Source organism: Bordetella genomosp. 10, from assembly GCF_002261225.1.
GTDB lineage: Bacteria > Pseudomonadota > Gammaproteobacteria > Burkholderiales > Burkholderiaceae_B > Bordetella_C.
In genome coordinates, this window is sequence record NZ_NEVM01000005.1 from 3,025,939 (window position 1) to 3,254,656 (window position 228,718).

The 228,718-nt window shown below is 64.4% G+C and carries 210 protein-coding genes, 4 tRNA genes and 1 pseudogene (2 of these 215 running past the window's edge); 83 read left to right on the forward strand and 132 right to left on the reverse strand.

Going from position 1 to position 228,718, the window contains the following annotated elements:
* Together aztA and CAL29_RS31770 are read right to left on the reverse strand one after the other, a co-directional pair.
* Window positions 1-237: the 5' portion of a zinc ABC transporter ATP-binding protein AztA gene (gene aztA / locus CAL29_RS29535; RefSeq protein WP_094856417.1), read on the reverse strand. The gene continues 501 nt to the left of window position 1, outside the view; the window shows 237 of its 738 coding nt (coding positions 1-237); it begins with the start codon at window positions 235-237; its stop codon lies beyond the left edge, outside the window.
* Window positions 228-389 (reverse strand): hypothetical protein, encoded by a 162-nt coding sequence (locus CAL29_RS31770; RefSeq protein WP_179284218.1) that lies wholly within the window; start codon window positions 387-389, stop codon window positions 228-230. Before CAL29_RS31770 ends, aztA begins: the two co-directional genes overlap by 10 nt.
* 126 nt (window positions 390-515) lie before the next feature.
* On the opposite strand from CAL29_RS31770, the gene CAL29_RS29540 reads away from it, so the two are divergent.
* From CAL29_RS29540 to CAL29_RS29570, 7 genes are all read left to right on the forward strand, one after another.
* Complete coding sequence (locus CAL29_RS29540; protein WP_094856418.1) at window positions 516-1,061, forward strand: Fur family transcriptional regulator; 546 nt, start codon at window positions 516-518, stop codon at window positions 1,059-1,061.
* 255 nt (window positions 1,062-1,316) lie between these two features.
* A complete protein-coding gene (locus CAL29_RS29545; protein WP_094856419.1) occupies window positions 1,317-2,435 on the forward strand; it encodes a CobW family GTP-binding protein in 1,119 nt (372 codons plus the stop codon).
* A gap of 39 nt (window positions 2,436-2,474) precedes the next feature.
* Window positions 2,475-2,939, forward strand: a complete 465-nt coding sequence (dksA, locus tag CAL29_RS29550) for an RNA polymerase-binding protein DksA (protein WP_094856420.1) — start codon at window positions 2,475-2,477, stop codon at window positions 2,937-2,939.
* A 236-nt stretch (window positions 2,940-3,175) separates the two neighbouring features.
* Window positions 3,176-3,715, forward strand: a complete 540-nt coding sequence (hslV, locus tag CAL29_RS29555; RefSeq protein ID WP_094856421.1) for an ATP-dependent protease subunit HslV — start codon at window positions 3,176-3,178, stop codon at window positions 3,713-3,715.
* A 52-nt stretch (window positions 3,716-3,767) separates the two neighbouring features.
* Complete coding sequence (hslU, locus tag CAL29_RS29560; protein ID WP_094856422.1) at window positions 3,768-5,108, forward strand: ATP-dependent protease ATPase subunit HslU; 1,341 nt, start codon at window positions 3,768-3,770, stop codon at window positions 5,106-5,108.
* 97 nt (window positions 5,109-5,205) lie between these two features.
* Entirely contained in the window at window positions 5,206-5,712 is a 507-nt protein-coding gene (locus tag CAL29_RS29565; protein WP_094856423.1) for a GNAT family N-acetyltransferase, read from the forward strand.
* Window positions 5,705-6,268 (forward strand): cob(I)yrinic acid a,c-diamide adenosyltransferase, encoded by a 564-nt coding sequence (locus CAL29_RS29570; protein WP_094856424.1) that lies wholly within the window; start codon window positions 5,705-5,707, stop codon window positions 6,266-6,268. The genes CAL29_RS29565 and CAL29_RS29570 overlap by 8 nt, the downstream gene beginning before the upstream one ends.
* Window positions 6,269-6,330: 62 nt before the next feature.
* Here the strand turns inward: CAL29_RS29570 and lipA are convergent, their stop codons facing one another.
* From lipA to CAL29_RS29620, 10 genes are all read right to left on the reverse strand, one after another.
* Window positions 6,331-7,341: a lipoyl synthase gene (gene lipA / locus CAL29_RS29575; protein WP_094856425.1), complete on the reverse strand. Its 1,011-nt coding sequence runs from the start codon at window positions 7,339-7,341 to the stop codon at window positions 6,331-6,333.
* A gap of 54 nt (window positions 7,342-7,395) precedes the next feature.
* On the reverse strand, window positions 7,396-8,094 hold the full coding sequence (lipB, locus tag CAL29_RS29580; RefSeq protein WP_094856994.1) for a lipoyl(octanoyl) transferase LipB: 699 nt from the start codon (window positions 8,092-8,094) through the stop codon (window positions 7,396-7,398).
* Between the two features lie 44 nt (window positions 8,095-8,138).
* Window positions 8,139-8,414, reverse strand: a complete 276-nt coding sequence (locus CAL29_RS29585) for a DUF493 family protein (protein WP_094856426.1) — start codon at window positions 8,412-8,414, stop codon at window positions 8,139-8,141.
* A 59-nt stretch (window positions 8,415-8,473) separates the two neighbouring features.
* Entirely contained in the window at window positions 8,474-9,346 is an 873-nt protein-coding gene (locus CAL29_RS29590; RefSeq protein WP_094856427.1) for a D-amino acid aminotransferase, read from the reverse strand.
* A 135-nt stretch (window positions 9,347-9,481) separates the two neighbouring features.
* On the reverse strand, window positions 9,482-10,783 hold the full coding sequence (locus CAL29_RS29595) for a D-alanyl-D-alanine carboxypeptidase family protein (RefSeq protein ID WP_094856428.1): 1,302 nt from the start codon (window positions 10,781-10,783) through the stop codon (window positions 9,482-9,484).
* 403 nt (window positions 10,784-11,186) lie between these two features.
* On the reverse strand, window positions 11,187-11,846 hold the full coding sequence (locus tag CAL29_RS29600) for an alpha/beta hydrolase (RefSeq protein WP_094856429.1): 660 nt from the start codon (window positions 11,844-11,846) through the stop codon (window positions 11,187-11,189).
* Window positions 11,847-12,014: 168 nt separating this feature from the next.
* Complete coding sequence (locus CAL29_RS29605; RefSeq protein WP_256977804.1) at window positions 12,015-12,644, reverse strand: ABC-type transport auxiliary lipoprotein family protein; 630 nt, start codon at window positions 12,642-12,644, stop codon at window positions 12,015-12,017.
* Window positions 12,645-12,793: 149 nt separating this feature from the next.
* Window positions 12,794-13,741 carry an MlaD family protein gene (locus CAL29_RS29610; protein ID WP_094856430.1) on the reverse strand — a complete coding sequence of 316 codons (948 nt, stop codon included), beginning with the start codon at window positions 13,739-13,741 and terminating at the stop codon, window positions 12,794-12,796.
* Window positions 13,728-14,573 (reverse strand): ABC transporter ATP-binding protein, encoded by an 846-nt coding sequence (locus CAL29_RS29615; protein ID WP_094856431.1) that lies wholly within the window; start codon window positions 14,571-14,573, stop codon window positions 13,728-13,730. Before CAL29_RS29615 ends, CAL29_RS29610 begins: the two co-directional genes overlap by 14 nt.
* Window positions 14,570-15,700 (reverse strand): MlaE family ABC transporter permease, encoded by a 1,131-nt coding sequence (locus CAL29_RS29620; protein WP_094856432.1) that lies wholly within the window; start codon window positions 15,698-15,700, stop codon window positions 14,570-14,572. The genes CAL29_RS29615 and CAL29_RS29620 overlap by 4 nt, the downstream gene beginning before the upstream one ends.
* 383 nt (window positions 15,701-16,083) lie before the next feature.
* Between CAL29_RS29620 and CAL29_RS29625 the strand changes: the two genes are divergently transcribed.
* The 8 genes from CAL29_RS29625 (at window position 16,084) to CAL29_RS29665 (ending at window position 27,163) form a co-directional block, all read left to right on the forward strand.
* Window positions 16,084-16,914: a biotin--[acetyl-CoA-carboxylase] ligase gene (locus tag CAL29_RS29625; RefSeq protein WP_094856996.1), complete on the forward strand. Its 831-nt coding sequence runs from the start codon at window positions 16,084-16,086 to the stop codon at window positions 16,912-16,914.
* A 22-nt stretch (window positions 16,915-16,936) separates the two neighbouring features.
* The gene (locus CAL29_RS29630) at window positions 16,937-17,812 is read left to right on the forward strand and encodes a type III pantothenate kinase (RefSeq protein ID WP_094856433.1); all 876 of its coding nucleotides are present in this window, start codon (window positions 16,937-16,939) and stop codon (window positions 17,810-17,812) included.
* A gap of 395 nt (window positions 17,813-18,207) precedes the next feature.
* Window positions 18,208-21,924 (forward strand): glycosyltransferase, encoded by a 3,717-nt coding sequence (locus CAL29_RS29640; RefSeq protein WP_143277775.1) that lies wholly within the window; start codon window positions 18,208-18,210, stop codon window positions 21,922-21,924.
* Between the two features lie 2 nt (window positions 21,925-21,926).
* Window positions 21,927-22,898 (forward strand): lipopolysaccharide heptosyltransferase I, encoded by a 972-nt coding sequence (gene waaC / locus CAL29_RS29645; RefSeq protein WP_094856436.1) that lies wholly within the window; start codon window positions 21,927-21,929, stop codon window positions 22,896-22,898.
* 9 nt (window positions 22,899-22,907) lie between these two features.
* Window positions 22,908-24,236: a 3-deoxy-D-manno-octulosonic acid transferase gene (locus CAL29_RS29650; RefSeq protein WP_094856437.1), complete on the forward strand. Its 1,329-nt coding sequence runs from the start codon at window positions 22,908-22,910 to the stop codon at window positions 24,234-24,236.
* A gap of 31 nt (window positions 24,237-24,267) precedes the next feature.
* The gene (locus CAL29_RS29655) at window positions 24,268-25,365 is read left to right on the forward strand and encodes a GHMP family kinase ATP-binding protein (RefSeq protein WP_218831910.1); all 1,098 of its coding nucleotides are present in this window, start codon (window positions 24,268-24,270) and stop codon (window positions 25,363-25,365) included.
* Window positions 25,362-25,955 (forward strand): D-sedoheptulose 7-phosphate isomerase, encoded by a 594-nt coding sequence (locus CAL29_RS29660; RefSeq protein WP_373559844.1) that lies wholly within the window; start codon window positions 25,362-25,364, stop codon window positions 25,953-25,955. Before CAL29_RS29655 ends, CAL29_RS29660 begins: the two co-directional genes overlap by 4 nt.
* Window positions 25,952-27,163 (forward strand): HAD-IIIA family hydrolase, encoded by a 1,212-nt coding sequence (locus CAL29_RS29665; RefSeq protein ID WP_094856439.1) that lies wholly within the window; start codon window positions 25,952-25,954, stop codon window positions 27,161-27,163. The genes CAL29_RS29660 and CAL29_RS29665 overlap by 4 nt, the downstream gene beginning before the upstream one ends.
* A gap of 50 nt (window positions 27,164-27,213) precedes the next feature.
* On the opposite strand, the gene CAL29_RS31470 is transcribed toward CAL29_RS29665, so the two are convergent.
* The 17 genes from CAL29_RS31470 to CAL29_RS29745 all read right to left on the reverse strand — a co-directional run bounded on the left by CAL29_RS31470 (window position 27,214) and on the right by CAL29_RS29745 (window position 49,775).
* Window positions 27,214-28,104 carry a methyltransferase domain-containing protein gene (locus CAL29_RS31470; protein ID WP_179284220.1) on the reverse strand — a complete coding sequence of 297 codons (891 nt, stop codon included), beginning with the start codon at window positions 28,102-28,104 and terminating at the stop codon, window positions 27,214-27,216.
* Window positions 28,105-28,269: 165 nt separating this feature from the next.
* Entirely contained in the window at window positions 28,270-29,367 is a 1,098-nt protein-coding gene (locus CAL29_RS29670) for an acyltransferase family protein (RefSeq protein ID WP_094856440.1), read from the reverse strand.
* A gap of 65 nt (window positions 29,368-29,432) precedes the next feature.
* Window positions 29,433-31,730, reverse strand: a complete 2,298-nt coding sequence (locus tag CAL29_RS29675; protein ID WP_143277777.1) for a hypothetical protein — start codon at window positions 31,728-31,730, stop codon at window positions 29,433-29,435.
* A 239-nt stretch (window positions 31,731-31,969) separates the two neighbouring features.
* Window positions 31,970-34,537 (reverse strand): class I SAM-dependent methyltransferase, encoded by a 2,568-nt coding sequence (locus CAL29_RS29680; RefSeq protein ID WP_094856442.1) that lies wholly within the window; start codon window positions 34,535-34,537, stop codon window positions 31,970-31,972.
* 213 nt (window positions 34,538-34,750) lie between these two features.
* Complete coding sequence (locus CAL29_RS29685) at window positions 34,751-37,477, reverse strand: glycosyltransferase (protein ID WP_179284222.1); 2,727 nt, start codon at window positions 37,475-37,477, stop codon at window positions 34,751-34,753.
* Between the two features lie 89 nt (window positions 37,478-37,566).
* A complete protein-coding gene (locus CAL29_RS29690) occupies window positions 37,567-39,384 on the reverse strand; it encodes a DUF2142 domain-containing protein (protein ID WP_179284223.1) in 1,818 nt (605 codons plus the stop codon).
* The gene (locus CAL29_RS29695) at window positions 39,377-40,117 is read right to left on the reverse strand and encodes an ABC transporter ATP-binding protein (protein ID WP_094856445.1); all 741 of its coding nucleotides are present in this window, start codon (window positions 40,115-40,117) and stop codon (window positions 39,377-39,379) included. Before CAL29_RS29695 ends, CAL29_RS29690 begins: the two co-directional genes overlap by 8 nt.
* A gap of 10 nt (window positions 40,118-40,127) precedes the next feature.
* The gene (locus CAL29_RS29700) at window positions 40,128-40,928 is read right to left on the reverse strand and encodes an ABC transporter permease (protein ID WP_094856446.1); all 801 of its coding nucleotides are present in this window, start codon (window positions 40,926-40,928) and stop codon (window positions 40,128-40,130) included.
* Between the two features lie 58 nt (window positions 40,929-40,986).
* Window positions 40,987-41,325: an EamA family transporter gene (locus tag CAL29_RS29705; protein WP_094856447.1), complete on the reverse strand. Its 339-nt coding sequence runs from the start codon at window positions 41,323-41,325 to the stop codon at window positions 40,987-40,989.
* The gene (locus CAL29_RS29710; RefSeq protein WP_094856448.1) at window positions 41,322-42,335 is read right to left on the reverse strand and encodes a glycosyltransferase family 2 protein; all 1,014 of its coding nucleotides are present in this window, start codon (window positions 42,333-42,335) and stop codon (window positions 41,322-41,324) included. The genes CAL29_RS29705 and CAL29_RS29710 overlap by 4 nt, the downstream gene beginning before the upstream one ends.
* Window positions 42,336-42,446: 111 nt before the next feature.
* Window positions 42,447-44,333, reverse strand: a complete 1,887-nt coding sequence (locus tag CAL29_RS29715; RefSeq protein ID WP_143277778.1) for a glycosyltransferase family 2 protein — start codon at window positions 44,331-44,333, stop codon at window positions 42,447-42,449.
* Entirely contained in the window at window positions 44,296-44,850 is a 555-nt protein-coding gene (gene rfbC / locus CAL29_RS29720; protein ID WP_094856450.1) for a dTDP-4-dehydrorhamnose 3,5-epimerase, read from the reverse strand. The genes CAL29_RS29715 and rfbC overlap by 38 nt, the downstream gene beginning before the upstream one ends.
* Window positions 44,847-45,743: a glucose-1-phosphate thymidylyltransferase RfbA gene (gene rfbA, locus CAL29_RS29725; protein WP_094856451.1), complete on the reverse strand. Its 897-nt coding sequence runs from the start codon at window positions 45,741-45,743 to the stop codon at window positions 44,847-44,849. The genes rfbC and rfbA overlap by 4 nt, the downstream gene beginning before the upstream one ends.
* 3 nt (window positions 45,744-45,746) lie before the next feature.
* Entirely contained in the window at window positions 45,747-46,646 is a 900-nt protein-coding gene (gene rfbD / locus CAL29_RS29730; protein WP_094856452.1) for a dTDP-4-dehydrorhamnose reductase, read from the reverse strand.
* A complete protein-coding gene (rfbB, locus tag CAL29_RS29735; protein ID WP_094856453.1) occupies window positions 46,643-47,713 on the reverse strand; it encodes a dTDP-glucose 4,6-dehydratase in 1,071 nt (356 codons plus the stop codon). Before rfbB ends, rfbD begins: the two co-directional genes overlap by 4 nt.
* A 2-nt stretch (window positions 47,714-47,715) precedes the next feature.
* Window positions 47,716-48,672: a glycosyltransferase family 2 protein gene (locus tag CAL29_RS29740; RefSeq protein ID WP_256977805.1), complete on the reverse strand. Its 957-nt coding sequence runs from the start codon at window positions 48,670-48,672 to the stop codon at window positions 47,716-47,718.
* On the reverse strand, window positions 48,669-49,775 hold the full coding sequence (locus CAL29_RS29745; RefSeq protein WP_094856455.1) for an MraY family glycosyltransferase: 1,107 nt from the start codon (window positions 49,773-49,775) through the stop codon (window positions 48,669-48,671). Before CAL29_RS29745 ends, CAL29_RS29740 begins: the two co-directional genes overlap by 4 nt.
* Window positions 49,776-49,967: 192 nt before the next feature.
* Between CAL29_RS29745 and CAL29_RS29750 the strand changes: the two genes are divergently transcribed.
* The 4 genes from CAL29_RS29750 (at window position 49,968) to CAL29_RS29765 (ending at window position 53,797) form a co-directional block, all read left to right on the forward strand.
* On the forward strand, window positions 49,968-51,251 hold the full coding sequence (locus CAL29_RS29750) for an O-antigen ligase family protein (protein ID WP_094856456.1): 1,284 nt from the start codon (window positions 49,968-49,970) through the stop codon (window positions 51,249-51,251).
* A 43-nt stretch (window positions 51,252-51,294) separates the two neighbouring features.
* A complete protein-coding gene (locus CAL29_RS29755) occupies window positions 51,295-51,864 on the forward strand; it encodes an SRPBCC family protein (protein ID WP_094856457.1) in 570 nt (189 codons plus the stop codon).
* Between the two features lie 116 nt (window positions 51,865-51,980).
* Window positions 51,981-52,856 carry a DMT family transporter gene (locus tag CAL29_RS29760; RefSeq protein ID WP_094856458.1) on the forward strand — a complete coding sequence of 292 codons (876 nt, stop codon included), beginning with the start codon at window positions 51,981-51,983 and terminating at the stop codon, window positions 52,854-52,856.
* A 74-nt stretch (window positions 52,857-52,930) separates the two neighbouring features.
* Entirely contained in the window at window positions 52,931-53,797 is an 867-nt protein-coding gene (locus tag CAL29_RS29765; RefSeq protein ID WP_094856459.1) for a CPBP family intramembrane glutamic endopeptidase, read from the forward strand.
* A gap of 93 nt (window positions 53,798-53,890) precedes the next feature.
* On the opposite strand, the gene CAL29_RS29770 is transcribed toward CAL29_RS29765, so the two are convergent.
* The 11 genes from CAL29_RS29770 to CAL29_RS29820 all read right to left on the reverse strand — a co-directional run bounded on the left by CAL29_RS29770 (window position 53,891) and on the right by CAL29_RS29820 (window position 68,162).
* Entirely contained in the window at window positions 53,891-55,390 is a 1,500-nt protein-coding gene (locus CAL29_RS29770; RefSeq protein ID WP_094856460.1) for a hypothetical protein, read from the reverse strand.
* Window positions 55,391-55,569: 179 nt separating this feature from the next.
* A complete protein-coding gene (locus CAL29_RS29775) occupies window positions 55,570-56,775 on the reverse strand; it encodes an acetyl-CoA C-acyltransferase (RefSeq protein ID WP_094856461.1) in 1,206 nt (401 codons plus the stop codon).
* 61 nt (window positions 56,776-56,836) lie between these two features.
* Window positions 56,837-59,281 (reverse strand): 3-hydroxyacyl-CoA dehydrogenase/enoyl-CoA hydratase family protein, encoded by a 2,445-nt coding sequence (locus CAL29_RS29780; protein WP_094856462.1) that lies wholly within the window; start codon window positions 59,279-59,281, stop codon window positions 56,837-56,839.
* 139 nt (window positions 59,282-59,420) lie between these two features.
* Window positions 59,421-60,650: a cardiolipin synthase ClsB gene (gene clsB, locus CAL29_RS29785; RefSeq protein ID WP_094856463.1), complete on the reverse strand. Its 1,230-nt coding sequence runs from the start codon at window positions 60,648-60,650 to the stop codon at window positions 59,421-59,423.
* A complete protein-coding gene (locus CAL29_RS29790) occupies window positions 60,647-61,507 on the reverse strand; it encodes an endonuclease/exonuclease/phosphatase family protein (RefSeq protein WP_094856464.1) in 861 nt (286 codons plus the stop codon). The genes clsB and CAL29_RS29790 overlap by 4 nt, the downstream gene beginning before the upstream one ends.
* A gap of 163 nt (window positions 61,508-61,670) precedes the next feature.
* Window positions 61,671-63,458, reverse strand: a complete 1,788-nt coding sequence (aspS, locus tag CAL29_RS29795; protein WP_094856465.1) for an aspartate--tRNA ligase — start codon at window positions 63,456-63,458, stop codon at window positions 61,671-61,673.
* Between the two features lie 82 nt (window positions 63,459-63,540).
* Window positions 63,541-64,230: a DUF502 domain-containing protein gene (locus tag CAL29_RS29800; protein WP_179284224.1), complete on the reverse strand. Its 690-nt coding sequence runs from the start codon at window positions 64,228-64,230 to the stop codon at window positions 63,541-63,543.
* 14 nt (window positions 64,231-64,244) lie between these two features.
* Window positions 64,245-64,586: an FmdB family zinc ribbon protein gene (locus CAL29_RS29805; RefSeq protein WP_094856467.1), complete on the reverse strand. Its 342-nt coding sequence runs from the start codon at window positions 64,584-64,586 to the stop codon at window positions 64,245-64,247.
* Window positions 64,587-64,738: 152 nt separating this feature from the next.
* Entirely contained in the window at window positions 64,739-66,388 is a 1,650-nt protein-coding gene (locus CAL29_RS29810; RefSeq protein ID WP_094856468.1) for a GMC family oxidoreductase, read from the reverse strand.
* 119 nt (window positions 66,389-66,507) lie between these two features.
* Window positions 66,508-67,395 carry a 4-hydroxy-tetrahydrodipicolinate synthase gene (gene dapA / locus CAL29_RS29815; RefSeq protein ID WP_094856469.1) on the reverse strand — a complete coding sequence of 296 codons (888 nt, stop codon included), beginning with the start codon at window positions 67,393-67,395 and terminating at the stop codon, window positions 66,508-66,510.
* Window positions 67,396-67,667: 272 nt separating this feature from the next.
* Complete coding sequence (locus CAL29_RS29820; protein WP_094856470.1) at window positions 67,668-68,162, reverse strand: GAF domain-containing protein; 495 nt, start codon at window positions 68,160-68,162, stop codon at window positions 67,668-67,670.
* A 205-nt stretch (window positions 68,163-68,367) separates the two neighbouring features.
* Here CAL29_RS29820 and CAL29_RS29825 point away from each other — a divergent pair, with 205 nt between their 5' ends.
* Both CAL29_RS29825 and ubiA read left to right on the forward strand, forming a co-directional pair.
* Window positions 68,368-69,573: an aminotransferase-like domain-containing protein gene (locus CAL29_RS29825; protein WP_094856471.1), complete on the forward strand. Its 1,206-nt coding sequence runs from the start codon at window positions 68,368-68,370 to the stop codon at window positions 69,571-69,573.
* Between the two features lie 2 nt (window positions 69,574-69,575).
* The gene (gene ubiA, locus CAL29_RS29830) at window positions 69,576-70,502 is read left to right on the forward strand and encodes a 4-hydroxybenzoate octaprenyltransferase (RefSeq protein ID WP_094856472.1); all 927 of its coding nucleotides are present in this window, start codon (window positions 69,576-69,578) and stop codon (window positions 70,500-70,502) included.
* Window positions 70,503-70,512: 10 nt separating this feature from the next.
* Here ubiA and CAL29_RS29835 read toward each other — a convergent pair whose 3' ends face one another.
* Entirely contained in the window at window positions 70,513-71,943 is a 1,431-nt protein-coding gene (locus CAL29_RS29835; protein WP_179284225.1) for a DUF1254 domain-containing protein, read from the reverse strand.
* A 274-nt stretch (window positions 71,944-72,217) separates the two neighbouring features.
* On the opposite strand from CAL29_RS29835, the gene panB reads away from it, so the two are divergent.
* Both panB and CAL29_RS29845 read left to right on the forward strand, forming a co-directional pair.
* Entirely contained in the window at window positions 72,218-73,066 is an 849-nt protein-coding gene (gene panB, locus CAL29_RS29840) for a 3-methyl-2-oxobutanoate hydroxymethyltransferase (protein WP_094856474.1), read from the forward strand.
* Window positions 73,067-73,219: 153 nt separating this feature from the next.
* Window positions 73,220-74,131 (forward strand): alpha/beta hydrolase, encoded by a 912-nt coding sequence (locus tag CAL29_RS29845; RefSeq protein WP_094856475.1) that lies wholly within the window; start codon window positions 73,220-73,222, stop codon window positions 74,129-74,131.
* A gap of 42 nt (window positions 74,132-74,173) precedes the next feature.
* Here CAL29_RS29845 and CAL29_RS29850 read toward each other — a convergent pair whose 3' ends face one another.
* Entirely contained in the window at window positions 74,174-75,754 is a 1,581-nt protein-coding gene (locus CAL29_RS29850; RefSeq protein ID WP_256977810.1) for an MFS transporter, read from the reverse strand.
* 168 nt (window positions 75,755-75,922) lie between these two features.
* Here CAL29_RS29850 and CAL29_RS29855 point away from each other — a divergent pair, with 168 nt between their 5' ends.
* From CAL29_RS29855 to maiA, 3 genes are all read left to right on the forward strand, one after another.
* On the forward strand, window positions 75,923-76,816 hold the full coding sequence (locus CAL29_RS29855; protein ID WP_094856477.1) for a LysR family transcriptional regulator: 894 nt from the start codon (window positions 75,923-75,925) through the stop codon (window positions 76,814-76,816).
* Window positions 76,817-76,920: 104 nt separating this feature from the next.
* Window positions 76,921-77,799, forward strand: a complete 879-nt coding sequence (locus CAL29_RS29860; RefSeq protein ID WP_218831911.1) for a glutamate racemase — start codon at window positions 76,921-76,923, stop codon at window positions 77,797-77,799.
* Between the two features lie 60 nt (window positions 77,800-77,859).
* Window positions 77,860-78,498 (forward strand): maleylacetoacetate isomerase, encoded by a 639-nt coding sequence (maiA, locus tag CAL29_RS29865; RefSeq protein WP_094856479.1) that lies wholly within the window; start codon window positions 77,860-77,862, stop codon window positions 78,496-78,498.
* A gap of 69 nt (window positions 78,499-78,567) precedes the next feature.
* Here maiA and CAL29_RS29870 read toward each other — a convergent pair whose 3' ends face one another.
* A complete protein-coding gene (locus tag CAL29_RS29870) occupies window positions 78,568-78,948 on the reverse strand; it encodes a DUF427 domain-containing protein (protein ID WP_094856480.1) in 381 nt (126 codons plus the stop codon).
* Between the two features lie 361 nt (window positions 78,949-79,309).
* Here CAL29_RS29870 and CAL29_RS29875 point away from each other — a divergent pair, with 361 nt between their 5' ends.
* Both CAL29_RS29875 and CAL29_RS29880 read left to right on the forward strand, forming a co-directional pair.
* Window positions 79,310-80,521: an ABC transporter substrate-binding protein gene (locus CAL29_RS29875; protein WP_094856481.1), complete on the forward strand. Its 1,212-nt coding sequence runs from the start codon at window positions 79,310-79,312 to the stop codon at window positions 80,519-80,521.
* 2 nt (window positions 80,522-80,523) lie between these two features.
* Entirely contained in the window at window positions 80,524-81,480 is a 957-nt protein-coding gene (locus CAL29_RS29880; RefSeq protein WP_094856998.1) for a hypothetical protein, read from the forward strand.
* A 13-nt stretch (window positions 81,481-81,493) separates the two neighbouring features.
* Here CAL29_RS29880 and CAL29_RS29885 read toward each other — a convergent pair whose 3' ends face one another.
* Window positions 81,494-83,407 (reverse strand): B12-binding domain-containing radical SAM protein, encoded by a 1,914-nt coding sequence (locus CAL29_RS29885; protein WP_094856482.1) that lies wholly within the window; start codon window positions 83,405-83,407, stop codon window positions 81,494-81,496.
* A gap of 194 nt (window positions 83,408-83,601) precedes the next feature.
* On the opposite strand from CAL29_RS29885, the gene CAL29_RS29890 reads away from it, so the two are divergent.
* Window positions 83,602-84,651, forward strand: coding sequence for a DNA-3-methyladenine glycosylase family protein (locus tag CAL29_RS29890; RefSeq protein ID WP_256977812.1), 1,050 nt, complete (start codon window positions 83,602-83,604; stop codon window positions 84,649-84,651).
* An 88-nt stretch (window positions 84,652-84,739) separates the two neighbouring features.
* Here the strand turns inward: CAL29_RS29890 and CAL29_RS29895 are convergent, their stop codons facing one another.
* Window positions 84,740-85,738 carry a Bug family tripartite tricarboxylate transporter substrate binding protein gene (locus CAL29_RS29895; protein WP_094856484.1) on the reverse strand — a complete coding sequence of 333 codons (999 nt, stop codon included), beginning with the start codon at window positions 85,736-85,738 and terminating at the stop codon, window positions 84,740-84,742.
* 175 nt (window positions 85,739-85,913) lie between these two features.
* Between CAL29_RS29895 and CAL29_RS29900 the strand changes: the two genes are divergently transcribed.
* The gene (locus CAL29_RS29900; RefSeq protein ID WP_094856485.1) at window positions 85,914-86,822 is read left to right on the forward strand and encodes a LysR family transcriptional regulator; all 909 of its coding nucleotides are present in this window, start codon (window positions 85,914-85,916) and stop codon (window positions 86,820-86,822) included.
* Here the strand turns inward: CAL29_RS29900 and CAL29_RS29905 are convergent.
* Genes CAL29_RS29905 through CAL29_RS29915 form a run of 3 tightly spaced genes read right to left on the reverse strand, consistent with a single transcriptional unit; the run spans window position 86,788 to window position 90,809 of the window.
* Window positions 86,788-87,651: an NAD(P)-dependent oxidoreductase gene (locus tag CAL29_RS29905; RefSeq protein ID WP_094856486.1), complete on the reverse strand. Its 864-nt coding sequence runs from the start codon at window positions 87,649-87,651 to the stop codon at window positions 86,788-86,790. The genes CAL29_RS29900 and CAL29_RS29905 overlap by 35 nt on opposite strands.
* Window positions 87,652-87,689: 38 nt before the next feature.
* Window positions 87,690-89,123: an NAD-dependent succinate-semialdehyde dehydrogenase gene (locus CAL29_RS29910; protein ID WP_094856487.1), complete on the reverse strand. Its 1,434-nt coding sequence runs from the start codon at window positions 89,121-89,123 to the stop codon at window positions 87,690-87,692.
* A 24-nt stretch (window positions 89,124-89,147) separates the two neighbouring features.
* Complete coding sequence (locus CAL29_RS29915) at window positions 89,148-90,809, reverse strand: thiamine pyrophosphate-dependent enzyme (RefSeq protein ID WP_094856488.1); 1,662 nt, start codon at window positions 90,807-90,809, stop codon at window positions 89,148-89,150.
* Window positions 90,810-91,128: 319 nt separating this feature from the next.
* On the opposite strand from CAL29_RS29915, the gene CAL29_RS29920 reads away from it, so the two are divergent.
* From CAL29_RS29920 to CAL29_RS29980, 13 genes are all read left to right on the forward strand, one after another.
* Window positions 91,129-92,085, forward strand: a complete 957-nt coding sequence (locus CAL29_RS29920) for a Bug family tripartite tricarboxylate transporter substrate binding protein (protein ID WP_094856489.1) — start codon at window positions 91,129-91,131, stop codon at window positions 92,083-92,085.
* A 64-nt stretch (window positions 92,086-92,149) separates the two neighbouring features.
* The gene (locus tag CAL29_RS29925; protein WP_218831912.1) at window positions 92,150-92,926 is read left to right on the forward strand and encodes an RraA family protein; all 777 of its coding nucleotides are present in this window, start codon (window positions 92,150-92,152) and stop codon (window positions 92,924-92,926) included.
* Window positions 92,927-92,991: 65 nt separating this feature from the next.
* Complete coding sequence (locus tag CAL29_RS29930) at window positions 92,992-93,786, forward strand: IclR family transcriptional regulator (protein WP_094856490.1); 795 nt, start codon at window positions 92,992-92,994, stop codon at window positions 93,784-93,786.
* 127 nt (window positions 93,787-93,913) lie between these two features.
* Entirely contained in the window at window positions 93,914-94,903 is a 990-nt protein-coding gene (locus CAL29_RS29935; RefSeq protein WP_094856491.1) for a Bug family tripartite tricarboxylate transporter substrate binding protein, read from the forward strand.
* 25 nt (window positions 94,904-94,928) lie between these two features.
* Entirely contained in the window at window positions 94,929-96,620 is a 1,692-nt protein-coding gene (locus CAL29_RS29940) for a thiamine pyrophosphate-binding protein (RefSeq protein WP_094856492.1), read from the forward strand.
* 8 nt (window positions 96,621-96,628) lie between these two features.
* The gene (locus CAL29_RS29945; RefSeq protein WP_094856493.1) at window positions 96,629-97,435 is read left to right on the forward strand and encodes a fumarylacetoacetate hydrolase family protein; all 807 of its coding nucleotides are present in this window, start codon (window positions 96,629-96,631) and stop codon (window positions 97,433-97,435) included.
* A gap of 5 nt (window positions 97,436-97,440) precedes the next feature.
* A complete protein-coding gene (locus CAL29_RS29950) occupies window positions 97,441-98,583 on the forward strand; it encodes a mandelate racemase/muconate lactonizing enzyme family protein (protein ID WP_179284227.1) in 1,143 nt (380 codons plus the stop codon).
* A 242-nt stretch (window positions 98,584-98,825) separates the two neighbouring features.
* Window positions 98,826-99,719 (forward strand): LysR family transcriptional regulator, encoded by an 894-nt coding sequence (locus tag CAL29_RS29955; protein ID WP_094856495.1) that lies wholly within the window; start codon window positions 98,826-98,828, stop codon window positions 99,717-99,719.
* Window positions 99,720-99,812: 93 nt separating this feature from the next.
* The gene (locus CAL29_RS29960; RefSeq protein WP_094856496.1) at window positions 99,813-100,793 is read left to right on the forward strand and encodes a Bug family tripartite tricarboxylate transporter substrate binding protein; all 981 of its coding nucleotides are present in this window, start codon (window positions 99,813-99,815) and stop codon (window positions 100,791-100,793) included.
* Window positions 100,794-100,937: 144 nt separating this feature from the next.
* Complete coding sequence (locus CAL29_RS29965; RefSeq protein ID WP_094856497.1) at window positions 100,938-102,071, forward strand: NAD(P)/FAD-dependent oxidoreductase; 1,134 nt, start codon at window positions 100,938-100,940, stop codon at window positions 102,069-102,071.
* A complete protein-coding gene (locus CAL29_RS29970; RefSeq protein WP_094856498.1) occupies window positions 102,061-102,405 on the forward strand; it encodes a (2Fe-2S)-binding protein in 345 nt (114 codons plus the stop codon). The genes CAL29_RS29965 and CAL29_RS29970 overlap by 11 nt, the downstream gene beginning before the upstream one ends.
* A 1-nt stretch (window position 102,406) precedes the next feature.
* Window positions 102,407-103,798, forward strand: coding sequence for an NAD(P)/FAD-dependent oxidoreductase (locus CAL29_RS29975; RefSeq protein WP_094856499.1), 1,392 nt, complete (start codon window positions 102,407-102,409; stop codon window positions 103,796-103,798).
* Between the two features lie 29 nt (window positions 103,799-103,827).
* Complete coding sequence (locus CAL29_RS29980) at window positions 103,828-104,181, forward strand: RidA family protein (protein WP_094856500.1); 354 nt, start codon at window positions 103,828-103,830, stop codon at window positions 104,179-104,181.
* Window positions 104,182-104,309: 128 nt separating this feature from the next.
* Here the strand turns inward: CAL29_RS29980 and ssb are convergent, their stop codons facing one another.
* Together ssb and CAL29_RS29990 are read right to left on the reverse strand one after the other, a co-directional pair.
* A complete protein-coding gene (ssb, locus tag CAL29_RS29985; protein ID WP_094856501.1) occupies window positions 104,310-104,828 on the reverse strand; it encodes a single-stranded DNA-binding protein in 519 nt (172 codons plus the stop codon).
* Window positions 104,829-105,089: 261 nt separating this feature from the next.
* On the reverse strand, window positions 105,090-105,995 hold the full coding sequence (locus CAL29_RS29990; RefSeq protein WP_094856502.1) for a LysR family transcriptional regulator: 906 nt from the start codon (window positions 105,993-105,995) through the stop codon (window positions 105,090-105,092).
* A 173-nt stretch (window positions 105,996-106,168) separates the two neighbouring features.
* Here CAL29_RS29990 and CAL29_RS29995 point away from each other — a divergent pair, with 173 nt between their 5' ends.
* The 4 genes from CAL29_RS29995 to CAL29_RS30010 all read left to right on the forward strand — a co-directional run bounded on the left by CAL29_RS29995 (window position 106,169) and on the right by CAL29_RS30010 (window position 109,811).
* The gene (locus tag CAL29_RS29995) at window positions 106,169-107,053 is read left to right on the forward strand and encodes a TauD/TfdA dioxygenase family protein (protein ID WP_094856503.1); all 885 of its coding nucleotides are present in this window, start codon (window positions 106,169-106,171) and stop codon (window positions 107,051-107,053) included.
* Between the two features lie 256 nt (window positions 107,054-107,309).
* Entirely contained in the window at window positions 107,310-107,531 is a 222-nt protein-coding gene (locus CAL29_RS30000; RefSeq protein ID WP_094856504.1) for an acetyl-CoA carboxylase biotin carboxyl carrier protein subunit, read from the forward strand.
* Between the two features lie 7 nt (window positions 107,532-107,538).
* Entirely contained in the window at window positions 107,539-108,903 is a 1,365-nt protein-coding gene (locus CAL29_RS30005; protein ID WP_256977814.1) for an acetyl-CoA carboxylase biotin carboxylase subunit, read from the forward strand.
* Window positions 108,904-108,932: 29 nt separating this feature from the next.
* Window positions 108,933-109,811 (forward strand): TrmB family transcriptional regulator, encoded by an 879-nt coding sequence (locus CAL29_RS30010; protein ID WP_094856505.1) that lies wholly within the window; start codon window positions 108,933-108,935, stop codon window positions 109,809-109,811.
* Window positions 109,812-109,874: 63 nt separating this feature from the next.
* Here the strand turns inward: CAL29_RS30010 and CAL29_RS30015 are convergent, their stop codons facing one another.
* The 3 genes from CAL29_RS30015 to CAL29_RS30025 form a co-directional block, all read right to left on the reverse strand.
* Window positions 109,875-112,106, reverse strand: coding sequence for an acetate--CoA ligase family protein (locus CAL29_RS30015; protein ID WP_218831913.1), 2,232 nt, complete (start codon window positions 112,104-112,106; stop codon window positions 109,875-109,877).
* 95 nt (window positions 112,107-112,201) lie between these two features.
* Window positions 112,202-113,380 (reverse strand): acyl-CoA carboxylase subunit beta, encoded by a 1,179-nt coding sequence (locus CAL29_RS30020; RefSeq protein WP_218831914.1) that lies wholly within the window; start codon window positions 113,378-113,380, stop codon window positions 112,202-112,204.
* A gap of 59 nt (window positions 113,381-113,439) precedes the next feature.
* Complete coding sequence (locus CAL29_RS30025; protein ID WP_179284228.1) at window positions 113,440-114,510, reverse strand: mandelate racemase/muconate lactonizing enzyme family protein; 1,071 nt, start codon at window positions 114,508-114,510, stop codon at window positions 113,440-113,442.
* A gap of 259 nt (window positions 114,511-114,769) precedes the next feature.
* On the opposite strand from CAL29_RS30025, the gene CAL29_RS30030 reads away from it, so the two are divergent.
* Window positions 114,770-115,795 carry a Bug family tripartite tricarboxylate transporter substrate binding protein gene (locus CAL29_RS30030; RefSeq protein ID WP_094856507.1) on the forward strand — a complete coding sequence of 342 codons (1,026 nt, stop codon included), beginning with the start codon at window positions 114,770-114,772 and terminating at the stop codon, window positions 115,793-115,795.
* A gap of 42 nt (window positions 115,796-115,837) precedes the next feature.
* Here CAL29_RS30030 and CAL29_RS30035 read toward each other — a convergent pair whose 3' ends face one another.
* Window positions 115,838-117,022 (reverse strand): MFS transporter, encoded by a 1,185-nt coding sequence (locus CAL29_RS30035; protein ID WP_094856508.1) that lies wholly within the window; start codon window positions 117,020-117,022, stop codon window positions 115,838-115,840.
* A gap of 149 nt (window positions 117,023-117,171) precedes the next feature.
* Between CAL29_RS30035 and uvrA the strand changes: the two genes are divergently transcribed.
* Entirely contained in the window at window positions 117,172-120,045 is a 2,874-nt protein-coding gene (uvrA, locus tag CAL29_RS30040; protein WP_094856509.1) for an excinuclease ABC subunit UvrA, read from the forward strand.
* A 33-nt stretch (window positions 120,046-120,078) separates the two neighbouring features.
* Here uvrA and CAL29_RS30045 read toward each other — a convergent pair whose 3' ends face one another.
* The 5 genes from CAL29_RS30045 to CAL29_RS30065 all read right to left on the reverse strand — a co-directional run bounded on the left by CAL29_RS30045 (window position 120,079) and on the right by CAL29_RS30065 (window position 125,676).
* Complete coding sequence (locus CAL29_RS30045; RefSeq protein ID WP_094856510.1) at window positions 120,079-120,903, reverse strand: enoyl-CoA hydratase/isomerase family protein; 825 nt, start codon at window positions 120,901-120,903, stop codon at window positions 120,079-120,081.
* Window positions 120,904-120,957: 54 nt separating this feature from the next.
* A complete protein-coding gene (locus CAL29_RS30050; RefSeq protein WP_094856511.1) occupies window positions 120,958-122,055 on the reverse strand; it encodes a Bug family tripartite tricarboxylate transporter substrate binding protein in 1,098 nt (365 codons plus the stop codon).
* Window positions 122,056-122,127: 72 nt separating this feature from the next.
* Complete coding sequence (locus tag CAL29_RS30055; RefSeq protein WP_094856512.1) at window positions 122,128-123,717, reverse strand: AMP-binding protein; 1,590 nt, start codon at window positions 123,715-123,717, stop codon at window positions 122,128-122,130.
* A 33-nt stretch (window positions 123,718-123,750) separates the two neighbouring features.
* Window positions 123,751-124,530 (reverse strand): enoyl-CoA hydratase/isomerase family protein, encoded by a 780-nt coding sequence (locus CAL29_RS30060; RefSeq protein WP_094856513.1) that lies wholly within the window; start codon window positions 124,528-124,530, stop codon window positions 123,751-123,753.
* Window positions 124,531-124,839: 309 nt separating this feature from the next.
* Entirely contained in the window at window positions 124,840-125,676 is an 837-nt protein-coding gene (locus CAL29_RS30065) for an IclR family transcriptional regulator (protein ID WP_179284229.1), read from the reverse strand.
* A 136-nt stretch (window positions 125,677-125,812) separates the two neighbouring features.
* On the opposite strand from CAL29_RS30065, the gene CAL29_RS30070 reads away from it, so the two are divergent.
* Window positions 125,813-127,270 carry a DHA2 family efflux MFS transporter permease subunit gene (locus tag CAL29_RS30070; protein ID WP_094856515.1) on the forward strand — a complete coding sequence of 486 codons (1,458 nt, stop codon included), beginning with the start codon at window positions 125,813-125,815 and terminating at the stop codon, window positions 127,268-127,270.
* A gap of 73 nt (window positions 127,271-127,343) precedes the next feature.
* On the opposite strand, the gene CAL29_RS30075 is transcribed toward CAL29_RS30070, so the two are convergent.
* Genes CAL29_RS30075 through CAL29_RS30085 form a run of 3 tightly spaced genes read right to left on the reverse strand, consistent with a single transcriptional unit; the run spans window position 127,344 to window position 130,233 of the window.
* Window positions 127,344-128,495 (reverse strand): deoxyguanosinetriphosphate triphosphohydrolase, encoded by a 1,152-nt coding sequence (locus CAL29_RS30075; protein ID WP_094856516.1) that lies wholly within the window; start codon window positions 128,493-128,495, stop codon window positions 127,344-127,346.
* A gap of 20 nt (window positions 128,496-128,515) precedes the next feature.
* Window positions 128,516-129,598 carry a 3-dehydroquinate synthase gene (aroB, locus tag CAL29_RS30080; protein ID WP_094856517.1) on the reverse strand — a complete coding sequence of 361 codons (1,083 nt, stop codon included), beginning with the start codon at window positions 129,596-129,598 and terminating at the stop codon, window positions 128,516-128,518.
* Complete coding sequence (locus tag CAL29_RS30085; RefSeq protein WP_094856518.1) at window positions 129,595-130,233, reverse strand: shikimate kinase; 639 nt, start codon at window positions 130,231-130,233, stop codon at window positions 129,595-129,597. The genes aroB and CAL29_RS30085 overlap by 4 nt, the downstream gene beginning before the upstream one ends.
* Before the next feature lie 114 nt (window positions 130,234-130,347).
* Between CAL29_RS30085 and CAL29_RS30090 the strand changes: the two genes are divergently transcribed.
* On the forward strand, window positions 130,348-132,762 hold the full coding sequence (locus tag CAL29_RS30090) for a penicillin-binding protein 1A (protein ID WP_094856519.1): 2,415 nt from the start codon (window positions 130,348-130,350) through the stop codon (window positions 132,760-132,762).
* Window positions 132,763-132,786: 24 nt separating this feature from the next.
* Here CAL29_RS30090 and cyaY read toward each other — a convergent pair whose 3' ends face one another.
* Complete coding sequence (gene cyaY / locus CAL29_RS30095) at window positions 132,787-133,116, reverse strand: iron donor protein CyaY (protein ID WP_094856520.1); 330 nt, start codon at window positions 133,114-133,116, stop codon at window positions 132,787-132,789.
* A gap of 41 nt (window positions 133,117-133,157) precedes the next feature.
* Here cyaY and lptM point away from each other — a divergent pair, with 41 nt between their 5' ends.
* From lptM to CAL29_RS30135, 8 genes are all read left to right on the forward strand, one after another.
* A complete protein-coding gene (gene lptM / locus CAL29_RS30100; protein WP_143277791.1) occupies window positions 133,158-133,394 on the forward strand; it encodes an LPS translocon maturation chaperone LptM in 237 nt (78 codons plus the stop codon).
* Complete coding sequence (lysA, locus tag CAL29_RS30105) at window positions 133,391-134,683, forward strand: diaminopimelate decarboxylase (protein ID WP_094856522.1); 1,293 nt, start codon at window positions 133,391-133,393, stop codon at window positions 134,681-134,683. The genes lptM and lysA overlap by 4 nt, the downstream gene beginning before the upstream one ends.
* A 203-nt stretch (window positions 134,684-134,886) precedes the next feature.
* Window positions 134,887-135,198: a BufA1 family periplasmic bufferin-type metallophore gene (locus tag CAL29_RS30110; protein ID WP_094856523.1), complete on the forward strand. Its 312-nt coding sequence runs from the start codon at window positions 134,887-134,889 to the stop codon at window positions 135,196-135,198.
* 8 nt (window positions 135,199-135,206) lie between these two features.
* On the forward strand, window positions 135,207-136,163 hold the full coding sequence (gene bufB / locus CAL29_RS30115) for an MNIO family bufferin maturase (protein WP_256977816.1): 957 nt from the start codon (window positions 135,207-135,209) through the stop codon (window positions 136,161-136,163).
* On the forward strand, window positions 136,160-136,933 hold the full coding sequence (locus CAL29_RS30120; RefSeq protein ID WP_094856524.1) for an HvfC/BufC N-terminal domain-containing protein: 774 nt from the start codon (window positions 136,160-136,162) through the stop codon (window positions 136,931-136,933). The genes bufB and CAL29_RS30120 overlap by 4 nt, the downstream gene beginning before the upstream one ends.
* A gap of 5 nt (window positions 136,934-136,938) precedes the next feature.
* A complete protein-coding gene (locus tag CAL29_RS30125) occupies window positions 136,939-137,451 on the forward strand; it encodes a DoxX family protein (protein ID WP_094856525.1) in 513 nt (170 codons plus the stop codon).
* 133 nt (window positions 137,452-137,584) lie between these two features.
* Complete coding sequence (locus CAL29_RS30130) at window positions 137,585-138,190, forward strand: sigma-70 family RNA polymerase sigma factor (RefSeq protein ID WP_094856526.1); 606 nt, start codon at window positions 137,585-137,587, stop codon at window positions 138,188-138,190.
* Window positions 138,153-138,794: a DUF1109 domain-containing protein gene (locus CAL29_RS30135; protein ID WP_094856527.1), complete on the forward strand. Its 642-nt coding sequence runs from the start codon at window positions 138,153-138,155 to the stop codon at window positions 138,792-138,794. The genes CAL29_RS30130 and CAL29_RS30135 overlap by 38 nt, the downstream gene beginning before the upstream one ends.
* A gap of 57 nt (window positions 138,795-138,851) precedes the next feature.
* Here CAL29_RS30135 and ccsB read toward each other — a convergent pair whose 3' ends face one another.
* The 3 genes from ccsB to CAL29_RS30150 all read right to left on the reverse strand — a co-directional run bounded on the left by ccsB (window position 138,852) and on the right by CAL29_RS30150 (window position 143,068).
* Entirely contained in the window at window positions 138,852-140,192 is a 1,341-nt protein-coding gene (ccsB, locus tag CAL29_RS30140) for a c-type cytochrome biogenesis protein CcsB (protein ID WP_094856528.1), read from the reverse strand.
* Window positions 140,193-140,199: 7 nt separating this feature from the next.
* Complete coding sequence (locus tag CAL29_RS30145; protein ID WP_373559821.1) at window positions 140,200-142,275, reverse strand: cytochrome c biogenesis protein ResB; 2,076 nt, start codon at window positions 142,273-142,275, stop codon at window positions 140,200-140,202.
* A gap of 88 nt (window positions 142,276-142,363) precedes the next feature.
* On the reverse strand, window positions 142,364-143,068 hold the full coding sequence (locus CAL29_RS30150; protein WP_179284230.1) for a c-type cytochrome: 705 nt from the start codon (window positions 143,066-143,068) through the stop codon (window positions 142,364-142,366).
* A 215-nt stretch (window positions 143,069-143,283) separates the two neighbouring features.
* On the opposite strand from CAL29_RS30150, the gene yihA reads away from it, so the two are divergent.
* Together yihA and hemB are read left to right on the forward strand one after the other, a co-directional pair.
* Window positions 143,284-143,907: a ribosome biogenesis GTP-binding protein YihA/YsxC gene (gene yihA / locus CAL29_RS30155; RefSeq protein WP_094856530.1), complete on the forward strand. Its 624-nt coding sequence runs from the start codon at window positions 143,284-143,286 to the stop codon at window positions 143,905-143,907.
* Window positions 143,904-144,917 carry a porphobilinogen synthase gene (hemB, locus tag CAL29_RS30160; RefSeq protein WP_094856531.1) on the forward strand — a complete coding sequence of 338 codons (1,014 nt, stop codon included), beginning with the start codon at window positions 143,904-143,906 and terminating at the stop codon, window positions 144,915-144,917. Before yihA ends, hemB begins: the two co-directional genes overlap by 4 nt.
* A gap of 34 nt (window positions 144,918-144,951) precedes the next feature.
* Here hemB and CAL29_RS30165 read toward each other — a convergent pair whose 3' ends face one another.
* The 41 genes from CAL29_RS30165 to CAL29_RS30365 all read right to left on the reverse strand — a co-directional run bounded on the left by CAL29_RS30165 (window position 144,952) and on the right by CAL29_RS30365 (window position 175,667).
* Entirely contained in the window at window positions 144,952-146,028 is a 1,077-nt protein-coding gene (locus CAL29_RS30165; protein WP_094856532.1) for an LLM class flavin-dependent oxidoreductase, read from the reverse strand.
* Window positions 146,029-146,198: 170 nt separating this feature from the next.
* Window positions 146,199-148,676: a TonB-dependent siderophore receptor gene (locus tag CAL29_RS30170; RefSeq protein WP_179284231.1), complete on the reverse strand. Its 2,478-nt coding sequence runs from the start codon at window positions 148,674-148,676 to the stop codon at window positions 146,199-146,201.
* Window positions 148,677-148,800: 124 nt separating this feature from the next.
* Window positions 148,801-149,844: a FecR domain-containing protein gene (locus CAL29_RS30175; protein WP_094857004.1), complete on the reverse strand. Its 1,044-nt coding sequence runs from the start codon at window positions 149,842-149,844 to the stop codon at window positions 148,801-148,803.
* A 5-nt stretch (window positions 149,845-149,849) separates the two neighbouring features.
* Entirely contained in the window at window positions 149,850-150,347 is a 498-nt protein-coding gene (locus CAL29_RS30180; protein WP_306430705.1) for a sigma-70 family RNA polymerase sigma factor, read from the reverse strand.
* A 189-nt stretch (window positions 150,348-150,536) separates the two neighbouring features.
* Entirely contained in the window at window positions 150,537-152,765 is a 2,229-nt protein-coding gene (gene dsbD, locus CAL29_RS30185) for a protein-disulfide reductase DsbD (RefSeq protein WP_373559822.1), read from the reverse strand.
* Between the two features lie 43 nt (window positions 152,766-152,808).
* Entirely contained in the window at window positions 152,809-153,153 is a 345-nt protein-coding gene (gene cutA, locus CAL29_RS30190) for a divalent-cation tolerance protein CutA (RefSeq protein WP_094856535.1), read from the reverse strand.
* Between the two features lie 115 nt (window positions 153,154-153,268).
* Window positions 153,269-153,664 carry a 50S ribosomal protein L17 gene (gene rplQ / locus CAL29_RS30195; protein WP_094856536.1) on the reverse strand — a complete coding sequence of 132 codons (396 nt, stop codon included), beginning with the start codon at window positions 153,662-153,664 and terminating at the stop codon, window positions 153,269-153,271.
* A gap of 150 nt (window positions 153,665-153,814) precedes the next feature.
* Window positions 153,815-154,801, reverse strand: a complete 987-nt coding sequence (locus CAL29_RS30200; RefSeq protein WP_057654205.1) for a DNA-directed RNA polymerase subunit alpha — start codon at window positions 154,799-154,801, stop codon at window positions 153,815-153,817.
* Between the two features lie 204 nt (window positions 154,802-155,005).
* Entirely contained in the window at window positions 155,006-155,629 is a 624-nt protein-coding gene (rpsD, locus tag CAL29_RS30205; RefSeq protein ID WP_094856537.1) for a 30S ribosomal protein S4, read from the reverse strand.
* Window positions 155,630-155,640: 11 nt separating this feature from the next.
* Window positions 155,641-156,042, reverse strand: coding sequence for a 30S ribosomal protein S11 (gene rpsK / locus CAL29_RS30210; RefSeq protein WP_006216516.1), 402 nt, complete (start codon window positions 156,040-156,042; stop codon window positions 155,641-155,643).
* Between the two features lie 15 nt (window positions 156,043-156,057).
* On the reverse strand, window positions 156,058-156,423 hold the full coding sequence (gene rpsM, locus CAL29_RS30215; RefSeq protein WP_057654208.1) for a 30S ribosomal protein S13: 366 nt from the start codon (window positions 156,421-156,423) through the stop codon (window positions 156,058-156,060).
* A gap of 37 nt (window positions 156,424-156,460) precedes the next feature.
* Complete coding sequence (rpmJ, locus tag CAL29_RS30220; protein WP_066357345.1) at window positions 156,461-156,574, reverse strand: 50S ribosomal protein L36; 114 nt, start codon at window positions 156,572-156,574, stop codon at window positions 156,461-156,463.
* Between the two features lie 33 nt (window positions 156,575-156,607).
* A complete protein-coding gene (infA, locus tag CAL29_RS30225) occupies window positions 156,608-156,826 on the reverse strand; it encodes a translation initiation factor IF-1 (RefSeq protein ID WP_057654209.1) in 219 nt (72 codons plus the stop codon).
* Window positions 156,827-156,834: 8 nt separating this feature from the next.
* The gene (gene secY, locus CAL29_RS30230) at window positions 156,835-158,166 is read right to left on the reverse strand and encodes a preprotein translocase subunit SecY (protein WP_094856538.1); all 1,332 of its coding nucleotides are present in this window, start codon (window positions 158,164-158,166) and stop codon (window positions 156,835-156,837) included.
* Window positions 158,167-158,185: 19 nt separating this feature from the next.
* The gene (gene rplO, locus CAL29_RS30235) at window positions 158,186-158,635 is read right to left on the reverse strand and encodes a 50S ribosomal protein L15 (RefSeq protein ID WP_094856539.1); all 450 of its coding nucleotides are present in this window, start codon (window positions 158,633-158,635) and stop codon (window positions 158,186-158,188) included.
* A 9-nt stretch (window positions 158,636-158,644) separates the two neighbouring features.
* A complete protein-coding gene (rpmD, locus tag CAL29_RS30240; protein ID WP_094856540.1) occupies window positions 158,645-158,830 on the reverse strand; it encodes a 50S ribosomal protein L30 in 186 nt (61 codons plus the stop codon).
* Window positions 158,831-158,833: 3 nt separating this feature from the next.
* Window positions 158,834-159,355, reverse strand: a complete 522-nt coding sequence (rpsE, locus tag CAL29_RS30245) for a 30S ribosomal protein S5 (RefSeq protein ID WP_094856541.1) — start codon at window positions 159,353-159,355, stop codon at window positions 158,834-158,836.
* A 15-nt stretch (window positions 159,356-159,370) separates the two neighbouring features.
* Window positions 159,371-159,733: a 50S ribosomal protein L18 gene (gene rplR, locus CAL29_RS30250; RefSeq protein WP_094856542.1), complete on the reverse strand. Its 363-nt coding sequence runs from the start codon at window positions 159,731-159,733 to the stop codon at window positions 159,371-159,373.
* A 21-nt stretch (window positions 159,734-159,754) separates the two neighbouring features.
* Window positions 159,755-160,288: a 50S ribosomal protein L6 gene (rplF, locus tag CAL29_RS30255; protein WP_094856543.1), complete on the reverse strand. Its 534-nt coding sequence runs from the start codon at window positions 160,286-160,288 to the stop codon at window positions 159,755-159,757.
* Window positions 160,289-160,300: 12 nt separating this feature from the next.
* Window positions 160,301-160,696: a 30S ribosomal protein S8 gene (gene rpsH / locus CAL29_RS30260; protein ID WP_094856544.1), complete on the reverse strand. Its 396-nt coding sequence runs from the start codon at window positions 160,694-160,696 to the stop codon at window positions 160,301-160,303.
* A gap of 10 nt (window positions 160,697-160,706) precedes the next feature.
* A complete protein-coding gene (gene rpsN, locus CAL29_RS30265; RefSeq protein ID WP_094856545.1) occupies window positions 160,707-161,012 on the reverse strand; it encodes a 30S ribosomal protein S14 in 306 nt (101 codons plus the stop codon).
* An 11-nt stretch (window positions 161,013-161,023) separates the two neighbouring features.
* Window positions 161,024-161,563 (reverse strand): 50S ribosomal protein L5, encoded by a 540-nt coding sequence (rplE, locus tag CAL29_RS30270; protein ID WP_094856546.1) that lies wholly within the window; start codon window positions 161,561-161,563, stop codon window positions 161,024-161,026.
* Window positions 161,564-161,576: 13 nt separating this feature from the next.
* Window positions 161,577-161,897 (reverse strand): 50S ribosomal protein L24, encoded by a 321-nt coding sequence (rplX, locus tag CAL29_RS30275; protein WP_094856547.1) that lies wholly within the window; start codon window positions 161,895-161,897, stop codon window positions 161,577-161,579.
* Window positions 161,898-161,907: 10 nt separating this feature from the next.
* Window positions 161,908-162,276, reverse strand: coding sequence for a 50S ribosomal protein L14 (gene rplN / locus CAL29_RS30280; protein ID WP_088599442.1), 369 nt, complete (start codon window positions 162,274-162,276; stop codon window positions 161,908-161,910).
* Window positions 162,277-162,698: 422 nt separating this feature from the next.
* Window positions 162,699-163,445, reverse strand: coding sequence for an aspartyl/asparaginyl beta-hydroxylase domain-containing protein (locus CAL29_RS30285; RefSeq protein WP_256977818.1), 747 nt, complete (start codon window positions 163,443-163,445; stop codon window positions 162,699-162,701).
* 294 nt (window positions 163,446-163,739) lie between these two features.
* Window positions 163,740-164,021, reverse strand: coding sequence for a 30S ribosomal protein S17 (gene rpsQ / locus CAL29_RS30290; RefSeq protein ID WP_094856548.1), 282 nt, complete (start codon window positions 164,019-164,021; stop codon window positions 163,740-163,742).
* Window positions 164,022-164,023: 2 nt separating this feature from the next.
* A complete protein-coding gene (gene rpmC / locus CAL29_RS30295) occupies window positions 164,024-164,215 on the reverse strand; it encodes a 50S ribosomal protein L29 (protein WP_094856549.1) in 192 nt (63 codons plus the stop codon).
* A gap of 10 nt (window positions 164,216-164,225) precedes the next feature.
* Window positions 164,226-164,642 carry a 50S ribosomal protein L16 gene (gene rplP / locus CAL29_RS30300; RefSeq protein WP_094856550.1) on the reverse strand — a complete coding sequence of 139 codons (417 nt, stop codon included), beginning with the start codon at window positions 164,640-164,642 and terminating at the stop codon, window positions 164,226-164,228.
* A gap of 2 nt (window positions 164,643-164,644) precedes the next feature.
* Window positions 164,645-165,445 (reverse strand): 30S ribosomal protein S3, encoded by an 801-nt coding sequence (gene rpsC / locus CAL29_RS30305; RefSeq protein WP_094856551.1) that lies wholly within the window; start codon window positions 165,443-165,445, stop codon window positions 164,645-164,647.
* A gap of 9 nt (window positions 165,446-165,454) precedes the next feature.
* Entirely contained in the window at window positions 165,455-165,784 is a 330-nt protein-coding gene (gene rplV, locus CAL29_RS30310; RefSeq protein WP_094856552.1) for a 50S ribosomal protein L22, read from the reverse strand.
* 3 nt (window positions 165,785-165,787) lie between these two features.
* Window positions 165,788-166,063, reverse strand: a complete 276-nt coding sequence (rpsS, locus tag CAL29_RS30315) for a 30S ribosomal protein S19 (protein WP_057654231.1) — start codon at window positions 166,061-166,063, stop codon at window positions 165,788-165,790.
* A gap of 12 nt (window positions 166,064-166,075) precedes the next feature.
* Entirely contained in the window at window positions 166,076-166,903 is an 828-nt protein-coding gene (rplB, locus tag CAL29_RS30320) for a 50S ribosomal protein L2 (protein WP_094856553.1), read from the reverse strand.
* Window positions 166,904-167,200, reverse strand: coding sequence for a 50S ribosomal protein L23 (rplW, locus tag CAL29_RS30325; protein ID WP_066357397.1), 297 nt, complete (start codon window positions 167,198-167,200; stop codon window positions 166,904-166,906).
* On the reverse strand, window positions 167,197-167,814 hold the full coding sequence (gene rplD, locus CAL29_RS30330; protein ID WP_094856554.1) for a 50S ribosomal protein L4: 618 nt from the start codon (window positions 167,812-167,814) through the stop codon (window positions 167,197-167,199). The genes rplW and rplD overlap by 4 nt, the downstream gene beginning before the upstream one ends.
* Before the next feature lie 4 nt (window positions 167,815-167,818).
* Window positions 167,819-168,508 (reverse strand): 50S ribosomal protein L3, encoded by a 690-nt coding sequence (rplC, locus tag CAL29_RS30335; RefSeq protein WP_179284232.1) that lies wholly within the window; start codon window positions 168,506-168,508, stop codon window positions 167,819-167,821.
* Window positions 168,509-168,815: 307 nt separating this feature from the next.
* Complete coding sequence (gene rpsJ, locus CAL29_RS30340) at window positions 168,816-169,127, reverse strand: 30S ribosomal protein S10 (protein ID WP_003806903.1); 312 nt, start codon at window positions 169,125-169,127, stop codon at window positions 168,816-168,818.
* 68 nt (window positions 169,128-169,195) lie between these two features.
* The gene (gene tuf, locus CAL29_RS30345) at window positions 169,196-170,386 is read right to left on the reverse strand and encodes an elongation factor Tu (RefSeq protein WP_094856556.1); all 1,191 of its coding nucleotides are present in this window, start codon (window positions 170,384-170,386) and stop codon (window positions 169,196-169,198) included.
* A gap of 77 nt (window positions 170,387-170,463) precedes the next feature.
* On the reverse strand, window positions 170,464-172,569 hold the full coding sequence (fusA, locus tag CAL29_RS30350) for an elongation factor G (RefSeq protein ID WP_094856557.1): 2,106 nt from the start codon (window positions 172,567-172,569) through the stop codon (window positions 170,464-170,466).
* Window positions 172,570-172,587: 18 nt separating this feature from the next.
* The gene (gene rpsG / locus CAL29_RS30355) at window positions 172,588-173,058 is read right to left on the reverse strand and encodes a 30S ribosomal protein S7 (protein ID WP_006216561.1); all 471 of its coding nucleotides are present in this window, start codon (window positions 173,056-173,058) and stop codon (window positions 172,588-172,590) included.
* 160 nt (window positions 173,059-173,218) lie between these two features.
* On the reverse strand, window positions 173,219-173,596 hold the full coding sequence (gene rpsL / locus CAL29_RS30360) for a 30S ribosomal protein S12 (protein ID WP_057654238.1): 378 nt from the start codon (window positions 173,594-173,596) through the stop codon (window positions 173,219-173,221).
* Window positions 173,597-173,981: 385 nt separating this feature from the next.
* Window positions 173,982-175,667 (reverse strand): hypothetical protein, encoded by a 1,686-nt coding sequence (locus CAL29_RS30365; protein ID WP_143277780.1) that lies wholly within the window; start codon window positions 175,665-175,667, stop codon window positions 173,982-173,984.
* A 269-nt stretch (window positions 175,668-175,936) separates the two neighbouring features.
* On the opposite strand from CAL29_RS30365, the gene CAL29_RS30370 reads away from it, so the two are divergent.
* Both CAL29_RS30370 and CAL29_RS31475 read left to right on the forward strand, forming a co-directional pair.
* Complete coding sequence (locus CAL29_RS30370; protein ID WP_179284233.1) at window positions 175,937-176,350, forward strand: TssQ family T6SS-associated lipoprotein; 414 nt, start codon at window positions 175,937-175,939, stop codon at window positions 176,348-176,350.
* A gap of 319 nt (window positions 176,351-176,669) precedes the next feature.
* On the forward strand, window positions 176,670-177,785 hold the full coding sequence (locus tag CAL29_RS31475; RefSeq protein ID WP_143277781.1) for a hypothetical protein: 1,116 nt from the start codon (window positions 176,670-176,672) through the stop codon (window positions 177,783-177,785).
* Window positions 177,786-177,803: 18 nt separating this feature from the next.
* Here CAL29_RS31475 and CAL29_RS31480 read toward each other — a convergent pair whose 3' ends face one another.
* Entirely contained in the window at window positions 177,804-178,328 is a 525-nt protein-coding gene (locus tag CAL29_RS31480) for a DUF2247 family protein (RefSeq protein ID WP_143277782.1), read from the reverse strand.
* A gap of 381 nt (window positions 178,329-178,709) precedes the next feature.
* Between CAL29_RS31480 and CAL29_RS30385 the strand changes: the two genes are divergently transcribed.
* The 3 genes and pseudogenes from CAL29_RS30385 to CAL29_RS30390 all read left to right on the forward strand — a co-directional run.
* Entirely contained in the window at window positions 178,710-178,985 is a 276-nt protein-coding gene (locus CAL29_RS30385; RefSeq protein WP_094856561.1) for a DUF6881 domain-containing protein, read from the forward strand.
* A gap of 715 nt (window positions 178,986-179,700) precedes the next feature.
* On the forward strand, window positions 179,701-180,474 hold the full coding sequence (imm47, locus tag CAL29_RS31485) for an Imm47 family immunity protein (protein WP_143277783.1): 774 nt from the start codon (window positions 179,701-179,703) through the stop codon (window positions 180,472-180,474).
* A gap of 112 nt (window positions 180,475-180,586) precedes the next feature.
* A pseudogene (locus CAL29_RS30390) lies at window positions 180,587-180,799 on the forward strand (integrase core domain-containing protein); the annotation flags it as partial.
* Between the two features lie 98 nt (window positions 180,800-180,897).
* On the opposite strand, the gene CAL29_RS31490 reads toward CAL29_RS30390, so the two are convergent.
* The 15 genes from CAL29_RS31490 to CAL29_RS30465 all read right to left on the reverse strand — a co-directional run bounded on the left by CAL29_RS31490 (window position 180,898) and on the right by CAL29_RS30465 (window position 197,469).
* A complete protein-coding gene (locus CAL29_RS31490; protein WP_143277784.1) occupies window positions 180,898-181,149 on the reverse strand; it encodes a hypothetical protein in 252 nt (83 codons plus the stop codon).
* A 313-nt stretch (window positions 181,150-181,462) separates the two neighbouring features.
* On the reverse strand, window positions 181,463-185,719 hold the full coding sequence (gene rpoC / locus CAL29_RS30400) for a DNA-directed RNA polymerase subunit beta' (protein ID WP_256977823.1): 4,257 nt from the start codon (window positions 185,717-185,719) through the stop codon (window positions 181,463-181,465).
* Window positions 185,719-189,831 carry a DNA-directed RNA polymerase subunit beta gene (gene rpoB / locus CAL29_RS30405; RefSeq protein ID WP_094856563.1) on the reverse strand — a complete coding sequence of 1,371 codons (4,113 nt, stop codon included), beginning with the start codon at window positions 189,829-189,831 and terminating at the stop codon, window positions 185,719-185,721. Before rpoB ends, rpoC begins: the two co-directional genes overlap by 1 nt.
* A gap of 168 nt (window positions 189,832-189,999) precedes the next feature.
* Window positions 190,000-190,383: a 50S ribosomal protein L7/L12 gene (gene rplL, locus CAL29_RS30410; protein WP_094856564.1), complete on the reverse strand. Its 384-nt coding sequence runs from the start codon at window positions 190,381-190,383 to the stop codon at window positions 190,000-190,002.
* 78 nt (window positions 190,384-190,461) lie between these two features.
* Window positions 190,462-190,992 (reverse strand): 50S ribosomal protein L10, encoded by a 531-nt coding sequence (gene rplJ / locus CAL29_RS30415; protein ID WP_094856565.1) that lies wholly within the window; start codon window positions 190,990-190,992, stop codon window positions 190,462-190,464.
* A gap of 278 nt (window positions 190,993-191,270) precedes the next feature.
* Window positions 191,271-191,975: a 50S ribosomal protein L1 gene (rplA, locus tag CAL29_RS30420; RefSeq protein ID WP_094856566.1), complete on the reverse strand. Its 705-nt coding sequence runs from the start codon at window positions 191,973-191,975 to the stop codon at window positions 191,271-191,273.
* Between the two features lie 2 nt (window positions 191,976-191,977).
* Window positions 191,978-192,409 carry a 50S ribosomal protein L11 gene (gene rplK, locus CAL29_RS30425; RefSeq protein WP_094856567.1) on the reverse strand — a complete coding sequence of 144 codons (432 nt, stop codon included), beginning with the start codon at window positions 192,407-192,409 and terminating at the stop codon, window positions 191,978-191,980.
* Between the two features lie 64 nt (window positions 192,410-192,473).
* Window positions 192,474-193,007, reverse strand: coding sequence for a transcription termination/antitermination protein NusG (gene nusG, locus CAL29_RS30430; protein WP_094856568.1), 534 nt, complete (start codon window positions 193,005-193,007; stop codon window positions 192,474-192,476).
* Window positions 193,008-193,017: 10 nt separating this feature from the next.
* Entirely contained in the window at window positions 193,018-193,398 is a 381-nt protein-coding gene (gene secE, locus CAL29_RS30435) for a preprotein translocase subunit SecE (RefSeq protein ID WP_094856569.1), read from the reverse strand.
* Between the two features lie 126 nt (window positions 193,399-193,524).
* A tRNA-Trp gene (locus CAL29_RS30440) sits at window positions 193,525-193,600 on the reverse strand.
* Window positions 193,601-193,843: 243 nt separating this feature from the next.
* Complete coding sequence (gene tuf, locus CAL29_RS30445; RefSeq protein ID WP_094856556.1) at window positions 193,844-195,034, reverse strand: elongation factor Tu; 1,191 nt, start codon at window positions 195,032-195,034, stop codon at window positions 193,844-193,846.
* 48 nt (window positions 195,035-195,082) lie between these two features.
* Window positions 195,083-195,157: transfer RNA gene (locus CAL29_RS30450), tRNA-Thr, on the reverse strand.
* 71 nt (window positions 195,158-195,228) lie between these two features.
* A tRNA-Gly gene (locus tag CAL29_RS30455) sits at window positions 195,229-195,302 on the reverse strand.
* A 327-nt stretch (window positions 195,303-195,629) separates the two neighbouring features.
* Window positions 195,630-195,716: transfer RNA gene (locus CAL29_RS30460), tRNA-Tyr, on the reverse strand.
* A 67-nt stretch (window positions 195,717-195,783) separates the two neighbouring features.
* Complete coding sequence (locus tag CAL29_RS30465; RefSeq protein WP_094856570.1) at window positions 195,784-197,469, reverse strand: thiamine pyrophosphate-binding protein; 1,686 nt, start codon at window positions 197,467-197,469, stop codon at window positions 195,784-195,786.
* Window positions 197,470-197,659: 190 nt separating this feature from the next.
* Here CAL29_RS30465 and CAL29_RS30470 point away from each other — a divergent pair, with 190 nt between their 5' ends.
* The 3 genes from CAL29_RS30470 to CAL29_RS30480 all read left to right on the forward strand — a co-directional run bounded on the left by CAL29_RS30470 (window position 197,660) and on the right by CAL29_RS30480 (window position 200,621).
* A complete protein-coding gene (locus CAL29_RS30470) occupies window positions 197,660-198,613 on the forward strand; it encodes a LysR family transcriptional regulator (RefSeq protein ID WP_256977824.1) in 954 nt (317 codons plus the stop codon).
* Window positions 198,614-198,743: 130 nt separating this feature from the next.
* Window positions 198,744-199,715, forward strand: coding sequence for a Bug family tripartite tricarboxylate transporter substrate binding protein (locus CAL29_RS30475; protein WP_094856571.1), 972 nt, complete (start codon window positions 198,744-198,746; stop codon window positions 199,713-199,715).
* A gap of 132 nt (window positions 199,716-199,847) precedes the next feature.
* Complete coding sequence (locus tag CAL29_RS30480; RefSeq protein ID WP_094856572.1) at window positions 199,848-200,621, forward strand: DeoR/GlpR family DNA-binding transcription regulator; 774 nt, start codon at window positions 199,848-199,850, stop codon at window positions 200,619-200,621.
* Window positions 200,622-200,623: 2 nt separating this feature from the next.
* Here CAL29_RS30480 and CAL29_RS30485 read toward each other — a convergent pair whose 3' ends face one another.
* From CAL29_RS30485 to CAL29_RS30515, 7 genes are all read right to left on the reverse strand, one after another.
* Window positions 200,624-201,646 carry an asparaginase gene (locus CAL29_RS30485; protein WP_094856573.1) on the reverse strand — a complete coding sequence of 341 codons (1,023 nt, stop codon included), beginning with the start codon at window positions 201,644-201,646 and terminating at the stop codon, window positions 200,624-200,626.
* A 2-nt stretch (window positions 201,647-201,648) separates the two neighbouring features.
* The gene (locus CAL29_RS30490; RefSeq protein ID WP_094856574.1) at window positions 201,649-202,566 is read right to left on the reverse strand and encodes a ParB/RepB/Spo0J family partition protein; all 918 of its coding nucleotides are present in this window, start codon (window positions 202,564-202,566) and stop codon (window positions 201,649-201,651) included.
* A 2-nt stretch (window positions 202,567-202,568) separates the two neighbouring features.
* Window positions 202,569-203,372 carry a GNAT family N-acetyltransferase gene (locus CAL29_RS30495; RefSeq protein WP_094856575.1) on the reverse strand — a complete coding sequence of 268 codons (804 nt, stop codon included), beginning with the start codon at window positions 203,370-203,372 and terminating at the stop codon, window positions 202,569-202,571.
* Window positions 203,373-203,378: 6 nt separating this feature from the next.
* On the reverse strand, window positions 203,379-204,179 hold the full coding sequence (locus CAL29_RS30500) for a ParA family protein (protein WP_094856576.1): 801 nt from the start codon (window positions 204,177-204,179) through the stop codon (window positions 203,379-203,381).
* On the reverse strand, window positions 204,176-204,889 hold the full coding sequence (rsmG, locus tag CAL29_RS30505; RefSeq protein WP_094856577.1) for a 16S rRNA (guanine(527)-N(7))-methyltransferase RsmG: 714 nt from the start codon (window positions 204,887-204,889) through the stop codon (window positions 204,176-204,178). Before rsmG ends, CAL29_RS30500 begins: the two co-directional genes overlap by 4 nt.
* 20 nt (window positions 204,890-204,909) lie before the next feature.
* Complete coding sequence (mnmG, locus tag CAL29_RS30510) at window positions 204,910-206,826, reverse strand: tRNA uridine-5-carboxymethylaminomethyl(34) synthesis enzyme MnmG (protein ID WP_094856578.1); 1,917 nt, start codon at window positions 206,824-206,826, stop codon at window positions 204,910-204,912.
* A gap of 2,400 nt (window positions 206,827-209,226) precedes the next feature.
* Window positions 209,227-209,433: a cold-shock protein gene (locus tag CAL29_RS30515; protein ID WP_094856579.1), complete on the reverse strand. Its 207-nt coding sequence runs from the start codon at window positions 209,431-209,433 to the stop codon at window positions 209,227-209,229.
* A gap of 356 nt (window positions 209,434-209,789) precedes the next feature.
* Between CAL29_RS30515 and CAL29_RS30520 the strand changes: the two genes are divergently transcribed.
* The 3 genes from CAL29_RS30520 to CAL29_RS30530 all read left to right on the forward strand — a co-directional run bounded on the left by CAL29_RS30520 (window position 209,790) and on the right by CAL29_RS30530 (window position 213,977).
* Complete coding sequence (locus tag CAL29_RS30520) at window positions 209,790-210,956, forward strand: pyridoxal phosphate-dependent aminotransferase (protein WP_094856580.1); 1,167 nt, start codon at window positions 209,790-209,792, stop codon at window positions 210,954-210,956.
* Between the two features lie 1,629 nt (window positions 210,957-212,585).
* Complete coding sequence (locus CAL29_RS30525) at window positions 212,586-212,858, forward strand: DUF4148 domain-containing protein (protein WP_179284234.1); 273 nt, start codon at window positions 212,586-212,588, stop codon at window positions 212,856-212,858.
* Between the two features lie 543 nt (window positions 212,859-213,401).
* A complete protein-coding gene (locus tag CAL29_RS30530) occupies window positions 213,402-213,977 on the forward strand; it encodes an NADPH-dependent FMN reductase (RefSeq protein WP_094856582.1) in 576 nt (191 codons plus the stop codon).
* Between the two features lie 137 nt (window positions 213,978-214,114).
* Here the strand turns inward: CAL29_RS30530 and mnmE are convergent, their stop codons facing one another.
* Window positions 214,115-215,536 carry a tRNA uridine-5-carboxymethylaminomethyl(34) synthesis GTPase MnmE gene (gene mnmE / locus CAL29_RS30535; RefSeq protein WP_094856583.1) on the reverse strand — a complete coding sequence of 474 codons (1,422 nt, stop codon included), beginning with the start codon at window positions 215,534-215,536 and terminating at the stop codon, window positions 214,115-214,117.
* 203 nt (window positions 215,537-215,739) lie between these two features.
* Between mnmE and CAL29_RS30540 the strand changes: the two genes are divergently transcribed.
* The 11 genes from CAL29_RS30540 (at window position 215,740) to CAL29_RS30585 (ending at window position 226,961) form a co-directional block, all read left to right on the forward strand.
* Window positions 215,740-217,329 carry an ABC transporter substrate-binding protein gene (locus tag CAL29_RS30540; protein WP_094856584.1) on the forward strand — a complete coding sequence of 530 codons (1,590 nt, stop codon included), beginning with the start codon at window positions 215,740-215,742 and terminating at the stop codon, window positions 217,327-217,329.
* A gap of 78 nt (window positions 217,330-217,407) precedes the next feature.
* Complete coding sequence (locus tag CAL29_RS30545; RefSeq protein ID WP_094856585.1) at window positions 217,408-218,382, forward strand: ABC transporter permease; 975 nt, start codon at window positions 217,408-217,410, stop codon at window positions 218,380-218,382.
* On the forward strand, window positions 218,379-219,416 hold the full coding sequence (locus tag CAL29_RS30550) for an ABC transporter permease (RefSeq protein ID WP_094856586.1): 1,038 nt from the start codon (window positions 218,379-218,381) through the stop codon (window positions 219,414-219,416). The genes CAL29_RS30545 and CAL29_RS30550 overlap by 4 nt, the downstream gene beginning before the upstream one ends.
* Window positions 219,417-219,418: 2 nt before the next feature.
* On the forward strand, window positions 219,419-220,426 hold the full coding sequence (locus CAL29_RS30555) for an ABC transporter ATP-binding protein (protein WP_094857008.1): 1,008 nt from the start codon (window positions 219,419-219,421) through the stop codon (window positions 220,424-220,426).
* Window positions 220,423-221,421 (forward strand): ABC transporter ATP-binding protein, encoded by a 999-nt coding sequence (locus tag CAL29_RS30560; protein WP_094856587.1) that lies wholly within the window; start codon window positions 220,423-220,425, stop codon window positions 221,419-221,421. Before CAL29_RS30555 ends, CAL29_RS30560 begins: the two co-directional genes overlap by 4 nt.
* A 45-nt stretch (window positions 221,422-221,466) precedes the next feature.
* On the forward strand, window positions 221,467-222,327 hold the full coding sequence (locus CAL29_RS30565) for an N-formylglutamate amidohydrolase (RefSeq protein ID WP_094856588.1): 861 nt from the start codon (window positions 221,467-221,469) through the stop codon (window positions 222,325-222,327).
* The gene (locus CAL29_RS30570; RefSeq protein WP_094856589.1) at window positions 222,324-223,526 is read left to right on the forward strand and encodes a M20 aminoacylase family protein; all 1,203 of its coding nucleotides are present in this window, start codon (window positions 222,324-222,326) and stop codon (window positions 223,524-223,526) included. The genes CAL29_RS30565 and CAL29_RS30570 overlap by 4 nt, the downstream gene beginning before the upstream one ends.
* Before the next feature lie 207 nt (window positions 223,527-223,733).
* The gene (locus CAL29_RS31780; RefSeq protein WP_179284235.1) at window positions 223,734-223,889 is read left to right on the forward strand and encodes a hypothetical protein; all 156 of its coding nucleotides are present in this window, start codon (window positions 223,734-223,736) and stop codon (window positions 223,887-223,889) included.
* Window positions 223,890-224,020: 131 nt separating this feature from the next.
* Entirely contained in the window at window positions 224,021-225,064 is a 1,044-nt protein-coding gene (locus CAL29_RS30575; protein ID WP_094856590.1) for an ABC transporter substrate-binding protein, read from the forward strand.
* A 131-nt stretch (window positions 225,065-225,195) separates the two neighbouring features.
* Complete coding sequence (locus CAL29_RS30580) at window positions 225,196-226,038, forward strand: ABC transporter ATP-binding protein (protein ID WP_094856591.1); 843 nt, start codon at window positions 225,196-225,198, stop codon at window positions 226,036-226,038.
* A gap of 35 nt (window positions 226,039-226,073) precedes the next feature.
* On the forward strand, window positions 226,074-226,961 hold the full coding sequence (locus CAL29_RS30585) for an ABC transporter permease (protein ID WP_094856592.1): 888 nt from the start codon (window positions 226,074-226,076) through the stop codon (window positions 226,959-226,961).
* 198 nt (window positions 226,962-227,159) lie between these two features.
* Here the strand turns inward: CAL29_RS30585 and yidC are convergent, their stop codons facing one another.
* Window positions 227,160-228,718, reverse strand: the 3' portion of a protein-coding gene (yidC, locus tag CAL29_RS30590; RefSeq protein WP_094856593.1) for a membrane protein insertase YidC. 133 nt of this gene lie beyond the right edge of the window; 1,559 of the gene's 1,692 nt are visible here — the last part of the coding sequence; the start codon falls outside the window, past its right edge; the stop codon is at window positions 227,160-227,162.

Consider the following 228,718-nt stretch of genomic DNA (forward strand, 5'->3'; position numbering starts at 1 on the left):
CCAGGCCAGCTCGCGGCGTCCGGCGCCGTCGACGCGGACCTTGCCGGCCAGCGGCCGCAATACGCCCATGATGCCCTTGACCAGCGTGGACTTGCCGGCGCCGTTGGGACCCACGATGGCCGTCATCGAGCCGGGCGCGAATACCCCGCTGACGTCGCTGACGGCGGGACGGCCGCGCCAGCCATAGGAAACGCGGTCCAGCGTGATGCCGGCCGCGGGCACCGGATTCACCACCATCCCATCGCCCATCCGGTCAAGGCCCAGAGGCCGGCGCACACCGCCAGCGCGACGCCCACCCGCTGCCATGCCGACGCGAGCAGCCAGGAGACGTGGCCATGCCGGGCGCCGGGCGCGGCGCAAGCTTGCTGGGGGGAGGGTGTGGCGGACATGAAAGGGAGCGGCGGCGGGAAAACCGTCGCCGAAAGCGGTGAATAGCGACGAATCGCGATGAATGAATGTTATATCATATCAAATAAGGCACGCCCCGTGCCCCGACGCGGTATGCTCCTGCCTGTATGCCCACCTCATCCCGGCCCTCCAAGGCGTCTTCCGCCGACCAGATCAACGCCCAACTGGACGTTGCCGACGACCTCTGCAACCAGCGCGGCAAGCGCCTGACGCCGATCCGGCGCAAGGTGCTGGAGTTGCTGCTGCGCCACGGCCGCAGCGTCAAGGCCTACGAACTGCTGGAAGCGATGCGCGAGGTCCATCCCGGCGCCGCGCCGCCGACCGTCTATCGCGCCCTGGATTTCCTGCTCGACGAAGGCCTGATCCACCGCCTGGACGCGGTCAACGCCTGGACGGCCTGTCATGACGCGGGCGGCAAGCCGCACGACCTGCTGGTGGTCTGCACCGGCTGCGGCGCGGTGGCGGAAGTCAGCGATCCCGCCATGAGCCGGCAACTGGCCGAGCGGGTCGCCCGTACGGGCTACATCCTGAACAGCCACGAAACCGAAATCCGCGCCCTTTGCCCCGCTTGCCAGAAAGAACAAGGGGTAACCGGTGGGCACAAACATGGCAATGGCCACGGCCATTCCCACGGTTCGGGGCACTCGCATTGAGCCCAGGCACGCCACGTGCTGGCGTGTTTACGATTATTACCTTGAATTGCCGGCTTCTGCCCCCATTTCGCTGTAATTCTCGCGCTAAACCAGGGTAGGCCCGGGGTTTGCCCCCTGCCGCCGACTGTGCTGTAATCCTGCGTCCGGTCGCTCGCGCGGCCCCCCAGTTCGCGGCCTTGGTCCTGCCCTGTCCGGCGCGCCCCTCAACGCTCCGGCCCTCCCGGGCCCTGCTCCGGCATCTAATTCGCAGTCATCATGAATACCTCGCGCAGTTTGGACAACATGGTTCCCGTCACCATCCTCACCGGCTTCCTCGGTGCGGGCAAGACGACGCTGCTCAAACGTATCCTGACCGAATACCATGGCCGCCGCGTCGCGGTCATCGAAAACGAGTTCGGGCCCGAAAGCATCGACAACGACCTGTTGATCCAGGACAGCGACGAAGAAATCGTCGAACTGAGCAACGGTTGCGTCTGCTGCACCGTGCGCGGCGACCTGATGCGCACGCTCAACGAGCTGCGCCAGAAGCGCCAGGCCGGCGACCTGAAATTCGAACGCGTCATCCTGGAAACCACCGGCATGGCCAATCCGGGCCCCGTGTGCCAGACCTTCTTCATGGACGACGACATCGCCGAGTACTACCGCCTGGACGCGGTGGTGACGGTGGTCGACGCCAAGCACGGCATGGTCACGCTGGACGAACAGCCGGAATCGCAGAAGCAGATCGGCTTTGCCGACCGCATCCTGATTTCCAAGAAGGACCTGGTCAACGAAGCCGACTACGAAGCCCTGCGCGCGCGCATCGTGCGCATCAATCCGCGCGCGCCGATCACGCCGGTCAATTTCGGCGACGCGGACCTGAAGTCCATCATCGACATCAGCGGCTTCAACCTGAACTCGATCCTGGACATCGACCCGGACTTCCTGGCCGACGAACATCCGGACGCCCGCCACGACCATGATCACGATCACGGCCATGACCACGGTCACGACCACGACGATCACGACCATGGCGATTGCGGCGCCGGCTGCGATCACCCGCATCATCACCATCACGCCCACCACGACGACGAGATCGGCGCATTCGTGTTCCGCTCGAACAAGCCCTTCGATCCGTCGCGGCTGGAGGAATTCCTCGGCGGCGTGGTGCAAGTCTATGGTCCCGATTTGCTGCGCTATAAAGGCATCCTTTACATGAAAGGCGTCAATCGCCGCATGCTCTTCCAGGGCGTGCACATGATGATGGGCGCCGAGCCCGGCAAACCGTGGACCGCGAACGAGAAACCGTCGACCAAGATGGTTTTCATCGGCCGCAAGCTGCCCCAGGAGATATTCACCCGGGGACTGGAGCAGTGCCTGGTGGGCGCGGCCTGACGCCGCCCGCCCGGATCCGATTCATAGTGGAGTGTTTTCATGGCTACCAAGGCAGCAACGAAAAAATCAAGCAAATCGACGACCGACACGCCGGTTGATCTGCCCAGCGAGAAGGAATTGCTGGCCATGCCCGAATCCGACTATATGAACGATCGCCAGTTGGCGTTCTTCAAAGAGCGGCTGAAGCAACTGGAACAGGACATCCTGAACAACGCGGGTGAAACCACCGAGCACCTGCGCGAAACGCAGTTCGTGCCCGACCCCGCCGACCGCGCCACCATCGAGGAAGAGCATGCACTGGAACTGCGCACGCGCGACCGCGAGCGCAAGCTGCTGAAGAAGGTCCAGCAGTCCATCGCCCGCATCGATAGCGGCGAATACGGCTGGTGCGAGGAAACCGGCGAGCCCATCGGCATCCCCCGCCTGCTCGCCCGTCCCACGGCCACCCTGTCGCTGGAGGCGCAGGAACGCCGCGAAATGCGCCAGAAGCTGTACGGCGACTGACACGCCCACGCATCCGCGCGCATCGAAAAAACGGCGCCCGAGCCTAATCGGGCGCCTTTTTTTTGCCGCCGGGCCGCCCCAAGGCAAAAACGCCCCCTTGGGGGGCAGCAAGCGGCGCAAGCCGCGCGGCGTGGGGGCATTTTTTGCTGTTGGGGAACGTCTTTTCCGCCGGGCCGCCCCTCTTGAGTTCCCGGCAGGCCGCCCCCATATGCTCAGCTTCAGCCGAGGAAAACACCATGGAACAATTTCACGCCACCACCATCGTCTGCGCTCGGCGCGGCAAGCGCGTCGCTCTCGGTGGCGACGGCCAGGTCACGCTGGGCAATATCGTCATCAAGGGCACCGCGCGCAAGATCCGCCGCCTTTACCATGACAAGATCCTGGCCGGTTTCGCCGGCGCCACCGCCGACGCCTTCACCCTGCAGGAACGCTTCGAGGCCAAGCTGGAAAAGCACCAGGGCAACCTGATGCGGTCCGCCGTCGAACTGACCCGCGACTGGCGTACCGACCGCGTCCTGCGCCGCCTGGAGGCCATGCTGATCGTCGCCGACGAGGATCACACGCTGGTGCTCACCGGCAACGGCGACGTGCTGGAGCCGGAACACGGCCTGGCCGCCATCGGCTCGGGCGGCGCCTATGCGCAATCGGCCGCGCGCGCCCTGCTGGACAACACCGACCTGCCGCCCGAAGCCGTCGTCAAGAAGTCCCTGGAGATCGCCGGCGAGCTGTGCATCTACACCAACATGAATCACGTCGTCGAAATCCTGGGCGAATAAGCGCCCGCCTCCACGCCTCGACGTTCCCAGGTTTTAATCAGGACCCATCGCCATGTCCGCAACCAGCATGACTCCCGGAGAGATCGTCTCCGAACTCGATAAATTCATCGTCGGCCAGTCGCGCGCCAAGCGCGCCGTCGCGGTCGCCCTGCGCAATCGCTGGCGCCGCCAGCAAGTGGCCGAGCCGCTGCGCCACGAAATCCATCCCAAGAACATCCTGATGATCGGCCCCACCGGCGTGGGCAAGACCGAGATCGCGCGCCGCCTGGCCAAGCTGGCCAACGCGCCCTTCATCAAGATCGAAGCCACCAAGTTCACCGAGGTCGGCTACGTCGGCCGCGACGTCGACACCATCATCCGCGACCTCACCGAATATTCGATCAAGCAGACGCGCGAACTGGAAATGCGCCGCGTGCGCACCCAGGCCGAGGACGCCGCCGAGGACCGCATCCTCGACGCCCTGGTGCCGCCCGCCCGCTCCGCCTCCGGCGAACCGGAGCGCAACCCGGAAAGCAGCGCCCGCCAGACCTTCCGCAAGCGCCTGCGCGAAGGCGCCATCGACGACCTGGAAGTGGACATCGAGGTGGCCCAGCCGGCGCCGCAGATGGACATCATGGGCCCGCCGGGCATGGAGGAAATGACCGAGCAACTGCGCGGCATGTTCGCCGGCCTGCAGCGCGACAAGAAGAAGACGCGCAAGCTCAAGGTCAAGGAAGCGTTCAAGCTGCTGGTCGACGAGGAAGCCGCCAAGCGCGTCAACGAGGAAGACCTGCGCACCGCCGCCATCGCCAACGTCGAACAGAACGGCATCGTCTTCCTGGACGAAATCGACAAGATCGCCGCGCGCCAGGAAAGCGGCGGCGCCGAGGTCTCGCGCCAGGGCGTGCAGCGCGACCTGCTGCCGCTGGTGGAAGGCACCACGGTGAACACCCGCTACGGCATGGTGCGCACCGATCACATCCTGTTCATCGCCTCGGGCGCCTTCCACCTGGCCCGTCCGTCGGACCTGATTCCCGAACTGCAGGGTCGCTTCCCCATCCGCGTCGAGCTCGATTCGCTGTCCGCCGCCGACTTCGTCCGCATCCTTTCCGAGACCGATGCCTCGCTGACCAAGCAGTACGTGGCCTTGATGGCGACCGAGGACGTGCACCTGGACTTCACCGAGGAAGGCGTGCAGCGCCTGGCCGAACTGGCCTTCGCGGTCAACGAAAAGACCGAGAACATCGGCGCGCGGCGCCTGTACACGGTGATGGAAAAGCTGCTCGAGGACCTGTCCTTCGACGCCAGCCACGCCGCCGCCAGCGGCCAGGTGGTGCGCATCGACGCGGCCTACGTCAACGACAAGCTGGAAGAAGCGGCGGGCAGCCAGGATCTGGCGCGCTACGTGCTCTGAGGATGCGCCTCGAGGGCGGCCATGCGCGGCGGGATTGGCGCGGATGGCCGCCGATGGACTAGGATAGGGTCCCTCGTCTTTTCCAGGACCCATCGCCTTGTCCGCCAGCCCGCTCATCCGTCCCGCCACGCCCGCCGACATTCCCGCCATCCTGGCGCTGATGCGCGGCCTGGCCGAATACGAGAAACTGACGCATCTGTTCGCCGCCACGGAGGCCAACCTGCGCGCCTCCCTGTTCGGCGAACAGCCGGCGGCGCAATGCCTGGTCGCCGAAAGCGCGGCGGACGGCCGCCTGGTCGCCTACGCGCTCTGGTTCCAGAACTACTCCACCTTCCTGGCCAAGCCCGGCCTGTACCTGGAAGACCTCTACGTCCACCCCGACCAGCGCGGCAAGGGCATAGGCAAGGCCTTGCTGCTGCGCCTGGCGTCCATCGCGGTCGAGCGCGGCTACGGCCGCTTCGAATGGACCGTGCTGGACTGGAACCAGCCGGCCATCGATTTCTACGAGGGCATGGGCGCACAGGTGCTGCCGGAATGGCGCATCGTGCGCGTCACCGGCGATGCGCTGCTGGACATGGGCAGGAAAGGAGCGTCCCATGGCTAACCGCCTGTCCGTCATCGTCACCCGCACCGGCGACGACGGCACAACCGGCCTGGGCGACGGCAGCCGCGTCGGCAAGGACGACTTGCGGATCGCCGCGATGGGCGACGTCGACGAATTGAACAGCACGCTGGGCCTCGTGCTCGCGGAGCCGCTGGCCGACGCAAGGCTGGCCGCGGACCTGCGCCGCATCCAGCATTGCCTGTTCGACCTGGGGGCCGAGCTGAGCATCCCGGGCTACGTGGCGCTCAAGGAAGAACATGCGCGGGACCTGGATGCCTGCCTGGCGCACTACAACGCCACGCTGGCGCCCCTGAAGGAATTCATCCTGCCCGGCGGCACGCGCGCGGCGGCGCTGCTGCACGTGGCGCGCACCGTCTGCCGGCGCGCCGAACGCGCCGTGGTGGCGCTGGGGCGCGCCCAGACGGTGCATCCGCCCGTGCGGCAATACCTGAATCGCCTGTCGGACCTGCTTTTCGTCGCCGCGCGCCATGTCAACCAGGCCGCGGGCACGGGGGACGTGCTCTGGAAAAGCCCGAATTCGCGCGTGGGCGAATAGGCGAATAGGCCGCTGAACCGGCAGCCGGCGGCCGGCGGCCATGTGGCCGCCCGCCTGCCCGCTCAGTTCACGCCGGCGGCGTGGGCCTGCTGGTCGGCGTGGTACGACGAACGCACCATGGCGCCCACGGCGGCGTGCGAGAAGCCCATCTCGTAGGCCTCGCGCTCGAACATCGCGAAGGTGTCGGGATGCACGTAGCGCAGCACCGGCAGGTGGTGCTCGGACGGCTGCAGGTACTGGCCGATGGTCAGCATGTCGACGTTGTGCGCGCGCATGTCGCGCATGACCTGGAGGATTTCCTCGTCGGTCTCGCCCAGGCCCAGCATCAGGCCCGACTTGGTCGGCACGTCCGGATGCAGCTTCTTGAACTCGGCCAGCAGCTTCAGCGAGTGCGCGTAATCGGAACCCGGGCGGGCCTGCTTGTACAGGCGCGGCACGGTCTCCAGATTGTGGTTCATCACGTCCGGCGGACCGGCATTGAGGATGTCCAGCGCGCGATCCAGGCGGCCGCGGAAGTCCGGCACCAGGACTTCGATGCGCGTGGAGGGCGACTGCTCGCGCACTTGGCGGATGCATTCCACGAAGTGGGCGGCGCCGCCGTCGCGCAGGTCGTCGCGGTCCACCGAGGTGATCACCACGTAGGACAGCTTCAGCGCGGCGATGGTGCGGGCCAGGTTGCGCGGCTCGTCGGCGTCCAGCGGGTCCGGACGGCCGTGGCCGACGTCACAGAAGGGGCAGCGGCGCGTGCACTTGTCGCCCATGATCATGAACGTGGCGGTGCCCTTGCCGAAGCATTCGCCGATGTTCGGACACGAGGCTTCCTCGCAGACCGTGTGCAGATTGTGCTCGCGCAGGATGCGCTTGATGTCGTAGAAGCGCGATCCCGGCGCGGCGGCGCGCACGCGGATCCATTCGGGCTTCTTCAGGCGCTCCACCTGCACCACCTTGATGGGGATGCGGGCGGTCTTGGCCTGCGACTTCTGCTTCTGCGTGGGATCGTAGGGAGCGGCGGCCGGCGCGTTGCCGGCGGCGGGCGCGTCGGGAGTCGCGCTGGAGGACGTTTCAGATGACATGGATCTGGTTGCTTCGCGCGGCGCGCGGGGGCGTCGCCTGGAATCAAAACGACATCATACTCCCGCCGGCGGGAACGCCGCGGGACCGACCCCGGCGGCGGCCGGGCTATTGGCCGGCGGGGCGCCCGATGGCCGGGCGCGGTCGCCCAGCCCGGCGAGGCGGCGCGCCAGCCGCTCCCCGACCTCGACCAGGTCGGCGCGCACGCCGCAATGGGCCAGGTCGGTAGTCGCCAGATTGGCGTAGCCACAGGGATTGATGCCATCGAACGGCCGCAAGTCCATGTCCACGTTCAGCGCCACGCCATGGTAGGTGCAGCCCGAGCGCACCTTGATGCCCAGGGCGGCGATCTTGGCCAGCTCGCCGTCCGCGCCCGGCACGTAGACGCCGGGCGCGCCCGGCTTCCTACAGGCCTGCACGCCGTAGTCCGCCAGCAGGCCGATCACGGCGTCTTCCAGGAAAGCGACGTATTCCTTGACGTACAGGCCGGCGCGCCGCAGGTCGGCCAGCACATAGGCCACCACCTGGCCGGGGCCATGGTAGGTGACCTGGCCGCCGCGATCGGTGCGCACGACGGGGATGGCGCCGGGCGCCAGCACGTGGTGGGGCAAGCCGGCCTGCCCCAGCGTATAGACGGGGGCGTGCTCGCACAGCCAGATTTCGTCCGCCGTGGCCGGCGTGCGCGCCTCGGTGAAGGCCCGCATGCCCTGCCACACCGTCTCGTAGTCGGCGGGGCGGATCAGCCACCGGTGCATGGGCGCGCTGGCGCCGGGGTCCGTCGACATGGGCCGGCGTCCGGCTACAGCACCACGGACACCAGGTGGTGTCCGTGCAGGGCACGGTAGAGGTTGTCCAACTGCTCGCGCGAGGTCGCCCGCACGGTGAAGGTCAGGCCGATGTAGTTGCCGCCCTTGCTGGGACGCATCTCGACCGTGGCCGGATCGAAGTCGGGGTCGAACTGCAACACCACTTCGGTCAGCAACTGGGCGAACTCCGGATGCGATTTGCCCATCACCTTGATGGGAAAGTCGCTGGGATATTCGATGAGGGAGTCTTGGGGGGGAATCGTCGTCATGCGAGCTATATGGGGGCCGCGGGCCGGCTTTCCAAGCGCGGGGCGCGTCGGTTTGGACGCTAGGCCAGCAGGGCTGCGATACGGGCATCATACCCCGCGCGCAACCTGGCATAAACGGGGCCGGGCTTGCCGTTGCCGACCGGCCGCCCGTCCAGGCGGGTGATGGGCAGCACCTCCCGCGCGGCGGAGGAAATCAGCAGCTCATCCGCGGCCTCGACCTCGGCGCGCGGCACGTCGCGCATCTCGAAGGGCACGCCGGCTTCCTCCGCCAGCTCGGCCATCAGGCCGTAGCGGATGCCTTCCAGGATGCGATGGTCGCGCGGCGGGCCGATCAGCCTGCCGCCGGAGACGACCCAGATATTGGCCGAGGCCGCCTCGGTCAGCAGGCCGTCGCGGAACTGGACGACTTCGTCCGCGCCGGCGTCCACGGCGGCCTGCTTGGCCAGCACATTGCCCAGCAGGGACACCGACTTGATGTCGCAATGCAGCCACCGCTCGTCGGGGATGGAGATCAGCGACTGCCCGTTCTCGCGCGCGTCAGCGGTCGGCCGCGTGAAGGGCGAGACCATGCCGAAGACCGTGGGCGTGACCGCCTCGCCGGGAAACCCGTGGTCCCGCCGGGCCACGCCGCGCGTGACCTGCAAGTAGACAACGCAGGACGGCGTCGCCGAACGCGCGATCAATTCCCGCACCAGGCCGGCCCAGCCGTCGCGGTCGAACGGCGACGCGATGCGGACCTTCTCCAGGCTGCGCGCCAGACGGCCCAGGTGCTCCTGCAAGCGGAAGGGACGCCCCTCGTAGACCGGCACCACCTCGTAAATCCCGTCGCCGAAGATGAAGCCGCGGTCGAGGACCGAGATCTTGGCATCCTGGAGACGCACGAATTCACCGTTAAGATACGCCTGGCTATCGGCCGGCACGCCTGGAATCATGATGGCACTACTCCGTGCAAACGATGGGGCCGCCGGAAAATGCCGACGGACCGCCGCAAAAATGAAAAGGGGCGGACCCGCGGTCCGCCCCTTCGCTTGACGACCGGGCGCAAGCTTACACCCGGGCGCGCCGTTCTAGTTGAACCAGCGCTTGACCGTATCGACCATGCGGCCGAAGAAGCCGGCGCGCTCGACCGGTTCCTGCACCACCAGCGGCTCGACGCGCAGCGTCTTGCTGTCCAGCGTCAGGCGCAAGGTGCCCACCTTCTGCCCCTTCTCCAGGGGCGCCACCAGCGGATCGGTGCGCTCGGCGACCGGCTTGACGTCGGCCGTCCTGCCGCGCGGCACGGCGATCCACACCGGCGCCGGGGGGCCCAGCTTGACGGTCTCGACCTTGCCTTCCCAGACGCGCGCGTCGATGCCCGGCTGGGCCTTGTCGAACAGCTTCACCGTATCGAAATTCTGGAAGCTCCAGTTGAGGATCTTCAGGCTTTCCTCGGCGCGGGTGGACTCGCTGTCCGTCCCCACCAGCACCGTCAGCACGCGGCGATCGCCGCGCAGGGCGGTGGCCACCAGGCAGTATCCGGCCGAATCGGTGTGGCCGGTCTTCATGCCATCCACCGAGGGATCGGCCCACAGCAGGCGATTGCGGTTGGACTGCGAGATCTTGTTGTACGTGAAGCTCTTCTGCTTATAGAAGTGGAAATAATCCGGGTGATCCGTGATCAGGTGGGTGGCGATGGTCGCCAGGTCGCGCACGGTGGTCATGTGCTGCGGATCCGGCAGGCCCGTGGCGTTCATGAAGTGCGTGTTCTTCATGCCCAGGCGCTCGGCTTCCTGGTTCATCAGCGCGGCGAAGGCGCTTTCGCTGCCGCCGACCGCCTCGGCCAGCGCCACCGAGGCGTCGTTGCCGGACTGCACGATCACGCCCTGCAACAGCTCCTCGACCGTCACCGGCTTGCGCGGCTCGATGAACATGCGCGAACCGCCCGTGCGCCAGGCGTGCTCGGAGACCGGCACCTGCTGGTCCATGGTGATGCGCTTTTCATCCAGCGCATTGAAGACCACATAGGCGGTCATGATCTTGGTCAGCGACGCCGGCTCGACCTTCTGGTCGGGATTGGAGGCCGCCAGCACCTGGCCGCTGTTGACGTCGACGGTGATCCACGCGCGCGCCGCGAGCGTGGGCGCCGGAATGGTCGACACGTCGCCGACCGGCACGACATTGTTGGAATCCGTGGCGCCGATCTGCGTCGGCGCCGTCGCCTTGCCCGGGGACACGACCGGGGCGGGCTGCGAGGCGGCGGGCACGACGGCCGTCGCCTGCGCCCATACCGCGGCAGGACTGCCTCCAATCATCGCCGCCATCAGGGCGCCCGCGACGATGCGGCGGGACAAGGACAGGGGAGCAATGCGGGACAGAGGCAGTGGAGTCATCGGCAAATGTCGGCGTTCGTAATCGTGGTCAAGGTGGGGAAGCAACAATTATAGGCAGGGGGGAAATCGCGAAACGGCGGAGAACGGAAGCGATGCCCGGGCAAGATGAAACCTGATGAAACATTGGTGTAGCGTTTAAAACGAAATCCTTACGTGGCGCGGCTTGCCGGCGAGTTCGCCGCCACGGCTCAAGTGTGGCGCGCGAGTAACACTCGCCAGGGAGAGCAGCGGGGACTTTGTGTCATTGCCAAGCTATTCGTGCCCGCCCGGGCGAGGCCGGGGCCGGATGCTGCTCATCCATGGGGGCCATGGCGGCAGAATCGCTGGCCGTGTGGCCATGGGCGGCAGCGCAGCCCCTTGGGATGGTCTCGACGCCTTCGCACGGCCACCGCCGTGCCCGCCGTCACCCCAGCGCCCGCGCCAGCCGCGTGAGCACCAGTTGCTTCAACAACAGCAGCTTGCCGTGGAAGAAATGGCTGGCGCCGGGGATCACCACCACCGGCACGCTGCGATCGCGTGTCCAGTCCATCAATTCGCCCAACGGCACCACTTCGTCCTGCTCGCCGTGCACCAGCAGCGTGTCCGGCGGCAGATCGACCTGGCGGAACTGGAAGCGCCAGACCGCCGGGCCGGCCAGGATCAAGGCCGCGGGCCGCGGCTGGCCTGCCTCGGCGAGGGCCGAGTCCAATTGCGCGGCCACGGCCGTGCCGAAGGAAAACCCCGCCAGCACCCACGGCAGGTTCGCCAGTTCGGGATGGCGTTCGCGCACCTGGGCGACCAATTGCTGCATGTCCGCGGTTTCGCCCTCGGCCTTGTCGAACTGCCCTTCGGAAGCGCGCACGCCGCGGAAATCCGGCCGCACCGCCACCAGGCCTTCCTGCACGCAGGCGCGCGCGATGGTGGTGACTACCTTGTTGTCGCGGGTGCCTTCATGCAGGGGATGGGGATGCAGCACCAGGGCCCAGCCGCGCGGCGGCTGCGCGGGCCAGTCGATGGCGCAATCGATACGGCCGGCGGCTCCGGCGAAGGCGACGATTTCGGTATGGGCGGACGTGGCGGACATGAGCGACTCGGACTGGCTAATGCGCGATGCGGCTGGAATCCGATCCAGCCGCAAACAAACGTTAGAAACGGCGCCCGGCGGCGGCGCCGGGCTGGAAGCCTCGCATCTTACGGGAATCCGCGCGCCCTGCCCGGCCGGCAGACTACGCGCGGCCGGGGCCACGCGGCCTTAGTGCGTGGCCAGCGGCACGCCCATCGGGCCCCCCGGCGCGGGCAGTTTCTGCGACAACCACAGCGCGAGGTCATCCAGCGCCGCGTCCGTGGCCACGCGCAAGGCCTGCACGCCGCCCGACGCGTCCTGCGTCGTGGCGGGCGCGGCGCGCGCCACGCGCACGGCGTCGATGGTGCGGCGCTCCTTCAGCAGGACGGCCTGCAAGCCGACCCGCCCTTCGCTGGACGAACCGTCCGGCGCATAGACCTGCTCGAAGCGCGTCAGCGTAACCTGCAAGACCGGAGCGCGCGGATCGACCGTGTCGGCCAGCACCGGGCCCTGCGCGGACAGGCGCTCCACCAGCCGCTGCTGCAACAACTGGGCCGGCGTCGCGGCCCAGCGATACGTCGCGTAGGACTGCGGATTCGCGCTCTCGCCGATGCGCCAGATCACGCCGGTATCGTTGAGCATGGCCACCGCCGTGACGTTCACCGAGATCGGTTCGCGCTTGGGCAGCGTCGCCATCGCCGGCGTGGAGGGCCCCAGATCGAACAGCCCGACCTGCGGACCATTGGCGCGGCCCACGCTGCAACCGGTCAACGCCACGGCGGCCGCGGCCAATCCGAAAGCGGGGAGCAGGCGGAGCACGCGACGGCGGGACCGGGCGAGGACCCCGCTTAAAAACCGGCCGCGGCCGGCGTCGACGGATGCCGTCGACGTCGACGCGCCCCGTGCGGGTTGACCGGCCGACGTCTGGCGGCGAAGCGCATATTCCTTGAACGAGCAGACCTTCATGCTTATCTCCCGAAACCCGCGAAGCCGGCCTCGCCCGGCCCCGGGCGGGGCGGCGGTGCGCCGAACAGTATGGATTGAGGCGAATCGCCCACGCGGCGCACGGTCGCCGAGACGCCGCGCGCGGTCGCGTTGACCTGGTTCGCCATATTCGTGACGGCCGGCAGGGTTTCCGTGGACAGGCGCGACGCGGCCTCCGAAATACTCTGCAAGCTGGCCGTGGCGATATCCAGGGCGCCGCCGCGCTGGTCCAGCCGCAACAACGACTGGCGGGCGATCTGCGCCAGCGCATCGAAATCCCGGGCGGCCGACTGGGCCTGGCGCGAGGTCGCGTTCAGGCTGTCGATCAGCGGGCCGAGCTTGGCGGCCGCCGGCGCCAGTTGGTCGCTGAGCACCTTCAGCGAATGGGTCAGGTCGACGGCGTTCTGCAACGAGGCGTGCAGGGCCTGCACGTTCTGCTCGTCCAGCAGCTTGCTCATTTGCTCGGAGATATTGCCGATGTTCTCCATGATCGTGCCGCCGCGCTGGGTGAAGCGTTCCAGCAGGCCCGGCCGCAGCGGAATCACGGGCAGTTCCTGCCCGACCTGCTTCAGGCGCTCGATGGAGCTGCCGTCGTCGCGCAGGTCCACGTTGGCCAGGCCGGTCACGCCCTGCACGCCCAACTCCGCCCAGGTCGATTCCGTGATGGGCGTATTGGGCGCCACGCCGATGCGGATGCGCACCTGGCCGGGCACGTCCGGATTCAGAGCCAGCGACTGCACCTTGCCCACCGGCACGCCCTGGTAGCGCACGGCGGACTGCGCCGACAGGCCGCTGACCGGCGTGGAGGAAACGATTTCATAGTCGCGCAGGGCGGTGCGGTCGCGATTGATCACCACGGCGATCACGATCACCGCCGCGAGCAATAGCAGCGTGAAGGCGCCGGCCAGCAGGGCGTAGCTACGGTTTTCCATTATTGAAGTCCTTGGGAACAAGATCGCCCAACGCGCGGCGGCCCCGCTCACCCAGAAAAAACGTGCGGATGAAGGGGTGGTCCACCTTCAGGATTTCAGGCAGCGTGTCGCAGGCGATGATGTGCTTGTCGGCCAGCACGGCGACCCGCGAGGACAGGGCCACCAGCGTATCCAGGTCGTGGGTCACCATCACCACCGTGAACCGCAGTTGCCGGTGCAGGTTGCGCACCAGCTCGACGAACTCGTCGGAGCGCAGCGGGTCCAGTCCGGCCGTGGGCTCGTCCAGGAACAGCAGTTCCGGATCGAGCGACAGCGCGCGCGCCAGCGCCACCCGCTTGATCATGCCGCCGGACAGGTCCGAGGGCCGCTTGTAGGCGTCGGCCGCGGTCATGCCGACCATGTTCAAGCGGCACATCACCACGTCCTGCACCAGGTCCTCGGGTATCGTGCGCAGCTCGCGCAGGGGCAGCGCGACGTTGTCGAAGACCGACAGGGCCGAGAACAGGGCGCCGGCCTGGAACAGCACGCCCCAGCGCCGCGCCAGGCGGTTGCACTCGTCCCTGGACATCTCCGTCAGGGGCATGCCCAGCACCCGCACCGTGCCGGCGGCCGGCGCCTCCAGGCCGATGATCTGGCGCAGCAGCACCGTCTTGCCGGAGCCCGATCCGCCCACCAGCGACAGGATCTCGCCCGGATAGACCGACAGGTCGAGATTCTCGTGCACGACGTGGTCGCCGAAGGCCGTCTTCAGGCCGCGCACCGAAATGATGGGCGCGACGGTCAGCTCCTTCTCGTCGAACAGGTCCCGCTGTTCCCGCAGATCGTCTCTCATAGGGCCACCCGGCTCAGCAGCACCGCGAAAAGCGCATCCACCAGGATGACGCCCGTAATCGCCGTCACCACCGACGTCGTGGTGCGGCGGCCCAGGCTTTCGGTATTGGGCTCGATGATCAGGCCGAAATGGCAGGCCACCATCGCGATGAGAATCCCGAACGCCACGCCCTTGACCAGGCCGATCACGTAGTTGGCGAAGGTGATGGCGTCCGGCAACGACTGCAGGAACCAGGCCGACGACACGCCCAACTGGGCCTGCGCCGCCAGCATGCCGCCCAGCAGCGCCAGGGCGTCGGTCCAGACGACCAGCAGGGGCATGGCGATGGCCAGGGCCACCACGCGCGGCAGGATCAGGCGCTGGCTCTGCGAAATGCCCATCACCCGCATGGCGTCCAGTTCCTGCGTCACGCGCATCACGCCGATCTGCGCGGTGATCGCCGAGCCCGAACGCCCCGCCACCAGGATGGCGGCCAGCACGGGGCCCAGTTCGCGGACGATGGACACGCCCAGCAGGCGCACGATGAAGCGGTCGGCGCCGAACATCTGCAACTGCTGGGACGACAGATAGGACAGCACCACGCCGATGAGGAAACCGACCAGCGCGGTAATGCCCAGCGCCTGCGCGCCCATGCGATAGACCTGCGCGGAAATCTCGCGCCACGGCATGCGGGCGGGACGGACCGCCAGGTAGGCGACGTCGAGCACCAACTGGCCCAGCATGACGGTCATGGACTTGCCGTGGCGCGCGGCGGTGAATATCGCGTCGCCGATGGCGATCACGGGTCCCCAGCGGTCGGGCTTGGGCGGTTCGGCGGCCTGGTCGCCGGGGTGCGAGGCCAGCGCCTGGAACACCTCCTGCAAGCCGGGAGAAATGCGCAGCCGCTTGGGCAGGACGTCGCCCCAGGCGTGCCAGAGCAGGTTCGCGCCCACGGTATCCAGGCGCTCGATGCCGGTCAGGTCCCAGCGCATCGCCGGCGTAGCATGGGCCAACGCCTGCCGGCGCGCCTGGACCTCGCCGGGATGCGCCAGCGCCTGCACGCTCCAGTCGCCCGCCACGTAGCAAAGATCGCCGGACTTCGAGAAAGGGGCGACAGCGGGGTTAAGGGGCTGGGCGGTGTGGACCATGTAGGGGGCGGCGGGGGCGCTGGGGCCGATGCTCCGGAACGGTAACAGAGGTAATCATACGCGGAGGAAGGGGGGGAATTGGTGGCGTGGGTGGGCAGGTGTGTTTCGGGAGATGGCGGGTGTGTCGAAGGGCAGGTGGCGTGCCGCGGGGCACCGGTGGCAGGCCAGCGTGTGTAACGCGCTGTTGCCGACATCCATCAGCCCGGCGTGCGCGTCCCCTGCCCGCTACGTCTCCGGCCTGTGGCCCTTCAAGGGCGCATCTCCCTCGCAGGCCATACAATCCAGGCCGTGTCTTCCCTTGCCCCACGTTCGGCGATGGCATGGCGCTTTGTGCCAGTTTTCCCGCCTTTCCCGACAACTTTCCGATAAATCCGCGTTACACCATGTCAGACCACGCTCTCCCGCCGCCCGCCACGCTCGCTGAACAGGTCCGCCAGCGTCTGCCGCATTTCGGCGACGTGAACTGGGTGCAGGAAACAGGATCGACGAATGCGGATCTGTTGGAGCGGACCCGGCTGCAGGTGGGCGGCGGCGGCCTGCGCCCGTGGTTGAGGGGCGCTCATCTGCAAAACACCGGCCGCGGCCGGGCCGGCCGCAATTGGCAGAATCGCCCGGGCCAGGCTTTGATGTTCTCCTGCGCCTTCGACACCACCCTCGCGGCGGCCGAGCTGCCGGCGCTCTCCCCCTTGGCCGGCCTGGCCGCCGCGGAAGCCTTGCGCGGGCTGGCCGGGCCTGATGCGGACGTCTTGCGGGTCAAGTGGCCCAACGACGTCATGTGGGGCGAGGGCAAGCTGTCCGGCGTGTTGGTGGAGACCACCCGCAATCCGGAAGATCGGGCGGCCGGGCATGTCGTGGTGATCGGGATGGGGACCAACCTGACCGATGCGGAAATGCTGTCGCGGGAGCTGGACCGGCCCATCGCGGACTGGGCTGGCACGGGCGCTTCCGTGCCCATCGCCGACGTGGTCGCGGCCGTGGCGCGGGCCTGGCAGGAAGCCGTCATGCAACTCCAGGCGCAGGGTTTCGAGGCGTTCATCGAACGATATTCGCGCGTCGATGCGCTGGCCGGCCGCACGGTGCGGGTGCTGGACCGCGGGGAAGTGCTGCAGACCGGGACGGCGGCCGGAACGGACAGGCACGGGCGGTTGCTGGTGCGCACGAATACAGGGGTCATGCCGGTATCGGTGGGCGAGATATCGGTGCGGACGGCGTAAGAGGCGCCATCAAGGGAAGGCCATGGATATCCTGATCGACGCCGGGAATACGCGCCTGAAGGTAGGCTGGGTCAATACCGCTGCCGCGCGGGGGGCGACGGATGCCGGCCCTGGAGGTACGGTGACGGCCGGTCCGCCTGCGTTACCGAGCAAGTCGCTGGCCGTCCCCTGCGCCTTCGATAACAACGACACCGATGCTTTCGCCGCGTGGCTGGACACCCTGCCCGCGGCCCCGCGCCGCGCGTTGGGCAGCAATGTCGCCGGCCCGGCGCGCGCCGCGGCGATCGAAGCCGCCTTGGCGCGGCATGGCTGCGCCATCGAATGGATCACGCCGCGTAAAGAGGCGCTGGGGCTGACGTCGCGCTATCAATATCCGGAACGGCTCGGGTCCGACCGCTGGGCCGCGATGCTGGGCGTGCTCAGCCGTCTGCCGGCGCCGCGCCCGGCCTTCCTGCTGGCCTCCTTCGGCACGGCGACGACGCTGGATACGGTCGGCGCGGAGGGGGTTTTTGAAGGCGGCCTGATCCTGCCTGGTCCGGTGATGATGCGGCGAGCGCTGGAGAGCGGGACCGCGGACCTGCCGCTGGCGCGAGGGAAACCCGTGCTGTTCCCGATCGAAACCCACGCCGCCATCGCGACCGGCGTAGCCGCCGCCCAGGCCGGCGCCGTCGTGCGCCAATGGCTGGCCGCGCGGCAACGCTACGAGGGACGGCCGCCTGCGTTGTATGTCGCCGGCGGCGGTTGGCATGAGGTCGAGGCGGAAACGCGGCGGCTGCTGGCGCAGGTAAGCGAGGCAACGGGGGATTTGCCCTGCGAGCCTCAGGTGGTCGACAATCCGGTGTTGGATGGACTTGCCAGCCTGCTGCTCGCGCAAACGGCGGCGGCGTCCTCCGCTTGAACCACCCTTCTACTTGCTATTGCCGTTACTGGATTTGGGATACGCGCCGATGCGAATACTGTTCGTGCTTATCGTGCTGGCCAACGTCATGATGTATGGCATCGGCCAGGGATGGTTTGGACTGGCGCCGTCGGAGGAAGGGCGGGATCCGGGGCGGTTCAGGACGGAGTTGAATGCGGAGAGGGTGACGGTGGGTAAGTAAATTGAATCAACTTAGACGGCATATTTTCCTGCCCTTCGACGCCTAGAATGCCCGTTTCATGGTTCATCGTACAATCTACGCCCCCGCACGAAGTCAACAATAGCGTGGATATTTCCGTTCGCGCCTTTTGCTCCAACCCATCAATCCAATCTTGTTCGCGTCTCTCACTCTAAATTTATTAACTTGGTGACCCGTGGAAGAACTGCTTTATTGGCTCAAGGGCGAAAGCGAACAGAACCTTGGCGATTTTCTCTCCGAATACTTGAGTCAGCATCTGTTCATTCGAACACCGCGCCGGAATGCTGAGGTACGCATCATAGGGAGCGCGTTGGCCGATTTCATGGTGCCGGCCGCCGCCCAGGACGCGACCACGACGGAACCCGGATCGACAGCCGATTCCGCGCCTATGCCCCGGCTCATCGCCTGGGGCCTGGGTGTGCGTGACGAAGGCAGTCTCAGTCCCGAAGCCCAGGCTCGAATCGAAGTCTCGGCAGTTCGCGGGCCTATTTCTGCCAGCGAACTGAAACTGGGTATGAACGTACCCATTGGCGATCCGGGCTTGCTCATGCCCGCGCTGTATTCTCCGCGGCGCAATGAGCATGCGGCGAGCAGGACAATATGTATCCCGCACTTCCATGATCGCCGCACCGACGCGGCCATTCTCGCGGCCAGCCAATGCGACTTGGTATTACGCGCATCCATCCCGAACGATCTACACGAGATCGAGCGATTCATCGACAGCCTGACCTCCGCCGATTTCGTACTTTGCGGATCCCTGCATGCCGCCATACTGGCCGTGGCGTATGGCGTTCCGTTCGCCTACTGGGACTCGGGCAATATCGACCTGCCGATCAAGTGGAAGGACTTCTCTGCCTCCATTGGCATCGATGCGCCATTCGCGGCCACACTGGACGAAGGACGAAAGATATGGAGCGGGCAAATCGAAGGCCACATCCAACTGCCCCCTTTGGGAAAGTTGCTGGCAAGCGCCCCTTACATTATCCGGCCGGACGCGCTGCTCAAGGTGGCGCGCCACATCCTGGCCCGCCACACCGACCAGCCGGCGTGCATGGCACAGCTGTCCGCGATGATCGACGCGTTTGGTGAAAAAGCGGAGCACTTCCAGCAGATCGCCGACGAGGCCACCGAGAGCGACCACCACCTGCGCTTGCTCACGACAGCTTACGAAGCCAAGATGGCCGAACTCCAGCAAAGCCTAATCGCGGCAGAGCAGGCTGCCACGGAAGCTAGGAAGGCTCTCGCGGACAGCGAAGCCGCCGTCGCCGACCTCGAAAGCAGGCACACGCAACAGATTCGAGAACTGAACCTCCAACTCGAGGACATACATCGCCAACTCGGCCATGAAAACCAGCGCGCCCAGCTGGGCCAGGAATTGAGCAGCCGGCTTGATCTCCTGCGAGGGAAATTGGGGGAAAAGGCGGCCCACGCGCAACTGGTCCAGGAAGTCACTGCACATCTCGAACAACTGCAACGGGAACTCGACAACAAGGCGGGACTGGACGCCTACGCCCAGGACATGCAACGCCGGCTACACGATCTGCAGCATCTTTACGATGCGACAGTAGGCAGCCTCAGTTGGCGCGTGACCGCGCCCCTGCGCAATTTCCTGAGCCGTCATCCAGGCGCTTGGCGACGGATGAAACGTTTCGTGTCGATTCTGAAAGCCCCGTCACGATTGGGGGCTGCGCGCAGGAAGGCGATCATCAAGCAATCCTGCCTGTTCGATGCCGACTGGTATCTGGAGAGCAATGCGGATGTCCGGGAAAGCAGGCAGAATCCGCTGGATCATTATGTCGCATACGGCGCGGCCGAAGGCCGCAGTCCGCGCCGCCTCTTCGATGTGCAGTATTACCTCGGCCAGACCCGGGACCGCCATGCCGCGTCCAGGAATCCCCTGCTGCATTACATAAAACGCGGACGCCGCGCCGGCCTAGCCTACAGCCCGATTTTTGCAGAACTTTCCAACCTCGCTTTTTCGGAAGAATCGAACCCCGTCGTTTCCATCATTATCCCGACTTACGGACAAGTCGATTTCACGGCGCAGTGCCTGCTCTCGATCTACCAGAGCAAACCCAAGGTCAGTTTCGAGATCATCGTCGCCGAAGACGCATCTGGCGACCCGGATGTCCAGCGCTTGCGCGCAGTCAAGAACATCAATCTGATCGAGCGCAAGCAGAACCTGGGTTTCCTGCGTTCCTGCAACGATGCCGCCCGCGTCGCGCGCGGCGAATATATTTTCCTGCTGAACAACGACACGCAGGTTCTCCCGGACGCGCTCGACGAACTGGTGGCGGTATTCGCGGCCTGGCCTGAGAAAGTCGGCATGGCGGGCGCGCGTTTGCTATACCCTGGAGGCATGCTGCAGGAAGCGGGCGGTCTGATCTGGAAAGACGGGGCTGGCGACAATTTCGGCAAGTTCGACGACGCCAACAAGCATCAATTCTCGTACCATCGCCGCGCGGACTATATCTCCGGCGCAGCCATCATGATTCCCAAGCCGCTTTGGGAACAACTCGAAGGTTTCGACGAACATTATCTGCCCGCCTATTGCGAGGACAGCGATCTTGCCTTCCGCATCCGGCAAGCCGGCCACGAAGTCGTTTATGTATCGACCGCCAGCGTCGTCCACTTTGAAGGCATTTCCCACGGCCGCGATCTTACGCAAGGCATCAAGGCCTACCAGGTCGAAAACACGAAGCGTCTGCGTGAACGCTGGAAGGAGGTGTTCCTATCGGAACAGGCCGCTCACGGTGACCGCTCCATCCGCGCCCGCGACCGGGCCATGCACCGCAAGGTGACGCTGGTCATCGACCATTATGTGCCGGAGCCAGACAAAGACGCCGGCTCGCGGACCATGACCGCATTCATAGAACAATTGGTCGCCAGCGGCCGTGTCGTCAAGTTCTGGCCCGATAACCGTCATCGCTCGCCGTATACGACCCGCTTCGCCAGAATGGGTGTCGAAGTCATCTATGGTCCCTGGATACCGTCGTTCGAGGAATGGATACAGGCCAACGGGGGCGACATCGATGAAGTTCTGCTGTCGCGACCACAAATCTCGGTACGCTACATCGATGAGCTGAACCGCCATACGCGGGCCAGGCTGGTCTATTACGGCCATGACCTGCACCATGCCCGCATGGCCATGGAAGCCCAGGTCAATAACGACGCGGCCAAGGCGGAAGAAGCCGAGGAAATGCGTGAGCTCGAAATGAGCGTCTGGAAGAAGGTCGACGTCACACTCTATCCGTCGCAAGACGAGATCGACGAAGTACGACGCCTGGCGCCGGATATCCATAGCCGAGTAGTCTCGCCCTACGCGTTCGACGTCGACACCGCCCAGCCGCTGTCGCTGAAAGGCCGCCGCAATATCGTATTCGTGGCCGGGTTCTCGCACCCGCCCAATGTCGCAGCCGCCATCTGGTTCTGCGAAAAGGTGTTTCCGCTGGTGCGGGCCCGCCTGGGGGATATCAAGCTCAGCCTGGTTGGGTCCAACCCCACGCAGCAAGTGCAGGGCTTGGCCACGCGAAATATCGAAGTCACTGGCTTCGTCAGCGATGCGGAACTTACCAAGCGCTATTCGGGGGCCCGCATGGCGGTCGCGCCCCTGCACTACGGCGCCGGCGTAAAGCTGAAGGTCGTCGAGGCTTTGAAAGAAGGCGTGCCCCTCGTCACCACCACGGTCGGGGCACAGGGCCTGCACGGCGTCGAGGCCGTCTGCGACGTCATGGACGGGCCGGAAGCGTTCGCCGAGGCTGTCATCAGGCTGCTTCGGGACGACGCGCTATGGGCCGAGCGCTCGGCGGCACAGCGCAAATATGTGCTGGAACATTTTTCGAAGCATCGGATGACCGGCGATCTCGAAGCGGCTTTCGCCGGAATGGTCTAACAATGGCGACGCACATCCTCATCGTACGCACTTCATCGCTGGGCGACCTGGTGCATATGCTGCCGGCGATGTCGGATATTACGCGCCATGTGCCCGATGCCGAAATCGACTGGATCGCGGAAGAATCCTTCGCGGAGATTCCCTCGTGGCACCCCGCCGTGCGCAACGTCATCAAGATTGCCCACCGCCGTTGGCGCAAATCATGGTGGTCGCCAGCCGTGCGCACAGAAAGGCGCCAACTGCGCGAGCGGCTGCGCGAAGTACGATATGACGTCGTACTGGACATGCAGGCGTTGCTCAAATCGGCCTGGCTAGTGCGGCAGACAAAGGGTGTCAAGCATGGCCTTGACTGGAAGTCGGCCCGCGAACCGCTGGCCTCACTGTTCTACGATGTGCGCCACAGGGTCGAATTCTGGCAACCGGCGGTCATCCGCCAACGCGAACTCGCCTCCCAGACATTCGGCTACACGCCATCGGGGAATCCGGACTTCGGCTTGCAGAATTTTGTCCGCCAGGCGGGCGCCGACCTGGAAAGCGTGCATCGCGATTATGCGGTGATCATGCCCAGCGCCAGCCGGCCCGACAAACTATGGCCGGAAGCGGACTGGCACGCCGTTTTCGACAAATTGTCGAGCGCCGGTTGCGCGCTCAAACTGCTCGCCGGCAATCAGGAAGAGGCCGAGCGCGCGCGCCTGCTGGTCGCAGGCCGGGAATATGCGAAGGTCTTGCCTCGGCAAGACCTGACCTCGGTGGCGCGGGTGCTTGCGAGATCTCGGCTGATGGTTGGCCTGGACAGCGGCCTGACGCACCTGTCCGCCGCACTCGGACGGCCGACGATAGGCATCTATCGGGCATCCACGCCGATACGGACGCCCCTGGTCGGGGACGCATTCACGGCGAGCCTGGGCGACCGCGGCGCTCCGCCCTCGCGCGACCTCGTTCTAGCTGCGGTCGAACAGGCGCTGGCCGCCTGACCTCTCAGAATGGCGCGGCTCGCCTATACCCTGCTGTTGTGGCTACTGGCCCCTTTGATCTGGCTAGGAATGGCGAGACGCGGCCGCAAGGCCGGGGGCGATTGGGGCATCTTCAGCGCGGCTCGCTTTGGACGCTATGCCACCGACCCGGACCCGAACTTTCGGGCCCCGGTTTGGGTGCATGCGGTGAGCCTGGGGGAGACCCGTGCCGCCCAGCCACTGGTCACGGCGCTGCTGGAACAAGGCCACCGGATATTGCTAACGCATACGACGGCGACGGGACGCACCGAAGGCGCCCGCCTTTTCGCCGCTGCGCGGACGCAGGGACAATTGCGTCAGGCCTGGCTGCCGTATGACTTTCCGGGCGCGGTGCGGCGTTTCCTGGCTTACCACGAACCGCGCTGCGGCGTGTTGATCGAACGGGAAGTGTGGCCCAACCTGCAACACGAGGCACGGCACAAGGGCATACCGATGCTGCTGGTCAGCGCCCGGTTTTCCGCCTCGTCACTGCGTCAGTTCCGCTGGATGCGGTGGATATTGCAACCGGCCTATGCATCCTTGTCGCTGGTGCTGGCACAGACAGAGGAGGACGCCGCGCGGCTAGCCCATGCCGGGTCGCTCGCCCCACGTGTTTGCGGCAATCTCAAATTCGACGTGCAGCTGGATCCGGCCCAGCTTGAACAGGGACGGGCATGGCGGCGTGAGCTTGCCCGCCCTGTCATCACGATATCCAGCACGCGGAATGGCGAGGAGGCGCAATTCGTGGAGGCCATCACGCCAGGGTATCGCCTCCGCTCCGTCGCACTGGCGGGACACGCCCTGGTGCCGGATGCCCTGACCGTACCGCCCGAGGCGTTTTATTTATTGATTCCGCGCCATCCACAACGGTTCACAGAGGTCGCTGCAATGCTGGATCAGACGGGCCTGCCGTTCGCGCAACGCTCACGGCCGGAACCCGCGGCCGCGGCAGAAAGCCTGATATTTCTAGGCGACTCGCTAGGCGAAATGGCGTTCTACTATGGCGCGTCCGATATCGCCATCGTAGCCGGCGGCTTCGCGCCGCTGGGTGGCCAAAATCTGATCGAAGCGTGTGCCGCCGGATTGCCTGTCATCGTGGGGCCGCACATGTTCAACTTCGCGCAGGCCACGCAAGATGCCCTGCAGGCCGGCGCGGCCATCCAAGTCGAAAACGCCGCTCAGGCGCTGAAAGAAGCCTGGGCGCTTCTACAGGACGAACCACGCAGGCAACGCATGGCGGCTGCGGCGCTGGCTTGGACAACGGCACACCGTGGCGCTACAGAGAGGATCCTAGCAGCCTTACGGCCATGGCTGAGCTGAAACAGACTGAAAACTGCTGGGCATACGCCGCATGAATGGCGGTTATTATCCTCAGCACATACGACGCAAATACAACAAGCCACTCCTTATGCAGAACTTTCGGAATTTTCGCAGCCGGGCGCCCTTGCGGCTCGGTCTCGCCGGTGGCGGTACCGACCTTTCTCCGTACAGTGACCTGTATGGAGGGGCAGTCCTGAATCTCACCATTGGCCGTTACGCCAATGCTTCGCTGAAACTCACCGAAAGCGATACCGTCCGTATCAATTCGCTCGACGGCGGTTATTCTGACGAATTTCCCGTGGGGCGGCTTCCGATCAACGGCCCGCACGCCTTGGCGGCCGGTGTCTACAACCGAATCGTCAAGGATTATCTGCACGGGCAGGGTTTTGGTGCCGAAATCTGCACGTCCATCGATGCGCCGCAAGGTTCCGGCCTGGGCGCATCTTCCGCGCTGACAGTGGCGCTGGTCGATGTCTTCCGGGTGGCTTTCGGCCTGCCGCTGGGCGAATACGATGTGGCCCATCTTGCCTTCGAAATCGAACGCCTGGACCTGGGACTGGCTGGTGGCAAGCAGGATCAGTACGCCGCCTCTTTTGGCGGCATCAACTTTATAGAGTTCCTAGCTCAGGATCGCGTCATCGTGAATCCGCTGCGCATCAGCGAATCCATGCTCAATGACTTGCAGGCCGCCATCGTCATTTGCTTCAGCGGCCAATCCCGTGCGTCGGAAACCGTGATCAAAGCCCAGGTATCCTCCATTACGGCAGAAGACCCTGTCGTGCTGGCTAGCCTGCATAAATTGAAAGAAGATGCGCGGGAAATGAAGCTCGCATTGTCCCGGGGCGATTTCTCCGCGCTGGCTCGCGTCCTGAACGAGTCATGGAAGGCCAAGAAAGCGACCGCGCAGGGCGTCAGCAATGCCCAGATCGACCAGCTCTGGGAAATTGCCCATCGCAACGGCGCATTTGCCGGCAAAGTATCGGGCGCGGGTGGTGGTGGCTTCGTCATGTTTCTTGTCGACCCCGACGCGCGTACCCGTTTATTCGGCGCCTTGGCGCAAGCCGGCGGCGTGCCGGACGGCATCACTCTGACCAGTAAAGGTGTTGAAAGTTGGCCAACTCGTATTTGAACTTGATCCAGGAAGACCTGCGTTCCGCGCGTGATCTGCTGACGGAAATGCTCGCCCAACCGGCGCTCATCGAAAACGTCGAGGCAGCCGCACGGACCGTCGTCGACGCGTTACGCGCCGGCAACAAGGTGCTGCTATGTGGTAATGGCGGCAGCGCGGCCGACGCCCAGCACATTGCCGCGGAATTCGTATCGCGCTTCAATTTCGACCGCGATCCCCTCGCCGCAATCGCCCTGACGACGGACACGTCCATCATCACCGCGATCGGCAACGATTATGGCTATGAATTTCTGTTCGCGCGCCAAGTGGCGGCGCTGGCCAAACCAGGTGACGTATTCATCGGTATTACCACTTCCGGCCGTTCGCCCAATGTGCTGAAGGCCGTGGACGCAGCCAGGAAGTTGGGCGTGAAAACGATAGGCTTGACCGGCAACAACGACAGTCCGATCAATACCGCCTGCGACATCGTCATCAATATTCCATCGCCCAAGACCCCCTTGATCCAGCAGGCGCACATTACCGTCGGCCATACAATTTGTGCCATCGCCGAACTGGAAATGTTCGGCGGGCCACAACAGGACAAGCAGTGAAGCCGCAACGCGCGCCTACCCAAGCAGTCATCCTCGTCGGCGGCCTCGGATCCAGGCTGGGCGAGCTGACAAGGAACTACCCCAAGCCCCTGCTGCCCGTGGCCGGCAAGCCTTTTCTCGACCTGGTGATTTGGCACCTGGCTCGCTACGGCTTCCGCCAGGTGCTGCTCCTGGCGGGGCATGGCGCCAAGGTGGTCGAGCAATATGCCGCCGAATCGGCGTTCCGCGACCGCATCGCCATCGACATTGTGATCGAGCCCGCGCCCATGGGGACCGCGGGTGCGCTGTCCTTTGCACGGGACAAACTGGATGATATCTTCCTGCTGACCAATGGCGACTCCATCTTCGACTTCAACTGGCTGGACCTGCATACCAGGTTCGCCCTGCAGCCCGAGGCCTTGATTTCGATGGGTCTGAGGCGCCTGCCGGACGCCAGCCGTTTCGGTGCGGTCGTCCTGGACGGACACCGGGTAAAGGGTTTCCAGCATCGCGGCAGCGGCGACGGCGGATTGGTCAACGGCGGCGTCTATTGCATGCGCAAGGAATTACTGGCCGAGTTGCCGGCCAGGGGTTCGCTGGAACAGGAAGTCATGCCCCGACTGGCCACCATGGGGAAAATCTGCGGGAAGGAGTATTCCGGATTCTTTCTGGACATAGGTGTTCCGGAGTCTTATGCGGTCGCTGAAACCACGGTTTGGGAAAGTCGTGTTCGCCCGGCTATCTTCTTCGACCGTGATGGTGTGCTCAATATCGATAAAGGCTATGTGGGACAGCGCGAACGCTTCGAGTGGCAGGAAGATGCGATCGCGGCGGTCAAACTCGCTAATGACCAGGGCTACTTCGTCTTCGTCGTAACCAATCAGGCAGGTATCGCTCGCGGCTACTATACTGAAGCTGACATGATGGCGCTGCATCGACATATGCAGGGGGAGTTGCGCGCCAACGGTGCCCATATCGACGATATCCGATTCTGCCCGCACCACGTCGACGGTTCAGTAAAGCCCTTGGCCATCGATTGCGAATGCCGCAAGCCCAAGCCAGCAATGCTACTCGCGCTGTTGGACACTTGGCCCGCCGCAGTCTCTGACAGCATTCTTATCGGAGATAAGACTACCGATATTGACGCTGCGAACGCGGCTGGCATACGCGGGCACCTGTATACGGAAGGAAGTTTGAGCGATTGCGTTAAAGCTTTAATTTGTCCCTAAAATTTCTAGTACGCCATCCCAATAACACCATGCATCATGCGGCGGCAGGATTAAGGGTTTACTATACGCCGCCTTAGTTCCTGAACTTCCGCATCCAGCGACAAAGCCCATGTTGTCCGTTCCGCGGCGATGTGGGACTCTACATAACAACGAGCGCTTTCCAGGCCCACGCTGTGCATAAGCGGCCCAAACTTCGAGTCGCACAATGTTTTTCGGTTCATCGGGTGTGGCGACCAAATACGTCCCAGCAGTTCGTCCGGTGAATCGACCGTCTCTCCCATAAATTCGGCGAGGAAGGCCCAGTCCCGGCCATAAAGGGGAATCAATTGAAACCCGTGTCGATTGAATATTCCCTTCAGCCCTTGAAGCCCATATGAAACGATATGGCCGCGTATGTGAGGATCCAGATAACCAGGATCTTGGGTTTTAACGAATGACGGCTGCGCGGAATTAAAAAAATATACAGCCCGCGGATTGGAAACGGCAGCCAACTGAGCGATCAGAATGTCCAGAACCTCAGGTGGTAGGTGTTCGATCACCTCGATGCAGACACCCGCGTCGAACCTGATTTCCAGATCGCCAACCTGCCCTATCCGGTAGTTGGGATGCATCGTCCTGAACGCCTCAGGCGGCGGAAAATATTCAACCCCATAAATCATGTCCGCGGATTCAGGCAATACCGTCGAGAAGGCATCTAACAAATAGCCCGGCCCGCTGCCCACGTCAAGAAAATTGATTATTTGCCGGCGGGCATAGAAAAAGGTTTCGGCTACCCGTTGCAAGCTTGAGCCAAACGACCGCTCCCGCGCAGAACGGGTTTCAAACTCCCAATAAGTTTCATCGTAATTCCTGACTTTTCCGGAGACAACATTTTCGATGAATGATGGCTCCGCAAAAAGCGAAGAGCACGTTATGCACTCGTAATATTGAATGCCATCCACAATCCTATATTTGGTGCTTCCTACCCCTCGGCATACGACACAGATCATAATCACCCCTTGCTATCCAAGCACTGTCACCACTCCCCACGCCAAACCATTCGAGATTAAATCAGGATTATCTCAGTATGCAATCCACCCAAGGCCGGGCATCTCTTCGGGACAAATTCAACCAGAAGCAATCCCGGAAGCCGCTCGTCGCTTCTCAAGCGCTTCATTAAAAATTCCCATCACACCCACCACGACTATGTGGACAACCCAGGAAAGCATTACGGTCGAAATAAGGTAGAACGGATATATTAGCCACAAAGGCCCCTTGACAAAACCAAAAAAGTGGCGATAGAAACCCACGAAGGGCATATGAACCAGATATATTTCGAACGAAAAACTGTTTAACCAGGGAAGAGACCAACGTAACTTGGCGAGTTGATAGATACAGAGCAGGGCTCCTGCGCACAGAACCGGATCAACGAAACTGCGATAGGTCGGGGAAAAACTTCCCACCGTGCCGGCCAGCCAAAGCAAGACTCCGGCAGGCCACATTCTATTCAAAAATCTCGCGGTACCGATTTGATCCTTCCATGTATAAATTCCCAAAAGGATCCCAACGGCAAAAGAGCCCATCCAGTATGTCAGCGACATTATGGCACCGAACGGCCCAAAATCAATTCCAGACTTTACGACGACAATCTGAATGGCCAGCAATATTATTAATGCAACTAACCTGGTTCGCTCACAAAGCCTGAAGAACAACGGGAATAAAATGTACAACGGAATCAGAGTGAATAGAAACCAATGATGGGTGGAGAGGTAATTGGTGCCGCGAAGATTAACGAGGAAAACATTGGCAAACCACTCACGGGGGCTGGTGGGGGTGACATATGGCACATCCCAGCTGCCCACCGCATGCATGACAACTTGATAAGCAAAAATCAGTGAAATAGTCGTCCAGTATGGCAAGTAGATCCTCCACGCTCTTGTGGCGATGAAGGCGGGCCATGCGCGTGCTTGCCGCATTCGTGAGAGAGCCAATCCGAAGCCACTGGCCGCGAAGAACAACTCGTTGCCCTGCCATCCCAACTGAAACGGCACGAGAAATACGTCCTTCCATGATGACACGAGCGCCGCTGGCGTTGCGGCACGTTCCGAAAAAAACAGGAAGAAATGGAAGGACAGAACTCCTAACATTGCCAGGAGCTTCATATTATCGACCCACGGGACTACTACTAGTGGCCCGCGACTATTGGCGCCTTCTGATTTGGTCATCTTGAACCCTCTAGTCTATATTCAGATTGATTTATATTAGTTTATAGAAGACGCGCGACAGAATTTTAATAGAATTCAATTTCCATATTTTTGATCGACACCTTCGGGGTTCCACGAGCGGTAATATAAATTTCGCCCGTATCGGCTTTCGGCGGAACTGGCATCGTATCGATGAAGGTTTCCGTACTTGAATCACAACCTACAAGTCGATAATAAGGCGATCCAATATTCCAGTTTATTTGGGCAACAAAATATCCTGCTTTATCAGCACATTGAAATGTGACCTTATATCTTCCTTGCAACGCTTGGTGGAGCGGAATACGGGCAATAACGTTTGGTTTTTCATTTGCCCATAGCGGCTCACCTGCATAGTTATCTCCGGTCTTTAAGTCGGCACTCACCTGATCGGTGTTGTAACCAAACCCCGCTCTGTAAGGAATAGGTGAGGGAGCCAATCGATAGAGCGTAAAATCGCCCTCCTTGGCCTCAATAATCCCCCAACTGGCCACGTGCTCCCTCAGTAGATTCTCTGCTTTGCTTACGCTCTCCGGATCGCCCGCGCCTAGAATGACGAATTCCACACGCTCCTGCGCAAGGAACAATCTTATTTCCCGCAAGCTGCCAAGGGCGTTGAACGCTTTCTGTCTCAATGGGGCGTGCCAATGAACATATATGGGCGTACCCATCAATGTGGCGCCATAAGGAACTTCGGCTGGATACATAACTCGTGCTCCAGGCGAGGTGCGATTGATATGCTCATTCAGCAACGCTATCGGAGCGTATCTGGAGATCAGTGCATCTTTGCCTTGTGGTGTGAACGCGATTTGCGCCGGTGCGCTCATTAGCCAAGACGCTCCCGTGAAGAAATAGAAGTTCGCACCTATACAAAGCACTGTCAATGCAGCGAAACCCGACATGCGGTACTTGGGTTGATCCACAAACATCGATCCCATAGCGATACCCGCCAACGGCATCACTGGAAACAGGTATCTCCAATACTGCGTGGCAGCAAACATGGCAAGGCCGAAACCAAATATCGGAATAGCGATCAACCGAAAGCGGACATCATCCTTACGCCGAAATAAGAGATAGACCCCAATTGGCAGGAGCAAGAGAAATTGCCATCCAGCAGTGTAATCCTGCGCCTCGATAAAGCGTGATGTTTCAAAGAAAGCCTTCAAGTAATTGATCAGTGAGAATCCCAGGAACCAACGGGAATCGCCAAAATTCACATCAGGAAAGAACGGCGATTTGAATATCGCGTTATATAAGGGGAAAACCGGGTTCCCTGTCATTCGCCACGCAATAATGTAGGAATCAAGCGCAACGATGAGCAATATCAACAATAACCCAACGCCGAAGAATGGTGACGCCTCCTGCAGAATCAGCCGCGCGAGCCGCCATCTCAGCATGGCAAACATCACGATAAGCAACGTTACTCCTAGCACGGCTCCAGGCAGCTTCGTGGCGGCGCAGAGGGCGCTACACGTGACGATACCGGCAACGTTCATGACCGACGGACTGCTCCGCAGGTCGAGGGCCATATAAAAACCCGCCAATCCCAAAACACTCAAAAACAGTTCCGTCTGCATGGATATAAGCAGACTTCCGAGCAACGGGGTGCTAACGGTTAGAATCGCCAATAACATCTGGCCACGCGCACCAACCCCCATGCGCCTCAAAGCGGCAATGGTAATTACTATGATGGCGAGTGCCAAAGCGAGATTCGTTGCTCCTCGAGACTCCTCTCCTGCCACAAGCGATATCACAGCATGGAGTAAGTCTGTCAGAAACGGGGCGACTGCCCAAATTTGCTCTTGTACGTTGAAGCTTGCTCGATGGAGGAGCAAGAGCTCGGGATAGAGGTGAAGATGCAGGGTCTGATCGTCGTAATTGACGCTAGGCATGCTTGTCCATCTGAGGACCCACCCTATTAGCCCCAGCCCTAGCGTCCAGATGGGAAACGGAACATCGCGGAGCCACCCGGCCGTTTTGACCGCGAGCTTTTGCGACTCCTCTATTAACGAGCCTTGCCGAATAATCGATACCCAAATCAGGGGCAGCAACATCATCCCAATATATAAGGCTCGATAATTAATGGGCCAATGCTGCATAACGCCCCAAATTAACGCCCAAATAGCGATGCCGACAAATATTGTCGGCATCGTCAATATCGGCACGTCGGGACTGCGCCTAAGCCATCTCATGGCTATTGTTCCCAGCGCGGCGCAACTTAATATGGTAAAAATAACAGCGAATGCTGGCACGAAACCAACACCCGATATCAACCATGAAAGGACTGCAAAAAGCAGAAGCAAATGAGCGAGCCGGACCCGAGCGAAGGTCAGCGCAAGTGCCAACAAGATTATTCCTGCCCCCCACAATAGCGCATCCTGTCGGATGGTCATCGCCTGTATATTGGCAAGCCATCTGTAGTATGGCGCTCCAAATGCCAATATCGTCGCAAGGAGAGCGGCGCATATTCGATGAGATTGCAAGGGACCGCTTGGAGAGCGTACGTGACTCATTATCCGAATTGCTCGCGTATTTAGATTAATACTTGATTTCCATACTCGCGGAAAATCACAATTTCATTTGATGGCTAATATCTCTCAGTTGCCTTATCCGCCGTCGACAGCGCATCCCAATCGATGGAAAAACGCTTGCGCAAAAAATTAGGCTCAAAACTTATATCGTCTGAAGCATAGGCCGCACCCTGATTCGGGATACCAAGGCTCGCCAAGACCTTCCTCCAAAAGTCGGTCGTACGATATTGATATAGTACGGGTATATAGCTGGTGATCATACGGCGTAACGACAACCAGTGGACTCGTTTCCCGAACGCCTCCGCTTCATGACCTGTAGAAGAGGAAAAAGTTATTATCGCCGCAACGTTGGGCGAACTCATCAATTCATACGAATTGCAATGCGTAACGCGACTATTGGCAATAGTCAATAAAGAACTGACGATATCGCTCTGCGGCTCGAGCGGATGCGGTTTAATTAGCAGAGCTTCTGCGTTATATTTTCGCAATATATTCCTGATTTTTCCAAGATAAGGAGCTATTTCGAGAAAAGACCCGTTTTCTAAAATAACCGAAGAGTCATGGCAAGTTTGCACCATGAACACGACACTGTTTTCAGGTATTTCTTTATTCGCATTTCTGGCACGTAGCTCTTCGACCCGGCCTTCTATCATTTGTTGCGGAATCCGAAACTCACTAAGTGCATCTCGACCATCGTTACTATCGGACCAAAACGCCAGCGGAAGATCGTCTAGGAATCTTTGTGAGTGCGCTCTCATGTCTATGTGAGCAATGGCGACCTGTTCGATTATGCTGCCTAACATTGGAGACGCCTCGAATGAAATGACAACAGCATCCTCAAACGCCTCTCGAAGTAACGCCAGCAAGCCGGCCCTGGCATTGAATTGTTCTAAGCTCCAGTAATTATATGTTTTAGCCCACGATTCTATCGATGCAGACATGCCAAATGCTGCGTATGCCGCCTCTATCAGGCTACGATACTGATCCGTTGTACCTGATGGGAATACCGTAACAGGCAGCGTAGTGGCGTTGGTCAACGCGGGAAGTATAATATCGGTGATTTTCGCCAAATTCGGTTTTTGATTGAAATTCTTTCCCGAATCAGTACGCATAAAATCGCATGTCAATACAACACGTTTTGCGATGCCGGGATTGCGGGCGGTCGATTTTCTGGTCAAACGCCACATCGTCTGCGTGTTATCGTGCTGAACCGTCTCGGCGATTTCAAATCCATTTTGTTCGAATATGGATTCGAGCTGTTTTAATGTATAGTGATTCACCCACGCATGGCTAATTCGCTCATCGACATCCGGAAAATAGTCGAGTGAGTTGTAGGACAATACAGCCATTTCGTGATACGTCGACATACTCTTTATGAGAGCGGAAACGTCGAATATATATTCAAGCAGCCCTAAACCCACGATACATTTTGTGCCGAGCGGCGGCATCGGCTCTTTATTGAGATCAATAACGATAGTCCGATCGTCTCGCCGCACAACGTCAACGGGTACATAATTGACTGAAACAGGCAAGTACGACTCTAAGGTCATCATTCCGCAACCAACGTCTGCTACGGACTCGACGTCACCAATCAATTCCGCAGCCCGTCGCGCCCGGAGCGACCAAGTGTCAGTATATTCTGACGCTAATTTTTCCCATCTGGAGACGAGTGTCGTTTGGGAATCAATAGCTTGCTTCACAAGTGCCTGTCGCTCCGAAATGTTCAAATCATAAAAATGTGAAGCTTCGGTCACTGGCGGAATAGTGCTATTAATCCAATTCAATTCCTGAATATCACCATCGAACGGATCATCTAGTTCGTTACTGTGATAGGTAAGTCCAGCAGGGAAATATTCCTTCAGCCTACGGATGTCCCCGGCATCAAAATCAAGGCTCACATCTGTTAAGTCAATAGCCCTTTTACGTACTATGACGCTAATATTGTAGCCATATGACAATATGCTTGCCTGACTGCAGTCGACACCAGCAAGCACGAGACGATACAAGATAAGCCCGGCGTTCCATAGCGATACATGTCCGCCGACAATTTCATGCTTCATGGGAGGGACGGTGATAGCAAGGACCCCCCCTTCTTTCAGGATTGACAGCGCTTTTGATAAAAATTGACCGGCGTCGAGTTGATGTTCGAGAACATGGGACGCCCAAACACAATCGAATTTTCTATCGAATTCGAGGTCATTAAAATTGCCGTATATTTCTTTGATTTTATCGCTATGATCCCGGTGCTTCTGCAGGTGGAATTTAGACATTCCTAGATCAACGGCCGTGACATCTTTGCCGAACTTCGCGAACACCTCAGCGTGAACTTGAGCGCCCGCACCAATATCTATAACGGATTGAAAATCATACTCTCGGATTAACTTCTCTAGGCCCAAGTCGGCCAGGCCCACTACGGCAAATTCCGCCGTCGCGGCGAGTTGTAATGGAGGTCGATCTCCATTGTTCTGCTCTTGAATCGGAAGCTCCGCACCTTGAGGGGCGATCGACTCACCGTTCAAGGTTGCTCTGAGCTGTTCAATTTCTCGATGCAAAGCGTCGACGGTTCTCCTCTTATGTAGCGAGTACCCTAGGAAGTTCAGTACGTTCTGAATAGTCTCTTTCATTTAGAGCTTGCTAATAATCGTTGAACATTTACGCACAAACATAGCCGCTGAGTAATCGCAGCGAATGCTGTATGTTACCCGTTAATACACTCTAGATTGAAGCCCTCGATCCGTAGTGATGTACTGCCGTAGGACTCTACTAAGGACCGCTAACACGGCCCCGGTGCTGCGCCCAGAACCCTATTCCCACCACACCTATGCGCGGGGTGGACCTTACCGCACTATGTCGGCCAATAAACCATATAATTCATTGGCCTGTTCGTCGAAAAGGCGAATTTTATCGGCATACGGATTTTTGAAGTCGAACAATCGCTCGGGGTGCTCCAAAAGAGCACTAAGCACCACGGCCAACTGCTCACCCTTGTCATCAAACGGGATGATGCTTCCATTCTCCCCATCAACAATATCTTCGGCAACGCCACCCGCGTCCGTTGCGACCACCCAGACGTCCCGCAGCAATGCCTCTCGCACAGCGAGCCCGAAGCTTTCCTTCCATTGCGTCGGGAACAGTAGTACATCGATGCTATCGAAGAAATCGTCGATGGTTTCCTGAGTAAAGGCCGGCACGACCTTCAGAGTGCCGGTACATGCCCAAAGCTTTGCGCTGATCGAGTGCATGCCCAGATTCAAAGCGTTATCGACCACCACTAGCTCATAGTTGGTGTGCGGTGTGCTGGAAAAGAATTTCTTGATCAGCGGAGCGCCCTTTATATAGGAATCGCCACCCACGTAGCCGAACCGAAGCTTGCGGTTCTCGCCCTTCGGGGCGAGCCTAGGATGCGCTCGCGGCTTGACGCCGTTTTTGTTGACAACGACGCGATCCGGATCAAAGCCATTCTGAATATAAAGCTCACGAAAAAAGACGCTGGGAGAAAGCAGCAAGTCTGCGCCCATCAACGCCTCGCGCAGGCGATCCTGCCTAGGCTCGTTCTCCAGCCGGCTAATGCAGTGCGCACTACACACATCGAGATTAATAGTCGTCTGGTAGCAATATCGATTTGCTGGCGTGATCATGAACTGCCGCGCACAGATCCACCAGGCGTCATGCAACGTCACCGCGTACGGAATGCCCTCCGCCTGGCATATGTCCACCAGGCCCGCCCCCATGCCCTGTATGCAGTGAAGATGAACGACATTGGGCTGAAGCGCACGGATGGCCTGCATGAAGGCGCCGTACACCTGGGGATTGTCGTAGTCGAAGGTCCTGTCCCCTTCGGGCGGGAGACCCATTCCGAACACCACGCTGCCTTTGGCGTCATAGCGAACGATCTGGTAGGCGTCGGCTCTTTCAGTTGGCAGGGTCGTAAACACCGAGTACTCGATATCCTCACGCTGACCCAATGATTTCGCCATCTCCTCCGCGACCACCGTCGCACCGCCGAAGCTACGCGGCTCGAAAAAGATATTCACCGCCAGTACGCGCAACTTTGGACGAGTGTCCGGGCGCTCGAACTGCTTCAGGACAGGCAATACCTGGCGCGTGCCGATGCCAAGATGGCCATAGCCGTCCAAGGCGCGTTCGCGAGCCCGGACACCCATGTCCTTGCGCAGTTGCGGGTCGGTGACCAGTTTTTCCAGCGCCTCGCGCCATTCCGCTACGCCATCGGCGAGATAGCTATCCAGTCCATCGGTGATTGCGGCTTTGAACGCCGACCGCGGAGAACAGACCGTGGGCAGGCCTACAATGGCGCCTTCCAGGAATTTGATGTTGGATTTGGCGTCACTGAAGACACTGTCTTCCAAAGGCGCGATATTGATGTCACATTCGCTCAGCAGATTCAGATACGTTGCGTAATCTGATAGGGGATAGCGTTCGATCCTGCCTTCGTAAGCCTCGAAGTCGACCGACAGTCTTAAATGGCCAATAATTCGGAGACGTACGTTTTCATGATTACGCATGACCTGGAGGATCGCGGGCGCGATTTGACGAAAATCCGTGTCATGCGTGCGCGTACCCGAGCCATAAACGATACGCACAAAGCCGTCGACCGGCTTTGCGCCATTCCTGCCAATGGCCTCCGCAATCCGCAACGTATCCACATCCAGCGCATTTTCGATCACGTATGCCTGTTTGGAACCGCTCTCCAGCATGGCCGTGGCGAGCGCCGGCGTGGAAGCAATGCAGCCATCGCAAGCCACCATGGCCTGCCGGTAGAGATTGGCATCGCGCAGGAGATGCTCCATTTCCGCGGTATGCAGATCCTTCAGGTTGGCATTGGTGGAATATTTATCGGCATCGAAGATCAGGTCATCGACTTCCCATAGCGTCGGAACGCCCAGTTGGCGCGCCTCGGCGATCATCTTCATGACCTCGGGAAAAGAGGGCGTGCGATAGAGGATCGCGAGCGCATGAGTCTGCAGTTCATGCATGCACTCGTCCGGGTTACGCCAGGACACGATCGTGCACTCATATCCCAGTTGCTCGATCATTTTCTGCTTTTGCAGAACTCGATACTTGAAACACTGTGGCAGTGTGGTCTCTGCAATAAGCAATACCCTGAATACCAGCCGCGCAGGCGCCGGCGCACCCAAGCGCTGCAATGGCTTCATCGCTGCGCCTTTTGCTCTACCCACGCCGCCAAAATGCCGACCCAGCTTCATCTCGATTTTCTTGAGCGTGGCTGGCCATCCGTCAGTCGCCGCGGAGTGCCTGACGAGCATCAATAAATTGCGGAGCCGGGCAACTGCCGCCTTCGGTCGCTTGACGGTATCAAGCACGAAACGTACAGGGGCAGTCGCGCGCCAGATGTTGGAGTTGCGCATGACCGTGATTTCATGCCGCAGACGTTGCAATTCGCGCGACGATGCGGATCCACCGGTACGCGCGAAAGCTCGCCGCATCCGTTCCAGATCGCGCATGGCCCGCTCATAGCGCGCCTCGGCGGCCTCCAACTGATCCTGCAGGATGGCAAGCTGCGTCTTTTCATCGTCGGGCGGCATATGTCCGGGTTCAGTTCGGATAGAGCTCATTCGTGATGTTCAATCTGTGAAGTATGTGGGCGCACCTCAAAACGCCGCGCCCTTCAGGATTACTGGACTGCGGGAAGGAAGTCCGGAGCCAGCTCGATCGCCTGGCCGTTCATCTTCACATGAAGCCCGCCCGTACGGCCCTTGCCTGCCCACAACACCACGGGGTGTGTCGAATTGGACGACATCGTCACCGTCAATTGCAGCGACTCGCCGACAGTCACAAGCAAGGGCTTGTCCAAGCCCAGGTAGGCATACCGATTGTCCACAGCCAGCGCGACATTGGTTCGCCCGCGCACGCACTGCTTGCCACAGACCTCGACCTGCAGATCGCCATTCGCACGGCCAAAATATGTGCCCAGGTTGAAAGCCACCGAATAGAGCGATCCATTCGCGGGAGCGTCGAATTCGCCGCTAAGAACATTATCCTTGGACAGAACCACCGGATCATGTGCCGCCGAAGCAAACTGCTGCTCACGATAATTCCGCTCCGGCACCCAATAGCGGGAAAGCAGAGCATCGGCGGTCATGCCCAGGTTGGCGAGGAAAAAGACAATCAATACCATGTCCAATGCGTACCGACGCCGGCCGTCAAGCGGCTGTGAGCCGGCGACGGCATATGCCAGCATCATAGCTGGGATGTGGAAATAACGTCCCTGCACTCCGTCGACCATCGTACTGGGAAACGGCGTCCAAGTTGCCAACAACGCCAGGAAAACCAGCACGCAGGATCCCACGGCACCGATTGCCAGCACAATGCGACCCACCGTTTCTCCACGGGTTTGATTACGCCATTGAAATGAAACCAAACCCAGCAAGATCATGACAATAAATGCGACGCTCTCATACCACGCAGGCAGGTAAACGTCGAGATAGCCCAGCGTGCCAATAAATGTATCCCGATAGTAGGCCCATTTGTCTTTGAGGGTTGCCCCGACGATGCCCAAGAACTTGAACGGATGCAGCAGGTAATAACGCAACACCTGGCTCGTGCCTACTTCCCGCGGGATACGCGGATCCTGCACCGTTATCAGCGCGAATGATGTCCAGGCCAGCGTCAGGACCAGCACCAGCAAACTGAATAACAACAACTGCCGGCTGCGGCGATGCCACGCGACAACAAATGGCAGCAAAATCATAGGCAGGGCGTGCGCGCGACTGCCAGCCAAGATGAAGACGGCAATGCACATCACCAAGAACAATCCGCGCTCGCCTTCCACACGCTGCGATTGCAAGAGCGCCATAAAGCAACTGAGCGCCAGCATACATAAGCCCAGCGCCAACCCGTCTATGGTCGTCGAAATGGACTGGAAAATGACCATGGGCATGGCCAGCAGCGCCAGTACGACGGAACTAGGCGTAACCAGGCGGCCGGCCGCCACAATCAATCCGAGCGTCGTCAGAAACACAAAGGCGCGCGCCAGTGTGTAGCTATGAGCGATCGATAGATTCAGCGCACGCGATATTGCCAGCGCGAGAGCTTGCGGCAAATAAATGACTGGAAAATAATAACCTGTACCGGCATAACTTCGCTGACTGCGCGTGCCGGTCCATCGGATATTGGGTGCGACGCCGTCCATCAGGGCTGCATCCAGTTTCCCGCTCACGCCTATGGCGTGGAAAATATCGTCGAACTTTAGCAACCCGTCGTCGATGGCGCCCCCGGACCCACCAGGGTTCCGATCCAGCAATATCTGACCCATTGAGAGTAGATACGAACGCGCCAAGTGCGACTCCTCATCTGGAGATTGACCGGGCGGGATGAGCGCATTGAGGAGGATCCCGCAGGCCAGGGCGAGCAGAATCAGAAGCCTAGCCGGAACGGCGGCCCTGCGCGCTGGTTCTCGCCCGCCGGCCAGAACATAGAGATCATCAGCCAAAATATGCCTGCGCGATGGTTTCCACGTCACCAGCCATGCGAATCTTGCCGTGCTCCAGCCAAAGAGCCTTGTTGCAAGTGTGCATAAGCAATTGCTGCGAGTGTGTGGCGATGACGAGAATATTGGTCGCCTTGACCAACTCGCCCATCCGTTGTTCGGCTTTCTGCTTGAATGCCTCATCGCCAACCGACAACCATTCGTCCATCAAAAGAATTTCCGGACGCAGGATGGTCGACACCGAGAAGGCCAGGCGCAAATGCATGCCGGACGAATAGGTCCGCACAGGCATATCAACGAAATCGCCGAGATCAGAAAAATCGATGATGTTTTCCAACTCGCGATCGATGTAGCGTTTGTTCATGCCTAGCAATGCAGCACGGATATAGATATTTTCCCTGCCGGTCGCCTCCGGATCGATGCCCAGCGAGATATCAATCAAGGAACCGAGGTGACCGTGGATCTGGGCCGTCCCAGAGGAAGGCGAATAAACTCCACTGAGCAAACGCAGCAATGTGCTCTTGCCGGCCCCGTTGTGGCCAACCAGCCCCAAGCGATCGCCATCACCCAGGGTGAAGGACAGATTCTCTAAGGCACGTACCACCACACGGCCCTGTTGGTCCGCGCCCAATTGGCCACCCGTGGCCACCTGCAACAGGCGCTTCTTCAATGACCTCCCGTTCGCGTTGTAAATAGGGAAGTCGACACAGACATCTTTGAATTCTATCGAAGCCATATTTGTTCTATCAGAGCCAATAAGCAATACGCCGCTTATAGCGGCCATATACAGCAAGCGCAATCGCCCAGCCGCCTACGGCCATCAATACCGCGACGATCCAGTTCAACGACGATGGCGCTTCCCCGAGCAAAGGCGCACGCACAACTTGCAGGAGGTGGTAGCAAGGATTGAGGTTCAAGAGGAACAGCGCGGCACGTGCCGGCAAATGCGAAGGCATCCACATGATCGGCGTGAGATAAAAAACCACCTGAAGAACGCTGGCGACAATCTGCGGCAAGTCCCTATACCGAGCACATAACACCGCCAGGATCAACGCAACCCACGCCACGTTCACGGTGACGAGCAGAAACCCCGGCAGCGTCAACAAGGCTATCCAGCCGACCGGCTTCGCGACGACGAGGAATATCAGTGGAAGAATTACGATATTGTGGCCGAGGATAATGATATTGCGCCAAAGCATCCTCAGAATATGAACGAACAACGGAATGGGCAGTTGTTTGATAATGCCTTCGGCCGAAATGAAACCTGTGCATCCCTCGGTGACGCAGGAAGACACGAAGCCCCAGAGAATGATCCCGGCTGCCACGAAAGGCAGGAACTCATGCATCGGGGACTTGAATATCTGCCCAAACACGATTCCTATTGTGCCGATCATCACGCCCATGCTGATAGTCAGCCAGAAGGGCCCCAATGCCGACCGCCGGTACCGCTGCCGTACGTCCTGCCAGCCCAAAATCGTGACAAGTGAAAGGCGGCCGAAGGCCGAAAAAATGTCGCGGGTAGCAGTGGAAATTGATCTCGTGTTCATCGAACGATTTTCAAGAAAGCAAAAGATGGAGAACAGCCATGCTCCCCAGAAAATGTTGTCAGGCCTTTACTGCCACGACAATGCCTACCATGATCAGTCCTACCCCGATGAAATATTGGGGTTTGAATTGCTCATTGAAGATGAAGTGGCTGGCGATGGGTACGAGCACGAATGCAAGAGCCATGAAGGGATATACGCGCCCAAGATCGAGCTTCTGAAGTACCCAAATCCAGGCAATCGTCGTGATGCCGTACAGGGCCAGGGCCAGGAACAGCGTCGTTGCCGTCTCCATCACGAAGAAGCTGCCAGTCCGATGCAGGGATTGTGCACACATCTTGAATAGAATCTGGCCAGCGGCGATACCCAGGACGCAAAGTACGGCGACAAAATAGTTCATTTGACTGCCTCTTCGCGGGTTCCCATACCCTTGGTCAACGTATGAATAGCACGCTTGGGCGTTGACGAAATATCATGACCGATGAATGCCAGAATGAATTGCACGCCAAGTAATATTGGCGTAACTGCCAGCATAACGGCTCCGCTCGTAGTGGGGATACCATTGCGTATGGATGTGAGCCAATGCGCGCTGCCATAAAGCAAACCGAATATCACCAACAAAAAACCAACCGGAAGCTGCATGGAAGCTAGCGACATATCCCGCAGGTAATAGTTATAAAAAATGCGCTTGGAAAAGTTCCTAATATGTTTCAGCGTGAAGTCGCCAATGATCGATTTGATTTTCAGATTACTGACTTCGTCACCATATTTGGCGGCCATAGGGATATCCATCACCGCGGCGCGCAACGTGTTCAATCTGAACAAAATGTCTGTTTCGAAGAAATATCGCTTTGCGATTTTGTGAAAAGGCAGGTACCGTGCCACTTCCGCATGGATCGCGGTATAGCCATTGGTCGGGTCGAACAGATCCCAATAGCCCGACGAGAGCTTGGTCAGGAAAGAAAGCGCCGCATTGCCGAACAATCGCACTTTCGGCATGCTCTGCACCTTTTCAAGATCAAAAAAACGATTGCCCTTCGTATAGTCCGCTTCGCCGGCCAAAATGGGTTCCACAAAGATAGGGATAAGCCGCGGATCCATTTGACCATCGCCATCGACCTTGACAATCACATCAACGCCATCCGCAATGGCGGCGGCATACCCGGTCATGACGGCGCCGCCAACTCCCTGATTTTCCACGTGACGAACGACATGCACTCGCGGGTCGCGGCAATTCGCCTCGACGAAATCGCCGGAATTCTCCGGACACTTATCGTCTACAACGTAGATGTGAGTGACTTCCTTGCCTATCCCGGCAATCACGTCCAGAATGTGCTTGCGTACTTTGTAGCTCGGTATAACTACACCGATACGGGCGCAATATTGTTCGATTGTCCACCTGGCTCGCATATTGTCTTATCAAATAAAGTGTGAGCAAATTGATTTAGGGTAAGGCGGTAAATATAGAGGCCTTGAGGTATGGAGAGTCTTGCTCCACACCTGCCAGCCCCTGGCTCCCGCCTATATGTCCACTAGTCTGGGAGGCCATGCGAGGGAAAAATCTTCATGCACCAGCGTCAGATTCGGGTTATAGGCTGGATCGACAAAAGACGGCTCCAGCAGTTGCGAGCGGACAGTGGGAGCGGTCGGGCTCATTTCAGCACTCTCCGCAGGACTGTGCTGCCCCTCGCATTCCAATCGCAACACCACATGGCCAGCATAAACGTTGCGCAAGCCAGCCGCACGCAGCCTCAAACACAGATCGACCACTGCCGCCACCAATGTTTGCGGTCCGGACGCCATCCCACCCGCTGACATGAAACGTGATTTTCGCACGGCCACGCAAAGCGGTGAGAGCGCGGTCACCGCCTGGCTGACTGCCGCCCGGTGAAAATAGCCTTCGTCGGGCGTCTTCAGCCCACGGTGCGCTATACGCATCACGCCGTCGGCGCCGAACAACAGTGCCGTGCCCGCGACGCGCCCATCCGCATCCAGGACACGCGGGCCAACGGCGCCCGTATCGGCCTGGATGGCCTGCGCAACCAGTTCGCTCAGCCAAGCTGCCGACCTCGGTTGCATGAAAGGCGCCAGCAGGACGACAATTTCCCCATTCGCGGCGGCTGCAACGGCGGCGACCCGCTGCAAGGGAACGTCCTCGGTTGCCGGCGTGATGGAGGCGACCACGATCTCTCGGTTATCGTAATCAGTGCGCGCCCCCAGATCGGCCAGCCACGCGTCGAAAAGGGTATCGCCGGCGGCGCCGCCCATCACGACAATCGACACGCGTGGCGGCGGCGACGGCAGCATATAGCGCGTCTGGCAATATCCCGCCGGCTGGAATTCTGCTGTCGCGGCCACCCCGCGGCGCTTTAAATGCTCGTTCAAGGCCCGCTCACCCGCCGGCAGCGCATACGGCTTGGATTGCCCCCCGACAGCGGTGCTCGCCGCATGCATGCGCCAGTGGTACAGCACGCGCGGCACGTGCACGATCTGCTCAGGCGCCAACCGCTCCACGCAGCGCAATGCTAAATCGTAGTCTTGCGCGCCCTCCAGGCCTTTCCTGAATCCGCCCACCTCCTCGACCAAGGCGCGTCGATAGACACCCAAATGGCAAATGAAGTTGTAGGAGAGGAAAAGCTCGTAATTCCAATCCGGCTTGAAATGCGGCACGCAACGCACACCCGCGTCCGTAATCTTGTCTTCATCCGAATAGACGAGGCCTGCATCCGCATGGCGATTTATCGCCTCCACAATGCAGAAGAGCGCGTCCTCCGAGAGCAGGTCATCGTGATCGAATAGTGCGACCCAGTCGCCTCTCGCCATACCCAGAGCCGTGTTGGAGGCTTCCGAGATGTGCCCATTGCGCTCACGGAAAGTCACGCGTATGCGCGCATCCCTGGCTGCACAACGCTGCAGCATCTCCTTTACCACGGGATCGCTGGATGCATCGTCAGCAATGCAAAGCTCCCAGTGCGGATACAACTGCGCCTGCACCGAAGCAATAGCCGCTTCCAGCCACCGAGGTTCAGGGTTGTAGACGGGCATGATGACCGAAACCAGAGGCTGCGAAACCATGGCTGCGGCACGAGTTCGCACCTGTTCCCGCCGCGCGTCGCTCATCGTGTCATAGCGCGCAACCCAGCTTTCATAATCGTTGCGGCCGTCACCGCCTTGACGACGGATGGCGGCCCCAAGGGCCATCAAACCGCGTCCAACGCCTGCCCAGCCTTCGCGACGGGCCAGGCCGATCGCACGCCGCACAACCTGCTTGAAACCGCCGAACTGGCGCAGGCCGCGCACAAGTCCCGCCGCGGGCCCGCGCCCGCCGCCCGGACTCGCGTCTTCACGCTTGCCGGCATGCGCCATTTGCTCACTCAAAAACGTCGGCTTGACGAAATGCGCTGCCACGCTCGTCCTTGGCGGAGAGCGTCGGCTTTTCGAGCGTGCCGTCGAGCGGCCAGTCTATCCCGAGATCCGCATCGTTCCAGATGATGCAGCGTTCGGCATCCGGCGCGTAATAGTCCGTCGTCTTGTAGAGAAACTCCGCGGTGTCCGATAAGACCAGGAAAGCATGGCCGAATCCTTCGGGTACCCATAGCATGCGCTTGTTTTCCGCCGTCAACCGTTCGCCTACCCATTTGCCGAAAGTCGGCGAGGACTTGCGTAGATCAACGGCAATGTCGTAGACCTCGCCCTGCACCACGCGCACCAGCTTGCCTTGCGGCTGGCGGATCTGATAATGAATGCCACGCAACACGCCCTTGACCGAGCGGGAATGATTGTCCTGGACGAAGTCGACATCCCGGCCCACGCCTTCGGCAAAGGCCCGGCGATTGAAGCTTTCGAAGAAAAAGCCGCGATCGTCGCCGAACACTTTGGGCTCGACGATGACGACGTCAGGAATGGTGGTCGGGATGATTTTCACGATTTGACCTCGTCCTCAAGCATGCGCAACAAATACTGGCCATAACCGTTCTTGGACAGCGGCTCGGCCAATCGACGCACCTGCTCCGCATCGATGAAACCACGACGATAGGCAATTTCCTCCGGGCAGGCCACTTTCAGGCCCTGGCGATGCTCGATGGTCTCAATGAAATTGCTGGCCTCGATCAAGCTTTCATGCGTTCCGGTGTCGAGCCAGGCATATCCACGGCCCATGATTTCGACCGACAATTCGCTGCGTTCCAGATAGATGCGATTGACGTCCGTGATTTCGAGTTCGCCACGCGTCGAAGGTTTCAACCCGGCGGCGATGTCGATAACCTGCTCGTCATAGAAATAAAGTCCCGTCACCGCATAACTGGACTTTGGTTTCTTGGGCTTTTCTTCCAGCGAGGTAGCTTTACCGTTCTCGTCGAAAGCGACGACGCCATAACGCTCCGGATCATGGACGTGATACGCGAATACCGTTGCCCCCTTGTCCTTGCGAATGGCGTTTTCGAGACGAACGTGCAGATCGTGGCCGTGGAAAATATTGTCGCCCAATACAAGCGCTGACGGCGACCCATCCAGGAACTTCTCGCCAATGATGAAGGCCTGCGCCAACCCATCCGGACTCGGCTGCACGGCGTATTGCAAGTTAAGGCCCCATTCACTCCCGTCGCCCAGCAGTTGCTGAAAACGCGGCGTGTCTTGCGGTGTCGAAATGATCAGGATGTCCCGCAAACCGGCCAGCATCAATGTGCTGAGCGGATAGTAGATCATCGGCTTGTCGTAGATCGGCAGCAACTGCTTCGACACCGCCTTGGTGACGGGGTATAACCGCGTTCCCGATCCACCGGCGAGGATGATTCCTTTGCGTTGTTTTGTCGTCGTCATGATCTATTTATCGAGAGCTTCGGCGAGCATCCGGGCCACGCCGGTCTGCCACGCGGGCATGGTGAATCCGAAGGCGGCGCGCAGTTTACCGGTATCGAGCCGGGAGTTGTTGGGGCGTCGCGCGGCGGTCTTGTAGGCACTGGAGGGAATGGCTTGCACCGCATCGGGAGCCACTTTCAAATCGATACCCGCCTGAGCCGCCGTTGCCAGAACGAATTGCGCGTAAGTGTGCCAGGAGGTGTACCCCGCGGCAGCCAGGTGATAGATGCCATCGCGGCCCGCATCGCCCCGCACTGCGCCGATGGCCTGGGCAGTGACATCGGCAATCAATTCAGCCCCGGTCGGCGCGCCGATCTGATCGTCGATCACCGACAGGCTGTCGCGCTCGCGCGCCAGCCGCAACATGGTCTTGGCAAAGTTACCGCCGCGGGCCGCATACACCCAACTGGTGCGAAAAACGAGGCTACGGCACCCGGCGCGCGCGATGGCATGCTCGCCCTCCAGTTTGGTGCGGCCATAGACACTCAGCGGACCGGTGGCGTCATCTTCGCGCCAGGCACGCTCGCCGTCGCCCGCAAAGACATAGTCGGTCGAATAATGCACCAACAGCGCGCCCAGGCGCTTGGCTTCCTCGGCAAGAACGGCCGGCGCAACGGTATTGATGGCCTCGGCGGCAGCGACTTCGCTCTCCGCCTTGTCCACCGCCGTATAGGCGGCGGCGTTGATGATGACCTGGGGCGCCAGCGTCCGTACCGTGCGAGCTAGCCCATCCGCGTCCGCGAGGTTGCCGGTCAGTCCGTTATCGCCATGCCGGTCAAGCGCGATGAGATCGCCCAGCGGCGCCAAAGCACGCTGCAACTCCCAACCGACCTGGCCGTTCTTGCCGAGAAGCAGGATTTTCACTGTCCGCGCCCCGCGTAGTTCTTGTCCAGCCATTGAAGATAAGCGCCGCTCTGGACGTTGGAGGTCCACTCCGGATTATCCAGATACCACGCCACCGTCTTGCGGATACCCGTCTCGAACGTTTCAGCGGGCTTCCATCCGAGTTCGCGCTCGAGCTTGCGCGCATCGATGGCGTAGCGGCGATCGTGGCCCGGGCGATCCTTCACGAAAGTAATCTGCTCGGCATAGGAGCGTTTGTCGGCCCGCGGCTTGAGCTCGTCCAGGATGGCGCAAATAGTCTTGACCACATCCAGGTTCGGCTTTTCGTTCCAGCCACCGACGTTATAGGTTTCGCCCAGCTTGCCATCCGCCAGTACGCGGCGAATGGCCGAGCAATGGTCCTTGACGAACAGCCAGTCGCGCACCTGCTGGCCGTCGCCGTATATCGGCAGCGGTTTGCCGGCGACGGCGTTAAGAATCACCAGCGGAATCAGCTTCTCGGGGAAGTGATACGGGCCGTAGTTGTTGCTGCAGTTGGTGGTGAGCACCGGCAAGCCGTAGGTATGGTGCCAGGCGCGAACGAGATGGTCGGAAGCCGCCTTGCTGGCCGAATAGGGGCTGTTGGGCTCGTAGGGGTTCGTTTCGGCGAAAGGAGGGTCCCCCGCCTGCAGCGAACCGTAGACCTCGTCGGTAGAGACGTGCAGGAACCGGAATGCCGCTTTATCGGCCTCCGGCAGGTCCGCCCAATAGCCTCTCACCGCTTCCAGCAAGTTGAACGTGCCGACCACGTTGGTCTGGATGAATTCCCCAGGACCGTCGATAGAACGATCTACATGCGATTCGGCTGCGAAGTTCACCACCGCGCGCGGCTGGTGCTTCTTCAGCAGATCGGCAATCACGGCGCGGTCGCCGATATCCGCCTTGACGAATATGTGCTCCGGCTTGTCAGCCAGCGTCTTCAAGGTTTCCAGGTTTCCCGCATAGGTCAGCTTGTCGACGTTCACCACCGGCTCGTCCGATTGCGCGAACCAGTCCAGAACGAAATTCCCGCCGATAAAGCCGGCGCCGCCAGTCACCAAAATGGTCATGTCTATAGTTTCTTGAAAAATGCCGCCGCGAAAAGCCCGACGTTATCCACGAAGGTCTGGCGAAAAACGCCAGATCTCTTCAATTTAAGCACCCGTTGCAACGCGCCGCCATTGCGTGCCGATACAAACGCCTCCAACACGACCCGATTGGACGGAGACAATCTTGGGGCTATCCTCCGGATCCCTGCAATATTCTGATCGATCCAGCCCCGCAATTGACCATGCATCAATCTGCGGAGGCGCAGGATGCGTGCGAAAGTGCCGTTATTCGATCCGATCAGGTTCCGCCCATGCTGGCGATACAACAACGACGGCTCAGGGTCGTAGAAAATCTTGCCGCCGGCGGCGCTCACGGCCACGTAGGTCCACCAGTCGTGCGCCACCACCTGAAGATCGGGTCCCGCGCTGACCAGGATCTGCCGCGCGGACCGGTTGAACACCATGGTGTTGCCGCCGCCGACGTTCTGAACCAACGCGTTCCGGAAGTCCGGAGAATGACGAAACAACGGTGACAAACCGATGAGCTGGCCGTCTTCATTCACCAGCTTGGTGCGTGTGCAGTATAGCCCGGGCGTTTCCCGGCCCATGGTTTCCAAGCGTTCCAACGCACGCTCAATTTTGTCGGCATCCCAGACGTCATCCTGGTCGCAATAGGCAAAATAGTCGGCATCGATTTCCCGCCGGCACGTCAACGACAGAAAATTGGCGGCGAAACCCCGTCCGGGGCCTGGCGTGATCTGCAGCCTGTCTTCTCCCCACTGGTCCTGGTAAGCGCGCAGGATTTCCAGGGTGCGGTCCGAGGAGCCATCGTCGGACACCCAGACTTTCCAGTCCTGATACGTCTGCGCCTTGATGGAATCCAATTGCTGCGAGAGAAATTGTTCTCCGTTATAGGAGCAAAGCAAAATAGCGACGTGACCACTAGGCAAGGGTAGGGATTCCGAAATTCCAATACTCACGGCTTGTCGGCCTCTTTCTTTACCATCAACCATCGCGGGGAGGCAAAACGTACCAAGGTCCGGTAGAGGCTCAGATAGACGATGGAAAAAAGGGCCACGAAACCCATCAATACATACTCGTACTGCCAGAAGCAGACGGCGGGGATGACCGCCAGCGAGGACAAGACCCACAAATACGGAGAGGTCATGGCATTGCGTTGTACTTTATCTTTTACCGCCGACGACCCTATCGCCCATCGCACCAGCCGCTTATAAACGAGCATGTGCAGATGCACGCCGTCCGGCATGCCGGGAGACCGGCCACGCAGCCAGCGCTTTCGATAAATCGAAAATAATGTCTCGAAAACCGGATAAATACACAGCAGCAACGGAAACCAAGCCGAAACATCCGGATGCCGATAAAGCATCAATACCGAAAGCTCGCCAATAAAAAATCCGATGAAATAGGCGCCGCCATCCCCCAGGAAAATCAGGCCGCGTGGATAATTCCAAACTAGGAATCCGGCGATGGCGCCTATCATTCCGACCGAAGCCACAACCAGCAAACGATCGCCCAGATAATAGGACACATAGCCGAGCCCGGCCAAAATCATTACCGAAACGACCGCGGCCAAGCCGTTATAGCCGTCAATGATATTGATCGCATTGGCCGCGCCGCCAACGGCAATCATGGTGAACAGTACCGATACGGCCGTGAATTGCAGCAGCCAGTCGATGCCGACGATGTTCAGCCGGACGACCGCCGCGCCCAGGAAGTAATACCCCAGGCCACCCGCCGCCATGGCGAGCAGCAGGCGCACGCTCGCGCGGACCCGCTTGGTGACGTCCTCGGCCAAGCCGCCGGCGAACGCCGGCAGGCTGGCCAGCAGCAGCAGCAGCAACTGCTTCAATAGGAATGGTTCGCGCCAGGCCGCGACGGCACAGACCACCAGCATCGCGATAAACAGCGAAACACCCCCAATGCGGGGCACCGGGCGCACGTGATATTTTTGCACCCCGGTCATGTCATGATCCGAGGTATACCGGGCATGCCAATGGCCGAAACGCAGCGTCAGCAGCGTAAATACCGCGGACACGATGAAAGCGATCGACACGTAAAGCATGAACGGGCACCTACCCTAATACTTATATGAGGTTTTTGTAGGGTCGGCTGATTACCAAAACAGTGATACGCGGAATCACGATCCTGGACCTGCCCGGCATCAGCTATCATTACCCCGTCAGATAGCTCGCTGATTTTACTGCGAATTCCGGTAATCTGCCTGCCACCTTTACTTGCGTTATGTCACGTCTTCATGACCAAAACTCGCCGCTATTGCATCCTCTCCATATTGCTTAACGGATCTCTCGGCTTGTTACCGGTGATGCTGATGGCGACGTCTCAAGGCGGCAGCGCCTTGTTTTACGTGCTGCTGGCCTCCAGCCTGGCTGCGCTGGCCTGTCTGCCCGCCCCGCCGGACGGCAGTCTGCGAGGCTACAAGACGCTGGCGGCATGCATTGCCGTTACGCTGGCGGCGGTACTGGCCAGCCAGGGCGGGCATCACTTCGCCTCCGGGTCGGGGTCCGAATTCGAGCGCGCCGGCCGGCTGGTGCTGGGCATGCTCATCTGCCTGGCGGCGTTGCGGCGCCTGGATGAACGGGATTTATGGTATCCCATCCTGGGTTTTGCCGCGGCCGGCTGGGTGGCCGCCATTACCGTCGCCAAACTGGCCTGGGAAACCCAGGGACGCCCCGAAACCGAGGAGTACAACGCCGTCGGCTACGGCAATTTGTTGCTGCTGTTTGGCGTGCTCGTGGTGTTTTCGCTTGGCTGGCGCCTCACGCGGTACGCGCGCACCGAATTCGCCGTCAAGCTCGTCACCGCCGTCGCGGCGTTTTACGGTTTCATCCTGACCCAGACCCGCACGGGCTGGATGGCGGTGCCCGTCTTCATCCTGATCGGCGTGGCCCTTTTCGCCCACAAGGCGGGGCGCCGCAAGGCGATCGCGGCCTGTTTCATCGCCCTGGCCGTGGCGGCGGCCGTGGGCGCCAGCAGTTCCGCGCTGCGCCATCGGGTCGAGATGGGCGTTACCGAATTGCGCAAATGTGAAGTGGCGCCCTTGACGAACAGCTCTATGTGCATACGACTGCAGCTCTGGGGCGCCGCCTGGCGCATGTTCGAGGACGAGCCCCTCCTGGGCGTCGGCGGCGGCAAGCCCTTCGCTGCCCGCCTCCAGGCGGAGGAAGGCCGCGGCGTGTCAACCTATGTCGCACAAAATTTCGGTGAAGCGCACAGCGACCCGCTCTATACGCTCGCCACGACGGGCATTTTGGGTGCAATCGCCCTGCTGCTGGCCTATTTCGCGCCGGCGTGGATTTTCTTCAAGCGATTGATCCGCAATGGCATTCCGCAGGAATACAGGGTAGCGGCGGCCATGGGGCTGGCTTTCTGCCTCGGCTTCGCCATATTCGGCCTGACCGAGCTCATGTTCCGCGGAATGCGCACGGTCTCTTTTTACGCGGTGAGCGTGGCTTGGCTGCTGGCTGCGTCACATTCTGCAACGAGCAGCTATGGACAATCCCATAGACGGAGCATCTGAACAGGTACAGAATGGCTAAAACTCCATAAAAAAGGAGACAGCCATGCGCATTTCAGATGCTCAATGGATTCCGTCGACCCAGCATCAAACCTGGGAAGCGCTGACCAGTTGTTCCGTTCTGCGGGAATGCATCCCCGGTTGTGTACAGGTGGAATGCAAATCGCCGACGGAATATGCCTTTACCGTGCGCGCCAAGGTGGCCGGTCTGGGCGCGGATTACGAAGGCGAGGTTCTGCTTTCGGACGTCAATGCGCCTCACGGGTGCACCCTTGTCTTCGAGGGCAAGGGCGCGGCGGCCGGCCTGGCGATCGGCACCGCCCAGGTCAACCTGACGCCGAAGGACGACGGCACCCGCCTGTCCTATACGGTAGCAGCGATGGCCGGCGGCAAACTGGGCGAAATCGGCGAGGCCACCCTGCTGAAGGCGGCCGAGAAAATCGTCGAGAAATTCTTCGCTTCCTTCATCGATTACATGTCGCGGCAGCCCCGGGTAGCGCCCCCGCCCGCGCCGGCCGAGCCCGAACCTCGCGGCCTGCAGAATTCCCCCTGGTCGTGGGCCGCGGTGATGGCGGTATTGCTGGTGTTCGTGGGCTATCACACCTTCTTTACCTGAATATCGACCACGCGGTTCACGGTTTTCTGACGGTAGACGCTGCCGTTCAGGAGTAAGCCGCCCCGGGTGATATGCTTGCGGCCCCAGGCCCTGGAGGCCTCGAGCCTTTGCCCGCCATGCGTAGCCGCGATATCACCGACCTGCTCGTCCTGGCCGCCGTTTGGGGCGGATCGTTCCTGTTCATGCGCATCGGCGTGCCGGAATTCGGCCCTGCCGCCTTGATCGCATTACGCGTCGGCCTCGCCGCGCTGGCGCTGCTGCCCCTGTTGTTCTGGCAACACAAGACGCGCGTGCTGCTGCGCCACTGGAAGGCGATCTTCGTCGTCGGCACCTTCAACGCCACCCTGCCCTTCATTCTCTACGCCTATGCCGCCCAGCAACTGGGCGCGGGTTTCCTGTCCATCGCCAATGCCGTCACGCCGATGTGGGGCGCGGCCATAGGTTGGATCTGGCTGGGCGACCGGCTGCCGGCTTCGCGGGTGGCGGGTATGGCCCTGGGGCTGGCGGGTATCGTCGTTCTCGTCTGGGACAAATTCAATTTCGGCGCCGACGGCAGCGGCCTGGCCGTCCTGGCCGCCTTGCTGGCGCCCGTTTGCTATGGCATCTCCGCCAATTGCGCCAAGCGCTACCTGTTCGGCGTCGACCCGTTGACCAACGCCACCGGCAGCATGCTCGCCTCGGCCTTGACGCTGCTGCCCTTCGCGATCTGGACCTGGCCGGCGCAGCCCGTTTCCTTTCACGCCTGGAGCGCCACCCTCCTGCTGGCGCTGGCCTGCACGGGCTTGGCTTATGTGTTGTTTTTCCGGCTTATCGCCAATGTGGGACCGATCGGCGCGATCAGCGTGACGTTTTTGGTACCTATCTTCGGCGTGTTCTGGGGCGCGTTCTTTTTGAACGAAATCGTCACGTCCAACATGCTGGCGGGCGCCGCGGTGGTATTGGCCGGCACCGCGCTGGCATTGGGCCTGGTGAGGCTTCCCGTCCTCCGCTGACGTCGTGCGCGATTGCGGTGCGCCGACGTGTGGCACGCCGATGTACCGCTTAATCTCACGATGGAAAACGTCATATGTTGTACGACCCTTTGGCCTGGCTGACCTGGGCCTGCATTTTCCTGGCCGCGGCATGCGCATGGCTACAGCCGCTGCGCTGGCAGGTCCACACCCCGCTGCTGCTGGCCTGCGGCTATACGGCCGCCGTGCTGGGTTTGCGGCTCTCCTGGGAAGCGCTGGTCATACTGGCCGTCCTGTACGCCATGGGCTACTCGGTCCAGGCCCGCAGGCCATGCCTGCAACGCGTCTTCGGCCACGCCGTCTATGTCGCGATGGCCGTCGCATTGGCGGCCCATATGCTGCCCGGTTTCGAGAATCCGATGGTGATCAACGCCACGCGCATAACGGCGGATGCCACGCCTTTTACGATGTATTTGAATCTGGACAAGCCGCTGGCCGGATTCTGGGTCGTGCTGGCGCTGCCCTGGACGATGCATCGCCGTTGCTGGCGGCATGCGCTTCCCGCCGCGGGTCTCGCACTGCTGTTGGCCGTGCCCGTCTGCATGATGTTGGCCGTTGCGTTGGGGCTGGTAGATTGGGCGCCGAAAGTGCCTTCCTACACGCTGATCTGGGCGATAAATAATCTGCTGCTGGTTTGCCTGGCCGAGGAAGCCTTCTTCCGCGCCTACGTGCAGGGCGGGCTGTCCCGCCTGCTGGGCAACAAGGAAGCGGCGCGCAATGGCGCATGGTTCGCATCGACCATCCTCTTCGCACTGGCACACTATGCCGGCGGATGGGAATGGATGCTGCTCGCTGCCGTCGCCGGCGTGGCATATGGCTACGCCTATCGTAGAGGCGGCCTGCGCGCGGCGGTGCTTGCGCATTTCGGTTTGAATGCCGCGCATTTCTTCTTCTTCACTTACCCTGCCCTGCAAAATACGTAAGCAGGTGGAAGGGCTGCGATCACTGGACTACCCTCCTGGCGCTGCGCGCCTCCTCCCCGAGGGAGGATTCGCGCTTGGGGCGGCCCGGCGCGCTCATAGGCATATGAGCTTCACGTTGCTCACTTCCATTGCCGCGCCGGCCGCGGAGTAGGTAAGCATCACCTGCACCGGCTCGTCCTCTTTGGCAAAGGCGAGCTGGATACGGTCGCTGCCAGCCGGATAGGATCTGCGTGCGGAATGATTCTGGCCTCCAGCGGAAACCCATTCGACAGCGACTTCGCCAGGGACGGGCAAGACGGCGTCGGCGACAACAGCGGCGCCCTTGGCCCCACCGCAAACGTTGGCGGCGACGCGGAAGGTTCGTTGATCTACCCTCGCCGGCAGCACCGAATGGTTGCTCGCATCCCGGACCTGTCGATTGCGGATGTCCATGGGCCAATCGTTGCCAGGTATCACGGGGGGCAATGGAATCGTCAAATTGGGCTCATACTTCGACAGCGCAGCGTATTGTTCGTAGTACCTGTCCTCTTGCGGAAAGCGCTTGTTTATCTGGCTGGCGACAGGCACTACAAGAAAGATTGCCGCCAGAATCGCTATCCACTTTTTCTGCTGCACCTGTAGCGCTACACAGGCAATGACGAGCGCGTACGGAACGACGAAATAGCGGGAGCCATTTCCTATCGGACTGATCACGCTCGGCATATTCTTGATGCTGTAGAGCCCTGCCGCATAAACCACGACGGCGCAAACGATCAGCATCAGCCGGTTCACGCTGGTCTTGTACAGGCTTAGCAACAACAAGACCCAGAACGCCATGCCTGCGATGCCGACGGCGGGCTTCTGGATACCGAACTTCAGGAACGTGAGTAAGGCCGCGGTCCAATGATGCAAGTCTCCGTCGGCGTGACCAACAGCTCGCGGAGATGTGAGCAGGAAAAAGACCTGTATGGCGGCACCTGCCAATACTACCGACGCGATCCGCCATTGCTTTTCCCGCCAGCCGACGAATGCCGCGACGGGTGCATAGAGGATGGAGAAAGGACCGGTCAACGACATCACGGCCACCAAAGGTAGCGTGCGCGCGCCGAATCGGGAGGGATGGCAGCAGATCAGGGCTAGAGCGATAGCCAACCACCATTGGGCATTGGTCAGCGTCAGGAACGTTTCGCCGCCGTGCGGCTGGGACAGCATCATCCCCATGCCTACGACAGCGGTAGCGGCGCCGGCGATACCGGCGTTGCTGTCTGGAACGACCCGTTTGAATGCCCAGAACGCCAGCAGGACCGCGCAGAGCCAGCCCGAAAAGTACACATAAGGCACCGCTATGAGCGGAAAGATACCTGCTACCAGGGCAAAGAAGCGGGCATAGACATGCAGATATCCCGCATACGGGGTGACAAACGATCCTACTCCGTACGTCTGGGCGCCGTTGAAGAAGATCGGCCCGTCCTCAGCCCACAATGACTGCACGATGAAGTCGTGAAAACCGTAGCGATGAATCAGGCCAAGGCTGGTCAGGCCTATGAAAACAAGCCAGATCAACAAGTCGAACCTGAACCGTCCTTTTACGCCGTGCTGCCCCACCGATTCCAAAGCGCTCTCTCGTCTCCTTTTGCGGATTTGCAATCATAGACTGAAAGTCGAAATGTCCTGATGCTCTTCGCTCCCTGCCAGCCCCTTGCCATCACTCGCGTCATACCTCATGGCATAACGCCCGTCCGTGTCTTACGATGGCGGCATGTGGCGGATCCAGCACAGGCACACGCGCCGATTCAAACCCGCTCAAACACCCCCGCCGCTCCCATCCCCGTCCCCACGCACATGGTCACCATGCCGTACTTCAACTGCCGGCGCCGCAAGCCATGCACCAGCGTCGCCGCGCGGATGGCGCCGGTGGCGCCCAGGGGGTGGCCCAGGGCGATGGCGCCGCCCAGGGGGTTGACCTTGTCCGGGTCCAGGCCCAGGTCGCGGATGACCGCCAGCGATTGCGCGGCGAAGGCCTCGTTCAGTTCTATCCAGTCGATCTGGTCCAGGGACAGGCCGGCCTGGTCCAGCGCGGCCGGGATGGCGGCGCGCGGGCCTATGCCCATGATCTCCGGCGCGACGCCTCGCACGGCGCAGCCGACGTAGCGCGCCAGCGGCGTCAGGCCATGGTCGCGCACGGCGCGCTCGGAGGCCAGCAGCAGGACGGCGGCGCCGTCCGAGGTCTGCGAGCTGTTGCCGGCCGTGACGCTGCCACCCGCGGCGAAGACGGGTTTCAGGCGCGCCAGGGCCTCGGCGGAGGTGTCTTCGCGCGGGCCTTCGTCGCGCGAGAATGCGATGCCGGCGTGCACGGGCTGGCCCATGCCCTGCGATAGATCGGGCGCGCGCAGCATCACCGGCACGCTGCTGATCTCCGCGTCGAACTCGCCCGCCTTCTGCGCGGCCAGCGCGTGCTGGTGCGAGCGCAGCGCGAAGGCGTCCTGGTCTTCGCGCGAGACCTGCCACTGCCGCGCCACGCGTTCGGCGGTCAGGCCCATGCCATAGGCGATGCCGATGTTTTCATCATGGGCAAACACGGATGGCGAGAAGGACGGCGCGTAGCCCATCATCGGCACCTGGCTCATGGATTCCGTGCCGCCCGCCAGCATGACGTCGGCCTCGCCGACCCGGATGCGATCCGCCGCCAGCGCGATGGCGCTCAGGCCGGAGGCGCAGAAGCGGTTCACGGTCATGCCGGCGACGGTGTCGGGCAAGCCGGCCAGCAGCGCGGCCAGGCGAGCAACGTTCAGGCCTTGCGGACCTTCCGGCCGGGCGCAGCCGATCACGGCGTCCTGGATGACACCGGGGTCCAGCGTCGGCACATGAGCCAGCGCGGCGCGGATGACGTGCGCCAACAGGTCGTCCGGGCGCATCGTGCGCAGCGCGCCGCGCGGCGCCTTGCCGACCGGCGAGCGGGTCGCCGCGACGATATAGGCATCTTGCAAAGTCCGAGTCATGGCATTTCCTCGATTTATGAGCCGCCGAAAGCCACTATCCAGGCTGTCGAGCGCCAGCCCTTCAATTCCGCACCGGCTTGCCCGTCTTGAGCATGCCCGCAATGCGCTCCTGGGTCTTGGGCTGGCCCAGCAGCCGCAGGAAAGCCCGCCGCTCCTGCGCCAGCATCCATTCCTCGTCCACCAGCGATCCCGGATCGACGTCCCCGCCGCATATGACTTCCGCCACGGCCAAACCCAGTTCGTAGTCGTAGGCGGAGATGAAGCCGCCGTCGCGCAGATTCACCAGTTGCGCGGTCAGCGTGGCGATGCCGTCGCGCCCGGCCACCGGGAAGGCTTGCGGCAGCGGCGGCCGCCAGCCGGCGTCGGCCAAGGCGCCCGCCTGCTGCAAGGCGGCGTGGAGCAAGGCGTCGGGATGCGGCACGACGGGGTCGCTTTCGCGCAGGTAGCCGATCTCGCGCGCGTCCAGGGCGGAACGCGAGACCTGCGCGGTCGCCACGGCCTGCGCGAACTTCTGGACGAACCATAGAAGCGGCGCTTCCGGCGCGCTGGCCGCGCGCAATTCGGCGGCGCGGCGCGCGCAGTAGGCCAGGCCGCCCGCGCCCGGCACCAGGCCGACGCCGACTTCCACCAGGCCGATGTAAGTCTCCATGTGCGCCACCCGCGCCGACGCATGCACGGCGATTTCGCAGCCGCCGCCCAAGGCCAGTCCCGCCAAGGCGACGACGGTGGGCACCTGGGCATTGCGCATGCGTTGCGCCACGCGCTGCAGGTCGCGCTCCATGGGCTCGATGGCGGCGCCGCCGCCCTGCATGAAGGCCGGCAGCATGGCCTGCAGGTCGGCGCCGGCGGAGAACGGCTCGCCGTCCTGCCAGATCACCAGGCCGCGGTAGCGGGCCTCGGCCAGGTCGATCGCGCGCAGCAGGCCCGCCGTCACGGCCGGGCTGATGGTGTGCATCTTGGTCTTGAAGGAGGCGATGAGCACGTCCTGGCGTCCCGGCGCGGGCGCGGTCCACAGGCGAAGATCGGCATCCTCGTGCACCGTGTCGCCCACCTCCCCGGCCGCCTCGCCCACCAGCAGCGGCGGCGCCAGATGCGTGGCATAGACCGGCAATGCGCGGCGCGCCTGGAATGCGCCGCGCGTGGGATTCCACGAACCGGCCGGCGTGTGCACGCCGCCGGCCTGCGCCACGGGGCCTTCGAAGACCCAGGCCGGCAAAGGCGTGGCCGCCAGGGCATGTCCCTGGTCGATGTCGTCCTGGATCCAGCGCGCCACCTGTAGCCAGCCGGCGGCCTGCCAGACCTCGAAAGGCCCTTGCGCGTGGCCGAAGCCCCAGCGCATGGCCTGGTCCAGGTCGCGCGCGGTTTCCGCGATATCGGCCAGGTGCACGGCGGCGTAATGGAAGGTATCGCGCAACAAGGCCCATACGAAGCGCGCCTGCGGGTGATCGCAGGCGCGCAAGGCCTGTAGCCGGCGCGCGGGATCGCGCTGCGCGAGCGCGGCGGCGACCTGCTCGTCCAGGCGCGCGTCGGCCGGCACGTAGTCGCGGGTCTTCGGGTCCAGGCGCAGGATAGTCTTGCCCGCCTTGCGATAGAACCCGGCGCCGGCCTTCTGGCCCAGCGCGCCCTGGCGCAACAGCTCGGCCAGCACCGGCGGCGTGGCGAAGGCGGCGTGGAAAGGATCGTCGGGCAGCCCGTCCTGCATGGTGCGCATGACGTGCTCCAGGGTGTCCAGGCCGACCACGTCCGCCGTGCGGAAGGTGCCCGACTTGGCGCGGCCCAGGCGCTTGCCGGTCAGCTCGTCGACCATGTCGTAGCCGAGGTCGTGGCGATCGGCCTCGATCATGGCCGCCATGATGCCGAATACGCCGATGCGGTTGCCCACGAAATTGGGCGTGTCCTTCGCGCGCACGACGCGCTTGCCGAGATCGGCGACCAGGAAGGTCTCCAGGCGGTCCAGCAGCTCGGGAGCGGTGCGCGGCCCGGGTATCAATTCGACCAGCGGCATGTAGCGCGGCGGGTTGAAGAAATGCACGCCGCAAAAGCGCGGCTGCACGTCCTCGGGCAGGCTGGTGGCCAGGTCGGCGAGCGACAGGCCCGAGGTATTGCTGGCCAGCGTCGCATGCGGCCCCAGCGCCGGCAGGATCAGGCGGTAGAGCTGCTCCTTCCAGTCGAGCCGCTCGGCGATGGCCTCGATGACGAGATCGCATTCGTGCAGGCGGTCCAGGTGCTCGTCATAGTTGAGCGGTTCGATGTGTTGCGCCAGGGCGGGCAGCGCCAGCGGCGCGGGATTCAGCCTGGCCAGTCCGGCCACGGCCTTGCGCGCGATGGCGCTGCGGTCGGCGCCCTGCGCGGGCAAGTCGTACAAGAGCACCGGAAAACCGGCGTTGACGCAATGCGCGGCGATCTGCGCGCCCATCACGCCGGCGCCGAGCACGGCGACCTTGCGTATGCGCGCGGCGGGCGCCGTGACGTCGGGCTCAGCGGGGGAATGCCTGGCTGTCTCCATGCCTCTTTCTCCTGGCGCTGCCGCGGCCCGCGGCGGCGCATCCGTGCATTGATCCATTCAACGTAAGGGCCAGCATAACGCGGGCGCCCCGTCCTTGTCCGCCGCACGGGATGATGCGGGCGGTGCCCCGGCCTGCGCCTCAGTAACGGCCCGACTGCCCCGTCAAGGCCACGCCCAGCCGCAGCAGCGTGTAGGAAACGGTGTCCACGCAACGGCGCAGCCAGCCGCGCCGCGCGTACTCCACGCTATGCACCTGGCGGCCGCCGCGCGCGATCTCGGCCTCCAGGCGCTTGTGCAGGTCTTCCGCGAAATGGGGGTCGTCGACCACGACGTTGGCCTCGCGCGCCAGCAGCAGGCTGAAAGGATCCAGATTGGACGACCCCACCGTCGCCATGTGATCGATGACCGCCACCTTGGCATGCAGGAAGCTGGGCATGTATTCGTAGATCTCGATGCCGGCGCGCAGCAATTCCTCGTACAGCGCATGCGTGGCGTAGTACTGCATGCGGTATTCGATCTTGCCTTGCAGCAGCAGGCGCACCCGCACGCCGCGCGCGGCGGCCCGCGCCAGCGCCTTGCGAAAACGCACGCCCGGGAAAAAGTAGGCGCTGGCGATGAGGATTTCCTCGCGCGCGCGGGCGATGCCGTACAGATACGCCCGCTCGAACGTATTGCGGAAACGCAGGTTGTCGCGCAGCACGAGCGCGGCGCGCAGGGATCCGACGGCCGGCTGGGGCGGCGCGTCCGCCGGCCGCTTGAGGCGGCGCCACTGCGTCGGCCGCCGCCACTGGCGAGGATCGCGCCGCACCGAGGCCCAGTTCAGGCGCACCCACAGCAGGTCCTGCGCGTGCACGGCATAGGGCACCAGCGGCCCGCGCACCTCCACGGCGAAATCGAAGCGCGGATTCGCGGCGATTTCCTCGGTCAGTGCCACGTCGTCGTAGTCGTCCTCGATGTTGATGCCGCCGACGAAAGCGACCTCGGCATCCACCACGGCCACCTTGCGATGCAGGCGCCGCAGGCGGCTGCGCGAGAACACCAGACGCTTGAGCCAGTGCGGTTCCGGCCGGAAGATGCGGCAGTCGCCGCCCGCCGCCTTGATGCGCGCGGCCACGGCATCGCCGGTTTCCTGGCTGCCGAAACCGTCGACCACCACGCGCACGCGTATGCCGCGCGCGGCCGCGCGTTCCAGCGCCTCCAGGACACGGCGGCCGGTGCGGTCCAGCGTGAAGATGTAGGTTTCCAGGTGCACGCTATGGCGCGCCCTGTCGATGGCCTCGCACAAGGCCGGGAAGAAATCCGCGCCGTTCATCAACAGGCGGATGGCGTTGCCTTCCGTCCAATTCACTCGCAAGGCACGGGCGGTCACGGAATTTCCAGTTCGGTCAGCAAGGGAGCATGGTCGGACAGGCGCGACCAGGCGCGGCCGCGCAGCACGCGCGCGCTGCGCACGGCGAAGCCGCGCTGGTAGATGCGGTCCAGGCGGAACCAGGGAAAGACGGCGGGAAAGGTGCGCGGCGGCGGCGCGATGCGGTAGTTGCCGTCCATGGACACCAGGTTGTGGCGTTCCAGCATGGCCAGGCTGTTGGGCACCCCGCGCAGCACGTTGGTCAGGCGCCGCATGGAATCGCGCAGGCGCGGAATGTCGCCGCCGTGCGAACGCGGCGCGTGCGAGAACACCTCGTAGACGCCCAGGTGCTGGACGAACAGCGGCGACAGCCGGTCGCCCCAGTCGTTGAAGTCCCCGGCGATCAGCATGGGCGCGCCGTTGGGCACCAGTCGTTCGATGCGGTCGGTCAGCGCCTGGATCTGCCGCTCGCGGCTGCCGGCGAACAGGCCCAGGTGCACCACGAAGCAATGCACGTCGTGGCCCTTGATGCTCACGCGCGCGTGCAGCAGCCCGCGCTGCTCCATGCGGTGATCGGAAATATCCTGGTTCTCGTGGTCGAGGATGGGATAGCGCGAGAGCAGCGCATTGCCGTGGTCCGAGGCGCTGCGCACCGCATTGCGGCCATAGCAGACCTCCATGTGCAGCGCCGCGCCCAGCGACATGTGCTGGGCGTCGATGACGCTGCGGCTGTCATTGCGGCCCTGCACTTCCTGCAGGAAGACCAGGTCGGGACGCAGGCCGTACAGGCCCAGGCGCAATTCCTTGAGCGAATCGCGCGCGCCCAGCGCGGACTTGCCCTTGTGGATGTTGTAGCTGACGACGCGCAGTATCGACATGATGCGTGGACACTACTCCAGAAAACGGCGCCCGCCGACGCAAGGGAAACCTACCCGGGGAACGGTCCCCGCGCCGCCGGCATGCGCACAAAACAAACGCGGCGCCCGTGGAAGCTCCAGCAGGCGCCGCGTCCCGGTATTCATGCTACCGAGATTACCGCATTTACTTGACTTCGGCGTTGCGCAGGCGAATGTGCAATTCGCGCAACTGCTTCTCGTCGACCGCGGACGGGGCCTGCGTCAGCAGGTCCTGGGCGCGCTGGGTCTTGGGGAAGGCGATGACGTCGCGGATCGATTCGGCGCCGCTCATCATGGTGCAGATGCGGTCCAGGCCGAAGGCGATGCCGCCGTGCGGGGGCGCGCCGTATTGCAGGGCGTCGAGCAGGAAGCCGAACTTCTCGCGCGCTTCCTCGGCGCCGATCTTCAGCGCGCGGAACACCTTGCTCTGGACTTCCTCGCGGTGGATACGCACCGAGCCGCCGCCGATTTCCCAGCCGTTCAGCACCATGTCGTAGGCCTTGGCGTAGGCCTTGCTGGGATCGCTCTCCAGGAAGTCCTCGTGGCCGTCCTTCGGGCTGGTGAAGGGGTGGTGGGCGGCGGTGTAGCGGGCGTCTTCCTCGTCGTATTCGAACATCGGGAAGTCGACCACCCACAGCGGGCGCCAGCCGGCCGTGAACAGGCCGGTGGACTTGCCGAATTCGCTGTGGCCGATCTTGATGCGCAGCGCGCCGATGGCGTCGTTGACGACCTTCTCGCGGTCGGCGCCGAAGAAGATGATGTCGCCGTCCTGGGCGCCGGTGCGCTTGATCAGCTCGGTCAGCGCGGCGTCATGGATGTTCTTCACGATGGGCGATTGCAGGCCGTCGCGGCCCTTGGCCACTTCGTTGACCTTGATCCAGGCCAGGCCCTTGGCGCCGTAGATGCCGACGAACTGGGTGTAGCTGTCGATTTCGCTGCGCGACAGGGCCGCGCCGCCCGGCACGCGCAGGGCGACCACGCGGCTGCCCGGCGCGGTGGCGGCCGAGGCGAAGACCTTGAAGTCGACGTCACGCATGATGTCGCCGATGTCGGTGAACTCCAGCGACACGCGCAGGTCCGGCTTGTCCGAGCCGTAGCGGCGCATGGCTTCGGTCCACGTCATCGTGGGGAAGGGGTCCTGCAGGTCGACGTTCTGCACCACCTTGAAGACGTGGCGGATCATGCCTTCGAAGATCTCGCGGATCTCGAATTCGTTCAGGAACGAGGTTTCGCAATCGATCTGGGTGAATTCCGGCTGGCGGTCGGCGCGCAGGTCCTCGTCGCGGAAGCACTTGGTGATCTGGTAGTAGCGGTCGAAGCCCGACACCATCAGCATCTGCTTGAACAACTGGGGCGACTGCGGCAGCGCGAAGAACATGCCGGGGTTCACGCGCGACGGCACCAGGTAGTCGCGGGCGCCTTCGGGCGTGCTCTTGGTCAGCATGGGGGTTTCGATGTCGATGAAGCCCAGGCCGTCCAGGAACTTGCGCACCTCGATGGAGACGCGGTAGCGCAGCATCAGGTTGCGCTGCATTTGCGGGCGGCGCAGGTCCAGCACGCGGTGCGTCAGGCGGGTGGTTTCCGACAGGTTGTCGTCGTCCAACTGGAACGGCGGCGTCACCGAGGCGTTGAGGATTTCCACTTCCTTGCACAGCACTTCGACTTCGCCCGAGGCCAGTTCGGCATTGGCGGTGCCTTCCGGACGCAGGCGCACCAGGCCCGTGACCTTGACGCAGAACTCGTTGCGCAGGCGTTCGGCGGTGGCGAAGGCGGCGTTGTCCGGATCGAAGACGATCTGCGCCAGGCCCGCACGGTCGCGCAGGTCGATGAAAATCACCCCGCCGTGGTCGCGGCGGCGGTTTACCCAGCCGAACAGGGTAACGGTCTGACCGAGGTGGTCACGGCAAACCTGGCCGGTGTAGCAGGTACGCATGCGGGAAAACTCCGTTATTAACTTTGTTGGGGCGTCACGAAGGAAGCGTCACGATGAAGGGGGGCCGTTCCGGGGCGCCTGCTTATTGCGCGGGCCCTTCCGGTCCGTCGTTGCCGGGCCGGCGCGCGCCCGGGGCCGTCGGGACGACGCCGGGCGGCACGGGGGCGGGCGCATGGCCGGCGGGCGGCGGGGGCGCCACGACGCCCATGGAAACCACGTACTTCAGCGCGGCGTCCACGCTGATGTGCAGATCGATGACGTCGCTGCGCGGCATCATCAGGAAAAATCCGGAGGTCGGGTTGGGCGTAGTGGGAATGTAGACACTGACGTGGTCGCCTTGCAAGTGCTCCGCCACCTCGCCGCTGGGCGTGCCCGTCAGGAAGGCGATGGTCCAGGAGCCATGGCGCGGGTACTGGATCAGCACCGCCTTGCGGAAAGCCTGCCCGTTGGGCGCCAGCACGGTGTCGCTGACCTGCTTGACCGAGTTGTAGATGGAGCGCACCAGGGGGATGCGGCCGACGATCTTTTCCCACTGCTCGACCAGGGTGCGGCCCAGCAGGTTGGCGGCGAATACGCCCGTCAGCAGGACCACGACGATCACCAGCACGAAGCGGAAACCCGGGATGTCCACCCCGAACAGGGATTCCGCCGACAGGAAATTGGGGACAAACCCCTCCAGCGTGGCCACGAGCACGCCCAGCACCCACACCGTGATGACCAGGGGCACCCAGATCAGCAGCCCGGTGATGAAGTACTTCTTGAAGACGCGCATCGACATCGCGGACGTCAGGAAGCGGCCGGCGCGGCAGGCGCCGGCGCAGCCGCCGGCGTCGCCGCGCCGGACGACTCGGCCGGCTTGGCGGCCGCGGCGCTGTCGGCGGCCGGGGCCGCCTCGTCTTTCTTGGCCGCCGGGGCGGCGGCGCCGCCAGCCGCGATGCCGCTGCCGTTATTGCGGAAATCGGTCACGTACCAGCCCGAGCCCTTGAGCTGGAAGCCGGCGGCGGTGACCTGCTTGGAAAAGGCGCTGGCCCCGCATTCGGGGCAGACGGTAAGCGGCGCGTCGGAGATTTTTTGCAGGACGTCCTTGGCGTAACCGCAGGCGCCGCACTTGTAAGCGTAGATGGGCATGGTTCGACCCCCAGGGCGCCGGCACAAAAAAATCGCTCGCGCTATTCCAGGACAAAGCTCCCGGGGCCGCGGCGAGGCCGGCAAAAAAGCGGGAAAGTCGTGAATTTTAACATTGAGGACCGCCCCGCACGGCGCCCCGGGCGCGGCCCCGGTCAGGCCGCCGCGCCGGCGTCCTCCAGCATCATCGCCGCGCCCTTCTCCGCGATCATGATGGTCGGCGAATTGGTGTTTCCCGAGGTGATGGTGGGCATGACGGACGCATCGATGACGCGCAGCCCCTGGACGCCCCGCACCCGCAGCCGGGGGTCGACCACCGCGCGGTCGTCCACGCCCATCCTGCACGTTCCCACCGGATGGAAAATGGTCGTGCCGATGTCGCCGGCCACGCGCATCAGGTCCTCATCGGTATCGAACTCCGCGCCGGGCCGGTATTCCTGCGGCTTGTAACGCGCCAGCGCCGGCTGGGCCACGATGCGGCGGGTCAGGCGCACGCTGTCGGCGGCGACCTGGCGGTCTTCCTGCGTCGCCAGGTAGTTGCACTGGATGTGCGGATGGTCCTGCGCCGACGGCGACACGATGCGCACATGGCCGCGGCTGGTCGGCCGCAGGTTGCACACCGACGCCGTGAAGGCGGGAAAGGCGTGCAGCGGGTCGCCGAATTTCTCCAGCGACAGCGGCTGCACGTGGTATTCGACGTTGGCCCGGGTCTGTTCCGGCCCCGAGCGCGCGAAGGCGCCGAGCTGCGACGGCGCCATGGTCAGGGGCCCGCGCTTGGCGAAGACATATTGCAGACCCATCATGGCCTTGCCCCACAGGGTGCCGGCGATGGCGTTCAGCGTCTTGGCGCCGGTCACCTTGTAGACCAGGCGCAGTTGCAGATGGTCCTGCAGGTTCTCGCCCACGCCCGGCAGGTCCTGCACCACCGGAATGCCCAGGTTCTGTAGCGCGGAGGCCGGGCCGATGCCCGACACCTGGAGCAATTGGGCCGAGCCGATGGCGCCGGCCGCCAGCACGACCTCGGCGCGCGCCACCGCCACGCGGTCGCGGCCGTCGTCGCCCTGGAAGTGCACGCCCTCCACGCGGCGCCCCGAGAACGCCAGCCGGGTGACATGCGCGCCGGTCACCACTTTCAGGTTGGGACGGTTGGCGATGGGCCGCAGGAAGGCGCGCGAAGCGCTCCAGCGCACGCCGCGGCGCTGGTTGACGTCGAAATAGTCACAGCCCTCGTTGTCGCCCTGGTTGAAGTCGTTCACGGGCGGGATGCCGGCCTGTCCGGCGGCGTCACGGAAGGCGTCCAGCAGGCTCCAGGACAAGCGCTGCCGCTCGACCCGCAGCTCGCCGCCCTTGCCGTGATAGGCATTGGCGTCGCCGTGATAGTCCTCGCAGCGGGTGAAATAAGGCAGCACGTCGCGCCAGCCCCAGCCGGTATTGCCGGCGGCCGCCCAGCCGTCGTAGTCGGCGGCCTGGCCGCGCATGTAGATCATGCCGTTGATGGAGGAGCAGCCGCCCAGCACGCGGCCGCGCGGGTAGCCCAGGGCGCGGCCGTTCAAGCCCGGATCGGGCTGGGTGCGGTAGCACCAGTCCGTGCGCGGATTGCCGATGCAATAGAGATAGCCGACGGGAATGTGGATCCAGCGCCAGTCGTCGGGGCCGCCCGCTTCCAGCAGCAGCACGCGGGTATTCGGGTCGGCCGTCAGGCGGTTGGCCAGCAGGCAGCCGGCCGAGCCGGCGCCGACGACGATGTAATCGAACGTCCAGCCATCGCTGGCGGCCGGCTGGTCTTCGTGAGCCTTGCTACCCATCTTGTCTCCTCTCGTCCCGCTCGCGGCGGCGGGTCCAGCCGTTTTTAGACGACTTGCGCGCCGCCGGCAAGTCCATCCCCCGGCCGGCGGGAGACGGCGGCCGACACCGCGGCCAGGACTCACGCCTCGGGCAGCGCCGCCACGGCCGCTTCCAGGGTCCGCAGCAGGGCCGGATCCGGGGCCGCCAGCGGTGCGCGCACGGCGCCGTCGAAGCCGTGCAGCCGGCCCAGCAAGGCCTTGACCGGACCGGGATTGGGCTCCGCGTACAGCAGCCGGATCACCGGCGCCAGCGCATGGAACAAGGCGCGCGCCTGCCCCAGGCGCCCCGCCGCCACGGCGTCGTAGAGCGCCACGTACAGGTCGGGCCGCACGTGGGCCGAGGCCGCGATGACGCCGCGCCCGCCCAGGCACAAGGTGGCCAGGGCCTGCATGTCCTCGCCCGCCAGCACCGCCAGCCGGCCGTCGGCGATCAGCGCGATGGTCTTGTCCAGCGACCCGCCGCAATCCTTGATGGCCGCGATATTGGGATGCGCCGCCAGGCGCAGCAGCGTCTCGGGCTCCAGCGCGACGCCGGTGCGATAGGGAATGTCGTAGAGCACCAGCGGCGCCGGCGCGGCGTCCGCCAGCGCGCCGAACCAGTCCAGCAGCCCGGCCTGGCTGGGACGGATGTAGTACGGCGCGGTGGCCAGCAGGCCGGCGATCGGCCGCGCGCCCCACTCGCGGGCGCGCGCCTGCGCCTGGCGCAGGTTGTTCCCCGCCAGGCCCATGACGACCGGCGTGGCGCCCGATTCGGCCAGGATGGTGTCCAGCACGGCGGCCTGCTCGGCTGCGTCCATGGCGGCCGCCTCGGCGGTGGTGCCGCAGGCGATCAGCCCGTGCACGCCGGCGCGGCGGTAGTGGCGCACCAGGCGCCGCAGCGCGGGATGATCGACCTGATGGCCGGTGAAAGGGGTGATCAACGGCACCCAGATGCCGTGGAAGGGGTCTTGCGGCTGGACGTGGAACATGGCGTTTCCTTCTTGCATGAGGACCGGGAAAAGTCCGCAAGAAGCACCACGGGGGGTGAGGTTGCTGCCCTGTCGCCGCCGCCCTGCTGCTGGCCGCTGGCTGTTCCGTCGCTCTTCTGACGGAACAGCGCTCCGGTCAGACGAGCGGCTGTTTTTTGGCTTTTTTCAGGCTGGCCGGGCACGCGGCGCCGCTGCCTTGGGCAGGACGGGCGATGGCGAGGGCAGCGTGAAAAGGCATATCGGGATGGGTCGGTACCAGGATGCCGAAGATATTACCCAGCGTCCCCCAGGCTGTCCAGGTAGACGCGGCACAAGGCCTCCATGCCGAGGCGGTCCGCTTCGTCGAAACGGCCGGGCAGCGGACTGTCCACGTCCCAGACGCCCATGAGCTCGTCCCCCCGCAGCAGCGGCACCACGATTTCCGAGCGGGAGGCGGCATCGCAGGCGATGTGGCCGGGAAAGGCATGGACGTCGGGCACCACCTGGGTGCGGCGCTGGCTGGCGGCGGCGCCGCAGACGCCGCGGTCCAGCGCGATGCGCACGCAAGCCGGATTGCCGTGGAAAGGCCCCAGCACCAGCTCGCGGCCGTCGAAGAAATAGAAACCGGCCCAATTCAGGTCCGGCAGGGCGCGGTAGACCAGGGCGGCGAGGTTGGCGGCGTTGGCGATGCGGTCGTGCTCGCCGTCCAGCAGGGCGCGCGCCTGCGCGGCGACCTCGGCGTAGAGGCCGGTCTTGTCCTGGGCGGAGGGGGTGGCGATGGTGAACATGGATGTGGCGATTCGGAGACAGGGCCGGCCGGAAAGCGGTCCGGCCGGCCGGCGGACGGGGAAAAACGCCACTTTACGCCAGGTCCGGCCCTGGCCGGCCGGGGCCCCGCCCCGGAAAAGTGGGACAATGCTCCTTCGCCGCCCATGGGGGCGGCCGGTTGATTGCACCGTATTGCTTTTGTTCTTTTGAGCCTAAGACCTATCCATGGACAAGCCTTTCGAACCCGAATGTTCCTTTTCTGAACGCGCCACCCAACTGACCAGCTCGGCCATCCGCGAGATCCTCAAGGTAACCGAGCGTCCGGACGTCATTTCCTTCGCGGGCGGCCTGCCGGCCCCGAGCGGATTTCCGGTAGACGTGGTACGGGCGGCCTTCGACAAGGTACTGGTTTCGAACGGCCGGTCGGCCCTGCAATACGGCCCGACCGAAGGCTACGCGCCGCTGCGCGCCTGGGTCGCCGCCGACCTCAACAGCAAGGGCGCCAAGGTGGCCCCGGAAAACATCCTCATCGTGTCGGGCTCCCAACAAGCGCTGGACCTGCTGGGCAAGGTGCTGGTCGACAAGGACAGCAAGGTGCTGGTGGAGACCCCCAGCTACCTGGGCGCGCTGCAATCGTTCAGCCTGTACCAGCCGCGCTTCGTGTCCGTGGCCTCGGACGAGGGCGGCCTGGTGCCGGAAGCCCTGACCGAAGCCGACGCCAGCGGCGCCCGCTTCCTCTACGCGCTGCCCAACTTCCAGAACCCCACCGGCCGCACGCTCAGCCGCCAGCGCCGCGAAGCCCTGGTCACGCGCGCCGCCGGCCTGGGCCTGCCGGTGGTCGAGGACGATCCCTACGGCGAACTGCGCTATGCCGGCGAGCCCGAGCCCAGCCTGCTGTCGCTGGCCCCGGACGCCGGCGCCCACGTGATCCGCATGGGTTCCTTCTCCAAGGTGCTGGCCCCCGGCCTGCGCCTGGGCTACATCGCCGCCTCGCGCAAGCTGATCGACAAGCTGGTGCAGGCCAAGCAGGCCACCGACCTGCACACCGCCACGCTGACGCAGATGGCCGTGTATGAAATCGTCAAGGACGGCTTCCTCGACACCCACCTGCCGACGGTGCGCGAGCTCTATCGCCAGCAATGCGGCTACATGCTGGACGCGCTGCAGAAGGAATTCCCGTCGTCGGCCACCTGGACGCGCCCGGAAGGCGGCATGTTCATCTGGGTCACGCTGCCCGAAGGCATCGACACCAACCGGTTGCTGCAACAGTCCATCGAGGAGAAGGTCGCCTTCGTTCCCGGCGAGCCCTTCTACGCCAACGCGCCGGCGCCCCGCAACACGCTGCGCCTGTCCTTCGTCACCGTGCCGGAAGACAAGATCCGCACCGGCGTGGCGACGCTGGCCCGCTTGATCAAGGCGCAGCTCGCGTGACGATGGCGCGGCAATCATCCAGCCCCATCGATCTGAACGACATCGTTTTCGATGACTGGGTGGCGCGCTGGCTGCCGCGCTCGTGGGGTCCCTATGCGCGGCTATGCCGGCTGGACCGGCCCATCGGCACCTGGCTGACCCTGCTGCCGGCGCTGGCCGCGCTGGGGCAGGCGGCCGCCGGTTGGCCGGACCTGCTGCGCCTGGCGGTGTTTTCGCTCGGCGCCCTGCTGATGCGCGGCATCGGCTGCACGCTGAACGATATCTTCGATCGCGATATCGACAAGCACGTCGAGCGCACGCGTTATCGCCCGCTGACCAGCGGCCAGTTGACGCTGCGCCAGGCGCTCTGGTTCCTGCTGGGCCAGTTGGCGGTGTGCGCGTCGCTGCTGTTCTTCATCAATCCCTTGAGCCGCTGGCTGGCGGTGGCGCTGCTGCCCATCGTGGTCATCTACCCGCTGTGCAAGCGCTTCACGTATTGGCCGCAGGCGGTGCTGGGCGTGTGCTTCAACTGGGGCATGCTGATGGCCTGGTCGGACACGCGCGGCATGGTGCCCTGGGGCGCGATCGCGGTCTACGTCGGGACCATCGCCTGGCAGATCGGCTACGACACGATCTATGCGTACATCGACGTGCGCGACGACCGGCGCCTGGGCCTGCATTCGACCGCGCTGCGCTTCGGCGAGGCCGGCAAGGCCTGGGTCGGCGCGTTCTACGTGGCCACCATCGCGCTGTGGGCGGCCGGCGGCTGGGGCGTGGGGATGGGCTGGCCGTACTACGCCGGCATGGTCCTGATCGCCATCCACCTGGGCTGGCAACTGCTGCGCTTCGACGTGCGTCGCCCCGAACTGGGCCTGGGCTTGTTCCGCGCCAACCTGTGGGTCGGCGTGATGCTGGTCGCGGCATCGGTGGCGGGCGGGTTGGCCGCCTGAGGCCTTCCCTCTACCTTACCCGCCGGATCGCCGGCGGGGCCCACGTTCCCTCCACCGCCGCCTCCCGCGGCCAATAAAGACGCAGGACCAAGGAGAAGTGCCCGCTCTGCGGCGACGGCAGCCAGTTGCGCGTGCGCGCTTCCACCGGCGCTTCGTATTGCAGATAGATCGTCGCCGTGCCGTCGGCCGCCGTGTCGATCCGGTCGCGCATGTGGACCGCATAGCGGTTGCCCATGTTGTCGAGCAGGGCGTCGCGGTCGTTGTACAGCGTCACGGACCAGAAACCCCGCACCGGCGGCTGCTGGAGCCGCTCGAAGCGTATCTCGTAGCGGAAAGAACCGTCCAGCGGCCGGCCCTCGCTATCGGTATCGGCGCGCGCCTGGATCATGTCGTCGGTCAGGGGCGCCACCCACGCCAGGCGTATCGACCGCGCGCGCAATGCGTAATCGGTGCCGTAGGTCCCGCGCCGCTTCAACGGCATGACCAGGCCCGCATTGCCCGCCCGCGGCTCCGGCGGCGAACGCAGGCGCGCCTGCCCGGCCTGCACGCCTTCATTGACGGCGTCCCGCAAGGCGGCCGGCAGGCGCGCGAAATCGAAACGGCCGCCGGGCACGATGCCCAGGCGGCGCAGGCGCTGCAGCATGGGCGTGTCGTTGTCGTGCGGCGGATAGCGGCCCGCCAGCTCGGCGAAGGCCGCGAAGTAATCCGCGGCGCTCATGGCGGCCACCTGGTCGGCGGCGGGCGTGCGCGGCAGGGCAATATCGTATTTGCCGGGCGACGGCGGCCGCGCGTACTTCTTGCGCCAGCTCGACAAGGGGGTGGCGGAGAAACCCGCCTGGAAGGCCTGCGCCGCGGCCAGGTCGGCGCCGCCGTCCAAGGCGATGCGCACGTGCAGCCATCCGCTGGAAGTGGGCGCGCGCAGCATTTCGACGCCGCGCGGCAGCGTGCCGCGCCAGTCCCGCGCGACGATGGCATAGGCGTGCGGTCCCGCCGGCGCGGTGCGCGTGCCCGGCGCGGTGAAAACGTCGGACCACATATCGGCCGCCACCATCATGAAGTAGCGGCCCTTCGCATCGGGCGTCTCGATGACCAGCGGCTCGCGCGCCACGTCGAACCACAGCGAGGACCACAGCACGTCGGTGTCGGGCGTGGGGCCGATGCCGTGCAACAGCGCGTCGGGCAGGCGCGCCATATGCGTGAAGCGATTGACCGGCGCGCCCGTGCCCAACTGCGTGTCGGGCTCGGTGAAGTTGGTCTGGATGCGGCGCGCCGTCTCCATCAGCAACAGGGGATAGGCGTAGAGATAGCCGTCGGCGGCGATGGCCCGCGCCTCGCGCGGATCCAGATCCGGGTCGATGGCCTGCTGCGCGACGGCGCCGCCCGCGAGCCAGCCCGTCAGGCAGATCAGTGCCAGCCCTCGTGAAACGCGGCGCCAGATCATGCGGTGTCCACCTTTATCCGCGCCTGCGCGCGGTCGGAAAAAAATTTTAGCGATGGCATCCGCCGGCCATATCTGGCCAAAGGGTGGAGAAAGGGATGGGAAACGAGGGAGGCCGGGCGGAGCCGTGGCGGGCCGGGAAATCCGGATCCCGCCATAAGTCGCAGGGCGATGCGTCGCGGGCCGATCGGGCCAAGGCCCATGACGCGACGCACCATCAGCGCGCATACCGCACTAGAATGGAGCGCTCCGAGTCATCTGGAAAAAAGGTCAGGCCATGTACCCCACCGCAGCCAGCGGCACGGCGGCTCCCGCCGCGCGCAAGCCCATTACCCTTGCCCAATTGCAGGCGATGTACAAGCAGGGCGAGAAGATCGCCATGCTCACCTGCTATGACGCCAGCTTCGCCGCGCTGCTGGACCAGTGCGGCGTGGATATCCTGCTGGTCGGCGATTCGCTCGGCAACGTGGTGCAGGGCCAGTCGTCCACGCTGCCGGTGACGCTGGAGCACATGATCTACCACACCCAATGCGTGGCGCGCGGCAACCGCAACGCCTGGCTTCTCGCCGACCTGCCGTGGAACAGCTACCAGGAATCGCCGGCGCAGGCCTATGCCAGTTCGGCGGCCTTGATGGCGGCCGGCGCGCAGATGATCAAGATCGAAGGCCTGGACCAGCGTTCATCGTGGTTCACCGACACCATCGCCTTCCTGGCCGAGCGCGGCGTGCCGGTATGCGCCCACATGGGCCTGACGCCGCAGTTCGTGCATGCGCTGGGCGGCTACCGCGTGCAGGGCAAGGACGAGGCCGGCGCGGCGCATCTCAAGCAACAGGCGCGGGCCGCGCGCGACGCCGGCGCCGGCATGCTGCTCTACGAGATGGTGCCCGCCGCGTTGGCCGCCGAGATCACCGCCGAGGTCGGCATTCCCACCATCGGCATCGGCGCGGGCGCCGATTGCTCCGGCCAGGTGCTGGTGCTGCACGACATGCTGAACGTCTTCCCCGGCCGCAAGGCGCGCTTCGTGCGCAACTTCATGGAAGGCGCCGACAGCATCCAGGCCGCCGTGACCGCCTACGTGCGCGCGGTCAAGGACGGCAGCTTCCCGGCGTCCGAACACGCTTATTGAATCGGAATCGCCGGGCCTCGGCCCTCGCGAACAAGCGCTTCCACCGTCTCGGAAATTTCGCCCGGCGATTCGTCGCGAATCGCCTCCTTCCGCGCGTGACGGGGCGGCACACTCCTGGTCATCCGTCGTTATCGATGATCAAGAGCACGCGCCATGAATCAAGAACAAGACGCGGGCCTGCCTTTCCGAGGCCCGCAACCGGACCAGACCCTCCCGAAAAATCGCCGCTGCCGCGCGGCCCTTCTCGTCCACGGACTGGGCGGCACCGAATACGACCTGGGCCGCCTGCGTTCCTCCCTGGAGGAAAACGGCTTCGACGCCTATGTCGTATCCCTGCCCGGCCACGGCACGCGTCCCGAGGACCTGCTGGGCGTGCATGCCGAAGACTGGCTGGACACCGTCACGCAGGCGTACCGGCGTCTCTCGGCGAACTACCCCGTCCTGCACGTCGTCGGCGTCTGCCTGGGCGCGCTGCTGGCGATCGAGGCCTGCAAGCGCACGGGCCACGCCAAGGGCAAGCTGGTCGCGTTGGCCGCGCCCTTGAGCCTGGATGGCTGGAAGACGCCCTGGTACCGCGCCATCCGCCACGTGCTCTACCGCATTCCGGCCGTGGCGCGCCGCTGGCGCGTGAACGAGCGAGAGCCTTACGGCATCAAGAACGAACGCATACGCCGCCTGGTGCGCGGCATGTTGAGCCGCGGCGACGCTTTCCACTATCCGTGGGTGCCGCTGTCTTCCGTGCGCGAGGCCGATCGCCTGCGCGCCATGGCGTGGCGCGCGCTCGACCGCCTGCAATGCCCGCTGATGATCATGCATGCGACGGAAGACGAACTGACGTCGCCGGAGTCGGCGCGCGCCCTGCACCGCCGCGTGCCGGGCAGCACCCTGCATCTGCTGGACGACAGCTACCACATGATCTGCGTGGACAATGAACGCGGATACGTCATGCACTGCGTGACGAGCTTCCTGGCCGAGCCCGCATGCGAGCCGATCGCGGCGGTCGCCAGCCCCGATAGGCAGGATGCGCACGCCGGCATGCGCGGGCCGCGTTTCGTGCCCGCGTGAGCGGCGCGTAATCGACGCCAGCGACGCCAGCGACGCCGTCGATCATTCGCGCGAGCCGCCGCTGGCGCAGGGCGTGGATTCCAGCTTCCCGGGAAGCGGCGCGCGCCGGCCCAGGAAACCCAGCACGCCCAGCGCGCATGCCAGGGTGATCACCGCCAGGCCGGCCAGCAACTGCCCGAAGGCATCGGCGTAGAGCGCGCGCAGGGACGCCGGCGCGATGCCCGGCAACAGGGGCAAGGCCTGGGCCAGGTCGCCGGCGGCCAGGCGCGCGGCGGCGCGGACCAGCACGCCGGTGTCCGCGCCGGGCAGCCCCGCATGCAGGCGCGCCAGCAACAGCGCCGCGAGCACCGCCGTTACGCTGGCCAGGGCCACGCCCTCGCCCGCCACGCGCATGGTGCTGAATATGCCGGTCGCCATGCCGGCCCTTTCCTTCGGCACCACGCTGATGGAAAGCCCGTCCATCAGGCCCCAGGGCAAGCCCGCGCCGACACCTATCACCAGCATTGGCAGAATGGCCGCGGCGCCCGGGCCATCCTGCAAGGCCCAACGCAGCGCCCACAGGCCCGCGGCCGCCAGCAGCAGGCCGGCGCCGCAGATCGCGCCCGCATCGAAACGGCGCGTCAGGCGCACGGCCAGGAAAGGCACGCACAGCATCGGCGCCGACAAGGCCAGCAACAGCGTGCCGGCCCGTATCTCGTCGTAGCCATCGACGCCGATGAAGCGCAGCGGCAACAGCACGAGCAACACGATAAAGCCGTAGCAGGTGGCCACCGGCAGCAACTGCACGCCGACGAAGCGCGGATAGCGGAACAGGCTCAGGTCCAGCATGGGACGCTGCGCGCGGCGTTCGGCGCTCACGAAGGCCAGCGCCAGCACGGCGGCGCCGGCCAGCAGGGCCACGATCCTGGGGTGGGTCCAGCCCAGTCCCGGCGCCTCGATGATCCCGAAGGTGAACGCGGTCAAGGCCGCGGTGAACAGCAAGGCGCCCGGCAGATCGAAGCGGCCCGCATGCGGATCGCGCGTCTCCCGCATGCGCGGCACGCCGATGCACAAGGCCGGGATGCCCGCCACGGCGCCGGTCAGGAAGACGCCGCGCCAGCCGAAGTGCTCGATCAGCCAGCCCGCCACCACCGGGCCGAAGGCCAGGCCCAGGCCGAAGGTCGCGCCCAGCATGCCGAAGGCGCGGGTCGCCGCCGCGCCTTCGAACTCCTGTGCCAGCGCCGCCGTGCCGCCCGCCAGCGCACCGGCCGCGGCGGCGCCCTGCACGGCGCGCAGCACGTCGACCGCGAGCAGCGTGGGCGCCCAGCACAGCGCCAACGCGCACAGGGAAAAACCGCCCACGCCCCAGGCGAACACGCGCTTGCGGCCCAGGCGGTCGGCCAGCGCGCCCGCCAGCATCAGCAGGCTGCCGAAGGTCAGCATGAAGGCGTTGGTGACCCAGTTCATGGCCTCGGCGCTGCCGCCCAGCGCCCGCCCCAAGGCCGGCGTCGCCACCGCGCCGCCGGAAAAACTCAGCGGCAGCATCAGGCCCGCCAGGCAGACGGCGGCGAGTATGGCGCCCCGGCGCGCCGCGCCTTCGTCCATGGCGGCGACCCGCTCCGCACCCTTTTCACTTCTCATCATCGCTCCCGCAAAATCGGCCGTGGCGCGGCGCCTGCATCCATGCGCGCGTCCCGCCCGGCAAGGAAACGAAAGATAGACCGGCGGCAGCGCCGCAAAAACAGCCTGGCGCTCCGTTCATTACGGAATCGATTTCCGTCCACGGCGCCCTGCCGCCTCGTAGAATCGTGCATGGACAATTTCAACGGCATCGTCGCCTTCGTGCGCGTCGCGGAGACCCTCAGCTTCGTCGCCGCGGGCGAGCAACTGGGCATTTCCGCCTCGGCGGTCGGCAAGGCCATCGCCAAGCTCGAACAGGGGCTGGACGTGCGCCTGTTCCATCGCAGCACGCGCAAGATCACGCTGACCGACGAAGGCCAGCGCTTTCATGCGAGCTGCCGCCGCATCCTGGAGGACTTGCGCGAGGCGCAGGCCGTGTTGTCGGAAGCCGCCAGCGCGCCGCGCGGACGCCTGCGCATCAGCCTGCCGGCCATCGGCTATCGCTTCCTCCTGCCCGTGCTGCCGGATTTCCGCCGCGAATACCCGGATATCGAGTTGGACCTGGATTTCAACGATCGCCTGGTGGACGTGGTCGAAGGCGGCTTCGACGCGGTGATACGCAGCGGTCCGCTGGTCGATTCGCGGCTGGCGGCGCGGCGCCTGGGCCCCTTCCGCCTGGTGCTGTGCGCCGCGCCCGCCTACCTGGCGCAAGCGGGCGCGCCGGCGCAACTGGAAGACCTGGCCCGCCATGCCTGCGTGCGCTACCGCTTTCCCACCACCGGCAAGCTACAGCCCTGGGACCTGGCCTGCGACGACGCCGCCCCGCCCGATCCGGCGCCCGCCGTTGTGTGCAACAACATGGAGGCCTTGCACCAGGCCGTGGTCGCCGGGCTGGGCATCGGGTACATGCCGGACTTCCTCGTGCGCGACGCGCTGGCGGCGGGGACCTTGCGCACCGTCCTCGATCACTGCCCCGGCGCGCAGGGGCAGTTTTCGATCGTGTGGCCATCCAGCCGGCATGTCTCGCCCAAGCTGCGGGTGTTCATCGATTTCGCCGCGCAGCGGTTGTTTCGCGCGGGGCCGTGAACGATGGCCGGCGGCGGACGACATCGTTCCGCGCTTGCGCCGGGATGCGTGGGGATGCGCCGGGGCGCCTCGCCCGGATAAGCCGGCCGGGAAAATTAACGATAATGGCGGCTGCTTATTTTGGAGAAATCGAGGTGATCGGCGTTTTCGACTCCGGCAGCGGCGGCCTGACGGTCATGCGCGCCCTGGAGCATGCACTTCCCATGGAATCGTTCATCTACCTGGGCGATCACGGCAATGCCCCCTATGGGAACCGGTCCTCCGCCGACATCTACGCGCTGACCTTGCGAGGGATCGAACGCCTGTTCGGCCTCGGTTGCCGGCTGGTCATCATCGCCTGCAACACCGCCGCGGCCACCGGCCTGCGGCAATTGCAACAGACTTGGCTGCCGCATGCGTATCCGGAACATCGGGTGATCGGCGTCATCGTCCCGATGATCGAAGCGATCACGGGCATGCCTTGGGAAGCGGACGCCAGCGTGGCCCCGCCGATGCACGACGGCCCCGCCCTGCACGCCGCCGTCTTCGCGACCCGGCATACGGTGAATACCGGGGCCTACGTCACCGAGATCGCGAAACGCGCGCCGGCCATGCGCGTGTCTCAACAAGCCTGTCCCGACCTGGCCAAGATGATCGACGATGGCGCCGGCGACGACGACATCCGGCCCCATGTCCGAAGCTATATCGACGAATTGCTCGCAAGGACGGCGGAGCGAGGCATGCCCGATGTGGGCATCCTCGCCTGCACGCACTACCCGCTCGTCGAGCACCTGTTCAGGGAAGCCTTGCCGGCGCGGGTAAAGCTGCTCACGCAGGGCGACGTGACGGCGGCCAGCTTGCAGCGCTATCTTGCGCGGCACCCGCGCTTTTCGTCGGCGCGGGCGCCGGGCACGGTCTATCTGACCACGGGAGACCCGGCGCACGTTTCCGCGCTGGCCGGCCGCTTCTATGGCCGCGTCGTGCAATTCCAGGGGATAACCTGAACCGGCGCCGATGCCCCGGCGCTGCCATAATAGGTGGAAAGAACGGAGGCAAAGGCGATCATGCAACTCTATAGCTTCTTCAACAGCTCCACCGCTTATCGCGTGCGTATCGCGCTCGCGCTGAAGGGCCTGGAACCCACCTACCTGCCGGTCGACATCCGCAAGTATGAACATCGGGCGGCGGATTACCTGACCCGCAATCCCGGCGGCGGCGTGCCGACGCTGGTCGACGGCGACATGAGCCTGGGCCAGTCGCTGGCGATCATCGACTACCTGGACAGCGTCCATCCGGAACCTCGCCTCATCCCGCTGGATGCCGTGCCGCGCGCCCGCGTGCTCGAACTGAGCAACGTCATCGCGTGCGACATGCATCCCGTCAACAACCTGCGCGTCTTGCGCTATCTGCAAAAGGTTATGCAGGTCACGCCCGAACAGAAGGACGCCTGGTACAGGCACTGGATCGCGGAGGGCCTGACGGCGGTGGAACACCTGCTGGCGCAGCACGGACACGGGCCGTACTGCTTCGGCGACGCGCCGACCCTGGCCGATTGCTGCCTGGTGCCGCAAGTGGGCAACGCCCTGCGCATGGACTGCGACGTGTCGGCCTACGCCAGGACGATGGCGGTATATGCGCACTGCGCGGCACAGCCCGCATTCCAACGGGCGCGGCCATCCGAGCAGCCCGACTACGTGAAGTAGCGTCCGGCGCGGGCCGGTGCCCGATCCGGACACGGCGATATCGCCGCGCCGTGCAATGGCATCCGGCGATCAGCCGGCCGGGGTGACCTCGATGGCGTCCACCCGGTCGGGATAGAAGGCGAGATGGCCGGCGATGGCGGAGACCGCGGGGTACGGATGCTCGTAGCTCCACACGGCATCGAGGCCGCGTTCGTCCTCGCCGGCGATGCTGTAGTAGGCGCACTCGCCCTTGTAGGGGCAATAGGTGACGTGGGTGGAGCGCAAGAGCTGCGACATGTCGACGTCGGCGCGCGGAATGTAATAGACGGGCGGATAGCTCGCCTCTTGCAGCATCAGCGCGGAATCGGTGTCCGCCACCACCCGGCCGGCGGCGGTGACGACGATGTGCTTCTTCGCGGGATGGATTTCGATGGGGTGATCGGGGCCGGGAACCTTCATGGGCTTGGTCATGATGCTCTCCTGCTGGGGATGGGACGGAACGAGGGCGCTTTCATTGCCGCGCTGCGTGTCGGGCGGTATCGCGGGTATTGCGGCGCCGCTATGTCGCGATATCAGTCCATATAGCTTATTCTCGAATGCCCTTCGCCGCACGCTGCGCCGTGCGTATAAACGTGTACGTTACATCCATGAGCGGTCATTGCATCGACGTGCACCCCGCTCCGGCACCGGGCACGCGGACACTCCAGGGCAACCGATGACCCGGCCTGCTCGTTACCGTGCGCCGATACGCGCCTGCGAACGCTAGAATCTATTCCCTCACAACAAAAACGCCGGGACGACCCGCCTCGCCCCGTCCACGAGGAGACACTTCATGCGCCCACGCATCCGTTCCGGCGCCGCGCTCGCACTTTGCGCGGCCTTGCTCGCCGCCTGCTTTTCCGCCGCCGCCGCCGATCGCGTCAAGATCGGCGTGTTGACCGATATGGCGGGCGTGACCGTCGACGCCACCGGCAAGGGCTCCGTGGAAGCGGCCCGCCTGGCCGTGGAGGAAGCGGGAGGCAAGGCCTTGGGGCAACCCATAGAAATCGTTTCCGGCGACCACCAGCATCGGCCCGACATCGGCAGCAGCATGGCGCGCCGCTGGTTCGACGTCGACAAGGTCAGCGTCATCGTCGACGTGCCGAACTCGGCCGTGGCCCTGGCCGTGCAAGGCGTCGCCAAGGAAAAGAAGAAGCTGGTGCTGTTCTCCAGCCCGGGCACGACGGCGTTGACGCAGGAACAATGCTCGCCCTATGGCATCCAATGGACCTACACCACCTATGCGCTGTCGCGCGGCACCGCCAACGCCGTGGTGCGCGAAGGCAACAAGCGCTGGTTCATCCTGGCGTCGGATTACGCCTTCGGCAAGCAACTGGCCGCGGACACCGCCGCGGTCGTCAAGGCCGCCGGCGGCGAGATCGCGGGAACGGTCTACCATCCGCTGAACGCGTCGGACTTTGCCTCCTTCCTGTTGCAGGCGCAGGCGTCGAAAGCGCAGATCATCGCCATCGCGAACGCCGGCGGGGACACCATCTCCGCCATCAAGCAGGCGTCCGAGTTCGGCATCGGCCGCGGCGGCCAGAAACTGGCGGCCATGCTACTGATGTTGACCGACGTGCACAGCTTGGGGCTGGACGTTGCCCAATCCACCTATCTCACCGTGCCGTCGTATTGGGATATGAACGAGGGCACGCGGGCCTTCTCGAAGAAATTCGAGGCGCGCGTCGGCCATCCGCCCACCTTCCTGCAAGCGGGCGTCTACAGCGCCGTACGCCACTACCTGAAGGCCGTGGCCGCGGCCGGCACCACGGACAGCGATGCCGTCGCCGCCAAGATGAAGGAACTGCCGATCGACGACCCCTTCAGCCTGAACGCGCACATACGCGCCGATGGCCTGGTGGTGCGCGACATGATGCTGGCGCAGGTGAAGACGCCGGCGCAATCGAAGGCGCCGTGGGACTACTACAGGGTCGTGCGGACCATACCGGGCGACGAACTGGCGTGGCCCTTGTCCGACAGCAAATGCCCCCTGGTCCATCCATGAACATGCAAGCGCCCATCGCGCTGGCCGACTTCGGCAGCTTCTTCGTCGGCGGCCGCACGGTGCGCATCGAAGGCAAGGAAGCGCGCGCGATCAAGTTCACGCAGACGGCCTCCTTTCATTACGACCCCAACGGCACGTATCACGTCGAACAGGCCTACGTGCAGTACTTCATTCCGGCGCGGCAACGCCATCCGCTGCCCATCGTGATGCTGCACGGCGGCGGCATGACCGGCGCGATGTGGGAACAGACCCCCGATGGGCGCCCGGGCTGGCTGCAGGACTTCCTGCGCATGGGACATGCGGTCTACGTGGTCGATAACGTCGAGCGCGGCCGCGCGGGTTGGACGCCCTTCGCGGAGATCTGGCCCGATGCGCCCATCATCCGCAACGCCGAAGAAAGCTGGACGCTGTTTCGCGTCGGTTCGGCGCAGGGTTGGCCGGACCGGCAAGCGTTCCCCGGACAGCGTTTTCCGGTCGCGGCGTTCGATACCCTCATGCGTCACGCGGTGCCGCGCTGGCTGGGCAACAACGACGCGGCCTTGCGCGGCTTCTGCGCCGTGCTGGACCGCGTCGGTCCCTGCCTGGTGATGATGCACAGCCATGGCGGCGAGGTCGCCTTCCGCGCGGCGCAGGCGCGGCCCGAACTGGTCCGCGGCATCGTCGCCATCGAACCGTCGGGGTTCTCGCCGGAGGTGGCCGGCGGCAGCATGACTGACAAGCCCGTGCTGTTCGTGTACGGCGATTTTCTCGATGCCACGCCCCTCTGGCGCGACCTGATGCAAGCCGGCGAAAACTACGCCGCCCGCCTGGCCGCGGACCGCGCGCGCGTGACGTTCTGGCGCTTGGCGGAAATGGGCATCCCAGGCAACTCCCATTTCCCGATGATGGACACGAACAGCGCCGACGTGGCGCGGCGCATATCCGAGTGGATGACGGGCGCTACCGGAGACGCCCCATGATGCGCGGACTGCCCTAGCCCCGCTGGCCCAGCGCCCGGCTGATGCGGTGGCGGGCGACGGTGGTGCGTGGGACTTTGAAAGGGAACCAGCTACGCACGTCTTCTTCCAGGCCGATGCCGTGCATGAAGTTGTAGATGGCCTTTTTCAGGCCGAGTCCCAGGGCGTCGTGATCCACGCCCGTGGGATCGTGGAAGCCGACGTCGTTCTTGGCGAACGTCACCGGCGGCAGCGGCTGCAAGGTGATGCCGTATTCCTCGGGATTCCGGCCCACCGGCGAATGCACCGTACAGGCGAATCGGTGGAAGAAACCGCTCTGGATACAGCCGTTCTCGAACAACTGCCGCACGTACTCCAGGGCATCGACGGTATCCTGCACCGTTTGCGTCGGAAAGCCGTACATCAGGTACGCATGCACCATGATGCCGGCATCGGTGAAGGCGCGCGTCACGCGCGCGACCTGGTCGACGGAAACGCCCTTCTTCATCAGGTTCAGCAGGCGATCCGACGCGACCTCCAGCCCGCCCGAGACCGCGATGCAGCCGCTGTCCGCCAATAGCTCGCAGAGTTCGGGACTGAAGGTCTTCTCGAAGCGGATGTTGCCCCACCACGAAATGCCGGCGTCGCGCTCGATCAATTCGGCCGCCAGGGCCTTCAGCGATTTGGGCGGCGCCGCCTCGTCGACGAAGTGGAATCCGGTCTGCCCCGTCTCGCGCACGATGGCGTCGATGCGGTCCGCCAGCACCTTCGCCGACGCGCCTTCGTAGCGGCCGATATAGTCCAGGCCGACGTCGCAGAAGCTGCACTTCTTCCAGTAGCAGCCGTGCGCCACGGTCAGCTTGTTCCAGCGGCCGTCGCTCCAGAACCGGTTCATCGGATTCAGCATGTCCAGCAAGGACAGGTAGCGATCCAGCGGCAGGCCGTCCCAGGTCGGCGTGCCGACTTCCTCGAAGGCGACGTCGGGCTCGACCATGTTGACGTACCGCACCGCGCCCGTGTCCGCGTCGCGCAGGAAAGTCCTCACCAGGCGCTGGCGCGAACGCTTGCCGTCCAGGTGTTCCATCAAGGCCAGCAACGGCCGCTCGCCGGCGTCCAGCGTGACGTAGTCGAAGTAATCGAAGACCCGCGCGTCCTTGAGTTCGCGCAGTTCGGTATTGACGAAGCCGCCGCCCAGCACCGTGACGATGCGGGGATCTTGCGCCTTGATGGCCTGGGCGATGCGGAACGCCGCATAGACGTTGCCGGGGAAAGGCGCCGATAGCAGCACCATGGTCGGCGCATGGCGCGCCACGGCTTCCGCCGTCAGGTCGCGCAGCGTCTCGTCCACCAGATTCATGGGCGCGGCCAGCGCCTCGGCCAGGGGATCGAAAGTAGGCTGGCTGCCGGCCAGCGATTCGGCATAGCGCACGAACTCGAAACGCGAATCGACCGCGTCGCGCAGCACGTCGGCTAGGTCGTTCAAGTACAAGGTGGCCAGATGCTTGGCGCGATCCTGCAAGCCCAGCGCGCCGAATGCCCAGCCCAGCGGATCGCCGCCCTCGTCGTCCACGTACACGTCCAGCGAGTCGAAGCGGGGCCCTTCCGGCAGGAAATTGCGGGCCACGATGCGGTGGGCCAGCGTGGAATCGCGGCCCTGGAGAAAGGCGATCACCGGCCCTATCGTGGACAGATAGCGCGCCTGCTGCGCGACGAAGGCCTGGACGGAGGGGCTGTATTTCCGCGCCGGCAGCGCTTCGATGCGCGCGGCCACCGCGCGCAGGCCGTCGGCCGAGAGCAGGCGCAGCACCAATGCCAACGCCAGGTCTTCCTGGAACGACGCCACCCCGCGCGAACGCAGGAAGCCTGTCAGATAGGCGGTGGACGGATAAGGCGTATTTAGCTGCGTCATCGGCGGGATGATGGACAGCACGCGTAGGGAAGAAGCGGACATGAGGCGCGGCGGGAGGGGCGCTGAGGCCTGGACAGGCGGCAATGGACTGCGGCGACGGGTCAGCGGCAATGGATCAGGGGCAATTATAGGCAGCAACGGCGGGCGGCCCCGCCGCGGCGGATTGGAAGTACGATGGTTCGAAGCCGAATCCACGCCGAATCGAGGCCCGATTCCCGGTCCGCTCCGCAGCCGAAATGAAATCCTCGCGCAAACCGATGCCTTCCCGCTTCTCCTTCCAACTCGCCTTGCCGCGCGGCTACAAAGCCACGGACGCCGTGCATTTTCACGGCAGGGACAAGGAAGCGGTTTCCGAGGCAGTAACGGACGTCGCGCTGCGCAAGGGTATCCTGCTCGACGGCGTGCCCACCGTGTTCGATATCGAATTCGAACCATCGAAAGCCTCGGTACTCATCCAGGGCGTAGCGGAGCCGGCTTTGCCGGTCCGCCAACGCCGCCCCCTTGAGGGGGCCCGCGTAGCGGGTACGGGGCGGGCCTCCCCTGCCGGCCCGGTGGCAAAAAAACATGCGGCCTGCACCGTATCGGCGGACGGCAAGCTGACCGACGCCATGCAGGCGCAGGCCAGGGACATCGTGCTCGGCCTGCTCGGCTTGCGCCTGGACCCCAGGCGTTTCGCCGCCTTCGTGGCCGCCGATCCGGTATTCGGCCCGCTCGCCAAAAAGCAGAAGACCCTGCGCATCGTCCAGGCTTCGTCCGTTTACGAAGCGTTGACCTGGGCGGTGATGGGACAACAGATCAACGTGGCCTTCGCCGTGACGCTGCGGCGAACCTTCATCCAGTTGGCGGGCCGCCGGCACAGCAGCGGCCTGTGGTGCTATCCGTCGCCGGCGGACGCCGCGCGCCTGCCCATCGAGGAACTGACGTCCCGGCAGTATTCGCGCTCCAAGGCCGAAACCATCCTGCGGCTCTCCGCGCTCGTGGCCAGCGGCGAACTCGATCTCGTCGAAAGCGCCGCCAACCCCGTGGAATCGATTTGCGCGGCCTTGCTTGCCGTCAAGGGAATCGGCCCCTGGACCGTGAACTATGCGATGCTGCGAGGCTTCGGCCAGCCGGACTGCTCGCTGCATGGCGACGTGGCGGTGCGGTCCGCCATAGGCAGGCTCTGGGGACTCGAAACCCGGCCCGGCATCGCCGAGACGGAGGAATTCCTGAAACGCTACAGCCCGCACCGCACCATGGCGGCCGCGCATTTGTGGGCCAGCTTGAGCGCGCAGACGGGGTATTGACCGAATACGCCCCACGATCGCTCGCCTGCGACTCAGGATTCAGTGCGGTCGGCGACGCCATGCAGCACACACCTCGAAGACATTGCGCTCATTGCGATCGGAAATTGATATTCTGCGCAACCCCACTCCATAGCGCATTGCTCTCCCGAAGCAATTTGGCAAAGTCGGCGGCGCCTACATATTTATTCTCCGCGCCCATCTGCCTGGCATAGTCCTTCATTGCCGGCGAGTTCATCGCCGTGGCGACCTCCTGTTGCAGGCGGTCCAGTACCGGCTGGGGCGTCCCTCTCGGCGCCCACAGCCCGGTCCAATTCACCACGCCCTTGAAGTTCCTTACGCCCGCTTCGGCAAAGGTCGGCACGTTTGGCAGAATGCCCAGCCGCGCATCGCCACTGATGGCCAGCAAGCGCAATTGGCCCGCCTGGACGGGGCCCATCACGCCTGTGGTGGAGGCGAACTGGAAATCTATCAGGCCGCTCAACACCGCCTGCGTACCCTGCGTGGATCCTGTATAGGGAATGTGCATGAACTTGACGCCCGCGGCCATGCCCAGCGCCTCGGAGACAAAATGCGGCGTCGTGCCGGCGCCCCCGGTAGCGTATGTAATCTTCCCGGGCTGCTGCCGTGCCTTGTCCAATAGGGACGCCAAGGTCTGGTACGGCCCGTCCGCCTTGACCAGCAATACCATGGGCGCGAACACGAACGCCGACACCGGCAACAGATCGCGATCGGGATCGAACGGCAATTTCCTGAAGATAAAGGGCAGCAGCGAGTATCCCGTATCGTCGGCAAGCAGCGTGTACCCATCGCCCGGAGAACGGGCAACCTGGCTGACGGCGATGGATCCGCTGGCGCCCACGCGATTCTCGACGACAAAGCTTTGGCCGGTTTGCTCACCGAGCAATTGAGCCATCTTCCTGGTTGCGACATCGACTGCCCCACCGGGACCATAGGGCACGATGATACGCACCGGCCGGGCAGGCCAGGTTTCCGCCGCGCCGGCGTGCCATGCCGGAAATATCAGGCATGCGCCAACGATCAAGCACCTCGCACGTCGCGCGCGCGGCCGGAAAAGAAAACGCCTCATGACCTGGTCTCCTCGTTTTAGGAATGTGACGGCGGCTTCGTACACCCGCTTCCGGACTTGACGGAACGCTCGGCGATGACAGCGCGCTCTTTCGTGTACACGCAGGAACATTAGGCCTATGATCCGGGGGCGTCTACTATGAAATACTGCGACTCCTGATTCGAAAAGCCTATCAATGATCGACCTCAGACAACTCCGGCATTTCGTGGCGGTAAGCGAGGAAATGAACTTCCGCAGAGCCGCGGATAGGCTGTGCATCACGCAGCCGCCGTTGACGCAAAGCATCCAGGCACTGGAGAGCGAGTTGGGCGTGCAGTTGTTCATACGGTCACGCCGGCATGTGGAGTTGACCAAGGCGGGAGAGGTGCTGCTGGCCGAAGCAAAGGCGACGCTGGACCAGGCAAATCACATGCTGAATACTGCCCACCGCGCCGCGCGAGGCGAGGTGGGGACGCTGAAGGTGGGGTTCTCGATATCGGCGTCGTTCGCCACGCCCTTCACACGCGCCATGCATGAATTCCAGAACCTGCACCCGGACGTGGCGTTGCAGCTTACCCGCGTGACCGCCACCTTTGGCCTTGAGCGTGTGGAACGGGGCGAGCTCGATGTCTGCGTGACTCGCCTGAGCAACGCCGCCTGGCTATCCGACAAACTCGACCATATCGCGATATTGCAGGACGAACTCAACCTGGTCCTGCACGCCAGCGACGCGGCCGCGCGCGAACCTTCGGTGTCCTTATCCGACGTGGTGGACCGGCCTTTCATCATGTATTCGCGTCAGCAAGGCACCACCATCTACAAGCAAGTGGCAAGCCTGTGGGCCGCCTCGGGACTAACGCCAAATTTCACGCAGGAATTCGGCGATGGCGCAATGATTCTCGGGCTCGTGGCGGGCGGTTGCGGCATCTCTGTCCTTCCCAGTTCCCTGAAGCGAATCAACATCAGCGATGTCGCCTGGCGCGCCATTCGGGCGGACAAATCGCTCACCGACAGCGCGGTGGTGGCCGCTTTTCTCCCATCATCCCGCAAGGAGCCGATTCAATCCGCGTTCATTGACTTGCTTGCGCGGAATGCGGCGATTTGAAAAATTCGTCCAACGTCCGAATCAGCACTTTTTCGCCATCGAAGTCATGGGCCAGCGACACGCCGATCTTGGCCAGGTCGATGAACAGGTCCTGGCCCATCTGACCCTCTCCCAGGAATTCAGCGACCTCTTCCATCTCCGGCGCCCAACGATGCGCCTTCGAAAACATGTCGGGCACCGAGATCGCCCAGCGGGCCAGGAGATCCGGGCGATTGGCCGACAAGACCCTGTACAAGCCCTGCTCTGCGCCGGCCCGGGCGGCGCCCAGGATCATGGCCGAAACCAGGAAGACCATGCCCTTGTTGATGCCGGCGAACGACATTTTCAGCGCGGACGCGGCGCCGATCTTTTCACCGACCACTTCCACCTTGAGTCCCAGCGCACCCAAGACGGCAACGTTGCCGGCGTCGGCCCCGGATAGATATAGCGTGGGTTTATTCTGCCCTTTGGGCGGCATGCCGATGATGCCGCCGTCGACGAAGGCCGCGCCGCTGCCGCGAATAATCGCTTCCACCTGCTTGACGCTTTCGATGCTGACGGCATTGCAATCCACATAGATGGCTTTGCGTTGGGCTGCCCGCAATGCGGGCGCGAGGCGTGTGGCCAGCGCGACAGCCTGGGCGGGAGGAACCACGGACAAGATGATATCGGCGCTCGCGATTTCGGCATCGGTCGCGTCGTGCATGCCCGCCGCAGTGGCGCGCTCACGCGTCGCATCGCTGCGGCCGTCCAGCGAGGTAAGCACTTTCACGCCGTTGGCCGAGAGCAGATGGGCGAAGCCGCTACCCATGGCTCCCGGCGCGACGACGGATACGGTGGAAATAGTCATGATGCGACCTCGGATGTATGAAAGGAAAGTCAGGGACGCTAGCGTGCGGTCTTGTGGGACACCATCTTGGTAATGGTGTAGCTGTTGACGCCTTCGATCCCGCCCTCGCGTCCATAGCCGCTATCCTTCACGCCGCCAAAAGGCGTGTCCGCCGTGGAGGCGACAAAATGATTGATGGACAACGTACCGCAGTCCAACTCATCGGCGAGCAGCGCGGCGCGGTCCGCATCATGCGTAAAGGCATAGGCCGCCAGCGCATACGGCAACCCGTTGGCGGCGGCGATCGCGTCTTCGATTTGCTCGTAGGGCTGGATGATCGCCAGCGGCCCAAAGGGTTCCTCCTGAACGCAGCGGGCATGCGCGGGCACGTCGGCCAGCACCGTCAGCGGATAGAAATTGCCGGGTCGATCTACCCTGGCGCCGCCGGCCGCCAGGCGCGCGCCCTTGCCGACGGCATCCTGCACCAGCTCGTCGATAGCCTGCAAGCGCCGCGCATTGGCCAAGGGTCCCATGTCCGTTTCCTCGTCCAGGCCGTTGCCGAGCCGAAGCTTTCCGGCCTCGGCGGCGAACGCTTCGACGAACGTCTCGAAACCCGTGCGATGAACGAAAAAGCGGGTTGGAGATACGCATACCTGCCCGGTATTGCGAGCCTTGGCCGCCACCGACGCGAGCGCCACGCTTCTTGGATCCGCGTCGTCACAGACGATGACCGGGCAGTGCCCCCCGAGTTCGAGCAATACGGGCTTCATGTACTTGCCGGCCAGCGCCGCGAGTTGCTTGCCCACGGGCACCGAGCCGGTGAACGTCATCATGCGCACGGCCGGATCGGCGATCAGGGTGGCGGAGATCTCAGCGGGTTCGCCGAAGACCAGGTTGACGACCCCGTCGGGCGTACCGGCGTCGACAAAGGCCTGTATCAGCATCATGGCCGACGCGGGTGTCTCTTCCGAGGCCTTGAGGATGACCGAGCAACCCGCGGCCAGCGGGCCCGCGACTTTGCGTGCAGGCGAACTGGCCGGAAAGTTCCAGGGGCTGAAGGCGGCGACGATGCCCACCGGCTGTTTCATGACCATCTGGCGCAGCCCGTCCGCCGCGGGAAGCATTCTGCCGTAGACGCGCCGGCCCTCCTCCGCATCCCATTCGATGATGTCGCATGCACGCGCGACTTCCTGCCTGGATTGGGCCAGCGTCTTGCCCTGCTCCAGCGTCATGGCGGATGCGATCGCCTCCTGCCGCTGGCGTATCAAGCGAGCAGCCTCGATCATGATCCGGCTCCGGGCGCCCGGATCCATGCGCCGCCAGACACTCAAACCGGCAGCAGCGGCGCGTACCGCATCGGCTATATCTTCGCGGGACGCCTTGGGCACCGTACCCAACAGGGTGTTGTCCACAGGGTTGAGCACTGGAAGCGTGGATTGCCCGCTGCGCCATTCATTGCCTATGCGCATGCGGACTTCGGGGTATGCAAGCATGATGAATTCCTGGAACCGCCGGCCTTACCGGCGTGGGTTATTGGCAATCATGGCGGCGGTGTCGGTACGGATCTCGATCAAGGTCGGCAACCGGTCTTTTGACAATCGGGCGAACTCTGTCTCGAAGTCCTGGGTCGTCTCAACCGATGCCGCTTGCAGGCCGTAGGCCCTGGCCAAGGCCGCAAAATCGGGATTCTCAACGTCCGTGGCGTACACCCTGCCTGGATAGCGGCGCTCCTGGTGTAGCCGGATCGATCCGTAGCTTGAATTATTGATGACCAGAATGAGAATCGGCAGGCGATATTGCACAACCGTCATCAAATCGGGCGAACTCATCAGCAGGCAGCAATCACCCGCATAGCAGACCACGGTACGATCCGGATGCTCCATCTGGGCGGCGATGGCGGCGGGCAGGCCAAAAGCCATGGACCCGCTGACGGGGGCCAACTGGGTCCGCACAGAAGAGAATTGATGATATCGCGAAACGTATCCGGCATAGTTGCCGGCGCCGTTGGTGACGATGGCATCTTTCGGCAGCCGGTCGCTCAAGCCGCGCACAATGGCGGCAATATTCAGCCTTGCATCGGGCAGGACCGGCGGCCGCGCATGGGCTTCGTAAGCTTCGCGCCCCGCGACGAGGCGCTGCAGGCGAATTTCATCCGGATCCGGCGCCGGCAATGCGCGCAGCGCCTGGGCGCAAGCCGGCATCGTCGCCGCAATCAGTAGATCGCCCTGGTAGACGCGGCCCAGCTCCTGCGGCTCGGGGTGAACCTGGATGAACGGCTGCCGCAGTCTCGGAACGGGAAGCAGCTCATAGCCTTTGGTCGTGGCTTCGCCCAGGCGCTCGCCCAAGGCGATGATGAGGTCGCTATCGGCAACGTAACGGGTCAAGGCGGGACTGGTTCCCAGCCCTAGTTCACCCACATAGTTGGGGTGACGGTTGTCGAAAGTGTCCTGGCAACGAAAGCCGTTCGCCACGGGGACGGCATGGCGCTCGGCGAAGGCCTGGACATCGCCGAACGCTTGCGGCGTCCACCCTCCCCCGCCCAACACAAGGAGCGGCTTGCGGGCGCGACCGAGCATTTCCCGCAGGGATTCCAAAGCCTGGGCAGACGGGGCGGATTCGGCCAGCCGATACGGAATCAGCGGCTGCGCGGGCGCCTGGTCGACCAGCATATCTTCCGGCAACGCGAGCACCACCGGGCCGGGCCTCCCGTTGACCGCGACGTGGAATGCCCGGCTGACGAGTTCGGGAATGCGCGCGGCATCGTCGATTTCGGCCACCCATTTGGCAACCTTGCCGAACATCTGGACGTAATCGACCTCCTGGAAGGCGCCGCGTTCCCTGGCGCTACGCTCGACCTGGCCAATGAACATGATCATCGGCGCGGAATCCTGCGCTGCGGTATGAACCCCGATCGCACCGTGCGAAGCGCCCGGGCCACGGGTCACGAAGCAGATCCCGGGCTGGCCGGTGAGTTTGCCATGCGCGGTTGCCATGTTGGCGGCATTGGCCTCGTGCCGGCAAACCACCAGGTGCAGTTTTTCGGATACATCGGACAGGCTATCGATCACGGCGAGAAAACTCTCGCCCGGAACGCAAAACGCCCGTTTCACGCCATTGACCAAAAGTGCATCCACCAATAGCCGACTGCCTGAACGCATTGTTTCGTCGTGGTTTTGCATACGCCTTTTTCATCCCTGGTTTCGGTGCGATGCAAATGGTGCGTGCCTACAAGGCCCTGGTCCAATCCTTAATTTCTATCTCTGTGATTTCTTCTCGCATATCAATTCACGGCATCTCTGCCGGTCAGTCCGTACAGCGTACGCAACGAATGAGGCGATCCGGATATTGATAGGTTTCCTGAATCACCAGCCACGGTATTTCGAAATAGACGGCCGGATGACGTGAAACTAACTTACCTCCCCAGGGATGGGCGTATGCGCCACCGCGCAATGGCGTGTCCGCCGCGCCCGCGGTCCGATAAAAAACGAGGAGACATAGATGGCATACCTGCGCTTGCTATTCCTGCTGTCATCCATGGCGATTTCGCAACTCGTCGCCGCGCAGGCCTATCCGGATAAGCCAGTCACGCTGGTTATCGCCTTTCCTCCCGGCGCATCGAACGACACCGTAGGCAGGTATCTGGCGCAAGGCCTGGGCAGTTTATGGAAACAATCCGTGATCGTGGAAAACCGCGTGGGCGCGGGCTCCGCGATTGGAACCGCCTACGTAGCCAAGGCCAAGCCCGATGGCTACACGCTGTTGCTGACATCTTCGGCCTACACAACCTTGCCGGCCATCATGCCCCAGCTTTCATACTCGCCGGAAAAGGACATGACGCCGGTCGCCATGATAGGCCTCAGCCCGCTGGTCCTCGCGGTGGGGCCCAGGGTCAAGGCCGGCAATCTCCGGGAGTTCATTGCCGAAGCCAGAGCGCGCCCTGTGTTCTTCGGCACGGCGGGGCTGGGCAGCGCCACGCATTTTGGGGGCGAGTTGATCAACTCGGCTGCCGGCATCGATATGAAAGCGGTGCATTACAAGGGCGGCGGCCAGGTCATGGTCGATATGCTGGGCGGCAGGATCGATGCCTTCATCGCCACGTACTCGGCGGTCGAGCCCCAACTGGGCGACGCCAAGATCCGCATTCTTGCGGTGATGGACAAGGACAGGATCGATGCATTGCCTCAGGTTCCCACGGCCGCGGAGCAAGGTTTGACGGGCGCCGAAAGCGCTTTGTGGTGGGGAGTTTTCGCGCCGCGCGGCACGCCGCAGCCTGTCATCGATAAAGTCAACGCCGATATCAAGGCTGTCATGTCCAAGCCGGAAGCAAGCCGTTTCCTGGCGAGGCAAGGCGGCTTCGCGCGTTTCCTTCCACCCGCCGTCTTCGCCGACCTGGTTTCCAGGGAAATACACGACTGGAAGGCGCTGGCGCAGGCCCGCGGCATAAAAGGCCAATAGACGTAGACGTGCGCCAGGAGCATTGCTCCATGAGCGCAGGGCCGCCTGCGTATCCATAACCCCAATGACATGGAAGGAAAACGCCGTGAATGAACCGCGACTGACAGGAAAAATATCCAGCTCGAATATCGGCCGGTTAAGCCTGCCCGAGATTCCGCCCGAGCTGATCGAAGGATTTCGCGCGTTGGGCGCGGATGCGTCCAGCGTCATATCGGACGCCCTCGATGAAGCCGGCCTGATGAAAGCCGTCGGCGCCTCGGTGCTCCGGCCGATATATGGTGGCGCCGCGATGATCGGCCGCGCGCTGACCTTGCGTAATATCGTCCAGGAAAACAGTCCGTCGGCGGGGGCGAATGCCAAAGTCTCGCGCCTGGCCGAGATCGAAGCGCACAACCTGGCCGAACCCGGCGACGTATTGGTCATAGAAGGCGTACACGGCATTTCCAATATCGGCGGGATTTCAGCCACGATAGGAAAGCGCGAGGGAGAACTGGGGGCCATCGTCGACGGCGGAATACGCGACGTGAGCGAATGCCGCAGCATCGGCTATCCCATGTGGAGCCGCGACGTCACGCCCTTGACCGGCAAGTGGCGAGTCCAGACTCTCCAGATAAATCACCCGGTACAGATCGCCGGCGTGCAGGTCGCGCCGGGGGATATCGTGATCGCCGATGAAACGGGCATCTGCTTCGTACCATTGGAAATAGCGCCTCGCATCCTGGCGCGGGCACGCGAAATGTTGGCGGCGGAAGCGGGCCGGCAAAAGGACATCGCGAACGGGATTGCCGTAGCCGACCTGGCAAACCGCGCCGGATCGTTCACCATGCCCAAACAGCCCTGATCCGGCAATATCGCGGAGGAGCACAAATCGCGGTAAGGTCGACGTAAATCCCCAGGCGCGACGAAATGAAATCCGACTCCCCAAGCCTCCAGGCGATTCAGCGCATCAATGCCGTCCTCCGGGTGCTTGCGTCGCACAATCGTACGGGCCTGCGCCTGGTGGACGTCATATCGGCGTCGCAGATAGACCGCTCCACCGTTCACCGCCTGCTCCAGAGCCTGGTGACCGAAGGCCTCGTGGCCCAGGACCAGCGCTCGAAGCGGTATTTCCTGGGGATGGGAATATTCGAGATGGCGGTTGCCATTCCGGCGCAGCGCTTGCGCGACGCCTGTCTCCCGCATCTGCGCGACCTCGCCTTGTCCACGGGCGATACGGTATTCCTGAGCGTCAGGTCCTCGTATTTCGACGGCGTATGCATACATAGGGAAGAAGGCAGCTTCCCCATCGCCCGCGTCCTGGAAGCCGGGCGCCGGCGGCCGCTGTGCATGGGCTCCAGCAACCTTGCCATTCTCAGCCGTCTGCCGCTTGGCGAGATCCAGCGCATCTGCGAAGAAAACTACCCGCGCATCCGGAAATCCTACCCTGGCGTGACCGAGCGAGGCATCAAGCAGCGGCTTGCGGCGGCGCAGCGGGATGGCTACGTATTCGCCGACGTCATGCAGCGAGAGCAGATCATCAAGTCGATGGCGTTTCCCATCCTGGACAGGCATGCGCTGCCGGTCGCGTCGATCGGCCTGTCGGCGCTCGTCGAGCGCTGGACGTCGCGCCGGATCAGGCAAGTGCAAAGACAAATGGAAGCAGCCGCCGCATCCATTGCCCACGATCTGGACGAGATAAAGCAGGGTTCTCCCGGCCTCTAAATCGGGGCCGGCGCTTACATTCCCGCTGAGCGGGAATTCTTCCCACGTCTTCCGGCCCTGCCGCTAGAGTCCTTGTCATGCGATTCGCACAAAGACGGATCGCGATAACGACAAGAGGAGACGACTCATGAAGACTACCGGCTATCGCCGATGGTGGGCGCCGCCGCTGGCGCTGCTGTTCGGCTTGTTGGCGGTGCAACCCGCGGCCCATGCGAAAGGCGAATTTCCCTCGCAACCCGTTCGTATCGTCGTGCCCTACCCGGCCGGCGGCACGACCGATTTCGCCGCCAGGCTCATTGCCGAGCAGTTGACCAGGCGGTCAGGCCAGAGTTTCATCGTCGAGAACAAACCCGGCGCAACGGGTTCCATCGGCGCGATGGACGTGCTGAACGCCAGGCACGACGGCTATACGCTGCTGATGAACGACACCTCTTTCGCCATCGTTCCGTCCTTGTCCAAGAGCCTGAAGTGGCATCCCAAAACGGACTTCATTCCGATATCCACCGTGGCGATATCCCCGGTAGTCTTCGTCGTGGCGGCGGACTCCCCCTTCCACACGCTGCAGGACTTCATTGCCGCCGCGAAGGCAAAACCGGGCGCCCTCGAATATGGCGCGGGCGGATACGGAGGCTCCACGCATCTGGCGTTCGAGGTGTTCAACGACCAGGCCGGCATCAAGGTCCAGGACATCCCCTATAAAGGGGCCGGCGAATCGCTCGTGGGACTGATGGGGGGCAGCGTCAAGGCGATGATAGCCGCGGCGCCTTCGCTGCTCGGCCAGATCAAGAGCGGCAAGATCAGGGCGCTTGCGGTAAGCGGTCCAAAGCGGCTGCCGGTCCTCCCCGACGTGCCCACCTTCGCCGAAGCGGGCTTGCCTTCCTATGACGTGGAATATTGGTTCGGGCTGGTGGCCCCGAAGAATACGCCGCCCCAGGTTGTCGCCCGCCTGCACGAGCTGCTGACCCAATCGCTCGCGGATCCCCGCACGCAGGAAAGCCTGCAGAACGTAGGCGCCTTCCCCGGCGGCATCTCTTCCAAGGACTTCGCGGCCTTGATCGCCTCGGAAATCGACCGTTGGTCGAAAGTCGCGAAAGAAGCCGGCATACAGCCGAATTGACCATCTGAATCAAAGGACGCTATTCATGACGACCGCACGTTTGGCGGGTCACCTGCTGATCGAATCCCTTATCGATCATGGAACCGAGATCTGCTTCGGCGTTCCAGGGGAAAGCTATCTGGCCGCGCTCGACGGGCTCTATCAACACCGCGACAGGATCCGATTCATCGCATGCAGGCAGGAAGGCGGCGCCGCCAACATGGCGGAAGCCTACGGCAAGTTGACCGGCCGCCCCGGCGTTTGCTTCGTCACCCGCGGACCGGGCGCCACCAACGCGAGCATAGGCGTGCATACGGCATTCCAGGATTCGACGCCCATGGTGCTTTTCGTCGGGCAGGTCGAGCGTGGGATAAGGGACCGCGAGGGATTCCAGGAAGTCGACTATCGCGCCATGTTCACGCCGCTGGCGAAATGGGTGGCGCAAATCGACAGCGCCGACAGGATCCCGGAATACGTGGCCCGGGCGTATCAAACCGCCACGAGCGGACGCCAGGGTCCCGTCGTTCTCGCGCTGCCGGAAGACATGCTGCTGGACATGACGGAAGCGGAGCCGCTGGCGCCGTACCGGCGCAATCTGTCCTGGCCCGATCCCCAGCGCATGGAAGCGCTTGCCGAAGAACTCAAGCGCGCCAGCAAACCCCTCATGCTCGTCGGTGGAGGCGGTTGGACGCCCCTTGCGTGCCAACAGTTGGAAGCCTTCGCTCGGCAATGGAATCTCCCCGTGGCGTGCGCTTTCCGATTCCAGGACACCTTTGACAACTGCCATCCGAATTATGTGGGAGAAGTCGGTTCCTCCATAAGCGCCGATCTGCGCAAGCGCATCGAAGACGCGGACCTCATACTCGCGGTCGGCGTTCGGCTGGGGGAAGGAACGACTCGCTCCTATACGCTGGTAAAGCCGCCGCGCCCGGCGCAAAGGCTGGTCCACGTGCATGCCGGCGCGGAAGAGCTCGGCCGCGTCTACCAGGCGGACGTGATGGTGCAGTCGTCGTTGCCGGGATTCTGCGCATCGCTCGGCAGCCTTCGTCCGCCCGAATCCCCGGCATGGCAGGAGTGGACCCGCGCAGCCGTCCTGGCCTATGAGAAGCACGCATCGCCCCCGCCCGGGAACGGCCTCAAGCTGGACCTGGCGCATGTAGCGGCAACGCTGCAGCAGCGCGTCCCGGACGATACGATCTATGCCAGCGGAGCCGGCAACTTCGCGGGATGGTTTCTACGATTCATCAAGTACCGCGGCTTGTCGCGCGGACAGCGCACCCAGCTCGAGCCGAGCAGCGGCGCCATGGGCTACGGCGTGCCGGCGGCCGTCGGCGCGCGGCTGGTCGAACCGCATCGCACGGTAGTGTCGATTTCCGGTGACGGCTGCTTCATGATGAACGGACAGGAGTTGGCGACGGCCGCGCATTACGGCGCGAAGATCCTGTTTCTCGTGGTGAACAACGGTTCGTTCGGAACGATACGCATGCACCAGGAAATGTATTTTCCGGACCGGATCTCGGGCACGGACCTTACCAACCCCGATTTCTCGACGCTGGCATCCGCCTATGGAATGAAGGGTTTCGTCGTCGAGAAGACCGAGGAATTCGAACAGGCCTTGGCGAACGCCCTCGCGGCCCCGGGATCCGCCCTGATTGAATTGAGGACCGACGTCGACGTCATCAGCGCCAGGACCACCCTGTCCGAAATCCGGCGCCAGGCAAAGGCTACGGCGAAATAGGAGACACCATGCGCTGGCTCAGATTCATGTATGACGGATCGCCGACCTACGGATATATGGTCGAGCAGGATCTGGTCGTCCCCATATCGGGCACCCCGTTTTCCCGCCAGGACGCGCGGCCGGCGCCTGGCGCCGCCCCTGTCCCCTATGCCTCCCTTGAATTGCTGGTCCCCGTCGTGCCGCAGACTTTCTATGCGGTGGGCAGGAACTACCGATCGCATATCGACAGCGTCTATCGTGCCTCCGATCCCGAGGTCAAGGATCCCGAGCGCCCTGAAATCGGTTATCGCGCCAACAATGCCCTGCTGCCGCATGGCGCGGCGATCCGCATTCCCGCCGACGCCACCGAGAAGGTCCACTACGAGGGAGAACTGGTCGCGGTGATCGGAAAAAAGGGAAAGCACATCTCCGAGCAGCGAGCCCTCGAGCATGTCTTCGGCTACACCATCGGGAACGACGTCAGCGAACGCACGTGGCAGAAGACGGACCGGACGATGTGGAGGTCGAAGAACACCGATACCTTCAAGCCCATGGGACCGTGGATGGAAACACATTGCGATCTCGAGGCAATGCACACGAACGTTCGCGTCAATGGAGAGCTGAAGACATCCTTCCAGACGTGCGACATGATCTTCGGCGTTGCGCGCTACATCAGCACGATCAGCCAATACTTCACCCTGTATCCAGGCGACGTCCTATGGATGGGCACCGCGGGAACATCGCCGGACCTGCGCGACGGCGACGTCGTCGATATCGAAATCACCGGCATCGGGACACTGAGCAACAAGGTCGTTCGGGAACCGCACGGAGAGTAAGCGCCATGAAAATCACCAGGATTCAGGGTTACCCGCTATCCGCCGACCTCGGCGCGCGGTATGGCGGCGGCAATTTCGAGTTCTCCACGGCGCGGCTGGTGCTGGTCAAGGTGGACACCGACGAGGGATTGACCGGTTATGCCACCCTGCACGGGCACGCCATGAAAGAGGTATGCGCCCTGCTTCCTCAACTGCAGCCGCTGCTGCACGATCTGGACGCCATGAGCCATGAGGCGATATGGCAACGTCTATTCGACGTATCGACCAGTTCTCCCGCGACGACAAGCTTCGAACCCCGGCGGTCGGTCATCTCCAACGACAAGTTCGCCGTGCTCATGCGATGCATCGCGGGGATCGACATCGCGCTGTGGGACATCAAGGGCAAGGCCTCGAACCTGCCCGTCTGGAAACTGCTCGGGGCGTCCCGCGACACCATGCCGGCATACGTGACGGGCGGCTATTACCGTTCGGACCGCGACAATATGCGTTTTCACGGCGAACTCGCGTCCTACGTCGACGAAGGATTCTCGACGGTGAAGATAAAGATCGGCGCACTGCCGGTGGACGAAGACCTCAAGCGGGTACGCGAGGCCAGGGCTGAAATCGGCCCGGACTGCAAGCTGATCCTCGACGCGAATAATGCCTACACCTGGCAGCAGGCGGCCGACGCCATCCGGCGTTTCGAGGCCTACGACATTCATTGGTTCGAGGAGCCCGTGCATTGGTACGACTCTGTCCGCGCCTTGGGGAAGCTGTCCGCCCTTACCAAAACGCCGCTGTCCAGCGGCGAATCGGAGATCCATGGCTGGGCCTGCCGCGACCTCGTCGACATGGGCGGGATCCGCATCATGCAGTATGACGCGACCCGCGGCGCGGGCGCGACGGACTGGCTGAGGGTGGCCGCATACTGCAATCTGCACGGCGTCACGATGAGCACGCATCATCAGCCTCATATTCAGTGCCATCTGACGGCGGCAATGCCGAATGGAGGCATCGCCGAGACTTTTTCGACCTCTGCGCGCGATCCGTTCTGGGACGAGTTGTATGTGGAACGCGCTCAACTGAAAGCGGGAGCGATTCATTTGTCCGACCGCCCCGGATTCGGCTTCGATATCGACTGGGGGACCGTCACGCGATATCAGGCCTGAAGGCCTATCTCCAGCCCAGGCGCCGCGGCGCGCGGCCAACCGCCCGGTGCAGCGCCCGACGCCGGAGACGCGCCGCTGCCCGATGCGAACATCGCGAAAATCGCCTACTCTGCCAGGTTCAGCAGATCTTCGCATTTCAACAATGCGTTCAAGGCGAAGTTCGGCATCCGGCCCTGCGCAGCACGGCGGATGCAGGACCGCCACGGCCCCGGATCGGGGCCGGCGTTCCCGCTACAGAAATCATGAACCAAAGAAACGTCACCTATCGGATGATCGAGGCCTTCCAGGCCGCGATGCTGAACAACGGGATCAGCGCGGGGGCCGAGGCGCTGGGGATATCGCAGCCCGCGATGAGCAGGTTGATCGCCGATCTGCAGAAATCCATCGGCTTCCTGTTGTTCGCCAAGAGCGGGCGGACGGTCAAGCCTACGGCCGAGGCGCATGCGCTGATGTCCAAGGTCCAGCAGTCCTTTCTGGGACTGGAGCAGATCGTCGATTTTTCCGCGCAGCTCCGGAAACAGAAACTGGGGCAGCTCGCCATCTGCGCCATTCCGTCGATAGGCCACTCGGTCATGCCCTGGGTCGTTGCCCAGCTAAGGCGTAAATTTCCCGACGTTCTCATCAGCCTGCAAGTCGCCTCATACGTCGAAGTGGCGCGCCAGGTAAAAACCCGGCAGGCCGACATAGGATTGACGGGGGATACGCTTTCCCTGGGCGACCTGGAAACGGTGGCGGAATTCTCCGCCGACTGCGTTTGCATCGGAACGTCGAAATGGCTGGATCCGAAAGCCGCCCACGTGCGCGCCAAGGACTTGGGCAAGATGCCTTTCATTTCTCCCACGGGCACTTTCCGGCCTCGCCTGAACGCCTGGCTGGGCGCGAACGGCGTTCGGGTCGATTCCATGGTCGAAGCCTCGCTCTTCCAGTCCATCAGCGACCTCTGCCTGGAAGGCCTGGGCGTTGCCGTCGTGGACCGCCTGACGGGGATCAAGCATCAAAAACGCGGCGGCGTGACCCTGCCCTTGCGCCCCGCCATGGCCTACACGGTATACGCGACGGCGATGAGCGACACGCGACTGTCGGTGCCCGCCCGTGAACTCATCCGGTTGGTCGCGGCGGCGAACGGCGATACATAACATCCACGCATGGGTTGATCACCCGAGATCCATGGATATCCTGGCGATGACTTTCTAGGATTGAACCTCAATAATTTTTCATGGGGAATCCTTATGTCTTCCAGCATCGCGCGCCGGCCATGGATCGCCGCCATTTCCATGGGCCTGATCCTTTCGGCGCCCGCGGCCAGGGCCGAATGGCCCGATAAACCCATTCGGTTCATCGTCAATGCCGCCGCCGGCGGCGCCGCGGACGGGACGGCCCGCGTGCTCGCCGAGGGGCTGAGCAAGCGGCTGGGGCAGCCCATCATCATCGACAACAAGCCGGGCGCCTCCGGCGTCATCGGTCTCGACACGGTCGCCAAGGCGCCGCCCGACGGCTATACCATCGGCAATGCCAACCTCGCCACGTACACCGTCACGGCGTTGACGGCGAAATCGCTCCCCTACGACCCGGAGAAGGATTTCACGCCCATTGCCAAGCAGTGGACCCAGCCGAATCTGCTTGGCGTCACCCCCAAGCTTCCCGTCAAGACCGTCGCCGAGCTGGTGTCCTATGCCAAGGCGCATCCCGGCGCCGTCTTTTATGGCTCGACCGGAACCGGCACTGCATTGCACGTGCTGGGCGCCCTGTTCGGTGATCTCTCGGGCGCGCAGTTGACCCACGTTCCCTACAAGAGCGCGCCCGCGGCCGAGCTCGATCTGTCGACGGGCCAGATCCAGATGATGTTCAGCAACTTTACGTCCATGGAGCCCCAGGTGCGCGCCGGCCGTATTCGTGCGCTGGCGATTACCGGTCCGCATCGTTCGCCGATGCTGCCCGACGTGCCCACGATCCGCGAAGCCGGCTATCCCGCGCTGGAAATGGAGACCTGGGGTGGCGTCGTCGGTCCGGCGAACATGCCGCCGGCCATTGTCGAACGGCTCAATCGGGAGATAAACGCGGTGCTTGCCGATCCCGCGGTGATCAAGAAGCATGAACACCTCGGCGCGGAAGTGGCGCCGGCCTCGATCGCGGCATTCAAGCAGATGCTCGAAGCCGACCGGTCCCGCTGGGGCGAAGTGATAAGGCACAACAACATTACGCTCGAATAAACAAGCGTAAGGCCACTCGGCTTCCAGCGAAAAAACCAACGCGAGATTTTCCGTTCGGCGGCGCGTCCGCGATCCGGACGGAGTCGCGCCGCCGGTCGCCGCGGCAAACAACCGGTCATCCCCGATCGATCAAGAAATATTCGTATGTCTTCAAATGAAATTATCGTCGTAGGCGGCGGCCTGGTCGGCGCCGCCATCGCCTACGGGGCGGCCAAGAGCGGCGCCGCGGTGACCTTGCTCGACCAGGGCGATATCGCGCACCGCGCCTCGCGGGGCAACTTCGGCCTGGTCTGGCTGCAGAGCAAGGGCGCGGGCTTCCCGCGTTATGCCCGATGGAGCCGCGACGCCGTGGACCATTGGAGGCCGCTTGCGAAGGAACTGGCGGACCTCACCGGCGTCGATGTCGATCTGCAGCAGCATGGCGGCTTCTGGATAGGGTTCAGCGAAAAGGAAATCGCCGAACGCGCGGTCATGTTGGCCGACATCGATACCGACGGCCGCACGCCGTTCGAGATACTGGATCACGCGGAACTCAGGGCGCGTCTTCCGGAAATCGGGCCGCAGGTCGTGGGCGGAAGCTGGTGCCCCCTGGACGGCCACGTGAATCCGTTGAAGCTGCTGCACGCGCTGCATGCGGGCCTGAAGCTGCACGGCGGCCGCATTTTCAACGGCGTCGACATACGCGAGGTCGGTTCGGACGGCGAAGCCGGACGCTTCCAGGCCAGGACCATCGACGGCCGCCAATGGACCGCGGACAAGATTGTCCTGGCCGCGGGTCTGGGCAACGACAGGCTTGCGCCTCAATTGGGCCTGCACGCCCCGGTGGTAGCCAACCGGGGACAGGTGCTCATCACGGAAAGGCTGAAGAAATTCCTGCCTTATCCCACGAACAAGGCGCGTCAAACCGCGGAAGGCACCGTTCAACTCGGGTTTTCCGTCGAGGATGTCGGCTTGGACGACGGCACGACCGTCGCCGGCATCGAATGGATAGCCAGACGCGCCGTCACGACCTTTCCCCTTCTCTCCTCGGTGAAACTCATTCGCGCATGGGGCGCGCTGCGCGTCATGACGCCGGACGGCGCGCCGATTTACCAGGAGTCCGCGAGACACCCGGGCGCGTTTGTCGCAACGAGCCACAGCGGCGTATCCCTCGCGGGTTCGCATGCGTACGAGATCGGCCCCTGGATCGCCGGCGTCCAGCCCGCCCCCGATGGCGTAGCGCAGTTTGCCGGGGAACGCTTCCTCGATCCCAACAGGAAATTCAGCAATGCGCACTAAGCCCCAAGAAGCACCGGTTTCCCTGTTCTCCGCGGCGGCCGGCCCCGGCGCGAAAAAGACCCGGATCTACTTCGAGGACAGGCCGCTGGATGTTCCCGAAGGAATAAGCGTCGCGTCGGCGCTGTTGATTTCGGGCGTGCGCGCGTTCAGGTCCACGCCGGTCTCGGGCGCTCCGCGCGCGCCCTATTGCATGATGGGGGTGTGTTTCGAATGCCTCGTCGAAATAGACGGCCGCCCTGGCCGCCAGTCTTGTCTCACCCCGGTTCGGGACGGCATGGTCATCAAACGCCAGGAAGGCGCTTCCGAGTTGAAGCATCCAGGCCGGGAGGATTGATATGGAAACGAATATCGAGTTGTTCGACCTCGTGGTCATCGGCGCCGGCCCCGCGGGACTTTCGGCGGCGATAGAGGCCCGGAGATTTGGACTGACCGTAGCGCTGTTGGACGAACAACAGCGGGTGGGAGGCCAGATCTATCGCGCGATCGAGGATGCCAGCGAACAGCGGCGCAAGGTCCTGGGCCCGGACTATGTCGCCGGCGCGGAATTGGCCAAGGCGTTTTCGTCCTGTGGCGCCGTGCACGTCGCCGGCGCCGCGGTATGGAACGTGGACAGGGACAAGACCGTTTCCTATCTTCAGGATGGCCGCGGCAAGACGGTCCAGGGCCGCGGCATCGTGATCGCCAGCGGCGCGATGGAGCGTCCCTTCCCCATTCCCGGATGGACCTTGCCCGGCGTCATGGGCGCGGGCGCCGCCCAGATCCTGTACAAGACGTCGGGCGCGATTCCCACCGAGCCCGTGGTTATCGCGGGATGCGGGCCGCTGCTCCTGCTGTTGACCCAGCAATATCTGGACGCCGGCGTAAAGGTCAAGGCATTGGTGCAGACCACCGGCACCGACGATTATCTGCGCGCAGCGCCGCATCTTTTGGGCGCCCTGCGTGGCTGGAACGATCTGGCCAAGGGCGCGAGGATGCTGAAAAAGATTCGTGCCCATGGCGTCGAAACGTACACGGGCGCGAGCGCTTTCGCCGTCGAAGGAATGGAAAGGGCCGAAGCCTTCGCCTTCACCCACAAAGGCAAGCGAAGGCATATTCCCTCTTCCCTGGTCCTGCTTCATCAGGGGGTGGTGCCCAACACGCAGTTGAGCTGGGCGCTGCGAGCCGGTCATCGATGGGATGACAGGCAACTATGCTGGATTCCGCTGACGGACGGCTACGGCCAGATCGACGACACGGGGATCTACATCGCCGGCGACAGCCGCGGCATCGTGGGCGCGAAGGCCTCCGCTTCGCAAGGACGCCTGGCGGCCCTGGATATCGCCCGCCGCTTGCAGAAAGTCGACACGTCCGCGGGCCGGCAACGCGAGACCGAGCTATCGGCGGCGTTCAGGAAACAGGTACAGATCCGGCCGTTCCTGGACGCGCTGTACCACCCCAGGGAAGCGCATCGAATTCCCGCCGATGAAAAGGTGATCGTTTGCCGCTGCGAGGAGGTCACCGCCGGCCAGATCCGGAAATACGTGGAAGTCGGCTGCCTGGGGCCGAACCAGACCAAGGCCTTCGGCCGCTGCGGGATGGGACCGTGCCAGGGCCGCCTGTGCGGGCTGACGGTGACCGAAGTCATCGCGAACGAACGAAAAACGAGTCCGCAAGACGTCGGGTACTACCGGATCAGGCCTCCCATAAAACCCATCACCCTTGGCGAACTGGCCAATCTCGAACCATAGTTTTTTCACCTGCCCAAAGGGTTACAGAAATGGAAATCAAGCGTATTGCCACCGATACCCGCCGCTCGCGCGCCGTGGTCTACAACAACATGGTTTTCGTGGGCGGCCAGACCGCCGACGATCGCGGCCAGGATATCCGCGGACAAACCCTGCAAACGCTCGCCAAGATCGAGAAGTTCCTGGCCGAGGCCGGCACGGACAAAAGCCGCCTGCTGACGGCTCAAATCTGGATCAAGAACCTGGAGCGCGATTTTGCCGGCATGAACGAAGTCTGGGATGCCTGGACCGCGCCCAATGCCGCGCCCACGCGCGCCACCGCCCAATGCGAACTGGGCGCGAAGGACATTCTTGTCGAGATCATCGTCACGGCCGCCGTCGAATAGCGGCGGCGATCGGGAGGGCAATGGTCCGTTCCTGAACGAAAACGGAACGCCTGGGTAAATGAAAAGGAAAGGCCCCCGCTCTCACGAAGCGGGGGCCTTCCAACAACAAACCTGCCCTGAAGCGGAAATCAGAACGGAATATCGTCGTCCATATCCGCCAGGTTCGCGCCGCCACCACCACCCGACGGCGCCGGCGCGGCCGGGCGTTGCTGGGGCGCCGGGCGCTGGGCCGGACGCTGCGGGCGCGAGGCCGGGGCGTCGTCGTAGCCGCCGCCACCGCCGCTGTTGTAATCGCCACCGCCGCCGCCCTCGCGGCCGCCCAGCATTTGCATCTGGTCCGCCACGATTTCGGTGCTGTAGCGATCGGCGCCGGTGTCCTTGTCCTGCCACTTGCGCGTCTTCAGGCGGCCTTCGATATAGACGGAGCGGCCCTTTTTCAGGTACTCGCCGGCGATCTCGGCCAGGCGGTTGTACATGACGACGCGGTGCCATTCGGTTTCTTCGCGCCGTTCGCCGCTGTTCTTGTCCTTCCATTGCGAAGTGGTCGCGATGGAAACGTTGCAGATGGCCGCGCCGTCAGGGCTGTAGCGCACCTCGGGATCGCGTCCCAGGTTGCCGACGATGATTACTTTATTGACAGATGCCATTGCTATTGCCCTCGTGCCCCGATGCCAGAGAATTCGTGTATGGGACAAAAAAAGTGAAAAACGCGCCGGAAAGCGCCTGAACCCCTTGACCTTCCGGCTATCCCGTTGTGCCCGACGCAACGTCGCGCGCCGGCGCGTTGCGGGGACGGCGGCGCCGTGCGAACGCCACCCATTGGGGCAACATTCTACTGGGTTTGGCGGCCTGCCAGCATCCGGCGGGACAAACTCGCGGCGGACGCCCAGGCGCCCGGTTACCGCCGCTTACCGGATCCGCGCCGCCTCCAGCACGTAAGCCCGGAAACGGCTCAGGACGGGATCCTCCTCCGCCAGGCGGTGGAAGGCCAGCATGACCGGGTTGACCGGCAAAGCGCGCCGCACCTTGACGATGCGCAGCACGCCGAAGCCGACATGGCGGCGCACGATGGATTCCGGGGCGATGGAAATCAGCCGCGACGCCGCGACCAGCGCCAGGTTGGCCTCGAAAGAGCGGGTTTCCATCAGCGGCCGGATGGGCGGCAGGCCGTGCTCGCTCCAGAATGCGTCGAAGGCGCCGCGCGAGGTCGTGCCGCGTTCGGGCAGGGTCCAATCCAGGGCCGCGAGCCGCGGCAGGGACACCTGGCCCTCGGGAATACCGGGATGGTCGGCGGCGCAATAGATAACGGTGCGTTCGTCGAACAGGCGCTCGATCGCCAGTTCGCCGCTCGCATGCTGGACGTTGCCGCGCAGGATGGCGAAGTCCAGCTCGCTCGCCGCCAGGGCATTGAACAGGGCCAGGGAATTGCCTTCGCGGACTTCGAAGCGCATGTCATGGCCTCCGTCCGGATACACCCGCTCCAGCAGCTTCGGCAGCAAGGTGTGCATGGCGCGCGGAATGCATCCCAGGCGGATGGGCGGCGCATCCTCCGCCGTCAGATCGTTCAACCGCTCCATCGTGCGCAGCGCGAAGCGCGCGCGCGGCAGGATCAGGCGGCCCTGCGCCGTGGGCACGCTGCCATGGCTGGAGCGCTCGAACAGCCGCGCGCCCACCAGCGCTTCCGCCTCGCCCAGCAAGCGCGACAGCACCGGCTGCGGCACGCCCAGGGCGCCCGCGGCGCGGTGCACCGACCGGTTGTCGTCCACCGCCACCAGGGCCTCGATATGGCGCCGCTGCAAGGATTTCTTCTTCATGGATTTTCCGGAAGAGATACGAATTCAGTATAACGATATGCCTTATATATATCATTTACGGCATTACCCTCGATTGCTATATTGACCTCGCCCACAGCCTCCGCGCACCGGCCCGTCCCTCACGGCGCATCGCTCGCGCGGGCCTTCCTCAAAACACGCACAAGGTCGACATCATGGCTTCGTTTACCGTTACCGCCCTGGCCCCGGCGCTGGGCGCCGAAATTTCCGGCCTGGATCTGCGCGCGCCGCTGGCCGCCGACGGCATCGCGGCGCTCAAGCGCGCCTGGCGCGAACACCTGGTCCTGCGCTTTCGCGGCCAGTTGCTGAGCGACCCCGAGCTGCTGGCGCTGAGCCGCGTGTTCGGCGAACTCGATCCGCCGGGGCCCAATCCCTACGGCAAGCCCTTCCTGGCGGAATTCCCCGAAATCAACGTGATCTCCAATGTGAAGAAGGACGGCGTGCCCATCGGCAACCTGGGCGACGGCGAAGCGGTCTGGCATTGCGACATGACCTATATCGAGACGCCGCCCATGGCCGCGCTGCTGCACGCGCTGGACGTGCCGCCCAGCGGCGGCGACACCTTCTGGGCCAATATGTACCTGGCCTGCGAGACCCTGCCGCGCGCGCTCAGGCAGGCGATCGACGGCCGCCGGGCCATCCACGACGCCACGTACAACAGCGCCGGCATGATGCGCAAGGGCATGAAGGACGTGACCGATCCCCGCGAGGCCCCGGGTGCCCGCCATCCGCTGGTGGTGCGCCACCCGGAAACCGGCCGCGCCGCGCTTTACCTGGGCCGTCGCCGTAACAGCTATATCCTGGGACTGCCCCTGGACGAGAGCAACGAATTGCTGGACCAGTTGTGGACGCACGCCACGCAACCGGAGTTCACCTTCCGCCAGCAATGGCAGCCGCACGACCTGATCCTGTGGGACAACCGCTGCACGCTGCACCGGCGCGATTCTTTCGACCCTGGCGTCAGCCGCATCATGCACCGCACGCAGATCAAGGGCGCGGCGCCCGTGCCCTACGTAGAGCCCGGCACCATGGCGGCCTGAGCCGCCTGGGGAAAATCACCGATGAGCAGGCGCGAGGGTCTTCCATGAAGACCGTCTCGATGCGCGCGCCGGGCGAGGCGGCGATCGAATGAGCAAGGCATCGGCGTATCCGCGATATACGTTGTTGTTGCGGCAACTACCAAAATAACCTATTCTGGTCCGCATACTATCCGCCGGATTATCCCGGCGCCGCCCCTGGATTCAGGCCGCGCGGTTCCCCGGCATGACGGGAAGCGCAAGAAAAAGGAGTGGGAACATGAGCACCGTGGACGTCAAGACCGAAATCACCGGCAACGTGTGGAAGGTTTTACTGAAGCCGGGCGACGCCGTGGAAGAAGACGAGCCCATTCTCATCCTGGAATCCATGAAAATGGAGATTCCCGTGGTCGCGCCCGAAGCCGGCACGGTTGCCGAAATCCTGGTGCAAGCCGAACAGACCGTGTCCGAAGGCAGCGTCGTCGCGCGCCTGACGGTGTGAACGCGCCATGGCGTCCATCGACCGCCTGCTGGTCGCCAATCGCGGCGAGATCGCCTGCCGGGTCATGCGGACCTGCCGCGCCCTGGGCATCGAAACCGTCGCGGTCTATTCCGAAGCCGATCGCGCGGCGGCGCATGTGGCCATGGCCGATCAGGCCTACGCCATCGGCCCCGCCCGGGCCAGCGAAAGCTATCTGCGCCAGGACGCGATCCTCGACGCCGCGGCCCGCGCGGGCGCGCAGGCCATCCATCCCGGCTACGGCTTCCTGTCCGAGAACGCCGGCTTCGCCCAGGCCGTGCAAGAAGCCGGACTGACCTGGATCGGACCGCGTCCGGAAAGCATCCGCGACATGGGCGACAAGCAGCGGGCGCGCGAACTGGCCATCGCCGCCGGCGTGCCCGTCGTGCCGGGCAGCGGCCGCTTCGAAACCGGGGCGCTGGACGGCATCGCCCAAAGCGCGGACGCGGTCGGCTACCCCCTGCTGGTCAAGGCCGTGGCCGGTGGCGGCGGCATCGGCATGCGGCGCGTCGACCAGGCCGACGGCCTGATGGCGGTGGTCGAGGCCAGCCAGTCGATGGCCGCCAAGGCTTTCGGCAACGGCGCGGTTTTCCTGGAGCGCTACATCCCGCGCGCGCGGCACGTCGAAATCCAGGTCTTCGGCTTCGGCGACGGCAATGCCGTCCACCTGTACGAGCGCGACTGCTCGTTGCAGCGCCGCTACCAGAAAATCATCGAGGAAAGCCCAGCCCCCGGACTGCCGGCCGCGACGCGCGCGCGCATGGCGCAAGCCGCCGTGGACCTCTGCCGCGCCACCCGCTACCTGGGCGCGGGCACCGTGGAATTCATCGTCGATGCCGCCTCGTTCGACTTCTACTTCCTGGAAATGAACACCCGCATCCAGGTCGAGCATCCGGTCACCGAAATGATCACCGGGCGCGATCTGGTGGCCATGCAGATCGACCTGGCGCGCGGCAATCTGGCGATGCCGGAGCAGGACGCCATCGCGGCCAGCGGACATGCCATCGAATGCCGCCTGTATGCCGAGGATCCCAAGCGCATGTTCATGCCCTCGCCGGGCCGGTTGACCGTCTTCCGGCCGCCGGCTGGCCTGCCGGGCATACGGGTGGACAGCGGCTATCGCGAAGGAGACGAGATCACGCCCTTCTACGATCCCATGGTCGCCAAGCTGATCGCGCACGGCCCGGACCGCGATACCGCGCGCCGCCGGGCGGCGGATGCGCTGCGGCAATTTCCGGTGGAGGGCATACGCAATAATCGCGATTTCCTGATCGCCTGCCTGGAACATCCCGCCTTCGCCGCGGGCGACGTTCATACCGGTTTCGTGGATTTGCACGGCAAGGGGCTCTGCTAAACTCGCACGGTTTTCGACGAGGTACCCCGATGAGCGTCAAGCACGTGGCCAGGGACGAAGCGTCCGCGGACAATATTTCCGGCGATTTGAAACGGCTGGGCTTCACGGAGTACGAAGCCAAGGTCTACGTCCAGTTGCTGGGCATGCCTGCGTCGACGGCCTACGAAATAGCCAAGCAGGCCGGCGTGCCCCGTCCCAATACCTACAGCGCGCTGGACAGCCTGGCGCGCCGCGGCGCCGTGCTGCCGGTGCGCGAAAATCCCACCTGCTACGTCGCCGCGCGGCCGCGCGAACTGCTGGACGCCATCGCGCGCCAGACGCGTTCGCTGTGCACCGGCCTGACCGAACGCCTGGAATCCGTCACGCCGCGCACCGACGATCATTACGTCTGGACCTTGCGCGGCGATTCGGCCGTGCACGAACAGATCGACATGCTGATCGAGCGCAGCCAAGAAACGGTGTGGATCAAGGCGTCCGACCACGTGCTGCGGCGCCATGCCGACCGCCTGCGGGAAGCCGCCGTCACGCGCGGGGTGCGGTTGCTGATCGTGCTGTTCGGCCAGGACGCGGAGGAATTCCGCTACACCGACAAGTGCAGCGTCTACATCCACGAGAACAATGGCGTGCGCATGGGCACGGCCGACAACCTGTTCACGCTGGCGGTGGATTACCGCGAAATGCTGACCGCCAATGTGGAAGGCGACGTGATCGCGGCGCACTCCAAGAACATCCCCATCGTGACGATGGCGCTGTCGCTGATCCGCCATGACTACTACATGGCGGAGATCTTCACGCGCTTCGGCGAGCAGATCGACGCCGCCTTCGGCCCGTATCTGCGCGACCTGCGCCTGCCCAGCTTCACGCCCGAGCAGGTCGCCTCGTTCAAGAAGAACACCGGACTCGTTTGACGGCGCCGTCCGTGTACGCGCGCGCTACGCCGGCGGACCGGCGCGCATTGCGCCTGCCCTGACTCAGCGCCCGCGCGCCGCCTGCCACGCGGCCAGCCGCGTTTCCAGCACGGACACCACCGCCAGCGCCTTGGCCAGGTCGGGAATTTCGTCGAACACCGGCACGCCCACCGCGCGCGCCCGCTCCCGATAGACGCGCTTGCCGTCGTCCAGCTCGGGAGAACCGTCGCTGCGCAAGGCCAGCAGGAAATGCGCCTGGCCCGCCCATTTGCGCTGGGTCTGCTCGACCACGGCAAGCAGGTTGCCGATGGGATCGACGGCGCCGCGGCCGACGAAGGCCGCCAGGTTCAGATGCATGGCGACGGCATCGGGCCGCGCATGTTCATAGACCAGGTCCAGGATCTCGCCGGCCACCCAGCCGTCCTTTTCCTGCAAGGTCCGCACGGGCGTATCGATGGGATTGACGACGCTGGTGCCGGGCGGAAAACCCAGCGCTTCGAGCGCCGCGCGCGCCGCCGGGCCGAAGGGCGCGACCTCCAGCCCTTCGCGCGCGAAGCTGTCCGCGCCCAGCACGCTGGATCCGCCGCCGTTGCCGAACAGCGTCACGGCGTGCGTCGGACGCTGCGAACGCGGCGTCAAGTGCTGCAGCGCGAGCAAGGCGTTGATGAATTCGTCAACCGTCTGCACCATGGCGACCGGCGTCTGCGCCGCCATCGCGTCCCAGGCGCGTTCATTGCCCGCCAGCGCGCCGGTATGCGAGCTGGCCGCCAGTCGTCCCAGGCTGGTGGTGCCGCCCTTCAGTATCACCACGGGCTTGGCGACCGGCGCGTTGCGCAGCAGGTCGAAGAAGGCGCGGCCGTTCTTGATGTCCTCCAGATACAGGCCGATGGCCCGGGTATCGGGATCGTGGAGATAGTAGGCAAGCAGATCGTGCGGCGCGATGTCGGCGCTATTGCCGATGGTGACCAGGCCGCTGAAGCGCAGGCCGCGCCACTGGCCGCGCTTGATGATATCGGTGGACAGGCCGCCCGACTGCGACACGATGCCGATGCCGCCCGCCTCGGCCGGCGCGTCGGCGGGAAACGTCAGCTTGCCGCGCGGGGAATAGGTGCCCAGGCAGTTCGGGCCCAGTACGCGCACGCCGCCGGCGCGCGCCTGTTCGACCAGGGTCCGCTGCATCGCCTCCCCTTCTTCCGTCTCGCCGAAGCCGGAGGAAATGACCTGCGCGAAACAGCATCGTCCCGCGGCCGCGCCCAGCACGTCGGGGATTTGCGCGGCGCCGATGGCGACATAGGCGTAGTCCACCGGCCGGGGCGTTTCCGCCAGGCCGGGATACGCGGGCAAGCCTTCGACTTCCGGCGCGTTGGGGTGGATGGGATAGATTTCACCGTCGTAGCCATAGGCTTTCAGGCGGCGGATGAAGGTGTTGGCGATGGCGACGCTGCGCGTCGACGCGCCCAGCACGGCGACCGTCCGCGGGCGGAACAAGGGGCGGTAGTATTCGAGCACGTCGGACGCCGCGCTCGTGGAAGCCGGCCCGGCGGGAGATGGCTGCGCCGACGAGGACGGGCCGGCGGCGACCGGCGCCGTCAACACGAATCGCGCATCCACCGCGTGCACGCCGGCCGCCGACGCGATCAGGGGATTGATGTCCAGCTCGGCCAGGTCGTCGCCCATTGCGTCCAGCACCCCGCCCGCGCCGCCCACCGCCATCAGGACGCGCACCAGCGCCTGCCGGTCGACGGCAGCCTGGCCGCGCACGCCGCGCAGGAGAGCCGCGCCGCGCAGTTCGTCCAGCATGGATTGCGCGTCGGTTTCGGTAATGGGGCATATGCGAAACGCCACGTCCTTGAGCACTTCGATGAATATGCCGCCCAGGCCGACCATGATCATGAAACCGAACTGCGGATCGCGCACCGCGCCGACGGCCACCTCGATGCCGCGCGGCGCCATCTCCTCCACCAGCCAGCCGTCCACGCGCGCGGCGGCGATCGCCGGACGGGCGGCCATCTCGCGCACGGCCCGTCCGACCTCGGCGGCGTCGGCCAGGTGCAGGGCCACGCCGCCCGCATCCGATTTATGCAGGATGTCGGGCGACATCACTTTCACGGCGAAGGGGCCCGCCAGGCCGGCGGCCAGCGCGGCGGCATCCTCGGCATCCCGCGCCACCGCCGCGCGCGGCACGGCGATGCCGAACGCCGCCAGCAGCGCCTTGCCGTCGGCCTCGCTCAAGGCCTGCCGCCGTTCCTGGCGCGCGCGGGCCACGATATCCCGCGCCGGATTGTTTTCCACCATGTTCACAGTCCCCTCGGAGGCGCGCTCGTTGCTGGATGGATCGACAGATCGATGCTCGATCGTTCAATGGCTGAACGGCTCGGCAGCCGGGTCGCTCAATAACTCGTAGGCCAGGTCCGCATCAGGTGTTCCCCGATGCCGCCGGTGCGGCGGCGCCGCTGCACGTCCAGCATGCGGATCAGGAAATCCCGCGTCTCCTGCGGCTTGATGACGTCGTGCGCGGAGAAGATGCGCGCCATGTCCCACACCTCCAGGTCCTTCTGGATGTCGGCCAGCGCCTCGGCAAAGCCTTCGTCCGACGGCGTCTTGTTGTGCACGATATTGGTGGCGAACACCGGATCCATGAAGCTGATCTCGGCGGTGGGCCAGGCCACCATGACGTCGTTGTGCGCGCCCCCGCCCATGGCCACGTAGGCGCGGCCGTAGGCCTTGCGGCACAGCACCGTGATCTGCGGCACCGTGGTCAGGCAGGTGGCGTTCATGAAATTCATGATGTGCCCGGGCGCGCCGCGCCGTTCGGCATCCAGCCCCACCACGAAGCCCGGCGTGTCCATGAAGCGGATCAGCGGAATATTGAAGCTGTCGCACATCACGGTGAAATCCACGGCCTTGCGGCAGGCTTCGGCCGACAGCGCGCCCCCGCCCGACATGGGATTGTTGGCGATCACGCCCACCACCTGCCCGCCCAGGCGCGCCAGGCCCGCGACCAGCGGCTTGCCGAAGCGCGCCTTGATTTCGAGGAAGCTGCCGCGGTCGAAGACGATCTCCAGGATCTTCTTCATGTTGTAGACCTGCGTCCGCTTCTCCGGCAGTATCTCCAGGATCTTTTCCTGCCCTTCGCCGGAGCCCTCGGCGATGCCGGCGTCCGGCGGCAACTGGCCGTTGTGCGAAGGCATGTACGACAGGAAGCGGCGGATGGCCTGCATGGCTTCCTCGTCGCTATCGACGAAGTAATCGATCAGCCCCGTCTGTTCCGCGTGCAGCCGCCAGCCGCCGAGTTCTTCCAGGTCGACTTTCTCGCCGATGGCCATCGACACCAGGCGCGGGCTCGATACGGACATGATCGAGCCTTTCTTCATCACCGAGAAGTCCGCGCAGCAGCATAGCCAGGCCGACGAACCGAACGACGTATCCAGCGCGGCCGACACCCAGGGCGTCTCGCGCATGCGGCGAAACTGCGTGATGTCGTTGCCCAGCAGGCTGCCCATGCCGCGCGAGCCCATGGCGTCCGGCAGGCGCGCGCCGGCGGTCGAGCTCCGCCAGCAGGTGTTCATGGGGCATGGTGGTCTCCTCCTGATGATGCCCAGGCGCTGCCGGCGGACTTGCCGCCGCCTTAGAAGTCGCGCCGTTCGACGGTCAGCCGCTCGATGGCGGCGCGGTCCAGTTCGGGGCGATAGCCCGCCGGCATGACGACGGCGCCGTGCTCGTAGCCCAGCGGCTGGCGGAACAGCTTGTCCGGATGCTTGAGAAAGCCGTTGAACTCGCCGGCGTTGTCGATGGTGGTGCGCGCCACGCAGGCTTCCATCCAGTTATGGATTTCGCTGCCCAGGCCATCGCCCAGCACGGGACGCATGCCCTTGTCGCGCACGCGCTTCAACCCCTCGGCCAGCCTTTCCAGGCTGCCGAAGCGCTTGAGCTTGAGCTTGCAATAGCCGACGTTCTTCAACGTCGCGGCGCGATCGATGTCGGCCAGCGCGCAGATGGGTTCGTCCAGCATCAACGGCACCGGACTGGCGGCGGCCACCGCGGCATTGGCCTCCCAGTCGTCGGCGTCGCAAGGCTGCTCGAACAGGTCGATGCCCGCCGGGTCGAGCCGGCCGACGAAGGCCAGGGCATCGTCGCGGCCGTAGGCGCGGTTGGCGTCCAGCCGCAAGGTGGCGCGGCCCCGCGCCGCATCCTGGATCGCGCGCACGCGCGCCAGGTCCGCGTCCACGTCCTTGCCCACCTTGACCTTGAATACCTTGAAGCCGGCGGCGACGCGGCGGTCGACTTCCTCCGCGATGGCCGCCGGCTCCATCGCGCCGACCGGCACCAGCAAGGGCAGCACGGTGTCCTGCGTCACCGTCAAATAGGGTGAATCCTCCAGGGCCTCGATCGCGCACACCATGGCGGTGACGGCCACCTTGCTGTCCTCGAAACGCGCCAGCAGCGCCTGCCTGGCCTGCGCCGTGTCGCGGCCCGGCAGCGCGGCCAGTTGTTCCAGGCAGAACGCCCAGGCGCCCTCGCGCGTCTCGCTGCTCGAACCGGGCGATACATGGCCGTCCGCGAAGGCGCCGCGGCCACTGTCGTCCTCGAGTTCGACCACATAGGGCTCGAATTCCGTGAACGTGCGGTACGACAGCCGGTATGGGCTGCTCAGCGGCAGGCGCAGGCGGCGCAACGTGACCTTGCGTATCTTGCTCATGCAACCTCTACGAGGGGGACGACAGCGGTCCATGGACGGCCATCGGGTTATCGTTGTTGCGTAGGCTACTACGATAATTTCGGAGTCGCAACGAGGACGGAGGAATATTGCATCGCGGCATATTCCGCGCCTGCGCCGGCTATGCGTTTACCCGATTGACGCCACCGCCTTCCGCGTATAAAAATCCGGAAAAATAGTAGTTGCGACTACGACAACGATAATAAGGGGCGCATGCGGCGCACCGCACCGGAGGAAGGCCATGCAGGACGAACACGACAAACGGGCGAGCGTGAATCGCCGCGCCGGCGCCGCGCGCCGGTGGATGGCCGCGCTGGCGGCCACGCTATGCGCCGGCCTGGCCGCGCCCCCGCCCGCCCAGGCGCAGGACGGCTGGCCGAACAAGCCCCTGACCATGCTGATTCCCTATGCGCCGGGCGGCACGACGGACATCATCGGCCGCATCCTGGCCGACAAGGTGGGCCGCATCCTGGGCCAGACGGTGGTCGCCGACAATCGCGGCGGCGCGGGCGGCACGATCGCCGGCACCATGCTGGCCCGTTCCGATCCCAACGGCTACACGATCATGCTGGAGCACATCGGCTTCGCCTTCAACGCGACGCTGTATCCGCACTTGAGCTATGACCCGCTGAAGGACATCACGCCCGTCGCCTACGTGGGCCAGACGCCCAACGTGCTGGTGGTGACCAATTCCCTGCCGGTCCATAACGTCCGGGAATTCCTGGACTATGCGCGGGCCCACCCCGGCGCCATCAACTACGGCTCGGGCGGCGTCGGCAGCGCCGGCCATCTGCCCATGGCGTGGCTGCAATCCAAGGAGCACCTGCAACTGACGCACATCCCCTACAAGGGCTCGGGGCCGGCCATCACCGACCTGATCTCGGGCCGCATCGAAGCCATGCTGCTCCCCATTCCGGCGGTGCTGCCGTACATCCACAGCGGCCAGGTGCGGCCGATCGCCACGTCGGGCGCGGCGCGCGCGGCTTCCCTGCCCGACCTGCCCACCATGATGGAAGCGGGCGTCAAGGGATTCGACTACGAACCCTGGTACGGCGTCTTCGTGCGCGCCGGCACGCCCCCGCCGGTGGTGAGCAAGCTGCACGACGCCATCAACCAGGCGCTGCAGGATCCGGAAACGCAGAAGAAGATGCTGGAACAGGGCCTGGCCGTCCAGGCATGGCCGCAGCAGAAATTCCAGCAAACGGTGCGCGACGACACCGAGAAGTGGCGCGGCATCATCCGGTCGCTGAACATCAAGATGAACTGAAGCAGGACGAACCGGGGCGGCGCGCGGCGGCCCCCGTCGATCTCAGGCCAGCGGCCGCATCGCCCACCCGACCACCAGCCACACCACGGCCAGACAGGCGACCGCCACGAAGACCCCCGTGGCCCCGGCATGGGCGGCCAGGATCCCGCCCAGCGCCCCGCCACAGAACAGGCCGATGGCCTGCGAGGTGTTGTAGAAACCCAGGGCCAGCCCCTTGTATTCCCGCGGCGCGACGCGCGAGACCAGGGACGGCTGCAAGGCCTCCAGGATGTTGAAGGCGACGAAAAAGCCCGTCAGCAAGGCCACCAGGGTGTAGAAGTTGTGGCTGGCCCAAGGCATGACCGCCAGCACCACGATCAGGAACGCCACCGCCGCCCGCAAGGCGCCGCGATGCGCCCGGCGCTTTTCGGCCACGAAAACCGCCGGCACCATGAGCACGAAGGAAATCAGGATGACCGGCAAGTAGACTTTCCACAGGTCGTGGGCGTCCAGGCCGCCGAGGCGCGCCAGCAGCGCGGGCACCACCACGAACAGCGATACCTGGGTCAGGTGCAGGCAGAACACCCCGAAATTCAGGCGCAACAGGTCCGGATGCAGGAAAACCGCGCCGGGCTGGCGCCCCGTCATCGCGCGGTCATCGCTGCGCGGCGCCAGCGGCACCATCCAGCGCGCCACCGCCAGGCTGGCCAGCCCCAGGCAGGCGATGGTCCAGAACAGGCCGGACAAACCCCACCAGCCCACCAGCAGGGGCGCCGCCACCAGGGAAACCGCGAAGGACATGCCGATCGAGCCGCCCACCATCGCCATGGCGCGGGTGCGCACCTCGTCGCGGGTGGCGTCGGCGATCCAGGCCGTGATGGCGGCGGAAATCGCCCCGGCGCCCTGGATGGCCCGCCCGATGGTGATCCAGAACACGTCGGGCGACAGGGCACAGACCACGCTGCCGGCCACGAACAGCGCCAGCCCCAGCAGCACCACCGGCCGCCGTCCCCAGCGGTCGGAGGCCAGCCCGAAGGGAATCTGCAGGATCGCCTGGGTCAGGCCGTACATGCCCATGGCCAGGCCGACGCGGGCCGGGTCGTTGCCGCCGGGCAGGCCGCGCGCGGCGACGGTAAAGACGGGCAGCAACAGGAACAGGCCCAGCATCCGACAGGCAAACAAGCCCGCCAGCGCGATGCTGGCCCGGCGTTCGGAGGAGGTGAGCTGTAGTTTGGCGTGATCCGGCATGCGTTATCAGGAAATGCGGCTGCGGGAACCGAAGCGGATTCGAAAGAAAGCGGCCCTGGACTGGGTCCGGCCCCATGGGGATCCGGGCTGGTGACAGTCCGGCGCGCTATAGTACCAAGTTGGCCTTTGAATCTGCTGAAACCGACCTGATGGACGCGATACGCATTCGGGGTGCGCGCACCCACAACCTCAAGAACGTCTCGCTGGACCTGCCCCGTCAGAAGCTGGTGGTCATGACAGGCTTGTCCGGCTCGGGCAAGTCCTCGCTCGCCTTCGACACGCTTTACGCCGAAGGTCAGCGCCGCTACGTCGAAAGCCTGTCCGCCTATGCCCGCCAGTTCCTGCAACTGATGGACAAGCCCGACGTCGACCTGATCGAGGGCCTGTCGCCGGCCATTTCCATCGAGCAGAAGGCGGCGGGCCACAACCCGCGCTCCACGGTCGGCACCATCACGGAAATCCACGACTACCTGCGCCTGCTCTACGCCCGCGTCGGCACTCCCTACTGTCCCGACCACGGCCTGCCCTTGCAGGCGCAGAGCGTCAGCCAAATGGTGGACGCGGTGCTGGGCTGGCCGGCCGAAACGCGGCTGGCCATCATGGCGCCGGTGGTGCGCGGCCGCAAGGGCGGTTTCGAGGACGAATGCGCCAGCCTGCAATCGCAGGGCTACGTGCGGCTGCGCGTGGACGGCCAGATGGTCGAGATCGACAGCATGCCGCCGCTGAAGAAAACCGAGAAGCACGACATCGACGTGGTGATCGACCGCCTGCGCGTGCGCGCGGAGAGCAAGCAGCGCCTGGCGGAAAGCTTCGAAACCGCGCTTACCCTGGCCGACGGCCGCGCGCTGGCCCTGGACATGGACAGCGGCCGCGAGCAGGTGTTCTCCAGCCGCTATGCCTGTCCGGTGTGCAGCCACAGCCTGCCGGAACTGGAACCGCGCCTGTTCAGCTTCAACAATCCCATGGGCGCCTGCCCCACCTGCGATGGCATCGGGCAAGTGGGCTTCTTCGATCCCAAGCGGGTGGTCGCCTTCCCGGAACTCAGCCTGGCGGCCGGCGCCATCCGCGGCTGGGACCGGCGCAACGCCTTCACGCATTCGCTGCTGACCAGCCTGGCCGCGCACTACGAATTCGACATCGAGGCGCCGTTCGACAGCCTGCCGGAAGCGGTGCGCGACAAGGTGCTGTACGGTTCGGGCGAGGAGGAAATCGCCTTCGTCTACCTCAACGAAAAAGGCCGCAGCACCGTGAAGCGCCACACCTTCGAAGGGGTGATTCCGAACCTGGAGCGCCGCTGGAAGGAGACGGATTCCGCCACCGTGCGCGAGGAACTGGGCAAGTACCGCAACATCAAGACCTGTCCCGACTGCGGCGGCTCGCGCCTGCGCGCCGAAGCCCGCCACGTGCTGATCGGCGACGAGGCGCATCCCGGAAGCGAACGCCGCGGCCGCGCCATCTACGAAGTCGAGGGCATGCCCCTGTCGGACTGCCTGCACTGGTTCCAGGCGCTGAAGCTGGCGGGCGCCAAGCAGGAGATCGCCCAGCGCATCGTGCGCGAGATCGAGGCGCGCCTGAGCTTCCTCAACAACGTCGGCCTGAACTACCTGTCGCTGGACCGCAGCGCCGACACGATCTCCGGCGGCGAGGCCCAGCGCATCCGCCTGGCCAGCCAGATCGGCTCCGGCCTGACGGGCGTGATGTACGTCCTGGACGAGCCTTCCATCGGCCTGCACCAACGCGACAACGACCGCCTGATCGGCACCCTGCAACACCTGCGTGACCTGGGCAACAGCGTCATCGTGGTCGAGCACGACGAGGACATGATCCGCTCGGCCGACTGGGTGGTGGACATGGGCCCGGGCGCCGGCGAACACGGCGGCGAGGTGGTGGCGCAAGGCACGCCGGAGCAGGTGCAGGACGATCCGCGCTCGATGACCGGCCAGTACCTGAGCGGCCGGCGCGCCATCGAGATCCCGCGCCGCCGGCCGGTGGACGACACCCTGCCCTGGCTGGCCGTCACCGGCGCCAGCGGCAACAACCTGAAGAACGTCGACCTGCGCATCCCGGCCGGCCGCCTGGTCTGCGTGACCGGCGTATCGGGCTCGGGCAAGTCGACCCTCATCAACGACACCCTGGCGGTGGCGGTCTCGCGCCAACTGCACCACGCCCAGGCCGAGCCGGCGCCCTACGCCGCCATGGAAGGGCTGGAGCACTTCGACAAGATCATCAGCGTCGACCAGAGCGCCATCGGCCGCACGCCGCGCAGCAATCCCGCCACCTACACCGGGCTGTTCACGCCCATCCGCGAACTCTTCGCGGGCGTGCCGGAAGCGCGGGCGCGCGGCTACGACCCGGGCCGCTTCAGCTTCAACGTCAAGGGCGGCCGCTGCGAAGCCTGCCAGGGCGACGGCGTGGTCAAGGTGGAAATGCACTTCCTGCCGGACATGTACGTGCCCTGCGACGTCTGTCACGGCAAGCGCTACAACCGCGAAACGCTCGAGATCCGCTATCGCGGCCGCAACATCAGCGAGGTGCTGGACCTGACGGTCGAGCAGGCGCTGGCGTATTTCGAATCGGTGCCGGCGATCGCGCGCAAGCTGACCACGCTGATCGACGTCGGCCTGTCCTACATCCGCCTGGGCCAGAGCGCCACCACGCTATCGGGCGGCGAGGCGCAGCGCGTCAAGCTGTCGCTGGAGCTGTCGCGCCGCAGCACCGGGCGCACGCTGTACATCCTGGACGAACCCACCACCGGCCTGCATTTCCACGACATCGAGCTGCTGCTCAAGGTGCTCAACCAGTTGGTGGAGGCGGGCAATACGGTGCTGATCATCGAGCACAACCTGGACGTCATCAAGACGGCGGACTGGGTCGTCGACATGGGCCCGGAAGGCGGCGACGGCGGCGGCCGCGTCGTGGCGCAAGGCACGCCGGAAGACGTGGCGCAGGCGCCGGGTAGCCATACCGGCCATTACCTGGCGCGCCTGCTCAAGCCGGCGCCGGCCCGCAAGAAAGCGGGCTGAGCGGCGCGCCTCAAGCGCGGCCGCCGCCGTTCTTCACTGGCCCGTGAAGACCGGCTTGCGCTTCGCCGCGAACGCGGCGGCGGCGTTGCGATAGTCGTCGCTCTCGTTCGCGCGGCGCGAGATGTCCTCGATGCGCGCGGCGTTCTCCGCCACCGTCCCGGCCGCGATGGCGTTGAGCTGCATCTTGCTGCCGGCGATGGACAGCGGCGCGTTGTCCATCATGGACCGGCCGAAGCGCAAGGCCGCTTCCAGCACGTCGCCGTCGCAGCGCTCGTCCAGATACCCGGCCGCGCAGGCCGCGTCCGCATCGATCATGTCCGCCGTGTACAGCCAGCGGCGCGCGGTGCGCACGCCGACCAGGCTGGCCAGGCGCTGCAACTGGATGGTGGGATAGATCAGCCCCAGCAAGGCCACCGGCACGCGCACCCGCGCGCTGTCGTCGCCGACCCGGAAATCGCAGCACATCGCCAGGCTGCAGCCGCCGCCCACGCACACGCCGCTGACCGCGGCGATGACGGGAATGGGCGCATCCTGCACCGCGGCATAGCATTCCTGGATCACGGCGCGATAGGCATCGGCGCGGACAGTGTCCGACAAGGCCTCCCGGAAGGCCAGGATATCGTCGCCGGCGCAGAAATGGCCTTCCGCCCCGCGCAACACCGCCAGCCGCACCGCGCGCTCGCGGCCGATGGCCAGGAAGACGTCGCGCAGGTCGGTCCAGGCCCGCAGGTCGCAGGCGTTGCGGCGATAGGGACGGTTGATGGTGACGACCGCGATGCGGCCGCCGTCGCGGTATTCGACGAGGATTTCGGAATCCGCGCGGGGTTGCGGCGAAGGCGTGGCGATCGGGGAGTTCATGTCGGCTGTCACGGGTGGTTTTTTCTCGGGTGGTTCTTTCTCGGGTGGAAAGGTTCAGGGGGTATAGGTGATGCCGGCCGCGTCGATGACCTTGTTCCACTTGGCCACGTCCGCCTGCAACTGCCGCGCCGCCTCGGCCGGCGTGTTGCGCAGGGGCAGCACGCCCTGCAAGGCGAACTGCTCCTTCACGCGCGGCGTCTCCATCAGCTTCGCCAGCGTGGCGTTGAGCTTGGCGACGACGGCTTCGGGCGTCGCGGCCGGCGCCAGCACGCCGTAGAGGGATTGCGCGGAAAAGTCCGGCAGGCCTTGTTCCGCCAGCGTGGGCACGTCCGGCAACGAGGGCAGGCGCTGCGCCGAGGCCACGCCTATCGCATGGACGCGACCCGTGGGAATATTGGCCAGGGCCGTCGGCGCGGTGGCGAACATCATCTGGATCTGGCCGGACATCAGGTCGGTCATCGCCGGCGCCGCGCCGCGATAAGGCACGTGCATGATGTCCACCTTCTCCTGAAGACGGAACATCTCGGCCACCACGTGTTCTATCGTGCCGTTGCCGGACGAGCCATAGGCGATCTTGCCGGGCTCCTTCTTCAAGGTGGCGAGGAAGTCGGGCAGCGTCTTGGCCTGCACCGTATGGCTCGCGACCAGGACGATGGGCAGCTCGCCGACCAGGGCGACCGGCCGGAAGTCCTTCGTCAGGTCATAGCCGACGGCTTTCGCGCCCATCAGCTTGCCGATCAGCGCGTACGACGTGGTCGGCGCCATCAGCAAGGTGTAGCCGTCCGGCTCGGCGCGCTTCACGTATTGCGCGCCGAGGTTGCCGCCGAAGCCCGGCTTGTTCTCGACCACCACCGTCTGGCCCAGGGCCTCTCCCAGCTCGCGTCCCAGTATGCGCGCCACCACGTCCACCGCGCCGCCCGGCGCGTAGCCCACCACCAGCGTGATGGGCCGGTCCGGGTAGGCAGCGCTGGCGGCGCCCGCCATGCCCAGGGCCGCCGCACCCAGCAGGCTCCTGGCCGCCAGGCCGCGCGCGGCGCGCACGACGCGGCGGATGCCCGCAAGGCGCTTCGGCGCGCCGCGGCCTTCGAAACCCTCGGAACCCTTCGCACTCCCGGAACGCCCCAGGCGATCCATCCAACGACATATCTTCATCTGTGTTCCCCTTGTCAAAGATGCGCCCGGGCTCGTGTCCCGTGTGCGCAGGCGCCGGCCGGTCCGGCTTCGCTACTTCCCGATGCGGTACCCCGAACTGTCCAGGTCCCAGGCGTCCGTCACGGTGCGCGGCAATTCCTTCTTCTGGATGCGCTGCGTGGGCGTCTTGGGAAACTCGTCGATGAACGCGACGTATCGGGGAATCTGGTAGTACGGCAGGCGCGACTCGCTCCACTTGATCAAGGCCAGCGGGTCCAGCGCGGCCGGCTTGCCGGCCTTCTCGCGCACGCGCACGAACAGCTTCAACTCGTCTTCGCCCAAATCGCTGGGCACGCCGACGAGCGCCACCTCCTCGATCTCCGGGTGTTCGGCGATCACGCGCTCCACTTCCCAGGTCGAGATGTTGATGCCGCGGCGCCGCAGCATTTCCTTCTTGCGGCCCGCGTAATACAGGAAGCCTTCCGCGTCCTGGCGGGCCAGGTCGCCGGTCAGGAACCACTCGCCGCGCCGCGACGACGCCTCGGCTTCCGGATTGCGGAAGTAACCCAGGAAACCCAGCTTCGGCACGCGCGCGCGCACGGTGATCTCGCCGGCCGTGCCCACGGGCACGGGCTTGCCCTCGTCGTCGGCCACCAGCACGTCGTAGTAGTCCAGCGGCTTGCCGATGGCCCCGGGCGGCCCATCGAGATTGACCGTGACGAAGGTGATCAGCTCCGACAGGCCGTAGCCTTCGCGCATCTGCACGCCGAAGCGTTCGGAGAAGGCCTTCCACAGGTCCGGCGGGCAGCCCCCGCCCCAGGCGATGCGCACGCCATGGCCGCGGTCGCCCTCGCGCGGCGGCTGCTTGAGCAGCATGGGGACGACGGTGCCCAGGTAATGGATGTGCGTGACGTTGTAGCGGCGCGCATCGTCCCAGAAACGCGACGCGCTGAAGCGCTCCACCATGGCCAGCCGCGTGCCGCCGATCAGCGCGGAGATGATGACGGCCACGCCGGCCCCATGATGCAGCGACTCCCACAGCAGGAAGGTGTCGCCCGGCTGCGCGCCCGTCAGGCGCAGGATGGCCTGCGGGCCGCCACGCAGCGTGCGGTCGGATTTCAGCACGCCCTTGGGCGCGCCCGTGGTGCCGGAACTGGGCGTCAGCGCCAGGATGTCGTCCGGCGCCGGCCGCACCGGCGGTTCGGCGGCGGACTGGCCGGCATGGCGTTCGAAGGCGCGCGCGGCATCCCGGCCGCCGCGCCACAGGACGTATTCGACCTTGGACAGCTCCGGCGCCAGCGCGTCGGCGTGTTCCGCGTCGGCGATCAGCCCGCGCGGCGCCAGGTGGTCGAACAGATGCTGCAGCGACGCGCCCTTCAGGTGGACGTTGATCGGCACGCGCACCAGTCCCAGCTTGGCCAGCGCATAGATCGCCACGATATGGTCGGGATGGCTGGGCAGCATCAGGCCCACGCGGTCGCCGGGCCGCAGGCCTTCCTGCCACAGCAGGTTGGCCAGTTGATTGGCGCGCGCGTTCAGCGCGCCCAGGGTCAGGACTTCGTCCTTGAAATAGCAATAGACACCGTCGGGATCTTCGGCCGCGCGGCGCGTCAGCAGATCGGCGAGGGTTTCATCGGGCACGGGCGCAATGGCGACGTGCGTCGTATCGAGACTGGCTGGCATGAGCGGAATGGGAAAGGTCCGGAGGAATGGCGCTTACTGGTCGTTCGTGCGGCGTTGCTCGCGTTCCGCGAAGAAGGCCTGCATCATGCGCGCGGGCTCGCCCGACGCATACGACTCGTGGTGGATGCGCTCGGCCGCGCGGATCGACTCGCGGAAGCCTTCCTCGGTCATCTCGCGCAGGCGGGCCTTGTCCAGCCGCATGGCCACCGGCGGCTTGGCCGCCAGCATGCGCGCGGTTTCCAAGGCGGCCGGCAGCACCTGGTCGCGCGGCACCAACTGGTGGATGAGGCCGATGGCATGGCACTCGGCGGCCTCCATCATGCGGCCGCTCAGCGTCAGTTCGATGGTGCGCGACATGCCCAGCATCTCGCGCATGATCCAGGGGCCGGTCACGCTGGCGACGCCGGCGTTGATCTCGGGCTGGCCCATGCGCACGCCCTCGTGGCCGATGCGGATATCGCCCAGCAGCGCCACCTGAAAGGCGGAGCCCGCGGCGGTGCCGTTCAGCGCCATGACCAGCGGTTTGTAGAAGCTGCGCAGGGCGTCGTAATAGGTTTCCCATTCGCCGATCCAGGTCCGCGCGCGCGAGGCGTCGAACTCGCGCGCCTCGTTCAGGTCCTGCCCGGCGCAGAAAGCGCGGTCGCCGGCGCCCGTCATCACCAAGGCGCCGACCTCGGGGTCGGCGCCCGCGCTGCGCAACGCATCCAGGATCTCCGCGCGCATCGGCGCATGCCAGGCGTTCAGGCATTCCGGACGATTGAGGGTGAGCACGGTCACCGGTCCCTGTTGTTCGAGCTTGATGTACTTCGTCATGGCCGCGGGGCCTCCTGTTGCGTGTCCATCGGAATCGACGAATCAATTGAAATTCAATCGAATATCAATTGATCTAATTGATTAGCAATTGATGCAACTATAGGCGTCCGCGTCCTGGCGGAACATTAGGGATTACGCGCAAAAAAAAATCGCATATCAATTTGAGTAATTGATATGCGATTGATTTAGAGGACTGAGCCGGGATTCGGCTGCCAATCTCGGCTGTTTTTTACCGCCGGGCCGCCCCAAGGTAAAAAAGCCCCCTCGGGGGGCGGCAAGCGGCGCAAGCCGCGCGGCGTGGGGGCCCTTTTACCCAGCCGACAGCACCTTCGCCGTATGCAGGACGCGCGGCAGCAGGTCGCGCCGCGCCGCCTCCACGTCATAGCGCAGGGACAACGTCGACAGGTTGATGGCGGCCACCACGCGGCTGGCATGGTCGAGGACCGGCACCGAAACCGACACGCTGCCCTGCCCCAGGTTCTTTTCCGTCATCGAGTAGCCCTGCTCGCGGGCCTTCTCGATCAAGGCGATGATGTCGTCATCCTCGCGCTCGCCGAAGCGCGCGCGCACCGCCGGCGCCAGCCGGCCCAGCATCGCGCGCAGCACGTCCTCGGATTCCTGGCTCAGCAGCACCTGGCCGGACGACGCGGGCAGCGCGGCGAAGCGGCTGCCCACCGGCAGGTTGACGGACGCCAGGTGCTCGCTGGGAACATTGCCCAGCACGACGATATCGTCGCCGTCCAGCTCCACCCACGAGACGGTCTCGTGGGTTTCCTGGGCGAGCTGCGACAGCACCGGATAGGCGGCCTGCAGGCGCGCGTTGGCGCTGAGCATGCCGCCCACCAGCCCGACCAGCTTGGTCGACAGCGCATAGAGCCGCGCGGCGGGATGGCGGCGCAGATAGCCAAGCTGGCACAATGTGTAGACGAAGCGCTGCGCCGCGCTGCGGCCCATGCCGGTGCGCTGGGCGATATCGGCGATGGACAGTTCGCTGGCGCTCTTGTCGAAGGCCTCCAGCACCCGCATCGCCTTTTCCACCGACGCGACGTACAGGCGCTCATCGACGTCCGCCCGGATGGCGGACGCGGCGGCTGGGTCCGCTTGCGGACCAGCTTGGGGCGTCGATGAGGTCGGATTCGTGCTCATGGAAAAATCGCGTTCCCGCGGCGTGGCGGGGCTGTCTCTGCTGTCTGCTGTCCAATGCCGGCAGTCCAATATCCAATGGCCGGCAGGCTCGACAGTGTACAGCCCGGACCGGCCCCTCAATTCCTGGAGACACCGCATGACCCATCACGGCATAGAAGGCCGCCGGCGTTGGCTGGCCCTGGCCATACTCTGCCTGGGCGAATTGATGATCGTGCTGGACACGACCATCGTCAACGTCGCCCTGCCTTCCATCCGCAACGATCTGCACTTCACCGAGACCTCCCTGGTGTGGGTGGTCAACGCCTATATGCTGACCTTCGGCGGCTTCCTGCTGCTGGGCGGCCGGCTCGGCGACCTGTACGGCCACCGCCGCCTGTTCCTGGCCGGCTTGGCGCTGTTCACCCTGGCCTCGCTGGCCTGCGGCCTGGCGCAGAGCCGCGAATTCCTGGTCGCCGCGCGCGCCCTGCAGGGCCTGGGCGGCGCGGTGGTGTCGGCGGTCGCGCTGTCGCTGGTGATGAACCTCTTCACCGAGCCCGACGAGCGGGCCAAGGCCATGGGCGTCTACGGCTTCGTATGCGCCGGCGGCGGCAGCGTAGGCGTGCTGCTGGGCGGCCTGCTGGCCACGGCGCTTAGCTGGCACTGGATCTTCCTGGTCAACATTCCCATCGGCATCGCGGTGTACGGCCTGTGCCTGCGCCTGATCCCGCGCGGACGCGGCCAGGCCATGGCGGGCCGCCTGGACCTCGGCGGCGCCATCACCATCACGCTGGCGCTGATGCTGGCCGTCTACGCGGTGGTCAACGGCAACGAAGCGGGCTGGACCTCCGTCCACACCCTTTCCATGCTGGCGGCGGCGGCGCTGTTGCTGGCGGCCTTCTTCGTCATCGAGGCGCGCGTGCGTGCGCCACTGGTTCCGCTGCGCCTGTTCCGCCTGCGCAATGTGGTCATCGCCAACCTGGTGGGCGTGCTGTGGGCCGGCGCCCTGTTCGCCTGGTTCTTCATCTCCGCGCTGTACCTCCAGCGCGTCCTGGGCTACGACGCCATGGGCATCGGCCTGGCCTTCCTGCCCGCCAACCTGATCATGGCGGCGCTGTCGCTGGGCGTGTCGGCGCGGCTGGTCATGCGCTTCGGCGTGCGAGCCCCGCTGGTGGCGGGGCTGCTGCTCGCCACGCTGGGCCTGGCCTCGTTCAGCCTGGCCCCGGCCGAGGGCAGTTTCGCCCTGCACGTCCTGCCGGGCATGCTGCTGCTGGGACTGGGCGGCGGCATCGCCTTCAATCCCATGCTGCTGGCCGCGATGAGCGACGTGGCGCCCGAGGAATCGGGCCTGGCTTCCGGCGTCGTCAACACGGCCTTCATGATGGGGGGATCGTTGGGACTGGCGGTGCTGGCCAGCCTGGCGGCCTTGCGCACGAACACGGCGGCCAGCGCCGGCATCGCGTCCACGCAGGCCCTGAACCAGGGCTACCAGGCGGCCTTCCTGGGCGGCGCCGTATGCGCCCTGCTGGCCACGCTGCTCGCGGGGCTGCTGCGCGCCCGCGTGCAGCCGGAAGGCGAGCCGCGCCGCGAATCGCCGCGCGAACCGCAAGTGCATTGACCGGAGACCTCCGGCCGGAGAGACATCCGGCGCGAAGTTTCGATAAACCGGCTGGCTGGGGCCGCCCGCCGGCTCAGCCTTCCGAGATATCGAACAGGCGCCGGTGCTCGCGCATGGCGTAGCGGTCCGTCATGCCGGCGATGTAGTCCGAGATGGCGCGGGCCTGCGCCGTGTCGTCGTCGCGGCGATAGTCCGGCGGCAGCAGGCGCGCATTGCCCAGGAAAGCGACGAACAGCTCGCGCACGATGCGGCGTGCCTTGGTCGTCATGCGCACCACGCGGAAGTGGCGGTAGAGGTTGTCGAACAGGAAACGCTTGAGGACGTCGGCCTCGGCGCGGATTTCGGCGGAGAAGCCCGCCAGCGGCGGCGCGGCGCGCACTTCGTCGACCGAGCCGGGCGCGTGCCGCGCGATGCGCTCGGCCGTGGTTACGGTCAGGTCGACGATGAGGGTGTTGATCATGCGCCGTATGGTCTCGGCGATCTGCCGGCGCGGCGACGCTTGCGGATACAGCCGCAGGACCTCGGCGTGATGGCGCGCGAACAGGCTCACTTCCTGCAACTGCTCCAGGGTGATCAGCCCCGAACGCAAGCCGTCGTCGACGTCGTGATTGTTGTAGGCGATCTCGTCGGCCAGGTTGGCCAGTTGCGCCTCCAGCGACGGCTGCCGCTTGAGCAGGAAGCGCTCGCCGACGTCGCCAAGCTGGCGCGCGTGCGACACCGAACAATGCTTGAGTATGCCCTCGCGGGTCTCGAAGCACAGGTTCAGCCCGTCGAACGCGGCGTAGCGCTCTTCCAGCGCATCGACCACGCGCAGGCTCTGCAGGTTGTGCTCGAAGCCGCCGGCGGCCGGCGCCAGCTCGCGCATGCAGGCGTTCAACTCATCCTGTCCGGCGTGGCCGAAAGGCGTATGGCCCAGGTCATGCGCCAGGGAAATCGCCTCGGTCAGTTCCTCGTTCAAGCGCAGGCTGCGCGCCAGGGTGCGGGCGATCTGGGCCACTTCCAGGCTGTGCGTCAGCCGCGTGCGGAACAGGTCGCCTTCATGGTTGACGAAGACCTGCGTCTTGTACTCCAGGCGGCGGAAAGCGGTGCAATGGATGATGCGGTCGCGGTCGCGCTGGTAGTCGGTGCGATTGGTCGGCGGCGGTTCGGCGTGCGCGCGGCCCCGGCTGCGCGCCGGATCGCAGGCATAAGGGGCGAGGGTCGTGTCCACGGAATCGGTGTCCATGCCAGCGTCCCCGCCGCTCGTCACACCGGGCCCACGGTGCGCGCCAGCACGCGCAGCACGGCGTCTTCCGGCGCCTTGCGCGTCAGCGCCTCGCCGATGCGCGGCGTCAGCACGAAGCGGATCTCGCCGCCCTCGGCCTTCTTGTCGACCCGCATCAGGTCCATCCAGTGCTGCGCGCCCAGGTCCGGCGCCACGGTGGGACACCCTATCGCCGCCACCAGGGCGCGCACGCGCGCCACGTCGGCGGCCGGAAAGCCGGCCACTTCGGCCGACAGCTCCGCCGCCTGCACCATGCCGCAGCCCACCGCCTCGCCGTGCAGCCAGGCGCCATAGCCCAGGCCGGACTCGATGGCGTGGCCGAAGGTATGGCCCAGGTTGAGAATGGCGCGCAAGCCGCCCTCGCGCTCGTCCTGCGCCACCACCCGCGCCTTCGATTCGCACGAGACCTGGATGGCGTGCGCGATGGCGGCCGGCTCCAGCGCGCGCAAGGCGGCGGCGTTTTCCTCGCACCAGGCCCAGAAGGCGGGATCCATGATCATGCCGTACTTGATGACCTCGGCCAACCCGGCCGACACTTCGCGCGCCGGCAAGGTGCCAAGCACGTCGGTATCGATTTCCACCGCCACCGGCTGGTGGAAGGCGCCGATCATGTTCTTGCCCAGCGGATGGTTCACGCCGGTCTTGCCGCCCACGGACGAATCGACCTGCGCCAGCAGCGTGGTGGGCACCTGCACGAAGCGGATGCCGCGCATGAAGACCGCCGCGGCGAAACCGGTCATGTCGCCGATGACGCCGCCGCCCAGGGCGACCAGCACGGAGCGGCGGTCGAAGCCATTGGCCAGCAGCGCATCGAAAATTTGGTTCAGCGTCTGCCAGTCCTTGTGCGCCTCGCCGTCCGGCAACTCGATGCGCAGCACGCGGCGCCCGGCGCGGGCCAGCGCGCGCTCGGCGCGTTCGGCGTACAGCGCGCCCACGGTGGGATTGGTGACCAGGCCGATGGCCGTGGCATCGGCCGGAATGGCCTCGTCCAGGGCATCCAGGCGGCCCGGGGCGATACGGATGGGATAGCGTCCGCCAGGGACGTCGACGTCAACGACATTCATGCTTGCTTGATCTCGTAGGCTTGCAACTTGGACACCAGCGACTTGACCAGGGAGTAGACCGGCGTGCAACCGGTTTCCACCGTCAAATGGGCGACTTCGCGGTACAGCGGTTCGCGCTTCTGCAGCAGGTCGCGCAGCGTGGCGCGCGGGTCGGCGGTCCGCAACAAGGGACGGTTGCGGTCGCGCGCGGTGCGGCGGAACAATTCGTCCACGCTGGCACTAAGGTAGATCACGATGCCCTGCTCGCGCAGCAGCTTGCGGTTGCCTTCGGCCAGGATCGCCCCGCCGCCGGTCGCCAGCACGATATTGCGGCGCGTGACGCAGCGCTCCAGCGTCGCCGCCTCGCGCTTGCGGAAGCCCTCCTCGCCCTCGATTTCGAAAATGACGGGGATGCGCACGCCGCAGCGCGACTCCAGTTCGTGGTCGAGGTCGACGAATTCGCGGCCCAGCGTCCGCGCCAGGCCGCGCCCTATCGTCGTCTTGCCGGAGCCCATCATGCCGACCAGGAAAATCGGCAGGTCGTACGGCAAGGTCGCCCGCGGGCCGGGCAGCGGCTGGCAGGGGTCGTAAAGCGAGGCGGAGTCAGTATCCGGGGCCGGATCTTCGTCCGGGCAGGCGGGTGGGATGACGTTCATGCTGAGTATTATCCCATTGGCGGCAGTTGTCCGGGCGCTACACTGAACAACGCTGTTACAGAAACCGACGTCCGTGCCAGGGCCCGGCCGCGACTTGCCCTTAAAATCGCCGCGATGAGCAAGCCCCAGAACCCCTCCAAGAAAGACCAGCCCACCTCCAGCGGCTCCCCCTTCCTCCGATTTTTCGTCAAGCTCGGCATTTTCTGCCTCGGTCTGGCGATATGCGGGCTGCTGCTGGGCGGCATGGCCTTGGCGCTGGCATGGCCCAACCTGCCGGACCTGCACGCGATGACCGACTACCGGCCGCGCGTGCCCCTGCGCGTCTATACGGCCGACAAGGTGCTGATCGGCGAATTCGGCGAAGAACGGCGCAACGTGCTGCGCTTCAACGAAATCCCCGACGTCATGAAGGCGGCCGTGCTCTCGGCCGAGGACGATCGCTTCTACCAGCACGGGGGGATAGACTGGACCGGCGTGGTGCGGGCGGGGCTGACCAACATCGTCAACATGTCCAAGACGCAGGGCGCCAGCACCATCACCATGCAGGTGGCGCGCAACTTCTACCTGTCCTCGGAAAAAACCTATTCGCGCAAGTTCTACGAACTGCTGCTGACGTTCAAGATCGAGTCCAGCCTGACCAAGGACCAGATTCTCGAACTCTATATGAACCAGATTTATCTGGGCCATCGCGCCTACGGCTTCGCCGCGGCCGCGCGCACCTACTTCGGCAAGCCCTTGTCGGAAATCTCGCCGGCCGAGGCCGCCATGCTGGCGGGGATCCCCAAGGCGCCGTCCCGCTTCAATCCGCTGTCCAACCTGCCGCGCGCGCAAATCCGCCAGCATTACGTGCTGGGCCGCATGCACAGCCTGGGCTATCTGACCGACGCCGAGTACCAGACGGCCATGAGCCAGCCCATCGTGCTGAAATCGGCCGAAGGCACGCCGGCCGGCGGCTACGCCATCCACGGCGAATACGTCGCCGAACTGGCGCGCCAACTGTTGTACGGCGTGTACCAGGACAACGTGTATTCGCGCGGCCTGAACATCTACACCACCGTGCAGTCCAAGGACCAGGAAGCGGCCTACCGCGCGGTGCGCGAAGGCGTGCTGGACTACACGCGCCGCGCGCCCTACCCGGGCCCCGAGGACCAGCTCGACATGCCGGCCGGCATCGAGAACAACCCCGCCCAACTGGACGAATTCCTCGACGGCGTGCTGGACAAGTATTCGGACAGCGGCGACCTGCTGGTGGCGCTGGTGCTGTCGGCCAGCCCCAACGAGATCCGCCTGGTGCGCAGCTCGCGCGAAGTCATCTCCATCACGGACAAGAAAACGCTGGGCGTGGTGGCGCGCGCGCTCAACGACAAGGCCAAGCCGGCGGCCCGCATCACGCGCGGCTCGGTGGTCTATATCCACAAGCAGGCCGACGGTAGCTGGGAAGTCATCAACATGCCGTCCGTGCAGGCGGCTTTCGTCTCGCTGTCGCCGCAGGACGGCGCCATTCGCTCCATGGTGGGCGGCTTCGACTTCTATCGCGGCAACTTCAACCGCGTCACCCAGGCCTGGCGCCAGCCCGGCTCCAATATCAAGCCCTTCGTCTACGCCGCCTCGCTGGAGCGCGGCCTGACCCCGGCCACGCAGATCTCGGACCAGCCGTTCGAATTGAGCGCGGCGCAGACCGGCTCCAAGGCCTGGAGCCCGAAGAACTACGGCAACCAGTACGAGCCCATGCTCACCATGCGCCAGGGCCTGTACAAGTCCAAGAACATGGTGTCCATCCGCATCCTGCAGGCGATCGGCCCCCAATACGCGCAGGACTACCTGACCCGCTTCGGCTTCGACAAGTCGCGCCAGCCGGCGGTGCTGCCGCTGGCCCTGGGCGCGGGCTCGGTGACGCCGCTGCAACTGGCGGGCGCCTATTCGGTGTTCGCCAACGGCGGCTACCGCATCACGCCTTACCTGATCGACAAGGTCACCGACAGCAGCGGCAAGGTGGTCATGCAGTCCAAGCCGCTGGTGGCCGGCGATTCCGCCGCGCGCGCCATCGATCCCCGCACCGCCTTCGTGATGGACGACATGCTGCGCGGCGTGGCCACTTATGGCACGGCCGCCCGCGCCCGCGCGGTCCTCAAGCGCAGCGACATCGCCGGCAAGACCGGCACCACCAACGAATCGGTGGACGCCTGGTTCTCGGGCTATACGCCCAGCCTGGAGGCGACCGCCTGGCTGGGCTACGACCAGCCGAAATCGCTGGGCTCGCGCGAAACCGGCGGCGGCGTGGCGCTGCCGATCTGGCTGAGCTACATGCAGGAAGTGCTCAAGGGCGTGCCGGAACAGAAGCAGCGTCCGAAACCGGACGGCCTGATCACCGAAAACGGCGACTACTATTTCTCGGAATTCCCGCCCGGCCAGGCGGTGGCGCGGCTGGGCCTGCCGCAGGGCGATTCGCTGGGCGAGTTCCTGAACGCCCTGAATTCGTCCTCCAACGACGGCGACGGCTTCAACAACGGGCAGCCCAAGCCGCAGTAAGCGGCCAGGACGGGCTACGCGGCGTCAGACCCGCACGGTCACCGGTACACCGGCGGCGTCGGAACAGATCTGCGACAGGGCATCGGCCAGGCCGGGACCGCCGCGCGTGTCGTTCCAGTGCTTGCCGTCGTAGCGGTAGTGGAAACCGCCGCTGCGCGCCGCCACCCAGATCTCCTGCATGGCGGCCTGGCTGTTGACGACGACGTGGGTGTCATCCTCGAAAACCAGGGTCAGGACGTTGCCGCTGCGGTTGGCTTCGATGTCCACGTCCAGGGAAGCCGCCCAGTCGTCGGCCTGGCTTTCGAGGGAATCGAGCACCTGCTCGGCCAACGCAAGAAATTCGGTTTCGTTCATAATCCCAACCTGCATGAATTTCGGAGTTCCCAGTGTCCCATATGGCAACCAGCCGCAGGGTTCTATGCATTGTAGCCACGCTGGCCGCCGGCGCTTGGCTGGCTGGCTGCGGCTACAAGGGTCCGCTCTACCTGCCGACCGGCGCTAGCGCGCAGCAGGCCAAGCCGCCGGTGGGCGTGCGTCCGGCCCCGCTGCCGCCGACCATACCCGGCAGCGCGCCCGACGTCCGGATCGCCCCGGCCCTTCCTTCCTATCCGTCGACCGCCGCACAACAATGACAGCTTCCCATCCCCGGCGCCCCCAACCGGCCGGCCACCCCCATTTCCACCTCAAGGACGGTTCGCTGTACGCCGAAGACGTGCCGCTGCAAGTGCTGGCCGACCGCCTGGGCACGCCGCTCTACGTCTATTCCCGCGCCGCCCTGCGCGCGACCTGGGAGTCCTATCGCGACGCCGCGGCGGGCCGCGACGTGCTGATCTGCTACGGCATGAAGGCCAACTCCAACCTGGCCGTGCTCAAGGAATTCGCGCGCCTGGGCGCCGGTTTCGACATCGTGTCCGGCGGCGAGCTCAAGCGCGTGCTGACCGTCGGCGCCGATCCCGCCAAGGTGGTTTTCTCCGGCGTGGGCAAGCAGGCCTGGGAAATGCAGGCCGCGCTGGAAGCGGGCGTGAAATGCTTCAACGTCGAGTCCGAGGCCGAGCTGCACCTGCTGTCGGACGTCGCCGTGTCCATCGGCAAGAAGGCGCCGGTGTCGCTGCGGGTCAATCCCGACGTCGACGCGGGCACCCATCCCTACATTTCCACCGGGCTGAAGGAAAACAAGTTCGGCATCGCCATCGAGAACGCGCTGGACGCCTATCGCACGGCCGCCGGCCTGCCGGGCTTGCAGGTCGTCGGCGTGGACTGCCACATCGGCTCGCAGATCACCGAGGTCAGCCCCTACCTGGACGCCCTGGACAAGCTGCTCAACCTCATCGACGCGCTGGCCGCGGCCGGCATCGCCATCGAGCACCTGGACCTGGGCGGCGGCCTGGGCATCACCTATGAGGACGAGACCCCGCTGGCGCCCAAGGCCCTGCTGGACCAGGTCTACGCCAAGCTGGAAGAGCGCGGCCTGGCCCGCCTGAAGCTGGTGATGGAACCGGGCCGTTCGCTGGTGGGCAATGCCGGGGTGCTGCTGACCACGGTGCAATTCCTCAAGCACGGCGACACGCACAATTTCGCCATCGTCGACGCCGCGATGAACGACCTGCTGCGCCCGACGCTCTACGACGCCTGGCACGGCGTGCTGCCGCTGCACCCGCGCCAGGGCGCGGCGGTGGACTACGACGTGGTCGGCCCGGTCTGCGAAAGCGGCGACTGGCTGGCCCGCAAGCGTTCGCTGGTGGTGGAACAGGGCGACGTGCTGGCGGTGGAATCGGCCGGCGCCTACGGCATGGTCATGGCCAGCAACTACAACACCCGCCCGCGCGCCGCCGAGGTCATGGTGGACGGCGCGGAATACCACGTCATCCGCAAGCGCGAATCGGTCGAAGACCTGCTGCGCGGGGAATCGACGCTGCCCTGAGCGGCGACAGCCCGCGGCGTGGGGGCTTTTTTGCCGCCGGGCCGCCCCAAGGCAAAAACGCCCCCTCGGGGGGCAGCAAGCGGCGACAGCCGCGCGGCGTGGGGGCTTTTTTTTTCAGAACGTGTAACCCGTTCTCCAGTTCGTGCGTATTAGAAGGTTGCGTCCCGCATGGGACGCAACCCTACCCACACTGGAGAACCCCCATGTCGACCAAGAACAAAGTCACGTCCGCCCTGCTGGCCAGCGCCATCGCCGGCCTCGCCTCCCCCCTGGCGCACGCCGCCCCGCTGACCAAGGCGGAAGTCGACGCCGCCATGGCCGCCCACAAGGAAAAGTGCTACGGCGTGGCCCTGAAGGGGCAGAACGACTGCGCCGCCGGCCCCGGTACCACCTGCCAGGGAACGTCCACCATGGACTTCCAGGGCAATGCCTGGAAATTCGTCCCGGGCGGCACCTGCACCAGCATCACGGTGCCCGGCGGCGCCCACGGCTCGCTCACGCCCATCAAGTCCTGAACGCGCCCATGGCGCAAGCGATGGCGGCCAGGTCCACCATCCTCCCCGCCCCGCCGGACGACGGCCGCGCATCTCCCCCGGGGCGCGGCCCGGCCGGCGCGCCGGCGCGGGCGTGCCTGGCCGGCGCCAGTTTCAAGCCGGAACACCTGCGGGCCATCCTTGCCCAGGACGCCGGCGCGGCCGGCGCCGGTTTCTTCGAGGTCCACGCCGAAAACTACATGGGCGCGGGCGGCCCGCCCCATCGGGCACTGGCCGAGATCCGCCAGCGCTACCCGCTCTCGGTCCATGGCGTATGCATGTCGATCGGCGGCCCCGATCCCCTGGACCGGCGCCACCTCGCGCGCCTGTGCGAGGTCGTGCGGCGGTACGAGCCGCGGCTGGTGTCCGAGCACCTGGCCTGGTCCTCGCACGGCGGCGCCTACTTCAACGACCTGCTGCCCTTGCCCTATACCGCGGCGACGCTGCGCCGGGTCTGCGAACACATCGACCAGGCGCAGGAAGCGCTCGGGCGGCAACTGCTGCTGGAAAACCCGTCCACCTACGTCGCCTACGACGCCTCGACGATGAGCGAAACGGATTTCATCCGCGCGGTGTCGCGGCGCAGCGGCTGCGGCCTGTTGCTGGACATCAATAACGTCTTCGTCTCCGCGACGAACCACGGCTATTGCGCCACCGCCTACCTGGATGATTTTCCGCTGGAACAAGTGGGAGAGATCCACCTGGGCGGGCATGACGCGCAACGCGACGACCAGGACGAGCCCTTGCTCATCGACAGCCACGACCGCGGCGTCGCCGCGCCCGTATGGGCGCTCTACGCGCGGGTGATCGAACGCCTCGGCCCCGTCCCGACGCTGGTCGAATGGGACAGCGAATTGCCGCAATGGCCGGTGCTGCGAGACGAGGCCGCGCGCGCCGGCAGGATCATGGCGCGGCAAGGCCACGCCGCGCAGGCGCCCGTTTCATGAACACGCATGCCGGCGATTACGCCGCGGCATTCGCCGCCGCCCTGCTCGACCCCTCCGCCCCCGCTCCCGGTGGCGTGACGGGCCGCGGCGGCAAGCCGGCCGGCGCGCGCTACGACGTCTATCGCAACAACGTCACGGTAAGCCTCATCGACGCGCTGGCCGCCATCTATCCGGCCGTGCGGCGCATTACCGGCCCCGACTTCTTCCGGACGATGGCGCGCGCGCACGTCAGGGCCTGTCCGCCCGCCTCGCCCCTGCTGTCCGAATATGGCAGGGATTTTCCCGGCTTCATCGCCGCCTATCCCCATGCGCGCGGCCTGCCCTGGCTCGCGGATACGGCGAGGATGGAACGCGCGTGGCTCGACGCCTATCACGCGGCCGACGGCCCAACGCTGGCCGCGGACACGCTCGCGCGCGTCGACGCCCGCCGTCTCGCGGATATCCGCTTCGTGCCGCATCCCGCCACCCGGATCGTGCGCTCGCGCTATCCGGCCGTATCCATTTTCGCCATGAACCGGCGCGACGGGCCCGTCGAACCCTTTACGTCCAGCGACCCCGAGGATGCGCTCATCACCCGTCCCGAACTGGACGTCATGGTGTCGCGCCTGCCCGCCGCGGGCGCCGCCTTCATCGCCGGCCTGATGCACGGCGCGCCCCTGGGGGCGGCCGCCGGCCAGGCTTATGAGGAAGACCCCTCCTTCGATCTGTCCGCCAATCTGGCGGGCATGATCGCGGCGGGCGCCTTCGGCACGATCCACCTTGGAGCCTGAACATCATGTCCACCCGAAATCCCGCGCCGGCCGCCGCGCCCGGACCCGCCTGGCGCCAGGCCTATGCACGCGCGTGCCGCCGCGCCCAGGGCGTGGCCCGGCCCTGGCTCGCGCAACTGATGCTGCGCATCGCGCTGGCCGTGCCGTTCTGGAAATCCGGCGTACTCAAATGGGACGGCTTCCTGCGCCTGAACGACACCGCCGTGTACCTGTTCTCCGACGAGTTCAAGCTGCATCTGCCGGGCGGCCCTTATCCTTTTCCCGCGCCCGCCCTCGTCGCCTTCCTGTCGGGCTGCGGCGAAATCGCGCTGCCGGCGCTGCTGGTGCTGGGATTGGGGACACGTTTCGCCGCGCTCGGCATGCTGGCCATGACCTGCATCGTCCAGTTGACCGTCCCCGACGGCTGGCCCGTGCACCTGACCTGGGCGGCCATGGCCCTGGGCATCGCCGCCTGGGGTCCCGGCCGGATCGCCATCGACAGCCTCCTGGGGGATCGCGCGGCGCGGCACGCCGGGTAGGTGCGCCCGCATACCCAAACGCCGTAATCTACGCGTGAAACCCTCGTTCGCTTCCACTTCCGCCATTTCCCCGAAACCCTGGAACCCAACCGTAGACTCAGCGTTCCCGCCATTTCCCTCGACATCGGTTGCTATGGATCGAAACAAGCACCACGGGCTGGAACTCGTCGAACTTCGGCTCAAGGCCCTGTTCCTGGCCGCGCTCGACGGCGACGCCAAGGCCTACCAGGCCTTTCTCCATGCCCTCGGCCAGCACGTCCGGGCCTTCCTGCGCAGGCGCCTGGACAGATGGCCCGACGATGTCGAGGATGTCGTCCAGGAGGTCCTGATCGCCGTGCACAATGGCCGCCATACCTATGCGGTGGATCAGCCCTTGACGGCCTGGGCCTACGCGATAGCCCGATATAAGATGATCGACCATTTGCGCAGCCGCTCGGCCTACGAGAAAACCCACTTGCCGCTGGACGACCAGGCGGAGATGTTCGCCGGGTCGGACGAGGAAACCACGCATGCGCGCCGCGACATCATGGTATTGCTGGAACAGTTGCCAGACCGCCAGCGATTGCCCATCGTGCACGTCAAGCTGCACGGCCTGTCGGTGGCCGAGACCGTCGCGCTGACGGGGCTGTCGGAATCCGCCGTCAAGGTGGGCATCCATCGCGGGCTGAAGGCGCTTGCCAAGAAAATACAGGGGATACTCGATGAAAACCGACGACCTCATCTCGCTGCTGGCGAATAACGTCGCGCCGGTCGACAGGCACGCCGCGGCGCGCCGCTACGGCGTGGGGCTGCTGCTGGGCGCGCTGGGCGCCATCGTCCTCACCCTGGCGGTCTTCGGCATGCGGCCCGACATCGGCGTCATGCTGCATACGCCGCTGTTCTGGGCCAAGGTCGCGTTCCCCGCCCTGACCGCGGCCGCGGCGCTCAGGACGCTCCTGCGCCTGTCGCGGCCCGGCACGCCCGTCGGCAACGCCTGGGCCCTGACCGCGCTGCCGGTGCTGGTCCTGTGGGTCGCGGCCGCCGCGGCCTACGGCCTGGCGCCGGCCGGCGAGCGGATGCCCATGCTGCTGGGGACCAGTTGGCGCAGTTGCCCCTTCGCCATCGCCTTGTTGTCCATCCCGGCGCTGGCCGGCGCCTTCTGGGCGGTGAAAGGCATGGCGCCGGTGCGCCCGCGCGGCGCCGGCGCCGCCGCGGGACTGGTGGCCGGTTCGATCGCGACGACGGCCTATTGCCTGCACTGCCCGGAAATGGGCGTGGCCTTCTGGGCCGTCTGGTACGTGGCCGGGATGCTGGTCCCGGTCGTCATCGGCGCCTTGCTCGGGCCCCGCTTGTTGCGCTGGTAGACACCGGCGCGTCTTGCCCCGAACGCGGGCCGGGGCCGGGGCCCGCGCCGCGCCGCCTCAGAGCTGCCCGTAGGAATGCAGGCCCGACAGGAACATGTTCACGCCCAGGAAGGCGAATCCGGTGATCAGCAGGCCCACCAGCGCCCAGTAGGCCGCCATGACGCCGCGCAGCCCCTTGATCAGGCGCATGTGCAGCCAGGCCGCGTAGTTGAGCCAGACGATGAGGGCCCAGGTTTCCTTGGGGTCCCATTGCCAGTAGGCGCCCCAGGCGTCCGCCGCCCACAGCGCGCCCAGCACGGTCGCCACGGTGAAGAACGCGAAGCCGATGGTGATGGCGCGGTACATGATGTCGTCCAGCACCTCCAGCGGAGGCAGCGCCGCCGCGATGCGGCGGCGGCCCAGCAGGATGCCGGCCACGATCACGGCACCCAGGCCGAAGTATTCCATCCACGCCGCCGACAGGCCCTTGGTGCGGAACACCATGGGTTCGGCGCACAGCAGCACGCCCAGCACGAACAGCGGCGCGAGCTTGAGCCAAGACGTGGTCTGCCCATGCTCCTTCACCAGGTAGGCGAAGCCCACCATCGCCGCCAGCGAGAACGTGCCGTAGCCGATGAAATTGGCCGGCACGTGCAGCTTCATCCACCAGCTCTTGAGCGCCGGCACCAGCGGCTGGATCTGCGCGGCGTCGCGCGTGAAGGCGTACCACAGCAGGAACATCACCGCCGAGGAAATCACCAGCAGCACGAAGCCGCCGAGGGCGCGCGTGTTGTAGCGGCGCTCGTAGTAGAGATAGAACATGGCCGTGATCAGCGAGAACAGCACGAAGACCTCGTACAGGTTGCTGACCGGGATGTGGCCCAGGTCCGGTCCCATCAGATGGCCTTCGCGCCAGCGCACCAGCATGCCCGTGACGCCGGCGAAGACCGCGCCCCAGGTCAGCGCGGTGCCCAGCCACGCCGCCGTCGGGCTGAACAGCCCGATCCAGTAACAGGCCGTGGCCAGCACGAACAGCGCCGACATCCACAGGATGGCCGATTGCGAGGACAGCAGGTACTTCAGGAAGAACTCCTGCTCCGCGCGATTCAGGTCGTTGCCGTACAGCATGATGGCCAGGCCGCTGGCCAAGGCCGCGGCGATCATCAGGCGCCGCAGCGGCCGCCACAGCCAGCCCATCCACGTCAGCACCGGCACGGCGCCGCAGAGGATGATCTTTTCGTAGTAGTCCATCGACCCGGCGAAGCGCGTCAGGGCATAGCCCGCGCCCACCGCCAGCAGCAGGAAGAAGACCGCGTCGGTCCAGTCGGGACGCCCGCGCTGGATGCGGCTGTCGCCGCTTTCTGACATGCCTTCCCGCCAGAGATCGTCGGAAGGAGTGGTAATCGTGGAATCGGACATTATGGCCTCACTGCTTCAGGCGCAGCAGCGCCTGCTTGAATCGTTCGAACTCGCGCTGGAAATCGAGGGTGCGCCGCTGCGACGTCATGGCGGCCTGCACCGCGCTGCCGGACTCGCCTTCCGGCGTGATCCAGACCCAGACGCGGCGATCGCGGATGTAGAACATGCTGAACACGCCGAGGATCAGCAACACGCAGCCCAGGTAGACCGCCTTCTTGCCGGGGGTGCGGCTGACCTGGAAGACGCTGGCCTGCACCTGCTTGAAATCCGCCAGCGTGAAGAACACGGGCGAGGGATACAGCGCCAGGTCCGACAGCGCGGCCACGGCCACGCGCGACCATACGGCCGCCTGTTCGCCGCCTTCGCCGCTCGCGGCCAGCGGCGGCAAACCGGCGCGCTCGCGTTCGATATTGCGCAGCTCGGCCACGCTGGAGCCGATCAGGCGCACGACGATATCGGCCGCGCGCTCCAGGTCCGCCGGCTGCGTATTGCTTTGCAGGAAGGCGGCCACCGCCTGCAGGCCGCCCTCGGAGAAGGTCTGCAAGGCGCGCTCGGCGGCGACTTCCAGCGGCTGCTTGTCCACGCCCTGCGGCGCGTTCTTCTCCGCGAAGCGCTGCGCCGCTTCCTTGCGCGCCTGCGGATCGGCCAGCAGCGCGCGCAGCCGCATGAACTCGGCCACGCTGTTGTCGGCATCGACCGGCAGCCGCACATAGCGATACGGCTCGCTGGCATTGTTGCGCACGCCCGTGAGGAAGACCGGGACGCCGTCCAGCACCACCGGCAGCATGTAGTTGCGGAACTCGTGCGCCTGCCCGCTGGCGTCGACCAGGCGGAATTCCACGGCCGGGCCCACGTTGCGCAGATGATCGTTCTTCTTGCCCGCCGCGCTGCCGGCCACCGAGGCCACGTCCTGCGAGAAATTCGTCGCCGGCTTGGGCGTGCCGCCGGAGAGATCCTCCACGTTGATCGGCCGCAAGGCCGTGACGTCGACGCGCACGTCGTGCAGGGACGGCGGCGTACCCGCGCCCATCTCCGAGGTCTTGCCCACCGTGCCCGCCACCTTGAAGGGCGTGTCGTCCGTGCCGCGCAGCGGATAGCCCTGCAACTGCACCGTGCTGCCGCCGTCGTCGAAACTGGACTGGTAGACCGTCACGCCCTTGTAACGCAGGGGTTCGTTGACCTCGATGGTCCGTTCGAAGCTCTTGCCGGTATCGGGGTCCTGCACCTCGACCTCGCTGGCGAAGCGGCTGGGCATGCCCGTCGAGTAGTAATCGATGATGAATTTCTTCAGCGTCAGGGTGAAGGGGATGGGCTGCACCAGGGCGCCGTCGTTGATCATCACCACCGCGCTGTTGGCGCGCCCGCCTTCGGGCACCAGCATGCTGGAGCGGAAACTCGGATTGTGCAGCGACAGGCGGCCGCTGTCGGGCACCTGGCTGATCAGCATGTTGTCGAAGATGGGCTGCTTGCCGCCCAGCCAGACCTGCAACCGTATGGGCAGCTCGCTATCGAGCAGCCCGCCGATACAGATCACGATCAAGGCCGTATGCGCGAGGATGTAGCCCAGGCGGTTGGCGCTGCCTTTCTTGGCCGCCAGCAGCACCGCGCCGTTGTCCTGCCGCTCGCGCACCGCGTAGCCCAGGCGCTTGAGCAATTCGCGCACGGAGGCGGACGCGGCGGGGACGGACGCGGCGCTGCCGAATTCGGCGCGCTGCGGGAAGGCGCGCAGGCTGGACGCGCGCACGTAGTCGCGGAAGGACATGGCGTCGCGCAGCATCTTGGGCGCATTGCGGATCAGGCAGACCGAGGTGGATGCCACCAGGAAGGTCATGATCAGCAGGAACCACCAACTGTTGTAGATGTGCCAGACGGAGAATTTGTCGAACAGCTCGAACCAGAACGGGCCGAATTGATCGATGTATTGCGAGGACGCGCGGTTCTGCTCCAGCACGGTGCCGATGGTGCTGGCCACGCAGATGAACATCAACAGGCTGACGGCGAAGCGCATCGAGCCCAATAGCTCGAACAGTTCGCCGGGAATGCTGCGCAGGGTAAGGCGGTGGGAAGCGGTGTTTTGATTCATAAAGCAAAAGGGGGGACCGGGTATGCCGGCGACCCCCCTTCGATAGACAGCGGACGCCCGGACATGGTTCGGGCGTTTCTATATTTTATTAACGCAAGCCGGCCGCGTAGTCCGACACCGCCTGGATCTCGGCATCCGACATGCGATCGGCAATCGTATGCATCGGGTCGCTGTTCTTGCGATCGCCGCTGCGGAACAATTTCAACTGTTCCTCGATATAACTCGGGAACTGCCCCGACAGGCGTGGATACTGCGCCGGCAAGCCGGCGCCGTTGGGGCTGTGGCAGGACGCGCAAGCCGGTACATTACGCTCCGGCAGCCCGCCACGCCAGATTTTCTGGCCCAATTCGACCAGTTCCTTGTGACCGGCGGTCGCGGGCTCCTTCAGCGGCTGCTCGGACAGGTAGGCCGCGATATTGGCCATGTCCTGCGGCGTCAGGGGCGCCACGTTGGCGGTCATGACGGTCGGATTGCCGCCGCTGCCGTTGCGGGCGGGCGCCTTGGCGCCCTGCGGCAGCTTGAAATCCGCCAGTTGCTTGGCGAGGTACTCGTGTGACTGGCCCGCGAGATTGGGATTCGCCGGGATGGTGCTGCTGCCCCCGGCGCCATGACAGGCCACACAGGCCGTTATATTGCGAGCGGCATCGCCTTGCTCGTAGAGTTGGCCGCCCTTGGCCGCATCCGGCTTGGTTGGCCCCGGCGGCGCGTCAGCCGCCAGACAGGAAGAGGAGTAAACGACGAAAGCGCCCACCAACAGCGCCGCTACTGACATTCGGGACTGCACACGCTTCATGTGTAAACCTCGATGATCGCAGCTTTATTCGTAACGATTCTTAGTCGCTACTTGAGCTATTTTGCCATTCACCAGCCCTGCCGGAATCCGGTCACCGGTACGAACCTATGCAGCGAATACTGTCCGAGGATCCAGAATCGCGTCGGGGGCGGCGCCACCCTTGCAAACGGCCGATTATACAATAGGGTTCGCAACCAACCGTTTCCTCCGATATCGTGTCCCTCCTGCATCGCGCCTCCTTCTTCGTCTCGGCCGCCCGCCTGGACCAGCTTCCGCCCCCTGGCGCGCCGGAGGTCTGTTTCGTCGGACGCTCCAATTCCGGCAAATCGACCGCCATCAACGTCCTCACCAACCAGCGGCGCCTGGCCTTCTCCAGCAAGACGCCCGGCCGCACCCGGCTGATCAACATGTTCGGCCTGCCGGACCCGCTGGATCCCGCGCAGCCGCTGGGCTTCCTGGTCGACCTGCCGGGTTACGGCTATGCCGCCATCAACAAGGCCGAGCGCGAAAAATGGGCGGAAGTGCTGGGCGGCTACCTGGCCACCCGGCCGTCGCTGGCCGGGGTCGTGCTGCTGATCGACATCCGCCGCGGCGTCACGGAGCTGGACCGCCGCCTGGTCGACTTCATCGCCCCCACGGGCCGCCCCGTGCTGGCCCTGCTGACCAAGGCCGACAAGCTGCCCTACGGCCAGCGCATGCGAACCGTGTTCGCGGTCAAGAAAGACCTGGCCGACATCGGCGCGCTGCACACCGTGCCCTTTTCCGCCCTGGAACGCCTCGGGCTGGAAGAGGCCGGCGAGCATATCGAGAACTGGATTTCACCCAAGGTAGTGCCATGAACCACCACATCGTTTCCGCCCAATTTCCCGCTTCCCGTCCGCGCCGCCTGCGCCGCGACGACTTCACGCGCCGCCTGGTGCGCGAGAACGCCCTCACCGTCGACGACCTGATTTATCCGGTGTTCGTGGCCGAAGGCCAGGGCCTGCGGCAGGCCGTGCCCTCGCTGCCGGGCGTGGTGCGCTACTCGCTGGACACCCTGCTGCCGGTCGCCGAGCAGTGCGTGCAATTGGGCATTCCGGTGCTGTCGCTGTTCCCGGTGATCGAACCCTCGCTGAAGACGCCGGACGGCATCGAGGCCACCAATCCCGAAGGCCTGATCCCGCGCGTGGTGGCCGAGCTGAAGAAGCGCTTTCCCGAGCTGGGCGTGCTGACCGACGTCGCGCTGGACCCCTACACCAGCCATGGGCAGGACGGCGTGATCGATGCGGAAGGCTACGTCATCAACGAGCCCACCGTGGAAATCCTGGTCAAGCAGGCGCTGGTGCAGGCGCAGGCCGGCGTCGACATCGTCGCGCCCAGCGACATGATGGACGGCCGCATCGGCGCCATCCGCCAGGCCCTGGAAGGCGCCGACCACATCCACACCCGCATCATGGCTTACTCGGCCAAGTACGCCAGCGCCTTCTACGGCCCCTTCCGCGACGCGGTGGGCTCGGCGTCCAACCTGGGCAAGTCGAACAAGTCCGCCTACCAGATGGACCCGGGCAACATCGACGAAGCCCTGCGCGAAGTGGCCGGTGATCTCGCCGAAGGCGCCGATATGGTGATGGTGAAGCCGGGCATGCCCTACCTGGACGTGCTGCGGCGCGTCAAGGACGCGTTCCGCGTGCCCACTTTCGTGTACCAGGTGAGCGGCGAATACGCCATGCTCAAGGCGGCCGCCAACAACGGCTGGCTGGACCACGACAAGGTCATGATGGAGTCCCTGCTGGGCTTCAAGCGCGCCGGCGCCGACGGCATCCTCACCTACTTCGCCATCGAAGCGGCGAAGAAGCTCAAGGGGCTGTAAAAGCGAAAGCCATGCGGGGCGCGCCCTCCGGCCATCAGCCGCGCAGCAAAGGCAGCAGCGTCTCGCCCTGGCGCTTGATCTCCTGCAGATACGGAGTATCCGACAGGATGAAATGGCGGATGCCCAGCGCCTGGTATTTGCGCAGCGAGCTGGCCACCTCCCGCGCCGAGCCCACCAGCCACGTGGTGCCCGCGCCGCCGCCGCCGAAGCGGCCCGGCGCGGTGTAGAGATTGTCGTCGAGCACGTCGCCGCGCGCCTGCAAGTCCAGCAGGCGCTGCTGGCCCACGGCCACGAAGGCGCGGCCGTGATCGTTCCAGCCGGCGCCCTGCGTCGCGGCCATCCTGGCCACCTTGGCCTCGGCATCCGCCCAGGCCTGCGCCGAGGTCTCCCGCACCAGCGTCGTGATGCGCAAGCCGAACTCCAGGGGCGCGTGTTCGCGTCCCAGTTCGCGGGACAGTGTCTTCAAACGCTCGATGCGCGCTTGCACGTCGGCCAGCGGTTCGCCCCAGAACAACTGAACGTCGGCCTCGGCGGCGGCCACCCGCTCGGCCGCCGCCGACGCGCCGCCGAAATACAGCCTGGGATGGCGGCGGCCCGGGCGCGCCTGGATGCGCGGCGCCACGGTGGAATCGGTCACCTGGAAGTGCTCGCCCCGGTAGGTCACATTCTCTTCCGTCCAGAGCTTGCGCACCAGTTGCATGAATTCTCGGGTACGCGCGTAGCGATGCGCCTGGTCGCCCTCGCTGTCGCCATAGGCGGCCAGCTTGTCCTGGCCGGACACGATGTTGATGCGCAGCCGGCCGTCGCTCAAATGATCCAGCGTCGCCGCGGCCGAGGCGAACTGCGCCGGCTGCCAGTAGCCCGGGCGGATGGCGACCAGCGGCTCGAAGCGGCTGGTGCGGGCCGCCAGCGCCGCGCCGACCGTGAAGGTGTCGGGACGGCCCCAGCCGGTGCCGATCAGGGCGCCCTGCCAGCCATGTTCCTCCAGCGCCTTGGCATGGCTGGTCAACGTATCCAGGCTGTTGTGGTCGGCGCCGGCGGCGTCGCCCCGATGGCCGGCCTGGACCTGGTTGGGGATGTACCAGAGAAATTCGGGATTCGTGCTGCTCATGCGGCGCCTTGCAGTCTTCTTGCAATCTGTGCGGCATCCGGGCATCCGGATGAAGAATGCAAAAGCATGCCCGATCGCGCCGGCGCGGTCGAAGAACAATCGCGCAGGTCTTTATTTCGTGAAGAAATAAAAATGGCCGGCCACGCGTCTTACGGCAGCCGGCCGACCGGTCAGTACGTCACCCGCACCGTCAACATGACCTTGCGCGGATCGCCCCACCATACGTTGCCGTTGCCGCCGAAGCTCGCGTAGTACTTGCGATCGAACAGATTGGTGACGTTCAAGGCCACCGACGTGCGCGGCGTCGCCTGATAGGCCACCCGCGCATCGGCGGTGAAGTACCCGCCCTGCTCCAGGGTAAAGCCGTTGCCGTCGCGCCAGGTCCGGCTGGTGGCGTTGACGCCGATGCCGGCCTGCCAGCGGTTCAGGTCTCCCGGCAAGCGATAGTTGGTCCACAGGCGGAACATGTGCCTGGGGGCGATCTGCGTGAAGCTGGATGCATTGAAGTCCTGGCTGTCGTCCAGATACTTGCTGTGCGTATAGGTATATCCCCCGTTTACCGTCCAGCCCGGCGTCAGTTCGCCGGATACCTGCGCCTCGATGCCCCGGCTGCGCGCCTTGCCCTGCGCCACGTAGAATCCTTCGTCCGGAAAGTTCGCATCTTCGCTGGCCCGGTTCTTCTGCGTCAGTTGGAACACCGCCAGCGACGCATTTACCCGGCCATCGAGATAGGCGCCCTTGATGCCGGCCTCATACTGATTCCCCGTGATCGCGGGTATCAGGTCGCCGGCGGCGGAACGCGCGCCGTTCTGCGGCTCGAATATCTTCGAATAACTCGCGTACACCGAGTAGGTCTCGTTCAGGTCATAAATCAGCGCCACGTAGGGCACGACCTTCTTGTTATACGAGTCCCTGGTCTTCGTATATTGATCGTAGTTGTAGACGGCATCGGGCCGGAACGTATCCTTCCACCAGTTCAGGCTCGCCCCGGTCACCAGCGTCAGCGGATCGGCCAGGCTGAAACGGCCGTTGGCATAGACGCCGTACTGCGTGGTGCGTTCGCGATTGACGTCGGTGTCCGTCGGCAGGCCCAGCCACGTCGGTTTGGCAAAGACGATATCGCCGACGTTGGCCTGCGTGAGGAAGAAATCGTCGCCGTCGGGGCCGTATTTCGTGCGCTGCCATTCATTCATCCGCAGGTAGCTGGCGCCCACCGTGACCTTGTGCTGCCGCCCGAACAGCGTGAACGGGCCGGACAGGTTCACGTCGTAGCTCTGGTTGTCCTCGTACGCCCCCTTGTTGGTCGTCGCCATGGTCCCATTGCCGTCGGCGTCCAGGCGCGTAACGAAGTTGGCGTTCAGGACCTGATACCGGTTGTGCGTGTAGTCCGCGGAAGCCTTCAACCGCCAGCCTTCGCCCAACTGCTGTTCCAGTTGCGCGAATACATCCGTCGAATAGAAGTTCTCGCGATTCCAATCTGCGCCGGTATAGCGCGAACGGCTCAACCGGTCGCCGTCGATATAGGTCGGGCTGCCCGACCACGTATTGCGCTGGCTCATTTCGCTATAGCTCGCGCCCATGCGCAGCAGCGTCGTCGGCGAGAGATCCGCCTCCAGCGTCCCGTACAACTGGCGATCGCGTTTCCAGGTGGAATCCTGGGTCAGGTCCTGGTCCTGGTAGCTGCCGACCACCCGGCCGCGCACGGATCCACTGCCGTTGAGCGGACCGCCGACGTCGATCAATCCGCCACGATTGCCGTAGGTGCCGGCGTTCAATTCGCCGGTGAAGGCATATTCAGAGGGCGCGCGTTTACGCACCAGGTTGATGGTGCCGCCCGGGCTGCCGAAACCCGTGAACAGGCCATCGGCGCCGCGCAGCACTTCCACGCGGTCATACATCGCCAGGGTGGGCGCGGAGGTGCTGGCGGTGCCCGACATATTGGGGTTGTTGAACACCGGCGCGCCGTCGACCTGGAAGGAACTGATCGGGTAGCCGCGCGAGTAGTATTGGAAGCGCTGGCTGTCGGAATTCAGCACGCTGATGCCGGGGGTGTACTTCAACACCTGATCCAGCGTCTGCATATTCTGCTGCTTGATCTGGTCCTGGGTCACGACGGTGACCGATTGCGGAATTTCGCGCTGAGAAAGGGGAATCTTGGATCCCACGGTCGTGAGCGGATTCACGCGCTCCGCCACCGCATCGTTCCGGCCGGTCACTTTCACTACCGGCAGCGTGGCGGCGTCGCCTTCCCGTGGCGTTGCGGACCTGCGCAGGGCATAGCCGCCATTGGGGCGCGTTTCGGCCTGCAGGCCGCTGCCGGCAAGCAAGGCATCCAGGCCCCCGCGGACCGTGTAGGCGCCTCGCAGGCCGTTCGTACGCAAGCCCGCCGTCATGTCGGGCGAGAAGGACAACAGGATGCCGGACTGGCGGCCGAACCGGTTCAGGGCGTCCTCCAGCGCACCCGCCGGAACGTCATAGGCGCGCACGGAATCGGCGGCCTGGGCATGCGCCGCGCAAGCGCATGCCAGCAGCGGCGCCCCGATCCATATCCCGGCGGGGAAACGGGGAAGATGCGCCATGGCGTACGCCAGCGCACCGCGCTTGAAAAGCTGTTGAGGGCTGCGCGGGCGCGCCTTGCTGTGACCCATGTTCGACCTTTCGTTGGACACTGGAGAGGGGGTATTCCCACCCTGTATGTCCCGCGAAAAACGAGAACGGACCACCCGGCGCGGTTTTTTCCGGAATCGGACCGGAAAAGTTGTAACGGCGGCCTCAGCTATCCCTGCGAACGGGGGACGACGGTTCGAGGCGCAGCCGTTCACGTCCCCAGAACCGCCGCTCGTGCCGGACCCGCAGGCCCAGCGTCGACGCCACGCTGTCCATGACGCTGCGAATGTCATTGAGGGGATAAGACCCCGAGACGCGCAAGCGGGCCACGGCGGGATCGCAATCCAGCGTCACGGCGCTGTAGCGATTCAGGTCCCGCAGGAAATCCACGAGCGCCAGGCCGCGGGCGACGATAAGCCCTTCCGCCCAGGCGGCGCTGCTGTCCTCGACCGGTCCCGGCGCATCGATGCGCATGGACGTGAACGCCGTCTGCTGGCCCGCGTGCACGACACGGGCCTGTCCCGGATCGTCGTTGGGCCTGACTTCCACGGCGCCCTCGAAGACGGCGACATCGGTCGCGCCGTCCAGCAGCCGCACCGCATAACGGGTTCCCAAGGCCTTGGCCTGCCCCTGCGCGGTCTCGACCATGAAAGGACGGTGCGCCGGCCCGATGTCCGGCGCCGTCGTGACCAGGATCTCGCCGGCGATCAGGCGCACGCGGCGGCGGGCCTGGTCGAAAGACACGTCGATCGCGCTGTCCGTATTCAGGACGACCTCCGTGCCGTCGGCCAGCATCACGGTACGGCGCTCGCCGCGGGCCGTGCGATAGTCGGCCGTCCACAGGCGCCAGGGGGTCTGCGCCTGGACCACCCAGGCGCCGCCGCCGGCGAAAACGAGCAGCGCCAGCCCCTTCACGGCCTGGCGGCGGCCGCGCGAGTTCGGCTGGGTCAAGGTCGCATGCGCGATGGCCGATTTGATGGGAGAAGACATCTCATGCAATCGCCCATTGACGCTTTCGATGCGCTGCCATGCGCGCTCGTGGTCCGGATGCGCCGCCCGCCACCGCAGCCAGGCGTCCCGCGTTCCCGGCGCGCCGGCATCGTCCTGCAAGGCGACCCACCATGCCACGGCGCGGCGCGCCACGGCCGCCGGAATGGGCGGCTCGGCCTGGGATATCGTCCGGGAACCGGACTCGGCGGCGGCTGGCATGGTCGTCACGCGCGCATGGCGTCCGCGGCGCCGAAATAGAGTTGTTCGCCGGCGCGCGCGAGATAGCGCTTGACCGTGGTCACCGAAACACCGAGCGCCTCGGCCACTTCCGCGTGCTTCATGCCGTCGAGCTGCGTCAGCAGGAAAGCGCGCTTGACGACCGCCGGAAGGCCGTTGAGCAAACGGTCTATCTCGACCAGCGCTTCGAGCAAAAGCGCGCGCTCTTCCGGCGACAGTTCGAAGCCCGGGGGCGCGCTCGCCAGCGCCTCCAGATAAGCCCGTTCCAGTTGCTCGCGCCGCCAGTGATTGGCCAGGACGCGCTGCGCGATTCTCGTCAGAAAGGCCCGCGGCTCGACCACGCCTTCCGGGCCTTCCCGGTTGTTGAGCACGCGCACGAAGGTGTCCTGCGCGAGATCGGCGGCATCGAACGCATTGCCCAGCCGGCGGCGCAGCCAACCGTGCAGCCAGCCATGGTGGTCGCAATAAAGCGTTTCGACAGTCAATGGGGAGGCGTGATCCGGCACGGCGCAGTCCCAGGCGCCCGCGGGGGAGCCTTCAATAATAAGAATAAGAACCGATCTCAATTATTGAGCAAGCGTGAACGCTTGGCAACCAATGGTTGCGGATGTGGTTTTATTGCGGTCCGCCTGCAGTTCGTATTTATGATCCCGGCGTCGGGGACCAGCGGTGGCTCAGTGCGCGACGACGGCGTCCAGCGAACGGCCGAAACGGGCGGCGTCCTGGAAGCCGATGACGCGGGCCTGGGGCAGCTCCCTGCCTTGCGCGTCGAAGAACATGATGCCCGGCGGGCCGAACAGCTTGAAGCGCTTGAGCAGCGCGCGGTCGTCGGCATTGTTGGCCGTTACGTCGGCGCGCAACAGCAGCATGCCGTTCATGCGCGCCGCCACGGCGGGGTCGGTGAAGGTGAACTTCTCCATCTCCCGGCAGGATACGCACCAATCGGCATAGAAATCGAGCATGACCGGACGGCCGGCCGCGGCGACGCGGCTTTCCAGTTCGGCCAGGGTGCGGACCCGCTCGAAAGCCGGTTCGCCGGCATTGGCCAGGGCGGCGCGATTCGATCCCGGCGCTCCCGGAAGACCCGCCGACCCCGCGCCCGTCGCCAGGACCGGCCCCGTGCCGCCGCGCGCGGCCAGATGCGCCAGGGGCTGCAGGACGTCGCGCCCGCCGCTGGCCGCGCCGGCCAACTGCGCGACCGCGACCAGGGCCAGCAGCAATCCCAGCCCCTTGCCGAACATGCGGCCGGCGCCCGCATCGGATCCGATGGCCTCGAAGGCGCGCAGCATGACGGCCCCGACGATGGCGAGGAAGGCCCAGCCGACCATCTGCAGGGCCACCGGCACGATGGGCACCACCATCCACCAGGCGGTGGCCAGCAGCAGGATGCCAAAGAAACGCTTGACCCCCTCCATCCACGCCCCGGCCTTGGGCAGCAGGGTGCCGGCCGAGGCGCCGACGACGAGCAGCGGCACGCCCATGCCCCACGCCAGGGCGAACAAGGCGGAACCGCCCAGCACCACGTCGCCGGTCTGCGAGATGTACAGCAGCGCGCCCGCCAGCGGCGCCGCCACGCAAGGGCCCACGATGAGGGCGGAAATCGCCCCCATCAGCAAGGCGCCGGCGGCGCGGCCGCCCGGGATGCGGCTGGCGCGGTCGCTCATGCGGGCCTGGAGGGAGGCGGGCATCTGGAAGGTGTAGACGTCGAACATCGGCAGCGCCAGCAGGGCCAGCAGCACCGCGAACAGGGTCAATACCCACGGCGTCTGCAACCAGGCGGCCAATCCGGCGCCGCTGAGGCCCGCCGCCACGCCCAGGATGGTGTAGACCACCGACATGCCCAGCACATAGGCCGCGGCCAGGCCCAGGCCGGTCCAGCGCGAGGGCTTGCGGTCCGGCGCGGCCATGGCGCCCGTTCCCTTGCCGGCAGCCGCGGCGGCCGATGCGGCCACGGTCGCCGAGCGGCCGATGACGATGGTCGACAGGATGGGGATCATGGGCAGCACGCAAGGCGTGAGCGACAACAGCACGCCCAGCAGCAGGAAGGCGCCCGCCGTTTTCAGCCAGCCCATCCCGGCGATGGCGCTGGCGAGGCCGACGTCGTCGCTGCCCGCCAGGGCGGAGAAACCGCCATTGCCGGCGGGCGGCGCGGATGCGGCATTCGACGGAACGCCGCCGGCGGCCGGCCCGCCGGAACCCGTGCCGGACAGCGCCAATGCCGGTCCGTTGCCAGCCGCGGAAGGCGGCGTGTCCACCCCGGCGTCTTGCGCCAGGCCAGGCGACTTGGTCAGCCCCGGCCGCGAGGCGTCCGGGGCCACGCTGACGCCGGGCTCGGCCTGGGCGAGCTGTCCCGTGGCGGCGGCGGCGTCGCCGCCGGGAATACCGCTGGCGTAGCCCCATACCGGCGGTCCGGCGACCTGGTATCCGCCATCGATGGGCCGCAGCTTGATGCGGTTTTCCATCGGCGGATAGCAGATGCCCGCGTCCGCGCAGCCCTGCCCGGTCACCACCAGCGTCACGTCCCCCGGCTGCCCGCCGGCGGGATGCACGGGAATGTCGATGGCGAGCGGCTGGTGATAGACCTCCATGTTCTTGTCGAAGGTCGGGTCGTACTTCACCTCGCCGGCGGGCAGCCGGGCCTGGCCCAGCGTCGCGCCGCCCTGCGGATCCAGCGCGAACCCGAAGCGCTCGCGGTACATGTAGTAGCCCTTCGGCACCTTGAACTCGACCCGCACCGTATTCGGGTCGGCCATGGCCGCGGCGGCCGGAAAGGCCTTCTCGGGCGGCAGGAAATCGTCGTCCGCGCGGCTGGCCGCCGGCCAGGACAGCAGGGCGACCAGGCACAGCATGGCCCACAGCCATCCCGCCGCCGTCCCGGCGGACCGCGCCAGGCACGTCTTCACAACACCTGCTGGCTCATGGGCCATTACATGCATCCTATGTTTCTCAAGCCGGCGGCGTGGCCCCGGCGGTCTGCTCCCGCACCCAATCCAGGTAGGCGGGCGCGCCGCCCATGACGGGCACGGCGACGACTTCGGGCACTTCGTAGGGATGCTGGCGGGTAATCGACGAAATCAGCGCGTCGAGCCGCGCCGCCGTGGTCTTGAAGCACATCGGCACTTCTTCCGCTCCCTCGACCACGCCCTTCCAGGTATAGATGGACAACATCGGCGCCCCGAGGTTCACGCAGGCCGCCAGGCCTTCCTCCACGACGACGTGGGCAATGCGCTTGGCCAGCAAAAGATCGGGCGCGCTGCTGAATACCATCACGATATCGTCTTGTTGCGGCATGAATGTCTCCCAATGCGCACATGAAGCTTATACATGGGATTCTATCGCTTCGAGCCGGCCGCCAAAAACAAAAGGCGAACCCGAAGGTTCGCCCCTTGTCCCTGAAGCCTGCCGATTACTCGGCGGACTTGTCGGCTTCGGTTTCCGCGACTTCCGGACGGTCAACCAGCTCCATGAAGGCCATGGGCGCGTTGTCGCCTTGACGGAAACCCATCTTCAACACACGGGTGTAGCCGCCGTTGCGGGCAGCATAACGGGGACCGAGTTCGCCGAACAGCTTGACCACGGCGGCGCGATCGCGCAGACGGGCAAAAGCCAGACGCTTGTTCGCGAGGGTGGGTTCCTTGCCCAGCGTGATCAGGGGCTCGATGACGCGGCGCAGTTCTTTCGCCTTCGGCAGCGTGGTCTTGATCGCTTCGTGAGTGATCAGCGAAACGGCCATGTTGCGGAACATGGCAAGACGGTGACTGCTGGTGCGGTTGAGCTTACGCAAGCCATTACCGTGACGCATGATGATTTCCTTTGAATCTAGAAGACGGCGTTTCCGCCATCGGGTTATCCGGCTCTTCTATCGACCTGAAGAATCAGGCCGCGGTCCGGTGGAATCGGTTGCGGCCGCCACCCATGCGGCGGCCGCGGTAAAACGCGACAACTACGGCGATCAGGGGCGCTCGAGGCCCAGGGGCGGCCAGTTTTCCAGCTTCATGCCCAGGGTCAGGCCGCGCGCGGCCAGCACTTCCTTGATCTCGTTGAGCGACTTGCGGCCCAGGTTCGGGGTCTTCAGCAGCTCGTTTTCGGTACGCTGGATCAGGTCGCCGATGTAGTAGATGTTTTCGGCCTTCAGGCAGTTGGCCGAACGCACCGTCAGTTCCAGGTCGTCGACCGGACGCAGCAGGACCGGGTCGATCTGCGGCGCGCCGCGGACCGGGGCTTCGTACGAATCGCCGGCGCCTTCCAGGGCGGCGAAGACCGAGATCTGGTCCATCAGGATGCGAGCCGACTGGCGCACCGCTTCCTCGGGCGAGATCACGCCGTTGGTTTCGATGTCCAGCACCAGCTTGTCCAGGTCGGTGCGCTGTTCCACGCGGGCGCTTTCGACCGCGTAGCTGACGCGGCGGACCGGGCTGAACGAGGCGTCCAGGACGATGCGGCCGATGGTGTGGGTGCGGTCTTCCGACAGCGCGCGCACGTTGCCCGGCACATAGCCGCGGCCCTTCTCGACCTTGATCTGCATTTCCAGCTTGCCGGCTTCGGTCAGGTTGCAGATGACGTGGCCGGGGTTCACGATCTCGACGTCGTGCGGCAGTTCGATGTCGCTGGCCAGCACCGTGCCGGCGCCCTGCTTGCGCAGCACCAGGGTGACTTCGTCACGGTTGTGCAGCTTGAAGACCACGCCCTTGAGGTTCAGCAGGATGTCGACGACGTCCTCGCGCACGCCCGGAATGGTCGAATATTCGTGCACCACGCCGGTCATTTGCACTTCGGTCGGCGCGTAGCCGGTCATCGAAGACAGCAGGATGCGGCGCAGGGCGTTGCCCAGCGTGTGGCCGTAACCGCGCTCGAACGGCTCCATGACGATCTTGGCGTGATGGGTGCCGACCGGTTCGACTTCGATGGAACGCGGCTTCAGAAAACCTTGAGTGGACATGTACTGGATTCCTTTTCAATACCCTCGGCTCGTTACACCGATAAGGCTGATGGAAGTGACTAAAAAAACGGCACAAACCCGCCACGCCTTTTGACAAGCGTCGCGGGTCCCGTGTGGGTACTGCGGAGGTATTGCGGCCGGGGCGGCAGCGCCGCGCCCGGCTTTCGGAAGGCGCCGCCGGATCGCCGGCGGGCGCCGCCTGAATTAACGCGAATACAATTCCACGACCATGGATTCGTTGATGTCGCGAGCGACGTCAGCGCGATCCGGGGCCTGCTTGAAGACACCGCTCATCTTGGTGGTGTCGACTTCAACCCACTGCGGCAGGCCGATGCTGGTGGCCAGGTCGAGCGATTCCTTGATGCGGCCTTGCTTCTTGGCCTTCTCGCGAACCGAGATGACGTCGCCGGCCTTGACCAGCATCGAGGCGATGTCGGCGGGATGGCCGTTCAGCTCGATGGCGCGGTGGCTCACCAACTGGCGCGCTTCGGCGCGGGTCGAGCCGAAGCCCATGCGGTACACGACGTTGTCCAGACGCGATTCGAGCAACTGGATCAGCTTTTCGCCGGTGTTGCCACGGACGCGGTCGGCTTCGGTGAAGTACTTGCGGAATTGCTTTTCCAGCACGCCGTACATACGCTTCAGCTTCTGCTTTTCACGCAGTTGCAGACCGTAGTCGGACGTACGGGCGCCCGAAGTGCGGCCATGCTGGCCGGGCTTGGAATCCAGCTTGCACTTGGAATCCAGCGAACGGCGGGCGCTCTTCAGGAACAGATCGGTACCCTCGCGGCGCGAGAGCTTGCACTTGGGTCCAATGTAACGGGCCATGTGGTTTCCCCTTAGATACGACGACGCTTGGGCGGACGGCAGCCGTTGTGCGGAACGGGCGTGATATCAGCGATGCTCGAGATCTTGATACCCAGCGCGTTCAACGCACGAACGGACGATTCGCGGCCGGGGCCGGGGCCCTTGATGCGCACTTCCAAGGTCTTGATGCCATATTCCAGCGCCACGCGACCGGCCGTTTCGGCAGCCACCTGGGCCGCGAACGGGGTCGACTTGCGCGAGCCCTTGAAACCTGCGCCACCCGAGGTCGCCCAGGACAACGCATTGCCCTGACGGTCGGTGATGGTGATGATGGTATTGTTGAAGGACGCGTGGACGTGCGCGATGCCGTCCGAAACGTTCTTCTTGACCTTTTTGCGCACGCGCGAAGCGCCGCTGGTGGAAGCTTTCGCCATAATCCAGTTCCTCGATTATTTCTTCAGGGACGCAGCAGCACGACGCGGGCCCTTGCGGGTGCGTGCGTTGGTGCGCGTGCGCTGGCCGCGTACGGGCAGACCGCGCTTGTGACGCATGCCACGATAGGTGCCCAGGTCGATCAGACGCTTGATCGACAGTTGGACTTCGCGACGCAGGTCACCTTCGACCGTGAACACACCGACGTGCTCGCGAATGCGCTCGAGCTCGGCGTCGGTGAGATCCTTGACCTTTTTGGTAACGGGCACATTAGCAGCTTCGCAGATCTTGCGGGCGCGCGTACGACCGATGCCAAAAATGGCGGTCAGGCCGATCTCGGCGTGCTGATGCGGCGGAATGTTGATGCCAGCAATACGGGCCATGACTGTTCCTTAATGAATCTGTTGCGTTAGGCTGAACTCAGCCTTGACGCTGCTTGTGCCGCGGATCGGTGCAGATGACACGCACCACGCCGTGGCGTTTGATGATTTTGCAGTTGCGGCAGATCCGCTTAACCGATGCCAATACTTTCATGGGTTACTCCCTGTTATTCCGTAAACCACCCGCTTATTTCGAGCGGAACACGATCCTGGCTTTTGACAGGTCATAGGGCGTGAGCTCCACTGTGACCTTGTCGCCCGGCAGGATCCGGATGTAGTGCATGCGCATCTTGCCCGAAATGTGGCCCAACACTACGTGGCCGTTTTCAAGCTTGACGCGGAACATTGCGTTGGGGAGGTTCTCGATAACCTCACCCTGCATCTGTATGACGTCGTCCTTTGCCATTCTCTTTGCTAACGCATCGGCAGGTTCGAATTCGAGCCCTTGAAGTTCGCCTTCTTGAGCAATGAGTCGTACTGGTGGGACATCATGTAGGCCTGGACCTGAGCCATGAAGTCCATCGTCACTACGACGATAATCAACAGCGAGGTACCACCAAAGTAGAACGGCACGTTCCAGCGCATGACCAGGAACTCGGGGAACAGGCAGACCAGGGTGATGTACAGCGCACCAGCCAGGGTCAAGCGCATCAGGATCTTGTCGATATAACGCGCGGTCTGTTCACCGGGACGGATGCCCGGGACGAAAGCACCACTCTTCTTCAGGTTGTCCGCCGTTTCGCGGCTGTTGAACACCAGAGCCGTGTAGAAAAAGCAGAAGAAAATAATGGCCGCGGAATACAGCGTGATGTAGAGCGGCTGGCGCGGCGACAGCGCGGCGGCCAGGTCGCCCAGCCAACGCATCTTTTCGCTGCTCGAAAACCAACTGGTAATCGTGGCCGGGAACAGGATGATCGACGAGGCGAAGATGGGCGGAATCACGCCGGCCATGTTCAGCTTCAACGGCAGATGCGAGCTCTGGCCGCCGTAGATCTTGTTGCCCACCTGGCGCTTGGCGTAGTTGACGGTGATCTTGCGCTGTCCGCGTTCAACGAACACCACGAAGGCCGTCACGGCAATCACCAAGGCCACGATGAACAGGGCCGAAATCACCGACATCGAGTTCGTGCGCACCAGGTCCAGCAAGCCGGCCAGCGCGTTCGGCAACCCCGCCACGATCCCCGAGAAGATCAGGATGGAGATACCGTTGCCCAGGCCACGCTCGGTGATCTGCTCGCCCAGCCACATGATGAACATGGTGCCGGTCAGCAGCGTCACGACCGTGGTGAAACGGAACAGCATGCCGGGATCCGTCACCAGACCCGGTTGCGACTCCAGCGCCACCGAGATACCCACCGCTTGCACCAGCGCCAGCACGACCGTGCCGTAGCGGGTGTATTGGGTAATCTTGCGGCGACCGGCTTCGCCTTCCTTTTTCAACGCCTCGAGCGAAGGCACCACCACCGACATCAACTGCATGATGATCGATGCCGAGATGTACGGCATGATCCCCAGCGCGAAGACCGAGAAGCGGGACAGCGCACCACCCGAGAACATGTTGAACAGGCCCAGGATCCCGCCCTGGTTCTGGCGGAACAGGTCCGCCAGCGCGTCCGGGTTGATGCCCGGAACGGGGATGTGCGTACCCAGGCGGTACACCACCAAGGCGAGGACCAGGAAGACGAAACGACGCTTCAGATCGCCGTAACGAGATCCGGTCTTGCCCAGTGCCTGCGCGTTAGCCACTCTTCACCTCATCCGTCAATCAAGCAGCGATCGAGCCGCCCGCGGCTTCGATGGCGGCGCGCGCGCCGGCCGTCGCGGTAATGCCCTTGAGCACGACCTTGCGCGAGAGTTCGCCGGACTTGATGACCTTGGCGTAACGGACTTGCTGGCCGACCACGCCGGCCTGCTTCAGCACTTGCACGTCGATTTCGTCGACGGGCACGGCTTGCAGTTCCGACAGGCGGACTTCAGCGTACAGGTGCTGGCCCAGGGGCGTGAAGCCACGCTTGGGCAGGCGACGCTGCAGCGGCATCTGACCGCCTTCGAAGCCGACCTTGTGGAAGCCGCCCGAGCGGGACTTCTGACCCTTGTGACCGCGACCGGCGGTCTTGCCCAGGCCCGAGCCGATGCCGCGGCCGACACGGCGCTTGGCATGCTTGGCGCCTTCGGCGGGCTTGAGCGTATTCAGTTGGAGTTGAGTATCCGACATCTCGATTCCTTAGACTTCCGAAACGGTGACGAGATAATCCACTTTACGGATCATGCCGCGCACTTCAGGCGTATCTTTCAGGATCTTGCTGCTGTTGATGCGGCGCAGGCCCAGGCCGCGCACCGTATCACGGTGATCCTGCTTGGTGCCGATGACCGAGCGCACCAGCGTAACTTTGATCTGCTTGTCAGCCATGATTTACCCCAGGATCTCTTCGACGGTCTTGCCGCGCTTGGCGGCAACTTCCGACGGGGTCATGGAGGCGCGCAGGCCGTTCAGCGTAGCGCGGACCATGTTGTAGGGATTGCTCGAGCCCAGGCTCTTCGCAACCACGTTACGCACGCCCATCACTTCGAAGATGGCGCGCATCGGGCCGCCGGCGATCACGCCGGTACCTTCGGGCGCCGGCGAGATCAGCACCGTCGAGGCGCCGTGCTTGCCAACCACCGTGTGAAACAGCGTGCCGTTCTTCAGCGCAACCTTGAACAGGCCGCGGCGGGCCTGTTCCATCGCCTTCTGGACCGAGACCGGCACTTCGCGCGCCTTGCCCTTGCCCATGCCGATGCGGCCGTCGCCGTCGCCAACCACGGTCAGGGCGGCGAAGCTCATGGTACGACCACCCTTCACCACCTTGCTGACGCGGTTGACCGCAATCATCTTCTCGCGCAGACCGTCGTCGTTTTCCTTCTCGACCGGGCCCTTGCCTTGTGCTTTAGCCATTTGACTGATCCTCGCTTAGAACTTGAGGCCGGCTTCGCGCGCGGCATCGGCCAGCGCTTTCACGCGGCCATGGTAACGGAAGCCCGAGCGATCGAAGGCAACCAGTTCGATACCGGCGGCCTTGGCCTTCTCGGCGACGCGCTTGCCGACCAGTTCGGCGGCGGCCTTGTTGCCGCCCTTGCCGACCTGGCCCAGTTGGGCGCGCACTTCGGCTTCCAGCGTCGAGGCGCTGACCAGCACACGATCGCCTTCCGGCGAAATGATGTTCGCGTAGATGTGCAGGTTCGAGCGGAAGATCGACAGGCGATGAACGCGCAGTTCGGCAATCTTCCGGCGGGTCGGAACCGCACGACGCAAACGAGATACTTTCTTGTCCATGATTCGTCCTTGCGTGCGCCGTTACTTCTTCTTGGTTTCTTTGATGATGACGCGCTCATCCGCATAACGCACACCCTTGCCCTTGTAGGGCTCCGGCGGACGATAGGCGCGGATTTCAGCGGCCACCTGGCCAACAACCTGCTTGTTCGAACCCTTGATGACGATTTCCGTCTGGGTCGGACATTCGGCCTTGATGCCGGCCGGCAGCTTGTGAACCACGTCGTGCGAGAAACCGAGTTGCAGCTTCACGGCGTCGCCCTGGACTTGAGCGCGATAACCCACGCCCACCAGGGTCAGCTTACGTTCGAAACCCTTGCTGACACCGGTCACCATGTTGTTGACCAGGGCGCGCACGGTGCCCGACATCGCGCCGGCCTGGCGCGATTCGTTGGCCGCGACGAAGGTCAGCACGCCGTTGTCCAGCGAGATGGCGACGTCGCCCGTCAGGGATTGCGTCAGCGAGCCCAGCGGGCCCTTGACGATGATTTGATCCTGCGCAACGGTGGCTTCGACACCCTTGGGCAGATTCACGGGATACTTGGCGATACGTGACATTAGAATTTCTCCTTAGGCCACGTAGCACAGAACTTCGCCGCCGACGCCGTCAGCGCGGGCCTTGCGGTCCGTCATCACGCCGCGCGAGGTCGTAACGATAGCCACGCCCAGGCCGTTCATGACCTGAGGAATGCTGCTACGGCCCTTGTAAATACGCAGACCGGGACGCGAAACGCGTTCGATGCGTTCGATCACCGGACGGCCGGCGTAGTACTTCAGCGAAAGCTCGAGCTCAGGCTTGGCCTGGGTGCCCTTGACTTCGAAACCGTCGATGTAGCCCTCGTCCTTCAGCACGGCCGCGATGGCGGCCTTCAGCTTCGAGGAGGGCATGCTCACCGTGACTTTGTTAACTTGCTGCGCATTGCGAATGCGGGTCAGCATATCGGCGATGGGATCGCTCATGCTCATATTCGTTCTCCTACCAGCTGGCCTTGGTCATGCCCGGGATTTCCCCACGCATAGCCATTTCGCGAAGTTTGTGGCGCGTCAGGCCGAACTTGCTGAACACGCCACGCGGGCGACCCGTAACCGTGCAGCGGTTGCGCTGACGGGAGGGAGCGGCGTTGCGCGGCAGTTGTTGCAGCTTGAGCCGAGCTTGGTAACGTTCTTCTTCGGGCTTCGACTGGTCGTCGATGATCGCCTTCAGTGCAGTGCGCTTGGCGGCGAACTTCTCCGCCATCTTGGCGCGCTTGATATCACGATTGATCAGTGAAAGTTTGGCCACGTCATCGCCCCTTAGTTACGGAACGGGAAGCTGAAGGCGGTCAACAGCGCCTTGGCTTCGTCGTCAGTCTTGGCGGTGGTGGTGATGCTGATGTTCAGCCCACGCAGCGCGTCGATTTTGTCGTATTCGATTTCGGGGAAAATGATCTGCTCTTTCACCCCGACGTTGTAGTTGCCGCGACCGTCGAAAGCACGGCCGGAGATACCACGGAAGTCACGCACGCGCGGCAGGGCAATCGCCACCAGGCGGTCCAGGAATTCGTACATGCGTTGGCCGCGCAGCGTCACCATGCAACCGATCGGGTAGTTTTCGCGGATCTTGAAACCGGCGATAGCCTTCTTGGTCTTGGTGATCACGGGCTTCTGGCCGGCGATCTTGGTCAGGTCCGAAACGGCGTGCTCGATGACCTTCTTGTCGGCCACGGCTTCCGAAACGCCCATGTTCAGCGTGATCTTGGTGATGCGCGGAACTTCCATCAGGCTCTTGTAGCCGAACTTTTCCTTCAGCTCGCCGACGATCTTATCGCGGTAGATATCTTGCAAACGACTCATAATCTGTCGCCCCTTACGCCTTGGCGCCGACGACGGCACCATTGGAACGGAACACGCGCACCTTGCGGCCGTCGACTTCCTTGACGCCCACGCGATCGCCCTTGCCGGTGGCAGGGTTGAACAGCGCCACATTCGAAATGTGGATGGGCAGGGTCTTCTCGACGATGCCGCCCGGGTTGTTGGCCATCGGGTTCGGCTTGGTGTGCTTCTTGACGACGTTCACGCCTTCGACCAGCACGTGATCGGCGTCGACGCGCGCGAGCACGGTGCCGCGACGCTTCTTGTCGCGGCCGGTGAGGACGATAACTTCGTCGCCTTTACGGATGTTGTTCATGAATGGCTCCTTACAGCACTTCCGGGGCCAGCGACACGATCTTCATGAACTTCTCGGTACGCAGTTCACGCGTAACGGGTCCGAAGATACGAGTACCGATGGGCTCATGCTTGGCGTTGAGCAACACGGCGGCGTTGTTGCCGAAGCGGATCAACGAACCGTCCTTGCGGCGCACGCCCTTGGCGGTGCGGACGACCACGGCGTTGTAGATTTCGCCCTTCTTGACACGACCGCGCGGAGCGGCGTCCAGGACGCTGATTTTGATGATGTCACCGATAGCGGCATAACGGCGCTTGGAACCGCCGAGCACCTTGATGCAGCGCACACGGCGCGCACCAGTATTGTCGGCCACGTCCAGCGTGGTCTGCATTTGGATCATGATTTTTCCTGTTCCAACTTAACCGGAAATTCGAAGTCGTGGTCTCGCGCCCTGGAACGGACCGGGGAGCGCGACCGGTAAAGCCGCTCTACCCTGATCAGTCCCAAAACCCCATTACCAGGCGATTTCGCCATTCCTGCCAGTTTTGGTCCCGTAAGGCCCGTCTGACTTGCCCTGGGTCGTGTGCCGCCGCGTATGCCTTGCCGACAAGCGCCGCCGCCAACCTCAGGCAACCCCTACGAACCTGGGTTGATATCCTGCGGATTTTTCCCCTTTCACCCGCCCGGCCCTGCATTGGCACCTGCACACCGACCCCGCGTTTTCGCTTGGTCGCCCGCGCATCCATGCCGCCTAGCCAGACAGACTATTTGGGAAAGCTGATAATTCTATCCTGATAGCCTTGCGATTGCAAGGCCCACGTACTAATCCCTGCCATAGTAGTCTTTTTCCCACAAATCGTGGTTGGCCTTCCCCCGGCGGATCTCCGGCGTCATCGGCGCCAGGGCCAGCACCAGCAGGTTGAACCAGCGCATCGGGGCGCGGCACGGGCGCTCGAAGTCGACGAACAACACCACCCGCACGCCGTCTGTGTCGTTGTGGACTTGGTGGGGGTAGAGGTCGTCGAACACCACGGCCTGCCCTTCCCGCCAGACATGGCGCTGGCCGTCCACCTCGATCCAACAGTCTTCCCGCGGTTCCGGCACGACCAGGCCCAGGTGCAGGCGCAGCACGCCGTTGTACGGGCCGCGGTGCATGGGGATGCGCTTGCCCGGCTCCAGGATGGAGAAGAAGGCGGTGCGCAGCCCCGGGATGCCCCGCAGCGCCCGGGCCGTCGCCGGACAGCGCGCCAGGTTGCGCTCGGACCGCATGCCGTAGCCCATGAAGACGAAGGTCTTCCACTGGTCGTCGGTGGTGATGGTGGCGACGTCGGGCGACAGCTCGTGAAAGGCGGGCAGGCGGTCGCGCTTGCCGAGCACGTCCATCAGTTCGGCCCGGATCGCGGGGGCCTGGGCCTCCAGCGCGGGGATCCAGGGGAACTGGGCGTTATCGAAGATGGGATGGTCGCCGACCAGGGAGGCCTTGGCGATGCCGTTGCGCAGCCAGTCGATCAGACTGAAGAAACAACGCGAGAACAGGGTCGGGGCAGATTTGGGCGCGAGCGGATTCAAGGCGTATCGGGCAGGTCGAAAGCGGTACGGTGCGATGTTCCCGGACCGCCAGGCGACAGGCAGACTGCCATGGGGCATATTGCCATGGCGTATGGCGGCCAAGGTGCTTGAATCATACGCGATACGGACAGGCGCCGATGACCGCCGGGATCCCCTGCGTCCGCGCACAAAGCACAGATCACAAAGCACGAATCACACAGCACGAATCACACAGCACAAATAAAAAAAGCCAAGGGCGTAAACCCTTGGCTTTTCACCCGCGGGCCGGGATCGCTCCCGCCCTGCAGGGATGCATCAGATGACGCGAGCGGCCTCGACCAGGCGCACCACGCTCCACGCCTTCGAGCGCGAGATGGGACGGCCTTCGGCGATTTCAACCGTATCGCCTTCGTTGATCTGGTTCGTCTCGTCATGCGCCTTGTACTTCGCGGAGCGCACGATGATCTTGCCGTAGATGGGGTGCTTCACGCGGCGTTCGACGAGAACGACCACGGTCTTGTCCATCTTGTTGCTGACGACCTTGCCGACCAGCGTACGCTGGCGCTTGGCGGGTTGGGTGTTTTGCGTTTCGCTCATGATTAGCTTCCTGCCTTCTCGGTCAGCAAGGTACGGACGCGAGCGATGTCACGACGCACTTTGCCCAGTTGGCTGGTGTTGGCGAGCTGCTGGGTGGCCTTCTGCATACGCAGACCGAATTGGGCACGGAGCAGGCTCTCGAGCTCTTTCTGGAGCTCGGCGACGTCTTTGGTACGGAGTTCTTTGGCTTTCATTTAGGACTCCTTAGGCGCCGATGTGACGAGCCACGAAGGTCGTCGCGATCGGCAGCTTGGCGGCGGCCAGGCGGAAAGCTTCGCGAGCCAATTCTTCGCTCACCCCTTCCATTTCGTACAGCACCTTGCCGGGTTGGATTTCAGCGACCCAGTACTCCGGGTTGCCCTTACCGTTACCCATACGGACTTCGGCCGGCTTCTGCGAGATCGGCTTGTCCGGGAAGATGCGGATCCAGATACGGCCGCCACGCTTGATGTGACGGTTGATGGCACGACGAGCAGCCTCGATCTGGCGCGCGGTCAGACGGCCACGGCCGGTGGCCTTCAGGCCGAATTCGCCGAACGACACGTTGGTGCCGCGCGTGGCCAGGCCCGTATTGCGGCCCTTCTGCTCTTTGCGATACTTTCTGCGTGAGGGTTGCAGCATGTTTATTCTCCTTCAGGCGCCGGCGCGGCGTCCGCCTTGCGCGGACCGCGGCCGCGGCCACCACCGCCGGGACGGCCACCAGGACGGCCGCCATCAGGACGGTCGCCACGGGGGGCACGGCGCGGACGGCGCTCTTCTTCGCGAGGCGCGGCGGTCTCAGGCGGCAGTTCGCCATTGGCCAGCATGTCGCCCTTGTAGACCCAGACCTTGATGCCGATCACACCGTAGGTGGTGTGGGCTTCGGAGGTGCCGTAGTCGATGTTCGCCTTCAGCGTGTGCAGCGGCACGCGACCTTCGCGGTACCACTCGGTGCGCGCGATTTCGATGCCGTTCAGACGGCCCGAGCTCATGATCTTGATGCCCTGGGCGCCCAGACGCATGGCGTTCTGCATGGCGCGCTTCATCGCGCGGCGGAACATGATGCGCTTTTCGAGCTGTTGCGAAATCGAGTCGGCGATCAGTTGGGCGTCGGTTTCCGGCTTGCGGATTTCCTCGATGTTGACGTGCACGGGCACGCCCATCAGACGCTGCAGATCGGCCTTCAGGCTTTCGATGTCTTCGCCGCGCTTGCCGATCACCACGCCCGGACGAGCCGAGTAGACGGTGATGCGGGCGTTCTTGGCGGGACGCTCGATCAGCACGCGGCCGACCGAGGCGCTCTTGAGCTTCTTCTTCAGGTATTCGCGCACGCGGATGTCTTCGGCCAGCATGGCGCCGAAAGACTTGTCGTCGGCGTACCAACGCGAGGACCAATTACGGGTGACCGCGAGACGGAACCCAGTGGGGTGAATTTTCTGACCCATCTTGACTCCTTAGGCTCCGACCTTGACCGTGATGTGGCAGGTCTGCTTCTCAATGCGGTTGCCACGGCCCTTCGCACGGGCGGAGAAGCGCTTCATCGATTGAGCCTTGTCCACGAAAATCGTGGTGACCTTCAGCTCGTCGATGTCGGCGCCGTCGTTGTGCTCGGCGTTGGCGATCGCGGATTCGACAGCCTTCTTCAGGATGCCGGCGGCCTTCTTCGGGGAGAAGTTGAGGATTTCCAGGGCACGGGCGACCGACTTGCCGCGGATCAGGTCCGCAACCAGACGGGTCTTCTGGGCCGAGATGTGAACTCCACGGATAATGGCAGTAGTTTCCATCGCTTACCTCTTGGCCTTCTTGTCCGCGGCATGACCCTTGAACGTGCGGGTCAGCGCGAATTCGCCGAGTTTGTGGCCGACCATGTTCTCGTTGATGTAAACGGGAACGTGCTGCTTGCCGTTGTGCACAGCGATCGTCAGACCGATGAACTCGGGCAGGATCGTGGAACGGCGCGACCAGGTCTTGATCGGCTTCTTGTCTTTGCCCGCGACGGCCTTCTCTACCTTGGTGATAAGGTAGGCGTCGACAAACGGGCCTTTCTTGATCGAACGTGACATAGTGTTCGCCTCTTACTTGCGCTTGCGCCGTTGGACGATCATATTGTTCGTCCGCTTGTTGCTACGGGTCTTGTAACCCTTAGCCGGGGTGCCCCACGGGCTGACCGGTTCGCGAGCTTCACCGGTGCGGCCTTCGCCACCACCGTGCGGGTGATCGACCGGGTTCATGGCCACGCCACGAACCGTCGGGCGGACACCGCGCCAACGCATTGCACCGGCCTTGCCGATCTGGCGCAGGCTGTGTTCTTCATTACCGACTTCACCGATCGTGGCGCGGCATTCGATGTGAATGCGGCGCACTTCGCCCGAACGCAGGCGGACCTGCGCGTAGACGCCTTCACGGGCCATCAGCACGGCGGAGGCGCCGGCCGAACGGGCGATCTGCGCCCCCTTGCCGGGCAGCATTTCGATGCAGTGTATCGTCGTACCCACCGGGATGCTGCGGATGCGCAGCGTGTTGCCGGCGCGGATGGGGGCTTCGTCGCCCGACACCAGCGAGGCGCCCACTTCCAGGCCACGGGGCGCGATGATGTAGCGGCGCTCGCCATCGGCGTAGCACAGCAGCGCCAGGTGCGCCGTACGGTTGGGGTCGTATTCCAGACGCTCGACCTTGGCGGGGATGCCGTCCTTGTCGCGACGGAAGTCGACGATACGGTAATGTTGCTTGTGACCACCGCCACGATGACGGACGGTGATGTGACCGTTGTTGTTACGGCCAGAGCCACGCTTCTTCTTTTCGAGCAGCGAAGCGACGGGGGCGCCCTTGTGCAGGTTCGGGCTGACCACCTTCACCATGCCGCGGCGGCCGGCCGAGGTCGGTTTGACTTTAACGAGGGCCATTTACTTCACCTCCGCAAAGTCGATTTCCTGGCCTTCCTTGAGCGAGACGTAGGCCTTGCGCTCATTGCGGCGGCGACCCACGAAACGGCCAAAGCGCTTGACTTTGCCCTTGCGATTGAGGACCTGCACGGACTCGACCTGCACCTTGAAGAGCAGTTCGACGGCAGCCTTGATTTCCGGCTTGGTGGCCGTGTCGACCACGCGGAAAGCGACTTGTTGGTTCTTCTCGGCGACGAAGGTGGCCTTTTCGGTCACGATCGGAGCCAGCAGAACCTGCATCAAGCGTTCGGTGTTCATCCGAGCATCTCCTCGAGTTGGGCGATGGCCGGCTTGGTGATCAGCACTTTCTTGTAGTGGATCAGCGAAAGCGGATCGGCATAGCGCGGTTCGACCACGGCAACGTGCGGCAGGTTGCGGGTGGCGAGGTAAACGTTCTCGTCGAAGTCGTCGGTGATGATCAGCACGGACTCCAGGCCCAGGCCTTTCAGCTTGGCGGCGGCCAGCTTGGTCTTGGGGGATTCCAGCTTGAATGCGTCGACAACGGCGATGCGGCCTTCACGAGCCAGTTGCGACAGGATCGAGCGGATCCCGGCGCGGTACATCTTCTTGTTGACCTTCTGGCTGAAGTTCTCTTCGGGCGAGTTCGGGAACGTGCGACCACCCCCACGCCACAGCGGCGACGAGGTCATACCGGCGCGAGCGCGGCCGGTACCCTTCTGGCGCCAGGGCTTCTTGGTGGAGTGCTTGACTTCCGTACGATCCTTCTGGGCGCGGTTGCCGCTGCGCGCGTTGGCCTGGAAGGCCACCACGATCTGCTGCACCAGCGCTTCGTTGAATTCGCGGCCGAAGACGGTGTCGGCAACGCTGACCGTGCCGGCTTCGCCTTGGTCGTTCAGGAGCTTGAGATCCATTTACTTACGCTCCTTTCTTGGCCGGGGCCTTGACGGCCGGACGCACGATGACGTTGGCTTCGTTGTGGCCGGGCACGGCGCCCTTGACGAACAGCAGACCGCGTTCGGCGTCCACGCGGACGACGTCCAGGTTCTGAACCGTGCGCTGCACGTCACCGAGGTGACCCGACATGCGCTTACCGGGGAAGATGCGGCCGGGATCCTGCGCCTGGCCGATCGAGCCGGGCACGCGGTGCGAACGGGAGTTACCGTGCGACGCGCGCTGCGAACCGAAGTGGTGGCGCTTGATGGTGCCGGCGAAGCCCTTACCGATGGTGGTGCCCGTCACGTCGACCGTCTGGCCAGCTTCGAACACGCTTTCGACGGCGATCACGCTGCCGGCGGTGAATTCGGCGGCCTTCGCGGGATCGAGGCGGAATTCCTTGAGGATGCTACCGGCTTCGACGCCGGCTTTGGCGTAGTGGCCCGTTTGGGGCTCGGCAACGCGCGACTTGCGGCGCTCGCCGTAAGCCAACTGGACAGCGGCATAGCCGTCGCTTTCCAGGGACTTGACCTGGGTCACTCGGTTGTTCGACAGATCCAGCACGGTCACCGGAATGGACTCGCCATCCTCGGTGAAAATGCGGGTCATGCCAACCTTGCGACCCACCAGCCCGAGCCGATGGGCGGCAGGCGTGGGTGTCGGATTCGACATCGTTTTCTCCATTCCCGACTACGATTGGTCGGGGCTAATCAGGCGAAGAGACACTTCGCCCTACGTGTGTGTCATTCTGCCGAGGCAACTACGAAGCATCCCTAACGAGGACAGGAACGCCCCTGCCAAAAACGGCAATCTCGGACTATAGCATGGTGATTTGCCGCGTGGCAAGCGTCGATCGGATCCGGCGCGATTCCGGGCGCCGTTTGCGGCATTTCTGCAATGCAAAAGGCCGCGCCCGGGGGGGTGCGGCCTTTGCTACGACACGCCCTCCTTCGCAGGGCGCGCGTCTACTCTTTATTGCTTACTGCAGGGCGATTTCGACATCGACACCGGCCGGCAGATCCAGACGCATCAGGGCGTCCACGGTCTTGTCGGTGGGATCGACGATGTCCATCAGGCGCTGGTGCGTGCGGATTTCGAACTGGTCACGCGACGTCTTGTTCACGTGCGGCGAACGCAGCACGTCGTAACGGCGGATGCGCGTGGGCAGCGGAACCGGACCACGGACGACCGCACCGGTGCGCTTGGCGGTGTCGACGATTTCAGCGGCCGACTGATCGATCAACTTGTAATCGAACGCCTTCAAGCGGATGCGGATCTTCTGGTTTTTCATGGTGTTTCCTACTAAAGAACGATGTAAGCGGTGATCCGGAACGCCGGATCACCGCACCCGGCAGGGAATTACTTGACGATGGAAGCGACGACGCCGGCGCCGACGGTACGGCCGCCTTCGCGAATGGCGAAGCGCAGGCCTTCTTCCATGGCGATCGGGGCCAGCAGGCGCACGGTCATCGACACGTTGTCACCCGGCAGAACCATTTCCTTGTCCTTCGGCAGCTCGATCGTGCCCGTCACGTCCGTCGTACGGAAGTAGAACTGGGGACGATAGCCGTTGAAGAACGGGGTGTGGCGGCCGCCTTCTTCCTTCGACAGAATGTACACCTCGGCCGTGAAGTCCGTGTGCGGGTTGATCGAACCCGGCTTGGCCAGCACCTGGCCACGCTCGACGTCTTCACGCTTGGTGCCGCGCAGCAGGATACCGACGTTGTCGCCCGCTTGACCTTGGTCCAGCAGCTTGCGGAACATTTCCACGCCCGTGCAGGTCGTCTTCACCGTCGGCTTGATGCCGACGATTTCGATTTCCTCGCCGACCTTCACGATGCCGCGCTCGATACGGCCGGTCACCACCGTGCCGCGGCCCGAGATCGAGAACACGTCTTCGACCGGCATCAGGAACGTGCCGTCGATGGCACGCTCAGGCGTCGGGATGTAGCTGTCCAGCGCGTCGGCCAGCGCCAGGATCGCCTGCTCGCCCAGCTCGCCCTTGTCGCCTTCGAGCGCCAGCTTGGCCGAACCCTTCACGATCGGCGTGTCGTCGCCCGGGAAGTCGTACTTGCTCAGCAGCTCGCGGACTTCCATTTCCACCAGTTCCAGCAGCTCGGCGTCGTCCACCATGTCCGCCTTGTTCAGGAACACGATGATGTACGGCACGCCCACCTGGCGGCTCAGCAGGATGTGTTCGCGCGTCTGCGGCATCGGGCCGTCGGCGGCCGACACCACCAGGATCGCGCCGTCCATCTGCGCCGCGCCCGTGATCATGTTCTTCACATAGTCAGCGTGGCCCGGGCAGTCAACGTGCGCGTAGTGGCGCGTCGCCGTTTCGTATTCCACGTGCGCCGTGTTGATCGTGATGCCGCGCGCCTTCTCTTCGGGCGCCGCGTCGATCTGGTCGTAGCCCTTGGCTTCGCCGCCGAACTTCGTCGACAGAACCGTCGTGATCGCCGCCGTCAGCGTCGTCTTGCCGTGGTCAACGTGACCGATCGTGCCCACGTTCACGTGCGGCTTGGTACGTTCAAACTTGCCTTTTGCCATGATCTCTATCCTTAGTCTTTCAAGGAAACTGTTTATTTGGCGCCGCTTCCGACGATCGGAAACGGCGCCGACTTCAATTACTTGGTACGGGCGGCGATAACTTCGTCAGCCACGTTCTTCGGAGCTTCAGCGTACTGCTTGAATTCCATCGTGTACGTCGCGCGGCCTTGCGTTTGCGAACGCAGGCTGGTCGAGTAACCGAACATCTCGGCCAGGGGAACCTCGGCCTTGATGATCTTGCCGCCGCCAACGATGTCGTCCATGCCCTGGACCATGCCGCGCCGCGAGGACAGGTCGCCCATCACGGTGCCGGCGTAGTCTTCCGGCGTTTCCACTTCAACGGCCATCATGGGCTCGAGCAGCACCGGGCTGGCCTTGCGCATGCCTTCCTTGAAGGCCATGGAGCCGGCCATCCGGAACGCGTTTTCGTTCGAGTCCACGTCGTGGTACGAGCCGAAGAACAGCGTGACCTTGACGTCCACGACGGGGTAGCCCGCCAGGATGCCCGAAGACAGCGTGTCGCGCACGCCCTTTTCGACGGCCGGGATGAATTCACGGGGAACCACGCCGCCCTTGATGGCGTCGACGAATTCGAAACCGGCGCCGCCCGGCTCCAGCGGCTCGACCTTCAGCACGGCGTGGCCGTACTGGCCGCGGCCGCCCGACTGCTTGACGAACTTGCCTTCGGCTTCTTCGCAGGTCTTGCGGATGGTTTCGCGGTAAGCCACCTGCGGCTTGCCGACGTTGGCTTCCACGCCGAATTCGCGCTTCATGCGGTCGACCAGAATTTCCAGGTGCAGTTCGCCCATGCCGGAAATGATGGTTTGACCCGATTCCTCGTCGCTGCGCACGCGGAACGACGGATCTTCCTGGGCCAGACGGCCCAGCGCCAGACCCATCTTTTCCTGGTCGGCCTTCGACTTGGGTTCCACGGCCTGCGAAATCACGGGCTCGGGGAACTCCATGCGCTCCAGCAGGATGTGCGAATCGACGTCGCACAGCGTTTCGCCGGTGGTCACGTCCTTCAGGCCGACCACGGCGGCGATGTCGCCCGCCAGCACTTCCTTGATTTCTTCGCGGTTGTTGGCGTGCATCTGCAGCAGACGGCCGATACGTTCCTTCTTGCCCTTGATGGGGTTGTAGACGGTATCGCCCGACTTCAGCACGCCGGAGTACACGCGCACGAAGGTCAACTGGCCCACGAACGGATCGCTCATCAGCTTGAACGCCAGCGCCGAGAACTTCTCGTTGTCGTCGGCCTTGCGGTTGACGGCGTTGCCGTCATCGTCCTGGCCATCCACCGGCGGAATGTCGATGGGCGACGGCAGGTAGTCGATGACCGCGTCCAGCATGCGCTGCACGCCCTTGTTCTTGAAGGCGGTGCCGCACAGCATCGGCTGGATTTCGCCGGCGATGGTGCGTTGGCGGATGCCGGCGTTGATCTCGGCTTCATCCAGCGCGCCCGTTTCCAGGTACTTGTTCATCAGCTCTTCGGACGACTCGGCGGCCGACTCGACCAGCTTCTCGCGCCATTCCTCGGCCGACGCTTGCAGCTCGGCGGGGATGTCGGCGTAGTCGAACTTGGTGCCCTGGCTGGCTTCATCCCACAGGATGGCCTTCATCTTGATCAGGTCGACCACGCCGGAGAACGTGTCTTCGGCGCCGATCGGGATCACGATGGGCACGGGGTTGGCGCGCAGGCGGCCCTTCAACTGGTCATAGACCTTGAAGAAGTTGGCGCCGGTGCGGTCCATCTTGTTGACGAAGGCCAGGCGGGGCACGCCGTACTTGTTGGCCTGGCGCCACACGGTTTCCGACTGGGGCTGAACGCCGCCCACAGCGCAGTAGACCATGCAGGCGCCGTCGAGCACGCGCATGGAACGTTCGACTTCGATGGTGAAGTCCACGTGCCCCGGGGTGTCGATGATGTTGATGCGGTGCTCAGGATAGTTGCCAGCCATGCCACGCCAGAACGCCGTGGTCGCGGCCGACGTAATGGTGATGCCACGTTCCTGTTCCTGCTCCATCCAGTCCATGGTGGCGGCGCCATCATGCACTTCGCCAATCTTGTGATTGACGCCCGTGTAGAACAGGATGCGTTCGGTCGTGGTGGTTTTCCCTGCATCGATGTGCGCAGAGATGCCAATGTTGCGGTAGCGCTCGATCGGGGTTTTGCGGGCCATGGTTGCTTAATCCTTAAATTACCAGCGGAAATGGCTGAAGGCCTTGTTGGCTTCGGCCATCTTGTGCGTGTCTTCGCGCTTCTTCATCGCGGCGCCACGACCTTCGGAGGCATCGATCAGCTCGCCAGCCAAACGCAGATCCATCGACTTCTCGCCGCGCTTCTTCGCGGCTTCGCGCAACCAACGCATAGCCAAGGCCAGGCGGCGCACAGGGCGCACTTCAACCGGCACTTGGTAGTTGGCGCCGCCAACGCGGCGGCTCTTCACTTCGACGATCGGCTTGATGTTGTTGATCGCCAGGCTGAAAACCTCGATCGGCTCCTTGCCGGTCTTGGTTTGCACTTGCTCGAGGGCACCATAGACGATGCGCTCGGCGACGGCCTTCTTGCCGTCCAGCATGACGACGTTCATGAACTTGGCGAGCTCGACGCTGCCGAACTTGGGATCGGGCAGAATCTCGCGCTTGGGTACTTCGCGACGACGGGGCATTGTGCTTCCTTAGTGTGTCAGTTCAGTTGAACCGCGATGTTCCGCGGCCATGGCCATCCATAACGTAGATGGCCCCTTACGTGCCGTTGCCGTTCCAGGGAACGCAGACGGCTGCACGGTCCGGCGGCCGATAAGCCGGCGACGGACGGCGGCCTGGCTATCAGGCCTTCTTGGGGCGCTTCGCGCCGTACTTCGAACGCGCTTGCTTGCGGTCTTTCACGCCTTGCAAGTCGAGCGAGCCACGGACGATGTGGTAACGCACACCCGGCAGATCCTTCACACGGCCGCCGCGCACGAGCACGACCGAGTGTTCCTGCAGGTTGTGGCCTTCGCCGCCGATGTACGAAATGACTTCGTAACCGTTGGTCAGGCGCACCTTGGCGACCTTACGCAGAGCGGAGTTAGGCTTCTTGGGGGTGGTGGTGTACACGCGGGTGCACACGCCACGCCGCTGCGGGCAGTTTTCGAGCGCGGGGCTCTTGCTCTTGGCGGCGCTGACTTCGCGCGGCTTGCGCACGAGTTGGCTGATGGTAGGCATGACCTTTGAAATCCCTTTTACGTACTACGGGGGGTAAGAGTACTGACGTACCGTACTGCTTAAACCTTGGCCCGCCGCTCGGGGATGCACGGGGACATCACCGGACGCCGGGAGGCGGTTCGCGCAAAACCGCCCCTGACGCGTATACGTAAAAGAGCGGGTCTTGCTGAATCTTGCTTCACTGCCCTGCAGCGCTTGCCGGGGCACCGGATTGCGCCGGTGCGGGCAAAAAACTGCGCGCGCAGGAAAAACACTGCGCGCCTATAACTCAGTGAGCCCGTGAGATTAGCCCAGATCGGAAGATCTGTCAAAGGGCCATCCCGCATAAATCGCGCGATGCGCCGCCAGAGGGGGGTTTGCGGGGGTTTTACCCGGCCCCGCGTGGCTAATTGAACACATGGGAAATCACGGCGGGGACGCCCGGCTTGACCTCCAGCGTCATGCGGTGGCTGGGTAATCCCGTGTTCTTGATCGTCACGGCATACGTGCCGGGAGGCAGCCGCAGCTCCTTGAGCGGCGGGCTGACCCCGCGCGAGACGCCGTCGATCACGATCTGGCCCCAAGGACGGACGTCGATGCGGACCGGCACCGGCGCGCCGGCGGCGGGTTTGGCCGGCTTGGCGGGCGCGGCGGCCTGGCCTTGGGCTGGGGTTGCTCCGGCCGGCGCGGGGGTTTCGGCGCCCGCCGGGCCCGTGGATCCGGCGCCGCCCAGCGTCACCGTCGATTGGTAAGGCTGCGGGGCGCCGGCGCGGCCGCCGACGCTGCTGCCTTCGCCTGGCTGGGCGCCCGTGCCTGTACCAGTGCCTGCGCCCGAACCCGCACCGGTACCCGCTGCCGAGGCCCCGCCCGGCGCGGGGGTTCCCGTCGCGGTGGCGGCGTTCGGTTCGCCGGCCTGCGCCGAGACGCCCGGCTCGGCGGCGCCCGGGCCGCTTTCGGCCCCCGCCCCCGCCCCTGGCCTGGCCGTAGCCGTGGCCGGCGCCTGGCGGCCGGCCGGACCGCCGCTTTCCGCCGCGGACGTGGTCGCCGGCGTTCCACGACCGGTGCCCGGGGAGGTCGGAGCGGCCGAGGAGGCCGGCGACGCTGGAGAAGCCGGAGAGCCCGAGGAATCAGAGGGGACCGGCGCACCCGGGCCCGTTTCCGTCGGCGCGCCGCCATCCCCGGGCCGTGCGGCCGTGACGCCCCCACTCCCGGCCGCCGGCGTATCCGTTGCGCCCGGCCGGCCATCCCGCTGCGATAGCGGAACGAAGGATGAGGAAGCCCCGCCGGCCGTGGACGCGCGCTGGCCGCCCAGGCCATTGCCGCTCTGAAGCCAGACCCATGCCGGCAAGGCCACCACGGCCACCAGCAAGGCAAGGAACAAGCCCCAGAACGGCAAGCGCCGGCGGCGGCCCGGCGCCGGGTCCAGCATGTCGTCTTCGTCGTCCTCGTCGACGTAATCTTCCTGGACGACCGCCACCGCGGGTTCGGGCAGCGTCGGCATGGCCGGCGCCGGCTCCATGCCGCCGAACCGGGCCAGGTAGGCGGCCATCGAATTCGGCCGGTACGCGGCGGCCATGGCCAGGCCGGCGTCGACCGCCGCCAGGAACGCCATGTCGTAGCCTTCCGGCATGCGCTGCGCCAGGGGCACGTAATCGTCATGGTCGCGCCGCGACTCGGCATCCGGCGGCGGCGCGCCGGTGATGAGCTGGCAGGCGACCGCGCTCAGGCCATAGATGTCCGTCCAGGGACCGCGCGGCAGTAGCGCGTCGTCGGCATATTGTTCGAACGCCGCATAGCCTGCCCGCGGCTCCTCCGGTCCATCGCCCTGCCGCTCCGCGTCCGCCGCGGGCCCGGGCATCAGATGCGCCTTGCCGTTCACGTCCAGGCCGATGGCCGAGGGCGAGAGCGCCCCATGCATCTGGCCCTGCTCATGCAAGGCCGCCAGCGGCGCCTCCAGGTCCGTCAGGATGCGGAGGATACGGGATTGAGGCACGCCGCCGGCCGCCGTGGCGGCAATCGCATCCAACGGACGCAGGCCGAAACTATCCCCGCCCGGTACAGGCGACGCGGCGAAAGCGGCACTAGAAGACATGATGGACAGGGACTCCGGAGCCAAGGTGCCCATGATAAAGCGCGGCGCGGCGGCGGCGGAGCGAAGACCGATCCAAATGGAAGAAAAAAGGGAAGATGAAGCGGAGGATGCCCGTCGTCCCGGGTAAAACGTGGCGCGCCGCCGACACCGCGCGAGGATGCGCTCGCGCGGCGCGCCGCGTGGAGGTGGAACCATATATGATCGGCGACACCTCGGGCGGCGCCATTCGCGCGCGGCCCGCACGCTTCCGGAGCACCTCTGTACCCATCATGAAAACCGCCGTCCGTGTCACTCGTAGTGTTTGCACGATTTCCCTGGCCCTGATGCTCGCCGCCTGCGCCCTGCCGCCGGCGCAAACAGGGAGCGCCCCGCCCTCGCAGGCGGCGCTGGACGCGCTGCAACGCGTGCGCGATCAATATCAGGCGGGCCGCTACGGAGAGGTGATACGCGGAGTGGCCACGTCCGCCGATCTGGCCGCCGCGCCCGCGGCCGTCCAGGTCGAGGCGATAAAGCTGCAAGCCTTCAGTTATTGCGTCAGCAACTACCGCAAGCTTTGCGAGGACGCTTTCCTGCGCATCCTGCAGATCGATCCCGGGTTCGAACTGGCGCCCAACGAACAGGGCCATCCGCAATGGGGTCCGGTGTTCCGCAGCGCCAAGACGGCGATGACGCCGGCGCGCTGATCGCGGGCATTGCCGGGCGGGCACCCTCGCCCGCGGCCCATGGGCGCGCCTTATCCCGAAGCCCTGGCTCCTGGACGCGCGCCTTTCCGCACGGAACTGTCTTGTAGGAATTCTTACCTACCCGATTTCCGTTGCCGGCGCGCGCTGAACAGGAATACTTACGCACCTGGACACCTGGGCCTGGGCGCCCGTACCCCGGGGGCACCTGAGTATCCGGGCAGCGCGCGCGTTCCGGCAATCCTCTGCCTGGCGCGCCTCGGACACGGTGGCCCGCCAGCGCGGCCTACCGCGTTCACCCTCGGGTGAAAAGGGAATCGTCTTGTCTCTGGAAACCCAAGGCCTCGGTTTCTCGCGCCCAAGCCTGGCGCCCAATGTTTTCGATGACGCGCCGCCGCCGCTATCCGGCGAGCCGCAAGGCAGCGGGGCGGCACGCGCGAACCCGGACGCGAACGCCAGTGCGGACGCCGGGCTCGATGGCATCAAGATGCGGCCTCGGGAAGGACGCCATCCCGGCCGCGCGGATGCGAGCCGGCCGGCCACCCGTTCGCGCTCGCCATCGCCGACGGACGCAAACCTGCTTCCCACGGGCAGCCGGCAAGGCACGCCACGCGCGGCGGCGCGCCCCGGCTTCGATGGCGACGCGCGCCCCCTGCCCGAAGTCATCATCGACGGCACGCCCTACGCCACTCCACTCACCAGTCCGCTCGCCGGTGCGCCTGGTCCCCTTGGTCCCTTTGGTCCGCTTGGCCCGCTTGGCCCGCTTGGCCCGCAACCTGGCGACCGTCCCGCGATACGCCTGGACGACCCCGTGCCGTGGAACGCCGAACTCGCCCGCGTGGAGGACGATGGCTATGCCAGGCCACGGCCCGCATCGGTCCTGGCGCCTCACGTCTACGGCGCAAGCCTGGTACGCAAGAACGGCGGCACGGAAACGTCCTGGGGCAGCGCCACTGGCCTGTCGGCGCCGCCAGCCAGCCGCTCGCCGCGCCCCTGGTCGGTGGGCGGACGACCGCTCTCTCCCATCTATCTGTCCGGAGCCTGGATGGGCGGCACGCTGACGTCCCCCACCACGGCCGGCCTGACCGGCGCCCGATCCCGGCCAGCGTCCGACGCCGCGTCCACGGACGGGTGGATTTCCCGCAGCGCAACATTGCCCAGCCGCGCAAGCCTGCCGAGCCGCGCCGGCTTCCCCGGCCTGCGCCGGACTCATGTGCCGGTGCCGCTGGACGCCGCGTCCTCGTCCGGACGGATCTTCATCCAAACCACCGTGTTCGCGGATCCGGAAACACTGGCGCGCGCGTCCGATGCGCATGCCGGCCCCATGCGCAGCGTGGCGCGGCTCTGGCAGCGGATAAGAAGCCTGCCGGGCGCGCTGCAGTCCACCTGCCGGGAATGGATACACCGAATCGCCGACTGGCTCTCGACCCTGCGCTGAACCTGCCCCCGCCCTAAACTACCTCAACGCCAGAAATTCATTCTTCAGCCAATTCTGGATTTCAACTTTGGCTGACGCAAATGTTGCCTCTGATCCAAAATCAGCCGTTGGAGGTGATTTTGCATTTTTTCGCATGGAAGGAGGGGCATCTTCCGGCCAGTCCAACTTCGACCAGATGTCTAGCAATTGGATATATCCATACATGGGGTCGGCGTCAACATTCTCGACAGTATCTTCAATCAGCGCAGCCCGCCACTTGCGCGTGGCAAGCGAAATGTCAACGTCATAAGCTTGGCAAATATCTTCGACAAGTCGTTCTTTCTCTTCAGTCGGTAGAGTTGCATCAAGCGCGAGTACCGCTATGGAATCGAAAGCAGGATCACCTGCCTCCACTTTCTCGAGCGCACTCGCGGCATAACTCTGAACGATGTCTCCGCTCAATCTATCAGAAGCGCCACAAGGCACACCCTGTAGCCCGCGAAGAACAACTCCCCAGTCCAGGAGCGCGCGAGAGCGTAAGATTTCAAATGCTTGTTGAATCATGGTTTCGCCGGAATTCCATTAATAGTTCCGCCAGGAACAAACATCCGATGCGCCACGCCGCCAAGTTTCGGGTCAAAAATCCACTCAAACCGATCACCGACACTATTTATTGAGCCATCCAGTTGATGTAACGTAGCCCCGTTATTCAGACCAAATGGAGTCGCGCGACCTGCATAGTTATCATCGACTATATCAGGGAAGCCATGAGCTACGGGCGTGCCCGGGAACTCCTGCGTCGCGAATGGACCAGGAAGCTGCGTCGGTCAACCCGGAATTTTCGACCCTGCCTCATCGAGCACCGTACGACAATCCAAATAACGTGGGATACGAAATTCCCCTTGACATCACAGGACGAATCATGAACAGCAGAAAGGTTGGGCCATGAATTTCATTCGAGTGAACTGGAAACACGATCTTCCTTCAGAACCAACCACCATTTACAGTGAAGTCGACGACAGCGGGTGGGAACTGCGGAAGGTAGAAGTCTTCGCGAACGGAGCGATGGGCTACGCCAGCAAACTAAAGTCAGCCGGAGGAACAGGGCTTAGCAAGGAGCCCTTGCCATCGTTGAATGAAATCGCAATCGACCCGCAGTTTGATCCCGTCGTGATTTCACCGGACGATTTTGAGCGGATTTGGAAAACCGCGGCTTCCTAAATGACTTCCACCCCGTCCCAAGCGATACCAAACAACCCGATCCTGGTGGGACGCGAGCGACTTCATCGACTTCACGACGGAATACCCCGATGATGTGTTCCACACATCCAGCAAGTTCTGGGTAAAGGGCGGTGTTGACTTGCTCGCGCTGCTGAACAAGCGTGGCGCCGAGGGCGGCTAATGCGGTCGCTCTCGGAGCGACATGCATCGGTTTCTGGAGCAATCATCTAAGCCTGCCGAAGTTTCCAGTGATCACGCTTTTCATGATCACCAAGCGCAGGCGGTATGTTCTCGGTCCTGCTCCGATTCAGGGACAAACAATCAGCGTTCCGGTGAGCATGTTATTCCTGCTCGGAGACCATCCGCTAGCAATTGAGAGAATTGGTCCGTACGAGGGGGAGCTGGCATTCGATGGCGCAGTGGAGTCGCGTCGCACGCTTACGGAATACATCGGTGACTCGCATAGACGAGCAAGGCCTTGGCGAAAAACACGAGGTAATATTGTCTCCGGCGCCGACGTGAGGGCCGCGCGAGCAGAGTACAGCCGCTACACGACAAGGGATTTTGCCCGAGGGGCACCGTGTGCAAGGCCTCGCATTGGGGGGGAAAATACAGCGAGCAATATTGTTTTTACGGGTAAAAGAAAGGTTCCAGTCTTTCAGAATCGGGTAATGGCTTGGCAGTGGAAGCAAGGCCTGCGTTGAGAGGTAATTAATTGGAAAAATTCGACATCATAAATCCTGGCGTATGGTTCGGCCCGTTATCTGAAAGCTCCAATTTGGCTTTGGAAACACACGATAGCGCGAAAACTCGGCTTGAAAAACTTTGCGCGCGCATGAAGTCCGGAGATTTCTCTGCCCGGCCCCAGCTTGAACAGCTTATCCTTTCTAGCGAGGAAACTGCAGTCGTTAGACAGGCTATTCGCTTATATTGCTTCACATGTAGGCACAAGAATGTCGAGTTTATCGGTCGAGCAATCGAGAAAATGTCGCATGACGACGTTAGTACTTGGGTCTCGTCAGCGCCAGACACCCTTTCGCCAGAAATCGTTCCGTATCTCTTTGCCCTCTTAGGTAAGCATTCGGATACGTCCGTTATCGATGATGTATTGGCATCACTCTACAGATTGTTTCCCTCAAAATTTTCTGAGAGCGATGATAATCTCTCTGCCCTTGCACAGCGTTTTAACGCTTTTGGTATGGGGCGCGTCCAGAGTGCCTACTATTACCAAGATGCGCTCTCGCATCCGGGCGCTCTGTGCAAAACGCTGATCACAACGACCGCCGAAGTTAGCTCTAAAGGTATCGAATTTCCACTCGCGAATATTCCGACAATTCTTTCTATATGGAGTGGAATCGAATGTCCGGTCTCTTACGGGCAGAAGCTGGATAATGAGGCCTTGCCTAAGGTCATGAATTACGTTCGACTCCTTTCCGAGATGCAATGGCATGAGGGATCGAAATACTTCTACCGGCATGAGGTAAAGTAACTTCGTAAACGTCGACCCCGATTACATTGACAGTTCTGCCAGCGCCTCGTTCTGTCGGTTGAAAACCGCTTCGGTGGCACGTTGAAATCGCCTCACACCATCGAGTGGCTGACCGGTGTGCAAAGCGCAGAGCAACGGAATGGCCGAGAGCTTCGTGAAAACTGATGAAGCCGGATTATGTCGCCTTCGTGCCCAAGCCCGATGCCAATGCTGCGGCACATAACCTGGCCCTGGCTTCAAGCACTACAACGAAACGCATCCAAACAGTGCGTTGAAGTATCGTCCACCCCAAAAGTTTCGGCGTCTGACCGCTTTATCAGCCTAATTTGGCAGAGCCGAAAAGTCGCGTGCACATAGGCACTGTTAAGTACGCTCAGATTTGGTCAGACTACAGCAATGCAAAAGTGGTGTCTGCTCGGCTTCTCAAAACTGCAACTGCGACAAAACCCGATCTAAGTCTGCATCCGATAAACCACGTCCTGTTTGATGGATATCCCATTTCCACACAGCTTGGACGACCGGGGTGTCGACCTCGCGATACAAGTCGACGACCATAAATCCCAGCGCACTTTTGTTAACGCCATATGCGGCAGCCATTTCCCGAAGCACGGCAGAAGGCATTGCCGTGCGGAGGCGTTCACGCCATTTTTCGATGTCTTCTGAAGGTAAATTCAATTCAGTTCCCCGGCTTACGGAAGAGTGCGTACACGTTCGAGCCGTCGGTCGTGATGTTTTCGACTTGGCCTATAACCATAGCTATTAGCGAGCTTGCTCCGCGAATTCCTTTTACATCCACGTCCGCCTGCTGGAGACGGGTCGTCATCCCGTGGAACATGTCGCTCCCGGACCCGTATTGTGCTCGAAGATCGACAGCGCGCTGCTTCTGGATCACCCGCACCAAAAGAAAACCCCCATTCGGCAGCGCGCCGAATGGGGGTTTTGTTTTCCGATGCCGCCGCCTCGCGGCGGTGGCTATCGAAAGTACTGCTTAGATGCTGCTGTCGTCGCCGGTGGCCGGGGCTTCCGGTTGTTGAGCGTCCACGTCGTGCTCGGTGTCCACGGTAACCGGGGCGTCCTCGAACGGGTTGGCCATCTGGCGGGCGGCTTCGCGTTCGGCCGCTTCCATGGCTTCCTTGTCCTTGCGGGCAATGTGATAAGCCAGGCCGGTGCCCGCGGGGATCAGACGACCCACGATGACGTTTTCCTTCAGGCCACGCAGGTCGTCGCGCTTGCCCATGATGGCCGCTTCGGTCAGCACCCGCGTCGTTTCCTGGAAGGAAGCGGCGGAGATGAACGAATCGGTGGACAGCGACGCCTTCGTGATGCCCAGCAGCACGTTGTCGTAGGTAGCGCCACGCTTGCCTTCGGCTTCGACGCGATCGTTCTCGTTCAGCAGTTCCGAACGCTCGACCTGCTCGCCGGTGATGAACTCGGTATCGCCGGCGTCGACGATGTTCACGCGACGCAGCATCTGGCGAACGATCACCTCGATGTGCTTGTCGTTGATCTTCACGCCTTGCAGACGATACACGTCCTGCACCTCGTCGACGATGTAGGTCGCCAGCTTCTCGATACCCTGCAGGCGCAGGATGTCGTGCGGGTCGGCCGGACCGTCGACGATCATTTCGCCCTTGTTCACCACCTGGCCGTCGTGCACCAGAACCTGCTTTTCCTTCGGAATCAGGAACTCGTGGCTGACGCCTTCCAGGTCGGTGATGACCAGGCGCTGCTTGCCCTTGGTGTCCTTGCCGAACGAGACCGTGCCGGTGACGTCGGCAAGCATGCCGGCATCCTTGGGCGAACGGGCTTCGAACAGCTCGGCCACGCGCGGCAGACCGCCGGTAATGTCGCGGGTCTTTTGCGATTCCTGCGGAATACGCGCCAGCACTTCACCCACGGACACCTGCTGCGCGTCGCGCACGGTAATCAGCGCGCCGACCGGGAACGAGATGTTCACCGAGTGATCGGTGCCGGCGATCTTGACCTCTTCGCCGTTCTCGTTGACCAGCTTGATCTGCGGACGCATGACGATCTTGCCGCCGCGCGTCTTCGGCGTGATGACGACCAGGGTCGACAGGCCGGTGACTTCGTCCACCTGCTTGGCGACGGTAACGCCTTCCTCGATGTTCTCGAAGCGCACCTGGCCGGCGTACTCCGACACGATCGGACGGGTCAGCGGATCCCAGGTCGCCAGGCGGGCGCCGGCCTTGACCGCTTCGCCGTCGCCGGCGAGCACGGTCGCGCCGTACGGGATCTTGTGGCGTTCGCGCTCGCGGCCGTTGTCGTCATGGATGACGATTTCACCGGAACGCGAAATCGCGATGCGCTCGCCCTTGGCGTTGGTCACGTAACGCATGGTGCTGGCGAAGGCCACCGTACCGGTCGACTTCGTTTCCACCGCGCTGGCCAGGGCCGAACGCGACGCCGCGCCACCGATGTGGAACGTACGCATCGTCAACTGCGTGCCCGGTTCGCCGATGGACTGCGCGGCGATCACGCCGACGGCTTCGCCGACGTTGACGATGTAGCCACGGCCCAGGTCGCGGCCATAGCAGTGCGCGCACAGGCCATGGCGGGTTTCGCAAGTCAGCGGCGTGCGCACGCGGACTTCGTCCACGCCGATGCGGTCGATCAGGTCGACGGCATCTTCGTCCAGCAGCGAACCGGCCGCCAGGGCGGTTTCCTGCGTGTCCGGGTTGACGATGTCGGTCGCGGCGACGCGGCCCAGGATGCGGTCGCGCAGCGGTTCGATGACTTCGCCGCCTTCGACCAGCGCCTTCATCGCGTAGCCCTGCGTGGTGCCGCAGTCGTTCTCGATGATGACCAGGTCCTGCGTCACGTCGACCAGACGGCGGGTCAGGTAGCCCGAGTTCGCCGTCTTCAGCGCCGTATCGGCCAGGCCCTTACGCGCGCCGTGGGTCGAGATGAAGTACTGAAGCACGTTCAGGCCTTCACGGAAGTTCGCGGTGATCGGCGTTTCGATGATCGAGCCGTCAGGCTTGGCCATCAGGCCGCGCATGCCGGCCAACTGGCGGATCTGGGCGGCGGAACCGCGGGCGCCCGAGTCGGCCATCATGTAGATGGAGTTGAACGACTCCTGGCGCACTTCCTCGCCGTGGCGGTTGACCACGGGTTCGGTGGCCAGTTGCTCCATCATCGCCTTGCCGACCTTGTCGCCGGCCTTGCCCCAGATGTCCACCACGTTGTTGTAGCGTTCCTGGGACGTGACCAGACCCGACGAGTACTGCTTGTCGATTTCCTTCACTTCCTTGCTGGCCTCGGCCAGGATGGACTCCTTGGCCGACGGGATCAGCATGTCGCCCATGGCGATCGAGATGCCGCCGCGCGTGGCCAGGCGGAAGCCCGACTGCATCAGCTTGTCGGCAAAGATCACCGTGTCGCGCAGGCCGCAACGGCGGAACGACTGGTTGATCAGGCGCGAGATTTCCTTCTTCTTCAGCGCCTTGTTCAGCACCGTGAAGGGCAGGCCCTTGGGCAGGATCTCGGACAGCAGCGCGCGGCCGACCGTGGTTTCGTGGCGGCGCAGGACCGGCTGCCATTCGCCTTGTTCGTCGCGTTCGAATTCCTTCAGGCGCACGGTGATGCGCGTCTGCAGTTCGACTTCGCCGTTGTCGTAGGCGCGCTGCACTTCAGCGACGTCGGTGAAGAAAATGCCTTCGCCCTTGCCGTTGATGCGCTCGCGGGTCGTGTAGTACAGACCCAGCACGATATCCTGCGACGGCACGATCGACGGTTCGCCGCTGGCCGGGAACAGCACGTTGTTGGAGGCCAGCATCAGGGTGCGGGCTTCCAGTTGCGCTTCCAGCGACAGCGGCACGTGAACGGCCATCTGGTCGCCGTCGAAGTCGGCGTTGAACGCCGCGCAGACCAGCGGATGCAACTGGATCGCCTTGCCTTCGATCAGCACGGGTTCGAACGCCTGGATGCCCAGGCGGTGCAGCGTCGGCGCGCGGTTCAGCATGACCGGGTGCTCGCGGATCACCTCTTCGAGGATGTCCCACACCACCGGTTCCTGGCCTTCCACCAGCTTCTTCGCGGCCTTGATGGTCGTCGCCAGGCCCATCATTTCCAGGCGATTGAAAATGAAGGGCTTGAACAGCTCCAGCGCCATCAGCTTGGGCAGGCCGCACTGGTGCAGCTTGAGCTGCGGACCCACCACGATCACCGAACGGCCCGAGTAGTCGACGCGCTTGCCCAGCAGGTTCTGGCGGAAGCGGCCGCTCTTGCCCTTGATCATGTCGGCCAGCGACTTGAGCTGGCGCTTGTTGGCGCCCGTCATGGCCTTGCCGCGGCGGCCGTTGTCCAGCAGCGAATCGACCGCTTCCTGCAGCATGCGCTTTTCGTTGCGCAGGATGATTTCCGGCGCCTTCAGTTCGAGCAGGCGCTTCAGGCGGTTATTGCGGTTGATGACGCGGCGGTACAGGTCGTTCAGGTCGGAGGTCGCGAAGCGGCCGCCGTCCAGCGGCACCAGCGGACGCAGGTCCGGCGGCAGCACGGGCAGCACTTCCATGACCATCCATTCGGCCTTGATGCCGGACTTCTGGAAGCCTTCCAGCACCTTCAGGCGCTTGGAGATCTTCTTGATCTTCGCTTCCGAGCTGGTGGCCTTCAGTTCGCCGCGCAGCGTTTCCACTTCACGGTCGATGTCGATGGTGCGCAGCAGTTCGCGCACGGCCTCCGCGCCCATCAGGGCACGGAAGTCGTCGCCGTATTCCTCGGTCTTGGCCAGGAAATCGTCGTCCGACATGATCTGGCCGCGCTTGAGCGGCGTCATGCCGGGCTCGATCACGCACCAGGCTTCGAAGTACAGCACGCGCTCGATGTCGCGCAGCGTCATGTCGAGCACCATGCCCAGGCGCGACGGCAGGCTCTTCAGGAACCAGATGTGCGCGACCGGGCTGGCCAGCTCGATGTGGCCCATGCGTTCACGGCGAACCTTGGCGACGGTGACTTCCACGCCGCACTTTTCGCAGATCACGCCGCGATGCTTCAGGCGCTTGTACTTGCCGCACAGGCACTCGTAGTCCTTGATCGGACCGAAGATCTTCGAGCAGAACAGGCCGTCACGCTCGGGCTTGAACGTGCGGTAGTTGATGGTTTCGGGCTTGCGGACTTCGCCGTAGGACCACGAACGGATTTTCTCGGGCGAGGCGATGCCGATCTTGATGGCATCGAACTGCTCGTCTTGCGAGACTTGCTTGAATAGGTCGAGTAGCGCTTTCATTAGTTACGCTCCAAATCCATGTCCAGGGCCAACGAGCGGATTTCCTTGACCAGCACGTTGAACGATTCCGGCATGCCGGCGTCGATGACGTGGTCGCCCTTGACGATGTTTTCGTAAACCTTCGTACGACCGGTGATGTCGTCCGACTTGACCGTGAGCATTTCCTGCAGGGTGTAGGAAGCGCCGTAGGCTTCGAGCGCCCACACTTCCATTTCCCCGAAACGCTGGCCACCGAACTGCGCCTTGCCGCCCAGCGGCTGCTGGGTCACCAGGGAGTACGGGCCGGTCGAACGGGCGTGCATCTTGTCGTCGACCAGGTGGTGCAGCTTCAGGTAGTGCATGTAGCCCACGGTGACCGGACGCTCGAATTTCTCGCCGGTGCGGCCGTCGAACAACCAGGCCTGGGTACGCGAGTCGGTAAGCTGCATGCGCTTGGCGACGTCGTCCGGGTAGGCCAGTTCCAGCATCTTGGTGATTTCCTCTTCGGTCGCGCCGTCGAACACGGGCGTGGCGAAGGGAACGCCATTCTTCAGGTTGTTGGCCATTTCGACGACTTCGTCATCGGTCAGCTCGTCGATGCGCGCGCCGGAGCCGGTCGTGTTGTAGACCTTCTCCAGGTAGGCGCGCAGCGACTTCGCCTGCGCCGTGCGCTCGTCGCGCAGCAGGTCGGCGATGCGATGGCCCACGCCCTTGGCGGCCCAGCCCAGGTGCACTTCCAGCACCTGGCCGACGTTCATCCGCGACGGCACGCCCAGCGGGTTCAGCACGATGTCGGCGGGGGTGCCGTCGGCCATGTGCGGCATGTCTTCCACCGGGGTGATGCGCGAGACCACGCCCTTGTTGCCGTGACGGCCGGCCATCTTGTCGCCGGGCTGCAGGCGGCGCTTGACGGCAAGGTAGACCTTGATCATCTTGAGCACGCCCGGGGGCAGCTCGTCGCCCTGCGTCAGCTTCTTGCGCTTTTCCTCGAAGGCCAGGTCGAACTGGTGGCGCTTCTGTTCGAGCGATTCCTTGGCCTGTTCCAGCACGACGGCGTGCTGTTCATCGGCCAGGCGAATGTCGAACCACTGCCAGCGGTCCAGGTCGGCCAGGTAGGCCTTGGTGACGGTTGCGCCCTTGGCCAGCTTGCGCGGGCCGCCGTTGACGGTCTTGTTCACCAGCATCTTTTCGAGACGGTCGAACTGGTCGTTCTCGACGATGCGCAACTGGTCGTTCAGGTCCTGGCGATAGCGGCGCAGTTCATCGTCGATGATGGACTGGGCGCGCTTGTCGCGCACGATGCCTTCGCGCGTGAAGACCTGGACGTCGATCACCGTGCCGGTCATGCCCGAGGGCACGCGCAGCGAGGTGTCCTTCACGTCCGACGCCTTTTCGCCGAAGATCGCGCGCAGCAGCTTTTCTTCCGGCGTCAGTTGGGTCTCGCCCTTGGGCGTGACCTTGCCGACCAGCACGTCGTCGGCGCTGACTTCGGCGCCGATGTAGGTGATGCCGGATTCATCCAGGCGATTCAACTGGGTTTCGGCCAGGTTGCTGATGTCGCGCGTGATTTCTTCCGGTCCGAGCTTGGTGTCGCGGGCGACCACGGTCAGCTCCTCGATGTGGATCGAGGTATAGCGATCGTCGGCCACGACCTTTTCGGAGATCAGGATCGAGTCTTCGAAGTTGTAGCCGTTCCAGGGCATGAACGCGATCAGCATGTTCTGGCCCAGGGCGAGTTCGCCCAGGTCCGTCGACGCGCCGTCGGCCAGCACATCGCCCTTGGCGACCTTGTCGCCTCGGGCGACGATGGGACGCTGGTTGATGTTGGTGTTCTGGTTGGAACGGGTGTACTTGATGAGGTTGTAGATGTCCACGCCGACTTCGCCGGCGACGTTTTCGTCGTCGTTGACGCGGATCACCACGCGCTCGGCGTCGACGTGGTCGACCACGCCGCCGCGCAGCGCCTGCACGGTGGTGCCGGAGTCGACCGCCACGGTGCGCTCGATGCCGGTGCCGACGACGGGCTTCTCGGGACGCAGGCAAGGCACGGCCTGGCGCTGCATGTTGGCGCCCATCAACGCACGGTTCGCGTCATCGTGCTCCAGGAAGGGAATCAGCGAGGCCGCGACCGAAACGATCTGCGACGGCGCCACGTCCATGTAGTGCACGTTGGCCGGCGAGGTCAGCATGGTTTCGCCCGCTTCGCGGCAAGCCACCAGGTCGTCGATGAAACGGCCTTCGCTGTCGAGCGCGGCGTTGGCCTGCGCGATCACGTAGTGGCTTTCCTCGATGGCCGACAGATAGTCGATCTGGTCGCTGACGCGGCCGTCGATGATCTTGCGGTACGGAGTTTCCAGGAAGCCGTACTCGTTCAGGCGCGCATACAGCGCCATCGAGTTGATCAGGCCGATGTTCGGGCCTTCCGGCGTTTCGATCGGGCACACGCGGCCGTAGTGCGTGGGATGCACGTCGCGCACTTCGAAACCGGCGCGTTCGCGGGTCAGACCGCCCGGGCCCAGGGCCGAGACGCGGCGCTTGTGGGTGATTTCCGACAGCGGGTTGGTCTGGTCCATGAACTGGGACAACTGGCTCGAACCGAAGAACTCCTTGATGGCGGCCGAGATCGGCTTGGAGTTGATCAGGTCGTGCGGCATCAGGTTTTCCGTCTCGGCCTGGCCCAGACGTTCCTTGACGGCGCGCTCGACGCGCACGAGGCCGGCGCGGAACTGGTTCTCGGCCAGTTCGCCGACACAACGCACGCGGCGGTTGCCCAGGTGATCGATATCGTCGATCTGGCCACGGCCGTTACGCAGCTCGACCAGGACCTTGATCGTTTCGAGGATGTCCTCGTTGGTCAGGGTCATGGGGCCGGTGATGTCCTCGCCGCGACCCAGGCGGCTGTTGACCTTCATCCGGCCGACGCGCGACAGGTCGTAGGTTTCCTCGCTGTAGAACAGGCGCTGGAACAGGGCCTCGACGGCTTCCTCGGTGGGCGGCTCGCCGGGGCGCATCATGCGGTAGATGGCGACGCGGGCGGCCATCTGGTCGGCGGTTTCGTCGGTGCGCAGGGTCTGCGAGATGTACGGGCCGCGGTCCAGGTCGTTGGTGTACAGCGTCTGGAAATCGAGCACGTTGGCGGCGCGCAGGGCGCTCAGCACGCTTTCGGTGATCTCGTCGTTGGCGCGCGCCACCACTTCGCCGGTGTCGGGATCGACGATGTTCTTGGCCAGCACGCGGCCGTAGAGGAATTCCTCGGGCACGGAGATGCGCTGGATGCCGCCGGCAGCCAGGTCGCGCAGGTGCTTGGCGTTGATGCGCTTGTCTTTTTCGACGATGACCTTGCCGCTGCGATCGGAAATGTCGAAGCGGGCCATTTCGCCCTTCCAGCGCTCGGGCACGAATTCCATCATGCCGCCTTCGCTCTTCAACTCGAAATTATCGAAGTCGAAGAAGTGGGCCAGGATGGATTCCGGCGTCATGCCGATGGCCTTCAGCAGGATGGTGACGGGCATCTTGCGGCGGCGGTCGACACGGAAGAACAGCACGTCCTTCGGATCGAATTCGAAGTCCAGCCACGAACCGCGGTAGGGAATCACGCGCGCCGAGAACAGGAGCTTGCCGGAGCTGTGCGTCTTGCCGCGGTCGTGCTCGAAGAACACGCCCGGCGAACGGTGCAACTGCGAAACGATGACGCGCTCGGTGCCGTTGATGACGAAGGAGCCGGTGCCCGTCATGAGCGGAATTTCGCCCATGTAGACTTCCTGTTCCTTCACTTCCTTGACCGTGGGCTTGCTGACTTCGCGGTCGAGCAGCACCAGGCGCACCTTGGCGCGCAGCGGCGAGGCGTAGGTCAGGCCACGTTGTTGACATTCCTTGACATCGAACACCGGCTCGCCGAGCACGTAGCTGACGAACTCAAGACGCGCCATTCCGTTGTGGCTGACGATGGGGAATATCGACGAAAACGCCGCCTGTAAACCATCGTTGGCTCGCTGCGACGGGGCGGTTTCCGCCTGCAGAAAAGTTAGGTAGGATTGAAGCTGCGTTGCAAGCAGAAAGGGTACGTTCTGGACGTCTTCACGCTTGGCGAAGCTTTTGCGGATGCGCTTTTTTTCGGTGTACGAGTAAGGCATGAGCACTCCGACTCGAGGTTGCATGGGCCGTCAACCACGGCCCGGGGTGATACCACTGATATACGACTCCAGAAAACCCTTCTGAGCTTGCGGCCAAAGGGGTTTCCTGGAAACGCAAAAGCCCGGGGACGGCAAACTGCACTGTCCCCGGGCAAGTCAACGCAGGTCTTACTTGACTTCGACCTTGGCGCCGGCTTCTTCCAGCTTCTTCTTGGCGGCTTCGGCGTCAGCCTTGGCAACGCCTTCCTTGACGGGCTTCGGAGCGCCGTCAACCAGGTCCTTCGCTTCCTTCAGACCGAGACCGGTCAGTTCGCGAACGGCCTTGATGACGCTGACCTTGTTCGCGCCGGCTTCAGCCAGGACGACGGTGAACTCGGTCTGCTCTTCAGCGGCAGCGGCGGCGCCACCACCAGCGGCGGGGGCGGCAACGGCAACAGCGGCGGCAGCAGCCGACACGCCGAACTTCTCTTCCAGATCCTTGATCAGTTCCGACAGTTCGAGAACGGTCAGGCCAGCGATGGCGTCAAGGATTTCAGCTTTGTTAAGGGCCATTTTTAAGAACTCCAGATTTTGGTAATGCCAGGGTTTGGTTGTCGCTCGGTCGTACAGCGAATTCCGGGACTGCGGCGATTAAGCCGCGGCCTTTTCCTTTTGGTCGCGCACGGCAGCGAGGCCGCGGGCGAACTTGGTCGGAACTTCGTTGAGCGTACGTGCGAATTGCGCGATCGGGGCTTGCATGGTGCCCAGCAGCTTCGCCAACAACTCTTCGCGGGACGGCAGCGAGGCAAGCGCCTGCACACCGTTTTGGGTCAAGAGGCTGCCCGGCAGGGAGCCGCCCTTGATAACCAGCTTGTCGTTGGTTTTGGCGAACGTGGAGAGCACCTTGGCCGGCGCGACCGGATCAGCGCTGATACCATAGATCAGCGGACCGGAAAGTTGCTCGGCCAGCGGCTCGAAAGCCGTGCCAGCAACAGCGCGACGAGCCAGCGAGTTCTTCAGAACACGCAGGTACACGCCCGATTCACGCGCAGTCTTGCGCAGTACGGTGACAGAGGCGACGTCCAGACCACGGTACTCGGCGATGACAATCGATTGAGCCTTGGCGACTTGCGCCGAGACTTCCTCGATCACCACTGCTTTCTCTTGGCGATTGAGACTCACGGTTTGAACACTCCATCAAAAGACGCGTCGGGGATAATCCCTGGGCGTCAACCGAATGCGGCGACCTGGTCGAGTTCTTCAGGTAAAGAATTCTTCCATGGGACGCCGTCTACGCTGGATCCGAACCGGACAGGCTTCGGTATTAAGCAGAGATCGGAGCTTCCCTTCCCGTTGCCGGGAAACGAAGACCGCCGACATCCGCTCCAGCGGTCTTTGACAGCAACGTCCGGCCGGTTGACCGGACGCAGCCCAAAGTTCGTTTGCTAGTCAGCGGCCGCTCAGGCAGCGGGGGCGGACAGCGAGGCGATTTCGACGCGAGCACCGCCGCCCATCGTGGACGAGACGGCCAGCTTGCGCAGATACACGCCCTTGGCAGCAGCCGGACGCGCCTTTTGCAGGGCGTCGACCAGGGCGGCCAGGTTGGTTTGCAACTGTTCCACGCCGAAAGAGGCGCGGCCGATGGTGGCGTGAATGATGCCGGCCTTGTCGGTGCGGTACTGCACCTGACCTGCCTTGGCGTTCTTCACGGCGGTGGCGACGTCGGGGGTCACGGTGCCGACCTTGGGGTTCGGCATCAGACCGCGCGGGCCCAGGATCTGACCCAGGGCGCCGACGACACGCATCGTGTCGGGCGAGGCGATGACCACGTCGAAATCCATCTGGCCAGCCTTGATCTGCTCGGCCAGGTCTTCCAGGCCGACGATGTCGGCGCCGGCGGCCTTGGCGGCTTCGGCCTTGTCGCCTTGGGCGAACACGGCGACGCGCACGGACTTGCCGGTACCGGCCGGCAGGACCACGGAGCCACGGACCAGTTGGTCCGACTTCTTCGGGTCGATGCCGAGCTGCACGGCGACGTCGATGGATTCATCGAACTTGGCCGTGGCGGTTTCCTTGATCAGGTTCAGGGCGTCGGCGACCGGATACAGCTTGGTGCGGTCGATCTTTTCACGCAAGGCGGCGGCGCGCTTGGACAGTTTTGCCATGATCAGATGCCCTCCACGGTGATGCCCATGCTGCGGGCGCTGCCGGCGATCGTGCGAACGGCGGCTTCCAGGTCGCCGGCCGTCAGGTCCGGTTCCTTGGTCTTGGCGATTTCTTCAGCCTGGGCGCGCGTCAGCTTGCCGACCTTGTCGGTGTGGGGCGTGGGCGAACCCTTCTGCACGCCGGCGGCCTTCTTGATCAGAATGGTCGCGGGCGGCGTCTTCATCACGAAGGTGAAGCTCTTGTCCGCGAAAGCGGTGATCACCACCGGAATCGGCAGACCGGGCTCCATGCCCTGCGTCTTGGCGTTGAACGCCTTGCAGAATTCCATGATGTTCAGGCCGCGCTGACCCAGCGCCGGACCGATCGGGGGAGAGGGATTGGCCTTACCAGCCGGCACTTGCAGCTTGATAAAGCCGACGATCTTCTTCGCCATGCTTAGCTCCTTGCGGGTTCAAACGCCGTCCCGCACAAGCGGATGGCTCCCCGGGGTTGAAAGATCAGGTCTTTTCGACCTGACTGAAATCCAGTTCGACGGGCGTGGCGCGGCCGAAAATGGTCACGGACACACGCACCTTGCTCTTCTCGTAGTTGACTTCCTCGACATTGCCGTTGAAGTCAGCAAACGGACCTTCCTTGACGCGCACCATTTCACCCACTTCGAAGAGGATCTTGGGACGCGGTTTTTCCACACCCTCTTCCATCTGGGAGAGGATTTTTTCGACTTCCTTTTCGGAAATCGGCGACGGACGATTGCCCGAGCCACCCAGGAAGCCGGTGACGCGGTTGGTGTTCTTCACCAAATGCCAGGTCTCGTCGGTCAGATCCATTTCAACCAGCACGTAGCCGGGGAAGATCCGCCGTTCGGAGATGGACTTCTGTCCGCCGCGCATTTCGACCACTTCTTCGGACGGCACGAGAATGCGGCCGAAGGAAGTTTGCAATGACGCACGGTCGATGCGTTCGATCAGCGCCTTCTGGACGCTCTTTTCCATGCCGGAATACACATGGACGACATACCAACGCTTACTCATTCGCCGTCCCTTATTTCCAGCCCAACAACAGGCCGTAAATGATCCATTCGATGCCCTTGTCGAGCACCCACATGAAAATGCCCATGATGGCCACGAACGCGAAGACGATGCCCGTCATCTGCGTCGTTTCCTTGCGCGTGGGCCAGGACACCCGCTTTACTTCGTTATAGGACTCGCTGGCGAAGCTCAACGTGCGGCGGCCGGGTTCGCTGAACCAGGCAATGATGGCGGCCAGAACCAGGCCGCCGACGAAAACGCCGATGCGAGCCGGCATGGGCTGCTCGCTGAGCACCGAAAACCCGACGATTCCAGCAATGATGACGAGCACCGCCAAAGCCAGCTTGAGGCGATCGGCGGTACTAGTTACAGTTTCTACGCTGGTATTGGACATTTTTGCTAGACAAGTCCGCCGTAAACGCGCGACTTGCGATATTTTCCGGAAGTCCGCGGGGACGAAGACGGGACGGCGGAAGCCGGGCTCATGGTCGGAAAGAAAAACCATTGGCCAGCGCTGTGGTGGCAGGGGCAGTAGGAATCGAACCTACAACCTTCGGTTTTGGAGACCGACGCTCTGCCAATTGAGCTATACCCCTACAGCTTGGGCTATTTCCACTGTGCCCGCACAGCTTTCCGATCGCGTTTCCATCCGGCCTGGCTGACGTAGCGAATTTCTACTGCCCGGCTGGATTCCCGGATCGGACCCCGACCTTCAAAAATGAAGGATGGAACCTTGCGGAACCATCCATAGTACTACCTTTTCTATTCCCGTGTAAAGGGAATCTTGCGGACAAAAGCAAAGGGGGCATCTGCCCCCTCCGCTATTGTCGCTTTTTTGCTTACTTGACGATGGAAGCGACGACGCCGGCGCCGACGGTACGGCCGCCTTCGCGAATGGCGAAGCGCAGGCCTTCTTCCATGGCGATCGGGGCCAGCAGGCGCACGGTCATCGACACGTTGTCACCCGGCAGAACCATTTCCTTGTCCTTCGGCAGCTCGATCGTGCCCGTCACGTCCGTCGTACGGAAGTAGAACTGGGGACGATAGCCGTTGAAGAACGGGGTGTGGCGGCCGCCTTCTTCCTTCGACAGAATGTACACCTCGGCCGTGAAGTCCGTGTGCGGGTTGATCGAACCCGGCTTGGCCAGCACCTGGCCACGCTCGACGTCTTCACGCTTGGTGCCGCGCAGCAGGATACCGACGTTGTCGCCCGCTTGACCTTGGTCCAGCAGCTTGCGGAACATTTCCACGCCCGTGCAGGTCGTCTTCACCGTCGGCTTGATGCCGACGATTTCGATTTCCTCGCCGACCTTCACGATGCCGCGCTCGATACGGCCGGTCACCACCGTGCCGCGGCCCGAGATCGAGAACACGTCTTCGACCGGCATCAGGAACGTGCCGTCGATGGCACGCTCAGGCGTCGGGATGTAGCTGTCCAGCGCGTCGGCCAGCGCCAGGATCGCCTGCTCGCCCAGCTCGCCCTTGTCGCCTTCGAGCGCCAGCTTGGCCGAACCCTTCACGATCGGCGTGTCGTCGCCCGGGAAGTCGTACTTGCTCAGCAGCTCGCGGACTTCCATTTCCACCAGTTCCAGCAGCTCGGCGTCGTCCACCATGTCCGCCTTGTTCAGGAACACGATGATGTACGGCACGCCCACCTGGCGGCTCAGCAGGATGTGTTCGCGCGTCTGCGGCATCGGGCCGTCGGCGGCCGACACCACCAGGATCGCGCCGTCCATCTGCGCCGCGCCCGTGATCATGTTCTTCACATAGTCAGCGTGGCCCGGGCAGTCAACGTGCGCGTAGTGGCGCGTCGCCGTTTCGTATTCCACGTGCGCCGTGTTGATCGTGATGCCGCGCGCCTTCTCTTCGGGCGCCGCGTCGATCTGGTCGTAGCCCTTGGCTTCGCCGCCGAACTTCGTCGACAGAACCGTCGTGATCGCCGCCGTCAGCGTCGTCTTGCCGTGGTCAACGTGACCGATCGTGCCCACGTTCACGTGCGGCTTGGTACGTTCAAACTTGCCTTTTGCCATGGCTGACTCCTGACCTGGATGTGCGAACTAAGAGAAGACACAAAAAGTTGGTGCCCATGACGCGGATCGAACGCGTGACCTCTCCCTTACCAAGGGAGTGCTCTACCACTGAGCCACATGGGCGAAAATCTTGTACGAAAACTGCCGTACGGTACTGCCAGCTACTTCACTGACTGCTTGCGCGCCAGCGCGCCTGGAGCGGGTGAAGGGAATCGAACCCTCGTCGTAAGCTTGGAAGGCTTCTGCTCTACCATTGAGCTACACCCGCGTTACCCTCAGCCCGCACTGCGACGACTGGTACTACCTGCTGTACTGCCTACACTGCTCGATGACTGCCGCCACACGGCGACCCGGCTTTCCGCCACAACAACTGCCACTGCTTTCTCCGCCCCATATTCCGCAGACCGGCCGCCGGATCCGGCGAAGGCGCAAAGCATACTCCAGACATTGCAAATCCAGGCAAACCGCGCCTGGATTCGGTCATCCACTTCGGTCTGGGAACATGCGCCATGGAAAAACACCGCGCCGCTCACCACCGTTGCCGCTTTGCTACCGCCACTGCTACGACACGCTTTCACATGCCGCTGAAGAATTCTGGTGGAGGGGATTGGATTCGAACCAATGTAGGCGCAAGGCCAACAGATTTACAGTCTGCCCCCTTTAACCACTCGGGCACCCCTCCAGCGGAGAATTCGAGATTATGGAGATGTTTGTTTTGCTTGTCAAACGATGTGCGGGATCTTTTGTCGTTACAGCACGCATTGCAGGCTGGTCGACACTTCGATGAAGGCCGGGCCCTCGGCCGCCAGGCCGGCGACGACGGCGTCCTCGATCTCTGCCTCGCGCGTGATCCGCCTGGCGGGCAGGCCGAAAGCGGCCGCCAGGGCCACGAAATCCGGATTGGTCAACGTCGTGCCGCTGACGCGCCCCGGATAGTGGCGTTCCTGGTGGATGCGGATCGATGCATAGGCGTGGTTGTTGGACACGATGAAGAGGATGGGCAAGCGCCTGTCCACGGCGGTAATCATCTCGTTGCCCGTCATCAGGAAGCCGCCGTCGCCCACCATGCAAACGGTCTTGGCGCCGCCCCGCCGCAGCGCCGTGGCCACCGCCGCGGGAACGCCGTAGCCCATGGCGCCGTCGATCGGGGCCATCAGCCGCTGCGGATACACGAAAGGGAAATGCCGGTACACCGGCGCGGCGAAAGTGCCCGCGTCCAGGCAGACCGCGACGTCGGCCGGCGCATGGCGCGCCACGCTGCGCACGACGGCGGTGAAATCCACGCCGTCGGCCGGGGTACGCTGGGGCCAGGCGGCATGCGCCTCCTGGATGGCGCGCAGCCGCCGCGCCCATGCCAGGCGCGCGGCGGGCGCGGTTTCCGTGATTGTTTCTGTGCTTGTTTCCGTTATCGCTTCGGTCGTCGTTTCCGCCATGGTTTCCGGCGCGATGGCGGCCAGCGCGCGCGCCAGTTCCGCGGGACTGCACACCAGGCCGTAATCGGCCGCGTGGTTCAGCCCCACGATGTGCGGATCGGGGTAGCAATGCGCCAGCGTCTGGCGCGGCCGCGGCAAGGCCGGAAAAGCGTAGCCCTGGGTAGGCACGTCGCCCAGCCGCGTGCCCAGCGCCAGGATGAAATCGGCCTCGTCGAAGGCGGCGATCTGCGCCGCGGGATTCGCCAGTCCCAGCTCGCCGACGTAGAGCGGATGCGTGACGGGAAACACGTCATGGCGGCGAAACGACAGCGCCACCGGCACCTGCCAGCGCTGCGCCAGTTCCCGCAGCGCCTCGCGGCCGCCGTCGTGCTCCAGCGCCCCGCCGGCGATGAGCAAGGGACGCTCGGCGCGGCGCAGCGCCTGCGCCAGGCGCGCCAGGGTGTCGTCGTCCGGCCGCAGGGGCGCGTGCGGGGCCACACGCCAGGTAGGCTGCGCGGTGGGCTGCTGCTGGATGTCCTCGGGAATCGCCAGCACCACGGGCCCCGGCGTGCCGGTGGTGGCGATACGCACCGCCTTGAACGCCGCCTCGGCCAACTGGTCCGGCTCGGTGGGTTCGAACACCCACTTGGCGACGTCGCCGAACATCTTCTGGTAGTCGATCTCCTGGAAGGCCTCGCGCCGCAGATCCTTCCTGGGAATCTGGCCGACGATGACGATCAGCGGCACGGCGTCCTGCTGCGCGGTATGCACGGCGATCGCGGCGTTGCTCATGCCCGGTCCCCGGCTGACCAGCACCACGCCCGGCCGGCCCGTCAAGCGGCCGTCGGCCACCGCCATATAGCCCGCGCCGCTTTCGTGCCGGCAGGTCACCACGTCGATGCCGGGAAAATCGACCAGGGCATCGAGGATGCCCAGATAGCTTTCGCCGGGAACGAGAAACACGCGATCGACGCCGTTGGCGTGCAGGATCCTGAGCAAGGCATGGGAAGCGGTATCGGACATGGGCGCCGCCGAGAAAAACGAACCCCGCGGGATGCGGCAGGTTCCGGAAGCAAGGATTCTTGCGTAGCCCATCCATGCCATCAATGGGACACCCACGATATCAGCTATGCCACGGCGGCATGGAATCGAACGGCATTTGCGGGCATCATCCAGACAGCCTGCCCATAATCAAAAACGCGAGGAGACACCCATGATGGACTTCAAGCGCCTCGAATACTTCCTGTCCGTCGCCGAACACGGCAGTTTCTCGCGCGCCGCCAGCGTGATCGGGGTGGCGCAGCCGGCGCTGGGCCGCCAGGTGCAGCGCCTGGAGGAGGCCTGCGGCACGAAGCTGTTCTATCGCCATGGCCGCGGCGTCGCGCTCACGCCGGAAGGCGAGGCCTTTCGCATCCGCGTCCTGCCGCTGATCCGCGAACTGGCCTCCGCGATGGATGGACTGGCCGACCCGCAACGCGCCGTCACGGGGCTGGTGCGGGTCGGCATGACGCCGACCATCCTCTCGTTGATGGGGCTGCCGCTGATCCAGCGCATGCGCGCGCGCTCGCCCGGCATCCGCCTGAACTTCCTGTCCGGCTACAGCGGCTATGTGCACGAGTGGCTGGTCGACGGGCGGCTGGACGTGGCCATCCTGCACGACGCGCGCCGGTCCCACCATATCGGCGTGGACTTCCTGGCCCAGGCCAGGCTGTTCCTGATCTCGCACCCCGGTCCGGACGCGCCCTGCAACGCGCGCGGACTGCCGCGCGACGGCCCCGTCTCCATGGCGCAGCTCGCGCAGTTGCCGCTGGCGCTGCCCAGCGCGGCGCACGGCCTGCGCCGCACGCTGGAATCCGCGGCCACCAAGGCCAAGGTGTCCCTGCGCGTGAACTACGAACTCGATACCCTGGAGTTGATGAAGGCGATGGTCATGGCCGGCGACGCGCATACGGTGCTGGCCCTGCCCGCGGTGGAGCAGGAAATACGCGCGGGCGCGCTGGTCGCCACGCCGCTGGGCGAACCCCAGTTGTCCACGCGCCTGATGGTGGCCACGTCCGTCAGCCGGCCCATGACGCGGGCCGCGCGCATGGTGGTCGACGAGCTGGGCGCCACGCTGCGCGATGCGCTGGCCCGGCGCGACCTGGACCTGCGGATAGATCTGCCCTGACGCCGCCGGGCGGCATGCAGCTAGACCGATGAAGCATAGCTGATACAAGCGCCAGACCATCGAAGAAGGGGTCGGCCCGGCAAATAATGCGGTTCACAAGAACAGAACCCGCCCGCCGGAGGAGACGATCATGGGTAGATGGAACAAGACGCTGCTGTGCGCCGCTTTGCTGGCGCTGACGACCGAGACGGCGGCAGCCGCCGGCTTTCCCGATCATCCGATCGCCATGGTGGTGCCCGTCTCCGCGGGCGGGGCCATGGACATCGCGGGACGCACGCTGGCGAAATACCTGAACCAGGAGTTGGGCCAGCCGGTCATCGTCGAGAACAAGCCGGGCGGCAGCGGCAACCTTGCCTATGGCTACGTGGCGCGGGCAAGGCCGGATGGCTATACCCTCCTCTTCTCCTACGAGGGCTTCCACGCCGGCAATCCGGCCCTGGGCAAGAACGTGTCGTGGGATCCGATCAAGAGCTTCACGCCCATCGCCGAGATCACGCGCGGTCCGCACGTCATCACGGTGCCGGCATCGCTGCCGGCCAAGACCCTGAAGGAATTCATCGAGCTGGCCAGGGACAAGCCGGGCCAGATGTACTTCGGTTCGTCGGGCACGGGCTCGATCCAGCACCTGGGCACCGAGCAGTTCAAGCTGCTCACCCACGTGCAGATGACCCACGTGCCCTACAACGGCGCCGCGCCCGCCATGCAGGATCTGCTGGCCGGCCGCATCCAGCTTCTCGTCACGACGCCGCCCACGGTCATCGGCCAGATCCAGGCCGGCCAATTGCGCGGACTGGCCATCACCAGCACCCACCGCCTGCCCATGCTGCCCGACGTGCCCACGACGGCGGAGGCCGGCCTGCCCGCCTTCACGCTGGAGGCCTGGTTCACCATGTTCGGGCCCGCCGGCCTGCCGCCGCCCGTGCAGCAGAAGCTGGCCGACGCCATGAAGAAGGTCGTGACTTCGCAAGCCTTCAAGGACGAGATCACCAAGCAAGGCTCCTATGCCAGCTACCAGCCGCCCGATGCCGTCGCGCGCATCCTGCGGGAGAGCCTGGCCCACTGGACCGGCGTCGTGAAGCAGGCCGGCATCAAGGGCGATTGAAAGGAATGCACCAGCCGGCCATGCCGGGCCGGCGCCTGGACACCTCGCGGCAACTCTGCAAACATAGGTCGCGTCGGACCGTTGCCCGCCCTTGCGGGTTCACGGACGCCCCCGACGCATACAGAGCGACCCATGTGGCAGGAAGACAGACACCGGCGCATACGCAGCATCGTGGCCACCTTGCACAGCGTGACCACGGACCGCATCGTCGACGAGCTGGGCGTGTCGCGCGAAACCGTGCGGCGCGATCTCATCGAGCTCGAAGCGCAGGGCGCATTGCGGCGCACGCATGGCGGCGTGGTGTCGCTCGCGCCCGCATCCGCATCGGCGCGCGGACGCGGCGGCGCCGGCCGCCATGAACGGCTGATCGCGCGCGCGGCCGCCGCGCGCGTGCAAGCGGGCCAGACCGTTTTCATCGATGCGGGCGAGATGGCGCTTTACCTGGCCGATGCGCTGGCGGCGATCGAAGACCTGTTCGTCGTCACCAATGCGTTCACGGTGGCGCTGCGCTTGCGCGCGGCCGCCCGCGAAGGCAGCGCGCGCGGACCGCGTGTGCTGGTGCTGGGCGGCGACTTGTCGCCGCATGCCGAGGCCACGCAGGGCGATCATACGGTGGCGCAGATCCATCGCTTTCGTGCCGATGCCGCCCTGCTCTGCCCCGTCGGACTGGATGCGCGGCATGGCGCGTCGCACGACGACCTGGGCGCCGCGGAAGTGGCGCGCGCGATGGCGGGCAATGCGCGGCAGGTCTTGTTGATGGCCGACGATACGCGGCTGGGCGCGGCGGCGCGCGTCTCCTACTGGCCCGCCGAACGCATCGCGGCGGTGTTCACGAACCGGCGCGCGCAAGGCCAGGAAGGATACGACGCGCTGGCCGCGGCGGTGGGGGAAATCGTGATCGCGTGATTTCAGCGGCTGTCGAAGATCGCCTGCAGGCGCGCGGGATCGCGCGTCTGCGTCAATGCCAGCATCAGCAGGATGCGCGCCTTCTGCGCGGACAGTTCGCCGGCGGCGACGAAGCCGGCCTCGCCGTCGTCGATCTCGGCCCCGCGGCCGACATAGCCGCTGCCCGTGCGGCTCGCGCGCACCACCGCCACGCCCTTGGCGGCCGCGCGTTTCAATGCGTCGATCGCGGCGTCCGTCGCATTGCCGTCGCCCACGCCGGCCAGCACCAGGCCGTCGTACAGCGCCGCCAGCGCATCGACGACGTCGGCCTGCAGGTCCGCGTGCGCATACACCACGGCGACGCGCGGCCACTGCTCGACGGGCCCCAGCGCCTCCAGCGGATAGCGATGAGGCATGGGCTGCGCGGGACCGTGGAACAGCGGATCGACGCCCACCATCACGCCGATGCGGCCGCCGTTGGGCGAAGCGAAGGCATTGATGCCGCTCGCGGCGACTTTCTGCACGTCGCGCGCCGTATGGATGTCGCCATTCATGATCACCAGTGGCCCGCGCTCCCTGGCCATGCCATGGCGCGCCAGCGCCACCGCCGCATACAGGTTGGCGGGCCCGTCCGCGCTCAGCGCCGTCGCGGGACGCATGGCGCCGACGAGCACCAGCGGCTTGCACGCGGGCGCGGTCAGGGCGAGAAAGAAGGCGGTTTCCTCCAGCGTGTCCGTGCCGTGCGTGACGACGACGCCTTGCACGTCATCGTCCGCGTCCAGCATCTGCACGCGCGCGGCCAGCGCCTGCCAGACCGCGTGCGTCATGTTCTGGCTGCCGACGTTGGCGACCTGCTCGGTGCGCAAGCGCGCGAGCCCGGCGAGCTGCGGCACGGACGCCATGAGTTGCGCGACGGAAATACTGCCGGCCACGTAGGACGAGGCCGTGGCGCTGGCCTGCACGCCCGCGATGGTGCCGCCCGTGGCAAGCACGGCGACCAGGGGCAGGTGCGCCTCGGACGCGCCGGACACCGCGGACGTTTCCATGCTCAGGCCTCGTCGAGCACGCCGGACATGCCCTGCTTTTCAAGCAGCGCGTTCAGATGATCCCAACCATGGAAATCGATCACGATCTGTCCGCGTTCGCGCGCGCCGATCTTCAACGCAACGCGGGTGCCCAGGAAATCGGACAAGGCTTCCTCCAGGCGCGTGACGTCGCGCGACGCGGCGGCCTTCTTCTTGCGTTCGGCGGGTTCGGCCTCCATGCTCGCGGCGGTCACGAGTTTCTCGGCTTCGCGCACCGACAGGCGCTTGGCGACGATCAGGTTGGCCAACTGTATCTGCGTCGCGGCGTCGACGGCCAGCAAGGCGCGCGCATGGCCCATGTCCACGTCGCCGGCCAGCAGCATGGTCTGCACCGGCGCGGCGAGGTTGAGCAGGCGCAGCAGATTGCTGGTGGCGGAGCGCGAGCGGCCGATGGCCTGCGCGGCCTGTTCGTGCGTCAGGCCGAACTCGTCCAGCAGGCGGCGCACGCCATGCGCTTCTTCCAGGGGGTTGAGGTCTTCGCGCTGGATGTTCTCGATCAGCGCCATCACCGCGGCGTGCTCGTCGGCCACGTCGCGCACGAGGACGGGCACTTCCGTCAGGCCGGCCAACTGCGCGGCGCGGAAACGGCGTTCGCCGGCGATGATTTCGTATTCACCGGGCAGGTCCGGCAGCGCGCGCACCAGGATGGGCTGCATGATGCCCTGCGTGCGGATCGAATCCGCCAGCTCGGTCAGCGCGCCTTCGTCCATGCGCGTGCGCGGCTGATACTTGCCGGCGCGCATGCGGGCGACCGGCAGCACCGACGGCGGGCCCTCTACTTCCTTGGTTGCCTTCTTGCTGAAGGTTTCGATGGCGGGCGCGTCGGCGCCCAGCAAGGCATCGAGCCCGCGCCCCAGGCCTTTAGGTTTTTTTGTCGCCATAATCAATCCTTGCCAAGCTGGTTATCTTGCGGCGCGCGGTACCAATAGCGGTAGCGCTCGGCGAAGCCCATCGCCCCATAAAGTCCGCGCGCGGCCTCATTCCCCATTTCGACTTGCAAATAAGCATGGCGGGCGCCGTGCGCCCTTCCTTGCGCCAGCAGATGTTCCACCAGCGCGCGGCCATAGCCGCGGCGTCTTGCCCGCGGGTCGACGACGACGTCGAACACGCCCACCAGGCCGCCGTCCATCACGGCAAGGCCCGCGCCGACGATATCGCCGTCCTTGTCGTGCGCCAGCACGCGCGCGCTGGGCATGGCGATGCCGGAGAGGCGCCGGCAGTGCTCGCGCATATGCTCGGGACCGTAGTCGCGCAGTGCGCCGGTGACCTCGGCGAATCGTTCGGGCGTGACGGTCTCGTAGCGCAACACCGGCGCCGTGGAAGGCAATGCGAGCGGCAGCTCGGCCGCCATGACCAGCGTCTGGTCGAAGCGCTCGAAGCCGCGTTGCGCCAGTTGCGCATCCAGCGCGGCGTCCACGCATACCGAGGTGATGCGGAAAATCAGGGGACGGCCCACGCGATCGTAATGCGCGCGGCAGAACGCCAGTTTTTCCTCGATGTCGAGCAACGGCGCGGCGACGGGATTGATGCTGCGCGCGCGGCGCGCCTTGGCATCGGCCCATCGCACCAGCCAGCCGTCGTAAAGCATTTGTTCACGCACCACGGTCGCGTTCAGCGTCGCTTCTTCCATGCGCGCGCTGAGCGGATCGCGGGTGGTCACTTCCATGTCGGCGGCTATCGTCTGCATGGGATTTCAACCGGCGAGCGTCTTGACGCGTTCTATCATCTCCGCGCCGAACGAGATGTAGGCTTGCGCGCCGCGCGACGAACGGTCGTACACCACGCCCGGCAAGCCATGGCTGGGCGCTTCGGCCAGGCGCACGTTGCGCGGCACGATGGTCGAGAAGACCTTGTCGCCGAAGTGCGCCTCGAGCTGCGCGGACACTTGCTGCTGCAGCGTCATGCGCGCGTCGAACATCACGCGCAGCAGGCCGATGACGCGCAGCTCCGGATTGATATTGCGATGCACGCGCTTGATGGTGTTGACGAGGTCGGACAGCCCTTCCAGCGCGAAGTATTCGCACTGCATGGGGATGATCACGCCATGCGCCGCGGCCAGGCCGTTCAGCGTCAGCAGGGACAAGGTGGGCGGGCAGTCGATGAGGACGAAATCGTAGTCGTCCGCAACCGTGTCGAGCGCGGCCTTGAGCTGGCGCTCGCGCTCCTCCATCTGGACCAGGTCGATTTCCGCGCCGGCCAGCTCCCGGTTGGCCGGCAGCACATCGTAGCCGCCGACTTCGGAATGCACGCGCGCGTCGGCGATGGTGGTGTCGCCGATCAGCACCTGATAGAGATTGGACTCCAGCGAACTCTTGTCGATGCCGCTGCCCATGGTGGCATTCCCCTGCGGATCGAGATCGACCAGCAAGACACGCTTGCCGTGCGTCGCCAGCCCTGCGGCCAGGTTGATGGCGGTGGTGGTCTTGCCGACGCCGCCCTTCTGATTGGCGATGCAGAATACGCGTGCGGGTTTACTGGGGGGAGTAGTGCTCATGGGGTTCCTAGGCTTCCGCTTGCGCGGCGCATCCAGATAAGGCAGCGCTGCGCATCGAGGTCCGGCACGGTGATGGGCTGGATGTTTTCAACGCGCCATGCACCTTGCGACTGCAACTCGTCGATTTCGTCGTCGGGTCTTTTTCCCTTCAAGGCGACGAGGGTACCACCGTCGGCCACGTGGCGTCCGGCAAGGTCGGCGAAGTCGCGCAGCGAAGCGAACGCGCGCGAGGTCACGACGTCGCAGCCGGCGGGTTCCAACTGTTCGACGCGCGCGTGCAGCGCCTGCAGGTTGGACAGGCCGAGCACGCCGGTCATCTGGCGGATGAAGGCGGTCTTTTTTTCAACGGCGTCGACGCACGCGATGCGCCAGTCGGGCCGCATGATGGCCAGGATGACGCCCGGCAGGCCCGCGCCCGCGCCGATGTCGTAAAGCTTGCCGGCGGCGGGCATGGCGCTGTCCAGCGGCGCGACGACGGCCAGGCTGTCGAAGACATGGTGGACCAGCATCTGTGCGGGATCGCGCAGCGCCGTCAGGTTGTAGGTGCGATTCCAGCGCTGCAACTGCGCGAGATAGTCCAGCAACTGCCCGACCTGGCGATCGCTCACGGGAAGGCCCAGGGCAGCGCAGCAGGCCCGCAGGCGCGCCTCCGGATCCTGCGCCGAAGCGCGGGACGGCGCGGCCGTGGCGCCGCCCTCCGCCGCCTTCATGGGTGCGCCATGCGAGGTATTCATGCGGCTTGCTTGCGCGAGCCGTAATGCAGGCGCTTGAGATGTATCAGCAGCAGCGAAATCGCCGCCGGCGTTACTCCGGAGATACGGGCCGCCTGGCCGATGTTTTCGGGACGGTGCGTCTTCAGCTTCTGCCGGACTTCGAAGGAGAGGCTGGTGACGGCGTCGTAATCGATGTCGGCGGGGATCGGTTGCTGTTCATGGGTGAGGTGCTTCTGCACCTCGTCCTGCTGGCGGGCGATATAGCCCGCGTACTTCACCTGGATCTCGATCTGCTGGGCGATCTCGGTATCCTCGACGCCGGGGCCCGCGAGCAGGCTGCCGTCGACATTCCGCGTGTCCATCAACTGGCGGTAGGACACGCCCGGCCGTTTCAACAGGTCTGATAGTGAGTACTCACGTTCAATTGCTTGGCCGAGCAGCGGCGTTGCGGCTTCGGACGGGAATATGCGCGGATTGACCCAGGTGGAGCGCAGGCGCTGTATTTCGGCTTCCACCGCATCGCGTTTACGATTGAATGCATCCCACCGCGCGTCATCGACCAGGCCCAGGCGCCGGCCTGTCTCGGTGAGCCGCAAATCCGCATTGTCTTCGCGCAGGCTGAGCCGGTATTCGGCGCGCGAGGTGAACATGCGATAGGGTTCGGTGACGCCGCGGGTAATCAGGTCGTCGGCCAACACGCCCAGATAGGCCTCGTCGCGGCGCGGCGTCCAGGATTCCTTGCCCAGGGCGGACAAGGCCGCGTTGACGCCGGCCAGCAGGCCTTGCGCCCCCGCTTCTTCGTAACCGGTGGTGCCGTTGATCTGGCCGGCGAAATACAGGCCGGAAATCGCGCGGGTTTCCAAGGTCGACTTCAATCCACGTGGATCGAAGTAGTCGTACTCGATGGCGTAGCCGGGCCGAAGAATGTGGGCGTTTTCCAGGCCGGGCAGAGAATGGATCAAATCCAGTTGAACGTCGAACGGCAGGCTGGTGGAGACGCCGTTCGGATAGACCTCGTGCGTATCCAGACCTTCGGGTTCGAGGAAGACCTGATGGCTGGCCTTGTCGGCGAAACGGTGGATCTTGTCCTCGATCGACGGGCAATAGCGCGGCCCCACCCCTTCGATGACGCCACTGTACATGGGCGAGCGATCGAGACCGCCGCGGATGATGTCGTGGGTGCGGCTGTTGGTATGCGTGATCCAGCAAGGCAGTTGCCGCGGGTGCAGGGCAGCCGAACCCATGAAGGAGAAAACCGGAATCGGGTCGAGATCGCCCGGCTGTTCCTCCAGCACGCTGTAGTCGATGCTGCGGCCGTCGATGCGCGGCGGCGTGCCGGTCTTGAGCCGGCCTTGCGGCAGCTTCAATTCCTTCAGCCGTTGGCCCAGGGAAATGGCCGGCGGATCGCCGGCGCGGCCGGCGGAGTAGTTCTGCAGGCCGACGTGAATCAGGCCGTTGAGAAAGGTGCCGGCCGTCAGCACCACCTTGCGTGCGAGGAACTTGAGACCGATCTGAGTCACCGCGCCGACCACGCGATCGCCTTCGACCATCAGGTCATCCACGGCCTGCTGGAACAGCCACAGATTGGCTTGGTTCTCCAGGCGGGTACGGATGGCCTTGCGGTAAAGCACCCGGTCGGCTTGGGCGCGGGTCGCGCGTACGGCGGGCCCCTTGGATCCGTTCAGGATGCGGAACTGGATACCCGCCTCGTCGGTGGCGATCGCCATGGCCCCACCCAGGGCGTCGATCTCCTTGACCAGATGTCCCTTGCCGATCCCGCCGATGGAGGGATTGCAGGACATCTGCCCCAGGGTCTCGATATTGTGGGTAAGCAGCAAGGTCTTGGCGCCGGCGCGGGCGGATGCCAGGGCGGCTTCCGTCCCGGCATGGCCACCGCCTACCACGATCACGTCGAACTCACGCGGATAATCCATTTTGCGAATCAGATAAAGAGCTGTAGGTGGAGATTATAAATTCGCTTGCGGGGAGCTTGCTATGTTTCACGTGAAACAGTGGGTGGAGCGTGACATGGTGGGAAGGTGGGCACTTTTAATGACCGCCCTACCCTGGCGTTACTTGCCGGAGAGGTCCGGGAGGTGTGCTGCCTAGCCTCGACTACGGATTTCTCTCCAGGCTTCGATCAAAGCAACCAGGTCCACACTAGTCCGCCCTGATACACCCATACTCGTGGCCCTATCCAGTTGCCTGGCTCCTGGGTTGCCTAGGTCCCCGTTCAAACCTGATTACCTGGGCGACGCATCCTGAAGCCTGCCTATCCTCATGCTGTAGCCAAGTTATGAAGCTATGAACGCAAGTTAGGAATGGACCTGCGCGAATCTCCGTTCAGAGCCATAGGCAAGGTTTGTTTCACGTGGAACAATGCCACCGCGTCGCAGGCTTACTCCCATGGACGCCGCCGAGGGCACCATTAACGGAAGACGAATAGTAGCTATAGCGACCCGACGAAGACCGACGCCAAGGCAAAGGATGAATTCTAGCTGCCCCTGCCCCCGTATCCAAATTCCGGTTAAGGACCCAGGCCGTGGCGCCGCTTTGTGTTGCACGCCCCCTACACGTATGGATTCCTAGTAGCGGCTGGCCCGAAATTCGTACCGGCTGGTGCGTTGTCCCTCAGGCCAGCCCACGCGTGCCCTTGTCTACCAAGAGGCTTTCCGAGCTTCGTTCAACCGGATCGCAGGCTGGTTCTTTACGAAGGGCATGGAGGACAACCACGTGAGAGCTATATGGCAGCCCGATCCAGCCATGGGAATATGCGTTGGCACGTAAGGATTACTTAGCTCAGGAGCGGCCGGTGCACTGCCTCCCTGGCCCGAGTGATGATCTTCGGCGGATACTCTCGCTCTGACATGAAGAATAGGTGGCCTGGCCATGCGTCCTCGACCACCCTGGTCGTCGCCTATAAAAGACCGATTAGTAGATATCTCAGCCGCGATATACGCTGAAGTGCGCACCAGTGAACGTCCCCTCCCCTAAGACCGCTCACAGGTCGGCGGTAACCTCTCTCTCCCGCCAAAACCCTGAGGAACAGGGTGCACCAAGCCAGCAGCATGGTGGGACTAAGTAGCCACAAAGATCGCAGCGCCCCTGCCCATGACCAACATTCCCTTCGTGTGGATCGCTCGAGATCGTCCTCTCTTATGAAGAAGGGCGTCTTCTCATCAACGATGTTCCACGTGAAACATCAATGAGGTTCCCGGGAGCAGATCCCCCATCTATCTTCAGATGCTGCCTACAAGAGTAAAAGCCAAGCAAAGATAGGGAGGAGTCTTTTGATTTCCACCGATGCACAGGTGGGCGAGATAGAGAATCTTCGAACCCATGGCCACTGTGTCTCACCAGAGACGAACATTGAAGGGCACATGGTGACGGCATGCCGAAGCGCAGCTATACCATCGGCAATGGTGGGCGTACCGGACACAGGCCCCCGACCACGGAGCCCTCTTCCTTTCCCTGGCGTCGCCCCGACCAGGTGGGCGTTGGAAAGGCCAGTAGCAACCCCAGCGAAGATGAAGCGAGCGTCGGAGACACCTCAGAACATAGAAGCCCTCCCGGTCGATGTTCCACGTGAAACACTCAAGGAGATATCTTGGCGCCGAAAGGAATCGGCCACTCCGATCAAAAACATGCCGCATTCCATTCGCCAGCCAACGCGAGCCAGGCAATGCCCCTGGCTGGGATACCCCATCTCGGGAAGGGCTATAAAAAGCACGCCCCTTAACCTTCGCCTCAGCTCCCGAGCGGAACAAAGAAAGCCATAGCCTCGCAAAGACCGGCTCCCCTTAGCTTGTTTTCCCTGCGCCTGACGAGAAAGTAATCCACAGGCTGAAGCCAGGTTCGAAGCATCTGTGTACGCCACGGGAAAGACAGGCAAAAGCCTGGGGATAGTTTTGTGAATAACGCGGGCGCCAAGCTCGTCCCGGCGGACAGCTCGCCGTCGCTGCCCTGCTCTTCCATGGGTAAAAACGCCAAAGCCGGGGCAAAAATCGCCACGCTTTTACAAAAAAGCCTATAAAGATTACCCATCCGGCCCCGTCGCAAGGTTTTGCACAGGGTGGCAGTCGACCCAAAGATTAGTGCGCAAGCTGTGTATAACTACAGTCTGGGATAACTTGTGGAAGTGCGTTGGCAGGTCTCCCGGGCCAGGCGGCAAGCCCAGCCTGTCCTACGTTCCCCTGCAGTTACTCACATAGTTATGCACACGAATTCATAAAGCCCGCTGCCTCGTCCTCGGCGGCAATGAAAAAACGCCCCGGGCCGAGGGCCACGGAGCGTTTGGTGCCGGCAGACCCGGCGCGGGTAACGGATTACCCGGATTAGAGCGGACGGATCTCCGCCGCTTGGGGCCCCTTCGGGCCTTCCTTGACTTCGAATTCGACGTCCTGGCCTTCGTTCAGGCTGCGGTAGCCGCGGCCCTGAATTGCCGAGAAGTGGGCAAACACGTCCGTGCCACCCTCATCCGGCGTGATGAAACCATAGCCCTTGTCGGCGTTGAACCACTTCACTTTGCCCTTCATATACACACTTCCTCTAGAAACTCGGTACGGTAGGCGGTGTTATTCAAAAACTGCGTTTTTACCAACCGCAAGCGGCCATGCTTACTCCGACGCCCGCCGTGTCTCAGAGGTGGGCCGAGGTTCAGCGAAACGATAATGACGCCCGGCATGAATATCACTGCCGATCGAGCATACTCAGACGGCCCTGGCACGGACAACGTGCTGTTTACCCTTATGTGGCTTTTTTTCAACCTGCCACGCCAGCCGCATCGTCCGGCGCCGGCATTCTCCTCTCCAGGGCCGGCTCCGCAGCCCGCCGACACAAGGCCCGGGCAATGGTGGATACTTCATCCCACACGTCACAACCCCTACCGACACATCACATGATCCGATCCAAGTTGCCCGACGTGGGCACCACTATCTTCACCGTCATGAGCCGCCTGGCCCTGGAACACAAGGCGGTCAACCTGGGACAGGGATTCCCGGATTTCAATCCGGACCCGCGGCTGCTGAAGCTGGTCGACAAGGCCATGGCCGACGGCCACAACCAGTATCCCTATATGCCTGGCGTCGCTCCGCTGCGCGAAGCCATCGCCCGCAAGACCAAGGAGCTGTACGGCCACGCCTACGATCCGGAGACGGAAATCACCGTCACTAGCGGCGCGACCGAGGCCTTGATGGCCACGGTCCTGGCCGCGGTGGGTCCCGGCGACGAAGTGATCGTCATCGAGCCTTGCTACGACTCTTACCTGCCGTCCATCCGCCTCGCGGGCGCGACGGCGGTTCCGGTGCCGTTGCGCGCACCGACCGAGACCGATCCCTACTACCGCATCGACTGGCAGCGCGTGCGTGACGCCATCACGCCGAAAAGCCGCCTGCTGATGCTGAACTTCCCGCACAATCCCACCGGCGCCGTGCTGGACGAGCGCGACCTCGACGCGCTGGAGCAGATCGTCCGCGACACCGGCATCCTGCTGGTCTCCGACGAAGTCTATGAACACATCGTGTTCGATGGGAAACCCCACGCCAGCCTGGCGCGCCGTCCCTTGCTGGCCGAGCACGCCTTCGTCATTTCGTCCTTCGGCAAGACCTATCACACCACCGGCTGGAAGATCGGGTATTGCTGCGCGCCGCGCCAGTTGAGCCTGGAGCTGCGCAAGGTGCACCAGTTCATGGTGTTCACCGTTTCCTCGCCCATGCAATTCGCGCTGGCGGAGTTCATGAATGATCCCCAGCCCTACCTGGACCTGCCGGCGTTCTACCAGGCCAAGCGGGACAGGCTCAGCCAAGGCCTGGCCAAGACGCGCTTCAAGCCCTTGCCCAGCCCGGGCACCTTCTTCCTGATGGCGGACTATTCAGCCATGTCGGACCTGCCGGAGGCGGATTTCGCGCGTTGGCTGACGGTGGACCATGGCGTGACGGTTATCCCCATCTCCGCCTTCTATCAGCGGCCGGATGCGCCCGAGTCCAACCATCGGCTGGTCCGCTTCTGCTTTGCGAAGAAGGACGAGACGCTGGATGCCGCGCTGGAGAAACTGCAGCGCGTTTGACCGTGCAGGTACGCGGCCGGCCACTGGATCGTGGTCCGGCTGTGGATAAGCCTCCCTTCCCAAAAAGCCCCGTCGAGACGCCAGGAAGGCCTCGACGGGGCTTTTTCTTGCCTGGCGCGGATGGCCAGCTCAAGGAAAGGAAAAAGCGGCAGGGCAAGGCTTGGAAGCCTTGCCCTTCTTTTTTATCCCGGTTGCGCAAAAAAGCAGCAGCGCCCTCTTGGGTCTCCTCCCTCGCTCCTGGATATCCCGGGATAAACAGGCCATCGGATTGCGAAGGCGGCGGATCGGGTTGCCCCCGCAGTTCCGTTTTCCAGGTTGTTCACTTATCTTTTTTATATATAAAGACTAATGATGGATAAGGACTGTGGATAACTGCATCAACTCTGGAAATGCCCTGTTTTTCAAAACCTTGCACGCTTTTTTGCTTGTGCAGCATTCCTGTTTGGCGTGTGCACGGGAGTTGAGCAACTTTTCGGTTCGCCATCGAAAGGGGTGTTTATGCCTGTACGGTCCACACGCTGTGCACAAGTGCGCTACTTAGTGCTTATCCACAGGCCATCGCATGGTTGGCGGCCCGAAGTCGCGGCATGTCTGTGAACATCCTGGGTTTGCCGGCGAAAAAGTGGCCGATCCATCGCGCAAGCGGCACTGGCGTCCTTTGCCGGACGCCAGTTGTCCACCGCCGGTCTCGTTTGGAGTCCGGATTGCTGTACAGCAATCCCGCGAGAGCGCGTGCACGGCGTGGATAAGCCAGGCCTGAAGCAAGGATGACAAGGGCTCTTTGTACGCGGAACGCCCTGTTTTTTCCGTGTTCTGTGGATAAGGGAGCGGGAGCTTCCCTCTGCGACGCCGAAAACGCGCATTTAGTGAGCACGCGAGATCGCCGTCCGCCGATTTCCGGGGATTGCCGGCTGGCCTGGATGGCACACAGGCCAGTTATCCACGCGCAGGCGCGTTTTTCGTGGACCGAGCGTACATCCTTTCACCTCACCGCCCTCTTTCGAGCGTCACGGACCGGCTATGCAGTTCGCAGCGCTGTTCGTTTCCGGGAAACCTCCGTGTTTCGAAGGGATGGCCGGCCTTCACCGGCGTTAGTCCGTCCCCTAAATTCATACCTGATCTCTTTTTCTATGGGCAAGCTCGCGTGGAGACAGGGAAAGAATGTTTTCACACCTTCTTTTCTATATAAAAAGAATGATTATGGTGGGTGTCTGTGGATAACTGCATCAACCCTGAAAAACTTTTAGATTTCATGGGCTTGCACGCTTTTCGGCATGTGGAGCAGGTCTGTTTTGGCGCCTGCACAACGTTGAGCAACTTTCGGGGAAGGCCCCGAAAGGACCTTTTGTCCAGATTCCTTCCACACCGTGTGCACAAGTCCGCTGCTTAGAGCTTATCCACAGCACTTTTGCCCGCCGCTTGCTCTGCTGTCACGCTGTCGGCCGACCCAAAAAGAGGCTCAATCGTCCGAACCAGCCAGCTATTAGTCGTTGTTTTGGATAAATATTTTTCAATAGCCAGGGTTTATCCCGGGATCCGCCGGGCGCACTATGTCGTCCATGGAGAAACGGTTCAGCAGGCATGCGGTGGGTACCGCTCCCTGGACCGACCAGACGAAGGGAGTTTGAAATGAAGATCCTAGCTAGCACTGTTCTTGTTTCCCTGGCCATGATTGCCGGCGCCGCCCAAGCGGCCACCCCGGTGAGCGATACCGACAACCTTCCCTTCCAGGGAAGCTATGGCCAAGCCGATGAAGGCGTCAGCCGCGCCCAGGTGCAAGCCGAGCTCGAGCAAGCCAAGGCTGCCGGCATCGACATGCTGGGCGATATCGACAACGCCGCTTTTCAGCAAAACGTGAAGGTCAGTGAAGGCGACGACACCGGCCGCACCGAATTCGCGTGATCCACACCTGAGTGATGTGATGCAAGGACGGCGTACAAACAGAACTCGATGACGCCGAGAATTGACTAAGCCCCGCGGATAGCGGGGCTTTTTTTCGTCGCCAAAATGCCGCCGGCGTGCCTGGGGAAAACCTTGGGGAAAAGCCTGGGGACAGGCGCGGGACAGGCTGTGGAAACCCAGGGGAGATCCCTGGGGAAAAGGTGTGGGGAAACCTGTGAAAACCTTGTGGATTCCCTGGGGGAAAATGGCTGAAATCCGTGGAAAACCAGGCTTTCGTACAAGGCTGTCATGGTGGTTTTCCAGAGGGAAAAGCTGCTTCACAGGACGTTTCCGTGTTCTGGCGAGGCGAGCTGGCAGGACGTTTTCTAGCGACCGCGTTTCTGGATCGCACTTTTCGTGGGCGACGGCATTGTCGGATTGCTGATCTGGCAATAATGAAACCCGGATTTGCGCCTTTATTTTAAAAAGTGGAACTCCTAGAATTGCGGCATTGCGTCAAATGGCGCGCCATCCCGCTGCCGCTTTTTCCTCAGGAACGATTCCATGTCCGCCAAACCCCGCCTCAACGTCATCATCGCCAGCACCCGCCCCGGCCGCGTCGGTCCCGCCTTCGCGCAGTGGTTCCATGAAGCCGCCGTGGTGCACGGCAAGTTCGACGTCCAACTGGTCGATCTCGCCGACTTCAAGCTGCCGGTGATGGATGAGCCCAACCACCCGCGCATGCAGAAGTACACGCACGAGCACACCCGCAAGTGGTCCGCCAGCGTGGCCAGCGCCGATGCTTTCGTCTTCGTCACGCCGGAATACAACTTCAACGCGCCGCCGTCATTGCTCAACGCGCTGCAGTACCTCTACAACGAGTGGAACTACAAGCCCGCCAGCTTCGTCAGCTACGCCCACGCCTCCGGCGGCCTGCGCGCCGTGCAGGAACTCAAGCCGCTGCTGAACACCTTGAAGATCGTGCCCCTGAACGAACAGGTCATGGTGCCCAACTTCCCCCAGACCCTGGACGAGAACGGCAAGTTCCAGCCCACCCAACTGCACGCCGACGCCGCCAAGGTCGCGCTCGACGAACTGCTGCGCTGGACCGATGCGTTGAAGACGCTGCGCGCGGCCTGATCAGGCCTGCGCGGACACAAGCGCGCGCATGGTCGTGAGAACGTTCCAGAGCCATGTCGCGCGCTTGTTGGCGCTCAGGCTACCGCGTATCGCGCGGTAGTTCTTTCGCTTGCTGGCGCACCTTGCCAGCCCACGCCTCACTTCCCAATACAAAAACTCGAAAATATCTCCCCCAGCAAATCATCGCTGGTGAATCGCCCCGTGATGCTCCCCAGGCTGTCATGCGCCAGGCGGAGTTCTTCGGCGAAGAGATCGAGCACGCGGTCGTCCAGGGCGGCGTGTTCGGTGGCGAGTTGGAGGTGATCGGCGGCGTCCTGCAAGGCGCGCAGGTGGCGTTCGCGCGCCAGCCAGGGGGATTCGCCGCCGGGGTTCCAGCCGGCGATGTCGAGCAGCGTGTTGCGCAGGCCGTCCAGGCCGGCGCCGGTCTTGGCGGAGATCCGTAGCGTTTCACCGATGCCGCCATGCCGGCCCCGCGGGTCGCCGGCGCCGCCTGCCACCGCGATGGGGACGATGCCCGTGGCCGGGTCGCCCGCCATCTCCAGGTCGATCTTGTTCACCACCTTCACCACCGGCACGCCGCGCGGCAGTTTTTCCGCGATGCCGGCGTCCATCTTTTCGTCCGGCGCGCCGGCATCGACGAGATGCAAGATGACATCCGCCTTGGCGATTTCCTGCCAGGTGCGGCTGATGCCTATCTTCTCCACCGGATCGTCGGTCTCGCGCAGGCCCGCCGTGTCGACCACGTGCAGCGGCACGCCTTCGATATGGATTTCCTGCACGACCTTGTCCCGCGTGGTGCCGGCGATCGGCGTGACGATGGCGACCTCGTCGCCCGCCAGCGCGTTGAGCAGGCTGGACTTGCCGACGTTGGGCCGGCCGGCCAGGACGACGTGCAGGCCTTCGCGCAGGATGACGCCCTGGCGGGTCTGCGCGATGATGGCGTCGAGCTCGTCGCGCAAGCCTTGCAGCAGCGGACGCGCCTGGTATTTCTCCAGGAAATCGATCTCTTCCTCGGGGAAATCCAGCGTGGCCTCGACCAGCATGCGCAAGTGCACGATGCGGTCCGCCAACGCCGTGACGCGCTGCGAGAACACGCCGGACAGCGAGGCCATGGCGCCACGCGCGGCCGCGTCCGAGGTGGCCTCGATCAGGTCGGCGACGGCTTCGGCCTGGGCCAGGTCCATGCGGTCGTTGAGAAAGGCCCGCTGCGTGAATTCGCCCGGCTCGGCCAGCCGCATGCCCAGTTCGGCGCCCACGCGCAGGCAAAGATCCAGCACGCGCCGCAGCACGGCGGGCCCGCCGTGCCCTTGCAGTTCGAGCACGTCCTCGCCCGTGTAGGAATGCGGCGCCGGAAAGAACAGCGCCAGCCCCTCGTCCAGCACTTCGCCGTCCGTTGCCCGGAAGGGCAACAGGTGCGCGTGGCGCGGCGTGAGATCGCGCTGGAACAAGGCGCGCACGAAGCCGCCCAGCTCCCGCCCGGAGACGCGCACGATGCCTACGCCCCCCCGCCCGGGAGCGGTGGCGATGGCGGCGATGGGGGCGTAAGCTAATGGGGACATATAACGATCAGAAAGGGACGGCGATACGCAATAAGGGAATATAACGGGTTGCGCCTGCTTCGTTTCCTCCGTATGTTGCGCCGTATACAAGCGAAGCCGGGCCACGAGCCTGTCCGCTTCGGATTCGGATCCAGGCGCCGCGGTTCCGGGCGCCAAGGTCACGCACCGGGTCTCATATCTCTATAAAACAAGGGAGCGTTCCAATGTCGACTCGCTTTACCCGTGTCATCGCCGGCGGCGCGGCCGCGCTGGTGCTGGCCTTCACCGCAAGCGGCGCCGCCATGGCGCGCGACCTGATCATCGGTCTGAAGAGCGAACCCAGCTCGATGGACCCGCAATATCATTCGCTCACCCCCAATACGCAGATCGCCGAGACCATCTTCGATCCGCTGGTGCGCACGGACAGCCAGCTCAAGCCGGAACCCGCGCTGGCGGCGTCCTGGACGGTGGACGGCAACGTCTGGACCTTCAAGCTGCGGCCCGACGTGAAGTTCTCCGACGGCACGCCGCTGACCGCGGAAGACGTGGTGTTCACCTATGACCGCGTGCCCAAGGTGCCCAATAGTCCTTCGCCTTTCACCCTGTACCTGAAGGACGTGGCCAAGACGGAAGCGGTGGATGCCCACACGGTGCGCATCACCACCAAGGCGGCCGCGCCCGCCTTGCTGCCCAATCTGTCGCAACTGCCCATCCTGTCGAAGAAGGCCGCTTCCGGTCCCGCCCCCGAGGGCAAGACGACCACCGAACTTAACGCCGGCGACGGCCTGATCGGCACCGGTCCCTACAAGTTCGTGTCGTGGAAGCGCGGCGCCGAGATCGTGCTGGCGCGCAACGACAACTACTGGGGCAAGAAGCCGCTGTGGGACAAGGTCGTCTATCGTCCGATGAGCAACGCCGCGAGCCGCGTGGCCGCGCTGCTGGCGGGCGACGTCGACCTGATCGAGGATCCCCCGACCGACGACCTGCCCAAGCTGAAGGCCGACAAGAAGCTGCACATCGAGGAAACCCCCTCGGTGCGCGTGATGTACGTGGCCATGGACCAGTACGCCGAGCCCAGCCCCGGCATTACCGGCACCAACGGCAAGAATCCGCTGAAGGACAAGCGCGTGCGCGAGGCGCTGTCGCTGGCCATCAATCGCCAGGCCCTGGTGGACCGCGTGATGGGCGGCGTCGCGCTGCCCGCCGGCAACCTGCTGCCCTACCCGATGTTCGGCGCGTCCAAGGAGCATTCCAAGGCGCCCAAGGCCGATCTGGACAAGGCCAAGGCCCTGCTCAAGGAAGCCGGCTACCCGGACGGCTTCGGCATTACGCTGGGCGCGCCCTCCGGCCGCTACGTCAACGACGCCAAGGTGGCGCAGGCCATCGCGTCGATGTGGACGCGCGTCGGCGTGAAGACCAACGTGGATGCCTCCGCGCCGCCGGTCTTCTTCAAGAAGCGCGACTCGTACGAATACAGCGCCTACCTGGCGGGCTGGTCGGTGACCAGCGGCGAGATGTCCAATGCGCTGGGTTCCCTGCTGATCACGCCCGATCCCAAGGCAGGCCTGGGCACCACCAACCGCGGCCGTTATTCGAACGCCTCGGTGGACGCGCTGTTCAAGCAAGGCATCTCGACCATGGACGACGCCAAGCGCGCCGAGCTGCTGGGCAAGGCCGCCGATACCGCCATGGACGACTACGCCGCGCTGCCGGTGCATTTCGAGCTGTCGGTGTGGGCCATGAAGAGCGATCTGCGCTACCAGGGCCGCGCCGACCAGATGACGCTGGCGCAGAACGCGACCATCAAGCCCTGATGGCCGCGGCCGGCGGGTCATGGCGTTGCGCGCCGCGACCCGCCCCGTCCTGAACCGCGACGAAGCGAGCCTGCCGACGTGTTAGCAACAATCATCCGTCGCCTGCTGCAGACCGTCGTCGTCATGTTCGTCATGTCGGCGCTGGTCTTCGGCGGCATCTACATGGTGGGCGACCCCATCGCCATGATGGCCAGCCCCGACGCCACCGAGGCGCAACGCGAGGCCATCCGCCAGTCGCTGGGCCTGAACCTGCCCGTGTGGCATCAGTACCTGATCTTCATCGGCAAGGCCATCCATGGCGACTTCGGCAACAGCTTCCTGACCGGCGAGCCGGCCATGAAGCTGATCCTCGACCGCGCGCCGGCGACGCTGGAGCTGGCCGTGGTGGCGATGGCGATCTCGCTGCTGGTGGGGATTCCGCTGGGCATACGCGCGGGGCTCAAGCCCAAGGCGGTGAGTTCACGCGCCATCATGACCGGTTCGGTGCTGGGCTTTTCCCTGCCCAATTTCTGGGTCGGCCTGATGCTCATCATGGTGTTCGCCGTGACGCTGGGCTGGCTGCCGGCCAGCGGCCGCGGCCCGACGGTGGCGCTGGGCCCGGTACGCCTGAGCGTGCTGACACTCGGCGGCTGGGCCAGCCTGATCCTGCCGGCGACGACCATCGCGCTGGCCAAGTGCGCCACCATCATCCGTGTCACGCGCGCGGCCACGCGCGAAGCGCTGCCCATGGACTACATCAAGTTCGCGCGCGCCAAGGGCCTGTCCGAACGGCGCGTGCTCAGCGTGCATCTGCTGAAGAACATCCTGATTCCCATCGTCACGGTCGGCGGGCTGGAATTCGGCCAGGTGGTGGCCTTCGCGGTGGTGACGGAGTCGGTGTTTTCCTGGCCCGGCATGGGCAAGCTGTTGATCGATTCGATCATCACCCTGGACCGCCCCGTGGTGGTGGCCTACCTGCTGTTGATCGTGTTTTTCCTGGTGATGTTGAACCTGGTGGTCGACATCGTCTATACGGTGCTGGACCCGCGCGTCCGGCTGGATGGCCGCCGATGACCCCGTCTTCCAATCCGCCGCCCGACCTCCCCGGCGCGCCGCAAGGCGTGGCGCCCGACGCCGTGCGGGAAGCGGCGCGCTATGCCTCGCAAAGCCCTTTGCACGGCGCCGCCGGCGAGGCGGCCCTGCCCGCCGCCGCCGCGCCTTCGACCGTCAAGGAAGCCGGTCCGTGGCGCCGTTTCCTCGGCGATTTCTTCGCCAGCAAGCTGGCGGTGCTGGGCCTGGTGCTGATCGTCGTCATGGTGGGCTCCGCCCTGCTGGCGCCGTGGATCGCGCCGCAGAATCCCTACGATATCGGCACGCTGGACATCTCCGATGCCAAGCTGGCGCCCGGCAGCGCCAATATGGACGGGACCATGACCTACTGGCTGGGGACCGACGGGCAGGCGCGCGACGTTCTTTCGGCCATTCTCTATGGCATGCGCACCAGCCTGCTGGTGGGTTGCGTGTCGGTTTTCTTCGCCTTCGTGATCGGCGCGGCGGTGGGACTGGCGGCGGCCTATTTCGGCGGCCGCCTGGACGCCCTGCTGATGCGCATCGCGGACATACAACTGTCCTTTCCTTCCATCCTGGTGGCGTTGATCTTGCTGTCCATCCTCGGCTCGGGCGTGGACAAGGTGATCATTTCGCTGATCGTGGTGCAGTGGGCCTACTTCGCGCGCGCGGCGCGCGGCGCCGCGCTGGTCGAGCGCGGCAAGGAGTACGTGGAAGCGGCGCGCTGCATGTCGCTGGGCTGGGGCCGCATCCTGTGGCGCCATCTGCTGCCCAACTGCATGCCGCCGCTGATCGTCATCGCCACCATCGACCTGGCGCACGCGATCGCGCTGGAGGCGACGCTGTCTTTCCTGGGCGTCGGCGTGCCGGTGACGCAGCCCTCGCTGGGCATGCTCATCTCCAACGGCTTCGAATACCTGCTGTCCGGCCGCTACTGGATTTCCTTCTTCCCCGGCATCGCGCTGGCCATCACCATCATCGGCATCAACCTGGTGGGCGACCACCTGCGCGACGTGCTCAATCCACGGAACGCGCAATGACCATGACGACGCAAGCGACCGCTTCGCCCGCGCCCGCCGCGGCCATTCTCGACGTCGCCGGCCTGCAGACGCATTTCTTCACGCGCGCCGGCGTGGTGAAGGCGGTCGACGGCGTCGACCTGCGGCTGGAAGCGGGCGAGATCCTGGGCCTGGTGGGCGAGTCCGGTTCGGGCAAGAGCATCACGGGCTTCTCGCTGATCGGCCTGATCGACGAACCCGGCCGCGTGGTGGGCGGCAGCATCCGCTTCGACGGCCAGGAATTGCGCGAGGCCACGCCGGAACGGTTGCGCAGCCTGCGCGGACGCGACATCGCGATGATCTTCCAGGATCCGATGATGACGCTCAACCCGGTGCTGCGCGTCGACACGCAGATGATCGAGGCCATCCGCGCGCATCGCAACGTGAGCAAGGACGAGGCGCGGCGGCGCGCGCGCGAGGTCCTGTCGATGGTCGGCATCCCCGCGCCGGACGAGCGGCTGCGCGCCTATCCGCACCAGTTGTCCGGCGGCATGCGCCAGCGCGTGGCCATCGCCATCGCGTTGCTCAATTCGCCGCGCCTGGTCATCGCCGACGAACCGACCACCGCGCTGGACGTGACCATCCAGGCGCAGATTCTCTACGAAGTGCAGAAGCTGTGCCGCGAGACCGGCACCGCGCTCATCTGGATCACCCACGACCTGGCGGTGGTGTCCGGCCTGGCCGACCGCATCGCCGTGATGTACGCCGGCCGCGTGGTGGAGACGGGCAGCACGGCGGAAATCATCGAGCACCCGCTGCATCCGTATACGCGCGGCCTGATGGCCTCCATTCCCACGCCCGCCACGCGCGGCCACGACCTGGCTTCGATTCCCGGCATGACGCCTTCGCTGCTGAAGTTGCCGGAAGGCTGCGCCTTCCGCACGCGCTGTCCGCGCGCCACCGAAACCTGTACCAAGGCGCCCGACGCCGTCGAGTGGCGGCCTGCGCACTGGGTGCGCTGCTGGCATGCCGGCGAGGAGGCGATGCCATGAGCGTGGATCCCATCCTGTCGCTGCGCGGCGCGGAAATGCGCTTCAGCCAGAATATCGATCTGGCCGGCCGCATCGCCAATCTTTTCGGCGCGGGCCTGCGCAAGAGCGAGGTGCACGCGGTGGCCGGCGTCGACCTGGAGGTGCTGCCGGGCGAGGTCATCGGCATCGTCGGCGAGTCGGGCTGCGGCAAGTCGACGCTGGGCCGCATCATCGCGGGCATCCTGCGCCCCAGCGGCGGCGAGGTGAGCTACCGCGGCAAGACGGTGGCGTCGATGGCGGAAAGCGAGCGGCGCGCGTACGAGCTGGGCGTGCAGATGATCTTCCAGGACCCCTACGCATCGCTCAATCCGCGCATGCGGGTGGAGGACATCATCGGCGAGGCGCCGGTGGTGCATCGCATCATTCCGGCGCGCGAGAAAAAGGCCTACGTCGCACAGTTGATGAGCCAGGTCGGGCTGGATCCGGCCTACGCCCAGCGCTACCCCCATCAATTCTCCGGCGGCCAGCGCCAGCGCATCGGCATCGCCCGCGCCCTGGCGCTCAAGCCCAGGGTCATCGTCTGCGACGAGGCCGTGGCGGCGCTGGACGTGTCCATCCAGGCGCAGGTCCTCAATCTTTTCGCGCATTTGCGTCGGGAACTGGATCTGACGTATCTTTTCATCAGCCATAATCTCGGGGTGGTGGGGCATATCTCGGACCGCGTGGCCATCATGTACCTGGGCCGCATCGTCGAGATCGCCGGTACGGAGCAGATCTTCAAGGGCGCCAACCATCCCTATACGCAGGCGCTGCTTAAGGAGTTGCCGACGCTGAATGCGCAGCGGCGCAGTTTCCAGCCCATCAAGGGGGAACTGCCGTCGCCGCTGGCGCCGCCGCCGGGCTGCACCTTCCATCCCCGCTGCCCGCGGGCCATGGAACGTTGCCGCCAGGAGCGGCCGCTGCTGCGCACGATCGCGCCCGGCCATGTCAGCGCCTGCCATTTGAACGACACCTAGTACTCGCGGCCGGACGCCTGCCGCATCGTTGCCAACGGACTTTCCATGCAGACCAGCGACCAGCCCTTTGCCCCATACGTTCGCCACGCGCCGCGCGGCGAACCCCTGCCCCTGGTCTGTGACTCGCCCCATAGCGGACGGATCTATCCGGCCGACTTCGGCTATGCGCTGGCGGCGCCGCTGTTGCGCAGCGGCGAGGACACCCACGTCGACGAACTCTGGCGCGGCATCCCCGACGTCGGCGGCACGCTGATCTGCGCGCAATTCCCGCGCACTTATATCGATCCGAACCGCGAGCCCGACGACATCGAGCCCGCCCTGTTGGAAAGCCCGTGGCCCGGCGCGATCAATCCGACGGAAAAGAGCCGCATCGGCCACGGCCTGATCTGGAGCAAGGCCGCCGGCCAGCCTATCTATGCGCGCAAGCTCGGCGTCGCCGAAATCCAGCATCGCATCGACGCCTATCACCAGCCCTATCACGCGGCGCTGGGCCAGGACATCGAAGCCGCCTATCGCCGTTTCGGCGCGGTCTGGCACCTGAACCTGCACTCCATGCCATCCAATTCCTACGAGGCGCTACAGATCGAGAGCGATCGCCCCCTGGCGGACTTCGTGCTGGGCGACCGCGACGGCACCACCTGCGATCCGGAACTGGTCGACGTCGTGCAGGCGTCGCTGGAAGCCAGCGGCTACACGGTGGCGCGCAACGATCCCTTCAAGGGCGTGGCGCTGATCGCGCGCCTGGGCAAGCCCGCGCAGCGCCGCCACAGCCTCCAGATAGAGATCCATCGCAAACAGTACATGAACGAACAGACGTTCGAGAAGAACGAACGCTTTCCGGCCTTGCAGGCCGCCCTGACCAAGGCGACGCGCGACGTCGCCCTCTACATCCAAAGGCAATTATGAAAACCATCGCAGAAATCGAGCGCGCCGCCGGCGACCTGACGGCAATACGACGGGACATCCACGCGCATCCCGAAACCGCTTTCGAGGAAACCCGCACCTCGGCTCTGGTGGCCGAGAAGCTGCGCGGCTGGGGCATCGAAGTGCACACCGGCTTCGGCAAGACCGGCCTGGTGGGCGTGCTGCGCAACGGCGACAGCAAGAAGGCGATAGGCCTGCGCGCGGATATGGACGCCTTGCCGATGCCGGAGCACAACCGCTTCGGCCATGCCTCGACGGTGTCGGGCAAGATGCACGGCTGCGGCCATGACGGCCACACCACCATGCTGCTGGGCGCGGCGCAATACCTGGCCGAGCATCGCAATTTCGACGGCACCGTGCACTTCATCTTCCAGCCCGCCGAGGAAAACGGCAACGCCGGCGCGCGCGCGATGATGCAGGACGGCCTGTTCGAGAAATTTCCCTGTGACGCCGTCTTCGGCATCCACAACATGCCCGGCATGCCGGTGAACCAATTCGGCTTCCGCGCCGGGCCGGCGATGGCGTCGAGCAACCGCTTCACCATCACCGTCAAGGGCGTGGGCGGCCATGCCGCGCAGCCGCACAAGTCGGTGGACACCATCGTCATCGCGTCGGAGATGGTGGGCGTGTTGCAGACGGTGGTGTCGCGCAACAAGGATCCGCTGGATTCCGCCGTGCTCTCGGTGACCCAGATCCATGCCGGCGACGCCTTCAACGTCATCCCCAGCGAGGCGGTCATCCGCGGCACGGTGCGCACCTACACCACCGAGGCCCTGGACACCATCGAGGACGCGATCCGCCGCATCGCCACCACCTTGCCGCAGGTCTACGGCGGCACGGGCGAACTGGACTTCATCCGCGCCTATCCGCCGCTGGTGAACTGGGAAAAGGAAACGGCCTTCGCGGCCCAGGTGGCCGAGGCGACCTTCGGCAAGGAGAACGTCGATACCAATATCCCGGCCTTCATGGGCGCGGAGGATTTTTCCTTCTACCTGGAAGCGGTGCCGGGGGCCTATCTGTTCCTGGGCAATGGCGACGGCGGCCATCGCCAAGCGCAATACGAAGGCATGGGACCGTGCATGCTGCACAACCCGAACTACGACTTCAACGATGCCTTGCTGCCGGTGGGCGCGACGTATTGGGTCAAGCTGGTCGAGGCTTTCCTGGCCAAGGCGGGTTGATCGTCCGGCCGCGGTCCCGACCCCGGCCATGACTGTTCAGGCGCGGCGGCGCCGGTCCCTGCCGGCCCGCCCTCGCCCGCCCGGACGAGGGCGCTTCGCGGGCTATATAAGTTCCCGATCTGAATAAACGTCGATTCATTCGTTGGATCCCCGTGGCGGCTTGCTGATAATTCCTCACAAACCGCTCACGAATACACAGGATCCGACATGTCCCAGCCCTCCGCCGCCACGCATTCCCCCCTGGTCAAGGCCGCGTCCAGCGTCGCGGTCGCCCTGGCGCTGGCCATCCTGGCCCTGGCCTCGCCGACGCCCGCCTCGGCCGCCGCCGCCACGGTTGGCGCGGCCGTCCACGCATCGCACTGATTTCTCTCCGTTGGCGGGTGGCCGCCCCCTCGCCTGCATCCCCGCGCGTCATGCCGGACGCGCCATGGACGCGGAGCCATCGGGAGATGGTTCCGCGTCTTTCTTTCCATAGACCAGGAAAAGCAAAGACCATGCTGCTTGCTTCGATTTCGTTCGGCCGTCGCCTGAACCGCGCCGCCGCCGCCGTCCTGTCCCTGGCGCTGGTCGCCATCACCCTGGCCGTCCCCGCGTCGGCGCGCGCCGAGGGCCGCATCCGCATCGCCGAACAATTCGGCATCGTGTACCTGCTGCTGAACGTGGCCCGCGACCAGCAATTGATCGAGAAACACGGCAAGGCCGAAGGCGTCGACATCAAGGTCGAATGGCTCAAGCTGTCGGGCGGTTCCGCGGTGAACGACGCGCTGCTTTCCGGCGCGGTGGATATCGCCGGCGCCGGCGTGGGACCCTTGCTGACGATCTGGGACCGCACTTACGGCAGGCAGAACGTCAAGGGCGTCGCGTCGCTGGGCAACTTTCCCTACTACCTGGTGAGCAATCGACCCGAAGTGAAGACCATCGCCGATTTCACCGACAAGGACCGCATCGCGGTGCCGGCCGTGGGCGTGTCGGTGCAGTCCCGCGTGCTGCAGATGGCGTCCGCCGCCGTGTGGGGCGATGCGCAATACAACAAGCTCGACAGCATCTCCGTAGCGCTGCCGCATCCCGACGCCACCGCGGCCATTATTTCCAGCGGCACGGAGATCACCGGCCACTTCGGCAATCCTCCGTTTCAGGAACAGGAGCTCGCCGGCAATCCGCGCGCGCACATCGTGCTGGACTCGTACCAGGTGTTGGGCGGTCCGTCGTCGTCCACCGTGCTGTTCGCCACGGAGAAGTTCCGCAAGGACAATCCCAAGACCTACAAGGCCTTCCAGGACGCATTGATCGAGGCGGCGCGCTTTGTGCGCGAGCATCCCGAACAGGCGGCCGACACCTATCTGCGCGTGGCCGACGCCAAGCAGGATCGCAAGCTGCTCCTGAGCATCATCACCAATCCCCAGGTGCAGTTCAAGGTCGAGCCGCAGAACACCTTCACGCTGGCGAAGTTCATGCATCGCGTCGGCGCCATCAAGCACGAACCGGCGAGCTGGCGCGATTATTTCTTCGACGACGCGGTGCTCGCGAACGGGAGCTGAGATGAAATCCCACCCCCTACGCGCTGTCGCGCGCCCCCTCAAGGGGGCGGCGCCCCGAATCCGCGGCGCCCTGGATGGCATTGACGCGGTTTCATGCGTCGGCGCGGCGTGCAGCACCATGGAAAACTGAAATGAGCACGCCGGACCGCCAGGCCCTGCCGCTGCTGGACGTCGACGGGGTGACGCTGGAATACAAGACGCCGGGCCGCCGCGTGCGGGCCACGCATCGCGTCGGCTTCCAGGTACATGAAGCGGATCGCTACATCCTGCTGGGACCGTCCGGTTGCGGCAAGTCCACCTTGCTCAAGTCCGTGGCGGGTTTCATCGCGCCCACGGAAGGCGCCATACGCCTGGATGGCCGGATCGTGCGCGAACCCGGGCCGGATCGCATCGTGGTGTTCCAGGAGTTCGACCAGCTTCCGCCCTGGAAGACGGTGCGGGAGAACGTCGCGTTTCCCCTGCTGGCTTCGGGCACGCTCAAGCGCCGCGAGGCCGACGAACGGGCGCTGCATTATCTCGACAAGGTCGGCCTGTCCGCCTTCGCCGATGCCTATCCGCACACCTTGTCCGGCGGCATGAAGCAGCGCGTGGCCATCGCGCGCGCGCTGGCCATGCAGCCGCGCATCCTGCTGATGGACGAGCCCTTCGCGGCGCTCGACGCCTTGACCCGCCGCAAGATGCAGGAAGAGCTGCTTGCCTTGTGGGAGGAAGTGCGCTTCACGCTGCTGTTCGTGACCCACTCCATCGAAGAGGCCTTGCTGGTCGGCAATCGCATCCTGCTGCTGTCGCCGCATCCGGGTCGCGTCCGCGCCGAACTCAACGCGCACCAGTACGACATGCATAGCGCCGGCTCGCCCGCCTTCCAGGCCACGACGCGGCGCATCCACGATCTGCTGTTCGACCGGCCCGCGTCGGCGGGGCCCGTGCCTTCGCAATACGCCACCGCGGATGCGGCGCGGCGCGCGGCGGCTTGAACTTTCTTTCGTCTCAACCGCAAGGCCGCCGCCTCATGTCCCAGCTATCCAGCACCCGTCCGTCCCTGCCGCCGGTCCGCGAAGAATATGAGCGTGAACTCGCGCCCTTGCCCGACCTGGCGGTCGAGGCGCCGCTGCCGTGGCTGGAGCGGGTCTGGCGGCGCGGCGCCGTGCGCAAGGCCCTGATCCTCGTCGTCCTGGCGGCGTTATGGGAGCTTGCCGCGCGGCTTACCGACAACGACCTGCTGCTGCCCGGCTTCGTCGCCACGGCCAAGGCCTTCGTCGAGGGCCTGCTGGACGGCGAGTTGCTGGCGCGCGCCGCGGCCTCCCTGCGCGTGCTGGTGAAAGGCTATGTCGCGGGCGTGGCGCTGGCCTTCGTGTTGACGACGCTGGCCGTATCGACGCGCCTGGGCCGCGACCTGCTGGCGACGCTGACGGCCATGTTCAATCCGCTGCCGGCCATCGCCCTGCTGCCCCTGGCCCTGCTCTGGTTCGGCCTGGGCGAGGGCAGTCTGGTCTTCGTGTTGATCCATTCGGTGCTGTGGGCGCTGGCGGTCAACACCTACGCGGGTTTCCTGGCGGTTCCCGACACCCTGCGCATGACCGGCCGCAACTACGGCCTGCGCGGCGTGCGCTATGTGCTGCAGATACTGGTGCCGGCCGCCCTGCCCGCCATCCTCGCCGGCCTGCGCATCGGCTGGGCCTTTGCCTGGCGCACGCTCATCGCCGCCGAACTGGTCTTCGGCGCCTCCAGCGGCAAAGGCGGCCTGGGCTGGTACATCTTCCAGAACCGCAACGAACTCTACACCGACCGCGTCTTCGCCGGCCTCGCCGCCGTCGTCCTCATCGGCCTGCTGGTCGAGGGCCTGGGCTTCGACAACCTGGAACGCATCACCGTCCGCCGCTGGGGCATGCATCGCTGACCTTGCATCGCCATCGACATTAAGCAGCCCGCGGGCCGCGGCGTATTGCGGCAGTTTGCTCAAGGTCGGGGCAGCTCGTATGCAGAATGTTGGTCGGGTTCTACACAAAAAACCGCGGGGCCGTTTTCTTTTTTGAAGAAAACGGCCCCGCGGTGGTGGGGTGCGCCGGACGGTGTGCGGCGCGGGTTCGGGCGTTTACTACTTGTTCGCCGCTGCCTCGGTTCCCCGCTTCAGGCGGCGCGTGATGCTCCATTGCTGGAGGATCGACAAGGTGTTGTTGACGCACCAGTACAGGACCAGGCCGGCGGGGAACATGAACATCATGCCGCCGAAGACCAAAGGCATGATCATCATGACCTTGGCCTGCACGGGATCCGGCGGCGTCGGGTTCAGCTTGATCTGCAGGAACATGGTCGCCATCATGATGGCCGGCAGGATGAAGTACGGGTCATGCACCGACAGGTCGTGCACCCAGCCCAGCCACGGCGCGCCGCGCATTTCCACGCTGGCCAGCAGCACCCAGTAGAGCGAGATGAACACGGGGATCTGCACCACCATGGGCAGGCAGCCGCCCAGCGGGTTGATCTTCTCGGTGCGGTACAGCTCCATCATGGCGGCGTTCAGCTTCTGCTTGTCGTCGCCGTACTTTTCCTTCAGGGCCTGGAGGCGCGGAGCGACCTGCTTCATGCGCGCCATCGAACGGTAGCTGGTGGCGGCCAGGGGATAGAACACGGCCTTGACCAGCACGGTCAGCGCCACGATGGTCCAGCCCCAGTTGCCCAGGATGGAATGCAGCCAGGTCATCAGCGCGAACAGCGGCTTGGCGATGATGGTCAGCACGCCATAGTCGACCACCAGTTCCAGCCCGGGCGCGACGGCGGCCATGGCCTTCTGGTCCTGGGGTCCGATCCACAGGTGCGAATCGACGGTGGCCGAGGCGCCGGCCGACACTTCGCCCACCGACTCCACCGTGCGGGCGGCGTACAGGTTGGGCGCCACTTCCAGCAATTCATTGGTGCGCGGCTTGCCTTGCGGCGGGATCCAGGCGGTGGCGAAGTAATGCTGCACCACGCCGATCCAGCCGTTGTCGGCCTGCTTGATGTAGCTGGCCTTCTTCTTCTCGATGTCGGAGAAGGTGGCTTTCTGGAACTTGTCCTGGTCCGAGTAGACCGCCATGCCCGTGAACGTGTGATAGAAGCTGGAGGTGTCGGGCGGGTTGTTGCCGTCACGCTGCAGTTGCAGGTACAGGGCCGGACGCAGCGGGTCGCCGCTGGTGTTGGTCAGGTCGTGGCGCACGTCGATGTCGTAGCGGCCGCGATGCAGCGTGTAGGTCTTGGTGACCTTCAGGCCGCCGGATTCCGCCTCGAACACCACGGCCAGCGTGTCGCCGGTCAGCGAACGCTCGCTGGAGACCATGCGGAAAGGCGTCTGGTGGGTAGGGAAGGACTGGCCGTTGGTCGAACCGACCACGCCCGACTGCACCACGTAGTTCAGGTCGCGCGAGTCGTCCAGCAGCACGGTCGGCTGGTCGTCGTGATTGGCGTCCGGGAACTTCAGCAGTTCGGCGCGGACCACCTGGGCGCCCGTGGTGTCGAAGGTCAGGCGCAGGACGTCGGTGGTGATGACCACGCGTTGCGACTGCGCTGCCTGGGCCGCCGCCGCATTGGGCACGCCGCCGCCGGTCGGCGCGGCCGGGGTGGTGGACGCGGCCGGCGCCGAGGGAATGGCGTTGGAGGCCGGGGCCTGCGGATTGGCGG

Bases quoted from the DNA above. Each gene is read 5' to 3' on its own strand.
- rpmD (WP_094856540.1), bottom strand. From the start codon at position 158,830: ATGGCTGACAAGCAGATCAAAGTTACGCTGGTGCGCTCGGTCATCGGC.
- CAL29_RS29960 (WP_094856496.1), top strand. From the start codon at position 99,813: ATGTCTTCCAGCATCGCGCGCCGGCCATGGATCGCCGCCATTTCCATG.
- rplO (WP_094856539.1), bottom strand. From the start codon at position 158,635: ATGTCGGATACTCAACTCCAACTGAATACGCTCAAGCCCGCCGAAGGC.
- rpsS (WP_057654231.1), bottom strand. From the start codon at position 166,063: ATGTCACGTTCGATCAAGAAAGGCCCGTTTGTCGACGCCTACCTTATC.
- CAL29_RS30130 (WP_094856526.1), top strand. From the start codon at position 137,585: ATGGATCGAAACAAGCACCACGGGCTGGAACTCGTCGAACTTCGGCTC.
- CAL29_RS30480 (WP_094856572.1), top strand. From the start codon at position 199,848: ATGTGGCAGGAAGACAGACACCGGCGCATACGCAGCATCGTGGCCACC.
- CAL29_RS29875 (WP_094856481.1), top strand. From the start codon at position 79,310: ATGCGCCCACGCATCCGTTCCGGCGCCGCGCTCGCACTTTGCGCGGCC.
- CAL29_RS29835 (WP_179284225.1), bottom strand. From the start codon at position 71,943: ATGATCTGGCGCCGCGTTTCACGAGGGCTGGCACTGATCTGCCTGACG.
- cutA (WP_094856535.1), bottom strand. From the start codon at position 153,153: ATGCCGCAACAAGACGATATCGTGATGGTATTCAGCAGCGCGCCCGAT.
- CAL29_RS30065 (WP_179284229.1), bottom strand. From the start codon at position 125,676: ATGAGCACGAATCCGACCTCATCGACGCCCCAAGCTGGTCCGCAAGCG.
- aspS (WP_094856465.1), bottom strand. From the start codon at position 63,458: ATGCGTACCTGCTACACCGGCCAGGTTTGCCGTGACCACCTCGGTCAG.
- CAL29_RS29845 (WP_094856475.1), top strand. From the start codon at position 73,220: ATGAATCAAGAACAAGACGCGGGCCTGCCTTTCCGAGGCCCGCAACCG.
- CAL29_RS29755 (WP_094856457.1), top strand. From the start codon at position 51,295: ATGCGCATTTCAGATGCTCAATGGATTCCGTCGACCCAGCATCAAACC.
- CAL29_RS29820 (WP_094856470.1), bottom strand. From the start codon at position 68,162: ATGTTCACCATCGCCACCCCCTCCGCCCAGGACAAGACCGGCCTCTAC.
- CAL29_RS29915 (WP_094856488.1), bottom strand. From the start codon at position 90,809: ATGCAAAACCACGACGAAACAATGCGTTCAGGCAGTCGGCTATTGGTG.
- CAL29_RS29765 (WP_094856459.1), top strand. From the start codon at position 52,931: ATGTTGTACGACCCTTTGGCCTGGCTGACCTGGGCCTGCATTTTCCTG.
- rpsE (WP_094856541.1), bottom strand. From the start codon at position 159,355: ATGGCTAAAGCACAAGGCAAGGGCCCGGTCGAGAAGGAAAACGACGAC.
- CAL29_RS29900 (WP_094856485.1), top strand. From the start codon at position 85,914: ATGATCGACCTCAGACAACTCCGGCATTTCGTGGCGGTAAGCGAGGAA.
- CAL29_RS30150 (WP_179284230.1), bottom strand. From the start codon at position 143,068: ATGAAGCGTGTGCAGTCCCGAATGTCAGTAGCGGCGCTGTTGGTGGGC.
- CAL29_RS29870 (WP_094856480.1), bottom strand. From the start codon at position 78,948: ATGACCAAGCCCATGAAGGTTCCCGGCCCCGATCACCCCATCGAAATC.
- CAL29_RS29775 (WP_094856461.1), bottom strand. From the start codon at position 56,775: ATGACTCGGACTTTGCAAGATGCCTATATCGTCGCGGCGACCCGCTCG.
- CAL29_RS29745 (WP_094856455.1), bottom strand. From the start codon at position 49,775: ATGCTTTACGTGTCGATCGCTTTCATCGTGTCCGCGGTATTTACGCTG.
- CAL29_RS29790 (WP_094856464.1), bottom strand. From the start codon at position 61,507: ATGTCGATACTGCGCGTCGTCAGCTACAACATCCACAAGGGCAAGTCC.
- CAL29_RS29695 (WP_094856445.1), bottom strand. From the start codon at position 40,117: ATGGCTTCGATAGAATTCAAAGATGTCTGTGTCGACTTCCCTATTTAC.
- CAL29_RS30365 (WP_143277780.1), bottom strand. From the start codon at position 175,667: ATGTCTTCTAGTGCCGCTTTCGCCGCGTCGCCTGTACCGGGCGGGGAT.
- CAL29_RS30385 (WP_094856561.1), top strand. From the start codon at position 178,710: ATGAATTTCATTCGAGTGAACTGGAAACACGATCTTCCTTCAGAACCA.
- rfbA (WP_094856451.1), bottom strand. From the start codon at position 45,743: ATGACGACGACAAAACAACGCAAAGGAATCATCCTCGCCGGTGGATCG.
- CAL29_RS29910 (WP_094856487.1), bottom strand. From the start codon at position 89,123: ATGCTTGCATACCCCGAAGTCCGCATGCGCATAGGCAATGAATGGCGC.
- mnmG (WP_094856578.1), bottom strand. From the start codon at position 206,826: ATGGATTATCCGCGTGAGTTCGACGTGATCGTGGTAGGCGGTGGCCAT.
- CAL29_RS30165 (WP_094856532.1), bottom strand. From the start codon at position 146,028: ATGAGCAGCACGAATCCCGAATTTCTCTGGTACATCCCCAACCAGGTC.
- rplQ (WP_094856536.1), bottom strand. From the start codon at position 153,664: ATGCGTCACGGTAATGGCTTGCGTAAGCTCAACCGCACCAGCAGTCAC.
- dksA (WP_094856420.1), top strand. From the start codon at position 2,475: ATGGCTACCAAGGCAGCAACGAAAAAATCAAGCAAATCGACGACCGAC.
- CAL29_RS29855 (WP_094856477.1), top strand. From the start codon at position 75,923: ATGGACAATTTCAACGGCATCGTCGCCTTCGTGCGCGTCGCGGAGACC.
- CAL29_RS29975 (WP_094856499.1), top strand. From the start codon at position 102,407: ATGGAAACGAATATCGAGTTGTTCGACCTCGTGGTCATCGGCGCCGGC.
- rplX (WP_094856547.1), bottom strand. From the start codon at position 161,897: ATGAACAACATCCGTAAAGGCGACGAAGTTATCGTCCTCACCGGCCGC.
- CAL29_RS30085 (WP_094856518.1), bottom strand. From the start codon at position 130,233: ATGAACGTCATCCCACCCGCCTGCCCGGACGAAGATCCGGCCCCGGAT.
- CAL29_RS30580 (WP_094856591.1), top strand. From the start codon at position 225,196: ATGAGCACGCCGGACCGCCAGGCCCTGCCGCTGCTGGACGTCGACGGG.
- CAL29_RS30075 (WP_094856516.1), bottom strand. From the start codon at position 128,495: ATGGACACCGATTCCGTGGACACGACCCTCGCCCCTTATGCCTGCGAT.
- CAL29_RS29800 (WP_179284224.1), bottom strand. From the start codon at position 64,230: ATGCGCGTCTTCAAGAAGTACTTCATCACCGGGCTGCTGATCTGGGTG.
- CAL29_RS29630 (WP_094856433.1), top strand. From the start codon at position 16,937: ATGGATATCCTGATCGACGCCGGGAATACGCGCCTGAAGGTAGGCTGG.
- CAL29_RS30125 (WP_094856525.1), top strand. From the start codon at position 136,939: ATGTCCACCCGAAATCCCGCGCCGGCCGCCGCGCCCGGACCCGCCTGG.
- rpsC (WP_094856551.1), bottom strand. From the start codon at position 165,445: ATGGGTCAGAAAATTCACCCCACTGGGTTCCGTCTCGCGGTCACCCGT.
- rpsL (WP_057654238.1), bottom strand. From the start codon at position 173,596: ATGCCTACCATCAGCCAACTCGTGCGCAAGCCGCGCGAAGTCAGCGCC.
- CAL29_RS30170 (WP_179284231.1), bottom strand. From the start codon at position 148,676: ATGGGTCACAGCAAGGCGCGCCCGCGCAGCCCTCAACAGCTTTTCAAG.
- panB (WP_094856474.1), top strand. From the start codon at position 72,218: ATGTACCCCACCGCAGCCAGCGGCACGGCGGCTCCCGCCGCGCGCAAG.
- CAL29_RS30585 (WP_094856592.1), top strand. From the start codon at position 226,074: ATGTCCCAGCTATCCAGCACCCGTCCGTCCCTGCCGCCGGTCCGCGAA.
- aroB (WP_094856517.1), bottom strand. From the start codon at position 129,598: ATGAATGTCGTTGACGTCGACGTCCCTGGCGGACGCTATCCCATCCGT.
- CAL29_RS29925 (WP_218831912.1), top strand. From the start codon at position 92,150: ATGACATGGAAGGAAAACGCCGTGAATGAACCGCGACTGACAGGAAAA.
- ccsB (WP_094856528.1), bottom strand. From the start codon at position 140,192: ATGTCCGATTCCACGATTACCACTCCTTCCGACGATCTCTGGCGGGAA.
- lysA (WP_094856522.1), top strand. From the start codon at position 133,391: ATGACAGCTTCCCATCCCCGGCGCCCCCAACCGGCCGGCCACCCCCAT.
- mnmE (WP_094856583.1), bottom strand. From the start codon at position 215,536: ATGTCCCCATTAGCTTACGCCCCCATCGCCGCCATCGCCACCGCTCCC.
- CAL29_RS29980 (WP_094856500.1), top strand. From the start codon at position 103,828: ATGGAAATCAAGCGTATTGCCACCGATACCCGCCGCTCGCGCGCCGTG.
- rsmG (WP_094856577.1), bottom strand. From the start codon at position 204,889: ATGAAGGCGGCGGAGGGCGGCGCCACGGCCGCGCCGTCCCGCGCTTCG.
- rpsM (WP_057654208.1), bottom strand. From the start codon at position 156,423: ATGGCCCGTATTGCTGGCATCAACATTCCGCCGCATCAGCACGCCGAG.
- CAL29_RS29610 (WP_094856430.1), bottom strand. From the start codon at position 13,741: ATGGAAAACCGTAGCTACGCCCTGCTGGCCGGCGCCTTCACGCTGCTA.
- rplF (WP_094856543.1), bottom strand. From the start codon at position 160,288: ATGTCACGTATCGCCAAGTATCCCGTGAATCTGCCCAAGGGTGTCGAA.
- CAL29_RS30035 (WP_094856508.1), bottom strand. From the start codon at position 117,022: ATGCCGGATCACGCCAAACTACAGCTCACCTCCTCCGAACGCCGGGCC.
- CAL29_RS29780 (WP_094856462.1), bottom strand. From the start codon at position 59,281: ATGGAGACAGCCAGGCATTCCCCCGCTGAGCCCGACGTCACGGCGCCC.
- CAL29_RS31770 (WP_179284218.1), bottom strand. From the start codon at position 389: ATGTCCGCCACACCCTCCCCCCAGCAAGCTTGCGCCGCGCCCGGCGCC.
- lptM (WP_143277791.1), top strand. From the start codon at position 133,158: ATGGCAACCAGCCGCAGGGTTCTATGCATTGTAGCCACGCTGGCCGCC.
- CAL29_RS29570 (WP_094856424.1), top strand. From the start codon at position 5,705: ATGGCTAACCGCCTGTCCGTCATCGTCACCCGCACCGGCGACGACGGC.
- dapA (WP_094856469.1), bottom strand. From the start codon at position 67,395: ATGTTCCACGTCCAGCCGCAAGACCCCTTCCACGGCATCTGGGTGCCG.
- CAL29_RS29850 (WP_256977810.1), bottom strand. From the start codon at position 75,754: ATGATGAGAAGTGAAAAGGGTGCGGAGCGGGTCGCCGCCATGGACGAA.
- CAL29_RS30560 (WP_094856587.1), top strand. From the start codon at position 220,423: ATGAGCGTGGATCCCATCCTGTCGCTGCGCGGCGCGGAAATGCGCTTC.
- rplK (WP_094856567.1), bottom strand. From the start codon at position 192,409: ATGGCGAAGAAGATCGTCGGCTTTATCAAGCTGCAAGTGCCGGCTGGT.
- CAL29_RS29600 (WP_094856429.1), bottom strand. From the start codon at position 11,846: ATGTCCGCCACGTCCGCCCATACCGAAATCGTCGCCTTCGCCGGAGCC.
- CAL29_RS29940 (WP_094856492.1), top strand. From the start codon at position 94,929: ATGACGACCGCACGTTTGGCGGGTCACCTGCTGATCGAATCCCTTATC.
- rplR (WP_094856542.1), bottom strand. From the start codon at position 159,733: ATGGACAAGAAAGTATCTCGTTTGCGTCGTGCGGTTCCGACCCGCCGG.
- rplW (WP_066357397.1), bottom strand. From the start codon at position 167,200: ATGAACACCGAACGCTTGATGCAGGTTCTGCTGGCTCCGATCGTGACC.
- CAL29_RS29655 (WP_218831910.1), top strand. From the start codon at position 24,268: ATGAATGGCGGTTATTATCCTCAGCACATACGACGCAAATACAACAAG.
- CAL29_RS30570 (WP_094856589.1), top strand. From the start codon at position 222,324: ATGAAAACCATCGCAGAAATCGAGCGCGCCGCCGGCGACCTGACGGCA.
- CAL29_RS30060 (WP_094856513.1), bottom strand. From the start codon at position 124,530: ATGACGAAGTACATCAAGCTCGAACAACAGGGACCGGTGACCGTGCTC.
- hemB (WP_094856531.1), top strand. From the start codon at position 143,904: ATGAACCACCACATCGTTTCCGCCCAATTTCCCGCTTCCCGTCCGCGC.
- CAL29_RS29540 (WP_094856418.1), top strand. From the start codon at position 516: ATGCCCACCTCATCCCGGCCCTCCAAGGCGTCTTCCGCCGACCAGATC.
- hslU (WP_094856422.1), top strand. From the start codon at position 3,768: ATGTCCGCAACCAGCATGACTCCCGGAGAGATCGTCTCCGAACTCGAT.
- CAL29_RS30045 (WP_094856510.1), bottom strand. From the start codon at position 120,903: ATGAACTCCCCGATCGCCACGCCTTCGCCGCAACCCCGCGCGGATTCC.
- CAL29_RS29585 (WP_094856426.1), bottom strand. From the start codon at position 8,414: ATGACGACGATTCCCCCCCAAGACTCCCTCATCGAATATCCCAGCGAC.
- CAL29_RS30565 (WP_094856588.1), top strand. From the start codon at position 221,467: ATGCAGACCAGCGACCAGCCCTTTGCCCCATACGTTCGCCACGCGCCG.
- CAL29_RS29750 (WP_094856456.1), top strand. From the start codon at position 49,968: ATGACCAAAACTCGCCGCTATTGCATCCTCTCCATATTGCTTAACGGA.
- CAL29_RS30495 (WP_094856575.1), bottom strand. From the start codon at position 203,372: ATGCAGACGATAGCCGCCGACATGGAAGTGACCACCCGCGATCCGCTC.
- rpsH (WP_094856544.1), bottom strand. From the start codon at position 160,696: ATGAGCATGAGCGATCCCATCGCCGATATGCTGACCCGCATTCGCAAT.
- rpsJ (WP_003806903.1), bottom strand. From the start codon at position 169,127: ATGAAAAACCAGAAGATCCGCATCCGCTTGAAGGCGTTCGATTACAAG.
- CAL29_RS29995 (WP_094856503.1), top strand. From the start codon at position 106,169: ATGGCTTCGTTTACCGTTACCGCCCTGGCCCCGGCGCTGGGCGCCGAA.
- CAL29_RS30015 (WP_218831913.1), bottom strand. From the start codon at position 112,106: ATGGTGGAAAACAATCCGGCGCGGGATATCGTGGCCCGCGCGCGCCAG.
- tuf (WP_094856556.1), bottom strand. From the start codon at position 170,386: ATGGCAAAAGGCAAGTTTGAACGTACCAAGCCGCACGTGAACGTGGGC.
- CAL29_RS29955 (WP_094856495.1), top strand. From the start codon at position 98,826: ATGAACCAAAGAAACGTCACCTATCGGATGATCGAGGCCTTCCAGGCC.
- tuf (WP_094856556.1), bottom strand. From the start codon at position 195,034: ATGGCAAAAGGCAAGTTTGAACGTACCAAGCCGCACGTGAACGTGGGC.
- maiA (WP_094856479.1), top strand. From the start codon at position 77,860: ATGCAACTCTATAGCTTCTTCAACAGCTCCACCGCTTATCGCGTGCGT.
- lipA (WP_094856425.1), bottom strand. From the start codon at position 7,341: ATGTCATCTGAAACGTCCTCCAGCGCGACTCCCGACGCGCCCGCCGCC.
- CAL29_RS29810 (WP_094856468.1), bottom strand. From the start codon at position 66,388: ATGGGTAGCAAGGCTCACGAAGACCAGCCGGCCGCCAGCGATGGCTGG.
- CAL29_RS29970 (WP_094856498.1), top strand. From the start codon at position 102,061: ATGCGCACTAAGCCCCAAGAAGCACCGGTTTCCCTGTTCTCCGCGGCG.
- CAL29_RS29895 (WP_094856484.1), bottom strand. From the start codon at position 85,738: ATGAGGCGTTTTCTTTTCCGGCCGCGCGCGCGACGTGCGAGGTGCTTG.
- CAL29_RS29935 (WP_094856491.1), top strand. From the start codon at position 93,914: ATGAAGACTACCGGCTATCGCCGATGGTGGGCGCCGCCGCTGGCGCTG.
- nusG (WP_094856568.1), bottom strand. From the start codon at position 193,007: ATGAGTAAGCGTTGGTATGTCGTCCATGTGTATTCCGGCATGGAAAAG.
- rpsK (WP_006216516.1), bottom strand. From the start codon at position 156,042: ATGGCGAAAGCTTCCACCAGCGGCGCTTCGCGCGTGCGCAAAAAGGTC.
- CAL29_RS29590 (WP_094856427.1), bottom strand. From the start codon at position 9,346: ATGATTCCAGGCGTGCCGGCCGATAGCCAGGCGTATCTTAACGGTGAA.
- CAL29_RS29595 (WP_094856428.1), bottom strand. From the start codon at position 10,783: ATGACTCCACTGCCTCTGTCCCGCATTGCTCCCCTGTCCTTGTCCCGC.
- CAL29_RS30575 (WP_094856590.1), top strand. From the start codon at position 224,021: ATGCTGCTTGCTTCGATTTCGTTCGGCCGTCGCCTGAACCGCGCCGCC.
- CAL29_RS30500 (WP_094856576.1), bottom strand. From the start codon at position 204,179: ATGAGCACTACTCCCCCCAGTAAACCCGCACGCGTATTCTGCATCGCC.
- rplC (WP_179284232.1), bottom strand. From the start codon at position 168,508: ATGTCGAATCCGACACCCACGCCTGCCGCCCATCGGCTCGGGCTGGTG.
- CAL29_RS29700 (WP_094856446.1), bottom strand. From the start codon at position 40,928: ATGAACACGAGATCAATTTCCACTGCTACCCGCGACATTTTTTCGGCC.
- CAL29_RS30530 (WP_094856582.1), top strand. From the start codon at position 213,402: ATGTCCGCCAAACCCCGCCTCAACGTCATCATCGCCAGCACCCGCCCC.
- CAL29_RS30540 (WP_094856584.1), top strand. From the start codon at position 215,740: ATGTCGACTCGCTTTACCCGTGTCATCGCCGGCGGCGCGGCCGCGCTG.
- CAL29_RS30000 (WP_094856504.1), top strand. From the start codon at position 107,310: ATGAGCACCGTGGACGTCAAGACCGAAATCACCGGCAACGTGTGGAAG.
- CAL29_RS29650 (WP_094856437.1), top strand. From the start codon at position 22,908: ATGGCGCGGCTCGCCTATACCCTGCTGTTGTGGCTACTGGCCCCTTTG.
- CAL29_RS29950 (WP_179284227.1), top strand. From the start codon at position 97,441: ATGAAAATCACCAGGATTCAGGGTTACCCGCTATCCGCCGACCTCGGC.
- CAL29_RS30120 (WP_094856524.1), top strand. From the start codon at position 136,160: ATGAACACGCATGCCGGCGATTACGCCGCGGCATTCGCCGCCGCCCTG.
- rplP (WP_094856550.1), bottom strand. From the start codon at position 164,642: ATGCTGCAACCCTCACGCAGAAAGTATCGCAAAGAGCAGAAGGGCCGC.
- CAL29_RS29905 (WP_094856486.1), bottom strand. From the start codon at position 87,651: ATGACTATTTCCACCGTATCCGTCGTCGCGCCGGGAGCCATGGGTAGC.
- CAL29_RS30020 (WP_218831914.1), bottom strand. From the start codon at position 113,380: ATGAACACCTGCTGGCGGAGCTCGACCGCCGGCGCGCGCCTGCCGGAC.
- CAL29_RS29705 (WP_094856447.1), bottom strand. From the start codon at position 41,325: ATGAACTATTTTGTCGCCGTACTTTGCGTCCTGGGTATCGCCGCTGGC.
- CAL29_RS30050 (WP_094856511.1), bottom strand. From the start codon at position 122,055: ATGAAGATATGTCGTTGGATGGATCGCCTGGGGCGTTCCGGGAGTGCG.
- CAL29_RS30200 (WP_057654205.1), bottom strand. From the start codon at position 154,801: ATGTCCACTCAAGGTTTTCTGAAGCCGCGTTCCATCGAAGTCGAACCG.
- lipB (WP_094856994.1), bottom strand. From the start codon at position 8,094: ATGCACCGGTGGCTGATCCGCCCCGCCGACTACGAGACGGTGTGGCAG.
- CAL29_RS30470 (WP_256977824.1), top strand. From the start codon at position 197,660: ATGATGGACTTCAAGCGCCTCGAATACTTCCTGTCCGTCGCCGAACAC.
- CAL29_RS29945 (WP_094856493.1), top strand. From the start codon at position 96,629: ATGCGCTGGCTCAGATTCATGTATGACGGATCGCCGACCTACGGATAT.
- CAL29_RS30145 (WP_373559821.1), bottom strand. From the start codon at position 142,275: ATGAATCAAAACACCGCTTCCCACCGCCTTACCCTGCGCAGCATTCCC.
- rpmJ (WP_066357345.1), bottom strand. From the start codon at position 156,574: ATGAAAGTATTGGCATCGGTTAAGCGGATCTGCCGCAACTGCAAAATC.
- rplV (WP_094856552.1), bottom strand. From the start codon at position 165,784: ATGGAAACTACTGCCATTATCCGTGGAGTTCACATCTCGGCCCAGAAG.
- rplE (WP_094856546.1), bottom strand. From the start codon at position 161,563: ATGAGTCGTTTGCAAGATATCTACCGCGATAAGATCGTCGGCGAGCTG.
- CAL29_RS30070 (WP_094856515.1), top strand. From the start codon at position 125,813: ATGACCCATCACGGCATAGAAGGCCGCCGGCGTTGGCTGGCCCTGGCC.
- CAL29_RS30055 (WP_094856512.1), bottom strand. From the start codon at position 123,717: ATGCCAGCCAGTCTCGATACGACGCACGTCGCCATTGCGCCCGTGCCC.
- bufB (WP_256977816.1), top strand. From the start codon at position 135,207: ATGGCGCAAGCGATGGCGGCCAGGTCCACCATCCTCCCCGCCCCGCCG.
- CAL29_RS29860 (WP_218831911.1), top strand. From the start codon at position 76,921: ATGGCGGCTGCTTATTTTGGAGAAATCGAGGTGATCGGCGTTTTCGAC.
- CAL29_RS29920 (WP_094856489.1), top strand. From the start codon at position 91,129: ATGGCATACCTGCGCTTGCTATTCCTGCTGTCATCCATGGCGATTTCG.
- rplB (WP_094856553.1), bottom strand. From the start codon at position 166,903: ATGGCCCTCGTTAAAGTCAAACCGACCTCGGCCGGCCGCCGCGGCATG.
- CAL29_RS30370 (WP_179284233.1), top strand. From the start codon at position 175,937: ATGAAAACCGCCGTCCGTGTCACTCGTAGTGTTTGCACGATTTCCCTG.
- CAL29_RS30475 (WP_094856571.1), top strand. From the start codon at position 198,744: ATGGGTAGATGGAACAAGACGCTGCTGTGCGCCGCTTTGCTGGCGCTG.
- CAL29_RS30525 (WP_179284234.1), top strand. From the start codon at position 212,586: ATGAAGATCCTAGCTAGCACTGTTCTTGTTTCCCTGGCCATGATTGCC.
- CAL29_RS29670 (WP_094856440.1), bottom strand. From the start codon at position 29,367: ATGACCAAATCAGAAGGCGCCAATAGTCGCGGGCCACTAGTAGTAGTC.
- secE (WP_094856569.1), bottom strand. From the start codon at position 193,398: ATGTCCAATACCAGCGTAGAAACTGTAACTAGTACCGCCGATCGCCTC.
- hslV (WP_094856421.1), top strand. From the start codon at position 3,176: ATGGAACAATTTCACGCCACCACCATCGTCTGCGCTCGGCGCGGCAAG.
- cyaY (WP_094856520.1), bottom strand. From the start codon at position 133,116: ATGAACGAAACCGAATTTCTTGCGTTGGCCGAGCAGGTGCTCGATTCC.
- CAL29_RS30175 (WP_094857004.1), bottom strand. From the start codon at position 149,844: ATGCCAGCCGCCGCCGAGTCCGGTTCCCGGACGATATCCCAGGCCGAG.
- CAL29_RS29990 (WP_094856502.1), bottom strand. From the start codon at position 105,995: ATGAAGAAGAAATCCTTGCAGCGGCGCCATATCGAGGCCCTGGTGGCG.
- CAL29_RS29760 (WP_094856458.1), top strand. From the start codon at position 51,981: ATGCGTAGCCGCGATATCACCGACCTGCTCGTCCTGGCCGCCGTTTGG.
- infA (WP_057654209.1), bottom strand. From the start codon at position 156,826: ATGGCAAAGGACGACGTCATACAGATGCAGGGTGAGGTTATCGAGAAC.
- CAL29_RS29710 (WP_094856448.1), bottom strand. From the start codon at position 42,335: ATGCGAGCCAGGTGGACAATCGAACAATATTGCGCCCGTATCGGTGTA.
- rplN (WP_088599442.1), bottom strand. From the start codon at position 162,276: ATGATCCAAATGCAGACCACGCTGGACGTGGCCGACAATACTGGTGCG.
- CAL29_RS30030 (WP_094856507.1), top strand. From the start codon at position 114,770: ATGCAGGACGAACACGACAAACGGGCGAGCGTGAATCGCCGCGCCGGC.
- CAL29_RS29545 (WP_094856419.1), top strand. From the start codon at position 1,317: ATGAATACCTCGCGCAGTTTGGACAACATGGTTCCCGTCACCATCCTC.
- rplD (WP_094856554.1), bottom strand. From the start codon at position 167,814: ATGGATCTCAAGCTCCTGAACGACCAAGGCGAAGCCGGCACGGTCAGC.
- CAL29_RS30550 (WP_094856586.1), top strand. From the start codon at position 218,379: ATGACCCCGTCTTCCAATCCGCCGCCCGACCTCCCCGGCGCGCCGCAA.
- ubiA (WP_094856472.1), top strand. From the start codon at position 69,576: ATGGCGCGGCAATCATCCAGCCCCATCGATCTGAACGACATCGTTTTC.
- rpoC (WP_256977823.1), bottom strand. From the start codon at position 185,719: ATGAAAGCGCTACTCGACCTATTCAAGCAAGTCTCGCAAGACGAGCAG.
- uvrA (WP_094856509.1), top strand. From the start codon at position 117,172: ATGGACGCGATACGCATTCGGGGTGCGCGCACCCACAACCTCAAGAAC.
- CAL29_RS30520 (WP_094856580.1), top strand. From the start codon at position 209,790: ATGATCCGATCCAAGTTGCCCGACGTGGGCACCACTATCTTCACCGTC.
- rpmC (WP_094856549.1), bottom strand. From the start codon at position 164,215: ATGAAAGCCAAAGAACTCCGTACCAAAGACGTCGCCGAGCTCCAGAAA.
- fusA (WP_094856557.1), bottom strand. From the start codon at position 172,569: ATGGCCCGCAAAACCCCGATCGAGCGCTACCGCAACATTGGCATCTCT.
- CAL29_RS29685 (WP_179284222.1), bottom strand. From the start codon at position 37,477: ATGCCGCCCGACGATGAAAAGACGCAGCTTGCCATCCTGCAGGATCAG.
- CAL29_RS29890 (WP_256977812.1), top strand. From the start codon at position 83,602: ATGAAATCCTCGCGCAAACCGATGCCTTCCCGCTTCTCCTTCCAACTC.
- CAL29_RS29825 (WP_094856471.1), top strand. From the start codon at position 68,368: ATGGACAAGCCTTTCGAACCCGAATGTTCCTTTTCTGAACGCGCCACC.
- ssb (WP_094856501.1), bottom strand. From the start codon at position 104,828: ATGGCATCTGTCAATAAAGTAATCATCGTCGGCAACCTGGGACGCGAT.
- CAL29_RS29620 (WP_094856432.1), bottom strand. From the start codon at position 15,700: ATGGTCCACACCGCCCAGCCCCTTAACCCCGCTGTCGCCCCTTTCTCG.
- CAL29_RS29880 (WP_094856998.1), top strand. From the start codon at position 80,524: ATGCAAGCGCCCATCGCGCTGGCCGACTTCGGCAGCTTCTTCGTCGGC.
- CAL29_RS31480 (WP_143277782.1), bottom strand. From the start codon at position 178,328: ATGATTCAACAAGCATTTGAAATCTTACGCTCTCGCGCGCTCCTGGAC.
- CAL29_RS31780 (WP_179284235.1), top strand. From the start codon at position 223,734: ATGTCCCAGCCCTCCGCCGCCACGCATTCCCCCCTGGTCAAGGCCGCG.
- CAL29_RS30005 (WP_256977814.1), top strand. From the start codon at position 107,539: ATGGCGTCCATCGACCGCCTGCTGGTCGCCAATCGCGGCGAGATCGCC.
- CAL29_RS30135 (WP_094856527.1), top strand. From the start codon at position 138,153: ATGAAAACCGACGACCTCATCTCGCTGCTGGCGAATAACGTCGCGCCG.
- CAL29_RS29625 (WP_094856996.1), top strand. From the start codon at position 16,084: ATGTCAGACCACGCTCTCCCGCCGCCCGCCACGCTCGCTGAACAGGTC.
- CAL29_RS29805 (WP_094856467.1), bottom strand. From the start codon at position 64,586: ATGCCCATCTACGCTTACAAGTGCGGCGCCTGCGGTTACGCCAAGGAC.
- CAL29_RS29965 (WP_094856497.1), top strand. From the start codon at position 100,938: ATGTCTTCAAATGAAATTATCGTCGTAGGCGGCGGCCTGGTCGGCGCC.
- CAL29_RS30555 (WP_094857008.1), top strand. From the start codon at position 219,419: ATGACGACGCAAGCGACCGCTTCGCCCGCGCCCGCCGCGGCCATTCTC.
- CAL29_RS30485 (WP_094856573.1), bottom strand. From the start codon at position 201,646: ATGGAAACGTCCGCGGTGTCCGGCGCGTCCGAGGCGCACCTGCCCCTG.
- CAL29_RS30465 (WP_094856570.1), bottom strand. From the start codon at position 197,469: ATGTCCGATACCGCTTCCCATGCCTTGCTCAGGATCCTGCACGCCAAC.
- CAL29_RS30090 (WP_094856519.1), top strand. From the start codon at position 130,348: ATGAGCAAGCCCCAGAACCCCTCCAAGAAAGACCAGCCCACCTCCAGC.
- CAL29_RS30010 (WP_094856505.1), top strand. From the start codon at position 108,933: ATGAGCGTCAAGCACGTGGCCAGGGACGAAGCGTCCGCGGACAATATT.
- CAL29_RS30110 (WP_094856523.1), top strand. From the start codon at position 134,887: ATGTCGACCAAGAACAAAGTCACGTCCGCCCTGCTGGCCAGCGCCATC.
- CAL29_RS29615 (WP_094856431.1), bottom strand. From the start codon at position 14,573: ATGAGAGACGATCTGCGGGAACAGCGGGACCTGTTCGACGAGAAGGAG.
- rpsD (WP_094856537.1), bottom strand. From the start codon at position 155,629: ATGGCCCGTTACATTGGACCCAAGTGCAAGCTCTCGCGCCGCGAGGGT.
- rplL (WP_094856564.1), bottom strand. From the start codon at position 190,383: ATGGCCCTTAACAAAGCTGAAATCCTTGACGCCATCGCTGGCCTGACC.
- CAL29_RS29885 (WP_094856482.1), bottom strand. From the start codon at position 83,407: ATGTCCGCTTCTTCCCTACGCGTGCTGTCCATCATCCCGCCGATGACG.
- rpoB (WP_094856563.1), bottom strand. From the start codon at position 189,831: ATGCCTTACTCGTACACCGAAAAAAAGCGCATCCGCAAAAGCTTCGCC.
- CAL29_RS30490 (WP_094856574.1), bottom strand. From the start codon at position 202,566: ATGGCGACAAAAAAACCTAAAGGCCTGGGGCGCGGGCTCGATGCCTTG.
- CAL29_RS29930 (WP_094856490.1), top strand. From the start codon at position 92,992: ATGAAATCCGACTCCCCAAGCCTCCAGGCGATTCAGCGCATCAATGCC.
- rpsQ (WP_094856548.1), bottom strand. From the start codon at position 164,021: ATGAGCGAAACGCAAAACACCCAACCCGCCAAGCGCCAGCGTACGCTG.
- rplA (WP_094856566.1), bottom strand. From the start codon at position 191,975: ATGGCAAAACTGTCCAAGCGCGCCGCCGCCTTGCGTGAAAAGATCGAC.
- rfbB (WP_094856453.1), bottom strand. From the start codon at position 47,713: ATGACCATTTTGGTGACTGGCGGCGCCGGCTTTATCGGCGGGAATTTC.
- CAL29_RS30025 (WP_179284228.1), bottom strand. From the start codon at position 114,510: ATGAGCAAGATACGCAAGGTCACGTTGCGCCGCCTGCGCCTGCCGCTG.
- waaC (WP_094856436.1), top strand. From the start codon at position 21,927: ATGGCGACGCACATCCTCATCGTACGCACTTCATCGCTGGGCGACCTG.
- rpsG (WP_006216561.1), bottom strand. From the start codon at position 173,058: ATGCCCCGTCGTCGCGAAGTACCCAAGCGCGAGATTCTGCCCGATCCC.
- CAL29_RS29680 (WP_094856442.1), bottom strand. From the start codon at position 34,537: ATGAAAGAGACTATTCAGAACGTACTGAACTTCCTAGGGTACTCGCTA.